This is a genomic window from Paenisporosarcina sp. HGH0030, from assembly GCF_000411295.1.
Lineage (GTDB): Bacteria > Bacillota > Bacilli > Bacillales_A > Planococcaceae > Paenisporosarcina.
Genome location: NZ_KE150421.1, coordinates 180278 through 373308, shown reverse-complemented (window position 1 = coordinate 373308; position 193031 = coordinate 180278). Strand labels below are relative to the sequence as shown.

193 protein-coding genes, 1 tRNA gene, 1 other RNA gene, 1 riboswitch and 7 other annotated features (1 of these 203 cut by a window edge) are annotated in these 193031 nt (G+C 40.2%); of the genes, 15 read left to right on the top strand and 180 right to left on the bottom strand.

Going from position 1 to position 193031, the window contains the following annotated elements:
* Positions 1-653 precede the first annotated feature (653 nt).
* The 25 genes from HMPREF1210_RS01880 to gpr form a co-directional block, all read right to left on the bottom strand.
* Positions 654-1193, bottom strand: a complete 540-nt coding sequence (locus tag HMPREF1210_RS01880; RefSeq protein ID WP_016426897.1) for an AAA family ATPase — start codon at positions 1191-1193, stop codon at positions 654-656.
* 213 nt (positions 1194-1406) lie between these two features.
* Entirely contained in the window at positions 1407-2201 is a 795-nt protein-coding gene (recO, locus tag HMPREF1210_RS01875; RefSeq protein WP_016426896.1) for a DNA repair protein RecO, read from the bottom strand.
* Positions 2202-2219: 18 nt separating this feature from the next.
* Entirely contained in the window at positions 2220-3134 is a 915-nt protein-coding gene (gene era / locus HMPREF1210_RS01870) for a GTPase Era (protein ID WP_016426895.1), read from the bottom strand.
* Positions 3118-3528 carry a cytidine deaminase gene (locus HMPREF1210_RS01865; protein WP_016426894.1) on the bottom strand — a complete coding sequence of 137 codons (411 nt, stop codon included), beginning with the start codon at positions 3526-3528 and terminating at the stop codon, positions 3118-3120. The genes era and HMPREF1210_RS01865 overlap by 17 nt, the downstream gene beginning before the upstream one ends.
* Positions 3529-3540: 12 nt before the next feature.
* A complete protein-coding gene (locus tag HMPREF1210_RS01860; RefSeq protein WP_036659297.1) occupies positions 3541-3906 on the bottom strand; it encodes a diacylglycerol kinase family protein in 366 nt (121 codons plus the stop codon).
* Positions 3893-4381, bottom strand: coding sequence for an rRNA maturation RNase YbeY (ybeY, locus tag HMPREF1210_RS01855; RefSeq protein ID WP_016426892.1), 489 nt, complete (start codon positions 4379-4381; stop codon positions 3893-3895). The genes HMPREF1210_RS01860 and ybeY overlap by 14 nt, the downstream gene beginning before the upstream one ends.
* 12 nt (positions 4382-4393) lie before the next feature.
* Positions 4394-6478, bottom strand: a complete 2085-nt coding sequence (locus tag HMPREF1210_RS01850) for an HD family phosphohydrolase (RefSeq protein ID WP_016426891.1) — start codon at positions 6476-6478, stop codon at positions 4394-4396.
* 652 nt (positions 6479-7130) lie between these two features.
* Positions 7131-8093, bottom strand: coding sequence for a PhoH family protein (locus HMPREF1210_RS01845; RefSeq protein ID WP_016426890.1), 963 nt, complete (start codon positions 8091-8093; stop codon positions 7131-7133).
* A gap of 2 nt (positions 8094-8095) precedes the next feature.
* A complete protein-coding gene (locus tag HMPREF1210_RS01840) occupies positions 8096-9220 on the bottom strand; it encodes a sporulation protein YqfD (RefSeq protein WP_016426889.1) in 1125 nt (374 codons plus the stop codon).
* Positions 9220-9462, bottom strand: a complete 243-nt coding sequence (locus HMPREF1210_RS01835) for a hypothetical protein (protein WP_016426888.1) — start codon at positions 9460-9462, stop codon at positions 9220-9222. The genes HMPREF1210_RS01840 and HMPREF1210_RS01835 overlap by 1 nt, the downstream gene beginning before the upstream one ends.
* 50 nt (positions 9463-9512) lie before the next feature.
* Positions 9513-9959 carry a hypothetical protein gene (locus tag HMPREF1210_RS01830; RefSeq protein ID WP_016426887.1) on the bottom strand — a complete coding sequence of 149 codons (447 nt, stop codon included), beginning with the start codon at positions 9957-9959 and terminating at the stop codon, positions 9513-9515.
* A gap of 35 nt (positions 9960-9994) precedes the next feature.
* Positions 9995-11005, bottom strand: coding sequence for a flotillin-like protein FloA (gene floA / locus HMPREF1210_RS01825; protein WP_016426886.1), 1011 nt, complete (start codon positions 11003-11005; stop codon positions 9995-9997).
* Entirely contained in the window at positions 11002-12330 is a 1329-nt protein-coding gene (locus tag HMPREF1210_RS01820; protein WP_016426885.1) for a nodulation protein NfeD, read from the bottom strand. Before HMPREF1210_RS01820 ends, floA begins: the two co-directional genes overlap by 4 nt.
* A 498-nt stretch (positions 12331-12828) precedes the next feature.
* A complete protein-coding gene (rpsU, locus tag HMPREF1210_RS01815) occupies positions 12829-13002 on the bottom strand; it encodes a 30S ribosomal protein S21 (protein WP_016426884.1) in 174 nt (57 codons plus the stop codon).
* Positions 13003-13104: 102 nt separating this feature from the next.
* Positions 13105-13776 carry a deoxyribose-phosphate aldolase gene (deoC, locus tag HMPREF1210_RS01810; RefSeq protein ID WP_196930489.1) on the bottom strand — a complete coding sequence of 224 codons (672 nt, stop codon included), beginning with the start codon at positions 13774-13776 and terminating at the stop codon, positions 13105-13107.
* A 397-nt stretch (positions 13777-14173) separates the two neighbouring features.
* On the bottom strand, positions 14174-14911 hold the full coding sequence (locus tag HMPREF1210_RS01805) for a 16S rRNA (uracil(1498)-N(3))-methyltransferase (protein ID WP_016426882.1): 738 nt from the start codon (positions 14909-14911) through the stop codon (positions 14174-14176).
* Between the two features lie 7 nt (positions 14912-14918).
* A complete protein-coding gene (gene prmA, locus HMPREF1210_RS01800) occupies positions 14919-15866 on the bottom strand; it encodes a 50S ribosomal protein L11 methyltransferase (RefSeq protein WP_016426881.1) in 948 nt (315 codons plus the stop codon).
* Between the two features lie 13 nt (positions 15867-15879).
* Entirely contained in the window at positions 15880-17001 is a 1122-nt protein-coding gene (dnaJ, locus tag HMPREF1210_RS01795; protein ID WP_016426880.1) for a molecular chaperone DnaJ, read from the bottom strand.
* A 128-nt stretch (positions 17002-17129) separates the two neighbouring features.
* Positions 17130-18959 carry a molecular chaperone DnaK gene (gene dnaK / locus HMPREF1210_RS01790; RefSeq protein ID WP_016426879.1) on the bottom strand — a complete coding sequence of 610 codons (1830 nt, stop codon included), beginning with the start codon at positions 18957-18959 and terminating at the stop codon, positions 17130-17132.
* A gap of 33 nt (positions 18960-18992) precedes the next feature.
* Complete coding sequence (gene grpE / locus HMPREF1210_RS01785; protein WP_016426878.1) at positions 18993-19565, bottom strand: nucleotide exchange factor GrpE; 573 nt, start codon at positions 19563-19565, stop codon at positions 18993-18995.
* Between the two features lie 17 nt (positions 19566-19582).
* On the bottom strand, positions 19583-20617 hold the full coding sequence (hrcA, locus tag HMPREF1210_RS01780; protein ID WP_016426877.1) for a heat-inducible transcriptional repressor HrcA: 1035 nt from the start codon (positions 20615-20617) through the stop codon (positions 19583-19585).
* Between the two features lie 94 nt (positions 20618-20711).
* Complete coding sequence (gene hemW / locus HMPREF1210_RS01775) at positions 20712-21851, bottom strand: radical SAM family heme chaperone HemW (protein WP_036659638.1); 1140 nt, start codon at positions 21849-21851, stop codon at positions 20712-20714.
* Between the two features lie 66 nt (positions 21852-21917).
* Positions 21918-23741, bottom strand: a complete 1824-nt coding sequence (gene lepA, locus HMPREF1210_RS01770; protein WP_016426875.1) for a translation elongation factor 4 — start codon at positions 23739-23741, stop codon at positions 21918-21920.
* Positions 23742-23803: 62 nt separating this feature from the next.
* Entirely contained in the window at positions 23804-24628 is an 825-nt protein-coding gene (spoIIP, locus tag HMPREF1210_RS01765; protein ID WP_016426874.1) for a stage II sporulation protein P, read from the bottom strand.
* A 32-nt stretch (positions 24629-24660) separates the two neighbouring features.
* Positions 24661-25710, bottom strand: a complete 1050-nt coding sequence (gene gpr, locus HMPREF1210_RS01760) for a GPR endopeptidase (protein ID WP_016426873.1) — start codon at positions 25708-25710, stop codon at positions 24661-24663.
* Positions 25711-25922: 212 nt separating this feature from the next.
* Here gpr and rpsT point away from each other — a divergent pair, with 212 nt between their 5' ends.
* On the top strand, positions 25923-26171 hold the full coding sequence (gene rpsT, locus HMPREF1210_RS01755; protein ID WP_016426872.1) for a 30S ribosomal protein S20: 249 nt from the start codon (positions 25923-25925) through the stop codon (positions 26169-26171).
* A 538-nt stretch (positions 26172-26709) separates the two neighbouring features.
* On the opposite strand, the gene holA is transcribed toward rpsT, so the two are convergent.
* Complete coding sequence (gene holA / locus HMPREF1210_RS01750; RefSeq protein WP_016426871.1) at positions 26710-27720, bottom strand: DNA polymerase III subunit delta; 1011 nt, start codon at positions 27718-27720, stop codon at positions 26710-26712.
* Positions 27721-27885: 165 nt separating this feature from the next.
* Between holA and HMPREF1210_RS17440 the strand changes: the two genes are divergently transcribed.
* Positions 27886-28020, top strand: a complete 135-nt coding sequence (locus tag HMPREF1210_RS17440; protein ID WP_016426870.1) for a YqzM family protein — start codon at positions 27886-27888, stop codon at positions 28018-28020.
* Between the two features lie 17 nt (positions 28021-28037).
* Here HMPREF1210_RS17440 and HMPREF1210_RS01740 read toward each other — a convergent pair whose 3' ends face one another.
* From HMPREF1210_RS01740 to HMPREF1210_RS01685, 12 genes are all read right to left on the bottom strand, one after another.
* On the bottom strand, positions 28038-30311 hold the full coding sequence (locus HMPREF1210_RS01740; protein WP_016426869.1) for a DNA internalization-related competence protein ComEC/Rec2: 2274 nt from the start codon (positions 30309-30311) through the stop codon (positions 28038-28040).
* A 23-nt stretch (positions 30312-30334) separates the two neighbouring features.
* Complete coding sequence (locus tag HMPREF1210_RS01735; RefSeq protein WP_016426868.1) at positions 30335-30916, bottom strand: ComE operon protein 2; 582 nt, start codon at positions 30914-30916, stop codon at positions 30335-30337.
* A gap of 73 nt (positions 30917-30989) precedes the next feature.
* Complete coding sequence (locus tag HMPREF1210_RS01730) at positions 30990-31619, bottom strand: helix-hairpin-helix domain-containing protein (RefSeq protein ID WP_016426867.1); 630 nt, start codon at positions 31617-31619, stop codon at positions 30990-30992.
* A 116-nt stretch (positions 31620-31735) separates the two neighbouring features.
* Positions 31736-32473 carry a class I SAM-dependent methyltransferase gene (locus HMPREF1210_RS01725; protein ID WP_016426866.1) on the bottom strand — a complete coding sequence of 246 codons (738 nt, stop codon included), beginning with the start codon at positions 32471-32473 and terminating at the stop codon, positions 31736-31738.
* Positions 32473-32823 (bottom strand): ribosome silencing factor, encoded by a 351-nt coding sequence (gene rsfS / locus HMPREF1210_RS01720; RefSeq protein ID WP_016426865.1) that lies wholly within the window; start codon positions 32821-32823, stop codon positions 32473-32475. The genes HMPREF1210_RS01725 and rsfS overlap by 1 nt, the downstream gene beginning before the upstream one ends.
* On the bottom strand, positions 32824-33393 hold the full coding sequence (gene yqeK, locus HMPREF1210_RS01715) for a bis(5'-nucleosyl)-tetraphosphatase (symmetrical) YqeK (RefSeq protein WP_016426864.1): 570 nt from the start codon (positions 33391-33393) through the stop codon (positions 32824-32826).
* The gene (locus HMPREF1210_RS01710; protein ID WP_016426863.1) at positions 33386-33952 is read right to left on the bottom strand and encodes a nicotinate-nucleotide adenylyltransferase; all 567 of its coding nucleotides are present in this window, start codon (positions 33950-33952) and stop codon (positions 33386-33388) included. The genes yqeK and HMPREF1210_RS01710 overlap by 8 nt, the downstream gene beginning before the upstream one ends.
* Before the next feature lie 2 nt (positions 33953-33954).
* On the bottom strand, positions 33955-34254 hold the full coding sequence (gene yhbY, locus HMPREF1210_RS01705) for a ribosome assembly RNA-binding protein YhbY (protein WP_016426862.1): 300 nt from the start codon (positions 34252-34254) through the stop codon (positions 33955-33957).
* Positions 34241-35083, bottom strand: a complete 843-nt coding sequence (aroE, locus tag HMPREF1210_RS01700) for a shikimate dehydrogenase (protein ID WP_016426861.1) — start codon at positions 35081-35083, stop codon at positions 34241-34243. Before aroE ends, yhbY begins: the two co-directional genes overlap by 14 nt.
* 12 nt (positions 35084-35095) lie before the next feature.
* Positions 35096-36199: a ribosome biogenesis GTPase YqeH gene (gene yqeH, locus HMPREF1210_RS01695; RefSeq protein WP_016426860.1), complete on the bottom strand. Its 1104-nt coding sequence runs from the start codon at positions 36197-36199 to the stop codon at positions 35096-35098.
* Positions 36196-36717 (bottom strand): YqeG family HAD IIIA-type phosphatase, encoded by a 522-nt coding sequence (locus HMPREF1210_RS01690; RefSeq protein WP_016426859.1) that lies wholly within the window; start codon positions 36715-36717, stop codon positions 36196-36198. Before HMPREF1210_RS01690 ends, yqeH begins: the two co-directional genes overlap by 4 nt.
* 37 nt (positions 36718-36754) lie before the next feature.
* Positions 36755-37537, bottom strand: coding sequence for a phosphatidylserine decarboxylase (locus HMPREF1210_RS01685; RefSeq protein ID WP_016426858.1), 783 nt, complete (start codon positions 37535-37537; stop codon positions 36755-36757).
* A gap of 91 nt (positions 37538-37628) precedes the next feature.
* Between HMPREF1210_RS01685 and pssA the strand changes: the two genes are divergently transcribed.
* Together pssA and sigK are read left to right on the top strand one after the other, a co-directional pair.
* Positions 37629-38168, top strand: coding sequence for a CDP-diacylglycerol--serine O-phosphatidyltransferase (gene pssA / locus HMPREF1210_RS01680; RefSeq protein ID WP_016426857.1), 540 nt, complete (start codon positions 37629-37631; stop codon positions 38166-38168).
* Between the two features lie 85 nt (positions 38169-38253).
* Positions 38254-39003 carry an RNA polymerase sporulation sigma factor SigK gene (gene sigK / locus HMPREF1210_RS01675; RefSeq protein ID WP_016426856.1) on the top strand — a complete coding sequence of 250 codons (750 nt, stop codon included), beginning with the start codon at positions 38254-38256 and terminating at the stop codon, positions 39001-39003.
* 13 nt (positions 39004-39016) lie between these two features.
* On the opposite strand, the gene mtnN is transcribed toward sigK, so the two are convergent.
* The 18 genes from mtnN to cymR form a co-directional block, all read right to left on the bottom strand.
* Positions 39017-39709 carry a 5'-methylthioadenosine/S-adenosylhomocysteine nucleosidase gene (gene mtnN / locus HMPREF1210_RS01670; protein WP_016426855.1) on the bottom strand — a complete coding sequence of 231 codons (693 nt, stop codon included), beginning with the start codon at positions 39707-39709 and terminating at the stop codon, positions 39017-39019.
* A 118-nt stretch (positions 39710-39827) separates the two neighbouring features.
* Entirely contained in the window at positions 39828-40523 is a 696-nt protein-coding gene (locus HMPREF1210_RS01665) for a YrrS family protein (RefSeq protein ID WP_016426854.1), read from the bottom strand.
* A gap of 270 nt (positions 40524-40793) precedes the next feature.
* On the bottom strand, positions 40794-41270 hold the full coding sequence (gene greA, locus HMPREF1210_RS01660; RefSeq protein ID WP_016426853.1) for a transcription elongation factor GreA: 477 nt from the start codon (positions 41268-41270) through the stop codon (positions 40794-40796).
* 109 nt (positions 41271-41379) lie between these two features.
* Positions 41380-42018, bottom strand: a complete 639-nt coding sequence (gene udk / locus HMPREF1210_RS01655) for a uridine kinase (protein ID WP_016426852.1) — start codon at positions 42016-42018, stop codon at positions 41380-41382.
* Complete coding sequence (locus HMPREF1210_RS01650) at positions 42015-43292, bottom strand: U32 family peptidase (protein ID WP_016426851.1); 1278 nt, start codon at positions 43290-43292, stop codon at positions 42015-42017. Before HMPREF1210_RS01650 ends, udk begins: the two co-directional genes overlap by 4 nt.
* 17 nt (positions 43293-43309) lie before the next feature.
* Positions 43310-44239, bottom strand: coding sequence for a peptidase U32 family protein (locus HMPREF1210_RS01645; RefSeq protein WP_016426850.1), 930 nt, complete (start codon positions 44237-44239; stop codon positions 43310-43312).
* A gap of 5 nt (positions 44240-44244) precedes the next feature.
* Positions 44245-44880: an O-methyltransferase gene (locus HMPREF1210_RS01640; RefSeq protein WP_016426849.1), complete on the bottom strand. Its 636-nt coding sequence runs from the start codon at positions 44878-44880 to the stop codon at positions 44245-44247.
* Between the two features lie 113 nt (positions 44881-44993).
* Positions 44994-46112 carry an endolytic transglycosylase MltG gene (mltG, locus tag HMPREF1210_RS01635; RefSeq protein WP_016426848.1) on the bottom strand — a complete coding sequence of 373 codons (1119 nt, stop codon included), beginning with the start codon at positions 46110-46112 and terminating at the stop codon, positions 44994-44996.
* Positions 46113-46531: 419 nt separating this feature from the next.
* Positions 46532-46825: a DUF1292 domain-containing protein gene (locus HMPREF1210_RS01630; RefSeq protein WP_016426847.1), complete on the bottom strand. Its 294-nt coding sequence runs from the start codon at positions 46823-46825 to the stop codon at positions 46532-46534.
* A 6-nt stretch (positions 46826-46831) separates the two neighbouring features.
* The gene (gene ruvX / locus HMPREF1210_RS01625) at positions 46832-47257 is read right to left on the bottom strand and encodes a Holliday junction resolvase RuvX (protein WP_016426846.1); all 426 of its coding nucleotides are present in this window, start codon (positions 47255-47257) and stop codon (positions 46832-46834) included.
* A 3-nt stretch (positions 47258-47260) separates the two neighbouring features.
* Positions 47261-47527, bottom strand: coding sequence for an IreB family regulatory phosphoprotein (locus HMPREF1210_RS01620; RefSeq protein ID WP_016426845.1), 267 nt, complete (start codon positions 47525-47527; stop codon positions 47261-47263).
* A gap of 90 nt (positions 47528-47617) precedes the next feature.
* Entirely contained in the window at positions 47618-50245 is a 2628-nt protein-coding gene (gene alaS / locus HMPREF1210_RS01615) for an alanine--tRNA ligase (RefSeq protein WP_016426844.1), read from the bottom strand.
* Positions 50246-50512: 267 nt separating this feature from the next.
* Positions 50513-50721: a binding site (T-box leader), on the bottom strand.
* A gap of 117 nt (positions 50722-50838) precedes the next feature.
* The gene (locus HMPREF1210_RS01610; protein ID WP_016426843.1) at positions 50839-51489 is read right to left on the bottom strand and encodes an HAD family hydrolase; all 651 of its coding nucleotides are present in this window, start codon (positions 51487-51489) and stop codon (positions 50839-50841) included.
* A 957-nt stretch (positions 51490-52446) separates the two neighbouring features.
* Positions 52447-54891 carry an ATP-dependent RecD-like DNA helicase gene (locus tag HMPREF1210_RS01605; protein ID WP_016426842.1) on the bottom strand — a complete coding sequence of 815 codons (2445 nt, stop codon included), beginning with the start codon at positions 54889-54891 and terminating at the stop codon, positions 52447-52449.
* 21 nt (positions 54892-54912) lie between these two features.
* Positions 54913-55569 (bottom strand): lipopolysaccharide assembly protein LapB, encoded by a 657-nt coding sequence (locus HMPREF1210_RS01600; RefSeq protein ID WP_016426841.1) that lies wholly within the window; start codon positions 55567-55569, stop codon positions 54913-54915.
* 18 nt (positions 55570-55587) lie between these two features.
* Complete coding sequence (gene mnmA / locus HMPREF1210_RS01595; protein ID WP_016426840.1) at positions 55588-56709, bottom strand: tRNA 2-thiouridine(34) synthase MnmA; 1122 nt, start codon at positions 56707-56709, stop codon at positions 55588-55590.
* A gap of 20 nt (positions 56710-56729) precedes the next feature.
* The gene (locus HMPREF1210_RS01590; RefSeq protein ID WP_016426839.1) at positions 56730-57872 is read right to left on the bottom strand and encodes a cysteine desulfurase family protein; all 1143 of its coding nucleotides are present in this window, start codon (positions 57870-57872) and stop codon (positions 56730-56732) included.
* A 50-nt stretch (positions 57873-57922) separates the two neighbouring features.
* Positions 57923-58342: a cysteine metabolism transcriptional regulator CymR gene (cymR, locus tag HMPREF1210_RS01585; protein ID WP_036659286.1), complete on the bottom strand. Its 420-nt coding sequence runs from the start codon at positions 58340-58342 to the stop codon at positions 57923-57925.
* A 134-nt stretch (positions 58343-58476) separates the two neighbouring features.
* On the opposite strand from cymR, the gene HMPREF1210_RS01580 reads away from it, so the two are divergent.
* Entirely contained in the window at positions 58477-59766 is a 1290-nt protein-coding gene (locus HMPREF1210_RS01580; RefSeq protein WP_016426837.1) for a replication-associated recombination protein A, read from the top strand.
* 200 nt (positions 59767-59966) lie between these two features.
* On the opposite strand, the gene HMPREF1210_RS01575 is transcribed toward HMPREF1210_RS01580, so the two are convergent.
* The 4 genes from HMPREF1210_RS01575 to hisS form a co-directional block, all read right to left on the bottom strand.
* On the bottom strand, positions 59967-60731 hold the full coding sequence (locus HMPREF1210_RS01575; RefSeq protein WP_016426836.1) for a ThiF family adenylyltransferase: 765 nt from the start codon (positions 60729-60731) through the stop codon (positions 59967-59969).
* Positions 60732-60827: 96 nt separating this feature from the next.
* A non-coding RNA gene (gene ssrS, locus HMPREF1210_RS17435) (6S RNA) lies at positions 60828-61011 on the bottom strand.
* A gap of 44 nt (positions 61012-61055) precedes the next feature.
* Positions 61056-62843, bottom strand: a complete 1788-nt coding sequence (gene aspS, locus HMPREF1210_RS01570; protein WP_016426835.1) for an aspartate--tRNA ligase — start codon at positions 62841-62843, stop codon at positions 61056-61058.
* The gene (gene hisS / locus HMPREF1210_RS01565) at positions 62840-64132 is read right to left on the bottom strand and encodes a histidine--tRNA ligase (RefSeq protein WP_016426834.1); all 1293 of its coding nucleotides are present in this window, start codon (positions 64130-64132) and stop codon (positions 62840-62842) included. Before hisS ends, aspS begins: the two co-directional genes overlap by 4 nt.
* Before the next feature lie 55 nt (positions 64133-64187).
* Positions 64188-64427, bottom strand: a binding site (T-box leader).
* 116 nt (positions 64428-64543) lie between these two features.
* Between hisS and HMPREF1210_RS01555 the strand changes: the two genes are divergently transcribed.
* Positions 64544-66112, top strand: a complete 1569-nt coding sequence (locus HMPREF1210_RS01555; RefSeq protein ID WP_016426832.1) for an SH3 domain-containing protein — start codon at positions 64544-64546, stop codon at positions 66110-66112.
* 54 nt (positions 66113-66166) lie between these two features.
* On the opposite strand, the gene HMPREF1210_RS01550 is transcribed toward HMPREF1210_RS01555, so the two are convergent.
* The 4 genes from HMPREF1210_RS01550 to HMPREF1210_RS01530 form a co-directional block, all read right to left on the bottom strand.
* Entirely contained in the window at positions 66167-67201 is a 1035-nt protein-coding gene (locus tag HMPREF1210_RS01550) for a LacI family DNA-binding transcriptional regulator (RefSeq protein WP_016426831.1), read from the bottom strand.
* Positions 67202-67485: 284 nt separating this feature from the next.
* Complete coding sequence (locus HMPREF1210_RS01540) at positions 67486-68328, bottom strand: sugar ABC transporter permease (protein WP_016426829.1); 843 nt, start codon at positions 68326-68328, stop codon at positions 67486-67488.
* Between the two features lies 1 nt (position 68329).
* Positions 68330-69616: a carbohydrate ABC transporter permease gene (locus HMPREF1210_RS01535; RefSeq protein WP_016426828.1), complete on the bottom strand. Its 1287-nt coding sequence runs from the start codon at positions 69614-69616 to the stop codon at positions 68330-68332.
* Positions 69617-69921: 305 nt separating this feature from the next.
* On the bottom strand, positions 69922-71211 hold the full coding sequence (locus HMPREF1210_RS01530; RefSeq protein WP_016426827.1) for an extracellular solute-binding protein: 1290 nt from the start codon (positions 71209-71211) through the stop codon (positions 69922-69924).
* 439 nt (positions 71212-71650) lie between these two features.
* Here HMPREF1210_RS01530 and HMPREF1210_RS01525 point away from each other — a divergent pair, with 439 nt between their 5' ends.
* Entirely contained in the window at positions 71651-73414 is a 1764-nt protein-coding gene (locus tag HMPREF1210_RS01525) for a glycoside hydrolase family 13 protein (protein WP_016426826.1), read from the top strand.
* A 308-nt stretch (positions 73415-73722) separates the two neighbouring features.
* Here HMPREF1210_RS01525 and HMPREF1210_RS01520 read toward each other — a convergent pair whose 3' ends face one another.
* The 10 genes from HMPREF1210_RS01520 to HMPREF1210_RS01475 all read right to left on the bottom strand — a co-directional run bounded on the left by HMPREF1210_RS01520 (position 73723) and on the right by HMPREF1210_RS01475 (position 84267).
* Positions 73723-73941: a DUF3955 domain-containing protein gene (locus HMPREF1210_RS01520; RefSeq protein WP_016426825.1), complete on the bottom strand. Its 219-nt coding sequence runs from the start codon at positions 73939-73941 to the stop codon at positions 73723-73725.
* Between the two features lie 30 nt (positions 73942-73971).
* Complete coding sequence (locus HMPREF1210_RS01515; RefSeq protein WP_036659637.1) at positions 73972-74175, bottom strand: helix-turn-helix transcriptional regulator; 204 nt, start codon at positions 74173-74175, stop codon at positions 73972-73974.
* A gap of 10 nt (positions 74176-74185) precedes the next feature.
* Positions 74186-74665: a DUF2975 domain-containing protein gene (locus tag HMPREF1210_RS01510; RefSeq protein WP_016426823.1), complete on the bottom strand. Its 480-nt coding sequence runs from the start codon at positions 74663-74665 to the stop codon at positions 74186-74188.
* Between the two features lie 488 nt (positions 74666-75153).
* On the bottom strand, positions 75154-75594 hold the full coding sequence (dtd, locus tag HMPREF1210_RS01505; protein ID WP_016426821.1) for a D-aminoacyl-tRNA deacylase: 441 nt from the start codon (positions 75592-75594) through the stop codon (positions 75154-75156).
* A gap of 10 nt (positions 75595-75604) precedes the next feature.
* Positions 75605-77800, bottom strand: a complete 2196-nt coding sequence (locus tag HMPREF1210_RS01500) for a bifunctional (p)ppGpp synthetase/guanosine-3',5'-bis(diphosphate) 3'-pyrophosphohydrolase (protein ID WP_016426820.1) — start codon at positions 77798-77800, stop codon at positions 75605-75607.
* 179 nt (positions 77801-77979) lie between these two features.
* On the bottom strand, positions 77980-78492 hold the full coding sequence (locus HMPREF1210_RS01495) for an adenine phosphoribosyltransferase (RefSeq protein ID WP_016426819.1): 513 nt from the start codon (positions 78490-78492) through the stop codon (positions 77980-77982).
* Positions 78483-80837, bottom strand: coding sequence for a single-stranded-DNA-specific exonuclease RecJ (recJ, locus tag HMPREF1210_RS01490; RefSeq protein ID WP_016426818.1), 2355 nt, complete (start codon positions 80835-80837; stop codon positions 78483-78485). The genes HMPREF1210_RS01495 and recJ overlap by 10 nt, the downstream gene beginning before the upstream one ends.
* A gap of 151 nt (positions 80838-80988) precedes the next feature.
* Positions 80989-81411, bottom strand: coding sequence for a lipopolysaccharide assembly LapA domain-containing protein (locus tag HMPREF1210_RS01485; protein ID WP_016426817.1), 423 nt, complete (start codon positions 81409-81411; stop codon positions 80989-80991).
* Between the two features lie 114 nt (positions 81412-81525).
* Positions 81526-83808, bottom strand: coding sequence for a protein translocase subunit SecDF (secDF, locus tag HMPREF1210_RS01480; RefSeq protein ID WP_016426816.1), 2283 nt, complete (start codon positions 83806-83808; stop codon positions 81526-81528).
* Between the two features lie 108 nt (positions 83809-83916).
* Complete coding sequence (locus tag HMPREF1210_RS01475) at positions 83917-84267, bottom strand: post-transcriptional regulator (RefSeq protein ID WP_036659635.1); 351 nt, start codon at positions 84265-84267, stop codon at positions 83917-83919.
* 95 nt (positions 84268-84362) lie between these two features.
* Between HMPREF1210_RS01475 and HMPREF1210_RS01470 the strand changes: the two genes are divergently transcribed.
* Entirely contained in the window at positions 84363-85868 is a 1506-nt protein-coding gene (locus tag HMPREF1210_RS01470; RefSeq protein WP_016426814.1) for a polysaccharide biosynthesis protein, read from the top strand.
* Here HMPREF1210_RS01470 and HMPREF1210_RS01465 read toward each other — a convergent pair.
* The 6 genes from HMPREF1210_RS01465 to ruvA all read right to left on the bottom strand — a co-directional run bounded on the left by HMPREF1210_RS01465 (position 85852) and on the right by ruvA (position 90827).
* On the bottom strand, positions 85852-86502 hold the full coding sequence (locus HMPREF1210_RS01465; RefSeq protein WP_016426813.1) for a DUF421 domain-containing protein: 651 nt from the start codon (positions 86500-86502) through the stop codon (positions 85852-85854). The genes HMPREF1210_RS01470 and HMPREF1210_RS01465 overlap by 17 nt on opposite strands.
* 100 nt (positions 86503-86602) lie before the next feature.
* The gene (gene yajC / locus HMPREF1210_RS01460) at positions 86603-86875 is read right to left on the bottom strand and encodes a preprotein translocase subunit YajC (protein ID WP_016426812.1); all 273 of its coding nucleotides are present in this window, start codon (positions 86873-86875) and stop codon (positions 86603-86605) included.
* Positions 86876-86971: 96 nt separating this feature from the next.
* Complete coding sequence (gene tgt / locus HMPREF1210_RS01455) at positions 86972-88111, bottom strand: tRNA guanosine(34) transglycosylase Tgt (RefSeq protein ID WP_016426811.1); 1140 nt, start codon at positions 88109-88111, stop codon at positions 86972-86974.
* On the bottom strand, positions 88108-89166 hold the full coding sequence (gene queA / locus HMPREF1210_RS01450; protein ID WP_016426810.1) for a tRNA preQ1(34) S-adenosylmethionine ribosyltransferase-isomerase QueA: 1059 nt from the start codon (positions 89164-89166) through the stop codon (positions 88108-88110). Before queA ends, tgt begins: the two co-directional genes overlap by 4 nt.
* Positions 89167-89186: 20 nt before the next feature.
* Positions 89187-90188, bottom strand: a complete 1002-nt coding sequence (ruvB, locus tag HMPREF1210_RS01445) for a Holliday junction branch migration DNA helicase RuvB (RefSeq protein WP_016426809.1) — start codon at positions 90186-90188, stop codon at positions 89187-89189.
* An 18-nt stretch (positions 90189-90206) separates the two neighbouring features.
* Entirely contained in the window at positions 90207-90827 is a 621-nt protein-coding gene (gene ruvA / locus HMPREF1210_RS01440; protein WP_016426808.1) for a Holliday junction branch migration protein RuvA, read from the bottom strand.
* Positions 90828-91030: 203 nt separating this feature from the next.
* Here ruvA and HMPREF1210_RS17895 point away from each other — a divergent pair, with 203 nt between their 5' ends.
* Positions 91031-91204 (top strand): hypothetical protein, encoded by a 174-nt coding sequence (locus tag HMPREF1210_RS17895; RefSeq protein WP_016426807.1) that lies wholly within the window; start codon positions 91031-91033, stop codon positions 91202-91204.
* Positions 91205-91270: 66 nt separating this feature from the next.
* On the opposite strand, the gene HMPREF1210_RS01435 is transcribed toward HMPREF1210_RS17895, so the two are convergent.
* Both HMPREF1210_RS01435 and safA read right to left on the bottom strand, forming a co-directional pair.
* Positions 91271-92083 (bottom strand): phosphotransferase, encoded by an 813-nt coding sequence (locus tag HMPREF1210_RS01435; protein WP_231391040.1) that lies wholly within the window; start codon positions 92081-92083, stop codon positions 91271-91273.
* Positions 92084-92122: 39 nt separating this feature from the next.
* Entirely contained in the window at positions 92123-93148 is a 1026-nt protein-coding gene (gene safA, locus HMPREF1210_RS18550; protein ID WP_036659284.1) for a SafA/ExsA family spore coat assembly protein, read from the bottom strand.
* Positions 93149-93270: 122 nt separating this feature from the next.
* Here safA and HMPREF1210_RS01425 point away from each other — a divergent pair, with 122 nt between their 5' ends.
* Entirely contained in the window at positions 93271-93804 is a 534-nt protein-coding gene (locus tag HMPREF1210_RS01425; protein WP_016426804.1) for a transcription repressor NadR, read from the top strand.
* A gap of 266 nt (positions 93805-94070) precedes the next feature.
* On the opposite strand, the gene pheA is transcribed toward HMPREF1210_RS01425, so the two are convergent.
* The 36 genes from pheA to HMPREF1210_RS01245 all read right to left on the bottom strand — a co-directional run bounded on the left by pheA (position 94071) and on the right by HMPREF1210_RS01245 (position 128584).
* Positions 94071-94943 (bottom strand): prephenate dehydratase, encoded by an 873-nt coding sequence (gene pheA / locus HMPREF1210_RS01420; RefSeq protein ID WP_016426803.1) that lies wholly within the window; start codon positions 94941-94943, stop codon positions 94071-94073.
* A 12-nt stretch (positions 94944-94955) separates the two neighbouring features.
* Positions 94956-95411 carry an ACT domain-containing protein gene (locus HMPREF1210_RS01415; RefSeq protein WP_016426802.1) on the bottom strand — a complete coding sequence of 152 codons (456 nt, stop codon included), beginning with the start codon at positions 95409-95411 and terminating at the stop codon, positions 94956-94958.
* A gap of 17 nt (positions 95412-95428) precedes the next feature.
* Entirely contained in the window at positions 95429-96718 is a 1290-nt protein-coding gene (obgE, locus tag HMPREF1210_RS01410; protein ID WP_016426801.1) for a GTPase ObgE, read from the bottom strand.
* Between the two features lie 3 nt (positions 96719-96721).
* Complete coding sequence (locus HMPREF1210_RS01405; protein WP_016426800.1) at positions 96722-97252, bottom strand: Spo0B domain-containing protein; 531 nt, start codon at positions 97250-97252, stop codon at positions 96722-96724.
* Positions 97253-97636: 384 nt separating this feature from the next.
* Positions 97637-97927: a 50S ribosomal protein L27 gene (rpmA, locus tag HMPREF1210_RS01400; RefSeq protein ID WP_036659634.1), complete on the bottom strand. Its 291-nt coding sequence runs from the start codon at positions 97925-97927 to the stop codon at positions 97637-97639.
* Positions 97928-97942: 15 nt separating this feature from the next.
* Positions 97943-98278 carry a ribosomal-processing cysteine protease Prp gene (locus HMPREF1210_RS01395; protein WP_016426798.1) on the bottom strand — a complete coding sequence of 112 codons (336 nt, stop codon included), beginning with the start codon at positions 98276-98278 and terminating at the stop codon, positions 97943-97945.
* Between the two features lie 12 nt (positions 98279-98290).
* Positions 98291-98599 carry a 50S ribosomal protein L21 gene (gene rplU / locus HMPREF1210_RS01390; RefSeq protein WP_016426797.1) on the bottom strand — a complete coding sequence of 103 codons (309 nt, stop codon included), beginning with the start codon at positions 98597-98599 and terminating at the stop codon, positions 98291-98293.
* A 14-nt stretch (positions 98600-98613) separates the two neighbouring features.
* Positions 98614-98690, bottom strand: a sequence feature (ribosomal protein L21 leader region).
* A 39-nt stretch (positions 98691-98729) separates the two neighbouring features.
* On the bottom strand, positions 98730-99332 hold the full coding sequence (locus tag HMPREF1210_RS01385) for a metalloprotease (RefSeq protein ID WP_016426796.1): 603 nt from the start codon (positions 99330-99332) through the stop codon (positions 98730-98732).
* Complete coding sequence (locus tag HMPREF1210_RS01380; RefSeq protein ID WP_016426795.1) at positions 99316-99876, bottom strand: hypothetical protein; 561 nt, start codon at positions 99874-99876, stop codon at positions 99316-99318. The genes HMPREF1210_RS01385 and HMPREF1210_RS01380 overlap by 17 nt, the downstream gene beginning before the upstream one ends.
* Before the next feature lie 165 nt (positions 99877-100041).
* Positions 100042-101004: a nuclease-related domain-containing protein gene (locus tag HMPREF1210_RS01375; RefSeq protein ID WP_016426794.1), complete on the bottom strand. Its 963-nt coding sequence runs from the start codon at positions 101002-101004 to the stop codon at positions 100042-100044.
* A gap of 65 nt (positions 101005-101069) precedes the next feature.
* Entirely contained in the window at positions 101070-101867 is a 798-nt protein-coding gene (gene minD, locus HMPREF1210_RS01370; protein ID WP_016426793.1) for a septum site-determining protein MinD, read from the bottom strand.
* Between the two features lies 1 nt (position 101868).
* Complete coding sequence (gene minC / locus HMPREF1210_RS01365) at positions 101869-102540, bottom strand: septum site-determining protein MinC (protein WP_016426792.1); 672 nt, start codon at positions 102538-102540, stop codon at positions 101869-101871.
* 25 nt (positions 102541-102565) lie between these two features.
* Positions 102566-103090, bottom strand: coding sequence for a rod shape-determining protein MreD (gene mreD / locus HMPREF1210_RS01360; RefSeq protein ID WP_016426791.1), 525 nt, complete (start codon positions 103088-103090; stop codon positions 102566-102568).
* Entirely contained in the window at positions 103087-103992 is a 906-nt protein-coding gene (gene mreC / locus HMPREF1210_RS01355) for a rod shape-determining protein MreC (protein WP_016426790.1), read from the bottom strand. The genes mreD and mreC overlap by 4 nt, the downstream gene beginning before the upstream one ends.
* Before the next feature lie 14 nt (positions 103993-104006).
* Positions 104007-105023 (bottom strand): rod shape-determining protein, encoded by a 1017-nt coding sequence (locus HMPREF1210_RS01350; protein ID WP_016426789.1) that lies wholly within the window; start codon positions 105021-105023, stop codon positions 104007-104009.
* A gap of 94 nt (positions 105024-105117) precedes the next feature.
* Positions 105118-105816, bottom strand: a complete 699-nt coding sequence (radC, locus tag HMPREF1210_RS01345; protein ID WP_016426788.1) for a DNA repair protein RadC — start codon at positions 105814-105816, stop codon at positions 105118-105120.
* A complete protein-coding gene (locus HMPREF1210_RS01340) occupies positions 105806-106417 on the bottom strand; it encodes a nucleoside triphosphate pyrophosphatase (RefSeq protein WP_016426787.1) in 612 nt (203 codons plus the stop codon). The genes radC and HMPREF1210_RS01340 overlap by 11 nt, the downstream gene beginning before the upstream one ends.
* Positions 106418-106512: 95 nt before the next feature.
* Positions 106513-107148, bottom strand: coding sequence for a hypothetical protein (locus HMPREF1210_RS01335; protein WP_016426786.1), 636 nt, complete (start codon positions 107146-107148; stop codon positions 106513-106515).
* Between the two features lie 87 nt (positions 107149-107235).
* Positions 107236-107991: an A24 family peptidase gene (locus HMPREF1210_RS01330; RefSeq protein WP_016426785.1), complete on the bottom strand. Its 756-nt coding sequence runs from the start codon at positions 107989-107991 to the stop codon at positions 107236-107238.
* A gap of 59 nt (positions 107992-108050) precedes the next feature.
* On the bottom strand, positions 108051-108989 hold the full coding sequence (locus tag HMPREF1210_RS01325) for a LysM peptidoglycan-binding domain-containing protein (protein WP_016426784.1): 939 nt from the start codon (positions 108987-108989) through the stop codon (positions 108051-108053).
* Complete coding sequence (locus tag HMPREF1210_RS01320; protein ID WP_016426783.1) at positions 108982-109713, bottom strand: hypothetical protein; 732 nt, start codon at positions 109711-109713, stop codon at positions 108982-108984. The genes HMPREF1210_RS01325 and HMPREF1210_RS01320 overlap by 8 nt, the downstream gene beginning before the upstream one ends.
* Before the next feature lie 2 nt (positions 109714-109715).
* Positions 109716-110669, bottom strand: a complete 954-nt coding sequence (pilM, locus tag HMPREF1210_RS01315; RefSeq protein ID WP_016426782.1) for a type IV pilus biogenesis protein PilM — start codon at positions 110667-110669, stop codon at positions 109716-109718.
* Positions 110670-110724: 55 nt separating this feature from the next.
* Positions 110725-111165 carry a prepilin-type N-terminal cleavage/methylation domain-containing protein gene (locus HMPREF1210_RS01310; RefSeq protein WP_016426781.1) on the bottom strand — a complete coding sequence of 147 codons (441 nt, stop codon included), beginning with the start codon at positions 111163-111165 and terminating at the stop codon, positions 110725-110727.
* 127 nt (positions 111166-111292) lie between these two features.
* Positions 111293-112504 carry a type II secretion system F family protein gene (locus HMPREF1210_RS01305; protein WP_016426780.1) on the bottom strand — a complete coding sequence of 404 codons (1212 nt, stop codon included), beginning with the start codon at positions 112502-112504 and terminating at the stop codon, positions 111293-111295.
* On the bottom strand, positions 112504-113544 hold the full coding sequence (locus HMPREF1210_RS01300; protein ID WP_016426779.1) for a type IV pilus twitching motility protein PilT: 1041 nt from the start codon (positions 113542-113544) through the stop codon (positions 112504-112506). Before HMPREF1210_RS01300 ends, HMPREF1210_RS01305 begins: the two co-directional genes overlap by 1 nt.
* A gap of 8 nt (positions 113545-113552) precedes the next feature.
* Positions 113553-115202, bottom strand: coding sequence for a GspE/PulE family protein (locus HMPREF1210_RS01295; protein ID WP_016426778.1), 1650 nt, complete (start codon positions 115200-115202; stop codon positions 113553-113555).
* 15 nt (positions 115203-115217) lie between these two features.
* A complete protein-coding gene (locus tag HMPREF1210_RS01290) occupies positions 115218-116606 on the bottom strand; it encodes a VanW family protein (RefSeq protein ID WP_016426777.1) in 1389 nt (462 codons plus the stop codon).
* Complete coding sequence (locus HMPREF1210_RS01285) at positions 116607-117011, bottom strand: hypothetical protein (protein ID WP_016426776.1); 405 nt, start codon at positions 117009-117011, stop codon at positions 116607-116609.
* 10 nt (positions 117012-117021) lie between these two features.
* Complete coding sequence (locus HMPREF1210_RS01280) at positions 117022-118392, bottom strand: hypothetical protein (RefSeq protein WP_016426775.1); 1371 nt, start codon at positions 118390-118392, stop codon at positions 117022-117024.
* Between the two features lie 145 nt (positions 118393-118537).
* Positions 118538-119989, bottom strand: a complete 1452-nt coding sequence (locus HMPREF1210_RS01275; protein WP_016426774.1) for a hypothetical protein — start codon at positions 119987-119989, stop codon at positions 118538-118540.
* 14 nt (positions 119990-120003) lie between these two features.
* The gene (locus HMPREF1210_RS01270) at positions 120004-120465 is read right to left on the bottom strand and encodes a type II secretion system protein J (protein WP_016426773.1); all 462 of its coding nucleotides are present in this window, start codon (positions 120463-120465) and stop codon (positions 120004-120006) included.
* The gene (locus HMPREF1210_RS01265) at positions 120462-120989 is read right to left on the bottom strand and encodes a prepilin-type N-terminal cleavage/methylation domain-containing protein (protein WP_016426772.1); all 528 of its coding nucleotides are present in this window, start codon (positions 120987-120989) and stop codon (positions 120462-120464) included. Before HMPREF1210_RS01265 ends, HMPREF1210_RS01270 begins: the two co-directional genes overlap by 4 nt.
* Before the next feature lie 131 nt (positions 120990-121120).
* Complete coding sequence (locus HMPREF1210_RS01260; RefSeq protein WP_016426771.1) at positions 121121-122827, bottom strand: sensor domain-containing diguanylate cyclase; 1707 nt, start codon at positions 122825-122827, stop codon at positions 121121-121123.
* Between the two features lie 82 nt (positions 122828-122909).
* On the bottom strand, positions 122910-124160 hold the full coding sequence (locus HMPREF1210_RS01255) for a folylpolyglutamate synthase/dihydrofolate synthase family protein (RefSeq protein ID WP_016426770.1): 1251 nt from the start codon (positions 124158-124160) through the stop codon (positions 122910-122912).
* A 65-nt stretch (positions 124161-124225) separates the two neighbouring features.
* The gene (locus tag HMPREF1210_RS01250; protein ID WP_016426769.1) at positions 124226-125530 is read right to left on the bottom strand and encodes a folylpolyglutamate synthase/dihydrofolate synthase family protein; all 1305 of its coding nucleotides are present in this window, start codon (positions 125528-125530) and stop codon (positions 124226-124228) included.
* A gap of 408 nt (positions 125531-125938) precedes the next feature.
* Positions 125939-128584 (bottom strand): valine--tRNA ligase, encoded by a 2646-nt coding sequence (locus HMPREF1210_RS01245; RefSeq protein WP_016426768.1) that lies wholly within the window; start codon positions 128582-128584, stop codon positions 125939-125941.
* A gap of 46 nt (positions 128585-128630) precedes the next feature.
* Positions 128631-128857: a binding site (T-box leader), on the bottom strand.
* Between the two features lie 93 nt (positions 128858-128950).
* On the opposite strand from HMPREF1210_RS01245, the gene HMPREF1210_RS01240 reads away from it, so the two are divergent.
* Entirely contained in the window at positions 128951-129142 is a 192-nt protein-coding gene (locus HMPREF1210_RS01240) for a hypothetical protein (RefSeq protein ID WP_036659282.1), read from the top strand.
* Here HMPREF1210_RS01240 and HMPREF1210_RS01235 read toward each other — a convergent pair.
* The 28 genes from HMPREF1210_RS01235 to HMPREF1210_RS01100 all read right to left on the bottom strand — a co-directional run bounded on the left by HMPREF1210_RS01235 (position 129135) and on the right by HMPREF1210_RS01100 (position 155313).
* Positions 129135-129686, bottom strand: coding sequence for a hypothetical protein (locus tag HMPREF1210_RS01235; protein WP_016426767.1), 552 nt, complete (start codon positions 129684-129686; stop codon positions 129135-129137). The genes HMPREF1210_RS01240 and HMPREF1210_RS01235 overlap by 8 nt on opposite strands.
* A 183-nt stretch (positions 129687-129869) precedes the next feature.
* Positions 129870-130952 (bottom strand): AbrB family transcriptional regulator, encoded by a 1083-nt coding sequence (locus tag HMPREF1210_RS01230; RefSeq protein ID WP_016426766.1) that lies wholly within the window; start codon positions 130950-130952, stop codon positions 129870-129872.
* A 43-nt stretch (positions 130953-130995) separates the two neighbouring features.
* Complete coding sequence (hemL, locus tag HMPREF1210_RS01225; RefSeq protein ID WP_016426765.1) at positions 130996-132285, bottom strand: glutamate-1-semialdehyde 2,1-aminomutase; 1290 nt, start codon at positions 132283-132285, stop codon at positions 130996-130998.
* Positions 132285-133265 (bottom strand): porphobilinogen synthase, encoded by a 981-nt coding sequence (hemB, locus tag HMPREF1210_RS01220; RefSeq protein WP_016426764.1) that lies wholly within the window; start codon positions 133263-133265, stop codon positions 132285-132287. The genes hemL and hemB overlap by 1 nt, the downstream gene beginning before the upstream one ends.
* Positions 133262-134026: a uroporphyrinogen-III synthase gene (locus HMPREF1210_RS01215; protein WP_016426763.1), complete on the bottom strand. Its 765-nt coding sequence runs from the start codon at positions 134024-134026 to the stop codon at positions 133262-133264. Before HMPREF1210_RS01215 ends, hemB begins: the two co-directional genes overlap by 4 nt.
* Complete coding sequence (gene hemC, locus HMPREF1210_RS01210) at positions 134019-134948, bottom strand: hydroxymethylbilane synthase (protein WP_036659280.1); 930 nt, start codon at positions 134946-134948, stop codon at positions 134019-134021. Before hemC ends, HMPREF1210_RS01215 begins: the two co-directional genes overlap by 8 nt.
* A gap of 34 nt (positions 134949-134982) precedes the next feature.
* Positions 134983-135813: an inner membrane protein YpjD gene (locus tag HMPREF1210_RS01205; RefSeq protein WP_036659278.1), complete on the bottom strand. Its 831-nt coding sequence runs from the start codon at positions 135811-135813 to the stop codon at positions 134983-134985.
* An 86-nt stretch (positions 135814-135899) separates the two neighbouring features.
* Positions 135900-137264: a glutamyl-tRNA reductase gene (hemA, locus tag HMPREF1210_RS01200; protein WP_016426760.1), complete on the bottom strand. Its 1365-nt coding sequence runs from the start codon at positions 137262-137264 to the stop codon at positions 135900-135902.
* A gap of 125 nt (positions 137265-137389) precedes the next feature.
* Entirely contained in the window at positions 137390-137584 is a 195-nt protein-coding gene (locus tag HMPREF1210_RS01195; protein ID WP_147640274.1) for a hypothetical protein, read from the bottom strand.
* A 115-nt stretch (positions 137585-137699) separates the two neighbouring features.
* Positions 137700-138296: a ribosome biogenesis GTP-binding protein YihA/YsxC gene (yihA, locus tag HMPREF1210_RS01190; RefSeq protein ID WP_016426759.1), complete on the bottom strand. Its 597-nt coding sequence runs from the start codon at positions 138294-138296 to the stop codon at positions 137700-137702.
* Positions 138293-140623, bottom strand: coding sequence for an endopeptidase La (gene lon, locus HMPREF1210_RS01185; protein WP_016426758.1), 2331 nt, complete (start codon positions 140621-140623; stop codon positions 138293-138295). Before lon ends, yihA begins: the two co-directional genes overlap by 4 nt.
* 128 nt (positions 140624-140751) lie before the next feature.
* Complete coding sequence (clpX, locus tag HMPREF1210_RS01180; protein ID WP_016426757.1) at positions 140752-142020, bottom strand: ATP-dependent protease ATP-binding subunit ClpX; 1269 nt, start codon at positions 142018-142020, stop codon at positions 140752-140754.
* A 198-nt stretch (positions 142021-142218) separates the two neighbouring features.
* The gene (gene tig / locus HMPREF1210_RS01175; RefSeq protein ID WP_016426756.1) at positions 142219-143505 is read right to left on the bottom strand and encodes a trigger factor; all 1287 of its coding nucleotides are present in this window, start codon (positions 143503-143505) and stop codon (positions 142219-142221) included.
* A 103-nt stretch (positions 143506-143608) separates the two neighbouring features.
* A complete protein-coding gene (locus HMPREF1210_RS01170) occupies positions 143609-144610 on the bottom strand; it encodes a hypothetical protein (RefSeq protein ID WP_016426755.1) in 1002 nt (333 codons plus the stop codon).
* A gap of 119 nt (positions 144611-144729) precedes the next feature.
* The gene (locus HMPREF1210_RS01165; RefSeq protein ID WP_016426754.1) at positions 144730-145425 is read right to left on the bottom strand and encodes a hypothetical protein; all 696 of its coding nucleotides are present in this window, start codon (positions 145423-145425) and stop codon (positions 144730-144732) included.
* A gap of 212 nt (positions 145426-145637) precedes the next feature.
* The gene (locus HMPREF1210_RS01160) at positions 145638-146873 is read right to left on the bottom strand and encodes a sensor histidine kinase (protein ID WP_016426753.1); all 1236 of its coding nucleotides are present in this window, start codon (positions 146871-146873) and stop codon (positions 145638-145640) included.
* A gap of 214 nt (positions 146874-147087) precedes the next feature.
* Complete coding sequence (locus HMPREF1210_RS01155) at positions 147088-147297, bottom strand: hypothetical protein (protein WP_036659271.1); 210 nt, start codon at positions 147295-147297, stop codon at positions 147088-147090.
* 252 nt (positions 147298-147549) lie between these two features.
* Positions 147550-147623: transfer RNA gene (locus tag HMPREF1210_RS01150), tRNA-Arg, on the bottom strand.
* Positions 147624-147694: 71 nt separating this feature from the next.
* The gene (locus HMPREF1210_RS01145) at positions 147695-148204 is read right to left on the bottom strand and encodes a metallophosphoesterase (protein WP_016426752.1); all 510 of its coding nucleotides are present in this window, start codon (positions 148202-148204) and stop codon (positions 147695-147697) included.
* Between the two features lie 12 nt (positions 148205-148216).
* Positions 148217-148813 (bottom strand): XTP/dITP diphosphatase, encoded by a 597-nt coding sequence (locus HMPREF1210_RS01140; RefSeq protein ID WP_016426751.1) that lies wholly within the window; start codon positions 148811-148813, stop codon positions 148217-148219.
* Positions 148810-149568: a ribonuclease PH gene (gene rph / locus HMPREF1210_RS01135; RefSeq protein WP_016426750.1), complete on the bottom strand. Its 759-nt coding sequence runs from the start codon at positions 149566-149568 to the stop codon at positions 148810-148812. Before rph ends, HMPREF1210_RS01140 begins: the two co-directional genes overlap by 4 nt.
* Positions 149569-149668: 100 nt before the next feature.
* Positions 149669-150466, bottom strand: coding sequence for a glutamate racemase (gene racE, locus HMPREF1210_RS01130; protein ID WP_016426749.1), 798 nt, complete (start codon positions 150464-150466; stop codon positions 149669-149671).
* 10 nt (positions 150467-150476) lie between these two features.
* The gene (locus tag HMPREF1210_RS01125) at positions 150477-150941 is read right to left on the bottom strand and encodes a MarR family winged helix-turn-helix transcriptional regulator (protein ID WP_016426748.1); all 465 of its coding nucleotides are present in this window, start codon (positions 150939-150941) and stop codon (positions 150477-150479) included.
* A gap of 76 nt (positions 150942-151017) precedes the next feature.
* Positions 151018-151242 (bottom strand): LuxR C-terminal-related transcriptional regulator, encoded by a 225-nt coding sequence (locus HMPREF1210_RS01120; RefSeq protein ID WP_016426747.1) that lies wholly within the window; start codon positions 151240-151242, stop codon positions 151018-151020.
* A gap of 62 nt (positions 151243-151304) precedes the next feature.
* The gene (locus tag HMPREF1210_RS01115; RefSeq protein ID WP_016426746.1) at positions 151305-151751 is read right to left on the bottom strand and encodes a thioesterase family protein; all 447 of its coding nucleotides are present in this window, start codon (positions 151749-151751) and stop codon (positions 151305-151307) included.
* A 365-nt stretch (positions 151752-152116) separates the two neighbouring features.
* Positions 152117-152890, bottom strand: coding sequence for a succinate dehydrogenase iron-sulfur subunit (gene sdhB / locus HMPREF1210_RS01110; RefSeq protein ID WP_016426745.1), 774 nt, complete (start codon positions 152888-152890; stop codon positions 152117-152119).
* Between the two features lie 5 nt (positions 152891-152895).
* Complete coding sequence (gene sdhA, locus HMPREF1210_RS01105; RefSeq protein ID WP_016426744.1) at positions 152896-154650, bottom strand: succinate dehydrogenase flavoprotein subunit; 1755 nt, start codon at positions 154648-154650, stop codon at positions 152896-152898.
* Positions 154651-154701: 51 nt separating this feature from the next.
* Positions 154702-155313, bottom strand: a complete 612-nt coding sequence (locus tag HMPREF1210_RS01100) for a succinate dehydrogenase cytochrome b558 subunit (RefSeq protein WP_016426743.1) — start codon at positions 155311-155313, stop codon at positions 154702-154704.
* Positions 155314-155588: 275 nt separating this feature from the next.
* Here HMPREF1210_RS01100 and HMPREF1210_RS01095 point away from each other — a divergent pair, with 275 nt between their 5' ends.
* Entirely contained in the window at positions 155589-156002 is a 414-nt protein-coding gene (locus HMPREF1210_RS01095; RefSeq protein WP_016426742.1) for a YslB family protein, read from the top strand.
* Between the two features lie 87 nt (positions 156003-156089).
* On the opposite strand, the gene HMPREF1210_RS01090 is transcribed toward HMPREF1210_RS01095, so the two are convergent.
* The 14 genes from HMPREF1210_RS01090 to zapA form a co-directional block, all read right to left on the bottom strand.
* A complete protein-coding gene (locus HMPREF1210_RS01090; RefSeq protein WP_016426741.1) occupies positions 156090-156461 on the bottom strand; it encodes a DUF1992 domain-containing protein in 372 nt (123 codons plus the stop codon).
* A gap of 59 nt (positions 156462-156520) precedes the next feature.
* The gene (locus HMPREF1210_RS01085; RefSeq protein ID WP_147640314.1) at positions 156521-157744 is read right to left on the bottom strand and encodes an aspartate kinase; all 1224 of its coding nucleotides are present in this window, start codon (positions 157742-157744) and stop codon (positions 156521-156523) included.
* 103 nt (positions 157745-157847) lie between these two features.
* Positions 157848-158027, bottom strand: a riboswitch (Lysine riboswitch).
* 88 nt (positions 158028-158115) lie between these two features.
* Positions 158116-159906, bottom strand: coding sequence for an excinuclease ABC subunit UvrC (gene uvrC / locus HMPREF1210_RS01080; protein ID WP_196930488.1), 1791 nt, complete (start codon positions 159904-159906; stop codon positions 158116-158118).
* Positions 159907-160004: 98 nt separating this feature from the next.
* Positions 160005-160319: a thioredoxin gene (trxA, locus tag HMPREF1210_RS01075; protein ID WP_016426738.1), complete on the bottom strand. Its 315-nt coding sequence runs from the start codon at positions 160317-160319 to the stop codon at positions 160005-160007.
* Positions 160320-160668: 349 nt separating this feature from the next.
* On the bottom strand, positions 160669-161643 hold the full coding sequence (locus tag HMPREF1210_RS01070; RefSeq protein ID WP_016426737.1) for an electron transfer flavoprotein subunit alpha/FixB family protein: 975 nt from the start codon (positions 161641-161643) through the stop codon (positions 160669-160671).
* Positions 161644-161680: 37 nt separating this feature from the next.
* The gene (locus HMPREF1210_RS01065; protein ID WP_016426736.1) at positions 161681-162454 is read right to left on the bottom strand and encodes an electron transfer flavoprotein subunit beta/FixA family protein; all 774 of its coding nucleotides are present in this window, start codon (positions 162452-162454) and stop codon (positions 161681-161683) included.
* Positions 162455-162479: 25 nt separating this feature from the next.
* The gene (locus HMPREF1210_RS01060; protein ID WP_016426735.1) at positions 162480-163253 is read right to left on the bottom strand and encodes an enoyl-CoA hydratase; all 774 of its coding nucleotides are present in this window, start codon (positions 163251-163253) and stop codon (positions 162480-162482) included.
* Positions 163254-163271: 18 nt separating this feature from the next.
* Positions 163272-163853 (bottom strand): TetR/AcrR family transcriptional regulator, encoded by a 582-nt coding sequence (locus HMPREF1210_RS01055; RefSeq protein WP_016426734.1) that lies wholly within the window; start codon positions 163851-163853, stop codon positions 163272-163274.
* Positions 163854-163942: 89 nt separating this feature from the next.
* The gene (locus HMPREF1210_RS01050) at positions 163943-165640 is read right to left on the bottom strand and encodes a long-chain-fatty-acid--CoA ligase (protein ID WP_016426733.1); all 1698 of its coding nucleotides are present in this window, start codon (positions 165638-165640) and stop codon (positions 163943-163945) included.
* 217 nt (positions 165641-165857) lie between these two features.
* Positions 165858-166271: a DUF350 domain-containing protein gene (locus HMPREF1210_RS01045; RefSeq protein ID WP_016426732.1), complete on the bottom strand. Its 414-nt coding sequence runs from the start codon at positions 166269-166271 to the stop codon at positions 165858-165860.
* Between the two features lie 99 nt (positions 166272-166370).
* On the bottom strand, positions 166371-168734 hold the full coding sequence (locus HMPREF1210_RS01040; RefSeq protein ID WP_016426731.1) for an endonuclease MutS2: 2364 nt from the start codon (positions 168732-168734) through the stop codon (positions 166371-166373).
* 13 nt (positions 168735-168747) lie between these two features.
* Positions 168748-170448 carry a DNA polymerase/3'-5' exonuclease PolX gene (polX, locus tag HMPREF1210_RS01035; protein WP_016426730.1) on the bottom strand — a complete coding sequence of 567 codons (1701 nt, stop codon included), beginning with the start codon at positions 170446-170448 and terminating at the stop codon, positions 168748-168750.
* 167 nt (positions 170449-170615) lie between these two features.
* Positions 170616-171155 (bottom strand): CvpA family protein, encoded by a 540-nt coding sequence (locus tag HMPREF1210_RS01030; RefSeq protein WP_016426729.1) that lies wholly within the window; start codon positions 171153-171155, stop codon positions 170616-170618.
* 4 nt (positions 171156-171159) lie between these two features.
* Positions 171160-171420, bottom strand: coding sequence for a cell division protein ZapA (zapA, locus tag HMPREF1210_RS01025; RefSeq protein ID WP_016426728.1), 261 nt, complete (start codon positions 171418-171420; stop codon positions 171160-171162).
* A 90-nt stretch (positions 171421-171510) separates the two neighbouring features.
* Here zapA and rnhC point away from each other — a divergent pair, with 90 nt between their 5' ends.
* Positions 171511-172449: a ribonuclease HIII gene (gene rnhC, locus HMPREF1210_RS01020; protein WP_016426727.1), complete on the top strand. Its 939-nt coding sequence runs from the start codon at positions 171511-171513 to the stop codon at positions 172447-172449.
* 182 nt (positions 172450-172631) lie between these two features.
* On the opposite strand, the gene pheT is transcribed toward rnhC, so the two are convergent.
* The 3 genes from pheT to HMPREF1210_RS01000 form a co-directional block, all read right to left on the bottom strand.
* Positions 172632-175043 (bottom strand): phenylalanine--tRNA ligase subunit beta, encoded by a 2412-nt coding sequence (pheT, locus tag HMPREF1210_RS01015; RefSeq protein ID WP_016426726.1) that lies wholly within the window; start codon positions 175041-175043, stop codon positions 172632-172634.
* Positions 175044-175055: 12 nt separating this feature from the next.
* Positions 175056-176093, bottom strand: a complete 1038-nt coding sequence (gene pheS / locus HMPREF1210_RS01010; protein WP_016426725.1) for a phenylalanine--tRNA ligase subunit alpha — start codon at positions 176091-176093, stop codon at positions 175056-175058.
* A gap of 261 nt (positions 176094-176354) precedes the next feature.
* Positions 176355-176589, bottom strand: a binding site (T-box leader).
* A gap of 51 nt (positions 176590-176640) precedes the next feature.
* Entirely contained in the window at positions 176641-177411 is a 771-nt protein-coding gene (locus HMPREF1210_RS01000) for an RNA methyltransferase (protein WP_016426723.1), read from the bottom strand.
* A 93-nt stretch (positions 177412-177504) separates the two neighbouring features.
* Here HMPREF1210_RS01000 and sspI point away from each other — a divergent pair, with 93 nt between their 5' ends.
* A complete protein-coding gene (gene sspI, locus HMPREF1210_RS00995; RefSeq protein ID WP_016426722.1) occupies positions 177505-177714 on the top strand; it encodes a small acid-soluble spore protein SspI in 210 nt (69 codons plus the stop codon).
* A 34-nt stretch (positions 177715-177748) separates the two neighbouring features.
* On the opposite strand, the gene HMPREF1210_RS00990 is transcribed toward sspI, so the two are convergent.
* The 8 genes from HMPREF1210_RS00990 to HMPREF1210_RS00955 form a co-directional block, all read right to left on the bottom strand.
* Entirely contained in the window at positions 177749-178195 is a 447-nt protein-coding gene (locus HMPREF1210_RS00990) for a small multi-drug export protein (RefSeq protein ID WP_016426721.1), read from the bottom strand.
* Complete coding sequence (locus HMPREF1210_RS00985; RefSeq protein ID WP_016426720.1) at positions 178195-178695, bottom strand: hypothetical protein; 501 nt, start codon at positions 178693-178695, stop codon at positions 178195-178197. Before HMPREF1210_RS00985 ends, HMPREF1210_RS00990 begins: the two co-directional genes overlap by 1 nt.
* Positions 178692-178901, bottom strand: coding sequence for a helix-turn-helix transcriptional regulator (locus HMPREF1210_RS00980; protein WP_016426719.1), 210 nt, complete (start codon positions 178899-178901; stop codon positions 178692-178694). Before HMPREF1210_RS00980 ends, HMPREF1210_RS00985 begins: the two co-directional genes overlap by 4 nt.
* A 137-nt stretch (positions 178902-179038) precedes the next feature.
* On the bottom strand, positions 179039-180004 hold the full coding sequence (gene argF / locus HMPREF1210_RS00975) for an ornithine carbamoyltransferase (protein WP_016426718.1): 966 nt from the start codon (positions 180002-180004) through the stop codon (positions 179039-179041).
* Positions 180005-180147: 143 nt separating this feature from the next.
* Positions 180148-180828 carry a hypothetical protein gene (locus HMPREF1210_RS17225; RefSeq protein ID WP_016426717.1) on the bottom strand — a complete coding sequence of 227 codons (681 nt, stop codon included), beginning with the start codon at positions 180826-180828 and terminating at the stop codon, positions 180148-180150.
* 345 nt (positions 180829-181173) lie between these two features.
* Positions 181174-181824: a hypothetical protein gene (locus HMPREF1210_RS17220; RefSeq protein WP_016426716.1), complete on the bottom strand. Its 651-nt coding sequence runs from the start codon at positions 181822-181824 to the stop codon at positions 181174-181176.
* 305 nt (positions 181825-182129) lie between these two features.
* Positions 182130-183218, bottom strand: coding sequence for a M42 family metallopeptidase (locus tag HMPREF1210_RS00960; protein ID WP_016426715.1), 1089 nt, complete (start codon positions 183216-183218; stop codon positions 182130-182132).
* 71 nt (positions 183219-183289) lie between these two features.
* Positions 183290-183775 (bottom strand): dUTP diphosphatase, encoded by a 486-nt coding sequence (locus HMPREF1210_RS00955; RefSeq protein ID WP_016426714.1) that lies wholly within the window; start codon positions 183773-183775, stop codon positions 183290-183292.
* A gap of 99 nt (positions 183776-183874) precedes the next feature.
* Between HMPREF1210_RS00955 and HMPREF1210_RS00950 the strand changes: the two genes are divergently transcribed.
* Positions 183875-184261, top strand: a complete 387-nt coding sequence (locus HMPREF1210_RS00950; protein ID WP_016426713.1) for a hypothetical protein — start codon at positions 183875-183877, stop codon at positions 184259-184261.
* 206 nt (positions 184262-184467) lie between these two features.
* Here HMPREF1210_RS00950 and HMPREF1210_RS00945 read toward each other — a convergent pair whose 3' ends face one another.
* The 9 genes from HMPREF1210_RS00945 to dnaI all read right to left on the bottom strand — a co-directional run.
* Positions 184468-184749: a DUF1294 domain-containing protein gene (locus tag HMPREF1210_RS00945; protein ID WP_016426712.1), complete on the bottom strand. Its 282-nt coding sequence runs from the start codon at positions 184747-184749 to the stop codon at positions 184468-184470.
* Between the two features lie 266 nt (positions 184750-185015).
* Entirely contained in the window at positions 185016-185375 is a 360-nt protein-coding gene (gene rplT, locus HMPREF1210_RS00940) for a 50S ribosomal protein L20 (RefSeq protein WP_016426710.1), read from the bottom strand.
* 51 nt (positions 185376-185426) lie between these two features.
* Positions 185427-185627 (bottom strand): 50S ribosomal protein L35, encoded by a 201-nt coding sequence (gene rpmI, locus HMPREF1210_RS00935; protein ID WP_016426709.1) that lies wholly within the window; start codon positions 185625-185627, stop codon positions 185427-185429.
* A 30-nt stretch (positions 185628-185657) separates the two neighbouring features.
* Positions 185658-186164 (bottom strand): translation initiation factor IF-3, encoded by a 507-nt coding sequence (gene infC, locus HMPREF1210_RS00930; RefSeq protein WP_016426708.1) that lies wholly within the window; start codon positions 186162-186164, stop codon positions 185658-185660.
* Between the two features lie 102 nt (positions 186165-186266).
* Positions 186267-186418: a sequence feature (ribosomal protein L20 leader region), on the bottom strand.
* A 61-nt stretch (positions 186419-186479) separates the two neighbouring features.
* Positions 186480-188402, bottom strand: coding sequence for a threonine--tRNA ligase (thrS, locus tag HMPREF1210_RS00925; protein WP_016426707.1), 1923 nt, complete (start codon positions 188400-188402; stop codon positions 186480-186482).
* A 57-nt stretch (positions 188403-188459) separates the two neighbouring features.
* Positions 188460-188692, bottom strand: a binding site (T-box leader).
* Between the two features lie 59 nt (positions 188693-188751).
* Positions 188752-189495 carry an ABC transporter ATP-binding protein gene (locus tag HMPREF1210_RS00920; protein ID WP_016426706.1) on the bottom strand — a complete coding sequence of 248 codons (744 nt, stop codon included), beginning with the start codon at positions 189493-189495 and terminating at the stop codon, positions 188752-188754.
* A gap of 1 nt (position 189496) precedes the next feature.
* Entirely contained in the window at positions 189497-191128 is a 1632-nt protein-coding gene (locus tag HMPREF1210_RS00915) for an iron ABC transporter permease (protein ID WP_016426705.1), read from the bottom strand.
* A 73-nt stretch (positions 191129-191201) separates the two neighbouring features.
* A complete protein-coding gene (locus HMPREF1210_RS00910) occupies positions 191202-192278 on the bottom strand; it encodes a Fe(3+) ABC transporter substrate-binding protein (RefSeq protein WP_016426704.1) in 1077 nt (358 codons plus the stop codon).
* 364 nt (positions 192279-192642) lie between these two features.
* Positions 192643-193031, bottom strand: partial view of a primosomal protein DnaI gene (dnaI, locus tag HMPREF1210_RS00905; protein WP_016426703.1) — the final stretch only. Its footprint extends 553 nt past the window's final position; 389 of the gene's 942 nt are visible here — the last part of the coding sequence; the start codon falls outside the window, past its right edge — the gene reads right to left on this strand; its stop codon occupies positions 192643-192645.

The window sequence follows — 193031 nt, the reverse complement described above, 5'->3', positions numbered from 1 at the left end:
AAAGCTTGCTTCTTTTTACAAGAAGGCCTCAAATCAACACTTCTCCAACTTTACTCTTACTTGTTCCAATTGCCGTTAATAATAAAAAAAAAAAAACGACTCATCATTTTCAAGATGAGTCGTTTTAGACTGTAAACAAAGAAAAAAATGAGTCAATATAACTGTATACTATTGAAAAAGAGCCTATGCAAGAAAATGTTGATTTCCATTGCGGCGGACGCGTTTCGCGGGCACGGCTTCAGTCTCCTCGTCACTACGTTCCTGCGGGGTCTTCAGCTCGTGCTGTTCCCGCTGAAGTCGCCGCCTCCACTCCAATCAAAAGAAATGCTTCTGTAAGCGTGTCTCTGCAAAATATTTAAGTTGGAAGGTGGTTGGCTATTTCTGAAGACTCCTGCGGAAAAACGAAACAAGCTAGACCCCACAGGCTCAGCTGTCATAGACAGCTGAGCCGAGGAGGCTAGCGTTTCGTCCGCGGAAAGCGAAAGAAATAGCCGACCACAATCTTTTTCGATAGAGTGCAAATAATAAGAACTCAATTTTTATACTTTTATATTAATTATTATTCTTTTGTCAACAAGCTGAGGTCTTCTAGAGAAAACAAAAACCTTTTGCAATGTTAACGTATGTACACTTTAGATAATTTTTGGCATTCATCAATTATCAGCAATTTCGATAATTTTTCTAATAACAGAATGAACTTCAACCGCGTTTTTGATTACAAATAAATGCTCCGCTTCGCCTTCTATCGGCGCTATCACATCTCCTTTATTAGTCTCATTCTGTTGCCTAGTTCGCACTTCCTCAAACGTTGAAGCAGTTCTTAATATTTTTGTACTACGTTTACTTTTCGCAACACGCTCTTTAAGAACATGTTCTGGCACATCAAAATTCACAAGAATGCTTGTAAATCCTTTATTATGATAATGTTCAAGCAGCTTCAAACGGCCTTTACGATTGCGATTTGAGTTACAAAGAATGAGGTGGCAATTAGTCTCATTAACTGCATAATCAACAATAGTTTGTGTAAGAGAATACTTGATTGTATTATGTCCTTGTTTCGGTAATAACGTTTGGTAATATGTATGGAGTAATTCAGCATGATTATCTTGATCAATCACAACTGAGTTAGGCATCTCTGTTTCTAATGCTTTCGCAAATGTAGTCTTACCGCTATGGGTTATACCAACTGTCATAATAACTAACCTCTTCAAGAATCCAGCTCCAATCTATAATTCAGATTTTGTTTTGGGACCATTTCCTGCCGTAATAATACTGACATGCCAATCAGTAAATATTTTTCATAGCCACCAACTATAACCCCTTATATTATACCAGTAATATCCATTTAGCCAATAAGGTTAGAGAATATTCCGTGAGCACACGTATTTTGCATAAAAAAAACCGTCTTACTGCCCTTCTTCAGGGGCAATAGACGGATTTTCTTTTTTGGGGAAATATTGCGGCGAACGATCGAGTTGATCAATGAATGACCTGGACTTCAGTCGAATGCCTGTTTGTTCCTCATATATGGTTCTCACGATTTTCTTGATAAACGTTTTCGTTTCTTTTTTTAATGTCAACTTCCCAACTTGCTCGATCGGCACCGTGTAAAACGTCCGAATGAGCTTGACTTGAGCAGGAGTCAAACGAATTATATAGCGATCAATATCAAAACACCGATGACATAAAAAACCGATCTGTTGAAACGAAAAAGCAAATTCTCCATCTGTTGCTCCGCAATTAGCACATTGATGCAGTGTGGGGTAAATCCCGGTGACCGGCAACATTTTCCACTCCACGAACAAAGCAATCGCTTCAGGGTCATATTCTTCCGAGATGGCATGCAATGCTTGCTGAAGTAAGTTGAAAATGGCAGGTTGAGCTGTGCGTTCTTCCACTGCACGATCGATTAATTCCACCACAAAACTTGCATAGGCAGTCGCTTCAATATCTTCCCGGATATGACGATAAGACTCCATTTGCTCCCCTTGCTGCATGGTCCCCATTCCTCGTCCTTGCTGGACCAGGAAGGACCCATGAGTGAAGGGTTGAGTGATGGCAGCGAGTCTGCTGGCAGGCTTTTTCGCACCTCTTGCCATTGCAGTTACCTTACCGCCTTCTCGTGAATAGATGGTGACTATTTTATTGGATTCCCCGTAATCTTGCGTTTTTAAGACAATGCCTTCAATTCGATTCAGCAACTGCCCCCACGCCCCTTATTAATATTCGTCGTCGCGGAAACCGAAATCTCGTAAATGAACTTGTTTGTTACGCCAGTCTTTTTGGACTTTTACCCAAAGTTCAAGAAATACTTTGCTTCCAAGTAACATTTCGATATCTTTACGTGCTCGCATCCCAACTTCTTTAAGAAGAGCACCTTTTTTACCGATGACAATGCCTTTTTGTGAGTCGCGCTCTACCATAATCGTCGCTGTCACACGGATTTTTTCACTATCTTCGTCTCGTTTGATTTTCTCAATAACAACAGCAATTGAATGAGGAATCTCTTCATGCGTTAAGTGAAGAACTTTTTCACGAATCAACTCAGATATGATGAAACGTTCTGGGTGATCAGTTACTTGATCTGCTGGGTAATATTGAGGTCCTTCAGGTAAGTGTTGAGTCAGGACTTTCAACAATCCTTCGATATTGATGCCTTCAAGTGCAGAAATCGGCAATACATCCGCGAAATCAAATTCATTTCTGAAAGATTCAGTTACGCTCAAAAGCTTATCAGGATGGATTAAATCGATTTTATTCATCACCAGAAAGACTGGTGTTTCATTCCCTTTGAGCATATCTAAAATGTAACGGTCTTGTTTACCGATACGGTCAGTAGAATCAACCATCAACAAAATCGCATCTACTTCACGTAACGTGTTTTTCGCGACTTTCAGCATAAAGTCCCCTAGTTTATGTCTAGGCTCATTGATTCCCGGAGTATCAATGAAAATAAGTTGTTCCGTGTCCGTTGTTAAAACACCTTGAACTTTATTTCTTGTTGTTTGAGGTTTGTCACTCATAATCGCTATTTTTTGACCGATAACACGGTTTAAGAATGTCGATTTCCCAGCGTTTGGACGGCCAATGATTGAAATGAATCCAGACTTGTACCCTTTATTTGTTTCCAGCATAAGCTAAATCCTCCGGAGTAAATGCACCTGGCAACAACCCAGCAACTGTTGTCTCCTGTACATCTCCTTTTAAGTTAATTAGATAGACAGGCATGTTTGGCTCACAGAACTCTGCAATGACTTGACGACATGCTCCACATGGCGATACAGGACCGTCCGTATCAGCTACGACAGCAAGTGAAGCAAAGTCACGAACGCCTTCAGAAACAGCTTTAAACATCGCTGTGCGCTCTGCACAGTTTGTCATGCTATATGATGCATTTTCAATATTACAGCCGTGGTATACTTTGCCTTCTTTCGTAAGCAGAGCAGCACCCACTTTAAATTTTGAATATGGTACGTACGCATTTTCGCGTGCGATTTTGGATTCTTCCATTAGTTGTAATTTATCCATTAGTAAAACACCTCAATTAATAATTTCCATCCACTTAGGTAAAAAGATGAGTATTCCGATTATAGCACTTGCACAGGCAAATACAAGAACTGCAGCAGCGCTCATATCTTTCGCAAGCTTAGCTAAAACATGAATTTCTGGTGAAGCGAGATCAACGACTCTTTCTAAAGCAGAATTGACCAATTCCAGACTCAACATCCCGGAAATACATAAAATCAAGATAATCCACTCAACTGTTGATAAATGGCTGAACGTTCCCGCCAAAATCACAGCAATTGCTGCAAGCAAATGGAAGCGAAAATTCCGTTCACTTTTACTTGCAAAAATGACTCCTTCGAATGCAAACTTGAATGAATTCAAGAAATTATTGCTTTTCATCCTGTTCACGTCGCAATCCAAAAGACTGTAAGATCGTCTCTTGCTTTTGAGTCATTTCTTTTTCGTCTTCGGCTTCCATATGATCATAGCCGAGTAAATGAAGGAAACCGTGTATTGCTAAAAAGCCCAATTCTCTTTCTTCACTATGGCCGTAATCAACTGCCTGTTCCTTTGCTCGTTCGACTGAAATGATGATATCCCCAAGCATTCGAGGCACACCCTCTACTTCAATCGCCATTTCACCTTCTCCCAGTTCTTCCATTGCAAATGAAATGACGTCTGTCGGTACATTCTTACCTCTATATTCATGGTTGATTTGCTGAATTTCCTCATTGTTCACGAATGTCACAGATAACTCGCTGCCAGCTTCAATACCTTCAGCCTGAGCAGCATGATGTAACATTTTTTCAATAAGCTCCAGGTTCTCCGTTGATAATGATTCTGTTTGGTCAATTAAATCTAGCGTTAAGTGCATATATAAGCTCCTTTATTGTGGGTATTCAATTCGAGAATGGAATATACCATTCAAAGTTTCACACAGAACGCGTTCGACGGTTTTAAGTTCTTTAAGTGTTAAATCACATTCATCGAATTGCCCATCATGTAATCGGTCTTTGATAATGGAATGTACAATTTCCTGTATTTTTTCTGCTGTAGGATGCTTCATTGAACGGACGGCAGCCTCCACACTATCTGCAATGGAAATAATAGCTGTCTCTTTTTTCTGAGGTTTAGGCCCTGCATAACGATAATCTTCTTCGTTTACGGGCTGCCCTTCCTCTTTTGCTTTGAAATAAAAATATTTTAATAAACTTGTCCCATGATGTTGTTCAGCAATATCAATAATTTCTTTTGGCATTTTGTGCTTTTGCAATAATTTTGCTCCATCACTACCATGGGATAAAATGATGTCCCTACTGGTTTCTGGAGGAAGTGCATCATGAGGGTTGGCATGACTCATTTGATTTTCTATAAAAAATCCTGGTCGTTTTGTTTTTCCGATATCATGATAGTAACAGCCTACTCGTGCTAATAATCCATCTGCACCAATTGATTCACAGGCTGCATCAGCCAGATTTGCGACCATTACACTATGATGATACGTTCCTGGTGTTTCAGTTAAGATTTTTTTCAGCAATGGATGATTCGGATTTGAGAGTTCGATCAGTTTCATTGTGGAAATTAATCCGAAAGCTGATTCAAAGAACGGTAATAAGCCAATGGTCAAAGCGCCGGACAAAAGACCAGAGGTGAGTGCAGCAATACCGTAAAACAGCAATTCACTAACCCCATAGTCTGATTGAGTCATTAGTAAATAAAATGCCATAAAAATGAAATTGACAACAGCTACATTTAAACTCGTCTGAAGTAAGTGTGACCGTTTTTCAGCACCTTGAATCACGTATAAACCTGCAAATCCACCGAATAAAATATATAGGGCAATTTCCATCTGAAGTACAGCAGAATACCCTTCCTGGAACACTAGACCTGCGACCGCTGCCGTCAAAAATGCCATTAATACGGCAAAGCGTTCATTTATTAATGAACGTACCAGCATTGGAGCTAATGCAGTGGGGAATAAAAAGGCAATTGTCACGTCAAAATTGTCTGATACCAAACTGATTAATTTCATTCCGATGACAGACAAAATAAAAATCAGCATTCCAACAAGAAGTGCCCGTTGCCGTTCTTCTTTATTCGTACGCCATTTTGCCATTTGCATATGTACAAGCCACATACAAAGTGAAATAAAGAGAATCAGCCCCAAAATCGGTTCCAATGACGATTGATTCGTTAACATTCCCAGAAGTTTAAGTTGTCGATACACTTCCCGATCGATGATTTGACCTTCCTGAACAATTACTTGCCCTTGAAGAATTCTGGTCGGCTCAATACTCGCTCGCGCCTGCTCGATTCGGGCCTGAGTCAGTTCCTCATTTAACGTTTCATTTACAGTGATGCTGTAACGTCCAATTAACACAGCTGTAGGCAGAACACTTTCTGGTATCTGCAAATTTTCCCGAATGCTTCGTTCAATTTCATTTTTGGCATTGGCTACTTGCTCAGTGCGAATCGGCTTACTCATAATATCGCGTACTGAAGCAGTTAGAGAATCTCTTAAAGTTATTAAGGACTCATTCTCCAATAACAGTAAGGAAACCAGGGCATCATCGGTAAAGCGAATTCCTTCCCCATCAGTTTCTAGCACATTAAGGTTTTCCTTCAAGTTACTTACTTGTTGTTCTATTGGCGTAGCCGATTTAACTGATTCTGCTTTTTCTTCCAGAACATAATCAATTACGGACGTAACAATTGCTGCACGATTTTCGCCAATTTCCTCGGAGAATTGATAAACACTTGTAACCTCTGAAGCTGCTCTTTGACGTTCTTCTTCAGTCTTCACAGGATCTTCAACTGTTTTTATGGAGCGAATTGTATCTTTCGATAAGTGAAATTCTTTTATATCATATTTCTCTGGTCTAACTCCGTTTACGAGAATTAAAAAAAGGAGTAAACCTGTTATCACAATCGTTAAAACGGTAAATGTTCGGTAGCCCACTAGTGACTGCATTTTATTAATCCAGCTATTCACTGCATCACCCCATCTTCTACCTACTATCATATCAAGAATTTTCTATCATTACACCGACAATTGTAAAAGATTTATGAATTGCGTAATGCAACAACACTGCACATTCATAGATTCGTAGACTAGTTGATTGAATAGAAATGAAAGAATGTATTTGCGCATACTTTTTCTTAAAATAAGATAAATAACCTGACTCCTTACAAAATGTCAGGTTCTTTTGTATGTATGTGTTTCTGGTAAGGACTGAGTGTCCGTGTCCAAGCGAATGGACGATAACTATTGCTGAATGGACAAAAATTGTGATAAATGGTCAGTAATCAGTCGTGACTGGTCAATAACCTCTTGCGAGTGGACAAAAAGAAGCCACCATTCATCCAAGCTATGATTCTAAGAAATGAATTTTCAAGCCAACCCTGCCAATCCTCAAGAGCTGAAGCGGTAGTCCTACAAGTATCTGGATTTCATACTTTCGGACGCATGCGGAGCATGCTGTTAGCGCAAGTGTACGTTACAAAAAACGGAATGTGGTTTTCATTCTTGATGGCTGGCTCATGCAGATTTTGAGTCTAACGAAAGTGTAATGATAAAAAACAATATGAAAAATTAAATCTGCCAAAGTAAAAAAACAGCAGCCCTATTCAGGCTGCTGTTCTTCGTATGCATGAATAATTTTTGCGACGAGTGGATGACGGACAACGTCTCCTTGCTCGAGCATCTGGAAGTGGATGCCACTGACATTGTGCAAAATTTTCTCAGCAACTTTCAAGCCGGACTCTGCACCACGCGGTAAATCGATTTGCGTTTTGTCTCCAGTGATCACCATTTTCGAGCCGAAGCCCAGTCGTGTTAAAAACATTTTCATTTGAGCTTTCGTCGTATTTTGAGCCTCATCTAAAATGACAAATGCATCATCGAGTGTACGTCCACGCATATAAGCAAGAGGTGCAATTTCTATCGTTCCTCTTTCCAAAAAGCGCGTCGTTTGCTCCGTTCCCAGTACATCATGAAGTGCATCGTACAAAGGACGTAAATAAGGATCTACTTTCTCTTTCAAGTCGCCAGGTAAGAACCCTAAGCTCTCCCCTGCTTCAACAGCAGGACGAGTCAAAATGATACGTTTTACATGACCGTTTTTTAACGCTTGTGTTGCAAGAACAACAGCCAGATATGTTTTTCCCGTACCAGCAGGTCCAATACAAAACACCAAATCTTTGTGACGAATCGCATGAATATATTCACGCTGACCTATTGTTTTGGCACGTATCGCTTTCCCTTTGACATTACGGGCAATTTCTTCATCGTACAACTCCGCGTAATACTCTAAAGTCCCAGCTGTACTCATTTCTATAGCTGTACTTACGTCACGTTGATTAATATTTATTCCTTTTTTAATAACTTTTAATAATTGTTCAATTAGTTGTTTAGCAATTGCACGTTTTTCGACATCCCCTACTAGACGAATGGCTTCGCCTCGGGTAATGACCTGTACGCCAAGTTCTTGTTCAATCAATTTCATATTGCCATCAGAAATTCCTAGCAGTAAGATGGCTTCATTTGGATCTTGAACGTGTAATTCCGTATAATGTTCTTCCTGCATTCTCAGTCTCCTTGATGTATAGGACTTTTACCTGCAATATTATCATTCATGTAATACAATACTTTCCCTTTTACTGTATCATTTGACCACGTCATGTGTAAAATTTTTTCATCCTTAATCTTTCCATTTGGAGATAACGTTGATGCTGTTCTCATTCTTAACATGGGCATAAACGCTTCTTTAATCCATTGTTCATTCACAGTTACTGACGATTTTTCTACGATGATGTTTCGCTCAACCCGGAAAGCACTTTTGAACAATTCGATAAGCCGCTCCACGTTCTGCTCTTTTTTAAACGATTTCCATGCCGGAGATACTTGTAGTATTTTTACTTCTTCAGACACGAACTTATCATAAACAATTTTTGTTGGTAATTGAAAAGACATTTCAAGCCAATAGTCTGCAAATACTTGCCCTTCTGCACCAACAACCAAATTTTTATTCCCTTGTTTCAGAAGCCCTGTTACCAGCCTGTCTCCTTTTTTCACCGTTGCATTGATCGGTACCAAACGTTCTCCAGAGCGGAGGTCATAGTGGGTAATTACTCCTTTTCGCAAAGCTACTAGATCCGAAGGTCCCGTTTTATCCACTTGATCTCGGATAATGACAGGTGCAGGTACAGAAGTAAGATGCATTTTTGCTCCTGTTCGCTTGATATGAATCCAGGAAAGGTCGTGATTGTTCGCTAATATAACTTGTCGAATCTCAGAATCAGGTACCAGTGATTTTAGGCTTTTTCTTTCGATTACATTTAATTTATGCAGCTCCTGCTCCAACTTTACTTGTCGTTCGTCGGACACATCTTCTATAGATATTTGCCATAAAAATAAAGAACAGATATATGGAACTAAAATAAATCCTAGTAATCCCGCGAGCACTGACCAATGAAAGTGAATTACCTGTGTATTATCAGGTCGTGAAAAGTGTATAGGTATCCTGAATTGCTTTCTGATTTTCCGTACCTTTGGTATATCTTTTTCGTAAATCGTAAATGTCGTTCCCGATTTATTTGTAGATAATTTTATTATGTAAACTTTATTTACTTTTAAAGCTTGAAGAAAAGAATATGTTTGATCATGGGGCTTTATTTGACAAGTGATTTTTCGACTACTTTCTATAGATCCCATTAGACCATATCCATTTTTCGAAGTTCCAGTTTTGTTAAATCTCGAACACTGATCGTGACTTCATCTACATTCATGGTGGAAATAACCGTTTCACCAGATTCTATAGTCAAAGCAAATCCTTGTCCCCTTAACTGACATGAATGAGGACTGAGTGACAGTAATTCAAAGGGTCCATTCACACGGATAGATTGAAAGTCGTCAATATGGATAAATGGGGTCAATTGCAAATGATTGTTTAACAATAAAAGACCTCCTTTCCATCAGCATATGCTGACAGACAGGAGGTCATGAGTTAACGTTTCGATTTTGGAGGAGCTAAAATCTCCGAAAAAACAATCGCTTGAAGCAATTCCTTTTCTGAAGACGGAACCAGTGAAATTGAATCAGAAGATGTAGTCCTGATGACTTCTTTTGACTGGTGCAAGGAAAGTCTTCTTGGACGAGCAGCGGATGTTGGTGCTGTCTTCTCTTTTTCCTTTACAGGCAATACAGTTTCATTCACATGCTTCATTTGCTGGATCACTTCAGGTTTTGGTGCTGTTTGTATTTGTCTTTCAGAGATTTGTTTTTGCACATCTCCGTATATTTCTTTCGCATAATCTTCAAGCTTTTTCATGGATTGTTGATTTGACGATTGAGGCAGAAATGGTTTTGTTTTCCCACCATCATCTCTTGCATTTTTCCGTTTGAAAATAGCACTAATAATAAATGCAATAATCGCAAAAATGATTGGTTCCACTGTCGAATCCCTCCTTAAAGGGCTACTGATCCAGATTAATCTTTAGTTAGATCAGTTTTAGATTTATCGCCACCCATTTTACTGATTGAATCGCGCATACTTGTATCAGCTTGTAGATTTTTATAATTCATATAATCCATAACTCCGATATTTCCTTCACGTAAAGCTTCTGCCATAGCTAGAGGGATCTCTGCTTCTGCTCCTACTACTTTTGCACGCATTTCCTGAACTTTGGCAATCATTTCTTGTTCAGTAGCTACTGCCATTGCGCGACGTTCTTCAGCCTTAGCTTGCGCAATTTTCTTGTCAGCTTCCGCTTGCTCTGTTTGTAGTTCGGCACCAATGTTTTTACCGATATCAACGTCCGCGATATCAATGGATAAGATCTCAAAAGCCGTACCAGAATCAAGACCTTTTGATAATACAGTTTGAGAAATCATATCAGGATTTTCTAGAACTCTTTTATGATTTTCACTAGAACCAATAGTTGAGATAATCCCTTCACCAACACGGGCTACAATTGTTTCTTCACCCGCACCACCTACTAGACGATCGATGTTAGCACGAACAGTAATACGTGCTTTCGCTTTAACTTCGATACCATTCATCGCAACACCGGCAATAAACGGCGTTTCAATCACTTTCGGGTTAACAGACATTTGAACGGCTTCCAGTACATCACGGCCTGCAAGGTCGATTGCTGCTGCACGTTCGAATGGCAAATCAATATTTGCTCTATGAGCGGCGATCAATGCATTTACTACTCGGTCAACATTACCACCCGCCAAATAGTGACTTTCTAGTTGATTAATTGCAACAGAAAGTCCTGCTTTATGCGCTTTAATTAACGGATTGACGATACGTGATGGAATTACTCGACGTAATCTCATCCCTACTAAAGTAAATATGCTGATGCGTACACCTGCTGCTAATGCCGAGATCCACAACGCGATTGGTACAAACGTCATGAAAATAGCCAAAAGAATAAACGCGGCTATAATGGCTATGATAATGCTGATTGTGCTTCCAGTAATTCCTTCAATCATGCTTCTTTCTCCCCTTCTTTGACTTCCCGGACAACTGTACGGGAGCCTTCAACTTTAATAATTTTTACAACTTTATTTGCATCCACGTAGCCACCTTCAGTGACTGCATCGATTCTTTCACCATCCAGCATAATTGTTCCAGAAGGACGAAGTGGTGTCATGCTTACAGCCATTCTGCCTAATAATTCATACCGGTTAACGTTAGAAACATAACCATGTTCAGTATCCGTGGCATCTTTCAAAATAATTTTGTTGAACACCTTGAGATTTTTACCAAAGAATTTCATGAGTATCACCATTCCTAAGATTGCGACAATCAATGCAATCAACACGGCAATTCCCATGTGAACTACATTGCCCCCCGCAAGAAGTATACTACCGATAATTAACGCTGCCCCTATAATACCTGCAATCGCACCAGGGAGGAATAGTTCGGCTATTATAAACCCGACTCCAATGACAAAGAGAATAATGGATTCATAACCTGCCAACCCTGCAACCATATGACCGAAAAAGAATAAACCTATCGCGGTTAAGCCCATCGTTCCAGCCACTCCGAATCCAGGTGAATATAATTCAACAACCAATCCAAGGCTTGCGATAGACAACAGAATGGGTACAATAATTGGATTAGTAACAAATCGCGCTACTTTCTCTGCAAATGTTTCATTTACCGAAGTAACAGTGGCATCTTTAAGTTCCAATTTCTGCAGCAATTCATCGATTGAAGCAACGGTCCCCTCTGAATAGCCTACTTCCTCAGCTTCAGTAGCTGACAGCGTAAGAAGTTTACCTTCTCCTGCTCGGTATTCTGGTAAGTCTATAGATTCATCCGCCATCGCCAAAGCGTATAATGGATCACGGTCTGAAGATTCTGCTGCCGTTTTCATCGATGCCAACCAAGCACTATTGGCTTTCTCTTCCGCAGCATTCCCTGCTCCATCAATGACTTTAGCAGCTCCTATACGGCCGCTTGGCACCATGTAAATTTCATCTGCATGCAATGCTATAAAGGCACCGGCAGATAACGCATTGTGATTAATAAACGCGACCGTTTTCAATGGTGTCTCATCCATTAATTTTGCGATGTTTTCAGCAGAATCCACAAATCCACCAGGTGTATTGATGTCTAAAATCACAACATCAGCACCCGCTTCTTCAGCTTCTTCAAAAGCGCGTTGCAAAAAGGCATATAGCCCTTTTTCCACTTCATCCTTTATAGGTATCCGATAAATTTCCGATGCGTTGACGGGCAAACTAGGCAAGATTAATAGAATGGAAATGAAGAGCAGTAAATACCCACTTACGACCCGCGTCCATCTCATAACGCCCCTCCTTATCTATGTAGCAATTCGGCTTTCTATAGTATGTACGGATGAACAGGATAAAAGATTCATAATGAAGAAAAAAACTTGGAAGAAGTTGCTGATTGTGTGGGACGATGAATGTTAATGAAACAATTGAATTTCGATTAGATTTGTAGTTATGGTTTTGTCTACTTTTGTTGAATCTTAGGCGTTATGTCCAGGAAGTGACCAAAGAGAAATTTCCGTCAACACGTCGTGGCTATCCGTCCATTCAACGAAAAGATGGTGTAACTCACTACTAAATTCAAATCCTTAGAAAAATAAAATAAGCCGAGAAATCCAGAGATTTCTCGGCTTACATATGAAATTTCTTTAGTCATCAAGTAGTACGTGTTAAGAACGTAGGGATTATGGGAATTGACCACTTACGTTTACGCGCAGCTTCTGATTTCTTTTTACGCTTTACGCTTGGTTTTTCATGAAAATCGCGATTTCAAACCTAAAGTAACTTCTAAATTAGAATTTACGTTTACGCGCAGCTTCTGATTTCTTTTTACGCTTTACACTCGGTTTTTCATAAAACTCGCGTTTTCTAACCTCTTGTATTGTTCCACTTTTAGAAACAGTACGTTTGAAGCGGCGAAGAGCATCTTCAAGCGATTCGTTTTTGCGAACGACAGTTTTTGACATCTCTCTTTCCCTCCCTCCGAACACACGTCAATACATAACCTAGTGTTATGTACTCCAAAATTATATCGTATCATATCATTTTGGTCAATACGTTCTCGATAATTAATAGTCTGAGTTAGAAGTTAATCCTTGCACAATCTGTACGCCTGAACTTGCACCGATTCGTGTAGCCCCTGCTTCGATCATTTTTTGAACATCTTCCAAGCTGCGAACGCCACCAGATGCTTTCACACCAAGGTCTGGCCCTACTACTTCACGCATTAAAGCAACGTCTTCAAATGTTGCTCCACCTGTTGAGAAACCAGTAGATGTTTTAACAAAATCCGCTCCAGCATCTTTAGAAAGTTGGCTTGCTACTTTAATTTCTTCTTTAGTTAGCAAACAAGTTTCTAAAATTACTTTCACAATTGCTTTCCCTTTAGCAGCATTTACTACTGCTTCTACGTCTCGTTTTACTAAATCCATGTCTTGAGATTTCATAGCGCCGACATTTAATACCATGTCAATTTCACCAGCACCGTTATTGATTGCATCCGTAGTTTCAAATGCTTTCGTTTCAGGTGTAGATGCACCAAGTGGGAAACCGATTACTGTACAAACTTTTACAGGAGTTCCTGTTAAAAGTTCAGCAGATGTTTTTACCCAAGTAGGATTTACACAAACAGATGCAAATGTGTATTCTTTAGCTTCAGCACAAAGTTTCTCAATTTGTTCTTTTGTAGCTTCAGGTTTTAATAATGTATGATCGATCATTGACGCAATATTTGTAGTCAAAATGATTTCACCCTTTCGGAAGTTGTCCGTACCTCTTAATTTTACCATGATAGTCGTTACTTTTCACTACAAATCACTTAAAGTTGACACCAGTGCGCTTTTTTCACTTCAAAGCAAATCGTCAGTCGAATATTGACTATTCGCGGTTTTGGGTCTTCTATTCGCGATACTCCGTGGTTTATTCGCGCTTTAAGCGTTTCTATTCTCGTATTAAACAGTTCTATTCGCGAGTTCTTCCCTTAACCAACAAAAACAACACTTTGAATACTAAAATTCCCAGCTACATTAAAATATCCAGTACATCGAAATGTACTGGATTGTTTTGCGTACCAAGTCATACAACTGTTCGATAAATCACGCTAATCCTCGGATTTAGCATAGCCAAGATTTGAACATCTCATTCAAATTCGTAGGAAATTGCAGACAGTACATATAAAGGAGCTGTTTCCGCTCTAAGAATACGTGGTCCTAAGGAAATCGATTGAAATCCTCGATTCATAAGTGCGTGTATTTCTGTTCGGGACAAACCGCCTTCAGGTCCAAACACAACACACATGGATTGTTGCTCATTTGTTTTTGATAAAATTTCAGCAAAGCGTGTTCGTTTTTCCAGCTTGGCATCTTCTTCATCAGCAACAAAACAAACATCATACTTCTCGGTCATCTGCAGTAACTGCTTGAAAGTCACAATATCTTGGATAGCGGGAACCACATTACGATGAGATTGTTCTGCAGCTTCTTTGGCGATTTTTTGCAAACGTTGCTGTTTTTTACTGCCTTTTTGGGCATCCCATTTTACAATGGAACGTTCAGCCTCAAAGAGAATAAGTTCATGCATGCCAAGTTCTGTTGCTTTTTGAGTGATCAAATCCAATTTCTCACCTTTAGGTAATCCGCAACAAATCGTTACTTTCTTCGGCAGTTCGTTGGAGCGTAACGATTCAGATGATTTTTTCACGCGGACATCCTGACCTTCAAAACCATCAATTGTTGCTTCATAAGCATGGCCATCCGAAACGACAATAATGGATTGACCTTCTTGCATACGCATTACTTTTTGAATATGTTTGGCATCATCGCCTGAAATAATCGCCATTCCATCTTCGAATTGTTGAGGGATAAAGTATCTTTGCATCTTTGCTTTATTCCTTCACTGGTTTTTTCGAAATGATTGTAACCCAGTCTTCCATCATCATTACTTCTTCAATCTCAAATCCAGCAGCTTCAAGTGATTGTTTAACATCGTCTTTTTTAGCCCCAATGATTCCTGAAGTAATGTACATGCCGCCTTCTTTCACGACCTTGAATGCATCTTGTGTGAAGGACATAATGATTTCAGCTAAAATATTCGCAACCACAACGTCAGATGGTTCTTTGACCGTATCCAGTAAGTTACCATGAACTACATCTGTCGTGTTTTGAACTTTGTTCAGCTTGACATTAATTTTCGCAGAACGCACTGCTACTTCATCCAAATCAAGTGCATGAACATGTTTTGCTCCGAGTAATGCCGCCCCGATTGCCAGGACACCCGAACCGGTGCCGATGTCTGTTACATAATCACCAGGTTTAACGGTTTTCTCAAGTGCTTGCAGACACATTACTGTTGTAGGATGTGTGCCCGTACCAAACGCCATTCCCGGATCCAGTTCGATAATCAATTCATCTGTCGCAACTGGCTCGTATGTTTCCCATGTAGGGACAATCGTAAAGCGTTCCGAAATTTTCACTGGGTGATAGTATTTTTTCCATGCTGTCGCCCATTCTTCTTCATTGACTTCACTTATTTTCACGATGTTGTCGCCGACGTTGATATCATAATTAATCAGGTTATTGATCGCGAGCTTCACTTCTTCGACTGTTTCCCCTAAAAAACTTGTAACAGGTAAATACGCTTTCAGAATAACTCCTTCTGTCGGGAAATCATTTGGATTCAATGCATAAATTTCACCGAATCTGTCTTCACGTTCACGTGCGAACTCCTCGGAATCCTCAATGACTACACCACTTGCCCCTGCTTCGTGCAAAATATTCGAAACTGCTTCTACCGCTTCATGCGTCGTATGAATGGATAGCTCTGACCACTTCACCTGCGTCAACTCCTTAGTCACCTTTTATCGTGCGCTTGATTTTATCAAATAATGAACTGCCTTGTTCTTCCGGGATATCGCCACTAATTTCAGCAAAATCTCTAAGCAGTTGTTTTTGTTTCTCAGTCAGTTTAGATGGCGTCATTACTTTCACTACTACGTGTTGATCACCAATTCCATAACCATGTACATTCTTCACGCCTTTACCTTTAAGGCGGAAAGTCGTACCAGATTGCGTGCCGGCTGGAATTTTCAGTTTCACTTTGCCGTTTACAGTAGGCACTTCAATTTCATCGCCTAAAGATGCTTGAGGGAACGTTAATTTCAATTCGAAATAAATGTCATCCCCGTCACGTTCAAATCGATCATGAGATCTAACGCGGAAGACTACATATAAATCACCAGCTGGGCCGCCATTTTTACCTGGCTCGCCTTGTCCGGAAACACGTAGTTGTTGACCATCATCAACACCCGCAGGAATCGTCACTTTAATTTTCTTGCGTTTTTTCATTGTGCCTTGTCCATGACATGTTGCACATTTATCTTTGATTAACTTGCCTGTACCTTGACAGTGATGACATGCACGGCGATTTACCATACGTCCAAAAGGCGTATCCTGCGTCACATTTAACTGGCCCGTACCTTGACAGTGATGACAAGTTTCAGGTGATGTACCTGGTTTCGCACCATTACCGTGGCAAGTATCACATGTTTCTTCTTTTGGAATTTCAATTTCAGTCTCTTTGCCGAAAACAGCTTCTTCAAAATCGATCGTCATTGAATACTGTAAATCATCACCTTTACGCGGTGCATTTGGGTCACGACGACGTGATCCTCCACCACCAAAGAATGAACTGAAGATATCATCGAATCCGAATCCGTCTGCTCCTCCACCGAATCCGCCAAATCCTTGATTCGGTCCAGCATGCCCGAACTGGTCATATTGAGCTTTTTTCTGGTCGTCGCTCAACACTTCGTATGCTTCTGTTATTTCTTTGAATTTATCGACAGCATCCGCAGCTTTGTTGATATCGGGATGGAATTGTTTCGACAATTTTCTATATGCTTTTTTTATCTCTTCTTTTGAAGCACTTTTTGTTAATCCAAGTACCTCATAGTAATCTCGTTTATTCATTTGTCACACTCCTGATCAAACTTTCACATAGCATCTATTGTAACACGCGAATATCCGCAATGCCAAAGACATTGAAAAAGCCAAAGTCGGTATTCCAGACTTTGACTTTTTCGGTTGTCTATCTTGTCTTACTTGTTGTTATCGTCGTTTACTTCTTCGAATTCAGCGTCGACGACACCGTCATCTTTTTTAGAGTCTTCTGCACCTTCTGCTCCTTGAGCTTCAGCTGCAGCTTGTTCGTACAGTTTCATCGTCAATGCTTGCACGATTTCATTCAGCTTGTCTTTTTTCGTGCGGATATCTTCCAAGTTACCAGCTTCTAGAGCAGCTTTTAACTCGTCCTTCGCGTCTTCAGCTTGTTTCTTTTCTTCTTCAGAAACTTTGCCTTCAAGATCTTTTAATGTTTTTTCGGTCATGAAGACCATTTGATCCGCTTCATTTTTCAATTCAGCTTCTTCTTTACGCGCTTTATCTGCTTCAGCATTTGCTTCCGCTTCTTTCACCATACGATCGATTTCTTCGTCAGTTAAAGCCGTATTTGATTGGATTGTAATGTTTTGTTCTTTTTGAGTTCCTAAATCTTTTGCTTTAACTGTTACGATACCATTTTTATCAATATCGAAAGTTACTTCGATTTGAGGTACGCCACGTGGTGCTGGTGGAATATCAGCCAATTGGAAACGACCTAACGTTTTGTTGTCAGTAGCCATTGGACGCTCACCTTGTAAAACGTGAATATCTACAGCTGGTTGATTATCAGCAGCTGTTGAGAAAGTTTGTGATTTTGATGTTGGAATCGTCGTGTTGCGCTCGATTAATTTCGTGAACACGCTACCCATTGTTTCGATACCAAGTGATAGTGGAGTTACGTCAAGTAGTACTACGTCTTTTACGTCTCCAGTTAATACGCCACCTTGCACTGCTGCACCCATTGCTACTACTTCATCCGGGTTAACACCACGATGTGGTTCTTTGCCTGTTTCTTTCTTAATTGCTTCTTGTACCGCTGGGATACGCGTAGATCCACCAACTAAAATAACTTTGTCGATTTGTGAAGGTGAAAGGTCAGCATCTTTTAATGCTTGACGCGTTGGAACCATTGTACGTTCTACTAATGAAGCTGTTAATTCATCAAATTTCGTGCGGCTTAAAGTCATTTCCAAATGTAATGGACCTGCTTCGCCTGCAGTGATGAATGGTAATGAAACTTGAGTAGATGTTACTCCAGAAAGATCTTTTTTCGCTTTTTCAGCTGCATCTTTCAAACGTTGAGTAGCCATTTTGTCTTTAGATAAATCGATACCGTTTTCTTTTTTGAACTCAGCAACGAAATAATCCATTAACAATTGGTCGAAATCATCCCCACCAAGACGGTTGTCACCGGCAGTTGAACGCACTTCGAATACGCCATCGCCAAGTTCAAGGATTGATACGTCAAACGTACCGCCACCAAGGTCATATACTAAAATCGTTTGGTCTTGATCCATTTTGTCTAAACCGTATGCAAGAGCAGCTGCAGTTGGTTCGTTAATAATACGTTCTACTTCTAGACCAGCGATACGACCAGCATCTTTAGTTGCTTGACGCTCAGCATCGTTGAAATAAGCAGGAACTGTAATTACTGCTTTTGTTACTTTTTCACCCAAGTAATCTTCTGCGTACCCTTTAAGGTATTGAAGAATCATAGCTGAAACTTCTTGTGGAGTGTATTCTTTGTCTTCAACTTCGACTTTATGATCAGTACCCATATGGCGTTTAACTGATTGAATTGTGTTCGGGTTCGTGATTGATTGACGTTTCGCTACTTCCCCAACTTGGCGTTCGCCGTTTTTGAATGCGACAACAGATGGTGTTGTGCGGTTACCTTCTGGATTTGGGATAACTTTTGGTTCTCCACCTTCAAGAACTGATACACATGAATTTGTTGTTCCTAAGTCAATACCGATAATTTTGCTCATTCTATAATTCCTCCTAGAAGTATGAAAGTTAAGTTATTCGTTTACTTTTACCATTGTTGGTCGAAGCACACGGTCTTTGTACTTGTATCCTTTTTGCAACTCTTGTAACACGATACCTGATGCTTTTGAGTCGTCCGATTCGGTCATAACTGCTTGATGTAAATTCGGGTCAAACTCAACACCTTCGGCTTCGATTACTTGTAAACCTTCTTTTTCGGTTGCTTCAACCAATGTCTTGTAGACCATCTCTAAGCCTTTACGCAAAGATTGTGATTCTTCCGAAGCCGACTCTACTTGCATGGCACGCTCGAAATTATCAAGCACTGGTAATAAGTTTGAAAGCAAGTTCTGTGCCTTATATTTATCCGCAGCTTCACGGTCCAAATGCGCTCGACGCTTAAAGTTTTCATAGTCTGCACGCAGACGCAAATGACGGTTTGTTTCTTCGTCTAATTGTTTTTGTAGCAATTCGAGCTCAGATGGCTCTTCATTGTTTGTTTCTTGACCTGTCAGCTGTTCTTCAGTACCCGTAGGTTGTTCAGAAACTTCCACAGATTCTTTTTCTTCCGTGTTTGAGACAACTTCTTTTTCTTCAGATTGCGACACGTTTAGTTCCTCCTTCTTTATCGTGAACCACGCAAAATGCGAGTAAGTTCACGAGACAGATCGCCACTCATGACATCCAGTAAAGTGACAACTCGTCGATAATCCATTCTAGTTGGGCCAATAATAGCTATGGAGCCCATTTGTTCTTCCCCAATGGTATAGGATGCTGTAATGACACTACATTCTTCCATTTCCAAAAGGTTATTCTCAGAACCGATGCGAATGTGAATACCCGCTTGGTTCGGTGAAAACAAAGTTGAAATTTGATTAGCTTGATCCATCATCGTAATTAAGCCGCGAGCCTTCTGGAGGTCACTGAACTCTGGATGATGAAGCAGTTTGGATTTGCCGCCATAGAATACTTTTTCTTCATGTGGGCTCGAGATAGCTGCGCCAAATGAAGCCATGAGTTCACCGTAACGACCAATATGCTGTTTTAACAAAGCGGCCGCTTCTTTTTCAAGCACACGTTGAAGTTCATGCAAGTGAACACCGGTCAGCTGTTCATTTATGATGTTTACCATCTTTTCAATATCAGATGCTGTCAGACCTTGCGGCAATTGGAACAATCGATTTTCAACATGACCAGAATCCGTTATGATGATTGCGACTGCCGAATCATTGGTTAAAGGAACAATCGAAAATCTTTTAACTCGGTGTTTACGCACATCAGGTCCGAGCAAAATCGATGTATAACTCGTTAATTCGGACAATATCATGGCCGTTTTTTGAATTACTTGTTCCGTCTCAGTAATTCTTTCCTGGAAGACAGATTGAATTTGCTGCATGTCATCTGATGAAGCAAGTTGAGGCGTAAGTAAATGGTCAACATAAAATCGATATCCTTTTTCAGAAGGAATGCGACCTGACGACGTATGCGTTTTTTCCAAATAACCTAAATCTTCTAAATCAGCCATATCATTTCGAATCGTCGCAGGACTGAACGGCACTTCCTCTTTTTTGGAAAGCTGCCTTGATCCCACTGGTTGAGCGGTCTCAATGAAGTCATCAACTGTTACTTGCAATATGAGCAATTGTCGGTTCGTTAACATTATTATCACCTCTGTTAGCACTCATCTCTTGCGAGTGCTAATACTCATACATAAATTATCAAATCCGTTGACTAAAGTCAACGGATACGATTATTTATTCCATTAAAAAAGATTGGAAAATTTCATTTCCGATAAATCTTCCTTTTCGAGTTAAAGCGACGCTATCTTCGTTGCTAATCATGGAGCCACTTGCAACATGCTTGGATAGTACTTGTCCATACATTTCTTCCAATGATTTGCCGAACTTTTCTTCAAAGCTGTTTTTATTGATTCCTGCAACTTTTCGTAAGCCCAAAAACATTTCTTCTTCCATTCTTTCAACAGCTGTCACTTCATGAATGGAATTCACCGGAAACTCTCTACTTACTAGTGCGTCCATATATTTTTTAATCGGACCAATATTTGCATAGCGATTTCCTAAGGCGTATCCATGTGCCCCAGCACCAAATCCTGCGTATTCTACATTGTCCCAATACAGATTGTTATGTTTCGAATGGAAACCTGGCTTTGCAAAATTACTGATTTCGTATTGGTGAATGCCTCTTGATTTCATTTCAGTCATTAACACGTCATACATATCCGCTTCCAAGTCTTCGCCCGGCAAAATCAATTTGCCTTTTGTCATCAAATTATAAAAAACCGTCTTTGGTTCGACGATTAATGAATATGCGGAGTAGTGCGGTAAATCCAGTTCAAGCGCTTTGTCCAGTGTATATTTCCACTGGTCCATTGTTTGCCCCGGAAGGCCGTACATCAAATCAATGCTGATATTGGTGAAGCCGATATCTTTAGCCATTTGAATGGTTTTGTAAACATGTTCGTTTGAATGAGTGCGACCTAAGCGACTTAGTATATCCGCATCGAAACTTTGTACACCTAAGCTCAAACGGTTAATCCCATTGTTCTTCATGACAACTAATTTGTCGTGTGTCAGTTCATCTGGATTTGCTTCAGATGTGAATTCCTGCACATGTTGCATCGGGATATGTTGTTTGATGAGTTCGAACAATCTTTCCAATTGATCCGCACTCAGCGCTGTAGGTGTTCCTCCACCCAGAAAAATCGTATCCATATGTAAATGATCTTTGTACTTTTCAACAAACATCTTCATTTCCATGCCGAGTGTTTCGATATACTCGTCTACCGGTTGATTCTTAAAGAACACTTTGTTGAAATCACAGTAGTGACAAATTTGATGACAAAAAGGAATATGAATATAAGCTCCTTTAATCATGGCATTTCCTTCTTTCTTATAGAAAAAGGAGGCCAACTAGTAGCCTCCATTAACAAACCTATTTGATCAATCTTCGTCCATCTTCAATACAGCCATGAACGCTTCTTGTGGTACTTCAACTGAACCTACTTGTTTCATACGCTTCTTACCTTCTTTTTGTTTATCAAGAAGTTTACGTTTACGTGAAATATCTCCACCATAACATTTTGCAAGAACGTTTTTACGGATTGCACTGATTGTCGAACGAGCGACAATTTTTTGTCCAATTGCTGCTTGTATCGGCACCTCAAATTGTTGTCTTGGAATCAATTTCTTTAATTTCTCAACAATAATTTTTCCGCGTTCGTAGGCAAAGTCATTATGAACTATAAAGCTTAAAGCATCCACTTGTTCTGCATTCAACAGGATATCCATCTTCACAAGTTTTGAAGGTTTGTATCCGATCAATTCATAGTCAAATGACGCATAGCCTTTCGTTCCTGACTTCAATTGGTCAAAGAAATCGTACACGACTTCAGAAAGTGGTACTTCATAAATAATGCTTACACGCGTTTTGTCGATGTAATCCATCGTCATGAAATTACCACGTTTCTTTTGACAAAGTTCCATCACCACACCTACGAAATCGTTCGGTACCATGATGGTAGCTTTAACATATGGCTCTTCGATGCGGTCGATTTTTTGTGGGTCCGGCATCATCGATGGGTTGTCCACTTTTTTAATCTGACCATCCGTCATATGAACATCGTAAATTACACTTGGAGCAGTCGTAATTAAATCAATGTTGAATTCGCGTTCCAAACGTTCTTGAATGATTTCCATATGAAGAAGTCCAAGGAATCCACAACGGTATCCAAAACCAAGTGCCTGAGAAGACTCTGGCTCAAATTGTAATGCCGCGTCATTTAGCTCAAGTTTTTCAAGAGCATCACGTAAGTCATTATATTTAGACGTGTCAATTGGGTACAAACCACAATACACCATCGGGTTCAATCGACGGTAACCAGGTAAGGATTCAGTTGCCGGATTTGCAACATGTGTGATTGTATCCCCTACACGTGTATCTCCAACATTTTTGATTGCTGCAGTTAGGAAACCTACGTCTCCTACAGTCAATTCGTCACGAAGTGTTGCCTTCGGCGTAAACACACCCGCTTCAATCACTTCAAATTCTTTTCCGGTTGCCATCATGCGGATTTTGTCCCCAGGGCGGACCGTCCCCTCCATGACACGTATGTACGCTACTACTCCGCGGTACGGGTCGTAAAGAGAATCAAAGATAAGCGCTTTTAAAGGTGCTTCGGGATCACCAGTAGGTGCAGGCACTTTAGCAACGATTTGTTCTAAGATGTCTTCAATACCAATCCCAGCTTTTGCGGAAGCAAGTACAGCTTCAGAAGCATCAAGACCAATGACTTCTTCAATTTCTCCGCGAACGCGTTCTGGATCAGCTGCCGGTAAATCAATTTTATTGATGACCGGTAAAATTTCAAGTTCATTATCTAACGCCAAATAAACGTTAGCCAATGTTTGTGCTTCGATTCCTTGTGCTGCATCTACAACAAGAATAGCCCCTTCGCAGGCAGCTAAACTTCTGGATACTTCATATGTGAAATCGACGTGTCCTGGTGTGTCGATTAAATGGAACGTGTAATCTTCGCCGTCTTTAGCGCGATAGTTTAGTTGTACAGCATTCAATTTAATCGTAATTCCACGTTCACGTTCTAAATCCATTGAATCGAGAAGTTGAGCTTTCATTTCTCTTGAAGTCAATGCTTTGGTTTGCTCTAAAATTCGATCGGCTAATGTTGATTTACCGTGATCGATATGGGCGATAATTGAAAAGTTTCGGATATTCTGTTGGCGTTTGTTACGTTCTTCTCGATTCATGCAATGTCCACTCCTAATTAAACTATCTAGAATTATAGCAGTGAACATGTCTTTCATCAATGTTAGGTTTCAGGCGTCTCTTCAAAGAAGTTGGAAATTGCCTTTGTCAGGATGGAAATGGTCCGATTGATTTCTTCTTCCGTGTTCTCGATTCCACCCAGTTCAACTAGAAGAGAGTGGCTTGATAGGTCTTGGTTATATATCCCATTCCCGGTATCCCGGGTTTTAGCCAACACCCCTTTTGAGATGTCAGGAACCATCGCATTTACCTCATCAGAAATTGCTTTGGCAAAGGCTTCATTCAATTTATAGTTTGCATGTTCGGCCCCTACAACAAAAGACATTCTCGCATATGACGTGCCATTGGACTGTATTGTTGTCTTTTCGCGTTTGATGGAATCACGGTGAACATCCAGTAGAACATCATAGTGATTTCCTGCTAACTGCTTTTGCAAATATGGTCGGATTTTTGTATATGCACCGCTAATCTGCATATTATTCATTTTGTCAAACTGCAGCACGTCAACTGAATCCCCATTTAAACTAAAATGCTGGACAACAAGGTCACTTACGTTAGATATGTTGGCAGTAGGGTGATAATTAACTGCTTTCAGGCCTAGTTTTTTTTCGACAATCGGTTGGTACGATTCCTGAATATGTGTGAAATACAGCAAGACTTTAATTGGGTGAGCTGTGGTATTCACTGTGATTTCTTTTGTGGAATCATTTGTGATTTCTTTCGTGTTTGCTGCATATGCAACCGGTCGAGTTTCAACTTTTTCTGAAGCCGTTGTTCCAAACGCCAGCATGGGGAGCTTAATCATTAATATTGGCATTAAAAATAAAAAAAGATAGAAACTCATGACTTTCTGCAATGTTTTGCGCATTGTACACCCCTCCTCCTACAACTTACGTAGGATCAGGGTTGATTAGAACTAAAAACATCCTCCTGTAGCCATTTCGTTACACTCGCTTGAATCATTTCTGCGTGCCTCACAACCCACGTATCTGTTTCTTTTGGCGTAACAAATAATTGTTGATGATGAGGGGGCAAAACTTCCTGCAATAGTCCTCGGATTTCTTCGCTTGACCACCCTGCCCATTCACCGAAAATCGGCTTGATGGCTTCAACATTTACGGGTTCATCTGAGCTTCTAAGCCATGATCCTACTGATAGGGCTGAAGATGGTTTCGTCGTCTCCCCGATTTGGGATGAAATCACTTTGAATACTGTTTCAATCGCATCCACAACTAGCACTGGCGCATCCACAACCATTGGCACACCGATAGCAGTTACAGGAACTCCTAATGATTCAAATGAAATTTCACTTCGCGCATTGCCTACACCCGAACCTGGGTGGATACCGGTATTTGTCAGCTGAATGGTTTTACATAGGCGATCTTGATTACGTGCTGCTAATGCATCAATAATCAAAATCAAATCTGGTTTGACATGCTCAGAGATCGCTTTAACAAACTCACCCGTTTCCAAACCGGTTTGACCTGTTACACCCGGTGCATAAAATAAAACTTGTCCTGTTTCAAATGGAAAATGGAACATTGCTTCATGAAAACGGTCGATTGCCAAAGGACCGATTGCATCCGGTGTAATCGTCCGATTTCCTAATCCGATTACCAGTACTTTAGATTGTGCCGTCAAATTAATTTGTTTATGAATATCTTCCAATGATTGAATAAATTGTTGCTCAAGTTCCTTGAATCCTTCGTCATCTTCAGCAGTTAAAGTTGGAACGGATAAAGTAATATATGTTCCAGCTTTTTTACCTATTGACTCTGCCCCATTTGCATCCGTTTCAATATGGGTTATATGAACACGACCTTTACGCTCTTCATTCATTTGAATCCCAGGCGTTTCATATAATGTATCTTTCTCTTTTTCCGTTCGATGCTGAACCACTTCGGTTGCTTCATCGATTAAATCAGTCCGCATTAGATTACGTATATTCATCCATATCACCTCAAGAAAAAGTTTGCCCAAGGTGTCAAGTAAATATTCTTTGCGTGAATCTATTGCAATTTAACTTTTGGTTTGCTAAAATAATGCTTGTTGTATTGATAATACTGATCTAATACTTAAAGCAAACAGCGCCTAATAAACGCGCATTAACGCTTAAACTCGAGAATCTCTTGATCTCGGACCTTTTATAGGAGGTGAAAGATATGCCAAACATCAAATCTGCAATCAAACGTGTAAAAACGAATGCTTCTGCTAACGCACAAAACTCTCACACGAAGTCTACAATGCGTACAGCAGTTAAGAAAGCTGAAAATGCTTCTCTTAACAACGAAGAAAACGCAAAAGAACTTTTACAATCTGCTATCAAGCAAGTAGATAAAGCAGCTTCTAAAGGATTAATTCATAAAAACACTGCGGCTCGTAAAAAAGCTCAATTAATGAAAAAAGCGTAATGATATGAAAGACCGGATTCGATTGACGAATCCGGTCTTTTTTTGTCTATTTAAAAAGCTCTGTTAAATTTTAATGTTGATAAATGAATATTTTTTAGGGAAACCTCTTTATTAGTCGCTTTCCTTGGCTACAAACTCAATGAAATACTGATGAAATTCTTTATATAACTCTGATATATCGGTAATTGAATCACTGATAACGGATTCAACATCTTTCAATTGTGATTTTTCAACTTTTGATGAACAAAGGGAATCTTCGTAGAATGTGAGCATTTCAAATATTCGCAGTCTAAATCACAATACATTCCATCATTTGATTTGATTCTGTAATGTTCTAAACCTTTTTCTTTTGCATACGTTTTATAGGCTCTCCACGCATCTGTAACAAGTATTAACATTTATCTTTAACACAGTCATTTGAAAAGAAATTTTAGTTTTCAGCCGTCAGCACGATATTATCAGCAGTGAAATTCTCTCCATCCTTTTCCCATAAAAAAATGGACTTGATTCGCTTTAATCACGATTCAAGTCCATTGTCTTATAACCGATTCATTAAAAATAATTCCAGAATCCGTTCACGTCGGCCGCTACTTGTTTTTAATTGGTAATCAGCACCAGCGAGACGGTGTAACACTTCGAGCAAACGTTCTTCTCCTACTTGCTGTCTGCTTTCTACAATTAATTTGACGCGATACGGATTGACTTTTAATTGTTTCGCTATTGCCTGTGCATGATAGCCTTTCTTTTGCAGGTACCGAACATTCGACATCAAGCGAATTTGGGAAGCCAGCAATGCGGTCAGCATGATCGGTTCTTCTTTTTGCCTTAATAAGTCATGGTATACCGTCAATGCGGTGGTCGTATCACCTCGCAAGTATGCATTCAGTAACTGGAACGCATCCTGTTCTAATGTGCGGGTCATCAGCAACTCCACGACATCTTTCGTGATTTCGGATTCTTCTCCTACATACGTCGCCATTTTATGTATTTCGGACTGCAACTGAACAAGATCCTGACCTACTGTCTCAATCAAACGGGCAATGGCATCATCCGTCATGCTTTTGCTTTCCTGGGAGACTGTTGATTGCACCCAGACTGATAAGTCGTTTCCTTCGAGAGGTTTAGCTTCCAGCAACAAAGCCTTATCCTTCATCAACTTTGTCACTTTTTTTCGCTCGTCCAATTTTTCATAAGGAGCAATGAAAACTGTGATGGCCGTTTCAGATGGATGCTGAACCCAACTTTCAAATGACTTCAAATCATGATCTATTTTTTCTTTTCCTTTTTCTGTCGCTTTTAAAAAAGAGGCATTCTTGGCAATAATTAATTTACGCTCTGTAAAAAACGGAATAGTGTCCGCTTCTTCAATAACATGTTGAACGGGAACTTCATCTAAATCAAACATCAATATATCCGTTTCTCCGGCTTTATTTAGTGATTCTTTCAGACGACGGATAGTTTCGTCAAAAAAGTAATGCTCTGTGCCGACTAGCAAGTAAATCGGACTGAATTCGCCTTTTTGAATCTTTTTCCAAATACTTGAGAACATGAAGAACCTCCTCTTACACACTTCATTTCCATTATACATCAAATCGAAATTCACTGGTGTTTGAACAAAATGTGTCATTCAGCTGAAATCACGGAAAAAAACTTGTTGTTTATAGATTTTTCCGAAGCAATCACTTATAATTAATTTGAATTAGGAGGGGTAGCAATGAACGAATTTGAAAAGAATGTCCAAACCAGACGTAACGATGTGGTTGACTCGGGTATTGGTTTCGTTGTATCTTTTGTTTTCTTTGCAGCGATTTTCACCATTGCGACTGTAATTGACTTCATTACAAAATAAGCAAAAAAAGAGACTTCTCATTGTGAAAGGTCTCTTTTTTTTATGTTTTTTTTGAATGACGTCCGCACGGTTATTACTTCCTTTTCATAACGGACATGAATAGTGCCAACTTCCGCTGTTGTCATTGTCGGTAATTGTAATTCCGTGAACCTTTCGACCACTTCATGATTTGGATGCCCGTAACGGTTGTTTTGACCTGCTGAAAAAATGGTGAGACCTGGCTGTAGCTTTTGTAAAAATGCTTCAGAACTGGAAGTTTTACTACCATGATGTCCTGCTTTTAATAGGTTGATATTTTGTATTCCTCCATACACCTTCAGTAAATCCTCTTCCCCATCCTGTTCTAAATCTCCTGTAAACAACGCTGTAAACAAATCATGTTTCAAGTATAGTACGAGCGAATCATCATTTCCTTCATACGTAGTATCCTGTGGCGATACATAAGTAAACTGTGTATTCCTTATTCGGAATCCACTTCCCGACATTTGTTCTTTAATCGGTATTTTCATAGCCAACGCAGTTTGTACCGCGTGTTGCAATGTATTTTCAGCAATAGCGCCAGGTGTCACATGGATTTCTTTTACCTTCACTTCCTCCAATATTTCTTCGGCGCCTTCAATGTGATCACTATCCGCATGTGTCCAAATAAACGTATCAATTGTTTGAATGCCTCTTCCTTTCAAGAAAGGTACAATTACTTCCCTTCCTATTTCAAAAGGTGTACCTGATAGTTTCCAAGCTGCTTGATCAAACCTCAATAATCCTCCCGAATCAACCAGAATGACCCCTTGTCGATGCGGAAGTTCAATAAGGGTTGCATCCCCTTGCCCGACGTTAAGGAATGACACTTCAATCGCTGAATCGAAATAAGAAGAACCTTGAATGATGGCAATCGGCAAACCTAATGTCAAAATGAGTCTTTTCTTAGCGTGTTGCAGCTCCAGAACAAAAAAAGTAGCGACCACACCAATAAAGGCCACAACCATCTGCCAGTTCGATAGTTTGCCTGGATTCCACAGTTGATTTGGAATGGAGGCTAGTTTTAGAATGAAACTCGTCAAAGCCATTCTTAACGGTTCATACAAAATGAACAGGAAATCGGTTAAAGAAAGGAAGAAAAACGATAAACTAAACAGCACTAAATTAATCGGTAAAATAATGACGGAAAAGAGTGGTACAAACAAAAGATTGACTACAAAAGAGGAAAGAGAAATTTCGTAAAAGTGATAGAGAAGGATTGGTGCAACTCCAATTTGACAGAGAAAAGTAATCCAGAAAGATTGCTTGAAAACACTTGTTTGTGCTTGTAGAAATGGGGAAGAAAAAAGCAATACCGTGGCGGCTCCATAAGACAATTGAAATCCTACCTGGAGTAATACCCCCGGTTGCAGGTAAATAAAAATAAGCAAACTGATTGCGAAAGCATCATCGACTGCCAGTCTTTTGTGGAGTTGCTTTGAAAGTAATAGAATTTCCACGACACCGACCGCACGCCACACTGAAGGAGCCCCACCAACTAAACATGCATAGACTGGCAAACAGACGATTAAACACCATACGGCGACTTCTTTACGAATGGACAATCTAAGAAGGGATTGATAAAAGATATAGGTCAGAAACGCTACATGAAGACCCGAAATGGCAAACAAATGCGTGATGCCAAGTATTTGATAGGCGCGATTCTCCTTTGGGTCAACGTCATCTCTTAAGCCAAGTAAAAGTGCTTTGGCTTCTGCTTGAAGTGAAAGTGGAAAATGCTTGTCTATATGCTTTTCCATGAGAAATCGCTGATTGGCAATCCAGCCGATTATTCCATCTGGCTGAGAAACCTGTACCATTGTGCTAGCCGACAACATCCCTGCTGCCCCATGGCTTGTTAAGTAGGTTTGCATATCAAACACATACTCATGGGCTGGCCATGGGACAGGTGTTATTTGTCCCGTTATCTTGAATACTGCATCTGTCAACGACTGATTCAAGAATTTGATTTTCTCTTCTTCTGAAACAAAAGTATACACAATATACCATTTTTGTTTTCCCTCAGATATTGCGAATCCTCTTAATTTGGAGCCTTTTATTGTATGAATCGAAGTCCAGGTATAAACATCTTCTTGAGCGACTTCATGTGAATCATGCGTCAATTTGTCTTGTGCATGCAAAAAGAAAAAAACAGCCACTGCTACATAACTTAATAAAAAGAATATCTTAAATCGATTACGTACAAATAATAGAATAAGTGGGGCATGTAAAAAAAGAAGTTGGATGGAGCCGATTGCCGCGCTAGTTGACACTATGGCTGCGACGACAATATAGATTAGGCGTTGGTTCCAATGGTTTTGCCAAATAACTCATTCACCTGCGCTTCATATGAAGCCAGTTCTTCTGCAGGAACACCCTTCTCTCTTAACTTATGAAGCATGTCCAAATACAAAGTGATTTTCTGATCGCTTAAGAAATCAATTTTCCGTTCATCGAAAGATACATGCACGACTTCAATATTTGACTGGGCAAGTAATTGAATGGCATATTCACTGTTTTTATAATCTTTCGCGTAATATAAACGTCGGATTCCTGACTGAATAATTGATTTTGTGCAAGGAAGGCAAGGGAAATGAGTCACGTACAAATCCGCTTCATTAGTTGATATGCCATATTTTGAACATTGCAACAAGGCATTCATTTCTGCATGAATTGTACGGACACAATGATGATCCACAACGTAACATCCTTGATCGATGCAATGATCGCCACCGGAAATGGATCCGTTATATCCACCTGCCATGATTCGCTTATCCCGTACAATCGTTGCACCTACCGCTAATCTTGTACATGTGCTTCTAAGCGCCAGTAAATGACTTTGTGCCATAAAGAATTGGTCCCATGTTATTCGCTCCATAAAAACGCCCCCTGATTGTAAACTCTTATCTAGTTTAGTAGGAACACGTTTGAATCGTCAATTGAATATGGTTTTATTTAACCGAAATGAAATCTTTCAGTTGCTCAAAAGTTTGATCTCCGATTCCAGAAACTTCTTTTAAGTCTTCAATCGATTGAAAAAGTCCTTTTTCTTCCCGGTATGCAAGAATTGCCTTCGCCTTGGAAGGACCGATACCTGAAAGTGTCATTAAGGTCATTTCATCGGCAGTATTGATATTAATGATAGTAGATTTTTCTCTAGTTGAATCCGGTGTTGTCGAAATAGTTGTCGCTACGTCCTTTTCGCCAATCAATGGTACATAGATCACCATTTCATCGGTCAGTTTCGCAGCCAAGTTCAATGCCTTTTCATCAGCGGATGGCAATATGCCTCCTGCAAGCTGAATGGCATCCAATACACGACTTCCATGAGTTAATGTATAAACGCCAGGTGTCAGGACTTGTCCTTTTACATCAACGACAACGACTTCATTTATTTCGATGTCAGGTTCTTCCGATTCGTTCAGTTCTTCAGTTGGAATTGTATTTGGGATGGGGGTTTGAATGGTTTCGAGCGTATCGGCAAGTGGGGGCGCCAGCTCGTTTGAAAAAGGTTTAAACAGTACTACAAATAAAATAATACCTGCACTTACAAGCACTGCTTTATTCGTATGTTTTTTCATCCATGTAAGAATCAGATTGGGTCATCCTTTCCTACAGGGAGCAATTCTTATGGAGTTATCCATACTATAAACGAATTGCTCATTATTGGAAAGTCTTATGTGAAAAGCAATGGAAACTATTTAATGGCGTGGAAAAAGATTCGTTCACTGTTTTCTTCAGGTGACTCATTCGCCCAGTCTGCAGTTACCTTAATTTCCGAAAATCCTGCTTGCTGCAAGAATGATAGATATTCTTTTACATCATAAGAACGTTGAAAATGACTTTCTTCAAAACGGTCGTATGAACCGCTCTTATTTTTCATAAAGAAAGTTAAATCATGATAAACAGAGTGTGGATACTCGCCTGGTTCCGTGTGCCAGATATAAGCAACGTCCTCATCTTCATATGTAAATGGACCGTCTAAAAATAATACATCCATTTTATAAACAGAATGAACATCAAAGAACAATTGTCCACCTGCGGCGAGCGATTCATGAATGCCATGCAACGTCTGAAGAACTTGCGCTTCCTCTTCCAGGTAATTTAACGAATCAATCGATAGAACAGCTACATCAATTTCTTCGAATCCGTCCAAATCAGTCATTGAGACATGAAACAACGGAATAGATATCCCCTGCTTTTGAAAGCGGTCAGCTGCGATTGCCAGCATTTCCTCAGACAAATCGACGGCTTGAACAAGAAAACCCTGTTCTGCAAATTTCGCAGACAGGACTCCAGTTCCACACCCAATATCTAATAAAGATTTACCTTTCACATTTTCAACATTCGAAATAACCTTTTCGACATATTTGTCGTAAGGAATATCCGTCATTAATGCATCATAAATGTGTGCAAACTCTTTATAGCTAGTCATTACGCTTCTGAGTCTACAGAGATGATTGGTGCATCTCCCCATAAACGTTCTAAGTTATAAAATGCACGTTCATCTTTATGGAATACATGCGCAACTACGTCGCCCATGTCCACTAATACCCAACGAGCTGCGTCATAGCCTTCTAAACGTTTTACATCAAAACCGGATTGGCCTGCCTGTTCTGCCATTTCTTTTGCAATTGCCTGCACTTGACGGTCAGAATTTGCGTGACAAATAATAAAGTAATCGGCAAGCAAAGATACACCTTTCATATTCAATACGACGATATCTTCTGCACGTTTGTCATCTGCTGCTTTATAAGCAACCTCTAGTAAAGTTGGAACTGTCATTCAGTCATTTTCCTTTCGTGTAACCAAATCATTATAACAATGAATGGAATCCGGATATACCGGTTGATTTTTTTGCAATAAAAATTGAATCGAACGTTGGACACAAGCTTTCATTAACGCGTTCAGTCCCAGTTCATCCTGTTGTCTTAAATCATCAACTCCCGGGAATTGACGATTCGGTTCTATCATATCGGCACAATAAATTATTTTTTCAAGATCAGTCATGTTTGCGCGGCCAGTAGTATGGTAGCAAATCGCATTCAATACATCCTGATTTGACACTCCAAATTCCTGCTGAGCGACAAATGCACCGACTGGGGCATGCCACAATTCATGATGAAAATTTAAGAGGGTTGGATCCATCTGTTGATCGATAATGATTTGTTTCATCCATTCCCTATCCGCAAATTTCACGACATCATGTAAAATTGCCGCAAGCTCTGCATCTTTTTCAGATACGCCATACACATTCGCTAATCGAATAGCTGTATCCATTACTCCTAAAGTATGCACAATTCGTTTCTCAGGCATCCGCGTACGTATAGCATTTATCAAATCATCTCTATTCATACAATTTCTCCTGACGAATATAAGTTTGTACATTTTCTGGAATTAACAATGATACATTTTTTCCTTCTTTGAACCGGTTGCGCAGCGCCGTGGAGGATAAATCAATCAACGGTGCATCGATTAACGTCACTGGATAATCAGAGCGTTCATCATAACCTGGACGCCGTACACCGATTAATCGGACCTTTTCGACCAGGTCATCAATTTTATACCACTTGTCCAAAGAAGAAATCATATCAGCACCAATCAGAAAACTGAAACGTGTTTGAGGTTCACGGGATGTCAATTCTGTCATCGTATCAAACGTATACGATAAGCCACCTCTTTCAATCTCAAGAGGCTCCACTTGAAAATAAGAAAATGGCTTGGTGGCAAGCTGCAGCATTTGCAGTCTTTGTTCACCAGTTGCCAGATGCGATGCTTCTTTATGTGGAGGCTTAGCGTTCGGCATGAATCGAAGTTCATCGAAATCCAGTGCATGAAACACTTCATTTGCCATGATTAAATGTCCAATATGTGGAGGATTGAATGTTCCACCAAAAATGCACACTTTTTTCATCGTTAGCCTCTTGTCGGCAATTCGATTTTTTTGTTGTTTTTAGAAGCTTTGTATAATACAACAGTCAAGCCGATTAACTGAACAAGTTCTGCTTTTGTTCCATTTGCTAATTGCTCAGCTACTTCTTGCTTATCGTCTTCACAATTTTGCAGAATACTGATTTTAATCAGTTCACGAACTTCTAAAGCTTCTTGAATTTGTTTCAGCATATGTTCATTCACTCCGCCTTTTCCAACTTGGAAAATAGGGCTTAAATGATGTGCTTGACTACGTAAAAAACGTTTTTGTTTACCTGTTAACATGTGGACCTCCTAGTGTTTGCTCGACTTGCTCTATCGTTTGTTTCGTATCAGGTTTGCGATTTGTCCACTTTTGAAATGAGAATGCTCCTTGATGTACAAACATCCCAACGCCATTTAAACAACGTGCTCCTCGATCTTTTGCTTCCGCCAAAAAAGGCGTCAATAATGGATTATACACAATATCCGCAACAATTGCTGAAGATGTTACATTTTCAAGTGACATTGGCTTGTCCACTGTAGATGTTTTCATGCCTGCAGGCGTTGTCTGGATAATGATTTGAAACAGTGCAAGTTGTGATTCAGCTTGTGAAAGTGACATCGCACGATCACCATCTATATCATTAATTAATCGTTCAGCAGATTCGATTGTACGGTTTGCGCAGGAAATATGGACATACCCTTGAGCTTTCAGTGCGAAGGCTATCCCTCTTGCAGCGCCACCAGCACCAATAATTAAGATAGGCAAATCTTTAAGATTTGCACCCATCGCTTCTTCAAGCGAATTGACAAAGCCGATGCCATCCGTGTTATATCCTGTCAGTGAACCATCCTCTTCCACCACTACCGTATTGACTGCGCCCATTAAGGCCGCTGTCGTATCAATATGATCCAGCAGTGGGACGATGGCTTCTTTATGTGGAATGGTTACGTTCCAACCACTCACTCCTAAACATTTAAGTGACTCGACGGCATTAACCAGCTTGTCTTTCTTTACATGCACAGGAATATAAGTGGCATCGATGGATAAATCGGCAAACCACTTGCTGTGCATGCTCGGAGACATCGAATGAGAAATGGGATCCCCAATGACCGCGTACCATTTTTTCATGTCAGTCGCCCCCTAAATCAATGATGGACGAACTTGAATTTCTACTCCTTTAGGAGCATATGCTGCAATGACCACGTTCGGTTGGTTAACAGTAATCCAGCCCAATCCGGAGAACACGATATCCGTCTTACCTGCTTTAACAGAAAACTCGTGTCGTACAAGTGGTGGGAAATTCTCTTTAAATTCGGCAGAAGGCGGTGCAAGCATTCCACCTAAATGTTCCGCATACAAAGCATCAGCATTCTCAAGTTTCGTACGGTGAATATTTATATCATTCGATATATGAACCGTAAACGACGAACGTTCTCCTTGAATGAAATCGAATCTTGCAAGGCCTCCGAGGAATAAGGTTTGTCCTGAATTTAACTGGAAAATTTTCGGTTTGATTTCTTTTTTAGGTGTTATCCATTTAAGTTCAGATGAGTCAAGGAAATGCGCCATTTGATGATGATTGATAATACCTGGCGTATCATAAAGTGATTGATTGTCATCCAATGGAATTTCAATTAAATCAAGTGTTGTTCCAGGGAAATGTGAAGTTGTAATCACTTCTTTTTCACCCGTCACCTGTTTGATGATACGGTTGATGAAAGTTGATTTTCCAACATTCGTACAACCAACTACATACGCATTTTTGCCTTCACGAAGACGATCGATTGCTTCCATCGCTTCCACCATTCCAGTACCTTTATGGGCACTGACTAACATGACATCGACAGGCTTCAATCCCAATTTCTTCGCTTCCTGCTGCAACCACTGTATGACGCGATGTTTTTTCACTGATTTCGGCAACAGATCCACTTTATTCGCAACCAGTAAGATTGGATTGTTTCCTACAAAACGGTGCAAACCTGGTAACCAGCTTCCGTTGAAATCGAAAATATCGACGATTTTCACGATCAGACCTTGTTCATTGCCAAGACTGTTCAAAATACGAAGGAAATCATCATCCGTTAACGACACAGGCTGCAATTCATTGTAATTTTTCAAACGGAAACAACGCTGGCAAATAATCACTTCTTTTTCCAGTGATGATTGTGGTGCATATCCAGGTTCCTTTAGATCTACTGTTTGTATTTGAGTACCGCATCCGATACAAGTTGGTATAGTTGTCAAACTTCTTCCTCCCAAGTTACATAGCCTCTTCTTTTTAATGCCTTGAAAATTCGTCTTTCAACCAATCGATTGAAACGCGTGAAAAATCCGTCCGATTTTGCGACAGGCAATACTAAAATCGTATGTAATTGGATGCGATTTCCTCCGACAACATCTGTCAGGAGCTGATCGCCGATTACTACCACTTCTTCACGTTTCACATCCATTAGTTGAAGTGCTTTACGAAATGCTTTGCCCATCGGTTTACGTGCTTTATAAATGAAAGGAATACCAAGTGGATCTGCAAATGATTTCACTCGCATCTCGTTATTGTTCGAAACAATTGTCACTTGAATTCCTGCGTCTTTCATACTCTTCAACCAGCTCACAAGTTTGGGTGTCGCATCAGGACGGTCCCATTCAACTAACGTGTTATCCAGATCCGTTATGATTCCTCGAATTCCTTTATCAAGCAATCGTTGAGGCGAAATGTCGAAAACACTTTTCACAAATTCGCTCGGTAAAAATTTTTTATACACCGTGACACACTCCGTTCAACCTATTTTTCTCTAATGATTATAACATACTCCCGATTTTCTCACCCACTCGCACCCGACTGCCGGGTGTCAATGACGAATCCTTTTGAAAAGCATCTTTTCCAAATAGTAATACAACCGTGGAACCAAACGTGAAATACCCTATTTCCTCGCCTTTTATCCAATCCCGTGATGTATTGGTCATTTCAATTGAGTTTACAAACATGGCACCCACACTGATAACTGCACAGTTTTTTTGATTTGGACAAATCAAATGCGTAACTTGTCGATAGTTTCCGCTAATTGGGGTTTTTCCATAAGACAATCCGGCCTGATTCACAGGGTATGATTTTTTCCCAAGTGTCATTTGTTTTTTAACATGTCCATTAACCGGACTATGAATTCGATGATAATCAGCAGGGCTTAAATACAATACCATATAAGTCCCGCCAACATATTGTGAGGCAAGGTCAACATTTCCAAGCAGGTCCGTTAAGATATACGACTTTTCCTTCACTAAAAATGTTCCAGTGGATGATATTTGCCCAATGGATTCAACTTTTGCATCAACAGGACTTCCCACTTCCATTTCTCCTTCTGCAATGGGACGGTGCTGTGCATCAATTTTTCGGATGAAAAAGTCATGCAATGTCGGAAATGATTCGATAGTTTGTGAAACTTCCTGCATCTGTATTCCGTATGTACGTATATAAGATGGAATCACTTTTCGACTCCAAGAAGATTTGGCGAATTTCTGAATTGCCACGGAAGACCATTTGCCATTCGTCAATTCAATAAGCGTTTGGTAAACTTTCTGTTTCACGTTATCCCACCTCTTCTAAATATGTTCTACCTTTTTTTAGTTGAAAGAAGTATAATGAACTAATACTTTACACAAGAAGGAGTGTCGTCCATTGTTTTTAATGCATCGAGTGGATCACACAATCAAAAAAATGAAAGCACATGCAGCAAATATGATCACCATCGGGAATTTATCTTTTGGTGGTGCTTCCATAATGACCACATTAAACGAATCATATAGCTATAGTGTTCTGTTTATATTTATCGCAGCATTACTTGATCGTTTCGACGGGATGGTTGCTCGTAAATTAGGTCAAGAATCGGAACTCGGAAAACAACTCGATTCCATGAGCGATATCATCTCATTCGGCGTTGCCCCAGCGATTCTCATATACATGGTTGATTTATTTGAATTTGGAACAGCCGGAATGGTCATCACCATCATTTATATTGCCAGCGGAGCTTTTCGTTTGGCACGTTTCAATATAATGGATTCGAATGGCTACTTTACTGGTCTCCCAATTACTGCTGCCGGTACTATACTGACGCTTTCTTATTTTGGATTGTCCCTGTTTTCACCAGTTTTTTATATGTTCCTCGTGCTCATTTTGGCTGTATTGATGATTAGTACTTTTACTTTGAAAAAAGTGTAACGACCGCAAATTGTGGTCGTTTTTTTCATGCTTTTTATGTCGTTAACATATAGTGACAAAAGACGACATGGAGGTGCTCATCAGCATGAGTGGTTTATTGTCTGCCGTCCTGCAATTATGGATTGAAATTCCGGCAGTCCTAGGTTACCTGAAAGGTCAGGCATTTAGAAAGCCCCTATCCCAAGAAGAAGAAGCCATATATGTAGAGCGTTGCTTAGCCGGTGATGAAGAAGCCAAACACGAATTAATTGAACGGAATATGCGACTCGTTGCACATATCGTAAAAAAATTCCATCCAAAGCATGAACAACTCGATGATTACATTTCGATCGGTACAATCGGTTTAATGAAAGCCGTAGCAAGTTACACACCAGATAAAAAGACCCGCCTCGCGACATACGCCGCCCGCTGCATAGAAAATGAAATTCTCATGCATTTACGTTCCCAGAAAAAAGTCCAAAAAGATGTCTCTCTCTACGAACCGATTGGCACGGATAAAGATGGCCATTCACTCCAAATTACAGATCTCCTGCAAACTGACGAAGACACTGCACAACAAACACTGGAACAAAAAGAACAGATGGCAAGACTTTACCGGCACTTGGACAAATTGGAGAAACGCGAAATTGAAATTATTGAGCGTAGATATGGGTTACATCAATTTGAACCGATGACTCAAAAACAAATCGCCAAGCAATTGAATATTTCAAGAAGTTACGTTTCCCGCATCGAAAAGCGAGCACTCGTAAAGTTGTATCAATTGTTTAAACATGAAAAAAACTCTCTCGATTCACTGGATATCGAAAGAGCCTCCAACAATCAATCTCTATTTTAACACGGAAACGTGCTTATAATTTACTAATTACATGTAAAACGATTTGTGTCGAATGTTTTGCAGCTGTCGGCAAGAATTCATCAAAACTGATGGATGATTCTTTCCCTGCAATATCAGACAGTGCACGAATCACAACAAATGGTACGTCGAATTGGTGGCACACTTGCGCTACAGCAGCCGCTTCCATTTCCGCCGCCTTCATGTGAGGGAAATGATTACGCACGCTTTCAACACGCACAGGATCGTTCATGAATGAATCTCCTGTAGCAATTAGGCCCGTTGCATATTGATGTTGGCCTAATTCTTCCACTGCCTCTTCCGCAAGCTTACGAAGCTTAGCGTCTGTGGTGAAAGCCGCAGGAAGCTGTGGTACTTGTCCCATTTCATAGCCGAAAGCCGTTACATCCACATCGTGGTGACGCACTTCATCCGAAATAACGACTGCTCCCACTTCCAGTTCTGCATCAAAGCCACCAGCTGAACCTGTATTAATTACAGCATCCGGTTTGAAATGTTGAAGTAAAATGGTCGTTGACATGGCTGCGTTTACTTTACCGATACCGCTTCGCAGCAGCACAATGTCATGCCCTGCATATGTACCTTCAGTAAATTCACTATTTGCGATAACCGTTGTTTGTGGATTTTCAATTGCCAAACGTAACGCTTCAACTTCTTGTTCCATTGCGCCAATTACTGCTAATTTCATATAGTTTCCGCCTCTTTTCTGTTTGATAAATCATTGGATACATGTACTTTCGAACAAGCTTCGTATTTAGTCTCGAGCAAAAACACTTCCCTTAAAATAATAAAAGCGGCGCCGAAAGTCAATAGGCGCCGTCCAATGTTTTCAAAGTCTCCATTTTTTCAGGTTTCCAGCCTTCACCGTCCACCCACTCTAAATACACACGATATTTTTCTTTTTTATCATTTGAGGATACAACCCCAATGGATTTCTGAGGACTTCCCCCGTTTTCAATACGCCATACAATCATATTGTCCGCAGCTAAGCCTGTTGTATATGCCATTGCTTTTAGTTTCTCATCCCAGTCCACATGCCCCTCGGTATATACAGATGTATGTTCGCCAGTTTGTGATGTGCCTACCGGCTTCCAGCCCGTGTTAACGATTCGTTCAGAAACGAGTGGATCATCAGACGGTGTAGAAGTTACGGTGCCACCAGTTGTTGAATCTTCAGTTGTTGTAGATTCTTCCTCAGTAGCTTCTTCTTCAGATGATTCGCTGTCTTCTGTTGCCTCTTCTTCTGCAATTGGTTCAGAACCGATTTGGTCTTCAGGATCAACTTCTTCTTCAGCTTCTGAGCCATCTGCCGTTTCTGCAGACTCGGTGTCTTTCGTGCTGTCAGCTTTTTCAGGTTCATCGTCATTTCCGATGAAAATAAATCCGGCAGTAATGATAATAAGGACAATGACGATCCCTATAAGTGCATTTAATATTGTGTTCGTGCTTGGTTTTTTTGGTCGATTACTTCTCGAGGTATATCGACGCTGTGTATTTGCCAATGCGTACTCCCCCTTATATACAGCATGATAACATAATTGTTGATTACAAATTAGACGAATGTGTTAAGGAAATGTTTCATTTGGATAAGGTTTCGGCTGATTTTTTGGCGTAGAGATGTTTTGGAGCAATTTTGGTGATTTGGGAGCAGTTTTAATAGTTTTTAGATAAAGTTCCTCAGTTTCGGAGCAACTAACAATTATCCCCTAATTTTTTCCACTCCCCCAAAAAACAAAAACCCACTCCCAAGATGCAGGAGTGGATTTTGATTATTAATTGATTGATACAATCTTGACGTCCATTTCGCCGCCAGGAGTCAATACTTTTACTTGATCTCCAACCGAACGGCCAATTAAGCTTTTCGCGATTGGAGAATCATTTGAAATCAAACCTTCCATCGGATCTGCTTCAGCTGAACCAACGATAGTGTATGTTTCTTCTTCTCCGTCTGGAACTTCAATAAAGGAAACCGTTTTCCCAAGGGATACGATGTCGTTATTTTGCTCGTCTTCTGCAATAATGACCGCATTGCGAATCATTGATTCTAAAGTTGAGATACGTCCTTCAACGAATGCTTGGTCTTCTTTAGCAGAATCATACTCAGAGTTCTCGGATAAGTCACCGAAACTACGTGCAATTTTAATACGTTCAACAACCTCTTTACGTTTAACCGTTTTCAAGAATTCTAGTTCGTCCGCTAATTTCTGCTTTCCAGCAGCAGTCATAGGGTATTGTTTTTCTGTTGACAATGTATTTCACTCCTTCAACTACTTGCTAACTAATAAAAATACTATGACTCGCATCTTATAAATATGCGGCTAAGTAATTAGATAATTTTGTCAGTCTTTCAATATCATATTACACAATGATATCAGATTCAAGAATTGTTTTAATTTTTGTAACCATTAAATCAATGGCAACCTGGTTTTGGCCACCTTCTGGAATAATGATATCTGCATATCTTTTCGTCGGTTCGATAAATTGGTTATGCATCGGACGTACGACAGATAAATACTGTTCCACAACCGATTCGATGGAACGGCCCCGTTCATTGATGTCGCGCATTATACGACGAATGATGCGTAAATCCGAGTCCGTATCGACAAACAATTTGATGTCCATCAAATCTCGTAAGCGCTCATCTTCGAGAACCAAAATACCTTCCAATATAATAACATCCTGTGGCTCAATTACAATCGTTTCGTCTGCACGAGTGTGAACTGCATAATCATACACAGGTTTTTCGATTGCTTTACGATTCAAAAGTTGATGAATATGTTCAATTAACAAATCTGTATCGAAAGCCAAAGGATGATCATAGTTTGTAGCAAGTCGCTCTTCAAATTTTAGATGGCTTTGATCTTTATAATAATAATCTTGTTCGATTACGACTACGGATTTTTCTTTGTAAACGTCATAAATTGCCTTGGTAACACTTGTTTTCCCTGAACCAGAGCCACCAGCAATACCAATAACAAGTGGGCGCTTAAATGTCATCGTACAAGCTCCTTTCTCATCATGTTATTTGGTCTTAAAGGGATGTCGGATTTGAAACGAACGATTTGCAACGGATGGCGTGCAACATCCAATTCCATTCCTTTTTCATCCCATAATTCTGTAATGGTCATCCGGAAATTTTCAGTATCTGGGCCGAAGAATTCCACTTCTTGCCCTTTTGTAAAGTAATTCCGTTGTTGCAATGTGACCATTTTTGTTTCTTCATTATAATCCAGAACAAGACCTATAAAATCTGTCGTTGTCTTTCTGCCATGGACACCATACATTTGCTCTTCATATGTTGGTTCACCTTCAAAGAAAGCAGTTGCCGTATCACGGTTCGCGCATTTTTCGAGTTCTTCAAGCCATTCGCGTTTTATCACAAAGTTCTCGGGATCTGCGCAATACGCATCGATTACTTTACGGTAGACACTGACAACGGTAGCTACGTAATGAATCGATTTCATGCGACCTTCAATTTTCAGTGAATCAATGCCAAGTTCAATCATACGTGGGATGGATTCGACTAGTTTCAAGTCTTTTGGACTCATAGCAAATGGCGCGTCACCCTCACTGAATAAAGGTTGCTGTTCGCCTTCGTTTACTTCGTACAAATCGTAATCCCATCGACAAGACTGGCAACATCCACCACGGTTTGAGTCACGTGCTGTCATATGATTCGACAACGTACAGCGGCCACTATAAGCGATACACATAGCTCCGTGAATGAAAGCTTCGATTTCTATGTCGACTTTTTCTTTCATTTCCTGAATTTCGTCGCCGCTCGTTTCACGGGCAAGAACAACGCGGTGCAAACCTTCATCTTTCCAGTATTGGACTGCTTTCCAGTTTGATAAAGATTGTTGTGTACTTAAATGAATTTCGAGCTTAGGCGCTTCTTGACGACATGTTTCGATAATTAATGGATCTGCAACGATAATGCCTGTCACACCTGCTGATTCAATATCTTTTAAGTATGTTGCCAAACCATACATATTTTCGTTATGTGCAAAAATGTTTGTCGTGACATAAATTTTCGCACCATAGCCGTTCGCAAACTCAACTGCTTGTCGCATTTCATCTATTGAAAAGTTACCTGCATTTGAACGAAGTCCAAATTCACGGCCACCAATAAACACAGCGTCCGCACCGTAATGAACAGCGATTTTCAGCTTTTCAAGATCTCCTGCAGGAGCAAGGAGTTCTGGCTTTTTAACAATGACGCGTTTGCCATCAATGATTTCACTAATTCGGTCATGTTGAAGTAATGGCATGCTGATTCTCCCCTTCCTTAATACACGGTTTCTTTGAAGAAGAAGCCGGTATCGAGTGGTCGAAGTGACGGTTGCATTTCTTCAATTTCCGTTAATAATTCATCTTTAATTTGATCGTACGTTTCTGGTGAGACCATATACGCATCAATCGCTTGACGATAAAGACTAGTCACTTTCGTTACATAGTCTGCCTCTTGCAATACACCATCAATTTTAAACGAATCAACACCAGCGTCAATGAGCTCGTTCAACTCATCAATAATACACATGTCGTTTGGACTAAAAATATGCGTCCCGTTAGCATCCTCATAAATCGGATATTTATTGTGGCGTTCTTTATCATGTAAAAACATGTTTTTGTTGTTCGCACGATTTTCAATTTCCATCGCTTTGTCTTGATACAAGAAATAGTTTCCAAGCAATGAACGCTTCGATTGGAACATACAAGTCATACCATGAACTTGCACTTCTACAGCAACTTCTGCGTTTTCTTTAATTTCAATGACTTCTTCCATGCTTAACTCTCTCGCCAGCACAGCTCGATTGGCACCGCGTTTCCCCCAATAGTTAGCAGTGAACCAGTTTGTTGCAGTCGTTTCGGTATTCCAGTGAAGTGGAATTTCGATACCTGTTTCACGTTTCGCCATGACAACAGCTGGATCACCGAACGTAATGCCATCCACTCCGAATGAAGCCAGTTGTTCCATATATGGACCTAATGCTTCGACACGCTCATTATGATAGAGCGCGTTCATTGCCACATATACTTTTTTGTTCGCAGCGTGAGCGAGTGTAACTGATTTTTCAATATCACCAATTGTAAACTCACCTGCTAATCGCAGACCAAATCGTTGTTCCCCAATTAAAAATGCGTCTGCTCCAGCGTCTATCAATTGTTGTAAATGTTCTACAGACTGCGGAGTTACAAGTAATTCTGGTTTTTTCAAGCGAGTCACCTCTTTATACTAATCGTAATGCCATCACCAATAGGCAGGAATGATGTTTCATATTCTTCGTGATTCATCAGCCAGGTCGTAAATTGTTGCAAATTACGGACCATCGTTCGTTTTCTTCTAGGCACATCTTGAATATCAATTTCCGTAAAACCGTGCATCAGCATGTTATCACAATAAATAACACCACCGCTAGGAACGAGTGGTGAATACTTGTCAAAAAATCGTTGATATTGACCTTTTGCAGCATCAATGAATAGCGCATCATACTGACCAAGTTTAAAATGGTTTATATCGATTTCCAGTGCATCGCCGTGTAAAAGTTGAATTCGTTCGGTCAATTCAGCCTGTTTTATGTAGGTAGAAGCCAATTGAAAACGGCCCTCATCTTTTTCAATTGTCGTCATTACTGTTTCAGGTAGAGTCAAAGCCATGCGAATGGCTGAATACCCAATGGCCGAACCGATTTCCAAAATGGATTTCGGCTGTTGCAGTCGAAGAAATTGAAGAAGTGATTCAATCGCCACAATTTCCATGATTGGAATATGTTGTTCTTTAGCGAATTGTTCCATATTCGACAGTAAAACAGGGCGTTGCTTAATATGTGAAGTAATGTAGGATTGTGAAGTTTTCATTTCCAGTTTAACTCCTTTAACGCACAAAAATTACACCCCATCTTATCATAAAAAAAGAAGGAAAGCGATAGCCTTCCCTTCTTTCAGTGATAATGGTGACAATCTTGTCACGATTAACGTAAATATTGTTCAATTTTTGCTAAATGCTCGTCATACGTTTTCGAGAAATGATTGACTCCTTCTTTATCAGCAAGGAAATAAAAGTTCTCGGATTCCGGTGCATTCAGTACGGCTTCAATGGACTGGGTTCCAGGATTAGAAATCGGACCTGGAGGCAATCCTTGAATTTTATACGTATTGTATGGATGATCAATTTCTAAATCATTATATAATACTCGGTCCTTATGTTCACCAAGTGCATATAGAACTGTTGGGTCTGTTTGTAAAGGCATTTTCTCTTTCATACGGTTATTGAAAACACTTGCAATCATTTCACGGTCAGTATCAGCTGTCGCTTCTTCTTCAAGCAATGAGGCAAATGTCATCAACCAGTGTACAGACTTTTGCTTCTCTGCAAGGACTTCTGTGTAAGGTGTTAAGACGTTTGCTGTCTTTTTCAACATCTGATCTACGATGGATTCCAATGAAGGTTTTTCTTCATAATACGCATAGGTCGCTGGGAATAAATAGCCTTCCAATGCGTGGCGTAAATCTGGCCCTTTAATTTCATCTGATAAAATGGTTGGGTATTTGCCAATCATTTGATCAATGAAATCCGGGTTTGTCACCAGGTCCATAAACTCCTTCGACGTATACGATGTTTTTTCTTCAACTCTCGCAGCTATTTCTTCCAGGGTGCGTCCTTCTGGAATCGTCATCGAGAAGACTGGTTCTCTGTATACTTTACCAGTTTTCAAACTCTCGATTAATTCGTCTAATGTCATAGATTTGCTTAGGCCATAATCACCCGCTTGGAAATCTGATTCATTATTGAACTTCGCATAATATTTGAAGATCCGCGCATCTTTAATGATTCCTTTTTTTTCGAGTAGCGCTGCAATCGAATCGAGGTTCGAACCAATTTCGACTTTGACTGGAATGATTTCTTCCGATTTTTCATCAACTGGCTGCAATGCGCTTTTTACATATTTGTATCCACTGTAAGCAGTTATTCCTCCACCAATCAATACAATAAGAACAATTGCAAGCACGATACGTCTGACAATTTTCACTTCTTTTTTCTTTTCTTTCATACGATTAAACATAATATCTTTTTTTGTTTCGTTTTCCACGGGTTACCCCCCTCTATCTGACATTTATTATACAAGATATTTAGACAAAAGAAAAAGGCAGAATGTATATTCATCATTCTGCCTAATAGGAACGCTTTCTCTACTAATATGTTTCGTGCTTTCATTTCCAACTCTACTATCGTAATTTTGCACTAGCCACATGTTCAGTATGAGCCAACAAGTATGAAAACCACATACTTGTGGGTCTCATTCTTCACGCTTAGGCCCTCATGAAGTGGGTCATAAAGGTGTTGCCACAATTTTTTTTGCGAAGAGTTACCGCAGGAGTAGGACGTGGCGTTTTTAACCTTCGTTCCTTTGCATGCAAGGCGTCTTGTTTGCAACAGTTTAGCTAACTGAACAAATAAAAAAACACAGCCTGTCCCATAAGGGAAGCATGCTGTGTTTTGAAATAATTTCTATTCTTCGTCTTCTTCTTCCTCTTCCAAGAAAGTGTTTAACATTTCTTCGATCATTGCCCACTCTTCGTCTGACTCGATCGGCATTAATTCGCCGTCTTTACCGTCTTCAGATGGTGTGAAAGCAGAAGCATGAATTTCGATTTCTTCGTTCTCGTCTTCTTCAGCACCCAATGGGTAGTAAAGAACGTAAGATTTGCTGAATTCTTCTGATTCAAATGTAAATAGTACTTCACATAGTTGTTCGTTACCGTTGTCATCTACAACTGTAATATTTTGTTGTCCGTGGTCCATGGGTAATCACCTCTTAATAGATTGACTATCTAGATAGCCTTGTAAAATCATAACTGCAGCCATTTTATCAATGACTTCTTTACGTTTTTTCCGACTGACGTCAGCACTGATAAGCATTTTTTCCGCAGCGGATGTCGTTAAGCGTTCATCCCAAAGATAAACGGGTTTTTCAAACGTTTGACGTAATAATTCCGCGTAGCGTTCAGACGCTTCGGCACGTGGTCCAATCGAATTGTTCATGTTTTTTGGATATCCTACCACAAACGATGATACTTCGTGCAACTTCATCAACTCGGCAATACGTTCTAATCCGAATTTTTCATTTGCTTCATCAATTTTGATGGTTTCGATCCCTTGGGCGGTCCAACCGAAAGCGTCACTGATTGCAACACCTACTGTTTTCGTCCCAACGTCCAAGCCCATTACTCTCATAACTTATGCCTCGTTATTCTTCTTGATGTAGAACTTTACAAGTTCTTCTAAGATTTCATCACGTTCAAGCTTACGGATTAAATTTCGTGCATCCTGGTGGCGAGGAATATATGCCGGATCACCCGAAAGTAAGTAGCCGACAATTTGATTGATTGGGTTATACCCTTTCTCTTCAAGCGCCGAATGGACATGAAGCATAACTTGCTTCACTTCTTGTTCCATGGACTCTTCCGGAAAATTAAACTTCATTGTCTTGTCAAATGAACTCATGATCAGCACCTCGCTTTCGGAGTAAAATCTGATTGTCTTGTACAAGCATATTTTTGTTACTTGTTAAGTATAACCGATTTCAACTTTTTATTAAACGGATTTGACATAATCATACACAGATTGTAAAGCTCCATCAAGTTTCGACGAATCTTTCGCACCAGCCATTGCCATATCGGGACGACCGCCACCTTTGCCGTCGCACTGTTCGGCAACAACTCTCACGATATTTCCAGCATGATATTTTCCACCTGATAAATCACTTGTGACACCAGCAATTAACATTACCTTGTCGCCTTCTGAAGCTCCAAGGACGATAACCGCTTCATTCATCTTCGTTTTTAAATCATCCATCATTTGACGCAGTTGGTTGTTGTCTTTTGCTTGAACACGTGCAGACAATACCGTTACACCATCAATTTGCTGAGCCTTCTCCAAAATGGAAGATGCTTGGCTATTTGCAATTTTTGCTGATAATGATTCATTTTCACGTTGAACTTGGCGAAGTTCCTGTTGTAAGCCTTGAACACGAGCCACTACATCTTTTGTATTTGCTTTCAAAGCTGCAGCTGCTTCTTCTAGGATACTCTCTTCTTCCTTAACAAGCTGGTATGCGGCTTTGCCTGTAACTGCTTCGATACGACGTGTTCCTGCGCCAATTCCGCTTTCACTTACTAACTTGAAGAAGCCGATTTGTGACGTATTGCTTACATGACATCCACCACAAAGTTCAAGTGAGTATTGATCAATTGAAACGACTCGTACGATATCGCCATATTTTTCACCGAACAGTGCCATCGCACCCATTTGTTTCGCTTCATCGATACCGTGATAGCCTGTAACTACTTGAATGTCTTCCCAAATTTTCTCGTTCACTTGTTGTTCAATGGTTAACAATTCATCTTTTGTTACTTGACCGAAATGAGAGAAGTCAAAACGTAAGCGATCAGGACCAACGTAAGAACCTGCTTGATTAACATGTGTTCCAAGCACATCTTTTAACGCTTGATGCAATAAATGTGTCGCTGTATGGTTTTTGACCGTTGATTTGCGCATTGTCTGATCGACTGTTGCTGTTACGTCAGCTTCAACTGAAAGCTCTCCTGATTCAATCACTAGGGTGTGAAGATTTTGACCATTTGGTGCTTTTTGGACATCTTTCACAAATCCTTTGAATAAATCATTTTCAATCGTTCCGTGATCGGCAATCTGTCCGCCACTTTCTGCATAGAAAGGCGTTTGGTCAAGTACGACTTTTACTTCATCGCCTTCTTGTGCAAGCTTGACAAGCTCTCCGTCTTTTACAATAACCAGAACTTTTGAAGAAACGCCCATTGTATCGTAACCAATAAATTGACTTTCTTCTTTAATATTCCCTAATACTTCTGACTGCACCTGCATGGAATCAACATCTTTACGAGCTGAACGAGCACGTGTACGCTGAGCTTCCAGTGAAGCTTTGAAGCCTTCATGGTCAACGGTCATGCCTACTTCTTCTGCATATTCTTCCGTCAACTCGACAGGGAAACCGTATGTGTCGTACAAACGGAAAGCATCGCTTCCTGGAATGATTGACAGTCCAGCTGCTTGCTGCGTTGAAATAACATTAGACAAAATGCCAAGGCCGTCTTGTAATGTCTCGTGGAAGCGTTCTTCTTCATTTTTAATAACGCGCATAATGAACTCTTGTTTCGCTTCGACTTCTGGATAGAAATCTTTCATGATTTCGCCAATAATCGGTACTAGGTTGAACATGAATGGACGGTCAATTCCTAGATTTTTACCAAAACGTACTGCACGGCGTAATAATCGACGCAATACATAGCCGCGGCCTTCATTTGAAGGAAGTGCCCCGTCACCAATTGCAAAAGCAACCGTACGTGTATGGTCTGCAATGACTTTAAACGCTAAATCATCTGCACCACCATTGCCATACGTTTTACCCGATACTTCTTCGGTTTTCCGAATGATCGGCATGAATAGATCTGTATCGAAGTTCGTTGGTACATTTTGCACGACACATGCCATACGTTCAAGACCCATACCCGTATCGATGTTTTGTTTTGGAAGCGGCGTATACGTGTGATCTGGGTTATGGTTGAATTCAGAGAACACCAAGTTCCAGATTTCCAAGTAACGGTCGTTTTCTCCGCCTGGGTACATTTCCGGATCCGTCATGTCGTTGCCATAGCTCTCGCCACGGTCGTAGAAAATTTCCGAGTTTGGACCACTTGGACCTTCTCCGATATCCCAGAAGTTCCCTTCTAAGCGGATGATGCGAGCTTCTGGAATTCCGATTTCGTCGCGCCAGATTGCGTATGCCTCTTCATCTTCTGGGTGAACTGTGATCGATAACAATTCCGGGTCAAATCCGATCCATTTCTTATCCGTTAGAAATTCCCAAGCCCAGTGAATCGCTTCTTTTTTAAAGTATTCACCGATCGAGAAGTTTCCTAACATCTCAAAGAATGTATGATGACGAGCTGTTTTACCGACATTTTCAATGTCATTCGTACGAATTGATTTTTGTGCATTCGTGATGCGTGGATTGTCAGGAATTACACGTCCATCAAAATATTTCTTCAACGTTGCCACACCACTGTTGATCCAAAGTAGTGAGTTATCGTTAATTGGTACAAGTGGTGCACTTGGTTCTAGTGCATGACCTTTTTCAATGAAAAAGTCTAAATACATGCGACGGATTTCTGCTGCAGTTTTCATCAAGTTTTCCTCCTTCAATTTTAAAAGCATAAAGCGCTGATTCAGCTTGACACCATGAAATGTTGAACAGGCCGCTCTAATCCGACTCAGGTGCTGGAGCATCTGAATCCGAAAACGAGTTTTCGAATGAAGATGTGAAGCTTAAGAGCGGATTGGCCTGTAAAACTAGACACTGACCTTTTGAGTCGTGAGTCAAGAAGCCTGCTGGCGCAACGGGGAAGAGCTGGTCCTTAAAGCTAAGACAATAGAAAAAGCCCTCATCCCTAAAAAAGGGACGAAGGCTTCAATTCGCGGTACCACCCTAGTTACAGCAAACGAATTTGCTGTCTCTCGATTATGCCTTAACGCGGCTTACGGCAGTGATTAGCTGCACTCAGGAGTAGCTTTCCATAACATCCACTTGAAGGTTCTTTCAGCCAAGGAACCTCTTTCTTTTGCAAGCTTCTCAAATGTACTTTCTCCATCAACGTTTTCATTCATTTGTTAGAATTATAAAAAACAATTACGCATGTGTCAATTGACTTTTATTTAAGTGCATGCAAATTACTCAATTTTAATATTTTCATCTTGACGAGAGTTAAAGGCTGTTATTTCTATAGTAACTCTTTCAGAAGGAGATCCAAAGATTGATCTGCCATCGAGGACAACCTAAGATTGTAATCTTCAAATACTAAATTGGTTGTTACCGGATTTGGGAAAATCACACATTTCAAACCTGCCCCACGTGCTGCCTTCAAACCGTTCATTGAATCCTCAAAAGCAACAGCTTCCTCTGGTTTCACACCCAATGATTCAATGGCTTGCAGGTAAAGTTCTGGATCTGGTTTAACAGTTGAAACATCATCTCTCGTCTTGATTACTTCAAAATAATGAAGAATACCAAGCTGAGTTAAAAAATTTTCTACCCAACTTCTTTTTGAACTGGAAGCCAATCCTATTTTAAGGCCCGCTTCTTTAGCTGCAATTAAATAATCTTCTACACCGTCTCTTGAAATTGGCTGACCAATCTTTTCGTGAAATCGTTGGGATGCCAATTCTCTGACCTCAGAAATAGTGGACAACTCTTTTATATTGTCCACAATATATTTATCCAATAGGGTATCATCAGTACCAATCACTAACGCAAACTGTTCAATGGTCAAATTCACCTCGAATTGATACAACGCTTCCTTATATGCTTCAAACCATACCGTCTCTGTATCAATAATCAGCCCATAAAAATCGAAAATAACTGCTTTTATCATCATGCACACCCTCTTTTAAGATTTTATTTTCTCGGCTAATTGATGTTTATCTAAATTGACTTATAAAATAAAAAGGCTTAGCTATGTAAACTTTCCAAGTGATGCAACGCACTTTCATGTTTCGAAGCTAGCGTAGCGATGCAGAAACAGAAACAGAAACTGTAGCAAACGTTTTTGGCGCAGATTCCTTACCAAATAAAATATGATTAACAACTGTAGAAAACCTAAATACGAAGAGTTCATTTGCAACTAGCATACCGCAAGAAAGAATATGGTCAAAGGGGTTTGACCATATTCTTTGCGACGAGTAACCGCAGGAGCATCACTTTCGGAGAATAAGACCCACAAGTATATGGTTTTCATACTTGTTGGCTCATGCGGATCGCGGCTAGCGCAAATGTACGATAAATCAATCATATGGTGGTAAAGAACAAAAAAAACACACATTTACATGTGTGCAGCTTGTTGACAAAAGAATAATAATTAATATAAAAGTATAAAAATTGAGTTCTTATTTTTTGCACTCTATCGAAAAAGATTGTGGTCGGCTATTTCTTTCGCTTTCCGCGGACGAAACGCTAGCCTCCTCGGTTCAGCTGTCTATGACAGCTGAGCCTGTGGGGTCTAGCTTTTTTCGTTTTTCCGCAGGAGTCTTCAGAAATAGCCAACCACCTTCTAACTTAAATATTTTGCAGAAACACGCTTTCAGAAGCAACTTCTTTTGATTGGAGTGGAGGCGGCGACTTCAGCGGGAACAGCACGAGCTGAAGACCCCGCAGGAACGTAGTGACGAGGAGACTGAAGCCGTGCCCGCGAAACGCGTCCGCCACAATGGAAATCAACATTCTCTTGCATAGGCTCTTTTTCAATAGTATACAGTTATATTCACTCATTTTTTTCTTTGTCCACAGTCTGAACACACGTTTTACATGTGTGTTTTTTCTAGGTTCATATTTATCATTCAGCAATTTTTTCTAAAAAGTCATAAGGCGTGGTACCGTTCATGCCAACCAAAGGATGAATCGTCAAATGGTTGGAGGCCGTCAATGAAATTTCCTGGTCGTTTTCCTCTATAAGTTCATCAGCAACTTCATTGTCTTCGTTCTCTACAGTTGGTTCAGTCACAGGCACTGCCTCTTCACTCAATCTCTCCTTCAGTGAAGTCAGTCTTGCCAAATCATCATTGCGCTCAATGCCAAATTTAAAGACTTCAGCGTCTCCACACAAAATGAGGAAGTTTTTTGCACGTGTTATTCCTGTGTACAGTAAATTGCGTCGCAGCATTTTCATGTAACTGCGAACGACTGGCATGATGACAATCGGGAACTCACTGCCTTGCGATTTATGAATTGAGCAACAATAAGCAAGCGTCAACTGTCCTAAATCATTACGCTGATAGGTCACTTCTATCCCTTCGAATGAAACAATCAACATGTCCTGCTTTTCGACATTTTCACTGGCTTTAGAAATGCTGATCACTTCGCCCATATCCCCGTTGTACACTTGGCTTTCCGGCTGATTGACGAGTTGCAGCACTTTATCACCTATGCGATAGATCGTTTCACCGAACACAATTTCCTTGCGTTTCTTCGTGTCATTCGGATTGACCATTTCCTGAATCATTTTATTGAGTGCATCAATCCCAGCTGGACCTTTATACATCGGTGCGAGCACTTGCAATTCTTTTATCGTATGACCTTTTGCTAAGGCACTTTTGATGACTTGTTCAACCACTTTTGCGATTTGTTCCGGTCCAGCTTTAATGAAAGAACGATCGCTCGTTTTGTCGATTAAATTGGTCGGTAACTGGCCTTTTTTCATTTGATGGGCAAGTTCAATTATGGACGATCCGGCAGATTGACGATAAATGTCCGTCAGTTCCACTGTCGGAATCCTCTTTGACGCAAGCAAGTCTTTCAGAACTTGACCTGGTCCCACAGGAGGCAATTGATCCTGGTCACCTACGAATATGACTTGTGCCCCTTCAGGAATTGCCTTTAATAATTGATGGGCAAGCCATGTGTCAACCATCGACATTTCATCGATAATAATCAGGTTCCCTTTTATGTCCCGTTCTGTTTCTTCCTCTTTTTCCTGGCCAGTGAATCCAAGTAAACGATGGATTGTCATGGATGGGAGACCCGTTGATTCATTCAAACGTTTTGCAGCCCGTCCAGTTGGTGCCGCTAAAATTATCGGAAATGGTTCTTGTTTTTTTGCGTATTCTTTTGGATCGAGCGTCAGACCATGCAATTCAGCGTAAACTTCCACAAGTCCCCTGACGACGGTTGTCTTCCCTGTACCTGGCCCACCTGTCAATAACATGACGGATGCATTCATCCCGAGTTCAATAGCAGCTATTTGCGTCTCTGCATATGAAACACCTAGTCTTTCTTCAGCTTCGCCGAGCGCTTTTCGAATTTCAGAAGTCGGGAAACCTGTTCGTTCTTGTTGTTCCTGAATCAATGTTTCCAGTTTGGAAGCGATGCCCACTTCGGAAAAATATAGCGAAGGCAAATAGAACCGCGACATTTCCCCAGCCAATTTTCCTTCCTCGACTAGTTCCATGCATGCTGTTGAAATAGCATCGTATGGGACTTCTTCAAATTGGCTGGACTCCAGCAATTGCTTAACGCTCGGTAAAATATGCTCCGCATGCAAGTAAACATGTCCTTCACTGAGCGAAGCAGCGTTCAATAAATGGAAAACGGCTGCTTTGATTCGGTCAGGGTGTTTACCGGTCATACCAAGTTTGGAACCCAGTTCATCCGCACGGTGAAAACCGATGCCTTCCACGTCTTCAATCAGTCGAAACGGATTTTTCATCAACACGTCGATCGTTTCCTCACGGTAGGTCTGGTAAATCCTCATCGCCAGTTGGGGACCAAATCCCCATTCATTTAATTGAATCATGACACGTTCCAAGCCAAGGTTTTGCTCAAGCGTCATACGAATGGTTTCTTTTTTCTCTTTGGCAAGTCGTGGAACGGCGTCAAGTGCTTCAGGGTCATCCAAAATGATTCGGATTGCATCTTTCCCAAGTTTCTTGACGATCGTTTCGGCCGTTTTACGTCCAATTCCATGAAACAAGTCACTCGACAAATAATGAATGATGCCTTGTTCGGTCTCCGGCACGTCTTTTGAGAATGTTTCCACTTGAAACTGGGTTCCGTATTTTGGATGCTGTTTGATCTGGCCTGTAAAACGATACGCTTCTTCATTCATCAAAGGTGGGAAGTAGCCGGTTACAATGATTTCTTTATCTTCATATGTAGAATTTGTTTCGTTGATTTTAAGTTTCACGATGGAGAATAAGTTAGTGGCATTATGAAAAATGGTGACGACAGGTTTGCCTGTAATATACATCGCTTCTTGTTGAAATAAATCGATTTGATTTGGCAAAGCTGTCGCCTCCTAGAATGGTTATTGACTTAATGCAATCATGTCGTACACATAACGTGCCTGTTCGAAATTCGGTTGCAGTGTATACGCCTGTTTCAAATGATACAAAGCATCATTCGTGCGGTCTGTGGATACAGCGTACAAAACGCCCAAATTGTAGTGGGCATCTGCATTGTTCAAGTCTTCATGAATGACATACATAAATTCTGGTTCAGCTTCCTTGAACATCTCAAGAGCTGCCAATCCGATGCCGTAAGACAAGCGGATTTGTACATCTGTTGGCTCAAGTTCAGCTGCACGTTGTAAATAAGGCAGTGCAAGTTTAGGGTTCCCCAATCGTTCGAAGCATTTCCCTAACATGAAGTAAGCGTCAGCACCTTGAATGCCAAACTGAATCGATTTCTCATAAAGCTTCGCCGCTTCTTCGTAACGTTCCTGCTCGTAATATAAATTAGCCAATCCATAAAAAGCTGTCGCTGCTTTTTCATCCAGAGTAATAGCCTTTTGGAAGAAGCGTTCAGCACGTTCTGTTTCATTCATGCGTGCCAGTAAGTTTCCAAAGTTAATATATCCAAGTGGGTTATTCGGCTCTTCTTCAATTGCATTATTGAAATGAACAACAGCTTGTTCATAATCTTTGTTTTGAATGGCTGCAATGCCAAGTTCCAATTCTTTCATCTTCTCACTCCTCGTTCATTAGCCGACGTATGTCAATTTTTTTCCGTTCTTTATGACTTCGTCAATTGTTCCGCCACCAAGACATACATCACCGTCATATAAAACGACTGCTTGTCCAGGGGTAATTGCACGGACAGGCACTGCGAAAGTAATAACCGCGCCGTTGTTTTCCGTCAATTCCACATCAACTTTTACGTCTTCCTGACGGTATCTGAATTTCGCTGTACAAGAGAACGTATTGTCTTTTTTCTCATTCGTTGTAAAACTCATGTTAACAGCTGTCAATTGATCAGAAAATAGTGCTTCGTGATGTATGTTTTGGCCGACCAGCAATTCGTTATTCTCAAGATTTTTCCCTAGAACAAACCACGGGTCGCCAGCTCCACCAATCCCTAAGCCATGACGTTGACCGATTGTGTAATACATTAGACCATCATGACGGCCCATAACTTCCCCGTCCATTGTTACCATATTCCCCGGCTGTGCAGGCAAGTATTGGCTCAGGAATTCCTTGAAATTGCGTTCGCCGATAAAACAAATGCCTGTTGAATCTTTTTTTGCTGCTGTTGCCAATCCAGCTTCTGCAGCGATTTGACGAACCAATTTCTTTTCAAGATGACCAATTGGGAACATAACTTTCGATAATTGTTCCTGATTCAATTGATTCAAGAAATACGTTTGGTCTTTATTGTTATCCAGACCGCGAAGAAGTTGGGTTTCTCCGTCCACTTCCTTGACTTGAGCGTAATGTCCGGTAGCCAAATAATCAGCACCCAAACTGATTGCATGCTCAAGGAATGCCTTGAATTTAATTTCTTTATTGCACATCACATCTGGATTTGGGGTTCTACCTGCTTTATATTCTTCCAAAAAGTAAGTGAACACTTTATCCCAATATTGTTTCTCAAAATTCACTGCATAGTACGGAATGCCGATTTGGTTACAGACCTTGATGACGTCGTCATAATCTTCCGTTGCTGTACATACGCCATTTTCGTCAGTATCATCCCAGTTTTTCATGAAGATTCCGATGACATCGTACCCTTGTTCTTTCAATAAATAAGCTGCAACGGACGAATCAACGCCACCCGACATGCCGACAACTACACGTGTTTCTGCAGGACTTTTTAATTGTTGCATCTCTTTCACCTTTTCTACATTTATTTCACAAGTCTATTTAATACGGCGGCAGTTTTCGTTGCTGCTTCCGTTACATCGTCAAGTGTTATTCCATAACCAAAGCTGAAGCGGATAGAATTACGAAGTTCATCCGCATTTTCTCCGAACATTGCTACAAGCACATGGGATGGATCGATGGATCCTGCTGTACAAGCTGAACCGCTCGATACAGAAAGTCCAGCCATATCCAAATTCACCAATAGTGCTTCCACGTCCGTCCCTTTGAAGCTGACGTTTAAAATATGCGGAAGAGTCGATTGTACATTCCCGTTAACTTGGAATGCAATTCCTTTGTCTTCCCATGTGGAAATCATTATTTCCTTAAATTGTTGGTACAGTTTTCGTTTTTCATCCATCGACTGCTGTGCAATCGATACGGCCTCTGCGAAAGCAAGTACACTAGGTACATTTTCAGTACCCGCGCGACGTTTGCGTTCCTGCTGTCCACCAAAAAGCTGTGGTGATAATTTTGTGCCTTTTCGCTGATAAAGGAAGCCAATTCCTTTAGGACCATTGATTTTATGTGAGGAAACAGACAATAAATCCACATGAAGATCATCCACTGATATTGGCATCAATCCGTATGCTTGAACAGCATCTGTATGGAAAGTAGCCTGGTGGTGTTTCAACAATTGGCCAATTTCTACAATCGGTTGAATGGCCCCCATTTCATTGTTTCCAAGCATGATGGTCACTAAAATGGTATCTTCACGAAGTGCTTGTTTAAAGTCTTCCACTGACACAAGCCCTTGTTCATTGACAGGTAAATAAGTCACGTCAAATCCTTCTTTTTCTAGCTTTTCACATGCATGCAAAACGGCATGATGTTCAATTTGAGACGTGATAATATGTGAGCCAAGAGATTTACGCGCAAATGCTGTTCCGAAAATCGCCAAGTTATCCGCTTCCGTCCCGCCACTGGTCATTATGATATCCTGATCTTTCGCACCAATGCTATTTGCCAAAAGCTCACGGGCTTGATCCAACTGTTTTCGGGCTTCCCGGCCAGTCGCATGAATACTTGATGGATTGCCATACGACTGTTCCATCGTGTGGACTAATTTCTCAATGACTTGCGGATGTACGGGCGAAGTAGCTGCGTGGTCTAAGTAAATTCTATTCATGTCGAACTCCTTTTTAAAGGTTGTTCAAAAATCGTTTTTTGAACGCACACTTAAATGTAATACATGTATCCGTCATCTGATGACGTGTCACTGAATTTAGCTAAATCTTCAATCGTTGTAGTATCCAGAACGGTTTTTACGGCATCACGAATGCGAAGCCACAATTCTCGTTGAGGAGGAGCTTCATTTTCAATGCCTTCCACCGGTTGAATCGGTCCTTCCAGTACTCGGATGACATCCCCGGCAGAAATTAAATGAGGTGGCTTTGAAAGCATATATCCACCGTGTGCTCCGCGGACACTTTTAACTAGGCCCGAATTACGAAGCGGTGAAACCAATTGTTCTAAATAAGCTTCCGATAATTCATTGTCTGATGCTATTTGACGGAGAGGTACTGGACCTTCTCCAAATTGTTTGGCTAGCTCTATCATAATCGTTAATCCGTATCGACCTTTTGTCGAAATTCTCACGTTATTCACCCCGTATAATCCTTAAAATCATCTACATAGTATATCACATTTCCGACCAATCGCCTGTGAAATGACTTTTCGTCCGGTAACACGTATACTAGAGAACAAATGTACGAATTTAGGAGGTACTCACGATGCAAAACGAACCACTTGCTTATCGAATGAGACCGCAAAAATTGGATGAAATCGCTGGTCAGCAAGACATAATCGGAAAACATACACCTTTATATAAAATGATTGCGAACGGCCATGTCCCTTCAATTTTGTTATACGGTGAGCCGGGAATCGGCAAGACATCCCTAGCTTATGCCATTGCCGGTACTAGCAATCTTTCTTTCATCGCACTTAATGCGACACGCTCAGGCAAGAAAGATATAGAAGAAGTGGTGGCTGAGTCACGCGTAACAGGAAAAGTTCTGTTATTCCTTGATGAGATCCATCGTTTCAATAAATTACAGCAAGATACTTTGCTCCCCCATGTTGAAAGCGGCGCAATCGTATTGATTGGTGCCACAACGGAAAATCCATTTCATGATGTAAACCCGGCTATCCGTTCCCGTTGCGGTGAAATCAAACAACTGAAACGTTTGACGGCTGAAGACTTATTGGTATTGATACAACGCGCATTACAAGACGACAAACGCGGCCTGGGCCGACAAAAGATTAATATCTCTGAAGAACAGCAAATGAAAATCGCAGAAGCGGCAAATGGTGATGCCCGAAAAGCTTTAACTCTGCTTGAATCTGTCGTTTCCGCGTCTGACGATGAAGATGGCGTGGTTGTAGTAGACGATGCTTTGCTCCAAAATCTCGTCGATCGCATCGGCGTGTTCGGGGATAAAAAAGGGTCTCATTTTTATAATTTGTTATCTGCATTGCAAAAATCCGTGCGCGGAAGTGACGTCAATGCGGCCATGTATTACTTGGCTCATTTACTTGAAAATGGTGATTTGGTAGCAGTCTCGAGACGCCTTCTTGTCATGGCATACGAAGATATCGGCGTTGCAAATCCAGCAGTTGGCGCGCACGTTCTTGCGAGCATTCAGGCAGCTGAACGATTGGGGTTGCCGGAAGCTCGCATTCCGTTGGCAAATGCTGTCGTGGAAATGTGTTTATCGGAGAAATCCAATTCAGCTTATAAAGCAATTGATGCTGCCATTGCTTCCATTCATGCCGGAAAAGTTGGCGATATCCCGAGCCATCTGAAAGATACACATTATGCAGGAGCAGCTGCACTCGGACACGAAGGATATTTATATCCGCACAACACACCGATTGGATCATTTGGCGGTTGGGTCAATCAAACCTATCTGCCTGACAATTTGATTGGTTCGAAGTATTACAATCCGGTGCTCGCGGGCGAAGAAAAGAAACTTGCGGGTATTTATCAGAAGTTGGAATCATTTAAAGGAAAGAAGACCTGAATCGCCAGCGAGCGGTTCAGGTCTTTTTATGTGTTGTGGTGAAGAATTAGGAGGAAATTGGTTAGTTGCCCCTATAAACGTGAAAGTTGCCCCAATCCGCACAAAAGTTGCCCCTATCGAACGAATAGTTGCCCCTATCACCTAATTCATCACAAGAAAAAAGGCCACCCCAGTTTAACTTGAAGGGTCGCCTTCTCAAATTAATTAGAACGTACGCGTTTTACCGGAATTTCTTTTGTAATATCGTTAATAACCCAGCTTGCTGCCACTAATCCGGCAACAGACGGTACGAATGCGTTCGACGATGGTGGCATTTTTGCCTTACGAATTTTCGCATCTGGCTTACCAACTGTTTCCACCACATCTTCTCGAACGACAATCGGGCTTTCGTCAGAAAAAACAACAGGAATTCCTTTATAGATTCCTTCTTTACGAAGTTTCGTACGAATCACTTTTGCCAAAGGATCCGTATGTGTTTTAGAAATATCAGCAATTTTGAAGCGTGTAGGGTCTGTTTTATTTGCTGCCCCCATACTTGAAATGACTTTGACGCCTCGAGCCAGACATTCTTTCATTAAATGGATTTTGTAAATGATAGTATCAGAAGCATCAATCACGTAATCCAAGTTATGGCTGAAGAATTCTTCGTATGTTTCTTCTGTATAGAACATGTGCAAATCATGTACTTCACATGCAGGATTGATGTCCAAAATTCGTTCCTTCATTACTTCGGACTTCGAGCGTCCTACTGTTGATGTATAAGCAACCAATTGGCGATTGATGTTTGTAATATCTACATTGTCTTTATCAACGAGGATGATTTTCCCGATACCGCTTCTTGCACATGCTTCCGCAGCAAAAGAACCTACGCCTCCAATACCCAAAATAGCGACTGTCGTGTTTTTTAGCAGGTCGACACCTTCAGTACCTATGGCTAATTCATTTCGTGAAAATTGGTGTAACATATGATGTCCTCACAATCTATATCGTTTTAGTCGGGATTGTAATCATTAAAAACCCTCTAGCTTGAAGCAAGCTAGAGGGATTATTCATAATGTAGGACGAATCCCAATCGTGCCGTCATTATGAAGCGTATCGTTTTGAACCCGCACACAGCAGGTGGGTATCCACTTTACAACTTATAACGTCCCCTGGGGGCATGTTAGCCATTATAAAAGGAGGATTCCCGACGATATTATTGTTCGGTCAAAAGCGATTGGCAATTAACGAACACATCAGGATTCGTGTTACAAGTATCCTATCATATCTATTTTAGAAATTCAAGCCTCTCATTCACCTGATTTTAGATTTTTCTGAATACTAATTGCCAATGATAAATCTTTCAATTGTTCTTCCGAGACTGGGCTTGGCGCTTTTGTTAAAATATCGCTGGCACTCGCAGTTTTAGGGAAAGCAATTGTGTCACGTAAGTTTGTGCGACCAGCCAATAACATAACTAATCGGTCCAATCCTAATGCAATACCACCGTGCGGAGGTGTTCCATACTCAAACGCTTCAAGCAAAAAGCCGAACTGAGCTGTCGCTTCTTCCTGAGAGAAACCAAGAATACTGAACATTTTTTCTTGCACATCACGTTCATAAATACGCAGTGATCCGCCACCTAGCTCATAGCCATTTAACACTAAGTCATAGGCTTGTGCGCGGACGCTTGCTGGGTCCGTATCCATTAATTCGATGTCTTCAACGAAAGGCATCGTGAATGGATGGTGAGCTGCATAATAACGGCCTTCCTGATCGTCATATTCAAATAACGGCCAATCAATAATCCATAAGAAAGCAAATTTGCTTTCATCGATCAATTGAAGTTCTTTTCCTAATTTCATGCGAAGCGCACCTAAAGCATCAGCAACAACCGATTTTTTGTCAGCAACGAACAACAATAAATCTCCTGCTTCAGCGTTTAGTGTCTGAGCTAATTTCTCGCCTGCTTCACCTTCAAAGAATTTAGCGATTGGTCCTTTCAATCCTTCTGCATCGACTTTTAACCAAGCAAGACCTTTCGCACCATAGCGACCGGCAAACTCACCTAGCGCATCGATATCTTTTCGTGAATAATTGTCAGCTGACCCTTTGACATTGATTGCCTTTACTTGACCACCATTCTCAACGGCACCAGCAAATACTTTGAATGAAGAATCCGCAACCAATGCTGATACGTCCTGAAGTTCAAGACCAAAACGGACATCAGGTTTATCAGAACCAAAGCGATCCATTGCCTCTGTGTACTTCATGCGTCGGAAAGGCGTTTCAATTTCAATACCTTTGACGTCTTTCATCATTTTCTTCATCATACGTTCGTTCATTTCAAGAATATCTTCCATTGACATGAAGCTCATTTCCATGTCGATTTGAGTAAATTCAGGTTGACGGTCTGCACGTAAATCTTCATCGCGGAAACAACGCGCAATCTGGTAGTATTTTTCAAAGCCTGACACCATCAGCATTTGTTTGAACAATTGAGGTGATTGTGGCAATGCGTAAAATTCCCCGTCATGCACACGGCTTGGTACTAAATAGTCACGTGCTCCTTCCGGTGTTGATTTCGTAAGGATTGGTGTTTCCACTTCAAGGAATGTTTCTTCATCCAGGAATCGTCGAATCGATTTCGTTACTTCTGAACGCATTTTAAATGTTTCATACATTACCGGACGGCGAAGGTCTAAATAACGATATTTCAATCGTAAGTCTTCGCTGACATCTGTTTGGTTTTCAATCGCAAATGGTGGATTTTTCGCTTCATTAACAATGGTCACAAGATTTGCCTGAACTTCGATACGTCCCGTTACCATGTTTGGATTCACTTGTGATTCTTGACGGGCAACTACTTCCCCGCTCACTTCAACGACAAATTCATTACGTAATTTGTCTGCGATAGCCAACGCTTCCTGGGAAATGTCCGGGTTGAAAACAATTTGTACGATGCCCGAACGGTCGCGAAGATCTACGAAAATCAATCCGCCCAAATCACGTCTTTTTTGAACCCATCCTTTTAATACGACTTGTTGCCCAATTGCCTGTTCTGCTACTTCTCCACATGGATGTGTACGTTTTGTCATGCTAATTCCTCCATTGCTCTAGTTGCGATTTCTTCAAATTGTTCAACAATTTCATCGAATGCCAATTCCTGCTGCGTACCATTTGCTAAATATTTCAGTGAAACTTTGCCCGTTTCCAGTTCATTATCTCCGATAACTACTGAGAATTTTGCGTTCAGACGATCGGCCGATTTCATTTGTGCTTTCACTTTACGGTCTAAGTAATCCATTTCCGCTGAAATATTGTTTTGACGAAGTTGGGAAACGAATGAAACGGCTTTATCTTTCGCAGCTTCACCCATTGCTACCACATATACGTCGAGTGAATCGCTATTTGTGTACGATTCACCTTCTGCTTCCAATGCCAATAATAATCGTTCGATACTCATACCAAAGCCGATCCCAGGAGAATCTGGTCCACCTAGGTCTTCGACTAACCCATTATATCGACCGCCTCCACAAAGAGTCGTTATTGCGCCAAAGCCTTCACCTTCACTCATGATTTCAAAAGCTGTGTGATTGTAATAATCAAGACCACGTACTAAATTCGGATCGAGTTCATATTTAATCGATAAAATATCAAGGTAGTGTTTTACTTTTTCAAAATAAGTCAGAGATTCTTCATTTAAGTAGTCCGGTAATTGAGGAGCTGTGCCCATTAATGGATTCTCACGGTCTACTTTGCAATCAAGAATACGAAGCGGATTTTTTTGCAGACGGTTTTGACAGTCCGAACAAAACTCTTGGATGTGAGGAGCAAAGTGGGCAATTAATGCATCACGGTGAGCTTGTCGGCTTTCTGTATCTCCTAAAGAATTGAGAACCAATTTAATTTTCTTCAATCCTGCTTTTTTATAGACATTCATAGCAAGTGCCATGACTTCAGCATCAATTGCTGGATCTTTACTTCCGATTGCTTCAACGCCGAATTGTACGAATTGACGGTAGCGACCCGCTTGTTGACGCTCATATCGGAACATCGGACCCATGTAATATAATTTAACCGGTTGATTAGGCAGTCCGAATAATTTATTTTCTACAAATGAACGTACGACTGATGCTGTTCCCTCAGGGCGTAAAGTTAAGGAGCGATCGCCTCTGTCGGTAAACGTGTACATTTCTTTTTGTACGATATCTGTCGTATCCCCTACACTTCGCGTGAACAGTTCAGTATGTTCAAAAATAGGTGTACGGATTTCTTTATACTGAAACAACCGACACGTATCCCGAATTAATTCTTCAACTGCTTGCCACTTTTCTGTTTCACCTGGCAGTAAATCTTTTGTTCCTCTTGGCACATTAATCGACATATTAATGTCTCCTTTCATTGACAATATAAAAAGCTCCCGCCCCTTGCGCAAAAACGCAAGGGACGAGAGCTAATGTTAGCTTCCGCGGTTCCACCCTAATTGACACAAAAAGCTTGTGTCCTCTCAAGTCCGGATAACGACCGGTTCCGTTTCCGTCTACTGCACCGCGAGGGTATTTCGACGAAAAACCTATCAAGTGTTGTTCACTGAGTGCTTCTGTAGGAAAGATTCCAGCCACGTCTTTCCCTCTCTTAACAGCGTATTAAACAGCTACTTTCTTGGTCATTGGCAATTTGTTTGATTCAGATTATACCTTATCTTAATGACTGTCGTTTGAGATGTCAACCTTTTTTCAGAAAGCTATAGTTTTTTCAGCCAACAGTCTTTACAATGTACAAAAGGAGGGATTTTATGACAAAATTTCAACTTCGACAAAATGTGCAAATTTTACTAGTACTATTTTTATTATTATCTCTTATCCTACCTTCATCTATACAAGCTGAGGGTGAAAATGTCCAGTCGACTGTATCAAATTTACATTTACGTTCAGGACCGGGACTTGCCTATCCGATTATTGCTTCTATGAAAATGGGCGATCAAATGCTAGTTCTTGAACAACAGGGTGATTGGTTAAAGGTTCGTCGTGGAACTTCTGAGGGATGGGTTGCATCTTGGTACACGAAGCAATTGGGTGAAAAAAAACAAGCGACCGGACAACTTGTTGTTTCTAAAGTAGACAGATTGAATGTCCGTTCCCAACCTTCGACTGATGCAGCGGTCCTGGCAAAACTTTCTGCCGGCGATCAAGCGACACTGTTGACTGATCATGGAAAATGGGCTGAGATTTCCTTTAATCAAGTTAAAGGTTTTGTTGCGAAAGAATACATAACGGTTCAAACAAACGATTCTAAGCCTTCTAAGCAAAGCGCGAAGAAAGAAAATCAGTTCGAAGTTTCAGTTGATAGTCTTAACGTCCGTTCCAAACCAGATTTAACAGCAAAAAAAGTTGCCAACGTCAATAAAGGGGAACAATTTAAAATTATTGAAAAACAACACAATTGGGTGAAGATCGAACTTTCATCTAATGAAAGTGGCTGGGTCTATTCTTTTTATGGCACGTTGACTGCAACTGCCAGTACTACTTCTTCCGAGAAGCCGAAACAAGAACAAGGTAGTAAAAAAACGAAAAGCAAAAATATCTTTATCGTATACAATGGTACGAATTTGCGTTCCACCCCTGACACATCGGGTGAAGTCGTCTATCGAGCAAATGCTGGCGAATCATTTGAAACAATCGGACAAACTGGAGATTGGTATGAAGTAAACACGCCAAATGGCACAAAAGGCTATGTTGCCAATTGGGTAATCTCTACCGATGCCGCTGAAAAAGAAACACACCAACAGAAATCAAAATCAAAACGTAAAAAAGGCACATTAAATGGATTAACCATCGTTGTCGATCCTGGGCATGGTGGAAATGATCACGGCACTACAGGAGCCAGAGGAACGGATGAAAAAGGAATTACTCTTCGCACATCTGAACTTTTGGCAAGCAAATTACAGTCTGCAGGTGCCAATGTCGTCATGACACGTGATTCCGATATCTATGTTGACTTACGAAAACGCGTGGCTATCGGCCATCAACTCGCTGCAGATGCTTTTATCAGTGTTCATTATGACGCAACCGACAGCAGTGCGATTAATGGGTTCACTACTTATTACATGCATGGCTATCAAAAAGGACTTGCTCAAAGTGTACATCGATCCCTTGGGAACACAATTTCCTTGCGTGACCGCGGTGCTCAGCCTGGAAATTATCTTGTACTGCGAGAAAATCGTCAGCAAGCGATCTTGATTGAACTTGGTTTCCTGAGTAATCCATCAGAAGAACGTGCAGTGACGACTGAACAATTCAGAGAACAAGCATCTTTGGGCATTTACAATGGAGTCGTCAATTATTTCGATGATCAATTGGAATAGAAAAAAGCTCGTCCAATAAATTCTGGACGAGCTTTTTTATCATTTCTTTAAAGATCACAGATATTTTTTTGTGCTTTCAGAACATGAGCAACGTTTAATGATTTCATGGTCCACTATGATCCTCTTAACTGGTTCATTTGGATTTTCCAATAGTTGAATCATACTTTTTGCCGCCTGATAGCCGATTTCGAAAATATTGATATCAACTGAGGTTAAAGGTGGATGGGACAGTTCAGTAAAAAGCACATTATTGAAGCTGATGATCGACATGTCTTCAGGGACGGAAATATTCATTTCCAACAATGTATTCAAAACGCCAAGTGCAATTAAATCATCAGCCACCACCAAAGCGGTAGGAGGTTCTTCCAGATTGATGAGCTTCCCAATAGCCTCTTGCCCACCTTCACGTAAAAACTGACTGTGTATAATATAATCGTCGTTGCTTTGAACACCAGCTTCACCTAGAGCTTTTTCAAAACCTAGTAACCGCTCGACCGTCACCACAAAGTTCAGATCTCCGCCAATAAAACCTATTTGTTTATGCCCCAGGCTCAGCAAGTAACTCGTCGCTTCTTTTGTCGCTTTATAGTTATCGTTATCTACATATGTAATTTTCTCCACATCTTTAAACGGTTTTCCTATTACGACAAATGGAAAATTTCTTTCTCTCAAATAATTCAAGACCTTGTCTTCAATCCGGGAATATAAAAGGATGACTCCGTCAACACGTCCGCCCTGCACCATTTGTACAACCCCGTCAAAAATCTCTTCATCTGTATTCCCCGTATTGATCTGCAACGCATAATGTCGTTCATTAGCTCCGTCACTTAACCCTCTCAATACTGTCGGGAAAAATGGATTCTGGAAGAATACATCTGTTGAGTTTGGCAAAACCAATCCAATAACTCTTGTTGACTGATTGGCTAAACTGCGAGCGATAAAATTCGGATGATAGCCTAGTTCATCCATAGCAGCTCTTACTTTAATTTTAGTTTTTTCACTGATTCGAGGGTTATTCGCAATGACCCTCGACACGGTTGAAGGTGCCACATTTGATAGTTTGGCAACGTCTTTGATTGTGATGGCCAAAGCTCCTCATCCTCTCTTTAAGAACTTCATAACCATAATTCATATAAATCTATTATAACGATTGTTGACGAATTAATTTACAAAATAATTAATATTCAAGTGGTTATTTTTTGATTTCGTCTCATAAAGAACCAAAATCCAAAAATGTAGTTTGACCATAATCTTTTCGACGAGTAACCGCAGGAGCAGTTGGTCCAAACCTTTGCGACGAGTAACCGCAGAAGCAGGTTTTTTTGTCGCGGATTCCATAACTTTTAATAAAAAATTCAAATTAAACATGGGTATTAACCTTTTGTCCCGCCTGCTGTTAGACCAGATACGAAATATTTTTGGAACATCAAGAACAGAATCGCGATAGGAATTGCTACTAATACTGCACCTGCTGCGAACTTTGTGAATTCATTACCAAACTGCTTGGCCACCATTTCGTATAGACCGACGGCAAGTGTAAATTTCTGATCATCGCGTAGTAAAATCCGTGCGAGGATGAAATCACCCAAAGGTGCGATGAACGAGAACAATGCAACTACTGCAATGATTGGTTTAGCCAAAGGCATAACAATTTGGAAGAAGATGCGCATATGACCTGCACCATCCATTTTTGCCGATTCATCCAGTTCTCTTGGAATGGTGTCCAAATAACCTTTCATCAGATACGTATTCATCGGTATTTGTCCACCTACATACACAAGAATTAATCCTAGATGCGTATCAATCAAACCTGTACGGATGGCTAATACGAAAATCGCTATTAATGCTGCAAAGTTTGGAATCATTTGCAGGATTAAAAATGTCAGCAAGCCGTTCTTTCTTCCATAGAAACGGTATCGTGAAAAGGCATAAGCTGTAAATGACACAGAGATAACCGTTAAAACCATCGTAATGACACTTATTTTCATGGAATTCCAATACCAAAGAAGGTAATTGGATTTCTCTGTATCAAACAAGAAATCATAATGTTTGAATGTTGGATTATCGGGAAACATTTTTGATCCTGATAAACTTTGACCTGGATTAAATGAAGATCCAATAACCCATAGCAATGGATACACAACAATGGCAACCATCGCTAAAATAGCTAAATAAGATAACGTGAGGCGGATGATTCTGCTTTTTTTATTACTCATGTTACATCATATCCTCCTCTTGGAAAGATTTCGTGCGTTTAAATTGCCATAACGCTACGGAGATGACAATGATTGAAAGAATCATGGTGACAGCAGCCGCTTTTCCGTATTGTGCACTGGTCATGGTCAAACGATAGATCCAGGATATGAGGATATCGGTACCCCCGGCATTTTGGCTCGGAATCGCAGGACCTCCCCCGTTGAACAGGAAAATAACGTTAAAGTTATTAAAATTGAATGTATATTGCGTAATGATTATTGGCGCCGTCGCATACAACACTAACGGCAACGTAATCGAGAAGAACTTTTGCATGATGGATGCGCCGTCCACATTTGCTGCTTCATACAATTCATCAGGAATGGATTGAAGAACCCCTGTTGTCATCGCAAAAATGAACGGGAATCCTAACCATGTCTGAATCATAATCAACGCAAATCTCGTCCACATTTCATTCGTCATCCAAGGCAACCCAGCTTCGAGCCCTATTAAGGGAAGGATGGATTTATTGATGACACCGAAAGTTTCGTTGAACATACCCGAGAAAATCAAGATTGTGATGAACGATGGAACAGCCCACGGTAAAATCATGATTGTACGAATGATTGCTTTTCCTTTCAAATCCTTTTGATTAACAAGAATCGCTAGGAAGATCCCTAGAGCTACTTGGAAAGTTGTAGCAACGAAAGTCCAGACAATGGTCCAAGCAAGTACAGCAAAGAATGTTTTTCTCCAAATGTCCAATTTATAAATATCAATAAAGTTTTGGAATCCAACCCAGTCCACTAAATTTCCTGGTGGTGAATGGTACAAATCGTAATTGGTAAATGCCAAAAGTATGACAAATAATATTGGGAAAATAACAACAAAAATCAAGAGGAAGAATCCTGGTGAGATCATTAAGTAGGGAAATCCATTATTTATTAAGTTATGGTATTGCTGTCTTACCGAGTTTACCGATTCGCCTAGATCACGTTTCTTTCCGTTATGGTACGCGTCAAATAAATTAAACGCATACACACATAGACCCATGATGGTGATAATTAAAGCAATGATGCCATCGATTAACAGGAATACTGAATTATCTAATCCAGCAATTTCCCCTAAAGTGACAATGCCCCAATAACCTACTCCTAAAAACTCAGAAAAAACGATGGCAAACGATGCCGCTAAAATTAAAAAGATCATTCCTTTAATAAATTGCTTATTGTAAAACTGTCCGAATCCAGGAATTATGGAGAGCAATGTGGCATTTCTTCGATGATGAGTAGCAGTTGTTAAACCTTCCATTCGGGCTTTGGCCTCCTTTTCAGCATAGAAGAAAGTGTTGAGTATGTATCACAATCGGTAATTGTAGTTTTCAATACTTATAGTATGCTATTCGAAAAACTGAAATTAATAGGATAAATAAAAGGATAGGCAATACCCTCCGGAATGAAGGATACCGCCCATGTCTTTTTCCAGCATTTTGATACCAGCGTGATATGCTACCTAAGTCTCTACCATATCCATAATAAAAAGCTATGGCAGGTGGTTGTAACTGATTAACTTTCTCAGGCATCGGAGTAGATCTTGGGAGACACACTTAGCAAGTATTATTTCGCTGGGTGATTTGTTTCAATGTTAGTTTTGATAGATTTAACAGCTTCGTCCAAAGCTGCTTGTGGTTCAGATTTACCTGTAGCCACAGTTTGAAGTGCAGAAGCCATTGGTCCCCAAACTTCGCCCATTTCTGGAATGTTTGGCATTGGCACTGCGTATTGAGATTGAACAGCTACAGCTTTAGCTCCTTCATTGTCAGCAATAATTGGATCTTCAACTAATGCTACGTTAGCAGGAATTTCTGAAACTGCTTCAAAACGAGCTTTCGAGTTTTCATCATTAGACAAGTGTTCGATAAGTTTTGTTGCCCAGTAAGGATTTTTCGTGAACTTCGTTACGTGCCATCCTTTAACACCCATGAATGTTTTAACATGCTCTCCGTTTGGAAGTGTTGGCATTGGAGCAATTCCGATGTCAACTCCTGCGTCTCTCATTGATTGGAATGCCCAAGGTCCGTTCATAACTGCAGCAACTTTACCTTCGTTAAATAGGCCGTCCATTGCAGCACCGCCAGTTTCACCTATAATACCTTTAGGGAATAATCCTTCTGTGTACCATTTTTGAATGTATGCAGCACCTTCTACAGCGCCTTCATTGTTCAAGCCAATATCTTTACGGTCAAGACCTTCTGCGCCTTCGTTGAACACATATCCACCCATACCTGCAATCGCACCGTGTGCAAAGTAGAAGTTATCCCAAAGTGCAAGGAATCCGTAGTTTTCACCTTTTGTGAAATCTTTAGAGAATGTATAAAGCTCATCCATTGTTTCAGGAGCTTTTTCCATTAATGCCTTGTTATAAATAAATACTGGTGTTTCTGTTGCTTTAGGAAGACCGAAAAGTTTTCCATCATACATTTGAGCAGTAATTGAAGATTCGCTATATGTTTTTAATACTGAATCTTCAACTTTAATTTCTTGAATAAGTCCTTCAGTTACAACTTGGCCGATTTGGTCATGAGGAAGAGTTACAACGTCTGGAGCATTTCCTGTTGGACCATCTAGACGTAATTGATCACGGATTTTATCAGCCATATTCAACTCTTTAAATTCAACTTTGATACCATACTCTTTTTCGAAAGATTCGATAGCAGCTGGTAACCAGTCTTTTGACTTGTCAACATCTTCCCAGATTACAAGTTTCTCTGGTTTAGGCTCTTCAGCCACGTCTTTGCCATCTGAGTCTTTACCGTCAGTTTCTGGATTTTCTGCACGATCAGGTGCACAAGCGCCGAGCATTGCTAATAAAAGAACAAGCATCATTAAAAATAAACTTTTCTTCATCATGACCCTCCTAATATCTTTTTGAACACTCACCTATACAACCGTTTGCACAAATCTAAAAACTCGTAAAAATGAAAACGCTATCATCTCTTTTTAAAAAAATAATGATTGTCTTCAAAAGACCTTTTCCGAATCTTTTAAACTTGTGAAAGCGATTGCACAAATATAGTTTTAATTATAATGATTGTTTCTAATTTTACAATAACTATTTTTAACAATCGTTAAAGGAAATTTTTTAGTTGACTGGATGTCTCATTTTCAGAACAATAAATTTAATAGGGATTGAATTGATTGAATTGTTTTGTTAATCTGAGACGAAGTTTTTAAATTGGCTCTGTTAACTTTTTGTGTTGATTTTGAATTAAAGGGATAAAGATTCCCTTTCTTTCAGCAACATCGTTTATCAGAGCATATAAAATAAACATAAGGTGGTGTTGGAATGGAACGTTCGGCAATTTTTCACCGACCAGGGAATAATTACTCCTTTGTTCTTGACGAGGGCACGCTTTGCATAAGGATTCGCACAAAAAAAGCGGATGTTAAACGGATCGACCTTATTTATGGCGATCCATATATTTGGGAAAATGACAAATGGATTTTTCAACGAGCAGATGTATTCATATGTGCAACTGATGCATTGTTCGATTACTGGGAAGTAAATATCAGTCCCCCTCACCGTAGAATTCGGTACGGATTTGAACTGCACTCGAACGAAGAAACCGTTGTTTTATCGGAAAAAGGATTTCATGAAGAAATCATATATGATTGTGGCTATTATTTCTGCTTCCCCTACCTCCATAAGTCAGAGCTGTTTGATTCTCCGGAATGGGTGAAAAATACGGTATGGTATCAAATTTTTCCAGACCGTTTCTTCAACGGAAACAAATTAAACAATCCGAAAGACGTTCAACAATGGGGAGAAACTGAACCATCAACCAACAATTTCTTTGGTGGCGATCTGCATGGTGTCGAGCAACAACTTGATTACTTAGAAAAACTCGGCATAAACGGCATTTATTTTACACCAATTTTCACTGCACCATCCAACCATAAATATGACACCATTGATTATTTTTCGATTGATCCTCAATTCGGAACGAAAGAAGATTTCAGAAACTTGGTCGAGGCATGTCATGCCCGTGGAATCAAAGTGATGTTGGATGCTGTTTTCAATCATTGTGGTTACTACTTCCCTCCCTTCCAGGACGTATTAGAAAAAGGAAGGGGTTCAGAATACGTAAACTGGTTCTATCCGCACAGTCTTCCCTTGCAGGAAGGAGATCGTCCAAATTACGAAGCATTTGCATTTGTTTCCCAAATGCCCAAATTGAATACACAGAACCCTAAAGTAAAAAAATATTTGCTGGATGTTGCTGCTTACTGGATAAAAGAGTTTGATATTGACGGCTGGCGACTGGACGTTGCCAACGAAGTGGATCACCAATTTTGGCGTGATTTCCGAAATGTCGTCCGTAACGAAAAACCTGATGTCTATATTCTTGGGGAAGTATGGCATGATGCCATGCCTTGGCTCAACGGTGATCAATTTGATGCCGTAATGAACTATCCGTTCGCTACTAATGTATTGCAACTACTGGCCAGTCAGACCATATCTGCTACTGAGTTTATGGACTCACTGACTACTGTTCTGCAAAGCTATCCAAATAATGTGATGAACGTCACGTTCAATTTGGTGGGCAGCCACGACACATCGAGAATACTTACGGAATGTCAGGACGATGTAAAACGCGTCAAACTGATTTATTTACTGATGTATACATTCATGGGGTCACCTTGTATGTACTATGGGGACGAGATTGGCATGACAGGTGGAAAAGACCCTGGCTGCAGAGCTTGCATGGAATGGGTTGAAGAGAAACAGAATACGGACCTTCTAGCTCATGTGACAAAATGCATTTCATTACGAAAACAACATACATTGCTCGCCAATGATGGTCATTTCCAGTTTATGAACTGGGTTGAAAGTAATCTTGTCGTTTACCGAAGATATATGGATGACAGGAATATTTTCGTACTGATTAACCCTACAAATTCAACTCAGACTTATCAAATTCCATATGAGATAAAAAACAACTCGTTGAAAAATCTATGGACAGATGAAAAAATAGTTACAAGCGGGTCATCACCACAAATTCAGCTATTGCCATATGATTTTAAGATAGTGGAATTTTACGCTGTTTAATAAAAGCTCTTTAACCGAATATGTTGATTTAATTTTATTGGTATCGATTCCCTTACTTCAACAACATCGTTTAACTAATTCTATAGAAAAGACATATTCAATTAGGGTATTGATATAAAGGGATAGTAAAGGAAATTTGATTAAAAGTATCGCGCGAACCCATGTTTTACGATAAATAAAAAGAAGCCATTTTGAAAAAAGAATAATCAAAATGGCTTCTTTTCTTTTCCTTTTCGATTGAAGGATTCTAAGTGAATTTTAATCAAACTTTTTTATAAAACGAAATGTTCATTCAAGAATAAACATTATTAATTCGAAACTTGAGTTTTTTTCATCATTGAAACTAGTGCCATTCCAATTAAAGAAACAATCCCTAAGAAGAATAATAAGAATCCAATTGGGATTAAGAAGAAGGGCTCTTCTAAGGTACCATCCGGTGTTATATTACTTCCAATGATGGCCTTAGCAATAAAGCAGATTACTCCTAAAAAAATTGGTGTTGATGCGATAAAATATTTTTTCTTCATATCATTTTTCCTCCATAAAAGTTTGTTTAATCATTTTTTATATTCCAAGATATCACCTGGCTGACAGTCTAATACTTCACATATTTTCTCTAATGTCGAAAACTTAATTGCTTTTGCTTTTCCATTTTTTAAAATTGAGACGTTTGCCATTGTGATACCAAGCTTTTCCGATAATTCAGTAACACTCATTTTCCTCTTTGCCAGCTTTACATCAAGATTAACTATGATAACCACCATGTTAACCTCAAATCGTTAATTCGTTATCCTGCTTTATATCACTTGCTTTATGCATTAAATAAGAAAGTAAAGAAGTAAATACAGAAATAACAACTGCAAAAAATAGAATAAGCAAAAGAATCATTAATAGATTAGTGTTGTAGTTACCACTAATAAATACATAAAGCAGTGCAAAAACATATAAAACTCCTTCTATCATTGCTAAAACACTTATACGCTTTAACCTATTTGCATTTTTTAATGTAAAATCGTTGCCTACATTAATATCTGAACAGATACTCCAGCCTATACATAAAGCAAAAAAGTAAGGAATGCCAGTTATCCAAATACAAGCAATTAAAGGTTTATATAGCTCTTTTAAGGGATCAGAATCTAACAATATATTCTTCCCTGTTTCTGGTCCAATATAGACACAGAACATTAAACCAAATAACCAGCAAAATACAATAATTATTTTTAACCACTTTGCTAATTCATTCTGTTTCAATGACTCACCTTCTTCTCAACTTTCTAATGTTAGAATAATCTACGACACATTCTTAGTCAATACTTATTTATCGTAAAACAATAAATTATTATTACTTTACTATAAATGTCCACGATTTGGATAATTTTGCGTAAATTAAAACCAGGTACTCATGAATAAAGTGAGTCCTGGTCTTTTGCTTAAATGTTGTTCATTTATAATAATGATTGTAATTTGTAATAAAGTTGGATTTAAAATCATCTATCCTCTATAGATTTCAAAGGTAGTTTTACCACACTCTTTGCGACGAGTAACCGAAGGCGCAGCACTTTTGAAGACCCACAAGTATGTGTTTTTCATACTTGTTGGCTCATGCGGAACATGTGGCAAAAGCAAATGTACGATAAACATAAACAACCATATCCTTTACCATAGCCAAATAAAAAAAACACCCTTTTCAACTACGAGCCATATGAAATGGTTTCGTATTGAAAAAGGGTGTTTTCTATTTATTTTGATTCCACAATCAATGTCACGGGACCGTCATTCGTCAAAGATACATCCATCATTGCGCCAAAGACACCTGTTTCGACATGTAAATTCAAATTACGAAGTTCTTCGTTAAATAAATCCCAAAGCGGCTTCGCGATATCGGGTTTGGCCGCTTCACTGAAGCTCGGTCTTCTGCCTTTTCTAGTATCTCCATAAAGTGTAAATTGGGAAACGGATAAGATAGAGCCACTTGCTTCAAAAATGGATAGATTCATTTTCCCGGTTTCATCTTCAAACAAACGAAGATTCGCCACTTTTTCTGCTACATAGCGAACATCTTCTTCGGTATCTTCATGGGTAATGCCCACGAGCAGAACCAAACCTTTATCGATTTGCCCGGTGACTTCCCCATTAACTGTAACTTTTGCTTCTAAACTTCGCTGTAATACGACTTTCAAAACTAAACCCTCAATTCGTCATTCGTTGTACGGAATGAATATCTGGAATTTGTTTAATTCGTTCAACAATTTTGTGTAAATGTGCAATATTTGTAATCATGATGGTCATATTGATGGTAGCTATCTTATCGCGATCTGCTTTACCACTGACTGCTGAAATATTAGTTTTCGCTTCATTCACCACTTGCATCACTTCGTTCAATAAACCAGGACGATCGAAAGCGGAAATTTCAATATCGACTTGATATTCCTTACGCGTCGCCGTCGTTGGCTGTCCCCACTCAACGTCAATTATACGTTCATTCCCTGTTGCATCCTGCACATTCGGGCAATCGTCTCGATGAACTGAAACCCCGCGGCCTTTTGTAATAAAACCGACGATTTCATCACCCGGAACCGGACTACAGCAACGGGATAAGCGGATAAGCAAGTTGTCGATTCCTTTGACAATAACACCTGATTCGGTTGCTTTTCGAATAGTTGGCGTGTGCATTTCTTTAGTGATTTTCTCTAAAGCTTCTTCCTGATCACGTATCTTACGCATTTTCTCTGCCAGACGGTTTACTACCTGCTGTGCAGTAATGCCGTTAAATCCTACTGCTGCATACATATCTTCTTCGCTCGTGAAATTGAACTTTTCACATACGCGTTTGATATTTTCATTCGTTAATACTTCTTTAATATCAAACTCTTGTGCTTTTATTTCTTTTTCAATCATTTCATGCCCTTTATGGACATTGTCATCACGAACTTGTTTTTTGAAGAACTGCTTTATTTTATTTTTGGCTTGTGAGGATTGGGCGATTTTCAGCCAATCTCGACTAGGTCCAAATGATTGCTTGGAAGTTAATATCTCTACGATATCACCTGTTTGCAGCTTCGTATCAAGTGGCACCATTTTTCCGTTTACTTTTGCACCGATGGTCTTGTTACCGATTTCGGAATGCACGCGAAAAGCAAAATCAATGGGAACCGAACCTGCAGGAAGCTCCATTACATCCCCTTTTGGAGAAAATACATAAACCATATCCGAGAATAAATCGAATTTAAGAGATTCCATAAATTCTTCTGCATTCGAGGACTCATTTTGGTACTCCAAAATTTCCCTGAACCATGTGAGCTTCGAATCAACCGATTTATTAGAAGACTCCACTGTTTTGCCTTCTTTGTATGCCCAATGTGCAGCAACCCCGTATTCAGCGATGCGATGCATCTCTGCTGTCCGGATTTGTACTTCCAAAGGATCTCCTTGAGGACCAACGACCGTTGTATGGAGTGACTGATACAAATTTTGTTTTGGCATGGCAATATAATCTTTGAAACGTCCAGGCATCGGCTTCCAAAGTGTATGGATAATTCCTAGAACTGCGTAACAGTCTTTAATACTTTCGACTGTTATTCGTACGGCAAGCAAATCATAGATTTCGTTAAACTGCTTGTTTTGCAGGACCATTTTTTTATAAATACTGTAAATATGTTTTGGTCGGCCATATAAATCCGCTTCGATTTCAACGTCTTCAAGCTCACTTTTAATATCGACCATCACATTATTCAAGTAGTCTTCACGCTCATTGCGTTTTCGTTTCATCAAATTCACGATGCGGTAGTATTGCTGGGGATTTAAATAGCGCAACGAAATGTCTTCAAGTTCCCATTTGATCGTGGAAATCCCAAGTCGGTGTGCCAGGGGAGCGAAAATTTCCAGCGTTTCACTTGCTTTAAGCCTTTGCTTTTCAACAGGTTGGAATTTCAATGTGCGCATATTGTGCAATCGATCAGCCAATTTAATTAAAATGACACGAATGTCCTGTGCCATCGCCACGAACATTTTGCGGTGATTTTCCGCTTGCTGTTCTTCTTTCGACATGAATTTAATTTTACTTAACTTGGTGACACCTTCCACCAACATCGCCACTTCTTCACTGAATTCGCGAACGATGTCATCTCTATGGATATCCGTATCTTCTACGACATCATGTAAAAAACCTGCAGCTACTGTTGCAGGATCCATTTGAAGTTCCGCCAATATCCCCGCCACTTGAATCGGATGAATAATATAAGGCTCTCCTGATTTTCTGAACTGTTCTCGATGAGCATGCTCCGCCATTTCATACGACTTTTTGACAAATTGCACGTTTTTGTCATTCATGTACGTAGCGACAAGTGCGAACACTTCTTCAGCTGTAAATATTTGGTCTTTCGCCATGTCGAATCACTAGACTCCATTCACTTTCGAATATATGTAAAGACTATTGTATATTAGATAAACACTTCTTGCACCCTAAATGCTACAAGATATTGTCTTTTATTATATGGTCATTCAAAAAATCAACATACTTTTTAATAAAAAAAAGATGAACTTGATTAGTTCATCTTCTTTCAACCTTAATATTGCATCAAAGTGCAAATGTCGTAGCCCTTTAATTTTTCGCGTCCATCGAGGTAAGTTAACTCAATTAGGAATGCACATCCCGCAACCACTCCACCCATTTGTTCAATGAGTGTGATTGTTGCTTCGACCGTTCCACCCGTTGCAAGCAAGTCGTCACAAATCATGACACGTTGACCCGGTTTAATCGCATCTTTATGCATCGTCAGGACGTTCGTTCCATACTCAAGGTCATATTCCGCACGAATTACTTCACGAGGTAATTTCCCTTCTTTACGAACAGGAGCAAACCCTTTACCCATCGCATAAGCGACCGGACAACCGATAATAAATCCACGTGCTTCAGGACCAACTATCATATCTATGTTCTTTTCTTTCGCATATTCGACGATTTGATCAGTTGCATATTTGTAAGCTTCACCATTGTCCATGATTGTTGAAATATCTTTAAAACGGATACCTGGTTTCGGCCAATCTTCCACTATTGTTACATATTGCTTTAAATCCATACTTGCTCCTCCTCAGGAACGGTCTGCTCGGCTAAGCGGGCATCAAACCATTGTCTTAATTCCATATATGGCGCATATAAAAGCTTTTGTTCAAGCTGCATTTTTTTCTCGCGCATTTGATATATCGTCGACTCTGCAAGGTCGCGTTTATTCACTGTTTCCTGCAGGTCAATTCGTCCACTGTTTATTTTAACAAAACCAAGGTCAAAAAACACCTCTGTCATGAAAAATAATGTACTTTCGCTCCATCCTTTATGTTTGGCAAGATCTTTCGCGTGTTGTTGCAAATCGAATGAAGGACGTTTAGCCAAAAATCCATAATACCATTTAAAGTGATCGCGGCTAGGCATTCCTTCAAAATAAGTGGATTCTGGAGCATAAAAATGAGCATAAATCCGTTTCGGTTGTACATGTGTCAAAACAGTTTCCAATACTTCTTCCTGTTCCGGAATATCAAGCAAAACGATATATGGTTTCGCGTCCGGTAAAGATTGTGCTTTGGAAATCAACTTAATATCAGCATTCAATAACGATTGAAAATGATGAACTGTTGATTGATGGAACGCAAGATACAAGGTATTGTCAGGCTGAATCATCTGATGCCATCTATTTACTTGTCGAATCCCACGTATGTCATATAGTTGCCATTCATCCGTTTTCGCATCTTCAATCATGAATTGCGGTTTCTTGCGACCGTTCCACTCATTGATTTGCAAGTCACCAATAAATGACACAGCGACTCCTGGCGTCATTTCATCTGCCAGATGGCCTTTGCTGAAGCCAACAGCATCGAGCGTCAGTGGACCATCAGCGAGCTCCATTTTCACATGATTTTGATTCGCGCCTATTTTTCTCATGGACGAAATATTGACGTTTTCAATACAGTACATCGGCTTTGGAAAATCCATACCGAAGGGTCCCAGTTGTTTCAGTGACTCAATTGTCGACAAATCAATTTCTTCGAGGTTGATGGAAATATCGATCTGTTGAACAGGTAGTAAATCTTCTTCTGTTAATGACTGCTCGGCTTGCTCTAGCAATCTAGTACGCAAATCCGTAACTTTTTCTATTGGCAGGGTCATACCTGCTGCCATTGGATGTCCTCCAAAATGAGGCAAAATATCACGATTTTTAGCAAGTTCATTATATAAGTGGAAACCCTCAATACTTCGTGCGGAACCTTTAGCAATTCCCTTTTCTGAATCGAGACCAAGAACGATTGTTGGGCGGTAATACTTTTCAACCAAGCGGGACGCAACAATTCCAACTACTCCAGGATTCCAGCCTTCTTTCGCCACGACAATCACCAATGGATTTTTTCCAATATCACCTGATTCCACCATCGCGATGGCTTCTTCGGTCATTTGGCTGACTATGCCCTGTCGTTCTTTATTATGCATGTCCAATACTTTCGCAAGCGATGCCGCTTCCACAGAATCTGTTGTCAAAAACATATCGACACCTGGACCTGCATCCGCCAATCGACCTAATGCATTTATGCGTGGACCGAACATAAAGCCAATCGTCTCTTCGTTGATTTGATTTTGTTCAGTGCCTGCAATCTGAGACAATGCCTTGATTGCCGGTCTTTTTGACATCCGCAATTGTTTAATGCCTGCTTGTACAAAGTATCGATTTTCATCATGCAAAGAAACCAGGTCGGCTATTGTCCCGATCGCAACAAGTTCCAACAGTTCTTTCGGCACTTCACCGAGTAAAGCATGTGCCACTTTAAAGGCTACACCGACACCCGCTAATTCTCCAAAAGGATAACTTCCCAGCGGATGTCTTGGATGAATAATGGCATCAGCAGGTGGTAGAATCTCACCTGCTTCATGGTGATCGGTTACAATAACGTCCATACCTAATTCCTTGGCTAATTGAATTTCATTGATGCCAGAAATTCCGTTATCTACCGTAATGATGAGACTCACACCATCTTCAAATGCTTCTTTAAATAATCGTTCACTCGGACCATAGCCATCAACAAATCGATTGGGAATGGCAAACATTACATTGGCATTCAGTTGTTGGAGCGCAGTCATCATGACAGAAGTACTCGTCACACCATCTGCATCGTAATCGCCGTATACCAAAATCATTTCCTCATCGGCAATTGCTTTTTTAATACGCTCCACTGCTTTATCCATATCGTGCAATAAAAACGGATCATGCATGGATGATTCGTCCATATGTAAAAACGCTTTCGTTTTGTTGACATCAGAAAATCCGCGAGACGCTAGAAGTTTCGCAGATACAGTCGGTAAATTCAATGCTTCTTTTAAATGTTGAACGATTTGGTCATCTGGTCTTTCCATACGCCATCTCTTTTTTGATTCAATCATCTTTAGTCACTTCCTCATAAATACCATTATAACGTATCTCGTCAGCTCTGTAATTCTTCAACTATCTTACGTTTAAATATGATGTTCCAACTAAACCTCTAACTAGTTGGCAACAACAAAAAAAGCACTCATAATGAGCGCTTCATTCAACTTAACTAGTAGAACGTACATCTGCTTTTGTAGCATTTTTAATATCGCGTTCGCTAATCGGTGGGTGTACTTTAGTTTCGCTATTGGTATCTTCATTAGCCAAATGTGCATCCTGGTAACGAACAGGTAAATTTTTGTTTAAAGCCGAGATTTCATTTTGCTGTGCCGCAATCAGTGATTCTTTTACTGTATTATCTTTCTCCAGCTGCTTCACTCGACGCTGAAATACGAATGAACGGTAAATGGCGACAGATCCACTCACAAGTGCTCCTAATAAGGCTGACCCTAAAATAACTAAAATGAGTGGCCATTGGGCGGTGCCGAAGACGTAATTGACCGGTACCGTATCCACATTGACGACTGCAAAAATGGCAACAACCACTGCAAAAATAAGTGCAAATAATAAAGACCATTGAAATTTCATCCAGTTCCCTCCTCAGTATTCAAAATATTGGTTGTTCCATAATACACAAAAAAAAGGAACAGAGCATAGTTATCTATACCCTGTTCCTCATTATTTATAAACTTTACGTGCTTGTTATACGACAGGCTCGTCAGAACCCCATTTTTTCTTGTTCTCATCTTCTTCAACATCAATTGTTCCACGTTTTTTCAATTCGCGTTTTTTGAACACGAACCAAAGCTGTGCAGCGATGAAGATTGAAGAATACGTACCGGAAATTAAACCGATTAATAAAGCCAGTGAGAAATTACGAATGGATTCTGCACCGAATAGCAATAATGCGACTACAACCATGACAACCGTTAAAACCGTGTTAACGGATCGTCCAAGTGTCTGGCGAAGTGACTTGTTAACAATCGTTGCAAGTTCTTCTTCTGTCTCGATTTTCTTCGAGCGTTTCATGTTTTCACGAATACGGTCAAATGTAACGATTGTATCATTAATCGAGTAACCTACAATCGTTAAGATTGCCGCAATAAAGGTAACATCCACTTCCAAGCGGAAAATACTGAATACCGCTACCATGAAGAATGCATCGTATAAAAGAGTTAATATTGCTGATATCCCCATTTTCCATTCAAATCGGAATGCTGTGTAAATGATAATCCCAATAGAAGCGAAAATTAAGGCTTTAACTGCATTTTTTGCAAGTTCTTTTCCGACAGTCGGAGATACCGTGCTGATGTTTGGTTCAGCACCATATTCATCACTGATTGTCGCTTTCAATTTATTGATTTCTTTCTGGGAGAAATCTTCATTATATCGAATAACGCCAATTTCTTTTTTATCACCTGAAATGACAATATCTTCAGAAGGATGATCAATCGACTCCAAATAAGTGATTAATTCCTCTTTTGTCAAAGAATCTTCAGATAGGATTTCAACTCGTGTACCACTTGAGAAATCAATACCTAAGTTCAAGCGGAAAATCCCAAGTAATATCATCCCAATTGCAAGGAAAGCAAGGGACGCCGTAAAGAATTTTTTACGTGATTTAACAAAATCAAATCGATCAAATTTTGTTGGCAAATCCAAAGCACTATAATTTTCATCAGCATGATGAATCGTTGATTTTTTGACCCCAAATAACCAAGGCTTGCCATCGAAGAATCCACTATTTACAAGTAAGCCTAAAAGTATTCGTGATCCCCATACAGCGGTAATGAAACTAACTAAAATACTGATGATCAATGTAATCGCAAAGCCTTTAACAGAACTTGTCCCAAAATAGAACAATACGGCAGAGGCTAATAAAGAAGTGATATGGGAGTCAAAAATAGCAGAAAACGAATCTTTTGCACCGTTTTTAAATGCTGCATTAATAGACCTACCAATACGTATTTCTTCTTTTATTCGTTCAGCTGTGATGATGTTTGCATCTACTGCTATACCGATTCCCAGAATAATCGCTGCGATACCTGGCAAGGTTAAAACTCCATTGATCAGTTCAAAGACCAATAAATTTAAATAAACAAACACCGCTAATGTTATTACTGCAACCAAACCTGGAAGACGGTAATAAAGAAGCATAAATAAAGCAACTAATATAGTCCCTACTACTCCAGCAAAAATCGTAGATGTCAGGGCTTTTTCACCGAACTGGGCTCCAACTGAAGTTGAATATTTTTCTACCAATTTAACCGGCAATGCACCTGCATTTAATACGCCTGCTAAACTTTTTGTCTCTTCAACTGTAAATGAACCACTGATTTGAACATTATTTGAATTGATTCGTTCACTCACAGTAGGACTTGAAACAAATTTAGGATTTTCTTTCGACATTTCTTTAGCGAAAGAATCCTTTCCTTCTTCAAAGTCCAACCAGATTACCAATAAGTTTTGACCAACTGGTTTTTGACTGATTTCTTGAGTCACTTCTGCAAATTTAGTAGGATCTTTTAGTTCCAGTGTGACCATCGGACGATTTTTATCATCAAATGTCGCTTTTGCTCCACCTTCTTTTAAATCAGAACCGTCCAACATTAAATTGTCTTCAACATCACGGAAAGTTAAATTCGCCTGTGTCGATAACAATTCACGAGCGGATTCTTGATCTTCAACCCCCGCAAGTTGTACACGAATACGATCTTCGCCTTCAACTTGAATGACCGGCTCACTGACTCCTAAAACATTTATACGGTTTAACAGAGCTTCCGCGGTATCAGCAAGCACTTCTTCAGTGATTTTCTGGTCTTTCTCGTTCTCCAATGGTTTAACTTGATAGAGAACTTCAAAACCACCCTGTAAATCTAATCCTAGTTTAATATTGCTGACAACCGATTGAGCGGTTGTACTGATGGAAGCCGCAAATACTACGATGAGTAATAAAAATGCGATTATTCGGCCTCTGGTTTTCATATGTAAACTTCCTCCTCAACTTGTCAAATGGCGATCTAAAATCACCACTCTCGAAAAAAAGCGCAACATGATTATTATGAAACACGTTACGCCACGTGTCAAATGTCCTTAAAATTCTGACGATTTAGCTATAACAATGCTCGACTTTGATGCTTTAACATTCGGTTTCAATAGTTCCTGAAGATCTCCTTGATTGAGTTCCGAGAACCAATTTGAAGTTCTGAAGTCTTCAATTTGAGTATGTGTCATGTACTGTGCGGGCGAAGTTTCCAATATATCATTTACCAATTCAGATACTCGCATTTCTTGAATGTCACGTTTTCGCCATTTTTTATTAATACAATAATTCCAGACATCCACTTCCGTGACAGAGTTGTAATTATACACCCGAAATTCGGCAACTTTACTTTCCAATGCGGGTCGCACAAGTTCAAATAATTCTTCATACTTAACACTCATTGAAACACTTCCCTCTTCTTCGGTTTTAAGCATCGTTATTTTCGCATACGAATATTGTATACGAATTTCTTTGACTTGAGAAGGAAGTGGCATAATTGTCGACATTTTTACGTGGAACGATGGTATTAATGGGCGCTGTTTTTTTATCGAAATTGTTTGGCTTTGTTTTTCGCATTCAGTTTGTGCGAATCGCAGGTGAGGAAGCAGTTGGTATATATTCAGCAGCTTACCCAGCGTTTATTTTTTTCTTATCGTTAATCCAGCTCGGTTTGCCAATCGCTGTTGCCAAAATTACCGCTGAGTTGTATGCAGGGAAAAAACATGCCGAGATACAGGCACTCATGCGCAAAGTGTGGAAATTAACTTGGGTTTCCATCATTCTTTTCGGACCACTCTTATATTTTACGGTTCCATTTGTTGCAACGAACTTGATGGAAAATGCAGCTATGAGCCAAACTCTTATTATCGGCTTATTGACGATTCCGATTGCCGCTTTTTCAGGTGTACTCAAAGGTTATTTCCAAGGACTCGCCAAAGTAGAGGAAACTGCCTGGTCGTCTTTGATTGAGCAATTCTTCCGCATTGGACTTGTCACATGGCTATTGCCATATGTGGTCAATCAATCAAGTCCGGCATCAACTGCGGCGGCAGCAATGACAATGGCTCTGATTGCGGAACTCGTTTCGTTCCTATACTTGTGGTGGAAATACAAGCGAGTAAAAACAATAAAAGAAAATAAAATTAATTATCCCTCTTCACCTATTTTACAGATAGCATTGCCTTCTGCAGGCAGTCGATTGTTCGGATCTTTCACATGGTTTTTGGAACCGATTGTTTTTATTAAGGCACTTTCAGTCGCAGGAGTCGGGGCGGTGGCCGCAACCAATTTATACGGTATGATCTCGGCAGTCTTTATCCCGTTGCTGTTATTCCCTGCGTTTATTCCATACGCCTTGTCCATTGTGTTGGTCCCTGCTGTCAGTGACGCGAGAGCACGCTCCAACCGGTCGATGCTACAGGAGCGTGTATCACTAGCCATGCGGGTGTCAGCCATTACCGGATGTTTTGCTGCAACTATTTTTTACTTGCACGGTGAACACATCGTCCGCGTGCTCTTCCATGTAACAGAAGGAAAAGGGTACATGGCTCTACTTGCACCTGTATTCTTTTTCTATTACATCCAGAGTCCGCTCCATGCCATCCTACAAGCGATGCATGAAGCAAAAGCTGCTATGATGAATTCAATTTACGGTGGACTAGGAAAATTATTTGTCATGTTTGTATTGGCTTCCCAACCTGGTGTGGAAGAAAAAGGTGCGATTTTAGCCATCGGTTTCGGTGTTTGTTTAACGTCATTCTTACATATGGCAACACTCAGACAAAAAAAAGAAGCCGGCATTGGCTTCACGTTTTTCGCACTTCCCTACCTGCTGTTTATCATTGTCACGATTCTTCGTCCAGTCATCTGGCCTTTAGGTGAAATGCCTTGGTTGGCTGATAGCATGGTGACGGCAGCATTGATATTCCTCGGATTGCTTGTATTTGGTCAGCTTCAGATCTCAGATGTCCGTCTCCTTCGTAAGCTTATAAAGAAGACTTAAATCGCTCTCTCATTTGCACATATAATTTTTCCCGTTCATAACTACAATAGAATACGGTTCTGGGATCATGAATATGGATTTTTTGTAATTCATCGAGCAACCATTCTTTATCCTGCTGGATCAGGTCGAGATGGTTTTCCTGTATATCTCCATCGACGATAAGTGGCAACACTGGATGATCGCCATCATTTTTGAAGACAGATAAGTTTCCAGAGGGCTCCAAAAATGCATAAGACACATCTTGAATCGATCCAATCTGCTGTTCACGAAGCTGCTGGAATAAGTCATCCAAGTTGTAGCGGTGTTTGCGCATTTCTGATTCAATGATTTCGCCGTTACGTATAATGACCGAAGGATCTCCATCAATCAAATCACGGATTTTCTTGCTTTTCAATGACCAATAAGATGCTCCGATTTGAATCAAAAGTAAAAGAATCATGGGCAGAATGGATTCAAACAAACTGCGTCGCGGGTTATCGATTGCAAATGAAGCAACATCTGCAATCATGACGAAAATGACTAAGTCCATCAAGCTTAATTCGCCGACTTCCCGCTTACCCATGATTCTGAAAATAAACAATATTAGCATGTAGAGAAAAATGGTTCTCCATGCTACAACGAATAAATCACTCATACGCATCCCCTTTTTCTATTGAGTATGAGAGAAAAAACGAAGCAATATACAAAAAAACCTGTTTTCCTTTAAAGGAGAACAGGTTTTGATTTTTTACATTTTATAGTGCTGGAGAAGCGTCCAAGATGCGAGCGATAGCCGCACGTTCGAACTGAAGACGAGTGCCGTCTGCTACTGTAACAAATACAGTTGCATCATCCACTGCATCTACCAACGCGTGAAGGCCACCCACTGTTACGATACGATCCCCACGTTTTAAACTAGATTGCATAGAAGCTGTTGTTTTTTGACGTTTTTGTGCTGGACGGATGATGAAAAACCACATCACTACGAACATCAAAATTATAGGCGCTAAGGCCATTAATTGATCCATTATATTATTTCCCCCTTTCTCTATATAAGCGCATGTCCAAAAAGAAGCATTGAAATACAAACTTTTTAAACAACCTTTACATTAAGTATACAAGAATCAGAAATTTTTTGCATTCGGTTTGTTGTATCCGTACTGTTCGAAGAACTCCTCACGGAAATCTCCAAGACGATCTTCACGAATTGCCTGACGAACTTGTTTCATCAAATTCATCAAGAAATGCAAGTTGTGATAGGAAGTCAAACGAATCCCAAACGTTTCTTCCGCTTTGATTAAATGGCGGATATAAGCACGAGAGTAGTTTTTACATACGTAACAATCACAGTTTTCATCGATTGGTCCGAAATCACGGGCATATTTAGCCCCTTTGGCAACTAAACGGCCGTTACTTGTCATCAATGTACCATTACGAGCAATACGCGTTGGCAACACACAGTCAAACATATCAACACCGCGAATGGCTCCGTCGATTAGAGAATCCGGTGAACCGACGCCCATTAAGTACCTTGGTTTATCAGAAGGCATGAATGGTGTCGTGAATTCAAGCACACGATTCATGATGTCTTTCGGCTCCCCTACAGACAATCCACCAATTGCGTAGCCCGGGAAATCCATTGAAACAAGGTCAGCGGCACTTTGACGGCGAAGATCTTCATATTCCCCACCTTGGATAATCCCGAATAATCCTTGGTCTTCAGGACGCGCGTGTGCGTTCAGACAACGTTCAGCCCATCGAGAAGTTCGTTCTACACTTGATTTCATATATTCACGTGTCGCAGGGAATGGTGGGCACTCATCGAATGCCATCATAATATCGGAGCCTAATGCGTTTTGTATTTCCATCGCTTTTTCAGGACTTAAGAAGAGCTTATCACCGTTCATATGATTACGGAAATGAACGCCTTCTTCTTCAATTTTACGGAACTCGCTTAAACTGAAGACTTGGAAACCACCGGAATCCGTTAAAATCGCACGGTCCCAGTTCATGAATTTATGCAGTCCGCCTGCTTCTTTAATAATTTCGTGGCCTGGACGTAACCATAAATGGTACGTATTACTCAAAATGATGCCGGCTTCCATCGTTTTCAATTCTTCAGGAGACATTGTTTTAACTGTCGCTTGTGTACCGACTGGCATAAATGTCGGTGTTTCAAATGAGCCATGAGGTGTATGAACAATACCTAAACGCGCTCCTGTTTGTTTACATGTTTTAATTAGTTCGTATCGAATCGCTGTCATGCACGAACTCCTTTCTGATTTGCGGACGGGCGAATAAACATCGCGTCGCCAAAACTGAAAAATCGGTATTGATGGTTTACTGCCTGCTTATAAGCATTCAGAATTTTATCTCGTGATGTCAGTGCACTGACCAACATCACAAGCGTAGATTTCGGTAAATGGAAATTTGTAATCAAGCCGTCAATGCACTTAAATTCATAGCCTGGGAAAATGAAAATCGATGTCCATCCGTTATCTTCCTGCAATTGGCCATTAAATTTATTGGCTACCGTTTCAAGCGTACGTGTAGAAGTAGTACCGACAGAAATGATGCGACCGCCTGACGTTTTCACACGGTTAATTGTATCTGCTGTTTCTTGTGACAATCGATAAAATTCCGAGTGCATTTCATGGTCGTCTATCGAATCGACACTGACAGGTCTGAACGTTCCAAGACCAACATGAAGTGTGATGAACACTACTTCCACGCCTTTTGCACGAATTTCATTTAATAAGTCGTCCGTAAAATGAAGTCCGGCTGTGGGAGCAGCTGCTGAACCTCTTTCTTTTGCGAAAACTGTTTGATAACGGTCTTTATCATCAAGTTTTTCGCGGATGTATGGCGGCAACGGCATATCTCCGAGCTGATCGAGAATTTCATAAAAAATGCCGTCGTAAGTAAATTTAAACAGACGTCCACCGTGGTTGGCTTCTCCGACACATTCTGCACGCAACAAACCTTCACCAAATGACACGACCGTGCCAATTTTAACACGTTTTGCAGGCTTAACAAGTGACTCCCACACATCTTCTTCCGTCTGTTTCAACAGTAGAAGTTCAATGTTAGCACCGGTCTCTTCTTTTACACCCATCAGTCGTGCAGGAAGAACGCGTGTATCATTTAGGACTAGGCAATCTCCAGCCTGAAATTCATCTACGATATGTTTGAATGTATGATGGGTAACTTCCCCACTGTCTTTATCTAAAACTAAAAGCTTGCTCGATGTTCGGTCGGCAAGCGGCGTCTGTGCAATTAATTCTTCTGGTAAATAAAAATCAAAATCTTCTACTTGCATGATTATACTTCCTTTAATCTTTATTCCTCAAAATATGGGAGGTTAAAATGGTCATACGCGAGTTTCGTTACCACACGCCCTCGAGGGGTACGTTGTAAGAAGCCGATTTGCAAAAGGTACGGTTCATAGACATCTTCTATAGTTGTCGATTCTTCACCGATACTTGCAGCGATGGTGTCGAGACCAACAGGGCCACCACGAAAACGTTCAATCATGCCCAAAATCAATTTGTGGTCAATATGGTCAAGACCAAGTGCATCTACTTGCAACAGTTCGAGTGCCTCCTGAGCAGTTTCAATCGAAATCGTACCATTTCCTCTGACTTGGGCAAAATCGCGTACACGCTTCAATAAACGGTTTGCAATACGAGGAGTACCTCGTGAGCGGCTGGCGATTTCACCTGCAGATGGATGGTCGATTTCCGCATCAAACAATGTTGCGCTACGGGATACAATTTCAGTCAACGCCTGGTTGTCATAGTAATCAAGTCTCAGCAGAACGCCGAATCGATCTCGCAGGGGAGCCGATAAAGCACCGGCTCTTGTCGTTGCACCGATTAAAGTAAACGGTGGCAAATCAAGTCTGACAGACCTCGCTGATGGTCCTTTTCCTACGACGATATCCAGACAGAAGTCCTCCATCGCGGGATATAACACTTCTTCAATTGAGCGATTCAGACGATGGATTTCATCGATAAACAACACGTCACCCGGTTCCAGTGAGCTAACAATTGCCGCAAGATCTCCTGGTCTTTCAATCGCAGGACCACTCGTCATACGGATATTGACGTTCATTTCGTTTGCAATAACGGCAGCTAAGGTTGTTTTTCCTAGCCCTGGAGGTCCATACAGAAGTACATGATCCAAGCTCTCTTCACGCATTTTTGCTGCTTTCACAAAAATGTCTAAATTATTCTTTACTTTATCTTGTCCAATGTACTGAGACAAATACTGCGGACGCAACGATTGCTCAAAACGTTCATCGAATTCTGAGACGCCGCTTGAAATCACACGTTCTTGCATGACGTTGACCTCCTTTCATTAGCTGAGTTTCAACAACAACTGTAATGCTTTTTTCATATAGCCTTCCGTATCAAGTACTTCGGGCAATGCCTCTAATTGTGGACGCACTTTTGTTAATTCACGTTCTGAGTAACCAAGTGCCGCAAGGGCTAAGAATGCTTCTTCTATTTCGTGTTTGCCTGACGTTTCCGGGAATAATTGAAGTTCATCTTCCCCGCTTGGCATTTCGAAGTCGATTGATAAATCGCCAAGCTTTCCTTTTAAATCAAGAATCATTTGACGTGCCGTTTTTTTGCCGACACCCGGGAATTTCACTAAAAATGACTCGTCTTCACGTTCAATCGCTTGCACAACCTGAGAGGGTTGTCCACTAGCCAAAATAGCCAAGGCCCCTTTTGGACCGATGCCTGATACTTGAATCAGCTTACGGAACAACTCGCGTTGATCAAGCGATACAAAACCAAAAAGCAATTGGGTATCTTCTCGGACATGCAAGTGGGTGAAAATTTGTTGCGGTTCTGATGATACTCGGAATGCGTAAGGATTTGGCGTGTAAATCTGCCAACCTATTGATTGCCGTTCCAGTGTCATATATTCCGGTGTAATACGTGTAACCAAGCCTTTTATGTAATCGTACATTTAAAGTCTCTCCTCACATTCAACGTACTGATTATAGCATATAAAACGGATGTTCGCAGGAAGAAACCGAGGAATAAACGCCGATTCGAACAACATGTATTCTAGCAAGTTGCAATTTATCTACGACTGAAAATGTTTCAATTAGAACATTGTTGGGAAAAGATGTTCAATATCTTAAAATACTAAACTTGGAGGCATTACTTATGGGAAAAAATAATAATACCTTTACGCATCAGAATAATCAACAAAACCATCAAAACGAACAAGGTGAAGTGAATGAACTGAACCGCAAAGCATTGCAATATAACCAGGAGCACAGCAATCATGAAGAAAATAAAAAAGTAGAAGAAGCACAACAACAAAATGAAATAGAATAATTGTCATTAACAAACAACACCCGTGATGTCAGTCATCACGGGTGTTGTTCTATTTTTGCAGTTGTCTTACGTCAAGCGGCTACAGTCTTCCCATAGCTGCGGCATTCTTTTTAACGCATGGTTGGTGAATTTCTTTAGCTTTGGCAAAAAACCTAACAATTGTTGATCTGACAAAGTAGTCGCATACAACCACTCACGCATCAATTCATTTGGAAATAATAAATAGTTCCAATCTACATTGATGAGAGATGGATGTTCTTCTATAAGTGCATGTAAATCATAATCAAAATGCGGCAGGACACGGTGAGCCCATAAAATAAGTTCCACCTCTGCAGGTCCTATGCAGGCCAAGTCAAAGTCAATGATATACATACGGTTCTTATTATCACGCACAAAATTATGATGAACGACATCTCCGTGCAGTAGAGTTACGTTATCACGTTTGATCGGCTTGAGCTGTGCTAAAGAATCGTTGGCGAGTTTCGTAATTCTCTGGGTTTTGGAAGAACCGAGTTTTTGAATAAGAAAGGGCTCAACTTGTTGCCATTTTTCCAAACGATGGGCCCATTTCCGATTCAAATCAATCTCGTGAAAGAGACCCGACTTCTGCCACGCAACCTGCTTTCGCGTTGCGTGCAGTTTATGGAGCACTTCAAGCGATTTTTTCCGATCTTCTAATTGATTGAACTGAACTTTTCTCCCACTTTCAATCCACGGTTGCTGGATGACGAATGCATCTGGATATGGCTCAATTGGAACCATGAAATCCGCACCCGCATTAGTTAATTGTTCATGTATATAACGAATCTTATTTGCATCTGATTCATATTCATATTTTTTTAATGAATACGCATGGGGTCCAATTTGCCATTTCCACACATTTGGCTTTAATTGAACGTAATGCCCTCGTTCCACTTTTTAATAGTGGCGAACGGGATTCGGATAACCCATATGCCCTTGTGGAGCGGGCCACATATGACAAGGCATGCATGCCATGAATGGAGACATATGCTGAGGCATCATTTGGTTAGGCATCATTTGTTGTGGCATCATATATTGAGGCATCATTTGTTGTGGCATCATATAATTGCTATCCATTTCTTCACCCATGGTTTGAGTTGGATAAGGAGTTGGGTATGGATTTTGCCCATATCCTGGTTGTTGACCGTAATGCTGTCTTCCACAACCACAAGGTTTCGGTGCTCCACATCCGCATGGTGGTGGTGGCGGTGCCCCACAACCACAAGGCGGCTGAGGATGGTACTGAGGTGGCAATGTCGGCATTTGCAGTGATGATTCCATTTCAAGTGAACTGGAATCAAGTAATTGCCATCCTTGTGACGACTTAGGCGGAGCTTTCGGTACCGGTTTTGGTGCAGGCATTGGCATCGGTTTTGGTGCAGGCATCGGCATCGGTTTTGGTGCAGGTGCAGGAGCTGCATGCTGTGGTAAATTTACTTGCAAATGTACGTCCATGTCAGGGACTGGAATCCATCCATATGGAATGCCCATATATTGAGGCATCATTTGTGTCATTGCTATGTTTTGATTAATTGGTTGTGGCATTGGCTGCGGCATTGGTTGTGGCATTGGTTGTGGCATCGGTTGTGGCATTGGTTGTGGCATTGGTTGTGGCATTGGTTGTGGCATTGGTTTCATCGTCGGTTTATGGATTGGCGGTGCAGGTTGAGGAATCGGCTTGGGAGCTGGCTCCATTGTGTATTCCTCCTTCATTTTTTTCACTGGTCTTTCGTTAGTGAACGGGTGTTCAGCCATTCCTTGCGTTTTTGCCGTCTTTTGCGGCACGAAGATCTTCATGCCAGGGACGATATAATCGGGATTTGCCAAATGGGCATTCAAACGTTTCACTTCATCAAAAGAAACACCATATTGCTTAGCAATTTTCCACAGTGTGTCTCCTTTTTGCACAACATGTACGTGCAAAATAATTCCCCCTTTCATCTATGTATCCTATGAATCGCATTTTGATTTGGTCACATAATTGCTGTACATGATAAACTATGAGTACACGTGCTATAGATATGCATGAAAAGGACGGGATCATCTTGAAGAAATTATTAGGAGAAGAAAGACGTCATCAATTACTCAACTTGCTAAAAGAAGCTTCCGAGCCAATCAAAGGCACGGAATTGGCTAAACAAGCTGGCGTCAGCCGCCAAGTAATCGTTGGGGACATGACTTTATTAAAAGCTCGCAACGAACCGATTTTGGCCACGAGCCAAGGTTATGTATATATGAAGCAATTAAGTGTAAGCCATGCGTTCGAACGCCAAATCGCATGTGTGCATACTCCTGCCGATGCGCGGGACGAATTGTACACCTTGGTAGATGCAGGGGTCACTGTAAAAAATGTAACTGTCGAACATCCTGTTTATGGTGAACTGACCGCATCCATCATGGTGGCGAACCGCCATGAAGTCGATTTGTTTTTGACACGCGTGGAAGAAACGAGTGCCAGTTACTTATCCGAACTGACGGATGGCATTCATTTGCATTTGATTGCCGCCTCTTCAGGCGAATTCCTAGAAGCAGCAGTTGAGGGTATGCGTAAAAAAGGATATTTGGCGGATGAGGAATAAGAGAAGGACGTCATTGCGCTATATACAATGACGTCCTTTTTTATAAAAATGGGGAAATGCTGCTCCCTTTCCGCGGATGCTTTGGGTTCTTGGCAAGACGATCGCAAGCTACAATGAGTGATTCTTCTGTTGCGTAATGGTATGGGAACTCAATTAGGAGGAAAATGGTTAGTTGCTCTCCAAACCAGTGAAAGTTGCTCCAAAGAGGGTACATTTTCGGTTAATGGTTCTCAAAAACAAAAAAGGAATGACTGCGCAATCCGCGGTCATTCCTTTTTGTATGTAAAATATGTACCGAGAGATTTCACTTCGCACCCTAAAGCGCGTAGTTCTTCTTTCGCTCCTTGCATCATGACAGCTTGTTCATCTTCTAGTACATCCATAATAAAGAAATAATGACCGAGCCCTGTTTTTAATGGACGAGACTCAATTTTGCTTAAATTCAGCTGACGCCAAGCGAATACCGACAATACTTGATGCAAAGCACCCGATCGGTCGTCTACAGGCAACTTAATCATAAGGGTCGTTTTGGGTGAGTTGTCATGACCCGTTTTATCAAGACGGATGTTCTTCTTCTGAAGAACAAAAAACCGTGTATGATTAAAATGAAAATCATGGATATTTGGTTCCACAATGGTCAGTCCATATTTCTTTGCGGCAAAATCATTGCCGATTGCTGCAATCGTCCGGTCTGGATTCTCTGCTACATATTTCGCTGCGGCTGCAGTTGATGTAGTTTGTTCCAGAGGTACTCCGCGAAATCGATAATACAAATATTTATGGCACTGGGCCAGTGCATGTGGATGTGAATAGACCATTTTGATATCTTGCCAATTCTCCACTTGCTCAGGATGTACCATAAAATGTTGCTCAATCGGTGATAAAATTTCTGCCGAAACATGCAGTTCCACATCGTGAAACAAATAATCAATTGTTAACGGCACAGAACCTTCCAGTGCATTTTCCAGTGGTACCACGGCAAATTCAACTTCCCCGTTCGCCACCGCTTCAATGCATTCTGGAATTGTTGCATACGGCATCAACCATTCCCCTGCAAAGACCGTTCCTGCTGCTAAATGTGTAAAAGATGCTTCCGGTCCTAAATAAGCAACACGTGATTCCCAATCTTTAGTTAACATATAAGACACTCCTTAAGATGCGCCGGAACTGATGACTTCCGCTGACTCGACAAAATCCAGCCGTTTCAATTGTTGAATTAAATCATCCAATTGCACATTCATGGCTGTGACATCAAGTGACAGTGTCACATTGGCACGACCTTGAATGGGAATCGTCTGATGGATTGTCAACACGTTACACTGTGCTTCAGCCACTGTATTCAATAATGTCGCAAGCGTTCCTTTACGATCTTCCAGTTGTAAAAACACCGTTAAAATACGTTCCCGTACAATGGAATGGAATGGAAAGACAGCATCCCGATATTTATAATAAGCGCTACGTGACAGGTCCACTTTTTTCACCGCGTCCCATATCGATGCGACTTCTCCACTTTGCAATAACTGCTTTGCATCAAGCGTTTTTTGCATCGCTTCCGTCAGCACATCTTCACGCACTAAATAAAACCGTTGTTCAGATACGTCTTTCATATGTCCATCCTCACTTTCTATTCGATGAATTCAAATTCGAATTCAAGGAGTCTTACTGTATCACCATTTTCCGCACCACGTTCACGCAATGCTTCATCAACACCCATACCACGAAGTTGACGTGCGAAACGACGAATCGCGTCTTCGCGAGAGAAGTCGGTCATCTTGAATAAGCGTTCGATTGATGAACCACTTAATACATAAGCTCCATCGTCGTCACGTGAAATTTCGAAGCCATCACGTTCAGATTGGTGTTTGTAAAGAACTGTTTTATCTGATTCTTCTTCAGCCATTTCGTGAATTAAGAATTCTTCAGTTACTTCAAGTAAATCTGCAACTGCGAATAAAAGTTCATTCAACCCTTTGCGTGAAAGTGCCGAAATCGGGAAAATCTTCACATCTTCCGGTAATTTCTTTCGGAATTCAGCCAAGTTTTCTTCTGCATCAGGCATGTCCATTTTGTTCGCCACAATCAATTGAGGACGTTCCGTCAAACGCAAGTTATATTGACGAAGCTCTTCATTAATCGTCACATAATCATCATAAGGATCGCGACCTTCAATACCAGACATATCAATTACGTGAACGATTACGCGTGTACGTTCGATATGACGAAGGAATTGATGTCCAAGACCTACACCTTGGCTTGCGCCTTCGATAAGACCTGGCAAATCGGCCATCGCAAAGCTACGACCATCAGTTGTTTCAACCATTCCAAGGTTAGGAACGATTGTTGTAAAATGATACGCTGCAATTTTTGGTTTCGCTGCTGAAACCACAGACAGCAATGTAGATTTCCCAACGCTTGGGAATCCAACCAAACCTACATCAGCCAATACTTTAAGCTCTAAAACCACTTCAATTTCTTGTCCTGGTTCACCTTTTTCAGACAACTCAGGTGCTGGATTTTGAGGTGTTGCAAAACGGCAGTTCCCGCGCCCTCCACGTCCACCTTTTGCAATAACCGCTCTTTGACCATGCTCAACTAAATCAGCCAGTACCGGTCCGCCTTCTTCAGCCATTACGACTGTACCAGGTGGAACTTTAACGATTAAATCTTCCGCTCCGCGTCCGTGCATTCCTTTACTTTGTCCGTGATCGCCACGGTCTGCTTTGAAATGACGTTTATAACGGAAATCCATTAACGTACGTAATCCTTCTTCAACTTCAAAGATTACGTTCCCTCCTCGGCCACCATCTCCACCTGCAGGACCACCATTTGGTACATACTTTTCACGACGAAACGCGACCATACCATCTCCGCCATCTCCGCCTTTAATGAATATCTTTACGTGATCGACAAACATTGACTATCCCTCCTTGCTTTCTTCTATATGAAAACGCCAATTCTTGGTCGTTTTGCATTCATGGGTCAGTGAAACTTGCGATTCTTTTGAAAGTTCTTGTTGAATGGGTTCCCATTCTCCGTTCGCATCAAACGTCAGTTTAAATGTCGTCGGGTTACACACTATATGAATGTGCAATAGTTGTTCTGTATAAGGATTTAATTGTTCGTGTAACAGTTTTGTTGTTTGTTCAAGTACATCTTGGACTTGCTCATCCAACAATAGGTTGCAATCTGATTCGATGTTACTGGAAATGCTTACTTGAAATCCAGGGAAACGCCAATTGGCAGTCTGAAGCCACTCTGTCGTGCGTGGTAAATCCATTTTCGAAAGTTCATAAAACGCTTTAGCTTCTGTAGAGTAGTGATCTATTGCCGCCTTTGCGTCTTCCAGTCGAGCAAGATCAATATTCATTTTGATTAGTTGCAACTGATTCAAAAAATCATGGCGTGCAAATCGCAGTGCCTCATTTATTGAAAACGTTTTTTCGGTCATACATCACACTCTCCATTATGCTAGTCTCAATTCCTAAGTATACCAAGAAATAAAGCGATTTTGTTGCAAAAAAGAAAAGCGCAAAGCACAAGTCTAACTTGACGCCGACGTTGAAAGGAAGGTTTCCTTTGCGACGAGTAATCGCAGGAGCAAGGTTTCCTCTGCGACGAGTAATCGCAGGAGCAAGGTTTCCTCTGCGACGAGTAACCGCAGGAGTAAACAATTCGAACGCTTACCTTCGCATGAGGGACCGACCCGTAGGTGCAGGTATGTGCTTGGAGCTAGACATAGAGTTCCTCTAATCTAGAGTTTTCTATGCAAATGTAAACACTTTTTGATAAAAAGAAAAAGGACTGCAGTTATGCAGTCCTTTGGCTGTTTGAATTAAGCTTCTTGAGCTACAGGATATACACTAACTTTTTTCTTGTCGCGGCCATAACGCTCAAAGCGTACAACTCCGTCAACTTTCGCAAAAAGTGTGTCATCTCCACCACGGCCTACGTTTTCACCTGGATAAATTTTAGTACCGCGTTGACGGTATAAAATTGAACCACCTGAAACCATTTGACCATCAGCACGTTTAGCGCCAAGGCGTTTTGATTGTGAGTCACGTCCGTTACGAGTCGAACCTACTCCTTTTTTCGATGCGAAAAACTGAAGATCTAATCTTAACATCATTTGTTTCACCCCCTACTTTTTGAAGGTTATTTTTATATATTGTCCATAATCTTGTTCAATCGTTTGTAAAGAAACAATCATCGCTTGTACAATTAATTGCACTTGATCATTCACAGTTGAAACCAGATCTTGCGGAAACGAGACTTTGAGAAACCCACCGTCTTGCCCTTGCTTCACGTCTGGAAGGACTTTCGTAAGTTCAGCGATTGCATTGACTGCTCCAAAAGAAACAGCGGTTGCAGCTGCACAAACTAAATCTTTTCCATGCTCGGCAAATTCTGCATGGCCTTTCATTTCAAAAGAATGAATGTGATTGGATTGATCTTTTTCAATCGTTACAGTTATCATCGTTCACACATCTTATAGGTTGATTGAATCAATCACAAGTTTTGTGTAAGGTTGACGATGACCTTGTTTTTTACGGTAGTTCTTTTTCGCTTTGTATTTGAAAACTGTGATTTTTTTACCACGGCCGTTTTTCACGACTGTAGCTTTTACTGTTGCTCCTTCAACGAAAGGAACTCCAACTTTCACGTTGTCTCCACCTACGAATAATACTTTGTCAAATGTGAAAACGTCTTCAGCATCAACACCTAATTTTTCGATGTAGATTTCTTGACCTTTTTCAACTTTGATTTGCTTACCACCAGTTTCGATAATTGCGTACATTTTACTGCACCTCCTCTTAGACTCAGACTCGCCTTAAAATGAGGTGATCTTTGCAGATACTTTAACCTCTTCAGAGCGGTTGTAGTAGCACGGGTGCTACAAACAATAACATTAAAACTTTACCATAATGCTAAGGCAGCGTCAACTGCTTCGTCACAATTTTATAGAATGCTTCCTCATATTTTCGATATTGCCATGAGCGAATATTTTGTAATGCGATAAATGTGAAAATCAATGCCAAATGGAGTTGGTCAAATGTCACTACTATAAAAAGTGTTGAAAGACTGATAGACAACGCTAATAGCATCTCGTGATAACGTTTGGGCAAGATAGATTTCAGCGCTTGTCCACCGTCCAGCGGCAAAATCGGAATTAAATTCAATGCTAGTATAGTCAACTGGACTTCATTAAAAAAAGCCTGTCCAGGAAATTGGAAAGGTTGCGCAACTAAATAGAGAATAGCCGTTGCAAGTGGCCCAGCAATCGCAATGAGCCACTGATGATGAGTCGGAGCTAAAAGAAGGTTCTTAATTTTTATTTCTCCCCCATACGGAAGAATGGTACAACTGGTCATCTTAAGGCCCGTCCATTTTGCTACCGCAATATGTCCTAGCTCATGAATGAGTAATGAGCCGATAATGATGCTGTAATGTGCGAGTTGTGCAGTCGCAATCAGGTAGATAATGATGGGGATCATGATGGGATGCATGCGAATCTTATTGAAGTACATCATTCATCCATTCCTTAATCGCTGTCGGTTCAAGCAATTCTCCATCACGTTCAACTTTCACGAACATGGAACCAGGCTCTACTTCTGCAATTAAGTCATTGGCAGCAACCGCGGTATAAGGTAAATTAGAAAAATTCTCCACAAATCCATACGTCACCGTATCTCCGTTATCATACAGGACGGTCATCGTTTTCCCAGTATGTCGGGTGTGCCCAGTAAACAGAATAATGCCATCTTCGCGGGCGACCACTTGTATCGCGGTATCATAGGAAACAAGCACGCCTTCTTCATATGGTTGCATAGATTCATACGAAGCCATCGTCGGTATCATAGGGTCCTTTGTGGGTGCAGACACAGGGATGAGTTCTGGTGTTGAGCTTGTTGGAAACTGAGCGAGTACGAACTCGCGAACCATTTGTAGGTCTTTCCCTTCCGTGAACAGAGTGCGAAGTTGTGAAGTTTGGTCATTTCGTTCCTGGATTTGTATCGTTGCGATGATGCCAACGGTAATTATGCAAGCGATGATCCATTTATTTGTGAATTTCATGCCGCAGCCCCCCTTTTCGGGTAGTATATGCGGGGCTTGTTCGGTTTATTTCTATTAATCTGGGGATTTTGATAGTTATAGGGGCAACTTTGATGCTTATTGGGGCAACTATTCGGTTGATGGGGGCAACTTTTGTCCTTATTGGGACAACTAACCAATTATCTCCTAATTCCTTCTCAGTTCCGAAGTCAAAAATGGTTCTAACACCCAAGGTTTGAATGAAAGCACATAGGTTCGATTGCGTGAGCTACCTATACTATTTTCGGAAACTTCCTTCACTATCCGTTTAATAAAATATTTATCTTCTATTCCCAGCCACCACTTTAATCGATCACTACTCACTTCGCGCCCGAACAATAATAGATATTCTTGGAGCGCAGCGATATGAGCACCTTTGTCACGATGGCTACATCGAGTACATAACCATGTTGAAAAAATCCGAGTCATCGATATCTCAAAGCATTTCAAACACCTAACGCCAGTTTTAATTGAAGAACGTGTAACACCATGGTGCTCAAGAATATCCGTTTCATAAACTTTAAATCCATTACGCTTAATAATATGACGCACTTTTTTCAACTCTTCATGGGTCATCAATTTCCTATTGTCAGATTCCATTTGTTCAAGGAAATCACACATAGCATCAATAGGGACAGCTTGAAATAGTGTAGGAGATTCAATAACAATTCCAGCTCGACTTGCCAAGATAATGAGTCCTTTTACAGGAAAATCAACTCCATTTCGATTAAGTCTTTTTTGTAGAACTTTCACCGCTCTTTGTAATTGCAATTCTGGATTGCGCATCCCATCTTTTAACCCATTTTTGATTCGATAGAATTGATTGTTGCTTGAATCGAAATAAAATTCTCCAGTCATATTTTTCACTTCTAAAACACAAATTAGCTTTTGTGTCACAACAATAATATCGTATTGAGTATTGTCCAAATTGATATGGCGGTAGATAGACACTTTCGGGGTCAGATTTGCTTCCATCAAATAAGCAGTAGTTTTTTCTTCACCTGAAAAACCCGCCTTAATATTGCGATAGCTACTCTCGACTTTAGCGGATTTTTCCATCCGTGATTTTAATATACAAATTCGCAACACTTCTAGTTCGTGAAATTTCAAATCATTCAGTCTTCTCCCTCCCTAAAGAAATCCCCCACTCGATCAAAGTGGGGGATTCAGATAAATTATTTTGCAAAAATGGATTTGATTTTGGAGAACATGCCTTTTCGCTCTTGTTCCAATGACATCAATGGAACAGATTCGCCTAGAATACGGCGGGCAATGTTGCGGTAGCCAAGTGCTGCACGGTTTGTTGGGTCCATGACAATAGGCTCCCCTTTATTTGAAGAGGTGATGACATTTTCGTCATCCATGATGATACCTAGCAAGTCGATGGATAGGTGCGTCGTGATTTCATTGACATCCAGCGCATCGCCAGATTTCATCAAATGTTGACGAATGCGGTTAATGATTAATTTTGGCGGTGCAATATCTTCTTGCTCTAGCAAGCCGATGATACGATCCGCATCACGTACAGCTGAAATTTCAGGTGTTGTGACAACGATCGCACGGTCAGCTCCTGCCACTGCGTTTTTGTAACCTTGTTCAATCCCTGCTGGACAGTCAATGACGACATAATCGTAATCGCGTTTTAATTCCGTCACAAGTTCTTTCATTTGTTCAGGATTAATGGCGTTTTTATCAGTCGTTTGTGCTGCTGGCAACAGGAATAATTTATCTTCAAAACGTTTATCTTTTACTAAAGCTTGATGTACTTTACATCGGCCTTCAATTACGTCAACCAGATCATAAATGATACGGTTTTCTAAACCAAGTACAACGTCAAGGTTTCGTAAGCCGATATCGGTGTCGATTAAACAAACTTTCTTACCTTGAAGTGCCAATGCAGTCCCGAGGTTAGCAGTAGTCGTTGTTTTACCAACGCCTCCCTTACCTGAAGTAATTACTATAGCTTCTCCCACATTAGCTTCCTCCTTTAAATGTAGATAATTGCGGTCTTAATAAACGCAGTTCTTGCAATCTATCAATGGCGATGAAGCCATTTGCATGTAAGTATGCACATTCCATTTCTGGTTGTTCCGAAAGAATGGTTAGTTCATCTGTCATGATTTCTAGTGCTTCATGAATCATCAGATGGGTTGCTTCCAACCAAGACGCAGCAATAACTGCTTCTTTATTACCATTCGCCCCTGCATGAGCAATTCCCTTCAAACGACCGAGAACAAAAATATTTCCTCCGGCGATGACTTTGCCATTCGGGTTCACATCTCCCACAACAACCAAGTCACCTTCTGCCCGAACAATCTGTCCAGAACGAACGATGCCGACAAACGTTTCGGATTGACGCTCTAGAATTCGACGGTTGCTTTCTTCAATTGAAATGACATCACTCTGCACTCGTGAAACACGTAAATGTGGTGACGTGTGCACGCTTGCAATGAGTTCTTTGGTCTGTTCTTCTGAACAAAAGCGATTGCCAAGCTGCAGCAAGACTTCCGCTTGTCCATCGATGCCTTCGTCCGATACTTTACGTTTTAGTTCTTCCACCAGTTCGGCATATGCGCATTGATCATCAAGCCGAAGCACTAGACCGTCTTTAGTTCCTTTTATGTAGACTAGTTGCTTTTTCGTCATCAAATGCGTCACCTCGCGCGTAGAATCAATTTGGCTGATTTAACCGTTGCAACAAACGTGCATTGATTACGTATTTAAATGCCCAGCCGAGCACCACTAAGAAAATTGAATTTGCAATCATTGTGGGAATTAATCGTTCGCGTACAAATACAGCAAGCGAAATGTCTGTTAACCCGATCAATGAAAAGAATTGATAAAGCACGAATTCAAGACCTGCTACCAATACAAGTGACAAAGCCGTTGTCACAATCAGATGCTGGTGAATGAATTTCACGATAAAACTAGCAATTAAACAAATTAATGGATATAAGAAAGAGTACAATCCAATAATATCAATGAAAAACACATCATACAAGAGCCCAAAAAGTAATGCATACAACATCGCGCGATTGCGACTATAGTAGATGGAAATGAATATTAAATACATGATGAGAAATCGAGGGATTAAAAAACGATACTCCCCACTAATATCGAGGGGAGAAAATAATCCGAACACAGGTTCAAGATAAAACAGTACGACGGCAATGGCTGGAATAATCAATCGCTTCATGAGGCGTCCTCATCTTTTGAAGTCTCATCCGTCGCACTGTTATCGCCGTCTGCACCATTTTTTACTGTTGTCATCGTTCGTTTCGCAATCATGACATGATCAAGTAGTGCAAAATCTGCCGCTGGCTTGATATATGCCATTTTCGTCAGTCCGAAATCGTCTGTCGAGACTTCTGTTATTTCCCCGATTAATATACCTTTCGGGAAAATCCCGCCTAGTCCAGATGACATGATTTTCTGACCTTTTTTAATTTTAATATTGGAATCGATTCGTTTTAAAATAAGTTCTTTTCGTTCATCATCGTATCCTTCTATTAAACCGAATACTTCTTTTTCACCCATTACCATCGCAGATACGCGATAGTTAGGATTTTGAGTGGATAATAGTTCTACAGTTGAAGTGAATGGAGTTGTCAGAACAACTTTCCCAATCAATCCTTGTGCTGTAAGGATGGCCATGTTTTTTTCAACTCCATGGACTTCCCCTTTATCAAGAATTACTTTTTCTTCCCACTGATCAGGATTTCTCGCGATAACAGTTGCCTGAATCGGTTCATAGTCCCTGAGATCGTCCTGCTTGTCTACGATTTCTCGAAGTCTAGTATTCTCGGATGCTAAATCGTTGACGTCCGCTTGCAATTTTGCAAATTCTTCCAAACGACTTTTCAAACGTTTATTTTCATCGTACGTATTTAACAAAGCATCGACACTATCGAAAACACCTGTTATGTACTGTGTTGGTTTTGAGAAAATTGATTGCCCAAAACCAACGACATCCTTAATAATCTGTTCAGGTAACGACGCATTATCGCGATCTCTGAGAGAGAAGCTGATCAATGCCACAAGAAAAATCACCCCGACAAGCAGCAAAATCAAACGCTTATTCGAAAAAAAATGTGGCATTGGAACGGTCCTCCTTAGTGTTTAGAATTTTGGCGAATCATGTTCAAATGATCTAGCGCCATTCCCGTACCAATTGCGACGCAATCCAATGGATTTTCTGCAATGAAGACAGGCATGCTTGTCTCATCACTAATCACTTTGTCCAAGTTTTTCAGTAATGCGCCACCGCCAGTTAAGACGATTCCACGTTCCATTACGTCAGCAGATAATTCTGGTGGAGTTTGTTCCAATGTCTTTTTCACACCGTCGATTATAGCTGAAATCGACTCACGAAGTGCTTCTGCAATTTCTTCAGAAGAAATTTCGATAGTTTTAGGAAGACCTGTAACTAAGTCACGACCACGAATTTCCATTTTCTCGACATTGTCTATTACTCTAGCAGAACCGATTTCCATTTTAATTGCTTCAGCCGTACGTTCACCGATCGTCAAGTTATACATTTTACGAATGTAACTTGTAATCGCATGATCCATCGCGTCTCCTGCAACACGTACCGATTCGCTTGTTACGATACCACCAAGTGAAATAACTGCAACTTCAGTTGTTCCTCCACCGATATCAACGACCATACTGCCTGTTGGTTCCCATACTGGCAAGTTCGAACCGATTGCCGCTGCAAATGGTTCTTCGATTGTCACAGCATCACGAGCACCCGCTTGACGAGCTGCATCAATCACTGCACGACGTTCTACCGAAGTAATCCCGTATGGCACACAAATCATGACGTTAGGTTTTTTCCACGTACCACCAGAAGCTTTCATCGCTTCTTTTAAATAGTATTGAATCATTGAAGTCGTAATATCAAAATCTGCAATTACGCCATCTTTCATCGGGCGGATAGCCACGATTGAACCCGGTGTACGACCAATCATATTTTTAGCATCGTTACCTACTGCAACGATATCGCCATTATTTGTATTTCTTGCAACTACTGAAGGTTCGCGTAAAACGATTCCTTTTCCTTTAATAAATACCAAAGTATTTGCTGTGCCTAGGTCAATCCCGACATCTTTTGCTCCAAATCCAAACACGTTATGTTCTTCCTTTCTATCCTTAGCCAGTTAATCTTAGCTTAGTTTAAACCATAAATTTGATTATAACGGATAAAAGGAGAAAATCACAGTGTCACATGTAACCCTTTTCCTTCAAACTGATAAATTGATGATCACCGATAATGACATGGTCGAGCAATTCGATGCCCATAATGTGCCCGGCTTCCTGTATTCGCTTCGTTACTTCAATGTCTTCGGGTGAAGGGGAAGGGTTACCTGACGGATGGTTATGGGCACAGATAATCGAGGCAGCTGAACGTTTCACTGCCTCTCTGAATATCTCCCTGGGGTGTACGATACTGGCATTTAAACTGCCGATAAAAATGGTTTGTTTGTGTATCACTTGATTCTTAACATTCATGAACAGACAGACAAAATTTTCTTGCTTTAAAGATGTCATATCCGTCATTAAGAATGTTGCAGCGTCTTTCGGAGAACGAACGGTGAATTTCTCATCTGTTTGTTGTAAAGATAGCCTTCTACCAAGTTCTACTGCAGCAAGCAGCTGAACCGCTTTCGCTTCTCCAATCCCTTTAACGGACATGATTTCTTCGATGGTTGCATTTTTCAATTCATGCAGTTGTTCAAAGAACGTCAACACTCGATTCGCCAAATGAAGGACGGATTCCTGTTTGGTACCCGTCCTTAGTAAAATGGCAATCAATTCTTGGTTCGATAACGCGGCTGCACCTTGGTTTATCAGTCTTTCACGTGGGCGATCGGAAGCATGGACGTCACGAATCATCAGTGTCGGTTTTACTTCAGTTATCATATCGTACTCCAGCAGATTTCATCTCAAGCAGTTCTAAATTCATAAGTTCTCGATACACTTCCGCAATAGGTAAACCCACAACATTATTGTAATCTCCGTTAATATGTTCCACCATCAAAGTACCTGCTGTCTGGATACCATATGCCCCTGCCTTGTCGTAGCAATCGCCACTTGCCACATAACTGTTGATCCATTCGTCCGTTAATTTATAAAAAGTGACTTTTGTCTCTTCATAAAACACATTGCAAATTCCTTCAAAATAGATGGATACTCCCGTAATGACCGTATGTGTCCTACCGGATAATCTCCGCAAATACAGTTTCGCCATCTCTGCATTTTTAGGCTTCCCAAGTGCCTCATCATCAAGAAACACCATGGTATCGGCACTGATGACGATTGCGTGCTGATTGTATTCAGCGACGGCCAGTCCTTTTTCCATCGCAATGTTGCAAACGAGTTCGGCAGGCGAGCATCCGAAAATGTCCTCCTCATCTATCTCCACTGTTTTCACTTCGAAGGGTACCCCAAGTAGTGATAATAACTCTTTTCTCCTCGGTGAAGCAGATGCTAAAATTAACGGTTTTGTTGTTTTGAATTCCAATGAAATCAGCTCCTTTTTGACATCATACAGAATGATGTCGAAGTTGAAAAATGTGTATAAAGGGCAATAATTTCATTTTGACCAAATAAAAGGGCTTATAATTCAATTTTCAAGCAGTCATTTTGTGCGAAATAATGCGATAATAATTGAACTCTAATGACGTTTAATTCCTTTGAAAGTGTTGATATAGCAGCAATGTTAGAGTCCCAGTCCTTTGGTTTGGCACCCTTATTTCCAGTGTCCGCAAAATTAAATTTTGCCGGGTCTGGACTCGCAAGGAAAACAGGTAATTTTTGCATGGCTTGTTCCGTACATGCTGCCGAATTGATCCGGAATGGTTTAACGAAAGACTCCGTGCTGCCTTCCACTTTCACTTCACTTTCCACGGTGCTTGCTGCGGACCACACAAAATATTTTCCATCCGTGATGACAATGGCTGCGGATTTCATTGCTGGATTTGATTGAAGCAAGGCAGTAGCCCCGTCGGCTGTGGTAAATACACCGTGTTGCTTCGCATAAAATTGAGTCGGTGTTGTCGTATTTGGCGGTGCAGTCACCTCGACTTGTTCTGGTTTGTCAGTCGTTGCGGATGTCTCAGGAGTCTCAGCTTTCGAATTATCCTGCCACTGAATAAAGATTGCGAATATGCCAATCGAAACAGCTCCGATAAGAAAACCATGTATGATTGCCAATGTGTATGAAAACTTTGAGAACGTTTTGGAAAGACGCATTTGATCACCCCGTTTTTCTTTAACGCTACCATTTGAGCAATAAAAAAAGACAAGACCGGTGTCGGCTTGTCCAAAAAAGTTTTCGAGTTAAACTAACAAATTTATATACCAATCGAGTATTTGTTTCCCATAAAAATATACAACGATGGCTGCGAGTGCAATCGACGGTCCAAAAGGCACTGGCGTTTTGCGCCCTTGTTTTGAGCGGCGCAAGTGAATAACGCCAACGATTGCACCAATAAATGCAGCAAAGAACAATGTCAATAAAGTCGGAATCATCCCAAGCACAAGACCGATGACCGCGAACAATTTAATATCGCCACCACCCATTCCGCCTTTCGACAAAATCGCAATCAGTAACAAGATTCCAAACCCTCCGGCAGCACCTACGATACTGTCCCACCAAGGCTCTAGTGGAGATAAAATCCGCGCAATAATCAATAAAACACCAAAGAACAACAGGACTTTATCTGGGATAAGCATATAAGCAAGATCTGATACCGTGATGATGACGAGCATCGATATAAACAAAATTGCAACAATCAGTTCCCACGAGAAACCTAGTTGATAGAATGCGAAAGCAAACAAACCACCCGTCACAAGTTCCATCACGGGGTAAATCCAATTGATTTTTGTCCCACATCCCCGACATTTCCCTTTCAGGAAAACAAATGAAAATACCGGAACTAAATCTTTGATTGTCAAACGTCGATCGCAAATCGTGCAGTGCGACGGCGGCGACACAATCGATTCATTTTTCGGTAAACGCAATCCGACGACATTGTAGAAAGAACCAAAAATAAGTCCGTATATGAAAAATAATGTTGTATATAGAATGTCCATACATACCTCTCAATCACACAAAAACTGGAGGCAACGTACGCTCTCCAGTTTTTGTTTCGTTATTTCTGAATGACTAATGTTGAATTTGCAACGATTTTGTTTGAATGTAAACCGTTTGCTTGTTTGATTTTCTGTTCGCCTGATCGATCCCCATAGTATTCAATAGATATTGAGTATAAAGTGTCGCCAGGTTGAACTGTGTAGGTCTGAGATTCAAAATTACTGGATACCGTGCCTGAATCGGAAGTTGCTTCTTCATCCGTTTCAATGTTCTCGATAATCTGACCATCCACCAGTGCAGTTTCATCTTCACTCGACTCTACTTCTCCAGTATTAACACCATTGTTCGCAGGAAGCGGATTCCCTTTTTCTGCTGGAGGTGGCGTATCGACTTTAGGACCTTCTTCGAGTAGTTCGATTAGGTCTGGTCGATAAAATGCCGAGAATGTCAGCGTCAGTTGTAATTTCTCATTTTCTTGTTCAACGGTTGTCACTTCACCAGAAGAGCTGAACTGAATCGAATCAACGATTAATATGCGATCCAATTTTTCAAGTTCATCGATGAAAGTCTCCAATGTCGTGTAGGTAGGCGTTTCAATCGACAAACTCACAAGAAGTTCCTGAAGTGTCTCAACCCCTTCTGGAGGGGATTCAATGACAAATGGTCCTTCTGTAAAGCTCACTGATTGAACAAGTGACTGTGAGACAACTTCCGCTTTCTCAATTTGCAATAAAACAAGTTCCGATAATGGATCAACAGGCACTTTCTTTTGCAATTCAAGCGAACTGACGACTGGAATTTCAGGCTGATCAGCCAGTTGTTGTTCCAGCGCAAACAATACTTGTCGATCCGTTGTGAGCGTCGTTTCAGCGACAGCTAAACTCTCTTTTTTGGGAGAGTAGAATGTGAAATATGAATAGGCAAGAATTGCTAAACAAAATAAACTGGATAGCACGATCAGGCCGACTTCTTTTTGTTTACGTGTCAGACTACTCATTTACATCATCTCCTTGCGCATCGTCTGCAGGAGGTTGCGTTTCAGTTACAGGTGGCTCAGCTGGCTGTTCATCCGCTGGGGTTTCCCCTTCAACAGGAGGTGCATTCGGATCCACTGGTACTGCAGTCCCTTCAGCTGGCATACGTGTATCTAAAAAAGTGATTGAGTATGAAGCTAAATAACGGGGCATAACAGGTTCGACTGGTGTCGCAGTGCCATCGGTTTCTTCTTCCTTTTTTTCTTCCAACGGTTGATATGTAAGGGTTGATAAACTAACGGCAGTAATCATCTCAGATGCTTTTAATTGGGTTAAATAAAACGCTGCTTCACGCGATGTATCAAATTGCACGTCAACTAGTGCTTCACTTGGTGATGTAAACGAAAAGTTCATGAAAAATCCTCGTTCAGGAAGTAGTGAAGTTAGTTCTCTAATTAAAGGTAAAGTATCATATTGATAGGCTTCCGCCCAATTAACTGTTTTTTGCAACTTTTGAGTATCGTTCAATGCTTCCGTTGTCAGCATCTGTTCTTGAATGGCAGCTTGTTGGCTGGCAACTTCTACACTTTGGGCATTCAGCACCTGTGCCTTGTTCTCATAAGAATTTCCTAGGAAATAAAAAACGAGCCCTCCGAATAGGCCGATGATAATCAGTAAGATGGCAGCCACGACAAAGGCGGGACGATCCCGTTCTTTTTCGGAAAGTAAATTAATATCGACTAACATCCTTACACCTCTTTCAACGCAAGTCCGAGTGCTCGATTAAAGCGTATCGGGATGGCTTTTCCATCTTCCAAATAAATCTTTTCGCGAACAACTGTGGAAGTATGAACTTCGAACCGGAGTTCCATTTGTCGCAATAGTTCTTCCCAATTATCCATTTCACCGTTAAGCAAAATATGTGTGATGCCTTCATTTCCTTGGTTCATATTGTAGCGATAGAAATTGATGAGCTTTGAGACTTCAGATAGAAGTGAGTCCATCTTTGATGTTTGTGCTCCACTGAAGAAATTCGACTCATCAGGTTCATTCACTTCAACAGGTCGCATGAATAATGGGAAATGTTGATGGAAAATCGAAACAGTATAGTTATCGTTTTTGACATCCAATAGTAGAATATGTTCTTCACCGGAATAGGTATATTGGGAATATGCCAAACGATACAGGGCAAGTGGTCCAATATCTGCTACAAGCGGTTTCATTTTGACGTCTTCAAAAGCGTCTTCATATGTATTTAAAATGCTCTCTTTAGAAGCAATCAATATCGCTTCTTTTGTATCAGTTGATGCAGCGTAAGGGACCACATCAAATACGGGGTCTTCGAAAGGTAAATAAAGTGTCGAACCAATTTCAATAAAGAAGTGGCCTTTCAACTCATCCCTTCGAACATCGGGAGGATATGATAGTTTGCGGATAATCACATATTCGTCTGGTGCTAAGAACCGAACGGATTTGCGGGAAAGTTTCCATTCTTCCACAGCCTCGCCTAGAATAGACACCAGCGTATCCGCATCCACAATTTTGCCATCCGTAACAACGCCAGAAGGCAAAGAACGCTCCTCTGCACAAACTACATGCAAAGGAGACGTTGACTTCACTTCCACCATTCGGATCGCATCTTCTTCAATTGTAACCGTCGCCACGCGTGAGCGTTTGTTTAGAAACGAAGGTGTGAAATTCATGGGATCAGCTCCGAGTTAAAATTAATTAGTAAAAAAAATTATCAATCAAGCATAATTAAGGGGTAATCTTAATAACATCAGTTCGAATAGGAATATTATCTTTACTAATCAATTTAACATCATTTCTTGTAGCACCAGTAAGTGTTAGTTTTACATTTCCAACCACTGAATTCCCTGAAATTGTAGATGGAGCAGTTGCACTTTTAGTTACAGTCGCCTCAGCAAATGAACCAGCATCATCTAGATAACCTTTTGATTTTAATATTGTAGCTGTAACAGATGCTCCTTCATTTCCATCGGCATAATAAACATCTGCCGCAGCCATTATATTCGTTGCATCAGATTTAATGGCTCCATAACGACTATTCTCAATAACATTACCAATCGCCGGAATAGCAATTGCCGCAACAATCGCCAAAATAACGATTACTGCAAGAAGCTCAATTAATGTTAAACCTTTTTGTTCTTTTAATTTGTTTTGAATGAATTTTCTCATCCTGTAAGCCTCCCTTTTTTCTATAAAATGGTACTTTTCCAGTACATTTTCATGATAGCACCTTTATATGTCGAAATATATAGATAAATAGACTTTATGCTCATTTTTATTATTTTTTTCGAATTATTTACATATTATCCACATTCTCAAATAGACCAAACATTGGTAATAAGATTGCCAAAACAATGGTGCCTACAAGGCCAGCTAATAAGACAATCATTAAAGGTTCAATCATTGCTTTGAGCTTATCAGTTTCCGCATCGACTTCTTTTTCATAGAATTCAGCAACCCGCTCTAGCATGTGATCAAGAGCGCCAGTTTGTTCTCCAATAGAAATCATGTGGGGAATCAATGGCGGGAATGCCCAATGACTCATCATCGGTCCTGTCATCGACTCTCCTCTTTCTAGCCCGTCACGAGATTTAAGAATCACTTTCCCTATTACTTCGTTACCAACTACACGCTCAACCATAGTTAAAGCAGTTAAAATAGGAACTGAGCTGGAATACAATGAACTTAATGTCCGTGTCATTCTGGCTAGGGCGGCTTTTTTTAAGATGTTGCCAAAAATCGGCATACGCAACAAAAAAGTATCGAGCATGTAACGTCCCTTTTCATCTCTTCGCATTATCCATAAACCACCTACTAATATCGCAACTATCGCAATCAATACATACCAATAATTTTGTACAAAATCACTTGCACCCATTACGAATCTGGTGATGAGTGGCAATTCCCCACCAAAATCATTAAACATTTCAACGAACATTGGAACGATTGACGTCAGCAGGAAAATAACGACCCCTACCGCCAAAACAGCAACAATAATAGGATAAGTCATTGCGGAAACTACTTTTTGACGGGTCACATATGCTTTTTCAAAATGAGTCGCCAAACGATCTAACGATTCATCGATTGATCCTGTTAACTCACCCGCTTGCAACAGGTTGATGACGAGCGGTTCAAAAATCCTAGGAAATTTCCGGGCTGCATCAGATAAAGAATTACCACTTTTTAAATCATCAGCAATTTCAACCAGTGCACGTCGTAAAGCTTTTGACTCTACCTGTTGAGATAGGATGACAACAGAATCAACTATCGTTACACCTGCACGCATTAACGTAGCGAATTGTCTTAAAAACATAATGAATTGTTCCCGCTTGACGGGATTCCCGATGACAATATCTTTTTGAAGAGCAGTATCAGCCATTTGTTTGATTTCAGTGATGCGAATGCCTTCGTCACGAAGTTTCACGATTGCCTCACGTTGGTTCGCTGCTTGAATAATTCCTTTTCGCACGGCTTTACGGTCACGACCTACATATTGAAAGCGCGCCATTAATGCTCGTCCCCTTCAAGGTACGGTTGTGCCGCTACTTGTGTAATTTGGCCGGACTCTACTAGCTCTTTTAAGGAAGTTGACATCATGTGCATGCCAGCAGCTCGATTCGTCAAAATGACGTTCGGAATTTGATGTACTTTCGCCGTACGGATTAAGTTAGAAATTGCTGGATTTGTAATCAAGATTTCAGTAGCCGCTCGACGACCTTTGCCATCTGCCGTCTTGATTAATCGTTGACTAATTACCGCTTTCAACACGCCACCAAGCTGAGTGCGTACTTGCGCTTGCTGTTCTGGTGAAAACACATCGATAATACGTTCAATCGTCGATGCGGCACTTGACGTATGTAAAGTTCCCAAAACTAAGTGACCAGTTTCAGCCGCTGTTATGGCAATACTGATGGTTTCCAAGTCACGCATTTCCCCTACGAGAATGACGTCTGGATCTTGACGTAGTGCTGCACGAAGACCGTTCGAGAATGATTTCGTATCAAAACCGACTTCACGTTGGTCAATAATACTTGTTCCATGTTCGTGCATATACTCAATCGGATCTTCCAGTGTAATGATATGTAAGTTCATATCCGTGTTCATATGTTTGATCATCGCAGCTAACGTAGTCGACTTCCCAGAACCAGTTGGACCTGTTACCAAAATAAGCCCTTGCTTCGTTTCCGCTAATTTCTTCAGCGTATTCGGCATTTGCAATTGCTCGACTGTCGGAATGACTTGCGGAATGGTCCTAAAAGCAATCGAAATCTTGCCTTTTTGATGAAAAGCATTCACACGAAAACGCGCTATATTTTCAACTTCGTGTGAGTAATCCAACTCACCTTGCTCCAAAAACGTATCCCATAACTTATCGGGTGTAATTGCTTTAGCCATATCCCTCGACATTTCCGGGGTAATTGGAGTGGAACCGAATTTGACAAGTTCTCCTTGCACACGAAATACAGGAGGAACGCCAACTGTTATATGAATATCCGATGCTTTTTGTTGAAAAGCATTGGTCAATAAAATATCTACTGATTCTCTCATTTTCTCACCTAATCTTGGAGGGCAACACGCAGAATTTCTTCTGTCGTTGTTTGGCCTTCTCTTACTTTCATCAGTCCGTCGTCTATTAAGAAGATGGTGTCATTGGCTTGGGCAATTTCTCGAATTTCTGCTGCAGTACCACCGCGGTTGATGACACTTTTAATTTGGTCATCAATGATTAGTACTTCATGAATGGCCATGCGTCCACGGTAACCTGTCATGCCGCATGATGGACAACCTTTTCCTCGCGAGACCGTTTGTATATCGAGTCCACGTTTCTGGAAAATATCAATTTCACGTATAGTAGGCTCCTGTTTCTCTGTACAATCACGACAAACTTTACGTACAAGACGTTGTGCCACAACCGCATTAATCGAACTCGTAACCAAAAACGGCTCTACACCCATATCCATCAATCGAGTGACCGAGGCGATTGAGTCATTTGTATGGATCGTACTTAATACTAAGTGACCCGTTAAAGAAGCCCGAATCGCAATTTCTACGGTCTCTTTATCTCGAATCTCCCCAACCATGACGATATCGGGATCTTGGCGCAGAATCGAGCGAAGCCCAGCCGCAAATGTTAAGCCAACATTCGAATTCACTTGAATTTGATTGATCCCTTCGAGTTGATATTCAACAGGATCTTCAACCGTAATGATATTCACTTGTTCATCATTCAGGAAGCTGAGCGCTGCATATAACGTTGAAGATTTACCCGAACCAGTTGGACCAGAAATCAGGACAATTCCATTTGGTTTGGCTATTTCTTTCATGAATCTCTCATAATTCTTTTCGTGGAAGCCGAGTTTTGATATATCCGTTAAGTTATTGGATAAATCCAAAATACGCATAACTATTTTTTCGCCATAAACGGTAGGCAGAGTAGAGACACGTAAGTCAATTGGACGAAAATCAACATTCGTTTTAATACGACCATCTTGAGGAATACGATGCTCCGTAATATCAAGTTTTGACATAATTTTCACACGTGCCGTGACCATTCCCTGCATTAGCTTTGGAAGTGTTCGCTCATCATGCAACACTCCGTCAATACGGAAACGCACTAACAATCGAGTTTCCTGTGGATCAAAGTGAATATCACTCGCTTTTTGAGTCACCGCCGCAGATAAAATCTGATTAACGATTCTTACTACCGGTGCATCGATATCAAGAAGTTCTTCCTGTTTATCAACTACAGATGCTTGATCTACCAAGAAATCGTCAAACGATTCCTCTTCGTAATATTTGTTGATGGTTTTTAAAATCTCTTCCTTAGAGGCAATCGCGGGAATGATATGAAAGCCGGTAATCAGACGCAAATCATCCATCGTAATGAAATCCATCGGGTCTTTCATGGCTACGTATAGTTTGTCCCCTTCTACTTTCAAAGGTACCATCAAACTGCGTTTTGCTACGTCTTTAGGAATCAGGTTAAATAACTTTGCTTCAAATGGGTAGTGATATAGCTGAACTTGAGGAATGCCAAGTTGAATTTCGAGTACTTCGAGCAGTTGTTGCTCGGTGATAATTCCTTGCTGCAAAAGTGCGTCCCCAAGTTTTTCTTCACGTGGTTTGTTTTGCAACACATTCGTTAGTTGGTCGTCTGTAATCAAACCGTTTTCAACTAGTAAGTCACCCAGTCTTTTTCGAATCAAGTTGCACTCCCCCTATTACTTGCTAGGCGGAATAAGATTTCCACCTTTATCGTATTGTGGTTCCGAATCATTTTCATCATTCGCGTTACTGCCAGTATCATTAGTTGACCCAGAATCAGTTGAACCTCCTATAGAAGTTCCATCTCCTGCTGTTCCAGTACCAGCTCCGGTAGAAGGTTGTCCGTTTGAACCACCTTTCGTCGATTCTGAACCATCTGTCGTGCCCGTACCATCTCCGCTTCCAGCAGCAGGTATCGTAACAGTCAAAGGATGAATTTCTACTTTATGAACAGGTGGATAAAAATCTTTAGATACTTCTTTCGTTTCTATAATGGCAGAGTCTGAACGTATGTTTTTAAATACAGCGACTTGAATGCCATTTTCACCTTGCGTTTTTACGCGAACAGTATTTGGTTCTACGAATGAACTATATTGTTTAATGGTTTTCGGTAGAAATTCCTGCTTATCACTGATTGTCGTTTCGTATTGATAAACAAAAGGAAATCCAGTGAGGCTAGCATTAAGACCTGCCCCCACTCCGTTCAGATTGATGGTAAAGCCGGTAGCATTCGGGTTTGTAAATACAAAATCAACCCCAAGTTCACGGTTAATGGAAGCTTCGAAGCCAAGCGGAACAGTTGTAGGAACAACCGGTCCGATACTTCTTTCATCCACCCCAAAATTCGTTTGCAAAACCGATGCATATAAAATAGAAGCTACTGTGGTTAAATCTTGTTCCGTTAAATTTCCCAAATCCGTTGATTCGATAAATTCCAGCATCGAAAAAGTAGATTTCGGATTGATTACGTATCCATTTAGCGCTGTCATCAAATTACGAATGCCCACTGACGATTCAATATTGTTGAATGTCACATTAGTAACTGCAGTTTCGACTGTAGAATTTGCCAGTAAAGCACTTGTAATATCGATGATTTGATCTTTTCGTCCAGCGGCCAATTGTTCACGAATCGTTTCCGTGACAATTGCTATTTCTTCATCATTAAACACCATTGGAGCAAATTGTTGATTCAGGAATGTGCCAACGGATTCTTTCGTCACATCAAATTGCAGTTCATTTTTAGCTCCATCTTGTGCGTTAGTTAACGTGCTATCCGTATTGAATTGTACAACTTCCACCGGGAAAGGAACGACTGCATCTTGCAATTTAATTTGGACACTCGCTTCGCCGTACCACCCTTTAACACCTGTTTGCACGGTTACCGCAGCCTCGTTTTCAGGCAAATTTGAAACATCGTAAGGACCTATGTATGTTTGCTCCCCGAAACCTTTTGATGGGAAAACAACTTCATCGATTACATATGTACCAGCTTGCGTTACACCGAAAAATAAAACTGTTGAGCCCAGTAGCGCTACAAAAGTCGTCCCAAATAATTTATTGTTCATTTATTGGTCCTCCTTTTTTGAAGGTTTTAACCAGTCTTCAGCTTGAGATTCAATAACAGGTTGAACTTTCGGTGTCGGAGAAGTTGCTGCAACATAGGATTCTGAAGGTTTTTCTATCGCTTCTTGAATAGATTTAGGCACATATAAATGCAATTCTTCTTCTTGAAGTTTTTCATTTTCCAACCGTTTCGTTATAATTACGGCCCCTGCAAATAACAAACCTAACATAATCAAAACAGAATAATAGAGACTTAGCTTGGATTGTGCCAACAAGCCTAATAGAGCGATGATGAATCCGCCGAAAAGAAACATTAGCTTAGTTTTTAAATCTATTTTTTTCACGGATATTATCACGATTGGAAACACGATGAATGCAACCAAGATAAGAATAAGAAATTTAATCATGTTTCACCTCTTAGGGATTATAATTAACAATTACTTTTGCATTCTGCTGTTTATCAATATATGATGCTGTCACCTCAGTTACAGGTGGCGGTATTGGGACGTTAACACTATTTATGCAAAATCCTACAAAATCCTTATAGGTTCCTATGAATCTCTCAGCATCGGGAATCTGTTTTGTTGAATTTGATGTGAAGTAATAGACATTTTCATGCTTTGAATTTCCGCCCTTAACTTCAAATGAGCTGTTAAGAACATCAATCCCGTCTAAATTAATGCATAACTTACCAAATTTAGCATCTGTATGTTTATCAATTTTTAATCTTATGGGGTTGTTATTGTCGCCAGTGATAAAAACATTCCCTCTAATATTTTTAAAATGATTATCTGAATTAACGCCTTTAACAATTGCAGTACCTGCGTAATTATTGCCGTTTGTATCAATATTAATAATCCCATCCAGGAATAAAGTTAACTGACTTAGTGCTTTAATTTGATCTATGGAAATATCCTTGTTTGAATATACTTTCAAATTATTATATCCAGTTGCACAACTACCTTTAGGACAAAATGAAATCTCGATATCCTCTGCTAGTATTGTTATTTTACTAAAATCAATACCATTCTGTGAATTTACAAAAACAGATGCTATATTCTCTGTCTTACTCAATTTACAAATTACTCCCTCAGTTAAAGGCTTAATATCTTTACAATTTTTATTAGTTGCTGGGGGAGTAAATAAATATCTATTCATTTCTGTTGAGTCGTTTGGGTTTGGTTCTGGAGCTGGCTTGTTTTTTGAAGTGATACTAGAAACAAATGTTGGTATTGGTACTAATAGTTCGTTTTTCAAAACTGCTGGCTTATCATCTGAAATTCCTTCAACTGAAAAAGGTAATTTATAATAGTTTACTCCATTAAAAAGAGTTGTATTTACCTGAACAACAGATTGATCTAAGACGGAATATGTTACATCATTATCTATAATCTTGTTATCAATAGTTTTAATGGATTGGTAGGATGTATTAAGTTCAATAAAGAACTTTTCTATTTGTTCAGTTGTTAGTGAATTAATTTTTGTTTGGGATTTACAATTACTATGTACAATATTTTCGTTACAAATAGCCAAATTATTCACAGCAGCTTCTAATTCCGTAACATGTTTTCTATATAACAAAGAAATTTGATTCTGCATATGACTTTCAACATATTTTACGCCTAATTCTGCAGCAACAACCGCTTGATTATTCTGATCAACCGTTTGCTCTTGTTTCACATGGTTGAGCGAGGCACTCATGAACACCGCTGACATGCTTAAGAATATTATAATGGTAAATAAAACTATTAAAAGAGCATATCCTCTATCATTCAATAATTTTTTCATTTTTCCGATAACCCCCACCGAGACTTTTGGTGTGATTTTTTCAAACCGACTCACCCTATTATCATACTATTTGCGTAAAATGTCATGTTAAAAATAGGAAAAAATACATAAAAAGAAAAGAGTCAAGTTATTCGACTCTTTTCTTTTAGTTACCATAATCAACTGTCGCTTCAATTTCACTCGTGCTATCGATAAATTGTTTCATTGAATGCCCTTCTGGTAAACCGGAAGTATTTACATTACATTCATTTAAAAATGCCACGAAATCATTCATGTAAATTATCTTATCCTCAACGGCTGCGGGTAGTTTATCCATATCTGTTCGCCCAGGGTAAAGAATTAATTTTCCATTGCCACTTAATATAGAGGGGTCAGTTAAATCAGAAGAATTCGCTAAACTTATGCCATTCAAATTAATACACATCTTAGAATTAGTCGAGACCGTTACGCTTTTTCCTGTTGATTTCCAATCTATATAACCAGTCTTTGCTTCATTCCCTAAAACAACTAGATTACTGTTCGTCAAGTTCATACTTACATGGAATGAGTACGAACGACTGACGATTGTATTGTTATCTGCTGAATTACTGTTTTTAATGATTAAGTCGCCATCCACGTACATGGAAATGTCTTCTAAATTATTTAAATTATCTACATTTACCGTTTGATTTGACGGTTTTATGTATACTGTTCCGCCACTACCATCTAGAATGTTCAAATTACATTTGGTCTTGTCTTTTACTGCATAACATAAATCCTCAACTTTGATACTTACTTTCGAAGGATCTGGCAAACTAGCTAAATAACTTTCAAGATTGGTGCCAGTATATTTGCAGACACCTGAAGTCATTTCACTAGCTTGGGTAGGACAAATGGTCGTATTGTCATTTGGTGGAATGAAAATGCGATCGACCGTTTCTTTTTCACTTAAAATCGTTTTGATTACAATATCATTCGTTTCGGATGTATGATCCGGGATGGTTACAATCAATTTAGCATTCAGATTTTTAACTGAAGCATTTTGTTTCCCTTGTACGGAAAGAGGTATTTCAATTCTGCGAGTTGCTTGATCAAACACCAGGTTTACGGCAAGTGGCATTAACTCATATTTCGTTTTTGTGTCAACTCTATTTTCTTGGGGAGCTAAGTCTGCGTACACCCGATTAACCTCGGACATATACATATCAACGCCGGCTCTTTCTATTTCTTTCGTTTCACAATCAATCCAGTCATTAATGTGGACATTGGAATAAAAGACACTGCATGCGGCAGTTGACATTCCGTTAGGGAGTGGTAAGTTATTATCCTTTGCAGTGGTAACTGCTGTTGCTTTATCCACCAAAGTATTTAAACTGGTATTCATGAAACTCTTATAATCCTGATTTATTATTTTTATTTCATTCTTTAGATTGTTGATATTATATTTCACACCCATTTCGGCCGCGACAACGGATTGATTGCGGACGTCGACAGTACTTTCCTGCTTGGCATTATTAAAAGATGCGGCAACAAATACTGCTGATAAACCAACAAAAACAACAACTAAAAGTAGGACAAGTAACAAAGCATAACCTTTATGGTTTTTTACATACTTCATTTGAATCCTCCTCTTTAATTAGTTGTTTTATATCTCGTAAGTATCGTGTTTATTTTGTAGGTTGCATTTTTATATTTCACTGCAGCAGCAAATGTGTAGTCATCTTTCGTTGGGTTAATCATTTGATTTACACTTGTCATAGTCACATTGAAACGAGTATCTGAAACTGGCTTGAATGAACTGGCAGGTGGCTCAGTTGTACTTGTACATAATGTAGAAGATACAGGAGCAATCATAATTCCACCTGAACCCCCTTTAATGTAATAACAATCCCCTTTACGGTGCTGGTTCATTAATTTCGAAACAATTAAATTCGCTTCCTGTTGAGCGGAAGTCTTATTGGATTCCGCTATTGAATGCTTAAAGCCAATTCCCAAAGTTGTCATAATTAATATAGCTACCATTGAAACTAAGGCTAGAGCCGCTATTAATTCCACGAGTGTTATGCCTTGATTATTTTTAATATATTTGATCATGAGGTCACCTCAATATAGCCATAAGTTTCACTACTCAATTGACCTCCGAGCGTATAAATTTTAAGAATGGTCTTATATAAAGAAATAGTTCCTGAAAGATCAGGCACATCGAATACTTGAATTTCGAATTTAAATTCTTCGCCTGAATCAACTGTGCTATTAAATTTGAATGAATTGTAATCGTCTTTATTAGTTGCCGGATCATCTGTAATTACGTGGCTATTAGCTATTGTTGTCGTTTCTTCAAATTGCAATTCAATAATAGGTTTAATCTGTTCAAAAGGAATTATTTTTGTTGAAGTATGGGGAATATATTTCCCTTTGCTATTTTCAATAAACTCCGTAATTTCCTGCCGCGCTATATTCATCGTATCCAACTTTGTCTCTGTCTTCGTATTAAATAAAGTCATTTGCGGAAACACAGTCATGATACCCACGAAAACAATTCCCATTATGACAAGAGCTGCCAGAACTTCCACGAGTGTCAGTCCATTTTGTTTAGATTTATTTGGAAATAGTTTCATATAATTTTTCTCATTTCATGTTGTTTATACGTATTATGTATTGTTTTAGTAAAATTGTCATTATTTTTATACTATATTTAATCTCTTATTCTATCCTAGGAAAAAAGAGCTGATTAGATCAGCTCTCTTCATTATTTCACATATTCCGCAACACGATTACGTCCTTCTCGTTTCGCCCCAATATATAGCGCTCTATCCGCATTACGAATCAATGCCATGGCATCGTCACAGTCTTCTGGTGCAGTTGAGACACCGATACTTGTTGTGATGTTGACAAAGGACAGCACGGGTTCATCTTCCAGGTCTGTCCGAATTTCAAAACGCGTGGTTTCGATCTTCTCACGTAATTCTTCTGCAAGTGCTAGTGATTGTTGTTTGGAGTAGTTTGGTAAGATGATAACAAATTCTTCTCCGCCATACCTAGCAATGATCCCGGCGTCCCCAAGTTCATTTTCCAACAATCTTGCCAGTCCAAAGAGTATATCGTTTCCACTTTGATGTCCATATGTATCATTGATGGCTTTGAAGTGGTCTATGTCCATCATCAATAATGATAATTGACGAAGCTCTCCATTTAGCAATTGGCTCATATTGGTTTCAAGTTGCTGATCTAAATACCGGTAATTGTATAATTTCGTTAGGCCGCATCGTTCACTTTTAGATACTGCATCTTGTACGTATCGAGCTTTTTCAAGAGATACCGCAAAATAGGAACAAAGCAAGCTGATAATCTGAAGTTGATAGGTTTCAAATGCGTATTTTTTCCTTGAAGCTATGACCAGAATTCCTTCCATTTTTTGATTCCGACTAATTGGGACAGAAATGATGCTCTCTGTATCCGTTGGAAGAAAATCCGATCCTGACTTACGCCATTCTTTTTGTTTGTTGAAAAGAATCGACTTGTCTTTTTTATAGACAATTCCAGCTATACTTTTTAGTAATTCTTCGTGAGTTTGCAAAATTTCTACATTGATATCTTTTTCCTTCGACTTTAAGAAGTACATATTACCTTGGTCAATATCAATGATATAGGAATAATCAACTGGTAACATTTTGCTGATTCTTGATAAGAATAAATCGATAATTGCATCATTGCTGAGTCGATCTGCCAGTTCATGTCCTATTTCAGTCGCTTGGTTTAAGTCTTCGTTGACGCGTTCGGAATTACTGTATAAGCGGACTAGGAATGTAATGATTAAGAATGGGATACCTATTAGTAAGAACGCAACAGGTCCAACATATTCATTTAGCAAATAAAGAGTAAAGCCGAATGGGAATGTCACGACTAAACCTGCATAATCCCAAAGTGAATCTCTTCCAAAGAAGCCTGTGTGTTCTTGCTTTGTTAAAACCAGATATAAGTGCAAAATTACATGATTAGAAAAAGTATTAATGATTTGATAGAGAAAACCGAATAAAAGAATATGTTTTAACTCGATCGAACCAATATCATAGCCCATTAAAATGACAGAAACGCCACTAATGACCGATACCATGAAAAACATAAATGAGTTAAATAGTGCTCGATAGAAATCGCTGAGCCCGATTTTGAGTTGTATGGCCAGTGGAATAATTGCCAATTGCATGACCAACATTTCAACAAACACTCCATATTTCAAAAATATGGCAAGGTTGATCCATTGAACTAAGAAAAGGGTTGTTCCAGCTACTTTAAATGGAAAGTATGTCGTTATTATTGCCAGAGCTGCATATCCCAATAAAATTGGCCAATTAATTTCAGTAGGCTCTGCGAACTGGTAAATCGAATAAATGCCAAATGGTACAACCAGAACCCATATGGCCCAAATCAATCGTTGTGTTCGTTTAGAAATGTCCATATACGCCCCTTTCGAAATGGTTCAATTTATCTAGTACTAAATACATCCTATCAAAATTAGAAAGTTTTGTCATCTTTAATATTCAAATAATTTTAAACACTTTAATAGCCTCCAAACGCAAGCTAGACAAGAGATAGAGCGAACCCGATACTATAGTCACTTGTTTTTCCGAAATTGTAATTCGCAATGATTCTAGTAGGTCTTTCGTCATTGTTACGTTAGTCGATTCGCTCATTTTCGACAAACTGATTGCGGACATTGCGCGCTCATCTTCGAAATCCACAAAAGTAAATTTTGATGAAATTTCTTCATAAATGCGCAATATTTTTTTGGCATCTTTCCCTTTTATCATGCCTAAATAAAAATGAATGGGTGTATCTGGAAAGTATTCTTTCACAGTTTCAATGAGAGCACGAGCACTTGCTGGATTATGCGCTCCATCGAAATATAAATAATCTGTAATTTTTTCAAATCGTACTGGAATAAATGTTTTACTCAATCCATTACGAAGGGTTTCTTCTTCCACTTCTACTTGGAGCGAATTGGCTACATGGAGTACAGCTCGAATCGCAAGCGCTGCATTATTTACTTGATGGGAACCTTTGAGTGGAACAATCATATTCATGAATTCATGACCTTCATTGTCTTGGTACAATCCATTCAATAAAGTGAAATCTTTATTTATTTTCCAAAGTGGAGAATTGCCTTCATTTGCTTCTTTTATAAGTACTTGTTCAGCAGGCTCTTCCATTGGACCAATGACAACTGGACGACCTGGTTTAATGATTCCCGCTTTATGAGAAGCCACTTCTTCAATTGAGTTTCCTAAAAATTGTTCATGCTCAACTGCAATGCTCGGAATGACTGAAATGAGTGGAGTAATGACATTCGTGCTATCAAACCTGCCCCCCATCCCCGTTTCCAACAGTACAACATCAGGTTGAAATTGTTCGAATGCCAGAAATGCAAGAACTGTTAATAATTCAAAATCCGTCAGCATCCCGCTGAGTCCCGCTTCTTTTGCACGACTGAAAGCCTTACTCAAGTCAATGGGTGAAATATACTCCCCATTCTGCTGAATTTGATCATGCACATCCATGAAGCAAGGCGAATAAAAACATCCCGTCTTTACTCCGTGTGCCTGAAGCATACTATTCATCATGCTAATGGTCGAACCTTTGCCGTTCGTCCCTGCAACATGGACGAATTTGAGTTTCAAGTGAGGATTTCCTACTTTTTCTAATGCATTACGGATTGCATCCAGCCCTGGCTCTATTGTGTTTTTGCTTTCCATTTGAAAACGTTCTTTGTATTCATTAAACTTCGGAATCATAATTACATCTCCTTTCTATAAACGAGAAAAGAACCCCACCTTCATAATAAAGGCAGGGTCACATATTAAAGTACTTTCGTTTGTGCTTTTTGTTTTAAATAAGGACGAGCAAGCGACATGAAGTATAGCGAGCCGGTTACTAGAACAACATTTGACTCGTCTACTTTTACTAGAATCTGCTCGAGTGCCTCTTGCCAATTCAAGATCAATTGTTTTTCTGGATGCTTTGTCGCTTCAAAAATATCTTTTCCAGCTGCCGCATTTTTCACATGAATTTCTGTGACAGTAATGCTTGCTGAAATTTCATCCAGCATATGAAGCACGGATGCAATGTCTTTATCTTGAAGTGCGGTAAAGACGACGTGAATATTTTTTGTCGCGTAGCGTTGCTGAATGGTTTGAATAAGCACTTCCATACCTGCCGGATTATGTGCTCCGTCTATGATGACGTTAGGTAAAACTTCTTCAAAACGCGCTGCCCAGCTAGAGGTGATTAGACCATGGCGGATACTCTCTTCAGAAATGGTAAAACCGTGATGTTTGTTCAAAAACAACGCAGCTGTAATGGCAAGCGACGCATTTTCAACTTGGTGATGCCCCATCATTTTCAGGGATATATCTACCATTTTTTCACTGTTTAATTGATATGAAAAACTTTGTTGATTTATTTCCTGAGTTACATTTCCAATAAGAAAATCTTTATATAATTGGTAAATCGGCGCTTGTTCCAATTCGGCCTTCTGTTCGATAACCGCAACAGCCTGTTTGTCTTTGACTGCACTGATCACCGGAACGAGTGGTTTGATGATTCCCGCTTTTTCTTCAGCGATGGCTTCAAGGGTGTCACCTAAGATTTGCGTATGATCAAGCGAAATGGACGTTAAAATTGATAGCAGTGGTGTCAGTACGTTCGTTGAATCGAATTTCCCGCCAATCCCTGTTTCAATTAAGGCAATATCCACTTTCATGTCGTTATAGTACATAAATGCAATGACCGTCAAAATTTCGAAGAAGTTCGAGCCTTCTCCAACTTGACCTTTTTGCAGAAGTGCAAAGATATCGTTCATATATTGGATAAATTGTTCGTCTGTGATCATTACATCATTCATCATGATGCGTTCGTTTACTTTTTCAAGGTGAGGAGAAATGAAGCTTCCGACTTGGAGGCCTTCAGCAATTAATATTTCTTTAAGAGCATTCAAAGTTGAACCTTTGCCGTTTGACCCTGCAATGTGAACAGAACGGAATCCTTTATGTGGATTCCCGAGGACCGCCAGGATGGAAGTGATACGACTTAATCGACCATTTCGCTCCGTTTTCTGATCCATGGAATATATGTATTCAACTACTTTATCAACTGATGTAAACACATTTGGTCACTCCTCAAACTCAATACTCCCAGAACATCTGAGAATTCACTCTATTCTATCATGTTCAATTACTGAAAAGATATGAAATTATTTCTAGTTACTAATGAAATTTTTATACTGAGATATCTTTAAGTAACCCCCTTGAATATAGCGTGGTTACACGCAACAGCTTTTTCCAACTAAAGGTTCAAATTTTCCGATTAAACGCGATATATTTCCAACTAAAGTTCCATATTTTCCAACTAAACTCTAAATCGCTTAAGAAGTCGACCTTTAATAACCTTTCGAGAATGCAATCTAGATATCTTCCCTCGAATCCTAGATTTCATCCATCGAAATGCAGATAAACTATTCTTCACAAATAAAAAACACCCCAAAAGCCTAAGCTTTTGAGGCATTATCACTAACTTATAAATTCTTCAATTCAGCCAAGCGTTTTTCAACGGTTGCGTGTTTTTCGATATAATCCTGTTGTTTTGCGCGTTCTTCTGCAACAACTGCTTCAGGTGCTTTCGAAACGAAACGTTCATTTGAAAGTTTGCCTGTTACAAGCTTAACTTCTTTCGCCAATTTCTCCAGCTCTTTCTCCAATCGTGCAGTTTCAGCTGCTACGTCGATTAAGCCTTCAAGTGGTAAGAATAGTTCTGCACCTGAAACGACACTTGACATTGATTGACCTGGTGCTTCAATTCCTTGACCTAAAACCAATGGTTCTGGGTTACAGAATTTCTCCAAGTACATCGCATTTGCTTCGAGTACTGCTAATGTTTCTGAATCTTTAGCAGAGATGTATAACGGCACTTTTTTGCTCATTGGCGTTTGTACTTCCGCACGGATCGCACGTACTGAACGGATGATATCCGAAAGTAATTTCATGCTTGATGCTTTTGTGCTGTCCGTCAATGATTCATTAACAGTCGGCCATGCAGCAATCGTAATTGATTCGCCTTCATGCGGCAGGCTCTGCCAGATTTCTTCCGTGATGAACGGCATGAATGGATGTAGTAAACGCATCGTGTTATCTAAAACGTATGCCAACACTGAACGAGTCATTTTCTTCGCATCTTCATCTTCGCCGTATAATGGCAACTTCGCCATTTCGATGTACCAGTCACAGAAGTCATCCCAGATGAAGTTATAAAGGGCGCGCCCTACTTCACCAAACTCATATTTCTCTGCCAGTTTTGTTACTTGGTCAATTGTTTCATTCAAGCGAGTCAAGATCCATGCGTCCGCAACAGATTTTTCTCCGCTTAAATTAATATCTTCAAACTTCATGCCTTCCATGTTCATCATGGCAAAACGTGAAGCGTTCCAGATCTTATTCGCGAAGTTCCAAACCGATTCCACTTTCTCGATTGAGAAACGTAAATCTTGCCCTGGTGATGAACCAGTTGATAAGAAGTAACGAAGTGCATCCGCACCGTATTTATCAATTACGTCCATTGGGTCTACTCCGTTGCCTAATGACTTAGACATTTTACGTCCGTCTTCAGCACGTACAAGTCCGTGAATCAATACATCGTCAAATGGACGTTGGTCCGTGAACTCAATTCCTTGGAAAATCATACGTGATACCCAGAAGAATATAATGTCATATCCTGTTACTAATACATCGGTCGGGTAGTAACGTTTGAATTCTTCGTTTGATTCGTCCGGCCAGCCCATTGTTGAAAACGGCCATAGTGCAGATGAGAACCATGTATCCAATACATCTTCGTCCTGCTTCCAGTTTTCGATGTCTGCTGGTGCTTCATGACCTACGTAAATTTCGCCTGTTTCATTGTGGTACCAAGCTGGAATTCGGTGACCCCACCATAATTGGCGTGAAATACACCAGTCACGGATATTTTCCATCCAGCGCATATAGGTGTTTTCAAAGCGTTCCGGTACGAATTGAACTTTGTCTTCGCCTTGCTGCAATTTAATTGCTTCGTCTGCGAGTGGCTGCATGTTTACGAACCACTGTGTCGAAAGATACGGTTCAACTACTGCGCCGCTACGCTCTGAGTGCCCAACTGAATGCATATGCTCTTCGATTTTAAACAAGACTCCCGCTTCTTGAAGATCCCCAACAATTTGCTTGCGGCATTCGAAGCGATCCATCCCTGCATATTTATCCGCATTGTCATTCATCGTTCCGTCTTCTTTCATAACCAATACGCGCTCTAAGTCGTGACGGTTTCCGATTTCAAAGTCATTCGGGTCATGTGCAGGGGTGATTTTAACAGCACCGCTTCCAAATTCCATATCCACATAATCATCTGCAACAATCTTAATTTCGCGTCCTACGATCGGCAATGTAACGGTTTTGCCAATTAAGTGCATGTAGCGTTCGTCTTTCGGGTGAACTGCTACTGCAGTATCGCCCAGCATCGTTTCCGGTCGAGTTGTCGCAACTTCAATATGACCTGTGCCATCTGTGAGCGGGTATCGCATATGATAGAAAGCACCCTGTACGTCTTGATGGATTACTTCGATATCAGATAACGCTGTTTTCGTTGCTGGATCCCAGTTGATGATACGTTCGCCGCGATAAATAAGCCCTTTGTTGTAAAGCTTAACGAATACTTCTTTAACAGCATTTGATAAGCCATCATCGAGTGTAAAACGTTCACGTGAGTAATCAAGACCTAATCCAATTTTTGACCACTGCGTACGAATATGACCTGCATATTCTTCTTTCCACTTCCAAGTCTCTTTAACAAATTCATCACGTCCTAAATCGTAACGTGACTTACCTTCAGAACGAAGTTTTTCTTCTACTTTTGCCTGTGTCGCAATACCTGCATGGTCCATTCCTGGCAACCATAGTGCATCATATCCTTGCATGCGTTTCATGCGGATTAAAATATCTTGAAGTGTTGTGTCCCAAGCATGGCCCAAGTGTAATTTACCTGTTACGTTTGGTGGTGGGATTACAATGGTGTATGGTTCTTTGCCGCTTTCAGGCTGTGCTTCAAAATACTTTCCTTTAAGCCACCATTCGTAGCGTCCTTGTTCGATGGACTTCGGATCATACTTCGTTGAAAGTTCTGGTTTTTGTTCAGTCATAATCGATTCCTCCTTTTTTTGAAAACAAAAAAACTCCTGTCGTCACAAAAAGGACGAAGGAGTTGTTCGCGGTACCACCTTTATTCGCAGATGACAAAAAAATCATCACGCTCTCAAGTTTATATAACGGCTTTTAACCGGTTTCTGCTACTTACAGGTTCACAGAAACTGCTCATGGGCGACATTCAAATGTGTGTTAACGGAAACTCTCACCAAACGTTCCCTCTCTTGTGAAAACAGCACCACTTTACTCTTCCCAATCAATGCATTGTTATTTAGTTTTGTAACATATTGTATTTCCAAGATGAGATTATTGTATAGGACTGCACGACAACTCGTCAAGTATTTTTGAAAGGAGGAATCTCAATGCGAAGAGGATATAATCCTTATCTGCTTCCACCGTGGCTTCGAAAAACCCGCTTCTACTGCAAAGACATCATTTTGCCGATCACAGTTTTCGAACTTATCCGTACCATTTTCATCCCGACGACCTTCGATTTCTTGCTGCTGTGCTTGTTAATTTTCATCTTATTTTTATTTCAAAAAGATATTATTTAACTTCATAGACGGAGTAGCCGTCTTTTAAATCACTCAGGAAGAATGGCAATGCTACATTTTCTTTGACCACCGGATTTTCCTCGGAAGTGGAATTGACAGGCTCAGTGAATACTTCTACGGAAGAGGATTCCCGTGGTTCAGGAAGTTCATACGAGCAAGTAACGCTCCATTCCACTTTCAATGTTTTTTCATCGGTGACAGATGCATTAACGTCCGACAGATGGATTTCAGGTTCTACTTTGCCATGAACATAATTTGGAGGTAATTCCACGAATAAAGGCACCGCATATTCAAAGTAGCCGTTTTCCCCATTCATGTCCAAGTCCTCGATTGAAACCCATTCAGACGTTCCGTGGTGCTCACATTCACCTGGTTGGAAAGCTACATGTGCTGCAATATGGTAAATGCCATATAAACTACTTACTCCTTTAACTTGCTGAAACTCTACTTGTGGCTTGACCTCAATTCGTGCAGCATTTGTCGGCACCCCAAAACTTTCCGGGAAATAAAAAACTTCTTGAAGCTTCCAATTAACTTGATTCACTTCTTGTCCTCCTTCACAAAGCTATGTGAAAGATTTTATGCGAGTGAACGAGCCTTTATGCTTTCGTGAAGAACTTCTCGTTGTTCCTAAAGTTTCTCAGACGTAATTCACTATTTTTTAAGACGTCATCAGCTCTATTTCAGATGACAATTCCGAAAAGTTAGTCTGAGCAACCGCTCACTATCAAACATCGGCTTTCAACCATTTTTTCAATGCATACGTCATCACAGGCCCTGCAATCAGCAGGATAAAGAAAATCCGGAATAAATGAAAACTGGTGACGGTCGACAAATCTGCACCCGTTTCCAATGCTGTAATGGACATTTCGGCAATTCCTCCAGGCGCTGCACTAATAAAGAAATCTAGAAACGTGTTAACTGGATGAATGTTTGTCAGTGTGTATGCAATGAATCCACAAAATGCAATAAGCGCCAAGTTTGTCAGCACAATCGCCGCGAACAGTCGTATCGATAATTGATTTCTTACTTTTTCGAGCTGTAAGCCTAAATGAGCACCCACAAATATTTGAGACAGAATTAATACGATGGAAGGCACTTCGACAACTGGATGATCTGTCACGAACTGCACAATGGCCATTGATAAAATAGGGGCCATCATTTCAGGCAAAGGAAAATGTATTTTTTTCATTGCGATAAAAAAGGAAGTACCAAGCAAGACAGCTATGACGAAGTGAGTAACATTAAATGTCGGCAACTCAGTCAGTGTCACTTCATTGAAATGACTGCCTTTTGGAATCCAGGCAGTTAAAAAAGGGACAACCGTCACGACCACAAAAATCCGAAACGTCTGCATCAATGTCACGATGGTGGAATTCGCTGATTCCACTTCTTCACTCAGCAACACCATTTGGGATAGCCCACCTGGCAAAGAACCTAACACGCTGGTTGCTATGGTTTCCCCAGACATTTTCATGAAAAGCAGGCTTAATAATAGTGCTACACCTGAGACTGACATCGTCATCAATACCATTAGGGGAAAATCAAACCACATAAGTTCAATGGATGTTTTCGTAAAAGACGAGCCGATTTGAATACCTAGGAAAATCAAACCGATCTGTCGATATATTCGTGGCCACTCAAATTGCAATTTTGTATATTGCCTTAAAAGCAGTAATGAAACCATCGGTCCTAGCAACCATGGCAAAAAGATGCCGATTCGGTCAAATATGAAACCAGCCGCTGCTGCAATTATAAAAGTACGTATGATTATCCAAGACTGTTGCAACAAGACCACACCTTTCTTCATTGAAAAAAGCCCTGATACTCGAGTGAGTACCAGGACATGAGTATTAAGCTAGTTGTTTAAATACTTTATGGAATGCTTCCACGGTTTTCGCAATGTCTTCAGATGTATGAGCGGCAGATAGGAACATGCCTTCAAATTGTGAAGGTGGCAAGAAAATGCCTTCCTCAGCCATCAAGCGGTAATATTTTGCAAACAGTTTAAGATCAGACGTTTTCGCCACGTCGTAGTTCGTTACTGTTTCGTTCGTAAAGAAGAATCCAATCATTGATCCCGCACGATTCACTGTGTGCGGGATGTGGTATTTCGAAGCCGCTTCACGGAAGCCCGCTTCCAACTGATCCGCAAGTCTGTTGAAATGCTCATACGTTTCAGGAGTTAAGCGAGATAGGGTTTCAAGACCTGCCGTCATCGCTAATGGATTACCTGAAAGTGTGCCTGCTTGATAAATCGGGCCACTTGGCGCGATTCGCGACATAATTTCAAGTTTCCCGCCGTACGCACCGACTGGAAGTCCTCCGCCGATTACTTTACCAAGACACGTCAAATCCGGTGTTACGTTGAAGTGACCTTGGGCACAGTTATAACCGACACGGAAGCCCGTCATTACTTCGTCAAAGATAAGAACTGTTCCGTTTTCTGTTGATAGTTCACGAAGACCTTCGAGGAAGCCAGGTTGAGGTCCGACTACGCCCATATTCCCTGCCACTGGTTCTACGATAATTGCTGCCAAGTCATCTCCGTGCTGTTTAAATGCTGCACGTACACTCTCCAAATCATTGTAAGCGACTGTAATCGTGTTTTTAGCCACTGATTCCGGCACACCTGGGCTATCCGGTAAACCAAGTGTCGCAACACCTGAGCCTGCTTTAATCAATAAGCTATCACCATGTCCATGGTAACAACCTTCGAATTTCAGGATTTTATTACGTCCAGTGTAACCACGTGCTGCACGAAGTGCACTCATCGTTGCTTCTGTTCCTGAAGATACCATACGTACCATTTCAATCGATGGCACACGTTCCATGACCAATTTTGCCAAGTCATTTTCAACGACTGTAGGTGCACCGAAACTTGTGCCCGTTTCAGCTACTTTTTGAATAGCTGCCACGACGTCAGGATGAGAGTGACCTAAAATGAGTGGTCCCCATGAAAGTACATAGTCGATATAGTCATTACCATCGATGTCTGTAATTGTTGCACCTTTTCCGCTTGCCATGAAAATCGGATCCATATCAACCGATTTGAATGCACGAACCGGACTATTGACACCACCTGGCATCAATTTCACGGCTTCGCTGAATGCTTGTTTTGATTTATCGTAAGAACGTTCCATTATTTCGCCCCCAACCAACGAGCCACATCTTTCGCGTGGTACGTCATGATTAAATCCGCGCCTGCGCGCTTCATGCTTGTAAGTGTTTCAATGACAATTCTTTCTTCGTCTATCCATCCGTTTTGAGCTGCCGCTTTCACCATGGCATATTCCCCGCTCACATTGTAAGCCACGACCGGTAAGTCGAAATTATTTTTCACGTCACGCACGATATCCAAGTAGGATAGTGCTGGTTTAACAATCAGGAAATCTGCTCCTTCTTCAACGTCAGATGTTGCTTCGCGCATCGCTTCATTGCGATTTGCAAAATCCATTTGATACGACTTGCGGTCACCAAATTGAGGTGTACTGTTTGCCGCATCACGGAATGGACCGTAATAAGCGGATGCATATTTCACTGCATACGACATAATAGGAAGATGTGAAAAGCCTGCTTCATCCAAACCGTAACGAATAGCCGCTACGAATCCATCCATCATGTTTGACGGAGCAATAATGTCAGCACCCGCTTTCGCTTGTGCAATGGCAGTACGTGCCAATAAATCAAGAGTTGGATCGTTTAGGACTTGTCCGTTTTCAATAATTCCACAGTGACCATGGTCCGTATACTCACATAAGCACGTATCAGCAATGACAACCAAATGTGGGTGACGTTCTTTTACAAAGCGAATCGCTTCTTGAATGATGCCATGATCATGGTAAGCTTGTGTGCCTTCTGCATCTTTCTCAAGAGGTATGCCGAATAAAATAACCGATGGGATACCAAGTGATACAACTTCGTCCACTTCCTCACCTAAGTGATCCATAGAAAATTGGTATACGCCTGGCATTGAAGCGATCGGATTTTTAATATTTTCGCCTTCTGCAACGAAAATCGGGTAAATCAAATCATCTGTATGTAATTTAGTTTCGCGTACCATTGCTCGCAAAGTTTCGCTGTGACGCAAGCGTCGGTGTCTATTGAATTGAAGTTCTTTCATTTGTATGAGTCATCCTTCCATTTAGCAATTTCTTGAATGAGTGCAAGCCATGTGTAAGTTGTTGGCTGTATATGAACTGCAACACCTTGTTTTTTCAATGCAGTTGCAGTCACATGACCAATTGCAGTAATCGTCATTTCGTTCCAACCGATTTTTGGCGCAATTTCACGTGTGAATACTTCCACTGATGAGGGACTCGCAAATGCCACAAAAACATGTGGATGTTGAGTGAGATAGTCACCTAAACTTTTTGCGTTACCCTCATCAGGCAGAGTTTCATATACGGTCCATTCGTCCACGGATTGTGATAGGCCATCTTTTATCGTAGCTTTAGCAAGTGATCCACGTAAAAACAAACAAGTATCTGAGTAACCGGCTACCAACGGGAATTGTTGAACAAATGTATCCGCACTGAACGTAGTTGGCGTAAACGTCACATGAAAACCTATGCGTTCTAAAGCAGTCGCAGTTTTACTGCCAACTGCTGCAATCTTACAAGGCAAGGAATCCACGAGAATCTTGTGTCGCAGCACTTTTTGTTCGAATGCAACTACTGCATTTTGGCTCGTGAAAATCAACCAGTCATAAGTGTGGAGACTATTAATAAATTGTTCGTCTTGAAACGTTAATTCCTGAGTTCGGATGAGCGGGAAAGAAATGAATTCTCCACCCAGCCTTGTCACTTCAAGAAATGCTTCGTCAGACTTTGGTTGACCTGTAAAGACAATCGTTTGTCCTTGCAAATCACCTTTTTTAGACATTTAAATCGGCTCTTACTTGTTGAATCAAATCGTAAGCACCTTGCTCGCTTAATGTCACTGCCACTTCTTTTCCTGCCGTTTCTGGTACAACATTCTTAGAAGTTTGTTTGAAAACTTGTTCAGCATCAGGTGAAGCAACCAATCCTGTAAAATGAACATCTCCGTTTTCCACTGTTGCAAAACCAGCAATCGGTACTTGGCAACCGCCATCCATTGCATGTAAAAACGCACGCTCTGCATGAACGGCTCTCCAAGTTTCTTCATGTGTCAGTTTGCCAAGCTCTCCTAATAATTCCGCGTCGTCTCCACGGCATTCGATTGCTAAAGCACCTTGACCCACAGCTGGAAGACAATCTTCAGTTGATAAATATTCCGTCACCACATCATCGCTCCACCCAAGACGCTTGAGTCCAGCTGCAGCTAAAATAATCGCATCGTACTCTTCTGTTTCAAGTTTCGCGAGACGTGTATCTACATTTCCGCGAATCCATTTGATTTCAAGGTCTGGACGCAATAACAGAAGTTGAGCTGAACGGCGTAAACTGCTTGTTCCGACAACTGCTCCTACCGGTAAGTCCATAAATTTCACATGCCCTGTTGAAATAAAAGCATCACGTGCATCTTCACGCGGAGGAATACACCCGATGACAAGTCCTTCTGGCAATTCCGAAGGCATGTCTTTCATGCTGTGAACAGCAAAATCGATTTCTTTGTCGTACAAGGCTTGTTCAATTTCTTTAACAAACAATCCTTTGCCCCCAACTTTTGAAAGTTGAACATCCAGGATTTGATCACCTTTTGTGACGATTTCTTTTACTTCAAACTCAAATGGTGCTCCCGCTTGTTTCATTTGATCGATAAACCAATTTGTTTGTGTCAATGCCAATTTACTTCTTCTCGAACCTACTATAATTTTCCTCATTATTAACAACCCCACTTAACCGATTAATTAGATTTTAGTACCAAAAATGAAAGTCGGATAATCGACTTCCTAAGAAAAAATTCACCAACACGAGCAGGAAGGCATAAACATGACCCCATGCATAACTTGTTCCGTAAAGTGTCCCTTTTTTTCTTCGATAAAATAAATAGCCGTAAACAAATAATAAAATAAATGAACCTATGATTTTCACATCAATGAGCGAAAATTCATTGAGTGTAACGTATCCCCATTGCAGCCCAAGAATCAGACTGACGAACAGGAATGGAATGCCTATGACGATTGACACGGTCATCCCCTTCTCCGTTTGATCAAGAGAAGGCAGTTTCCCGAATTGTTTCGTCCATTTCTTTTTCTTTAATAAGCGATACAAAATATGATACAACGCCGAAAAGACAAAAGATAACGAGAATCCTACATACGACAGGATCGCAAAAGTCACATGGATGAATAACAACTCTGATATCAGTGTTTCCCCAACAGGTGAGCGTTCAATCTGAACAGGAGAAAATGTATGAATGGTCATGAAAATAAAACCGATGACATTTAGGAAAAACACGGGAACCATCACACGGTATATAAGATGAAGTCCGATGGATAACGAGATTAATAACCAGGCATAAAAATAAATGCCTTCAAACAAAGTCAATATCGGAAACCTTTTCGTCTCAACAATATATAGGACTAAAAAAACCGTTTGCAATAGCCACACAATGCTGAGTAGCCAAAACGCAATGCGGTGAGCTTTTGAATCTTTATCTAAATAATCAATGAAGTAAAATACAAGACTGATTGCGTAGAGGATAACCATACCTTCATGCAGCCTTGTCATGGTCAAATCCGCCACTACCTTACCCCTTTTCCCTCAGAAATAAAAAGCGTTTTCGCATGTATAGTTTACCATACAGATACGAAAACGCCCCCTAACATGAATTAATATGAATACCCTGGATTAACTGCTATCTTTTTTTCTTCAACAACTTCTAGCTGTTGTTTGACAGCCATCATTTGACGTTGTTTTTCTTGCTGAACCTCTTCTACAATACCAAATATCTGCTGGAATAATTGCAGTTGTTCATGTGAATTTGATGAAACTGCAAGTTCTTTCGCCTGCAGGATTGGATCTTTTAACAATTGATTGATAATTGATTTAGTATGTTTGCTTAATACCTTGCGTTCTCGATCCGTCAGTTCAGGCATTTTATTTTCAATGCTGACCATAGTCTCTGCTTGTATTTGCATCGCTTTTTGACGAAGTGCCGAGATGATAGGAACGACTCCCAATGTACCGAGCCAATTGTTGAACTGGACAAGTTCCTGTTCAATCATCAACATGATGTCATTAGCAGCAAGTTGTCGTTCCGCTAAGTTCGCTTCCACAATGCCTTGCAAATCATCTATATCATATAGGAACACATTTGGAAGCTCACCAATGCGCGGATCCAAATCACGCGGCACTGCGATATCCACCATGAATAGTGGCTTTCCTTTACGAATGCGCTCCACAAATTGCATCAATTCCAAGTCAATAACGTATTCAGTTGAACCTGTTGAACTAATTAATATGTCAGCTTCAAGCAATGCACATTGAAGTTCTTGCATCGATTTCGCCTGACCATCAAATTTCTCTGCAAGTAATTGAGCTTTCTCGAAGGTGCGGTTGATGACTGTGATTTTCTCTGCTCCACTTCCGTGAAGGTTCTTAATCGCCAGTTCACCCATTTTCCCTGCCCCTAAAATGACAACATGCTTTTGCTTCAATGAACCGAAAATTTTCTTTCCTAGTTCAACGGCAGCATAAGAAACAGAAACCGCGTTCTCACCGATTGCTGTTTCAGCATGTGCACGCTTTGCAAGAGTAATCGCTTGTTTGAACAATTGGTTGAATACTGTTCCAGTTGTCCCCCGTTCTTGGGCATCCAAGAAACTTTTGCGTACTTGTCCAAGAATTTGTGTTTCTCCAAGCACCATTGAATCGATCGAAGCAGTTACTCGGAATAGATGCTCCATCGCCCCATCATTTTCATAAATGAATAGGTACGACGAAAACGATTCAATCGGTAACTTGAACCATGTCGCAAGGAATTGCTTTATATAATAACGTCCGGTATGTAACTGATCGACAATCGCATAGATTTCGGTACGGTTACATGTAGAGACAATCACGTTTTCCAATATGCTTTTCTGCTCTTGCAGTGCTTGCATCGCCTGCGGTAAATCGGACTCAACGAAGGACAATCGTTCGCGAATCTCTACCGGCGCTGTACGATAATTAACACCCACTACGATGGTATGCATGGCTTCATGACACCTTTCACGTTCTATTTCACGCCTTTTATTATAGCATAACGTTTTTAAAAACAAGGTTTTAAATGTGAACAAGCTATGAAATCAAGGCTGATTGGTTTGCTACTTTATAATAATTATAATGTAAGTGTATCAAAACGTCTGAACGCATACAATCGTTTCGCTTGTAGGCGGAATTGTCTGTTAATGGTTGAGCAAATCGGAATGGTTGTTGCTCCAGGTTGACAATATCGCGTGCCAGGTTGACCGTTTGCGGTTCCAAGTAGATAGAAACGACTTCCAGGTAGACAGTTTGCCATTCCAGGTTGCACAAAATCCCCACAACCTTTATATTATCTCCCTGACAAAAACTTCAATCCTCCAGATTCACAAATCATTAAAAAAACTCCCTAAAAAGCATTAGGCTTCTTAGAGAGTGTAACCGTTCTATTCTATTTCTAGTACCATACGACGTTTGATTTCTGCCCATGCCGCATCAAATCCAAGTCCCGTTTCCGAAGAAAACAGAATCATCGTATCATGTGCTTCCATATCAAGTTCGTCACGAACCATTTTCTTATGCTTCTCCCATTTGCCTTTCGGGATTTTATCCGCTTTTGTGGCAATGACGATACAAGGAATGTTGTGATACTTCAGGAAATCATACATCATGCAATCATCATCGGATGGTGGATGACGAAGATCCACAATCTGGATAACGGCTTTCAGCACGTCACGACTCGTAATATACGTTTCGATCATTTTACCCCAAGCTTCACGTTCGCTTTTCGAAACTTTTGCATAGCCGTATCCAGGAACATCAACGAAAAACAATTGTTCTTCAATTTTATAGAAGTTCAATGTTTGCGTTTTCCCCGGTTTTGAAGAAATACGTGCCATACTCTTTCGGCCTATCATTTTATTAATAAATGAAGATTTTCCTACATTTGAACGACCAGCAAGAGCAAACTCCGGAAAACCATCTTCCGGATATTGCTCTGGTCGTACTGCACTGATTACTAATTCCACGTTATGCACTTTCATTTCACGCCGCCTCCTTCTAGTGCTATTTCCAGCACTTCGTCAGCATGCGAGACAAATTTGAATGTTAAGTCCTCGCGCACACTTCCCGGTATATCTTCTATATCTCGTTCATTTTCTTTCGGTAAAATAATCGTTGTTAATCCTGCACGGTGAGCGCTTAACGTTTTTTCTTTAACTCCACCGATTGGCAACACGCGACCACGTAATGTGATCTCACCAGTCATGCCCACTTCACGTCGAATAGGACGTTTTGACAAAGCCGATACAAGCGCCGTTGCAATGGTAATTCCGGCAGAAGGTCCGTCTTTCGGAACCGCCCCTTCAGGCACGTGAATATGAATATCATGCGATTCATGGAAATTCGCATCCAGTCCTAATACTTCGGTTTTCGATCGAACGAATGACAAGGCTGTCTGAGCAGACTCTTTCATGACATCGCCCAATTTACCAGTCAAAATCAGCTTTCCTTTACCAGGTGAAAGAGATACTTCAATTTGAAGTGTGTCTCCACCAACAGTGGTATAGGCCAAGCCCGTCGCAACACCTACCTGGTTTTCTGTTTCGGCTTGTCCATAACGGAATTTATGTTTGCCGATTAGATCTTCCAAAGAAGAAGCTTTGATGACAATGCGTTTTTTATCAGTGGATACCACTTGTTTAGCAGCTTTACGGCAAATAGCAGCAATTTGGCGCTCGAGACTACGTACACCCGCTTCACGTGTGTAATAGCGAATCAAGTCAAGAATCGCATCATCTTTAAGTTGCAGTTGCGATTTCGTCAAACCATGTTCTTTCAACTGCTTCGGCAATAAATGATTTTTTGCAATGGATTGCTTTTCCATCTCCGTATAGCCTGCAATAGAAATGATTTCCATGCGATCACGGAGTGGTCCTGGAATCGTGCTTAAATCATTAGCAGTTGCAACGAATAACACGTTTGATAAGTTATATGTTTCTTCGATGTAATGGTCGCTGAAATTGTGGTTCTGTTCTGGATCCAATACTTCAAGCATCGCTGATGAAGGATCCCCACGGAAGTCATTTGACATTTTATCAATTTCATCCAACAAGAAGACCGGATTAATTTTTCCGGCTTTTTTCATCCCCTGAATGATGCGTCCAGGCATTGCACCTACATACGTACGACGATGTCCACGAATTTCTGATTCATCTCGTACACCACCCAGTGAAATACGAACGAACTGACGTCCTAATGATTCTGCAATGGAACGGGCAAGCGAAGTTTTTCCGACACCTGGAGGTCCAGCTAGACAAAGAATCGGGCCGCGTAATGATTTGGTCAATTGACGAACAGCTAAATATTCGAGCACACGCTCTTTTACTGACTCCAGTCCATCGTGGTCACGATTTAAAATAGCTTCCGCTCGGTTGATATCCAATCGATCAGCCGTAGCATCCGTCCATGGAATGGCCACTAGCCAGTCCAAATAATTGCGAATGACGCCACTTTCAGCAGCCGCAGCCGGAAGTTTTTCATATCGGTCTAACTCTTTCAAAGCCACTTTTAACGTAGATTCAGGCATTCCTGATTCATCGATTTTCTTACGAAGGTCAGCTACTTCTCCTGTTTTACCTTCTCGATCGCCAAGTTCCGTTTGAATCGCTTTCATTTGCTCACGCAAATAAAATTCTTTTTGTGTACGTTCCATCGCCTGTTTTACCCGTGCAGATATTTTCTTTTCCATATCCAACACTTCTTGTTCATTGTGCAAGCGATTGATTAACCATTCCAAGCGGTCTTTTACGTCGAAAATTTCAAGCACTTCTTGTTTCCCACTAACCTTCAGCGGCAAGTAAGACGCGATCATATCCGCCAAACGGCCTGGTTCTTCAATATCAGAGACTGTGTCATATGTTTCTGATGTTACTTTTTTCGAAATTTTAGAGTACTTTTCAAAATACTGAAGTAGCATGCGCATAAGGGCTTCATGTTCCGGCGTTTTCTCAGTATCATCCGGTGAAGCAGTAACGGTCACAGTTGCGTAGTTATCACCTTCCGTGTAACTAGCCCACGTTGCACGCTCCAAACCTTCTACTAATACACGGATTGTTCCGTTTGGCAGTTTAATCATTTGATTAACATGTGCCAACGTTCCTATTCCGTTCAAATCCTCTTCTACTGGTTGTTCAACATTCATATCTTTTTGGGTTGCCAGAAAGACGATGTTATCAGTCAATAATGCCTGTTCCAATGCTGCAACAGAACGCTCACGACCTACATCAATATGTAACACCATCGTCGGAAATACTAGCAAACCACGTAAAGGTAATAATGGAACGATTTTTTCTTCATTTTTCTTTGACATTTGGAAAGTCACCTCCGTCCAATTTTGTCCGATTTCTCCATAAATCAAACATATGGAAGAAAAAGCTGACATCCGAGCTGCGCGTAGCATACGCACGTTCGAAGCCAGCTTTTCTCATTCAGCTAAATTTACGCTGAAGTTTTTTCATCATTTTGATTCAGTACGGTACCGTCTTCCAAAACCAAACGCGGATTTGTAGAATCAGTAACCGTTTCTTTCGTAATAACACACTCTATAATATCTTCACGTGAAGGCAATTCATACATCACGTCCAACATTAATGATTCAATAATCGAACGAAGTCCACGTGCACCCGTTTTGCGTTCGATTGCCAATTTCGCAATTTCAACCAGTGCATCATCTTCAAATGTCAATTTGACATTATCCAATTCAATCATTTTTTGGTATTGCTTCACTAAAGCATTTTTGGGTTCAGTTAAAATTTGAACAAGAGCGTTCTCGTCTAGCTGTTCCAAACTTGCCAATACTGGCAGACGGCCAATGAATTCAGGAATCAATCCGAATTTCAACAAATCTTCAGGAATTAATTGTGATAATAATGAAGATTCTTCAGGATCTTTTTTGTTTGGATCTGAACCGAAACCGATTACTTTTTGTCCTAAACGACGTTTAATGATTTGATCAATTCCATCAAATGCTCCACCAACGATAAACAAGATGTTCGTTGTGTCGATTTGAATGAATTCCTGATGAGGATGCTTACGCCCACCTTGAGGAGGAACGCTTGCAACTGTGCCTTCTAAAATTTTCAGAAGTGCCTGTTGCACACCTTCACCTGAAACGTCACGCGTGATGGATGGATTTTCGGATTTACGTGCTACTTTATCGATTTCATCGATATAAATAATACCTTTTTCCGCTTTTTCAACATCATAATCAGCCGATTGAATCAATTTCAGGAGAATGTTTTCTACATCTTCCCCAACATATCCAGCTTCAGTTAATGATGTTGCATCAGCAATCGCGAATGGCACATTCAGAATGCGCGCAAGTGTTTGAGCCAGTAACGTCTTACCGCTACCAGTTGGTCCCAAAATAACGATATTTGATTTTGATAATTCCACATCATCGATTTTGCTGTCGGAATTGATGCGTTTGTAATGATTATAAACAGCTACAGCGAGTGATTTTTTTGCTCGCTCCTGACCAATTACATATTCATCAAGAATGGAAAGGATTTCTTTTGGTTTTGGAACTTCCTTAAACTCAGTTTCTTCTTCTGTACCGAGTTCTTCTTCCACAATTTCCGTACATAATTCAATACATTCATCGCAAATATATACACCAGGTCCTGCGACCAGTTTACGAACTTGTTCTTGGGATTTTCCACAGAAGGAACACTTTAAATTCCCTTTTTCATCATTAAATTTGAACAAAATATTCACCCCTATTCAAGCCACAATCTTACAAGATTCTCCTACTAGAATCAACTAATAAGATTAATGAAAACTTAGATCATTATTTTTCATCGTTCAAGTATCTTTTGGATCAATCACCAGACATTACCTATGTATGAGAGAAAACAAGGCACGGGCAATATGTCCGCGCCTTGTTTTAAAAAGCAGTGATAAAAATTATTCTGTAACTTTAGCGTTTTCAACTAAGAAGTCGATTGTTTTTTGCATACGGATATCGTTTTCAAGTGCGCCAGTACCACCAAGTGCTGTATGGATTTGTTCAGCAGTCATGTTGAATTGACCAGACATTTTTTCGATTTCAGCATTTACTTCTTCTTCAGAAGCTGTTAAGCCTTCTGCTTCAGCGATCGCTTCAAGTGTCAAGGAAACTTTCACACGCTTGTTAGCATCTTCAATCATTTGTGTACGAAGTGCGTTTTCATCTTGACCTGAGAATTGGTAGTAAAGGTCAAGGTTCATACCTTGTGATTGTAAACGTTGTGCGAAGTCATTTAACATACGATCTACTTCTGCATCGATCATTGCTTGAGGAATATCGATTGTTGCGTTTTCAGCAACTTTCTCAACTAACTCATCTTTGAATCCAGCTTCAGCCGCATTTTTCTTTTCTTCAATTGCTTGTACTTTTAATTTCGTACGAAGAGCATCGATACCTTCAATTTCGCTATCGATTTCTTTTGCGAAATCATCGTTTAATTCAGGAAGTTCTTTTCCTTTTACTTCTTTCACAGTTACTTTGAAAGTAGCTTCTTTACCAGCAAGTTCAGCTGCATGGTATTCTTCAGGGAAAGTAACAACTACATCTTTTTGTTCGCCAGCTTTTAAGCCAACCAATTGCTCTTCGAAACCTGGAATGAATGATCCAGAACCAATTTCAAGTGCGTGGTCTTCACCAGCGCCGCCTTCAAATGCTTCTTCTCCAAGGAATCCTTCGAAATCGATAACAGCTGTATCGCCTTCAACGATTGCTTCGTCTTCTTTAACAACTAGCTCAGCCAAACGTGTTTGTTGTTCTTTTAATTGAGCTTCGATGTCTTCATCAGTTACATTTGAGTCTTGTTTAGAAACTTCAATGCCTTTGTAATCTCCAAGAGTTACTTCAGGACGTACTGTAACAGTAGCTTTGAAAATCAAGTTTTCACCTTGCTCCATTTTTTCGATGTCGATTTCCGGACGATCAACAGGATCGATTCCAGCTTCTTCAACTGCTGAAGCATATGCATCAGGTAGAATGAAATCTAAAGCATCTTGGTATAAAGACTCAGCACCAAAACGTTGTTCGAACATTTTACGTGGCATTTTTCCTTTACGGAAACCTGGTACGTTGATTTCTTTAACAACCTTTTTGAAAGCTTTATCTAAACCTTCATTAACTTTTGCTGCTTCTACTTCTACAGTTAGAATACCTGTGTTACCTTCTTGTTTTTCCCATTTCACTGACATATATTCAACCTCCATCATTAATTTCAATTGTTTAGTATCATTCTTATCTATGATTTTGACAACCATTCTAGTATAGCATAACCGCCGATACTTTCAACTTTTTTCACATGTTCCGCATTTCGAAGAGGACATCAATCCTAACGAGCAAGTCATACAACTTCCCTTCGCAAGTCACTTCTTCCCCTAACATGCCACCTACGTAATTTATATAAGCTTCAGCCACTTCTTGCTCATCGAACGAAAACCATTCAAATGGATACGTTGCAAATGAGTGACGAATGATTAAATCATGAACCATTTCCAGTTTGGTTGGATTTTGAATGAGGTCATCTTCCGTCATGTTTAGGACAGCTTCGACCATCGGTGTTTGGGAAGGGTCTAACAGCTCTTTAGGGATAATATCTGTTCCATAACCGAACTTTTCAATGGTTATGTTCCGATCTATTCTTTTGTGTACCATCAATAACAGGGCGAAGGATTTCGTTATGGGTGATATTAGGTCATCTTCAATAATGGTCACCAGTTCATTTTCTATTGGCGTCAGATCTTCCCCTTCCAGTTCAACCAATAGTTGCTGTTGCTTATCTTCTGGGAAACGAGAAAATGTTTCGTATTGAAATAAGCTTGCATCAATTTGATTGTTATGAGGAACATCTTCCAATATCCGATCACTTTTTTGTTTGGCCACGCGTTCATTCAATGTGAGAAGTTGTTCAAATTTATCTATTTTATCTTCAGAAACAACGCCTTCTTCAAGCAATGATTCCAAAATTTCTTTTACCTCACCGAACTGGCGGAGCTCCATCAGGATCGTTACATACAACTCCATCGTTTCAAAGTAATAGGTAGGACCTAATTTCAAAAGTTCCTCACAAACTGTCTTAGCCTCAGTGAATTCCCGAATTTCATACAATGAATATGCATAGACACCCAGTGTTTGTTCATCAGCTTCTATGTATGTCAGGGCCTGTCTAATTGAATCCACAGCTAAATCATATTGAAAATCTTCAGCATGTTTCAGTCCTTCGGATATGAGTCTGTCCACCATGCCCGGAAAGACAATGATGTTTTCTTTTTTTTGAAGTTTTCCGTACTTTTTTCGCAATGTGGATTCCGCCTTTCTCTTGCGTTTATAGTAGCACAAATTGAAAAAAGGATGCGCTTCTCAGCACATCCTTTCTTCATTATTTCTATTCTTCTTTGAGTAAAAAGCTCAATCAGTGATTAAAAACCGAATTCAGCTTGTTGTTCACTAGTAATATCTTCATACGTGTCTTCGTCATAGCTTGAGCTGATAATGAACTTCAATGATTTCAATTCATCAACATTGCTGGTGGTAAAAACTCCGATTGTTCCTTCATGTTTGGTCTTACCATAAAAAGTACTGTCAAAGCCATTTTCTTCCCAAATAAAGTCATTACCCATTGCATCCAGTTGCTCGCCCGTATTCGTAACGATTGTACTGATTCCGTTCCATCCAATATTTTTATCAGATGTATTTTCAGCTGTATAATTTATTTGAATATAATTAAGTTTCTCTGGCAATTCCGAAGCATTCATGAATTGGAGTAAATAGTCTGTGTTATCAGGATGAATATCTGTTAGTTGGATGACTTTCATGTTTGTCACAACAACTTTTACAGGTGCTATGTCCACACTTTGATTGATCTCTTTAATTTTCAGCAATTCTACAGAAGTTCCATCCTCTTCCTTCACTTTTTGCCCAACTTCTGTTAAAAGTACTCGGCCATTTTCATCCGTTACCGGTTCGCTGACATCTTCTTTTTTATTGGAAACTTCTTTCTGTTCCGCTTTTGAAGGATCGACTTCTTTAGCAGTTGTTTGATCTTCACTGCACCCCACTAAAACTCCGGTGACAAGCAAAATTAATGGAAGCAATGCTTTTAATGTTTTTTTCACGCTATGTACTCTCCCTGGTCCAAAAATGTAAAATTATAGTGATTTCTTATAATCTTCAAAATTCATATTAAAAGACTGTAATATAATTGTAAAGATATTTTAATATAGTAATTACTTCCTCTAAACACTATAAAAGGGAAATTTACATGTAGAAGAAAATAGAAAAAGAGTGCGCATTTATGCACACCCCTTCATACTTTTCAAACTAGATTTCAAACTGGAATTGTAATCGTGAAAGTAGTTCCTTTACCTTTTTTACTTTCAACATCAATTTTACCTTTAACTTTGCAGATCGTTCCATACACCATCAACATGCCAAGGCCTGTACCTTCTTTTTTTGTTGAGTAATAAGGTTTACCCAAGTTCTTTATTTCATCCTTCGTCATTCCAATGCCACTATCTTGAACGGTTATGATAATGTTTTGATCGAAATCACAGACCTCAATTGTCAAAATCCCACCGTTTTCTTTCATTGCTTCTATTCCATTTTTTAATAGATTCAAAAGACACTGTTGCATTTGATTTTTATCGTATTTCAACTTCAGTGTATTTGTAAAATGACATTCAATTTCGACACGATTCATTTTAGCATAAGGCATTAGAATATTTTTCACGTACCTAAATTCTTCTTCTAAATTGGCATACACCATGTTTTCAGATTGCGGTTTCGCAAATGCTAGAAAATCACTCACAATTTGTTCGGCACGTTCCAATTCTTTCAACGAAAAATCGATGTACATTTTTTCAGCTACCGATACATTCTTTGATTCCTTCAATAGCTGCAAGAAACCATTGGTCACAGTCAAAGGGTTTCTAATCTCATGCGACACACTTGCCGTAAGCTCACTCATCACATGAAGCCGTTCTGCGTGAAGGAAATTTTCGCGGCTCTTAATATTATCGAGTGCTTTTTCGATCATCAACATAATCAGGATAATGACAACAACATGAGTGGTAAGGGAATAAAATGCCAGCAACCAGAACTCCTGTGTTAATACATCAAAAAATGTACTGAGCGTCGTTAAGTAAAATCCCATCGTGAATATCGCTGCCGAAACACCAATAAGTATTCGTTTTTGCGTGTTTACTCGAAGAAATATTTTACTCAAAAAAGGCACAATAATGAAAATGGAGGATGAAAATAAAAGGGATTGAATTGTTCCCTCCCCACCAATAATAAAACGATAAACGTTCAAGACAATAAAAAGAGGCAGAACCTTCCAAAAACCTCCATATAACGCAACGATAATAAACGGGATATACCGCAAATCAAAAATAAAACCAATATCCAGATGAATTGGATAAACCATACATAAAATCATCGAAATCGTGGCAAAGGCAATGAGGAATACAATATTATAAAAATGTTTGCGATTATCAAAGAAAATCACGAACAATAGTAGAGGGAAAATTAAAAATAAGATATTTAACAACAACGTTTCTAACACTGAATTTCCTCCTTTCCTTGGAACCAAAGTTCTTCTAGGGAGAATTATACTTCTTCCGCAATAGACATTTCCAATATGTCGAATTTTGTAATAAAAAAACCTTCTTTACCAAAGTGAAGTCACATGCGTTATGTGATCAATTCACTTTTAGATAAAGAAGGATTAATTGACACAGTTTCTGCGACTCTTCAAACTTTTCAATACCCCGAAAAATTTAACGAGAAGCCCTAATTTCTGAACAATTTGGACATTTTTTCTGATTACTACCTTTAAATTTAGTAAAAGTTTTTTCGAAATTATTTCCACATGAACATTTAAACAGTAGTTTTTGAGAGTATCCTACATACTCATTAGAAAGTAATTCACAATCTGAATTCTTCTTGACATATTCTCTGATATTTTCAATAGTCCATTTTTTATTCACATTAACACCCTCCAATAGATACTGGTTCCGAATTTTAACACAGGAAGAAGTTTCGGATACCTTCTTTACAATTTGGCACGTGACTACCTAATCTTTCTGATTACCCTATTATATCATCACTTCAACAACTCTGTTTTAGACTCAAATATATTTCATCAGCAAATGGATTGAATCATTGAACATGCCTATAATTGGTCACAAAAAAACTCCCTAAATATAATTTAGGGAGTTTTTTGCTCAAAGTCTTACATACGTCCCAGGAGGGATTCGAACCCCCGACCGACGCCTTAGAAGGGCGTTGCTCTATCCAGCTGAGCTACTGAGACTTGTGATTTTCAGTTCTTTTCAGAAATGAAGACAATATTTATTATAGAAATGCTACAGCCAAAAGTCAACGTTATTTTTCAGTAATTTTAAATGTTACTTTTTCAAGAGTTTCATTTTCATTCGAAAAGAATGTTACGGTCCACTGAACTGGTGACTTTTCGATGATTGCATAGCTCTTTTCAAGGCGTCCTCTTGGCAATTCCAAACTTCCCGGATTTACAAATAGGGTGCCTTCAATCTGTTCAGTACCCAATAAATGCGAATGTCCGAACAAAACCACATCTGCTCCAAGTTCCTGAGCACGGTAACTAATCGGCAGCATGGTCGATTTCACTTGTAATACATGACCATGCGCCATAAATATTTTCACACCGTTAATCTCAGCGAATACTTCTTCAGGAAATGAGGAATCCCAATCACAATTTCCTCGGACGACAAAAGCAGATTGTAGCGATGTATGATTTACATCAAGTTCGCTATCCCCACAATGAAATACTGCATCCACTGAACCGACATGTTGTCTTACCTGATCAATCGAATTAACTTCTCCATGGGTATCACTCATTACTAAAATACGCATGTACTCGCCACCTTATTTCAACAAGTTGGGTAATTCCGCTTCAATTTTTTTGATGGCATTTCCACGGTGGGAAATTGCTGCTTTTTCTGAAGGCAATAACTCAGCCATCATTTTGCCAAGTGTCGGCACAAAGAAAATCGGATCATAACCAAAGCCGTTTGTGCCCATTTTCTCATGGGCAATGACGCCTTCACAAGTTCCGAAAGCAGTCTTCGTCTCCATATTAGGACCTGCCAACGCAATGGCACAACAAAAACGAGCTGTCCGTTCTTCGTCTACCACGTCTTTAAGTTCAGTCAGAACTTTTTGCATGTTTGCATCATCACTTTTTTCTTCTCCGGCATAGCGTGCAGAATAGACGCCTGGAGCGCCATTTAAAGCGTCAATTGCTAGACCGCTGTCATCAGCTATCACGAAAGTTTGTAAGCGTTCAGCAAGGGCCTCAGCTTTAAGAACGGCATTTTCTTCGAACGTTGTGCCTGTTTCTTCAATATCCATGTCATTCGCTACATCATGGAGAGTCAAAACTTCAAAACCATAGGGATTGAAAATCGCTTCGAAGTCTTTCGCCTTGCCTTTATTTTTCGTTGCAATAATTACTTGCTTCATGATAAATCACCTAGCTTTTTGCCGATTCGGTGAGCCATTTCCCCAAGCACATCTTTCTGAATGGCGATCAACTGCTGAATGCCTTCGTCACCTAGATCAAGCAATTCATTTAACTGCTGTCTTGTAAATGTAGCCTCTTCTCCAGTACCTTGAAGTTCCACAAATTGACCAGAACCAGTCTGGATAATATTCATATCGACATTTGCAGAGGAATCTTCAATGTAGTTTAGGTCAAGAATTGCACCGAGCTCACCATCAATTCCTACGCTCGTCGCTGCAAGGAAATCTGTTACAGGAAATTCAGGGAGCTGTTTTTCATCTTGTAGCTTTGCAATAGCCATTGTCATCGCAACAAATGCACCGGTAATCGAAGCAGTACGTGTGCCGCCATCTGCCTGGATCACATCACAGTCAATCCACAGCGTTCGCTCTCCTAATGTTTCCAGATTGACTACTGCTCGCAGTGCTCGTCCAATGAGACGTTGTATTTCCATTGTACGGCCACCAATCTTACCTTTCGACGCTTCACGTTGTGTTCGTGAACCTGTCGCTCTTGGAAGCATTGAATATTCAGCCGTAATCCATCCTTTACCTTGCCCACGTAAAAAATGCGGTACGCGTTCTTCAATGGTTGCTGTACAGATTACTTTCGTCTGTCCTACTGTTATCAATACGGAACCTTCTGGATGCACCAAGTAATCGGTCTCTATCGTCACAGGTCTCAGTTGTTTTGAATTTCGTCCATCTTGTCTCATGTGTTTGTTTCCTCCTCGTATACATTCGCGCACTTATCGTATCACATAAGCTTTAAACGAATCAAAACCCGGAAATTCCTTTTTCAAGGAATTCCAGGTTTTATTTAAATGATATTTGTTGAATTGTTGGGTTTTCGATTTCAAGCCATTTCGTAATAATGGTCCTGAACATTGGTATGGAACCCGTTGTATAGAAAATGTGCGGTACCTTACTCGGTTGCTCTCTTTGCTTCTGGTAATAGTTGAGGATAGCATCCACTTCATCGGCCGTTTCTTCGGCTGATGAAAGAACCTTCACATGCGGACCAACCGCCTTTTCAATAAGATCCTGTAATAAAGGGTAATGAGTACATCCCAATATTAACGTATCAAATGATTCTTTTTGCAATGGTTCGAGTGTCTTTTCAACCAATTCCTTCGCAAATTCGCCTTCATATTCGCCACTTTCAACTAGTGGAACAAATGCCGGGCAAGCAAGTGGAACGGTATGACAGGAAGATGATAAAGCCTTCAAAGCCTTCTCGTAAGCACCACTTTGAATAGTACCTACAGTCCCCAATATACAGACTTCAGAACGTCTTGTTGCTTTTATAGCTGCTCGCGCCCCTGGGAAAATTACCCCCACGACTGGGAACGGGCAATATTTTTGTAAGGATTCAAGTGCGACCGCTGTTGCTGTATTACACGCGACAACGAGCATTTTTATGGATTGCGCTTTCAGTGCTTCCGCCATTTGCCATGTGAATTTCCGCACTTCAGTTGCTGAACGCGGTCCATATGGACATCTCGCTGTATCTCCAATGTAGAGAAATTGCTCATTGGGCAACCGTCGCATAAGTTCTTTGACAACCGTTAAGCCGCCAACACCTGAATCGATCACGCCGATTGGTGTATTCACGAGATTCGCCTCAATCCTCTTTCATTTCTACATGAAGTCTTTGGAGAAGGCTCGACAACTGTTGCACTTCTACAGCATCAAAATCAGACAAAATATCTTGCAAATAATCTTGACGTTTTTGAATAACTTCTTCAATCACGCGCTCGCCTTCTTTTAATAAATGAATGCGAACGACACGTCGATCTTGCTCATCACGAACACGCATGACAAGTTGGTTCTTTTCCATCCGGTCGACTAAATCCGTTGTCGTACTGAATGCCAAATACATTTTGGTAGAAAGATCACCAATGGTCATGTCACCATGTTCAAACAACCATTGCAACGCAACAAATTGAGGTGGCGTCACAGTATAGTTACTTAAAATTTGGCGACCTTTTTGTTTGATAATGCCTGATATATAACGAAGTTCTTTTTCCAGAAAAGCTACTTGCTCCTGGTTATGGTTATGTTCATTGCTCGAAATTTGCTCTGTCATGTGCTGAATCCACTCCCTGAATACGATTACTTGTGTATTCATTGTGACGTCTTTTGCGGAAATTGGCAAGACATACTCAGTCTAGTGCTAATTCGCCAAGTCGTAAAAGTTCGAGTATCGCTTGTGATCTGCCTGATACGCCCAACTTTTGGATGGTATTCGAGATGTGATTTCTCACGGTTTTCTCACTGATATTGAGTTGAATGGAAATATCTTTCGTTGAATAATCACGCACTAACAATTGAAAAATTTCTCTTTCTCGTCCTGTTAATAATGAACGATGATGTGCTCGTTCTGACAAAATACGCCCCTCCTATCCACTCTTCCTAGTAACGTATGTCAGAAGATAAAAGGCGGTGACGGCTAATTGGGTAGGAATAACGATTTTTCTTCTTCTGTCCAAGGCGATCCCTTACCAGTTGCCTTGCTTATTTGCACAACAGTTCCCCTACCCGTGAAAACAGTTTCCCCTTTTTCATTCGTGGCATGGTAATGGATATCCACTGATGAAGTACCCACCGAATCAGCTTTCACATGAATCTGAAGCTTTTCATCAAAGAATACTTGTTTTACATAATCGCATTGTAAATCGGCAACAACCGGAATCGTCTTACCTTTTGGATCCAACCAATCATTCATCAAGCCGATTTGTTTAAGATATTCAATTCGCGCAAACTCGAAATAAGAAAAGTTATATGTATTGTTCAGATGTCCATACATATCCGTTTCACTGAAACGAACTTGAACCGGTACTGAAAAATGAAACCCACTTACCCATTGCTCTGGGTCTTGGATATAAGATGCACGCATAATGAATTTCTCCTTTGGTTTATGTATTTTATGAATGGTGATTCATTGTTGATGATATTGTAACAAAGTTTCTTCTGAAGGGGAAAGAATTTAATGGATAGAAATGGATAAATTTAGAGAGGGATTTTTTTGGATAGGGGCAACTTTATGAGTTATTGGGGCAACTTCTGCCATGATTAGGGCAACTAACCAATTACCTCCTAATTCTGACGGAATTATTGGATTAATAAATTGGCTTCGCTTCGATTTTGGAGCAACTTTCGGTATTTCGGAGCGATTTTAGCAACTTAACGCTCCCTGCACACTTCTTTAAACAAAAAAGCAGCCTCTCGCAAAATGCGGGAGGCTGACAAATTAAGCTCTTCTTAGTCAACCATGTGGTCGCTTCCGAAGAAGTTTTTGAACATTTGAACCGTAGTGTCACGGTTTAGAGCTGCGATAGAAGTAGTCAAAGGAATTCCTTTAGGACATGCTACTACACAGTTTTGAGAGTTACCACAGTTTGCAAGTCCGCCATCACCCATGATGGAATTTAGACGCTCGTCTCTATTCATGGCACCCGTTGGATGCGCATTCATAAGACGTACTTGTGATAACGGTGCTGGGCCCATGAAATCTGAATTTGTGTTTACGTTTGGACATGCTTCCAAACAAACGCCACAAGTCATACATTTAGATAGTTCATATGCCCATTGACGTTTACGTTCAGGCATACGTGGTCCATCACCTAGATCATAAGATCCATCTATTGGAACCCAAGCTTTAACTTTTTTCAATGAATCAAACATACGTGAACGGTCAACGATTAAGTCGCGTACAACAGGGAATGTTTTCATTGGTTCTAAGCGAATAGGTTGCTCCAATTTATCAACTAGAGCTGTACATGATTGACGTGGACGGCCATTGATGACCATCGAACATGCTCCACATACTTCTTCCAAACAGTTCATATCCCAGTTTACAGGTGTTGTGTGTTTACCATCTGTATTTACTGGATTACGACGAATTTCCATTAATCCAGAAATAACGTTCATATTTGGACGATAATCTAACTCGAATTTTTCCCAATACGGGGTAGAATCCGTAGAGTCTTGACGAAGGATCTCAAAAACGACGGTTTTAGTTGCTGTTGCGTTCATGATTATTAATCCCCTTTCGATGAATAGTCACGTTTACGTGGTGGAATTAATGAAACATCTATTTCTTCATAATGAATGACCGGCGCTCCAGTAGCTGGATCAAAATTCGCCATAGTTGTTTTCATAAATTGCTCATCATCTCGTTCTGGGAAATCTGGCTTGTAGTGAGCACCACGACTTTCATCACGTAACAATGCACCTTGCGTAATAACGCGAGCTAAGTATAGCATATTTTTCAATTGACGCGCGAAAGTAGCACCTTGATTGGACCACTTTTGAGTGTCATTAATGTTGATATTATTAAATCTCTCAAGAAGTTCTTGAATTTTTTCATCAGTTGCTTGTAAACGGTCGTTATAACGAACTACTGTTACGTTATCTGTCATCCATTCGCCAAGCTCTTTATGCAAGACATATGCATTTTCAGTACCGTCAAGAGACATAATTTCATCCCATTTTTGTTGCTCTGCAGCCGTGTGTGCATCAAAAATTGTTGATGGCATATCTTCAGCATGAGTTTTTAGTCCACTCATATATTTAACTGCGTTAGGACCTGCAACCATTCCGCCATAAATTGCAGAAAGTAATGAGTTTGCTCCAAGTCGGTTTGCGCCATGTTGAGAGTAATCACACTCACCTGCAGCAAATAAACCAGGAATAGTTGTCATTTGATCGTAGTCAACCCATAGTCCACCCATTGAATAATGGACTGCTGGGAAGATTTTCATTGGAAGTTTACGGGGATCTTCACCTGTGAATTTCTCATAAATTTCAATGATTCCGCCAAGCTTGATATCCAATTCTTTCGGGTCTTTGTGTGAAAGATCCAAGAATACCATGTTTTCGCCGTTAACCCCAAGTTTTTGGTTAACACACACATCAAAAATTTCGCGAGTTGCGATATCACGAGGTACCAAGTTCCCGTAACTAGGATATTTTTCTTCAAGGAAGTACCAAGGTTTACCGTCTTTATATGTCCAAATACGTCCACCTTCACCACGCGCTGATTCGGACATTAAACGAAGTTTGTCATCTCCTGGAATCGCTGTAGGGTGAATTTGAATGAATTCGCCATTTGCGTAGGTTGCACCTTGTTGATAAACAATTGAAGCTGCAGAGCCTGTATTGATTATAGAGTTTGTTGATTTTCCAAAAATAATACCAGGACCACCTGTTGCCATGATGACAGCGTCACCACGGAAAGGACGGATTTCCATAGTTTTCAAGTTTTGAGCCATGATTCCGCGACAAACGCCGTCGTCATCTAAGATTGCACCTAGGAATTCCCAGTTTTCGTATTTCGTTACAAGACCGTCAACTTCGTAGCGACGTACTTGTTCATCAAGTGCATAAAGCAATTGTTGACCAGTTGTAGCGCCTGCGAAAGCTGTACGATGGAACATTGTTCCCCCGAAACGACGGAAATCTAATAACCCTTCAGGTGTACGGTTAAACATAACACCCATACGATCGAATAATCGAATGATTCCAGGTGCTGCTTCTGCCAATGCTTTTACTGGTGGTTGATTCGCAAGGAAATCCCCGCCGTATACTGTATCATCAAAGTGATTGTCAGTTGAATCGCCTTCACCTTTTGTATTTAATGCTCCGTTAATTCCGCCCTGAGCACACACTGAGTGTGAGCGTTTAACAGGAACTAATGAGAATAATTCTACTGTTGTTCCTTCTTCTGCTGCTTTCATTGTTGCCATTAAACCAGCTAGACCACCGCCGACAACAATCAATTTACTTTTCGCCATGATTCTTCTCACTCCTCTTTTTAATAGTAATCAAGCAATTTCAGAAACTTATTACACGAATGCAAGAAGTGCACGAACGCCGATTACTGTCAATGCTAAGAAGATACCGATCGTCACGTAAGTTGAAATTCGTTGTGACCTAGGTGATTGAGTGATACCCCAGCTTACCAAGAATGACCAAATACCGTTAGCTAAATGGAATGTTGCAGATACTACACCAACCACGTAGAATACAAACATTAATGGATTTGCTAATATATCAGCCATCATGTCAAAGTTAACTTCATCAGCACCAATTGCTTTTTGGAATCGTGTCTCGAATAAATGCCATGCGATAAACACGACTAGAATGACCCCGGTAATACGTTGCAAAACAAACATCCAGTTACGGAATGTACCATAACGCTGTGTGTTATTTTTCGCAGTAAAGGCTATGTACACACCATAGAACGCATGGAACATCAATGGAATGTAGATGACAAACCATTCTAAAAACAATACGAATGGTAAACTTTCCATGAAGTGAGATGCTTTGTTAAAAGCCTCTTCTCCTCTTGTAGCAAAATGGTTAACAACCAAATGCTGCGTCACGAACAATCCTACTGGAATGATTCCAAGTAAAGAATGTAAACGGCGCAAATAAAATTCACGATCTTTCGACAAGACTGTTACCCCCCTCAGTACTGAAAATAGGCAGACAAGATCAGACCTTCGTATGGAACGAAAGCAACATTGACTGCATATCTCATCATGGTACAATATTATGACATGTTTATTGTACTCCCATCATAAGGGAGCGTCAAGGCAAGGAAGCCCACTACATAAGGCAATTTAAATCAGGTAAATTCTCGGTGTTGTACTATTTTAACTACCTTGTCCATGAAAAATTCTTATATTAAAAAAGTTTGAAGGCAATTAAGCCAGAAAGCGGGATTCAGATGACAATGACAGAGACAAAAAAGGTACCCACTTTTGGTTACGAATTAATTCGAGATCATGTACTTTCGACAATTTTAGGGAAACACGAAGAAGATATTTTATATTGGGCCGGAAAAGATTTAGCCCGCAAGTTCCAGATGTTTTCCATGGAAGAAACGACATCTTTTTTTCAAGAAGCGGGCTGGGGCATTCTAACACTTGAACAAAGTACAAAAGATGAAGCATTTTATGTATTGACTGGAGAACCCGATGCCCTGCAGTTCGAGAAACGATGTTTCCGCCTGGAAGCAGGATTCCTGGCTCAGCAGCAACAAAAACTGGGTGGTTTTATGACAGAATGCTTTGAAGAAAAACAACTGAAGAAAAACTCCGTTCAATTCCATGTGAAATGGGATCTAAAAGAAAAAGTTTAAAGCTTCACTGACTCGATAGTAAAAATCGAGTTGAAGCTGAAAAGAAAGCGGGCAGTCACTTCCAAATGGAGTGTCTGCCCGCTTTTTTCAATCCCAATTCAATCTGTTATCCAATTGAGACTGATATTGTTTAAAAACATTACTATTTGTTTTGATTCCTTTTTGAGATAACATACGGTTCAATTGGGTGAGTCTTTGATTATATTGCTGTTCAAGTTCTGTTTTTTCGCGTTGTGTGGCTTTTTTCATTTGATGCTCTAAGTCACTCATTTCTTCTTTCACGAACTGAGCTTCTTCATCATGCCCTGAGTTTTTTAAAATGCGCATTACCATACGAATGTCTTCTGGATAATGATCAAATTCATCCGGCGGTAACGGTTTCCCAGCTCCCGGCAAATTGTCAAACTGTCCATCACGTTGTGCTTTTTTAATTAAATCCTCCACGATATGCCAGTTCATTTATCTCACTGCCTCTCATGATGATTATGAAACTATTTTCATCATATCATGAAATGTTTTTATACTCGAACAACAGCTAATCCAAATTCATCATGCAATGCATTTGTGGCTTGTAGCATCGCACTTTCAGGTACAACAACCGAAACTTTAATTTCCGAAGTACTGACCATTTTCACAGGAATTCCTTCTTTGCGGAGGCGATCGAACATTTGTGCAGCAACCCCTGGATTTGAAACCATTCCTGACCCAACAATCGACACTTTGGCCAATCCAACTTCAAAATTGGTAGATTGGTATCCCAACTCCGTTTTTTTACTTTCCAAGACTTGAACAGTTTCTGCATAATCTTCTTTCTTAATGGAGAAAGAAACACTTGGCTGCACGCCTTCCATAATGCTTTGAACAATGATATCAACGTTTACATGATGTTTTGCAAGAGTAGTGAAAATTTTGGCTAGTGAGCCGTTAAAAGGCACTTCATAGCCTACCGTAACCCTTACAATTTCCGGTTCGAATGCGACACCACGCACTATCAAGTTTTTTTCCATAGTAGGTTCCTCCAATAATATGGTTCCTGTATCTTCACTTAAGCTAGAACGGACACTTAGTGGCATGCAATAATTTTTAGCGAATTCCACTGCCCTAGGATGCAAAACCCCAGCTCCTAAGTTAGCAAGTTCCAGCATTTCGTCATAGGATAGCTCCTGCAATTTTCTTGCCCCATCCACATATCGAGGGTCTGACGTATAGATGCCATCGACATCCGTGTAAATATCACACTGGTCCGCTCCTAGCGATGCTGCAATTGCAACCGCCGTCGTATCCGACCCACCACGTCCGAGTGTCGTAATTTCTCCATACGTATCCATCCCTTGGAATCCGGCTACAACAACCACTTTTCCATCCGTCAAAGCCTGCTCCATACGAACAGTATCTATATGTTCGATTCGAGCATTGCGATGAACGGATTCCGTTCCGATTCCTGCCTGCCATCCCGTAAACGAAACCGCATCTTGCCCCATATGTTGAAGTGCCATTGTCAACAAAGCAATTGTTACTTGTTCCCCTGTTGACAGCAACATGTCCATTTCACGTTTTGAAGGTTCTGCTGATAAATCCCCAGCCAGACTCATTAATTCATCTGTCGTTTTCCCCATCGCTGATACGACTACTACGATTTCATGGCCTTTTGCTGTTTCACCGATTATGCGTTTTGCGACATTACGGATCCGTTCAGTGTTGCCTACGGACGTACCACCAAATTTCATGACAATGCGACTCAATGTAAACTCTCCCTTATTTCCAAAGAAGCTAAAAAAGACAGCCTTATCTACGGGTAATCCGTGAAAAGCTGTCTCCATGCATGCACGTTCAAAAGAAGCGTCCATGTGAGATAGCCCTCCAGAATCGATTAGATTCTGACAATCCTGCATTTATTCAATGCAAAACCAGCACGACATCTGATACAGGATGTCGAACTTCGGCGAATTTCCCTTTCACTTTCCTTCAACGGATCTGTTCATCCTCGAGAAAGCTACTGTTGATTTCCGCGCCTCTATCACCACTTATTCGATGTTTGTTCAAAAGGAAGCGGATGCTCCTTATTGAACATACATCAGTGATTCAATTTCAGTGAGTCAAGAATATCATATACTCACTCTTTTGACAATGACTCATTTTGAAAATATTCAGACATGGATTCCGCGATTTGCAATGGCAAACCTGATTGTTTCAGCTCTTCCACTGATGCTTCTTTGATTCGTTTTACAGAGCCAAAATGCTTCAACAACATTTTTTTGCGTTTAGGACCGATTCCTTCAAACCCATCCAAAGCGGAAGCAATCGTCTGTTTCCCACGCTGTTGCCGATGGAATGTAATCGCAAATCGATGCACTTCGTCCTGAATCCGTTGTAGCAAATAAAACCCCTCACTTGTTCGTTTCAAGGGAATGATCTGTGGGGGTTCCCCATATAACAACGAAGATGTCTGGTGCTTCGCATCCTTGGCTAATCCTGCAATCGGAATAGACAAACCGAGTTCATCTTCAATCACTTCACGGGCGATTTCCATTTGCCCTTTCCCACCATCAATGACAATTAAATCGGGGAGAGGCAATTCATCCTTCAGCACACGAGTATAACGTCTACGAATGACTTCACGCATGGCTCCGTAATCATCATGACGGGCAGCTGTTTTCGTTTTGTATTTTCGATAGTCCTTTTTATTCGGTCTTCCATCAATAAACGATACCATTGCTGAGACGGCATCTGCTCCATAAATATGTGAATTATCGAATGCCTCAATTCGAAGAGGAGGCGCAATATCCATTGCAATCCCCAGTTCTTCCACTGCACCAATCGTTCGTTGTTCCTGTCGGTCTAGGAGCTGGAATTTTTCACGGATAGCGATTTCTGCATTCTTCGTCGCCAGATCAATCATTTGTTTTTTCTGCCCACGACTCGGAGAAGCCACTTTTACTTCAAGAAGCTGGCTTGCCAGTTGCAAATCCACCGCACTTGGCAAATATACTTCTTTTGGCTTGATATGATTCGGTTTATCATAAAACTGACCGAGGAACGTCAGGAATTCATCTTCTGGATCTTGATATAACGGGAATAATGAAACATCTCGCTCGATTAACTTCCCTTGGCGTACAAAGAATACTTGCACACACATCCAGCCCTTATCGATGGCATAACCAAAAATATCACGATCGGTAAAATCATTGGTCGTCATTTTTTGTTTTTCCATAACCGTTTCAATATGTGTGATTTGATCACGGTATTCTTTTGCTCTTTCAAACTCTAAGTTCTCTGCTGCCGATGACATTTTTTCCGTCAATTCTTGTTTGACTTGCTGATAGCCACCGTTTAAGAACCGTGTGATTTCATCAATAATTTTTCTGTATGCGTCTTGCTCGATTGTTTTAACACAAGGTGCTAGACACTGGCCCAAATGATAATACAAACAAACCCGATCTGGTAATGTCGGACATTTGCGTAACGGGTATAAACGATCTAGTAATTTTTTCGTTTCACTCGCCGCATATGCGTTTGGATAAGGACCAAAATATTTCCCTTTATCCTTTTTAACGATTCTGGTTGTTATCAATTTCGGATGATTTTCACCTGTTATTTTTATATAAGGATACGTTTTATCATCTTTTAGCATGATGTTATATTTCGGATCATGCTTCTTGATTAAATTCAATTCCAGAATGAGAGCTTCAATATCTGAAGATGTTACGATGTACTCAAAATCTTCAATTTCCTGGACGAGTCTCTGTGTTTTTCCATCATGACTCCCCGTAAAATAAGAACGTACACGATTTTTCAACACTTTGGCTTTGCCCACATAAATAATAGTGCTTTGGCGATCTTTCATTAAGTAAACACCTGGTTGATCAGGTAAAATCGCACATTTCTGTTGAATTAAATCATTCATCATTTTCATCACCTGTTAAAAAAAACCGGGTGCCCATGGGTACCCGGTTTTAATAATATTTCTTTTACAATATAAGACTAGAACGCCAATTGAAAAGATTATGCGTGTTTGTTTACTAATTCAGCCAAAGCTTCTTTCGGGTTGAATCCAACTACTTTATCGACAGGTTGCCCATCTTTGAAAAGTACCAATGTCGGAATTGACATAATACCGAAGTTGCTAGCTGTTTCTTGGTTTTCATCTACATCAACTTTTACAATTTTTACTTTGCCATTCATGTCAGCATCTAATTCTTCAAGAACTGGAGCGATCATTTTACATGGTCCACACCAAGGTGCCCAAAAATCGACTAAAACTAAGCCGTCTGAAATTTCACTTGAAAAGCTTTGATCTGTTCCGTGTACAATTGCCATATTAAAACATCCTCCTCTAAATACAAACTCTAAACGTAGTATAGCATGTGGTAAATAGTGCTTCTACTTTTTTGCTCAACCTTATAATAGCTAAAAATGAACATAATGAACACTGCTCATTCTTTGGAGCAACTTTTTGAAAATGAGATCAACTTTCGCGATTTAGTAGCAACTAACCAATTTCCTCCTAATTTACACGAGAGATGATACTTGCAAGTTCGTCCGCGGAAAGGGAACCGCTTCTCGCTCTCTAAATGCCAGTCCCTACGCACTCTCTCGTCTTCTAGTATTCTTTTTTATTGCCAAAACAAAACTCCGCAAGCTTTCGCTTCGCGGAGTCGTATTTAAATTAGTTAGCTTTCATTTTCTTGAATTCTTCAGTCAACATTGGAATGACTTCGAACAAGTCACCAACAATACCATAGTCAGCTACTTTGAAAATGTTTGCTTCAGGATCTTTATTGATTGCAACAATGATTTTCGAGTTTGACATACCAGCTAAATGTTGGATTGCCCCAGAAATACCTGCAGCAATATAAAGGTCAGGTGTTACCACTTTACCTGTTTGACCAATTTGAAGAGAGTAGTCACAGTAGTCAGCGTCACATGCACCACGAGATGCACCAACAGCACCACCTAAAAGATTTGCTAACTCTTTTAACGGCTCAAATCCATCTTCACTCTTCACGCCACGACCACCAGCAACGATAACTTTCGCTTCTGATAAATCTACGCCTTCAGTTGATTTACGAACAACTTCTTTGATGACAGTGCGAAGGTTCGTGATATCCACAGATAAAGATGAAACATCGCCTGAACGACTAGCATCGTGAGCTAAAGGTTCAATATTGTTAGGACGGATTGTAATGAAATCAATACCATCTTTGATTTTCACTTTTTCGAATGCTTTACCTGAGAAAATCGGACGGATAAATACAGCGTCAGCGCCTTCTCCTTCGATATCAGTAACATCAGAAATAAGACCTGATTTTAGTTTACTTGCCACTTTTGGTGACAAATCTTTGCCTAATGCTGTATGTCCGAAAACAACTGCATCTGGGCTTTCACTTTCAACAACTGCCATGAATGCCTGACTGAAGCCATCAGATGTATAAGATCTCAAATGTGGATGCTCAACAGTGACAGCACGGTCAGCTCCATAATGAATCATTTCTGCTGCTAATGATTGTACAGAGTCTCCAAGAAGAACTGCTACAACTTCTCCACCGCCTGAAATTTTCTTAGCTGCAGCGATAGTTTCAAAAGATACATTACGTAAAGCACCTTCACGTGCTTCACCCAGTACGATTACTTTTTTTGTCATGATGTGATTCCCTCCAATTACAAATCTTCAGATTCGATTAAATGACTTTTGCTTCTGTACGAAGTAATTGCACCAATTCTTGTACTTGGTTTGAAAGATCGCCTTGAAGTACGCGACCTGCTTCTTTTTTAGGAGGCAAATAAATTTCTATTGTCTCCGTTTTTGCTTCTACATCATCTTCATCGATATCCAAATCATCCAATTCCACTTCTTCAAGTGGTTTCTTTTTCGCTTTCATAATACCCGGTAAAGAAGGATAACGAGGTTCGTTCAAACCTTGTTGAGCGGTAACAAGTAAAGGTAATGACGTTTCAAGTACTTCAGAATCGCCTTCCACATCACGAACGATACTAACTTGTGTTCCGTTAATTTCTAATTTAGTAATAGTTGTTACATAGTTGATGTCCAACAAGTCGGCAACACGTGGTCCAACTTGTCCAGATCCACCATCGATGGCAACGTTACCAGCTAATATTAAATCTGGGTTTTTATCTTTCAAGTAATCTGCCAATATTTGAGCAGCTGTAAATTGGTCCATTTCGTCCAAATCATCTTCAGTGTTAATCAGAACTGCTTTATCAGCCCCCATTGCAAGAGCTGTACGAAGTTGCTTTTCAGCTTCTTCCCCACCAATTGTCAATACAGTCACTTCGCCACCGTGTGCGTCGCGGACTTGAATCGCTTCTTCAATTGCGTATTCATCGTAAGGGTTAATGATGAATTCAGCGCCGTCTTCCTGAATTTTGCCACCAGAAACGACAATCTTTTCTTCTGTATCAAATGTACGTTTTACCAACACATAAATATTCATGATGCAGACCTCCCAATACTTTTCATTATTTTCCTTTGAACGATGGTTCGCGCTTTTCGATAAATGCTGAAATGCCTTCTTGTGCATCTTCTGAAATGAAAACGGTTCCAAAAGAGTGTGCTTCAGCTTTCACACCTTCATCATAGGCATACGTTTTAGCGAATTGTAACATGTCAATTGCAGCTTTTAATGCAACCGGACTCTTCTTAGCAATTTTAGTTGCAATTTCCATTGTATTGGCCAGCAACTCTTCTTCCGCATAGGCACGGTTCGCCAAGCCCCATTGAACCGCTTCCAAACCGCTGATTGGTTCGCTCGTAAACAACATTTCTGCTGCTTTCGGCATCCCAACTAAACGTGGTAGGCGCTGAGTGCCCGCAAAACCTGGAATCAGACCAAGTTGTAATTCTGGCAATCCAAGTTTAGCATTTTCAGATACGATGCGAATGTGACAACTCATTGCGAGTTCCAGTCCTCCACCAAGTGCAGCTCCATGAATGGAAGCAATCACCGGTTTTGAGAATCTTTCAACGCGTTCAAAGATTTCTTGTCCACTTGCAGCCAATTCTGAAAACTCTTCCCCTGTTTTGATTGAAGTAAACTCTTTAATGTCCGCGCCCGCTGAGAAGAAACGTCCTTCTCCGTGTAAGACGATGACACGAACGCTGTCATCATGTTCAACAGCATTCAGTAATTCGTTTACCTCGAGAATAAGTGCTCGTGATAATGCATTTGCCGGCGGTCGATTAATCGTTACTTTCGCAACGTAATTTTCTACAGTCCAACTCAAAAACTCCATACACGTCCATCCCTTCACTTATGATTTCATACCACTCATTAATAAATGATGAACTTTCGGTGCCAATTTCATCAAATCGTACTTCTGTTCATTCATCACCCAAGTAGTAATCGTCTCATCAATTGTACCAAAGACCATGTGTCGCGCAAGACGAATATCTAATTCTTCATGAAATTCACCATTTTCCAATCCTTCAATTAAAATATCATCGAGCAACATTAAGTACTCTTTTAACACTTCATTGATTTTCAAGCGAATATCTTTATTGGACTGTCTAAGTTCCAATTGAGTCACGATGGCTAAATGATGATCTGTTGCTAATACGCGAAAATGATTTTCTACCATTTTTAATAATTTTTCGGATGATGTCGTTCCATCAGTTATAATTTTTTTCAGGTTTTCTACAAATAAGCCCATTTTTTCGTGGAAGACGGAAATTAAGATGTCTTCCTTGTTTTTAAAGTACAAATATATGGTTCCATCAGCGACGCCTGCTTGTTTCGCGATTTTAGAAACTTGCGCTTGGTGATACCCATTTTCTGCAATCACTACTACGGCTGCGTCAATTATTTGTTTGAATTTCGGTTTGTCTCGTTTCATAGATACCACCACCAAAAAAGATGAAATTATGAATGAGTGTTCATTCACAATTTCATCTTAAACTGAAGTACTAACGTTGTCAAGAAATGTTACGACGTTGCACTAGCTTCTCTATATTTATCTTTTTCTTCTTCAACTAAATTCCGTCGAAGAATTTTTCCGACTGCTGTTTTCGGTAACTCTTTTCTAAATTCATAGATTCTAGGCACTTTAAACGCTGCCAGATGTTCTCTGCAGAAAGTATTTAATTCTTCTTCTGAAACATGCTCGTTTTCTTTTAGGACAACATATGCTTTCACGGTTTCCCCTCGATAAGGATCAGGTACACCGACGGCAACACATTCCTGGATGGCTGGATGTTCGTATAGCACTTCTTCAATTTCACGCGGATAAATATTGAATCCCCCTGCAATGATCAAATCTTTTTTACGATCTACAACATAGAAGAACCCTTTTTCATCCATATACCCCAAGTCACCAGTTAATAACCATCCATCGCGCATTGTATTTTCAGTATCCTCAGGACGGTTCCAATAACCTTTCATGATTTGTGGACCACGTACACAAATTTCACCAATTTCATGTGGAGACATTGGATCAGTTGAATCAACTTGGAAAATTGCTGCTTCAGTATCTGGCCAAGGTACACCGACAGACCCTTTAATTCGTTCATTATCCCATATGAAATTAGCGTGTGTTACTGGAGAGGTTTCGGTTAAACCATAGCCTTCCACAAGTTTCCCACCAGTTACCTTTTCGAACTTTTCCTGAACCTCGACTGGTAATGGTGCAGAACCACTTAAACAAGCTTGAATGGACGATAAATCATATTTTGCGATATCCGGATGATTTAACAGACCAATATAAATAGTTGGTGCTCCTGGGAATAACGTCGGTTTCTGTTTATCTATCGTTTTCAAAGCAGAGTCCACATCGAATTTAGGTAATAATACCATGCGGTTTCCAAGCATGACGGAAAGAATCATGACGGCAGTCATGCCATATACATGGAAAAATGGCAGGATGCCCAAAATCGTCTCCTCGCCTTTTTTGCAGCGATATAACCACGCATCACACATCGAAGCATTGGCTATCAGGTTTTTATGCGACAACATAACACCTTTGGGGAATCCAGTTGTGCCTCCAGTGTATTGCAATATCGCAACATCCTCTTCAAAGTCAAAAGGAATTTCTATTTCTTCTGCTTTGCCAACCTTCATGACTTCCGGGAACAAGTGATTCATCCCTCTATGCTCCACTTTTACTGAAAAACCGTATTGTTTCTTTTGTATAAATGGGTAAACCAAATTTTTCGGGAATGGTAAATAGTCTTTAATACCCGTTATAATTATGTTTTCAAGATTCGTTTCTTTAATAACTTTAGAAATACGAGGAAATAAAATATCGAGCGATAAGATTGCTTTAGCGCCAGAATCTTTCATTTGGTAAGCAATTTCTCTCTCTGTATAAAGCGGATTAGTTTGGACGACGATGCCACCTGCGTAAAGAATTCCATAATACCCAATAACGTTTTGAGGACAGTTTGGTAACATGATTGCCACTCTGTCACCTTTTTGAATACCAAGTGACCGCAAATAATTAGCAAACTTCAACGAAGATTCATAGAGTTCTCGGTAGGTAATGTCTTTTCCCAGAAAATGAATCGCAATCTTTTCCGGATAATCACGATAAGCATGTGTCAAATATGCTTGAACCGGAATCGGATCGTACGAAAGCGTATGTGGAATCTCCGGTGGATATTGAGCCAACCATGGTTTTGCCGTCATTTCTATTTTCCCCCTTTTTTAATCGTTTGAATATTCCTATTCTTTATTATAAAGAAAAATGAATCCGCTTACAATTAAATAAGAAAAAAGCATGGGACATTTTACACACCCCACGCAACTAAAGTCATTGTAAATATAAATACACGATGCCTACTACGATAAAAGCAACGCAAACACCGAGCAATATTTTCGATAATTTTTCCAAATGAATCCGCTCCTAAGAAATACTCGCCCCTATGACAAATGACAGGCCGACCGATATCGATAATGAAATGAATCCCACAGATCGGTTGTCATTCTCAATCTCACGGTCAATATTGAATTTTGGCGTTAAAAATTCAAACAGGAAATATGCAATGATTAGCAATCCGAAACCGTATAAACCCCAGCCTATCATTTCAGGTAAAGAATTATGATTTTCGATGGAGTAACGAAAAATGTTTGCAACACCAAAAATTTTCCCACCTGTCGCCAGAGCGACTGCTAAATTACCTTTTTGGATTTCTTCCCAATTCTTATATTTTGTGACAATTTCAAAAACAATCATGGTCAATATCAAACATAAGATGACCACACTGAAATAGCCGGCTGTTTCAACTAATGGGTGTTGCCAAAAATCCATCCCTAACATATGTTAACTCCTTTAGACGTTTTGTAGCTTGTACGATTGAAATGGATTTAGGTTTCAAAAAACTTTTATCCGATATGAGAATGAGTTTAAGGATAACGCTTATTTTAATTCCACAACCGTAACGCCGTGTCCGCCCTCTCCTGCTTCTCCAAAGCGATAGCTTTTCACGCGAGAGTGATTCTTTAGAAACTGTTGAATTCCTTGTCTTAACGCTCCCGTGCCTTTCCCATGAATAATCGATACTTGATGGTAACTAGATAATACAGCATCATCAATATATTTCTCCGCTCGCAGGATGGCGTCTTCATACCGTTCTCCACGTAAATCTAGTTCCAGTTTCACATATGTGTCGCGCCCTTTTACATGGGTCATTGCAACAGTTTGTTTGGGTTTTTCTGGTTTGATATATTCCAGGTCGGATTCAGGTAGTTTCATTTTCAGAATCCCGATTTGAACACTCCATTCGGAGTCGGAAACTTTATCAAGCAGAATACCTTTTTGTCCATAACTTAACACTTTGACTTCGTCGCCAACTGTTAATGTCATTTCTCGTTCTTTAATTTGTTTTTGTTTCTTCAGTACTGAATTTTCCGGTGCCGCTTTTTCAAGTCGCTTGCGCACATCGATCAATTCATGGTCTTTAATTACAAGTTGTGCATTTTTTTGCATGCTTCGAAGTTCACTGATAATACTTTCGGCTTCTCTCTTCGCTTCATCCACTAATTTTCTAGCTTTGTCTTTCGCCTTTTGTTCAAGCTTTTCTTTTTGTTCTTCAAGCTGATGCAACTGGCTTGTCAAATCTGCTTGTATTTTTTCGGATTCTACCCGTAAAGCATGCGATTTTTCTGCATCTCTTTCCGACTGCTTGCGACTTTCTTCAAGTGAAGCGATCATTGACTCCACTTCATGACGGTCGGTCCCTGTAAATGATTGTGCATGTTTAATAATGTGCAGAGGCAAACCTAGTCTTTTGGAAATCTCGAATGCATTACTGCGACCGGGTACACCAATTAACAGCTTGTATGTCGGACTTAACGATTCAACATCAAATTCAACACTGGCATTTGCCACACCTGGTCGATTGTATCCATATGCTTTAAGTTCAGGGTAATGAGTCGTCGCCATTACACGAGCGCCTCTTCCGTGCACTTCGTCCAAAATCGAGATGGCCAAAGCAGCACCTTCCTGTGGATCTGTTCCTGCTCCGAGCTCATCAAATAGCACGAGGCTACGTTCATCAAATTTAGATAATATATCCACGATGTTGACCATATGTGATGAGAATGTACTCAAACTTTGTTCAATCGATTGTTCGTCTCCGATATCGGCGAAAATTTGATCAAACACTGTTATTTCTGATCCATCCAATACAGGAATCGGCAGTCCTGCCTGTGCCATTAATGTACACAGTCCTACGGTCTTCAAGGTGACAGTTTTACCACCTGTGTTCGGTCCTGTAATGACAATCGCTGTAATATCGTCACCGAATTCAATCGTGTTGGCTACCGCTTCTTCGATGTTTAACAGAGGATGACGAGCCTTCACTAACCGAATAATTCCACGGTCATTGACAGCTGGCTTTGTACATTTGTTTGCTTGTCCGTATTTTGCTTTCGCTAAAATCACATCAATTTCACCTAAAATTTGGACCAGAACAAATATATCATGAGCAACTGCTTGTACCTCGAGGGACAACGCCAACAATATACGTTCGATTTCTTCCTGCTCTTTCATTTTCAGTCGGCGAATTTCATTGTTTGCCTGTACGACAGCATCCGGTTCGATGAACAACGTCTGACCAGATGAAGATTGATCATGGACTATGCCTCCGTAGTTTCCGCGATACTCCTGTTTTACAGGAATAACGAATCGATCATTGCGGATCGTGATGATTGAATCTGATAACATTTTCGATGCATTTTTTCCCCGTGTATAACTTTCCAGTTTTTCACGAACGCGACTTTCCTGCGCCCGTAATTGCTGGCGGATTGTCCTAAGCTGTGTGCTGGCACTATCCAGGACAGCCCCGTTGTCATCTATACATGCGATGATTTCATGTTCCAGCGCAGTAAGAATCGGCAAAGCTTGTTTTCGTTCCAGGAAGTACGGAATATTTATATCTTCCGACTCCTCTACGGCTTCAAAAAATTGACGTAATATACGGCTGGCACGAATGGTGCTGGCGATTTCCATCAATTCAGTCGGGCTTAACATGCCACCGATTTGTGCACGTTTTGCATGTCCGCGCACATCAAAAATGCCACCCATCGGAACATTCCCCCGGACACGCAGAACGGATAACCCTTCATCCATTTCGTCTAAAAGTTTTACCACAGTATCAAGCTCAATGGATGGTTCAAGTAAATCCAAATGGGTTTTGCCAAGTGATGATGTACAAAAACTCGCAACTTGGTCTCTCACTTTATCAAATTCAAGTGTTTTCAATGCGCGTTTGGCGATCATTTCAACACCTCCATTACTTCAAATATTTTATCAATTTCTCATAAGACCACGTATTAACGATCGTGTCCTGTTTCAGCCATGCTTTTTGGGCATATTTCACGCCGATATCCATGAATCGCAAATGGTCGATGCTATGTGCATCGGTATTAATTGCAATCGGTACATTTAACTTCTGAGCTTCAACTAAATATTCAGTCGCCAAATCCAAGCGATGAGGATTTGCATTCAACTCAAGGATTTTTCCGTACTCAGCAGCCCATTTGATTAACTGGTGGACATCTGGATCATAGCCATTTCGTTGTCCGATTATACGGCCAGTCGGATGCGCAATCATATCAACATGTGGATTTTTCATGGCCGTCAATAGACGATCCATGATCTTTTCCTGCGGTTGGCTGAAGCTTGAATGAATGGATGCTATGACAAAATCGAGTTGTTCTAACAGCTCATCATCAAAGTCGAGAGAACCGTCAGGCAGTATATCCATTTCGGTACCAGCCAACAATTTAATATCAGGAAATGACTTTTGAATTTCTTTAATTTCAGCCATTTGCTGACGTACCCGATCAGCAGACAACCCATTTGCTACACGCAAGTAATGAGAATGATCGGTGATGGCAACATGTGTGTATCCTTTTGCAAGGCAAGCTTCAATCATTTCACTCAATGAATGTGCACCATCTGACCACGTTGTGTGCATATGCAAATCGCATTGAATATCATTCACTTGAATAAGTGTTTCCAATTCATCTTGTCGGTCAAACTCTCGGGAATCTTCCCGTACTGGTGGCGGAAAATAAGGAAGGCCAAAATGGGAAAAAAAATCTTCTTCAGACTCAAAAGTTTGATTCGAGCCATCTTCTTGCTCCACTCCATACTCACTAATTTTCTTTCCTTGAGCTTTAGCGATTTGACGCAACTTCACATTATGATCTTTCGATCCAGTAAAATGGTGTAACGCAGTGGTATATGCAGCAGGTTCAACCAATCGAAAATCCACATCGATCATTTCTTCATAATCAAGCGTAACGGATACTTTGGTATCTCCAGCTGCGATAATTTCAGATACGGGCAAGGTTTTCAATAAAGTTTCCCGAACAGTAACCACATCTGAGGTAGCAATGATAAAATCTAAATCTTTACTTGTTTCTTTTACACGTCTGAAACTGCCAGCCACAGAGAATTTATCAATTTGTTTAATTCCACTTAATACTGCTTCGATTATTGATACGGCTGATTCCAAACGCCAAATTGGCAAACGGTCCGGTCTAGAATTGAACTGTTCAAGTTCTTTCAGGATTTTCTCTTCCGTTTTTGCTCCAAATCCGGCAAGTGACTGGACTTTCCCTTCGCCACAGGCTTGTTTTAAAGACTCAGCAGAATCTACCCCTAGTTCCTGGTACAGCTTGGCTATTTTTTTCCCACCGAGACCAGGCAATTTCAATAAAGGTAAGAGTCCACTTGGGACCGAAGATTCCAACTCTTCCAGTACAGTCGAATTCCCCGTTTCAATCAATTCTTCGATAACAGCAGCTGTGCCTTTTCCGATGCCTTTTATTTTCGTGACATCATCCATTTCAGCCAAACTTCTTGCATCCAGTTCAAGGGCTTGTGCTGCTTTTCGGAAAGCCGATACTTTAAAAGGGTTTTCTCCTTTAAGCTCCATATATAAAGCGATTTTTTCCAACGTTCGAATGATGATTTTCTTATTCATATATCTTCCCTCGTCCCTGATAATTTGATTTTCACGGGCAATTATGACCGTGAAATAGCAGCAGAATGAGTTTTGTATTAAATACGAATTTATCGGTTATGAATACTCACAGGCAAAGCAAGATTCTGACGCTTTAAAAAAACTTCTCTCGAGAAGAGAGAAGTCACTTATTCAGTATAGATGTACCACCAGTTTTTAACCGTCTCTGATAAAATTGGCGTACTTTTAAGCATGGACTCCGCTAAATTTGAATTCTCGATCAAATTTTGGAACGGGTCTATCGGCAATAATGCAATTACGTACATTACGATAAACAACAATATGTAGAATTCGATAAAGCCTAAAATTGCACCTGCAATCCTGCTGATGAATCCCAGTACCGGTAAGTAAGAAAGGAAATCAAACATGGATGCAACTAGTTGTAATGCGAATTTCACGACAAAAAAGATAAGTGCAAATGCAATTAATTGATAAAACGTTTGATCCAGATCCAATTTGTCGATTGCAAATGTCAGCCTTGAACTCGAGTCGACAGTAGGATATGGAATCCACAACACAAATTTTTCAGCGAGTGGTTTATAATAGGAGTAGGCAACGATGAGTGCAATAATGAATCCAGTCATATGAATCAATTGGACGATTAATCCTCGTTTTGCACCTACAAATAATCCTGCTGCTAATAAAACTATAATCAGTATATCTAACATGTATTCAACCCTTTAACCTTTTGATTTCTTCTTCTAGTTGTTCTACTTGTTCTTTTAATTTAACATATTCATGGACTGTATTGACCGCTGTAAGAACAGCCAACTTAGAACTATCTAATGAGGGATTGTGCGAATTGATTTCTCGCATTTTATCGTCAACCATAGAGGCAACCAGACGCATATGACCGCTAGTTTCCGAACCTAGCATTTTATACGTTTGACCATATATATCTACTGAAACTCGTATTTTATGTTGCTCTGACAAAGGTTACCCTCCTCATCAAAAATCCTATAAATTATCATACCATGAAATACCTGCACATGTGAATAAGTAGCCAAAGAAAGGAAAGTGTTCATGTCGAACGAAGTGTTGCAACTATCTCCTATACAATTAAAAGAAGTTTTTACTCATTATGCAAATAATAGAATTGAGCGAAACGCACCAGGTGTCGTCTTCGCAGCAAAACTACCAGACACCTCCATCACAGCCTATAAATCTGGCAAAGTATTGTTTCAAGGGAGTGGTTCTACACGCGAAGCGATGCGCTGGGGAACATTAGAGGAGAAAGCAGGTAAAAAAGTGAGTTCCGCAAAAGGAGATACTCTACCTGAAGGTTTTGCTTTAAAATCTGTTATTGGTTCTGACGAAACGGGAACCGGTGATTTCTTTGGCCCTATGACGGTTGCCGCATGTTACGTGCCTGCTGATAAAATCGAACTTATTCATTTCCTTGGTGTAAAGGATTCCAAAATGCTGACAGATGACCTCATGCGGAAAATAGCACCCGACTTAAAAAACACACTGACACACAGCATATTGATTCTTGGCAACGAGAAGTACAATACCGTCCAAGCAAAAGGCTGGTCACAAGGGAAAATAAAAGCCTTGTTGCACAATCAGGCGTTGAAGCATGTGCTCTCAAAAATAGCTCCTGAAAAACCAGAGTTCATTTTAATCGACCAATTTGCCGAACGTGGCATTTACTACAATCATGTGAAAGCAGAAAAAGAAATCATTCGTGAGAATGTGCTTTTCTCAACAAAAGCTGAACAATTACATGTATCTGTGGCAGCCGCTTCCATATTGGCGCGTGTCGCCTTTTTGGAGGAAATGGATAAGCTCAGTTTAAAAGCAGGAGTGACTATTCCAAAAGGTGCGAGTTCGAAAGTGGATGAAGTCGCTGCCCGAATTTACTTGAGCAATGGCGAGGAATTTCTTTCATCCATTACGAAAAAACATTTCGCCAACACAGGTAAAGCAATGGCTATTGCTAACAAGAAAAGAAGACAATAAGAGCAAACAATCCACCTTTATTATACGAGGTGGATTGTTTTGTTTCCTACAAGGTTATATACCTTCATCCGTTACTATGTACTTTGTTTTTACGAATGTTAATATCTGTCGTAGAGTAAAGCAATGCCAAAATGAAAAGGCTATTCCCATTCACCAATTGGTAAGTGGAAATAGCCTTTATTTTATCCTCGAAGTTGTGCGTTGCCTTCTTCTTCAAGTGCTTTTAGCACTTTCGAATGAGCCTTCACGACTTCTTCATCTGTTAATGTACGTTCTGGATCTTCATAAGTTAGTGAGAATGCAACCGATTTTTGACCTGGTTCCATTTTCTCTCCTTCGTATAAATCGAAGACGCGGATATCTTTCAATAACTTCCCACCAGCTGAACGGATAATCTGTTGTAATTTGCCTGCAGCTTGCGTGCGATTTACGACTAAAGCGATATCACGTGAAATGGATGGGAAACGTGGTACTGGTGTATACAATAATGGCTCTAATGCGAAATTCAGTATTTTCACCATGTTCAATTCCATTACATACGTTTCTTTCAAATCACGTTTCTTTTGTTCGCTTGGGTGCAATTGACCGACAACACCAATCACTTCATCTGCCAACTTCACTGACGCAGTTCGCCCTGGATGTAATCCATCCACTTGAACTTGCTCAAATGATACATGTTTTTCTAATCCTAGCTTCGCAAATAGCCCTTCAATGATTCCCTTTAATACAAAGAAATCGACTGTTTTGCGTTCGCCTTGCCAGCTATGGTCAAGCCATTTGCCAGTCATTACTGCCGCCACATGCTCTTCTTCAGATGGAAGTCCTTCTGCTGTTTCACCAAGGAACACTGAACCCGTTTCAAACAATGTCACCGAATCAGCTTTACGCGCAATGTTGTAGCTTGCTGCTTCCAATAAATGCGGAATTAATGACTGACGCAAAGTGCTACGATCTTCGCTCATTGGCATCAACAATTCTGTTACTGGAGCCGTTTCAAGAGCAAATCGCTGTGCAAGTTCTTTTGAAGTTAATGAGTACGTAATTGCTTGATGCAAGCCTGCACCTTCAAGGAAGTTGCGAACTAAGCGACGTTGTGCTTGATAAGGTGTTAAACCACCCGGTGTTGATTCACCTTCAGGCAAGGTCATCGGGATATCATCATATCCGTAGATACGCGCAATTTCTTCCACGATATCTTCTTCTATTTGAATATCCTGGCGACGAGTTGGTGCTTTAATATAAAGCAATCCATTCGCTGCTTCGAAATCAAATTTCAGACGGTTTAAAATTGACGTCATTTCTTCTAAAGAAATTTTCATTCCTAAACGATTGTTAATAAAGTCAGGTGATACAATGACTTCTTTTTGAGATTTATCCAGCTCATCAAATTTCACACTTCCATGCAGCACTTCTCCTCCTGCAAGTTCGGCAATCAGTTGAGCAGCTCTTTCTGCAGCTGCTTCTACACGGTTAGGATCCACGCCTTTTTCAAAGCGAGAACTCGCATCACTACGTAGGTTGTGATCTTTTGAAGTTTGACGGACAGAAGCTGGTTTGAAATAAGCTGACTCAATAACCACTGTTGTCGTGCCTTCATGTACTTCTGAGTTTGCCCCACCCATAACACCTGCGATTGCCACTGGTTCTTGACCATTTGTGATGACTAAATGATGAGCTTGTAATTCACGCTCTTGGTCATCCAAAGTGGTGATTTTTTCGCCTGCATGTGCTGCTCTGACAACGATTTCTCCCGTTTGTAAACGGTCGTAATCAAATGCATGTAGCGGTTGACCATATTCCATTAAGACGTAGTTCGTTACGTCCACAACGTTGTTATGAGGTCGTACACCTGCAGCCATCAAGCGTTGTTGTAACCATAATGGCGATTCGCCGATGACAACATTTTTGACTACTTTTGCCACGTACATCGGGTTTGCATCTACATCTTCTACGCGAAGTTTCAAGACGTTTTCTGCTACTTCACTTGACGAAGCATAGTTGATTTCAGGATATTTCATATCTTCAGAAAGAATGGCACCGACTTCATACGCTACACCAAGCATGCTCATCGCATCAGCACGGTTAGGCGTCAAGCCTAATTCAAGTACCGTATCGTTTAATCCTAAAATTTCAAGTGCATCAGCACCAGCTTGTATATCTGCAGGTAAAACGTATATTCCTTCAGCATACTTTTTAGGTACAAGTTTCCCTTCAATCGCAAGTTCTTGAAGGGAACAAATCATCCCGTTCGATTCTTCGCCACGAAGCTTCGCTTTTTTGATTTTCATGCCGCCTGGTAATACAGCGCCAGGACGTGCAACAATTACTTTTTGACCTGCTGCGATATTCGGTGCGCCACAAATAATTTGTGTCACTTCTTCTCCGACATCCACTTGGCAAATCGATAATTTATCCGCTTCAGGATGCTTGCCGCAGTCCAATACATGACCTACAACTACGTTTGTCATGCCATGTGAGCGGTCGATAACTGCGTCCACTTCGATTCCTGAACGAGTAATTTTTTCAGCGAGTTCAGCCGGAGCCAACCCTTTAGTATCAATATAATCTGCTAGCCATTTTGTAGAAACGAGCATGTGATCTCCTCCTTACACTTCCGTCCGGTGGAATTGCGATACGAATCGCACATCATTTGTATAGAAATGACGAATGTCTTCCACTCCATATTTCAACATCGCAATGCGTTCTGGTCCCATACCAAATGCAAATCCTGACAGACGTTTTGAATCGTATCCTGCCATTTCCAATACATTTGGATGTACCATACCGGCACCTAAAATTTCAATCCAGCCTGTTTTTTTACAAACATTACAGCCACTGCCGCCACATTTGAAACAAGAAATATCCATTTCAACCGAAGGCTCAGTGAAGGGGAAGAAACTTGGACGCAGACGAATTTCACGATCGTCTCCAAACATTTTCTTCGCAAATACTGATAACGTTCCTTTTAAATCACTCATACGAATGTTTTCGCCAATCACAAGTCCTTCGATTTGTGTGAATTGGTGTGAATGCGTCGCGTCATCATTATCACGTCGATACACTTTACCAGGACAAATAATTTTGATGGGTTCTCCACCTTTTGCTTCCATTGTGCGTGCTTGCACTGGGGATGTATGAGTACGCAGTAAAATATCTTCCGAAATGTAGAATGAATCTTGCATATCACGAGCAGGATGCCCTTTTGGCAAGTTCAATGCTTCGAAATTGTAGTAGTCTTTTTCTACTTCGGGTCCTTCAGCAATTTCATAGCCCATGTTGATGAACAGGTCTTCGATTTCTTCCACGACACGTGTCAGTGGATGATGATTTCCTGTTTTCACTGGACGACCCGGCAATGTCACATCAATTGATTCATTTTCAAGTTGTTGTTGAATGGCAGCGTCTTCTAAAATAACTAGGCGCTCATCGAGTACGGCAGTTACTTCTTCACGTACTACATTGACCAAGGCACCCATTTGCGGACGTTCTTCAGCCGGAAGTTTACCCATCCCTTTTAACAAATCGGTAATCGGTCCTTTTTTCCCTAAATACGCAACACGTACGTCTTGCAGTTCTTTCACAGTTGAAGCGGCTTGAATTTTGCCGATCGCTTCGTCTTTCAATTGTTGTAATTGTTCTTGCATGTGTACATCTCCTTCCATGAAGTAAAGCAATGTTTAATAATACTGTTGTTTATCTTACATTTGCGCTAGCCGCATGTCCCGCATGAAGTGGGTCATGAAGGTGTTGCCACAATTTTTTTTTGCGACGAGTAACCGCAGGAGTAGAACGTGGCGTTTTTTACCTTCGTTCCTTTTCATGCAAGGCGCAAATGCACTATTTCGTTTTTCAACATCAACAACATTCATTAACATAGTAAAAAATAAAAAAAACCCCGCCCCTAAAAAAGGGACGAGGAACATTTTCGCGGTACCACCCTGATTACTACGCTGAGTATCCAGACGTAATCACTTCATTGAATTAACGGCTCTTCACCGGCGCACCTTTACAGCAATTGCTGGTCCTGATGGCAGCTAACGGGGTGAACTTCGATGAATCTTTATTATTTGCACTCACAGTCTCGGTGCAAACTTCCTGAAATAAAGGGTTTCATGTACTCTTCCCGGTCACAGCTTTTGAATGTATCAAATTAGATACTATTATACGCTCGAATTACGGTTTCATCAACATTCAATTTGATTGAGGAATTAATGTGTATAAAAGAATACCTGTCGCGACCGCTACGTTTAATGATTCAGCTTGTCCTAGCAATGGAATTTTCAAATTCGTATCTGTTTGAACAAGAAGCTCTGGCGAAAGCCCGCTTCCTTCATTGCCCATAATCAATGCAAATCGCGCTTGAGGTTTCACTTGGTTATACAGTACCGATTCGTCCAATGACGTACCGTACACAGGTATTTCCTGCGCCTTGCAGATTTGAACCCATTGAGATAAATCGCCTTTGACTATCGGAATATGAAAGTGCGAACCTTGACCGGAACGAACCGTTTTCGGATTATAAGCGTCTGCCGATCCTTTTCCTAAAATGACGGCATCCATTCCGGCAGCATCAGCTGTGCGAATCATTGTCCCGACATTCCCTGGATCTTGAACAGCATCAATAAAGAGAAGTTTTTTCCAAGTTTGTTGTTGCTCCTCTGTTGCCACTTGTTGACTACAATATGCGTATATTCCTTGTGAGTGCTCTGTTTCGGCAATTTCTTTCGCAATATCCATTGTGACTTCAATAATGTCTACATCATCTACATTCAAGCCAGTTGGAATTGTTGTTCCTTCTCTTACAATCATGGCTAACACATTCGACTTGTTCTTTAATGCCTCTTCAACCAAATGGAAGCCTTCGACTAAAAATTCTCCAGATTTATCACGTTCTTTTCGAACGGAAACAAGCTTTTTCCAATGTTTCACTTGTGAGTTTTGTGATGATTCAATACGTTTCATCGATTGTACGACCGCCTTTTTCTTTTAAGTGTATCAAATTCATGTATAAGTGGCGATAGTAGCGGACAAAATGAGGTGTGAGGAGGAGAGATTATGAACTTTCAAATTCGAGATGCAATCACAGCCAACATGGTTGGCAATAGTGCTACAGAAATTCGTGAAGTAGTTGAAGATGCCATCAAACGGGGTGAAGAACATTTACTCCCTGGACTTGGTGTGTTTTTTGAAAAATGGTGGAAAACAGCTGGTGAACCTGAAAAAGAATCAGTATTAAGACACTTGGAACAATCTTTCCAAGGATAAGTAAAGTCTCCGTATTGCACGGAGACTTTTTCATTTATATTTCCCGGACAAAGAAATCAAAGCCGAGTGCTGTTAATATTCCGAATATCAATGCCCACAAAGCAATGCTGATAGCAGACCATATGGTCGTCTGTTTTTTGCTCCCCCCCAATGTCATCGCGATAAATGCAGCAATGTGGGTCCCAATCAGTATGGGTCCAAGCAACAACATTCCAGGTAGCCCATATTTATTCCAAATCCTTTTTGCACGTTCACTGCGCTTGGATTCTTTCTGTACTTTCCCCTCGCGTCTTTTCGCTAACCATATTTTAAATTTATTGTATCCGATGATTAATGCCAAGACCGTTACCATATTTCCGATAAAGCCAATGACGACTACCCAAAAAGGATTTAGTCCCGTTATGATACCTAGTGGAATTACCACGGCCATTTCAAGCCATGGAATGGCCGCCCCTAAAAACACTAAAAAATATTCCCACATTATTCTTCCCCATCCGAAAAATGTTTTCGTACTTCAATGTAATAAATTAAATATTGCATCCACGCCAAGATCAATATACCGAAAATCATCCAGAATCTAGATAATTCAAATACTAGGAAAATCGTTGCCATAAGCGGCAGTGCCCACACAAAGAATGTATAAACTTTTTGTGCAGCTCTTCTCGTAATGTACATCATGCCTTCATCTTGCTCCAAGTATTCCAATGGTCGAATCTGCCACAGTGATAGTTTTTGAGATGGATTTTGCTTGTTATGTTTAGAGATTTTCATCGAAAAAATTGTGATCATCAAAACTGTAATAAAAAGAGCACCCAACAATAAAAATGATTCCAATGCATCGAGCTCTACGGAAAAACTGAATTCTTCAGATGTTTTGTATAGCTCTGTGGAGGCACCTGTTAAACTAAATGCTATAAAACCAAACAATACAATAAACGCCATTTGCCATAAAGGATACTGCACGCGTAAATCTTTTTTCATAATGGTTTATCCCCTTCTAACCAAAATAATTGGTCTACACTTATTTCAAACTCTCGTGACAGTTTTAATGCCAATGTTATCGATGGTGAAAAATCTCCTTTTTCGATAAATCCAATGGTTTGTCGTGTAACACCCACCCTTTCACCCAGTTCACCTTGCGAAAAACCAAATCGGGCACGAAGCTCTTTGACTCGGTTATGGAGCATGCCTTCCACCTCTTCATGTTAAGTATTATATTCATAATGTAAACTATAGTTAACATTAAGTAAAGTATCATTAACAAATTTAATGTAATTTTTTCCATAAAAAAGCTCCTGAAAAATTAATCAGGAGCTTTTCTACTTTATGACAGAAACGATGCTAATATGGCTTTTTGAGCATGGAGTCGATTTTCTGCTTGTTCAAATACAGCTGAATGCGGACCATCGATGATAGATGTTGCGACTTCTTCCTCACGATGCGCGGGCAAGCAGTGCAAGAATAAATAATCCGTTTTAGCGTGTTTCACGAGATCTTCATTAATTTGATACTCTTTGAAAGCATCAAGTCGCGCGGCTGTCTCTTCTTCTTGCCCCATACTGGTCCAGACATCTGTATAAATGACATCCGCACCTGATACAGATTCAATTGGATTGTTAGTCGCCAGGATGCTTGAACCATTTGAAGCGGCTAGTTTTTGAGCCTTGTTAAGAATCGTGGAATCAATTTCAAAACCTTTAGGAGTTGCAATGGATACATCAATTCCTAAATGAGCACACGCAATAACGAGAGAATGTGCTACATTATTCCCGTCCCCCACGTAAGCAAGTTTTAAACCTGCTAAATAGCCTTTCACTTCATGAATCGTCAGGACATCGGCTAAAGCCTGGCAGGGATGGAATAGATCTGTTAAGCCATTGATGACAGGAATACTCGCAGCTTCAGCTAATTCTTCGACCATTTTATGTGAATGGGCACGAATCATAATGCCGTCCATGTAACCCGATAATACTTTTCCAGTATCTGAAATAGGCTCCCCACGTCCGATTTGCAAGTCTCTTGCATGCATATACATTGCATGACCACCTAATTGATTGATTCCAACTTCAAATGAAATACGCGTTCTGGTTGAGTGTTTTTCAAATATGAGCCCTACCGTCTTTCCTGCCAGTAGTGGAGGGTGCACGTTGTTTTTAGCCAACTTCTTCAGATTGGTTGCTAGTTCCAACAATTGTTTTACTTCCATTGAAGTATAGTCGAGCCATGTTAACAAGTCTTTATTTTTCACACTTTCTACTACTTCAAGATTTACGAATTCAAGTAATTTCATAAATATTCACTCCTCTTTATAATTATGTATAGTCATTATATATTTGAATATTTATAATTACAAGTGAATATTTATTAATTAATTCAAAAAAAGTGCCTTATTTTCATAAGACACTTTAACTTTCTTTACACCGATACTGCGAACTAGTTAATTCTTAGAGCAGCCAATGTGTTTTGTCCGAATAAAAATACATCTCTGTTATTATTCAGGCGTTGTACGAAAACTGTATAAGTTACATTTTTGTTTTCATTTGATTCGAATTCCACATGTGCAAATGGCACTTGAGTACGATCATCATGTCCAGGTTGATCAATTTCGAAAATTTGTCTGTAAATCGTACGTTCGCTACCTGACTCAGATGTTCTTACAATTGTTAACTTAATTACAGCAACATCATTACCATAAACATCTGTGTCATTGTCAAAACCAACAATTCCGCTAAACCATACTTTGTCATCTTCACAGATTTTTTTGAATGAAACCTGAAGTACTTGAATCGGTTCTTCGAAAATTTCATCGTCTAAAACTGATGTATCTGATTGGAATTCTACTTTGTCTGTTTTACCCGTGCATTTTTCACAGTCGTGTTTTTTCTTATCGTGATTGTCTTTCTTTTTGTGATCGTCTTTCTTATCGTGATCGTCTTTCTTATCGTGATCGTCTTTCTCGCATACTACTTTAATGTTAACGTCACCACACTTAGGACATTCCTTCTTATCCCAGTCGTGTTTATGGTCACACCATTCTACTTTCGTCTCTGCTTCACGACATTTGAAACAGTCACAGCCCTCTATTTTTTCCCACGTCTTTTTGTTATATCTCATATTTGATTGCACCTCCTTCCTTTTGGATCGATACTAGAGTCCATGTTTCGGTTTCTATCAATCCGTATTTGCCTTACATCTATAACATATTAAAAGAGAGAAAATTGCTCTAGGCAGATTGGAAAAATAATAGTTTTTTCTATCGTTTCTCATATCATATTTTTTGGACATAAAAAAACGTAGTCACTTGGACTACACTCCACTCTATTTATAGTATTCAAATAGTTCTAGTAATTTCATAAATATTCATACTTCGTTATAATTATAATTTAAATTTATTATTTAATAATAAAATAAAGTGTCTTATTTTCATAAGACACTTCAAATTTACATCCATTTCGTGAACTAGTTAATTCTTAGAGCAGCCAATGTGTTTTGTCCGAATAAAAATACATCTCTGTTTTCATTCAGGCGTTGTACGAAGACTGTATAAGTTACATTTTTGTTTTCATTTGATTCGAATTCCACATGTGCAAATGGCACTTGAGTAAGATCATCATGTCCAGGTTGATCGATTTCAAAAGTTTGTCTGTAAATCGTACGCTCACTTCCTGACGCAGTTGTTCTTACAATTGTTAATTTAATCACAGCAACATCATTACCACAAACATCTGTGTCATTATCAAAACCAACAATTCCACTCAACCAAACCTTGTCACCTTCACATATTTTGTTGAAAGAAACCTGAAGTACTTGAATCGGTTCTTCGAAAATTTCATCGTCTAAAAATGATTTGTCTGATTGGAACTCTACTTTGTCTGTTTTACCTGTGCATTTTTCACAGTCGTCTTTCTTTTTCTCATCGTGATCCTTTTTATCGTGATCTTCTTCTTTGCATACTACATGGATGTTAACATCACCACACTTAGCACATTTACATTCATTTTTTTTATCCCAATCGTGGTTTTTTTCACATTTTTCTTTGCTTTCTGCTTCACGACATTTGAAACAGTCACAGCCCTCTATTTTTACCCATGTCTTTTTGCTATATCCCATTATTAATTTCACCTCCTTCCGTTTGGATTGTTAGTAGACTCCGTTACGCGTTTCCACTCAATCCATTTTCCCTTACATCTATAACATATTAAGTGATAGAAAAATGCTCTAGGTAGATTGGAAAACAAAATATATTTTTTCAATAATTTCTCACTCCAAAATATATGGGACATAAATAAAAGCGTAGCCACTTGGACTACGCCTTCACCTTTCAATTAATGATTGATATGACAACAATCTATCATGCATAAAATACCAGGAATATCAAAAAAGCATCGCCTCAGCGATGCTTTCTGATTTCCTTATTAGTCGAAGATAATTTTGTTCACTGTGTCACGATCTAGTTTTTTGATTACCGCCACAATCAGTTTGACTGCATTTTCATAATCATCACGGTGTAAAATACCTGCATGAGAATGAATATAGCGAGTTGCGATCCCAATGGCCAATGAAGGAACACCGTTCGCTGTCAAATGAATCGCTCCGGCATCTGTTCCGCCTCCAGGAATAGATTCAAACTGATAAGGAATATTATTTTCTTCGGCAGTATCTACCACTAGATCGCGAAGTCCTTTGTGAGAAACCATTGAAGCATCAAACAATACCAATTGTGGACCTGCTCCCATTTTGCTTGTAGATTCTTTTGCTGTAATCCCTGGCGTATCACCAGCAATACCGACGTCAACTGCAAAACCAATATCCGGCTTGATTTTCGCGGCTGCTGTGCGTGCTCCACGTAATCCAACTTCTTCTTGGGCAGCTCCCACACCATATACAATGTTTGGATGTTTCTCATCTTTTAATGCCTTAAGGACATCAATTGCGATTGCACAACCAATACGGTTATCCCACGCTTTTGCCAGAAGCATTTTTTCATTGTTCATAACAGAGAATTCGAAATATGGTGTTACCATATCTCCTGGCAATACGCCCCACTCCATAGCTTCTTCTTTCGAAGAGGCACCGATATCAATAAACATGTCTTTGATATCAACCGGTTTATTGCGTGCTTCAGGTGATAAGATATGTGGTGGTTTCGATCCAATGACACCAGTAATAGATTCACCTTTACGCGTCACAATTGTTACACGTTGAGCAAGCATAACTTGTGACCACCAGCCACCAACGGTTTGGAACTTTAAGAAACCTTTATCATCAATTTGAGTGATCATGAATCCGACTTCATCCAAGTGACCGGCAACCATGATTTTCGGGCCTTCCGCGTCGCCTACTTTTTCTGCAATTAAGCTACCCAGATTATCTGAATCCATTCGGTCAGCAAATGGCTCGATGTATCTTCTCATAACATCTCGTGCTTCACGTTCATTCCCAGGTATGGCCTTTGCGTCTGTTAAATCTTTCAGCATTGTAAGTGTTTCATCAAGTTTCGTCATTATTTCGTCCTCCTAAATATGCTCTAACTATATTATTATAATGGAAACGTATTCAGTTTTCAAAATATTCTTTAATAACCAGAGCGTTGACGTTCGTAATTTTTTTCATTCTTGTCAATATATGCTTTTACGATTTGAAGATGTGTAAAACCTAGTGATGATCCAACGGCTCCATACCATTTCCACACATCTTCATATAGCGGTCTGGTTGGTTCATGGAGAAATTGTTGAATAGATGCATGGGTATTTAGAAATAAATGAGTCAGAGAACCTGCTTTTTCCTCAACTGGCCAACTATCTAAATCGTCCAATTGTTTTTCAATGCCGAGAGACAGTAAGAAATGAATGGAATCTACGTATTCTTCCAAAATCGTTTCCTTATCTGATGGCCCTTTTGCACTCCAAAATTTGAAGCAACGTGTTTCATTCGCCAATTCAGCGAGTTCAACTAATAACGCTAACCCTTTTTCAAGAAATACATCATGAGATATATTCTTCTCCGATTGAATATATCTGTCGAGAGCTTTTTGCATCGTAAATAACTGCTGTAATTCCATATCAAATACCTCCAGAAAAAAATTTGAACAATCTTGAAACCAAAGTATTTGTTCATCCGTATACCATAGTAACACGTCTGCCCAAAGGGAGGTTCCATTATGATCATCGTATTGATCCGATTTCTTATACTCGCACTTGTTGTCTATTTGTTTTACCGTGGAATTATTTACTTAATGGATCCCAAGCGAAAACTTGATGACGCTTACGAAAAGGGTGCTTACTATTTTTACGATGATGTGAAAAATGTGAGGAAAAATTTCTTCATTTCATTTAAAGGGGCACTGTTTGAGGGCGAAAAATATCTTGGCACTACTGGTGATGCATTCGAAGTTGTGTCCATATTTGTCTGGGTCAAAGATACAATGAAACTGCAAGGCTTTACACGGGACGATTTTTTATTCCTGGAAAAAGAAATCTTGATGAACTACCCAGAAGCGGATATCAGCTGGAAAAATCCAATCGAAAAATTGATGAAAAACCAATAAGAAGAAACCCGACACGAAAAATTAGTGTCGGGTTTTTTGATTTAGTTATTGGATTATGAGATTTTTGAAGGTATTCGCGTAATATGAGGTCCTATTCTCGCTTGTAAAGTTCCTATTCGCGCTTTTCACTGCTCTATTCGCGTTCACAACGAATCTATGCGTGGACTGAGGACTCTATTCGCGAATCATCCAATATCTGCTTTTTTTCATGACCACTCTTTCAACAATGGAGCAGCCCAGATGATTAAAGCTACCTGTAGAATCGCCAGTAATGTAAAGCCAATTCGGAAGGACATATGTTTTGTCTTATGGCGATAGAGAATCATTCCTAGGTACGCTCCTACGCCACCGCCAAGTATCGCAAGGTTCCATAGAGTGCGTTCTGGCACTCTGCGTTTATGCGCTTTTGCTGCTGTTTTATCATGACCCATAGTAAAAAACGAAACGATGGACATGACAATGAAAAACCCGATAAGTATGAGATGCATACTAAAATTCCCCCTAATAGATTGACGTGATTAGTCTCAACAAGTAGTTGCCTCTGAGGACACTTTGAACGATAAACGCTTCAGTTTGAGCGATAAATTCATATTTTGATCGACAAATACCTTAGTTTGAGCGATAAATCTCTCAGTTTGAACGATAAATTTTTCACAATCTATTCCCATTATCTTCAGAACCTCAAAATTACTATGTATGAATTAGTATAAAAAAAGACTGATGGAAAATCCATCAGCCTTTTGAATAAGTAAAATTACTTGTTCATTGATTTTTTAGCAGCTTCTGCTAATTGTGTGAATGCTGCTGCGTCTGTAACAGCTAGGTCAGCTAACATTTTACGGTTAACTTCAATACCAGCTAATTTCAAACCGTGCATTAAACGGCTGTAAGAAAGACCATTCATGCGAGCTGCTGCATTGATACGTGTGATCCATAATTTACGGAAGTCACGTTTTTTGTTACGACGGTCACGGTAAGCATAGTTACCTGATTTCATAACTGCTTGGTTTGCTACTTTATATAGTAATTTTTTAGCACCATAATAACCTTTTGCTAATTTTATAACTTTTTTACGACGCTGGCGCGTCACTGTTCCGCCTTTTACGCGTGGCATAATACATTACCTCCTGCTTTTATTTCGAATGTTTAAGTTTCGAGTATTAACTTACTTCATGTAAGCGATAAGTGATTTGATGCGTTTGTAGTCACCAGAAGAAACTAGTCCACCTTTACGTAACTTACGTTTAGCTTTAGTAGACTTATTTGCGAATAAGTGACTGCGGTATGCAGATGCACGTCTTATTTTTCCAGAACCAGTCTTTTTAAAACGCTTAGCCGCGCCGCGGTGAGTTTTCATTTTTGGCATGTCGAATTCCTCCTAAACTGTTCGTCAATCTTACTTTTTCTCGTTCTTCGGTTGAAGAACCAAGAACATGCTACGGCCTTCCATCTTCGGTTTTTGTTCAACCGTCGATACTTCAGCACAAGCTTCTGCAAAACGATCTAACACGCGTTGACCAATCTCTTTGTGCGTAATTGCACGGCCTTTAAAACGGATAGAAGCTTTGACTTTGTCTCCTTTTTCAAGGAACTTGATTGCATTTCGTAATTTCGTTTGGAAATCATGTTCATCGATTGTTGGGCTCAAACGAACCTCTTTCAATACGATAATCTTTTGATTTTTACGAGTCTCACGATCTTTCTTTTGCTGCTCAAATTTGAATTTACCATAGTCCATGATACGAGCGACTGGTGGCTTGGCTTGAGGGGCCACAAGGACAAGATCCAAATTAACACGAGCGGCAATTTCTAACGCTTCAAAACGCGTTTTAACTCCTAATTGATCACCATTTTGATCGATAATACGAAGTTCACGAGCGCGAATGCCATCGTTTACATACATGTCTTTGCTAATAGTAATCCACCTCCAGGTAGTGTCGCGAATACATGGTTTGGGCATATCGTTTATCGAAATGCTCAATAAATCGGTTACGCCGTTCCGGACCAATAAAAAAACGAGCGGACATTTACATAAGTAGATGTCCGCCCGCCGATATATGCAAGTACAACGCTGTACGTTACGTTCAATCGTGTGCCGACCTGTCAACTACATCTAGTGTCAATCAGGTGAGAAGCGGGCAGCCTCTTCTTATACCACAAACTTTGTATTCATTAACCTTAATAACAATACCATAGACAAAAATCGTTGTCAACAGCTTTAGTTAATTTCTTGTTGAATGCGTGAAAGGAACTCGTCAAATGGAATGCTTTCCGAATTCTGCTCACCGTACTTGCGCACATTCACGAAGCCGCTTTCCAGCTCCTTGTCACCTAGGACTAGCATGTATGGAATCTTCTGCATCTGTGCTTCACGAATCTTGTAGCCAAGTTTTTCATCGCGTTCGTCCATCTCAACTCGCAAGCCTGCTGCCTGGAGTTTTTCGATAACGCCTTTTGCATAATCGAAGTGGACCTCATTAGAAACCGGGATGACTTGAACTTGAACCGGTGCCAGCCAAGTCGGGAATGCACCTTTATACTCCTCGATAAGGAAAGCAACGAAACGTTCCATAGTTGATACTACTCCACGGTGGATGACAACCGGGCGATGTTGTTTGCCGTCTTCACCGATATAGGATAGATCAAATTTCTCAGGCAATAAGAAGTCAAGTTGAACAGTGGATAACGTTTCCTCTTTACCTATTGCAGTTTTGACCATTACATCCAATTTAGGGCCATAGAACGCCGCTTCGCCATCAGCTTCGTAGTAGTCCAAGTTTAACTCATCCATTGCTTCTTTCAGCATGCTTTGTGCTTTGTTCCACATATCATCGTCATCATAGTACTTTTCTTTATCTTCTGGATCACGGTAAGACAAACGGTATGAGTAATCATTAATATCAAAATCTTTGTAAACACCAATAATCAATTGAACGACACGCTTGAACTCATCTTTGATTTGATCTGGGCGGACGAAGATATGCGCATCATTCAATGTCATTCCTCGTACACGCTGAAGACCACTCAAAGCACCTGACATTTCATAACGATGCATTGTACCAAGCTCAGCAATGCGCATAGGCAGGTTACGGTATGAATGAATGCCATTTTTGAAAATCATCATATGATGAGGGCAGTTCATCGGACGCAATACTAGATCTTCATTGTCCATACTCATTACCGGGAACATATCGTCTTGATAATGATCCCAGTGTCCGCTTGTTTTGTACAGTTCCACACTGCCCATTACTGGCGTGTAGACATGATCGTAACCAAGCTTCACTTCTTTATCGACAATATAGCGTTCGATGATGCGGCGGATTGTTGCACCTTTAGGTAACCACATCGGCAGTCCTTGACCTACTTTTTGTGAGTTCATGAATAAATTAAGTTCTTTCCCGATTTTACGGTGGTCACGCTCTCTCGCTTCTTCAAGCATTTTCAGATGTGCAGCCAATTCTTCTTTTGTGAAGAAAGCTGTTCCGTAGATGCGTTGCAACATTTTATTGTCGCTGTTACCTCTCCAATATGCACCTGCAATACTTAGTAATTTAAATTCTTTTAACTTACCAGTAGACGGAACGTGTACCCCACGGCATAAGTCGAAAAATTCACCTTGTTCGTAAATGGATACTTGATCATCTTCAGCAATTGCTTCCAACAACTCAATTTTATATTCATCCTCTTTAAACTTGTCAAATGCTTCTGCACGAGACACGTTGTGACGTACAATTTCAAGATTTTCATTGATGATTTTCTTCATTTCTTTTTCAATAGCCGTCAAATCTTCTGCAGTAATTGGTTGTGGTGAATCGATATCGTAATAGAATCCATTTTCAATTACTGGGCCTACGCCTAATTTCACATCTTTGAAAAGACGCTTTACTGCTTGAGCCAATAAGTGAGCTGTACTATGACGCAACACTTCCAGCGCTTCATCTGAGCCTGCAGTAACAATGGCAATTGCACCATCTTGCTCAAGTGGCGCTTTCAAGTCTACAAGTTGGTTATCCAGTTGACCAGCCAACGCTTTTTTACGAAGGCCGGGACTGATTGATGCTGCAACATCTTCGGTTGTCGTGCCTTTTGGGAACTCCTTTATCGCGCCGTCTGGAAATTTCAGTTGAATTGTTTCTGACATTTACCCCACTCCTTCGTTTTTATTATTAAAATTGAACACAAAAAAACCCCGTCCTATGAAAGGGACGAGGTTTGAGTTCGTGGTTCCACCCTTCTTCCTTCTCTTCAGTCCAGGACTAAAAAGATGAAGCTTTGAGCCGGCTAACGGGCCGTTACCGTCAACAGTTACTAAGATTTCACTGTTGCTGCTCCGAGGTGGTAAATTGAGTGTCGTACTTAAGAAGCTTTCAGCCAGGGCTTCTCTCTCTAAAAAGTCGTACAGACAAGTATTGTCCTCTTCTTGGCATTTCTTTATTCTTATGTTGACATTTTACTCTTGCATGAAATCAAATGCAACTGAAAATTTAAAATTATACACTCATTAATTCTCGGGCTTCTTGTTCCGGTACGAATTGTGGCGTTGGATGGGGATGAATCCCAAGCAAATCACAAGGGCGACCGATTAAATCAATGCAACCATCTTTCAGCTTAACGATACGATCCGCTAATGCATGGGCATCATTTTCGTCATGTGTGACGAAGATGGACGTAATATTTGCTTTTTTAATAATTTCACGTAAGTCTTTACGAATTTTCACTTGCAGTTCTGCATCTAAATTACTGAAAGGCTCATCCAATAAAATCAAGTGTGGGTTTGGCGCAATAGCCCTTGCAATCGCCACACGTTGTTGTTGACCTCCACTAAGTTGATGCGGATAACGTTTCTCATAATCCTGAAGTTCAACTAATTCAAGAACTTCCGCGAGGCGTTTTTTCTTTTCAGCTTTTTTCATTTTAAATAAACCGAATATGATATTCTCTCCAACCGTCATATGGGGAAACAGCGCATAATCCTGAAACACCATTCCTATGCCTCGCTTCTCAGGTTGCAGAAATGTTTTGTTATCGAAAATCACTTCATCCTGAATCGTCAATGTACCTTGAGTTGGCTTTTCAAGTCCAGCTAGGAGACGCAGTATCGTGCTTTTTCCACTGCCGCTTCGACCTAATATTGAGATGACTTCCCCTTTTTCAATATTCATTGAAAACTGGTCTAGTGCAGAGCGATTTGTATTTGGATATTTGAAACAAACATTTTGAATGGAAATAAACATGTCAATCAGGCTCCTTTTCGAGAAACTTATAGAAAATAACAATGGCAAGGGCACTAATACCGACAATTAATAACGAAGCTTGTGAAGCTTCCATAATTTTTTCATCACTTGCATATTGGAATGCTTTTGTTGAAAGCGTATCAAAATTGAATGGACGTAATATTAACGTTAAAGGTATTTCTTTTAATATATCAATGAAAACTAAAATATATCCGCTGATAATTGCGCCTTTCAGCATCGGTACATCTACTTTGAAAAACGTTTTTGTCGGCCCGACACCTAGAAGTCTTGAAGCGTCCCTAAAGTCTGTTCCAATTTTATCGTATCCAGATTCAATGGAATTATAACCAATTGCAAAGAATCGGATGATATAGGCGGAAATCAACATCGTTAAACTTACACTTAGAACAAGTGTTGTCCCAACACCGAGCATTTGATACAAAGGTGCAAGAAAACGATCGAGTGCAATAAATGCAGTAACAACTGCTACGGAAATCACCGCTCCTGGTATAGAGTAACCGAGAATTGTTAACTTAGGAAACAGTTTCGCTACTTTGCTATGTACCAAACGACTGAAGTTTCCGACAATCAAAGCGAAAACAATTATCACAAATGCACTGATGCCTGCTACTGTTACTGAGTTCTTAACGTAAGTCAGAAATTCATCCATCGGGATTGTCCCAAATGTCAGGAGCATCCAATCAATCAGCTGGGCTATTGGAATGAAGAATCCTAGACTTAATATCAACAACCCGTAACCAGTTGCAAGAAACGCTTTCATGCCTCTCAACTGAATAAGTGGCAATGGCCGTACTTTTGTGGTGGAATAACTGTATTGCCTTCTTCCACGCAATATTTTTTCAATCAATAGAATCAAGATGACAAACCCCATAAGGGATGCGGCAAGTTTAATTGATGATTCAATATCACCTAAACCAAACCAAGTTTGAAATATTGCCGTCGTAAATGTCTGGATGCCAAAGTATTTCACCACACCATAATCATTTAACACTTCCAGCACAACTAAACTTGCTCCACCAATAATGGAAACCCTTGAAATCGGAATGACGACTTGGAAAAACGTACGCCAAGGACCTTTTCCGAGCACTCTTGCACTTTCAATCAATGAAGCAGATTGCTGGGATAAGAATATTCGGGTAATTGTATAAACATAAGGATATAAAAACATCGTATAAATAAAAATTGCTCCGGGCAGATTCATGATGTCAAAAAATGAAGGATTCAGCTCCATATCGAATCGATCTCTTAGAGTCTTTTGTATTACTCCTGTGTAATTGACAATCCCGTGGTATGTATATGCACCAATAAAAGGTGGGATGGATAGAGGCAAAATAAGAGCCCATTTTAGAAATTTTCTCAAAGGGAATTGATATTGCGCAATCAACCATGCCAGACTCAACCCTATGAATATCGTTAGTATAGCGGTAGTGCTAATTAAAATCAGTGAGGTTTTAATGAAAGAGCCTAGAACAAATTCTTTCATATGTGCCCAGTTTTCATTGGCTGGAGAAAAAACGCCCATTACAATCGTTAAATTCGGTAAAAACAGGAGAATCATAATGATTGCCGCTGCTACCGTCCACATATTCACACTAGCCAATCTTCTTTGCACGTCACCAACACCTCTTATCCAATCGCAAGAAATCCCTTGTTACGTTTGAACGTAACAAGGGCATTTGATTTGTTTATTTCCAACCAACTTCGTTGAAGATTAAAATTGATTTTGCATTGTTGTCACCAAGAGCAGATAATGGAATATCTTGTTCTTTGAATTCGCCCCATGATTTAAGTAATTCAGTTGGTTCAACTGATTCATTTACTGGGTATTCATAATTTGCTTCGGCAAATGTTCCTTGAGATTCAGGAGATGATAGGAACTCAAGTAATTTGATCGCATTGTCTTTGTTCTTCGCATTTTTTACAACTCCGGCACCACTTACGTTAACATGAGTACCTGTCGTTTCTTGGTTAGGGAAGAACAAGCCTAAGCCTTCTGCAACTTTAACTTCTTCTGGATCTTCAGAGTTCAGCATTTGACCAAAGTAGTAAGTGTTCATGATTGCTACATCGCCAACACCTGCAGCAATTGCTTTCGCTTGATCACGGTCTCCACCTTCAGGATCACGTGCAAAGTTCGATACTAATCCTGCAGCCCACTCTTTTGCTTTCTCTTCACCATTGATTTCAATGAAAGAAGCTAACAAAGATTGATTATACACATTTTCAGAGCCACGAATCAAGACGCGACCTTTCCATTGGTCTTCAGTCAACGCTTCATATGTTGATAATTCTTCAGGTTTCACTGTTTCTTTGTTGTAGACAATGACACGAGCACGTTTCGTTAAACCGTACCACATTTGATCTTTATCTTGGAAGTTGGCTGGAACTTGTTCATCCAGAACATCACTTGATACCGCTTGCAGTAACCCATCCTCTTTTGCACGGTATAAACGTCCAGCATCGGCAGTCAAGAATAAATCTGCCTCAGTTGCATCACCTTCGCGTTTAATACGCTCAAGTAATTCGTCAGCTTCACCTTTGATTACATTTACTTTGATGCCAGTTTCTTCTTCGAATTTTTTGTAGAGTTGGTCGTCTACATCATAGTGACGAGCTGTGTATAGGTTTACTTCTTTGCTTTCGTTTGTTTCGTTTGTTTCTTTTGTTGCTTTGTTCTTTGTATCCTTAGAAGTAGTATCGTTGCCACATGCAGATAATACGACTAGAGCAAAAGCTAAAACAATAAATAATGCTTTTTTCACTGAATGTCTCTCCCTTTGTATATGTAGTGAACCATTGAAAACGATTCTCACTCTCAATTATAGACATGTAATTGAGAATGTCAATCACCCTCTACATAGCGTTTAATATTTCTATTATTCTAAAAATAAGGGATTTATTAACTATCAAGGTTGATTTTACAAAAAGGAAACTTTGCCCTTTCCGCGCACGAACCAGCAAGCGTAAAAACAACCACACCATTTAATAGAGCAGAAAATAAAAAAAATATTATTTCTCATTTTCAGTTGGATTTTATGTCTGGTTTAAGATGCAAGTCTTCTGTCATTTACATTTCCCCATAAAAAAACTACCAGACTGAAACAGTCCAGGTAGTCACACTTTTCTTTATCCATCTCGTCTATTTTTCCCGCTCAGTCGCATCGGAATTGTTATCGAACGTATACGTTCCATGATTCGCGCTGCTTTCACTAGTTCCCGTTCGCCTTTTCCAGAGTACGCTAAATGCTCTTCGAGTGCGTCATAGTCAAAGTTCGATGTAATGAAAGTTGGTAAGTTCTCTGCCATACGATAATGCAACACAGTCCCAAGGATTTCGTCTCTCGTCCAGCTGGATAATGTTTCAGCTCCTAAATCGTCGAGCATAAGTACAGGTGCTTTCTTTACATAGTCCACTTTTTCCTGTAGCGACTGATCCTGTATGGCGTGTTTCATTTCACGTAAAAATTCCGGCACGTATACAAGAACTGTTTTTATTTTCTGTTCAGCAAGTTCAT

Coding starts and splice junctions, on each gene's coding strand:
- HMPREF1210_RS01245 (WP_016426768.1), bottom strand. CDS start 128,584: ATGACTGAACAAAAACCAGAACTTTCAACGAAGTATGATCCGAAGTCC.
- gpr (WP_016426873.1), bottom strand. CDS start 25,710: ATGAATATACGTAATCTAATGCGGACTGATTTAATCGATGAAGCAACC.
- rplU (WP_016426797.1), bottom strand. CDS start 98,599: ATGTACGCAATTATCGAAACTGGTGGTAAGCAAATCAAAGTTGAAAAA.
- dnaJ (WP_016426880.1), bottom strand. CDS start 17,001: ATGAATAAACGAGATTACTATGAGGTACTTGGATTAACAAAAAGTGCT.
- mreD (WP_016426791.1), bottom strand. CDS start 103,090: ATGAAGCGATTGATTATTCCAGCCATTGCCGTCGTACTGTTTTATCTT.
- HMPREF1210_RS00985 (WP_016426720.1), bottom strand. CDS start 178,695: ATGAAAAAAGATTTACGCGTGCAGTATCCTTTATGGCAAATGGCGTTT.
- sdhA (WP_016426744.1), bottom strand. CDS start 154,650: ATGGCGAAAAGTAAATTGATTGTTGTCGGCGGTGGTCTAGCTGGTTTA.
- HMPREF1210_RS01415 (WP_016426802.1), bottom strand. CDS start 95,411: ATGAAAGACGTATCTGAACAACGGTTTTATTTAGTGCGTGAAGATGTG.
- HMPREF1210_RS01380 (WP_016426795.1), bottom strand. CDS start 99,876: ATGAAATTCACAAATAAATGGATCATCGCTTGCATAATTACCGTTGGC.
- HMPREF1210_RS01320 (WP_016426783.1), bottom strand. CDS start 109,713: ATGTTAGTCGATATTAATTTACTTTCCGAAAAAGAACGGGATCGTCCC.
- HMPREF1210_RS01580 (WP_016426837.1), top strand. CDS start 58,477: ATGCAAAACGAACCACTTGCTTATCGAATGAGACCGCAAAAATTGGAT.
- HMPREF1210_RS01125 (WP_016426748.1), bottom strand. CDS start 150,941: ATGACAGAGCAAATTTCGAGCAATGAACATAACCATAACCAGGAGCAA.
- HMPREF1210_RS01640 (WP_016426849.1), bottom strand. CDS start 44,880: ATGAAAACTTCACAATCCTACATTACTTCACATATTAAGCAACGCCCT.
- HMPREF1210_RS01325 (WP_016426784.1), bottom strand. CDS start 108,989: ATGAGTAGTCTGACACGTAAACAAAAAGAAGTCGGCCTGATCGTGCTA.
- thrS (WP_016426707.1), bottom strand. CDS start 188,402: ATGTCAGAAACAATTCAACTGAAATTTCCAGACGGCGCGATAAAGGAG.
- HMPREF1210_RS01590 (WP_016426839.1), bottom strand. CDS start 57,872: ATGAATAGAATTTACTTAGACCACGCAGCTACTTCGCCCGTACATCCG.
- HMPREF1210_RS01535 (WP_016426828.1), bottom strand. CDS start 69,616: ATGGAAGGTTTAACAACTGCTACTCATCATCGAAGAAATGCCACATTG.
- ybeY (WP_016426892.1), bottom strand. CDS start 4,381: ATGCACTTAACGCTAGATTTAATTGACCAAACAGAATCATTATCAACG.
- HMPREF1210_RS01115 (WP_016426746.1), bottom strand. CDS start 151,751: ATGCGTGCATCTTATATCCAAGACCCAGAGCAATGGGTAAGTGGGTTT.
- rsfS (WP_016426865.1), bottom strand. CDS start 32,823: ATGACAGTTCCAACTTTACTAGAGGTTGCTTATAAAGCAGCAGATGAC.
- HMPREF1210_RS00990 (WP_016426721.1), bottom strand. CDS start 178,195: ATGTGGGAATATTTTTTAGTGTTTTTAGGGGCGGCCATTCCATGGCTT.
- HMPREF1210_RS01880 (WP_016426897.1), bottom strand. CDS start 1,193: ATGACAGTTGGTATAACCCATAGCGGTAAGACTACATTTGCGAAAGCA.
- HMPREF1210_RS01500 (WP_016426820.1), bottom strand. CDS start 77,800: ATGGCGAAAGACCAAATATTTACAGCTGAAGAAGTGTTCGCACTTGTC.
- mtnN (WP_016426855.1), bottom strand. CDS start 39,709: ATGAAATTAGCAGTAATTGGCGCAATGGAACAAGAAGTTGAAGCGTTA.
- HMPREF1210_RS17225 (WP_016426717.1), bottom strand. CDS start 180,828: ATGAGATATAACAAAAAGACGTGGGAAAAAATAGAGGGCTGTGACTGT.
- HMPREF1210_RS01840 (WP_016426889.1), bottom strand. CDS start 9,220: ATGGGATCTATAGAAAGTAGTCGAAAAATCACTTGTCAAATAAAGCCC.
- HMPREF1210_RS01305 (WP_016426780.1), bottom strand. CDS start 112,504: ATGGCGCGCTTTCAATATGTAGGTCGTGACCGTAAAGCCGTGCGAAAA.
- pheA (WP_016426803.1), bottom strand. CDS start 94,943: ATGTTAACTAAAGATTGGGAATCACGTGTTGCTTATTTAGGACCGGAA.
- hemL (WP_016426765.1), bottom strand. CDS start 132,285: ATGGAACGTTCTTACGATAAATCAAAACAAGCATTCAGCGAAGCCGTG.
- HMPREF1210_RS01845 (WP_016426890.1), bottom strand. CDS start 8,093: ATGCAGGAAGAACATTATACGGAATTACACGTTCAAGATCCAAATGAA.
- rpmA (WP_036659634.1), bottom strand. CDS start 97,927: ATGTTAAGATTAGATCTTCAGTTTTTCGCATCGAAAAAAGGAGTAGGT.
- HMPREF1210_RS01805 (WP_016426882.1), bottom strand. CDS start 14,911: ATGCAAAGATACTTTATCCCTCAACAATTCGAAGATGGAATGGCGATT.
- HMPREF1210_RS01405 (WP_016426800.1), bottom strand. CDS start 97,252: ATGACCGAAAAAACGTTTTCAATAAATGAGGCACTGCGATTTGCACGC.
- pheT (WP_016426726.1), bottom strand. CDS start 175,043: ATGCTCGTTTCTACAAAATGGCTAGCAGATTATATTGATACTAAAGGG.
- HMPREF1210_RS00920 (WP_016426706.1), bottom strand. CDS start 189,495: ATGTTTATTTCCATTCAAAATGTTTGTTTCAAATATCCAAATACAAAT.
- lepA (WP_016426875.1), bottom strand. CDS start 23,741: ATGAATCGAGAAGAACGTAACAAACGCCAACAGAATATCCGAAACTTT.
- ruvA (WP_016426808.1), bottom strand. CDS start 90,827: ATGTACGATTACATAAAAGGCTTGGTTACACGTATTACACCGGAATAT.
- HMPREF1210_RS01735 (WP_016426868.1), bottom strand. CDS start 30,916: ATGGAGCGAATAACATGGGACCAATTCTTTATGGCACAAAGTCATTTA.
- HMPREF1210_RS01850 (WP_016426891.1), bottom strand. CDS start 6,478: ATGCAGTCACTAGTGGGCTACCGAACATTTACCGTTTTAACGATTGTG.
- HMPREF1210_RS01575 (WP_016426836.1), bottom strand. CDS start 60,731: ATGTTACACCAATTTTCACGAAATGAATTAGCCATAGGTACTGAAGGT.
- tgt (WP_016426811.1), bottom strand. CDS start 88,111: ATGACAGCGATTCGATACGAACTAATTAAAACATGTAAACAAACAGGA.
- HMPREF1210_RS01255 (WP_016426770.1), bottom strand. CDS start 124,160: ATGATTCCGAAGTTTAATGAATACAAAGAACGTTTTCAAATGGAAAGC.
- HMPREF1210_RS01040 (WP_016426731.1), bottom strand. CDS start 168,734: ATGATCGCCAAACGCGCATTGAAAACACTTGAATTTGATAAAGTGAGA.
- HMPREF1210_RS01145 (WP_016426752.1), bottom strand. CDS start 148,204: ATGCGTATTTTAGTAATGAGTGATACCCATGGAGAAGTTAATTCGATT.
- floA (WP_016426886.1), bottom strand. CDS start 11,005: ATGATTGAAGGAATTACTGGAAGCACAATCAGCATTATCATAGCCATT.
- argF (WP_016426718.1), bottom strand. CDS start 180,004: ATGAAATTACTTGAATTCGTAAATCTTGAAGTAGTAGAAAGTGTGAAA.
- dnaK (WP_016426879.1), bottom strand. CDS start 18,959: ATGAGCAAAATTATCGGTATTGACTTAGGAACAACAAATTCATGTGTA.
- sdhB (WP_016426745.1), bottom strand. CDS start 152,890: ATGAACGCAACAGCAACTAAAACCGTCGTTTTTGAGATCCTTCGTCAA.
- HMPREF1210_RS01385 (WP_016426796.1), bottom strand. CDS start 99,332: ATGATGTACTTCAATAAGATTCGCATGCATCCCATCATGATCCCCATC.
- polX (WP_016426730.1), bottom strand. CDS start 170,448: ATGAATAAGAAAATCATCATTCGAACGTTGGAAAAAATCGCTTTATAT.
- alaS (WP_016426844.1), bottom strand. CDS start 50,245: ATGAAAACTGCAGCAGAAATCCGTCGCATGTATTTAGACTTTTTCATT.
- rnhC (WP_016426727.1), top strand. CDS start 171,511: ATGTCGAACGAAGTGTTGCAACTATCTCCTATACAATTAAAAGAAGTT.
- rpsU (WP_016426884.1), bottom strand. CDS start 13,002: ATGTCAAAAACTGTCGTTCGCAAAAACGAATCGCTTGAAGATGCTCTT.
- HMPREF1210_RS01540 (WP_016426829.1), bottom strand. CDS start 68,328: ATGAGTAATAAAAAAAGCAGAATCATCCGCCTCACGTTATCTTATTTA.
- HMPREF1210_RS01270 (WP_016426773.1), bottom strand. CDS start 120,465: ATGATCAAATATATTAAAAATAATCAAGGCATAACACTCGTGGAATTA.
- rph (WP_016426750.1), bottom strand. CDS start 149,568: ATGAGACAAGATGGACGAAATTCAAAACAACTGAGACCTGTGACGATA.
- HMPREF1210_RS01095 (WP_016426742.1), top strand. CDS start 155,589: ATGACAATGACAGAGACAAAAAAGGTACCCACTTTTGGTTACGAATTA.
- HMPREF1210_RS01310 (WP_016426781.1), bottom strand. CDS start 111,165: ATGAGAAAATTCATTCAAAACAAATTAAAAGAACAAAAAGGTTTAACA.
- HMPREF1210_RS00980 (WP_016426719.1), bottom strand. CDS start 178,901: ATGCTCCATAACCGAGTCAAAGAGCTTCGTGCCCGATTTGGTTTTTCG.
- HMPREF1210_RS01280 (WP_016426775.1), bottom strand. CDS start 118,392: ATGAAAAAATTATTGAATGATAGAGGATATGCTCTTTTAATAGTTTTA.
- holA (WP_016426871.1), bottom strand. CDS start 27,720: ATGTTCTCAAGTATTTGGAAAAAGATTCAAAAAGGCGAATTCAGTCCG.
- queA (WP_016426810.1), bottom strand. CDS start 89,166: ATGCAAGTAGAAGATTTTGATTTTTATTTACCAGAAGAATTAATTGCA.
- HMPREF1210_RS01275 (WP_016426774.1), bottom strand. CDS start 119,989: ATGAAGTATGTAAAAAACCATAAAGGTTATGCTTTGTTACTTGTCCTA.
- yihA (WP_016426759.1), bottom strand. CDS start 138,296: ATGAAAGTGCATAACGTGGAATTAGTAATCAGTGCAGTACGACCAGAG.
- HMPREF1210_RS01030 (WP_016426729.1), bottom strand. CDS start 171,155: ATGTTAGATATACTGATTATAGTTTTATTAGCAGCAGGATTATTTGTA.
- HMPREF1210_RS01285 (WP_016426776.1), bottom strand. CDS start 117,011: ATGATTAAATTTCTTATTCTTATCTTGGTTGCATTCATCGTGTTTCCA.
- yqeK (WP_016426864.1), bottom strand. CDS start 33,393: ATGAATAGAGATGATTTGATAAATGCTATACGTACGCGGATGCCTGAG.
- HMPREF1210_RS00955 (WP_016426714.1), bottom strand. CDS start 183,775: ATGGAATTACAGCAGTTATTTACGATGCAAAAAGCTCTCGACAGATAT.
- era (WP_016426895.1), bottom strand. CDS start 3,134: ATGCTGGAAACAAATAAAGGGTACAAGTCTGGATTCATTTCAATCATT.
- trxA (WP_016426738.1), bottom strand. CDS start 160,319: ATGGCAATTGTACACGGAACAGATCAAAGCTTTTCAAGTGAAATTTCA.
- HMPREF1210_RS00960 (WP_016426715.1), bottom strand. CDS start 183,218: ATGACGAAACTTGATGAAACACTTACAATGCTGAAAGATTTAACAGAC.
- HMPREF1210_RS17440 (WP_016426870.1), top strand. CDS start 27,886: ATGAACGAATTTGAAAAGAATGTCCAAACCAGACGTAACGATGTGGTT.
- mreC (WP_016426790.1), bottom strand. CDS start 103,992: ATGCCACATTTTTTTTCGAATAAGCGTTTGATTTTGCTGCTTGTCGGG.
- hemB (WP_016426764.1), bottom strand. CDS start 133,265: ATGAAAGAACTTCAATTCAATAGACACCGACGCTTGCGTCACAGCGAA.
- HMPREF1210_RS01650 (WP_016426851.1), bottom strand. CDS start 43,292: ATGCCATTACTTCAACATGACCGAATTAGTGAAATCATTGATGGCAAA.
- HMPREF1210_RS01055 (WP_016426734.1), bottom strand. CDS start 163,853: ATGAAACGAGACAAACCGAAATTCAAACAAATAATTGACGCAGCCGTA.
- yajC (WP_016426812.1), bottom strand. CDS start 86,875: ATGGATCAATTAATGGCCTTAGCGCCTATAATTTTGATGTTCGTAGTG.
- radC (WP_016426788.1), bottom strand. CDS start 105,816: ATGATAACTGAAGTAAAACCGACACTGATGATTCGTGACGTCCATGCT.
- uvrC (WP_196930488.1), bottom strand. CDS start 159,906: ATGAATGATTTAATTCAACAGAAATGTGCGATTTTACCTGATCAACCA.
- rpmI (WP_016426709.1), bottom strand. CDS start 185,627: ATGCCAAAAATGAAAACTCACCGCGGCGCGGCTAAGCGTTTTAAAAAG.
- pilM (WP_016426782.1), bottom strand. CDS start 110,669: ATGAATTTCACACCTTCGTTTCTAAACAAACGCTCACGCGTGGCGACG.
- HMPREF1210_RS01050 (WP_016426733.1), bottom strand. CDS start 165,640: ATGACGGCAAAACCATGGTTGGCTCAATATCCACCGGAGATTCCACAT.
- recJ (WP_016426818.1), bottom strand. CDS start 80,837: ATGATTGAATCAAAAAAGAGATGGCGTATGGAAAGACCAGATGACCAA.
- HMPREF1210_RS01290 (WP_016426777.1), bottom strand. CDS start 116,606: ATGAACAATAAATTATTTGGGACGACTTTTGTAGCGCTACTGGGCTCA.
- HMPREF1210_RS01820 (WP_016426885.1), bottom strand. CDS start 12,330: ATGAGATGGACGCGGGTCGTAAGTGGGTATTTACTGCTCTTCATTTCC.
- HMPREF1210_RS00945 (WP_016426712.1), bottom strand. CDS start 184,749: ATGCATCTCATACTTATCGGGTTTTTCATTGTCATGTCCATCGTTTCG.
- ruvB (WP_016426809.1), bottom strand. CDS start 90,188: ATGCAAGAACGTGTGATTTCAAGCGGCGTCTCAGAATTCGATGAACGT.
- aspS (WP_016426835.1), bottom strand. CDS start 62,843: ATGACAAAACGTACACATCCATGTGGAGAAGTAGCAGAACAGGCAATT.
- HMPREF1210_RS01860 (WP_036659297.1), bottom strand. CDS start 3,906: ATGAAAAGCAATAATTTCTTGAATTCATTCAAGTTTGCATTCGAAGGA.
- secDF (WP_016426816.1), bottom strand. CDS start 83,808: ATGAAAACCAGAGGCCGAATAATCGCATTTTTATTACTCATCGTAGTA.
- HMPREF1210_RS17220 (WP_016426716.1), bottom strand. CDS start 181,824: ATGGGATATAGCAAAAAGACATGGGTAAAAATAGAGGGCTGTGACTGT.
- infC (WP_016426708.1), bottom strand. CDS start 186,164: ATGTATGTAAACGATGGCATTCGCGCTCGTGAACTTCGTATTATCGAT.
- sspI (WP_016426722.1), top strand. CDS start 177,505: ATGAACTTTCAAATTCGAGATGCAATCACAGCCAACATGGTTGGCAAT.
- HMPREF1210_RS01000 (WP_016426723.1), bottom strand. CDS start 177,411: ATGAAACGTATTGAATCATCACAAAACTCACAAGTGAAACATTGGAAA.
- HMPREF1210_RS01725 (WP_016426866.1), bottom strand. CDS start 32,473: ATGACTAGCTATAAAGAGTTTGCACACATTTATGATGCATTAATGACG.
- aroE (WP_016426861.1), bottom strand. CDS start 35,083: ATGAAAAAATGGTACGCGGTCATTGGGGATCCCATTTCTCATTCGATG.
- HMPREF1210_RS01045 (WP_016426732.1), bottom strand. CDS start 166,271: ATGTTAGGGATGGATTTTTGGCAACACCCATTAGTTGAAACAGCCGGC.
- lon (WP_016426758.1), bottom strand. CDS start 140,623: ATGTCAAAGAAAAATGAAGAAAAAATCGTTCCATTATTACCTTTACGT.
- yhbY (WP_016426862.1), bottom strand. CDS start 34,254: ATGTTAACAGGTAAACAAAAACGTTTTTTACGTAGTCAAGCACATCAT.
- HMPREF1210_RS01140 (WP_016426751.1), bottom strand. CDS start 148,813: ATGAAGCAAGTAATTATTGCAACGAAAAATAAAGGCAAGGCGAAAGAC.
- HMPREF1210_RS01090 (WP_016426741.1), bottom strand. CDS start 156,461: ATGAACTGGCATATCGTGGAGGATTTAATTAAAAAAGCACAACGTGAT.
- hemA (WP_016426760.1), bottom strand. CDS start 137,264: ATGCATACCATCGTAGTGGGTGTTAATTATCGTACAGCGCCGGTAGAG.
- HMPREF1210_RS17895 (WP_016426807.1), top strand. CDS start 91,031: ATGGGAAAAAATAATAATACCTTTACGCATCAGAATAATCAACAAAAC.
- udk (WP_016426852.1), bottom strand. CDS start 42,018: ATGACATTTAAGCGCCCACTTGTTATTGGTATTGCTGGTGGCTCTGGT.
- HMPREF1210_RS01060 (WP_016426735.1), bottom strand. CDS start 163,253: ATGGAGTTTTTGAGTTGGACTGTAGAAAATTACGTTGCGAAAGTAACG.
- HMPREF1210_RS01215 (WP_016426763.1), bottom strand. CDS start 134,026: ATGTCTAAAAAAGGTGATTTGCAAGGACAAACGATTGTCTTTACAGGT.
- HMPREF1210_RS01555 (WP_016426832.1), top strand. CDS start 64,544: ATGACAAAATTTCAACTTCGACAAAATGTGCAAATTTTACTAGTACTA.
- hemC (WP_036659280.1), bottom strand. CDS start 134,948: ATGAGGAAAATTATAGTAGGTTCGAGAAGAAGTAAATTGGCATTGACA.
- HMPREF1210_RS01620 (WP_016426845.1), bottom strand. CDS start 47,527: ATGAGTTCATTTGACAAGACAATGAAGTTTAATTTTCCGGAAGAGTCC.
- HMPREF1210_RS01610 (WP_016426843.1), bottom strand. CDS start 51,489: ATGATAAAAGCAGTTATTTTCGATTTTTATGGGCTGATTATTGATACA.
- ruvX (WP_016426846.1), bottom strand. CDS start 47,257: ATGAGAGTAATGGGCTTGGACGTTGGGACGAAAACAGTAGGTGTTGCA.
- HMPREF1210_RS01240 (WP_036659282.1), top strand. CDS start 128,951: ATGCGAAGAGGATATAATCCTTATCTGCTTCCACCGTGGCTTCGAAAA.
- HMPREF1210_RS01070 (WP_016426737.1), bottom strand. CDS start 161,643: ATGACAAAAAAAGTAATCGTACTGGGTGAAGCACGTGAAGGTGCTTTA.
- obgE (WP_016426801.1), bottom strand. CDS start 96,718: ATGTTTGTCGATCACGTAAAGATATTCATTAAAGGCGGAGATGGCGGA.
- HMPREF1210_RS01335 (WP_016426786.1), bottom strand. CDS start 107,148: ATGCGTCTTTCCAAAACGTTCTCAAAGTTTTCATACACATTGGCAATC.
- pheS (WP_016426725.1), bottom strand. CDS start 176,093: ATGCAAGAACAATTACAACAATTGAAAGACGAAGCGATCGGCAAAATT.
- rpsT (WP_016426872.1), top strand. CDS start 25,923: ATGCCAAACATCAAATCTGCAATCAAACGTGTAAAAACGAATGCTTCT.
- minC (WP_016426792.1), bottom strand. CDS start 102,540: ATGACGAAAAAGCAACTAGTCTACATAAAAGGAACTAAAGACGGTCTA.
- HMPREF1210_RS01465 (WP_016426813.1), bottom strand. CDS start 86,502: ATGAGTGATTTATTCGTTGTAGCATGGAGAACCATTTTTCTCTACATG.
- HMPREF1210_RS01730 (WP_016426867.1), bottom strand. CDS start 31,619: ATGAAAAAACATACGAATAAAGCAGTGCTTGTAAGTGCAGGTATTATT.
- sigK (WP_016426856.1), top strand. CDS start 38,254: ATGAGTGGTTTATTGTCTGCCGTCCTGCAATTATGGATTGAAATTCCG.
- hemW (WP_036659638.1), bottom strand. CDS start 21,851: ATGATTAAAGGAGCTTATATTCATATTCCTTTTTGTCATCAAATTTGT.
- HMPREF1210_RS01530 (WP_016426827.1), bottom strand. CDS start 71,211: ATGAAGAAAAGTTTATTTTTAATGATGCTTGTTCTTTTATTAGCAATG.
- HMPREF1210_RS01300 (WP_016426779.1), bottom strand. CDS start 113,544: ATGAGAGAATCAGTAGATATTTTATTGACCAATGCTTTTCAACAAAAA.
- mnmA (WP_016426840.1), bottom strand. CDS start 56,709: ATGCAACAATTAAAAAGTCCTGCAGAAACACGTGTAGTTGTCGGCATG.
- HMPREF1210_RS01230 (WP_016426766.1), bottom strand. CDS start 130,952: ATGAAGAAAGGTGTGGTCTTGTTGCAACAGTCTTGGATAATCATACGT.
- HMPREF1210_RS01525 (WP_016426826.1), top strand. CDS start 71,651: ATGGAACGTTCGGCAATTTTTCACCGACCAGGGAATAATTACTCCTTT.
- HMPREF1210_RS01065 (WP_016426736.1), bottom strand. CDS start 162,454: ATGAATATTTATGTGTTGGTAAAACGTACATTTGATACAGAAGAAAAG.
- HMPREF1210_RS01630 (WP_016426847.1), bottom strand. CDS start 46,825: ATGGACCACGGACAACAAAATATTACAGTTGTAGATGACAACGGTAAC.
- HMPREF1210_RS01475 (WP_036659635.1), bottom strand. CDS start 84,267: ATGAGTGTTAAGTATGAAGAATTATTTGAACTTGTGCGACCCGCATTG.
- HMPREF1210_RS01265 (WP_016426772.1), bottom strand. CDS start 120,989: ATGAAACTATTTCCAAATAAATCTAAACAAAATGGACTGACACTCGTG.
- HMPREF1210_RS01495 (WP_016426819.1), bottom strand. CDS start 78,492: ATGGATTTAAAGCAATATGTAACAATAGTGGAAGATTGGCCGAAACCA.
- tig (WP_016426756.1), bottom strand. CDS start 143,505: ATGTCAGTGAAATGGGAAAAACAAGAAGGTAACACAGGTATTCTAACT.
- HMPREF1210_RS01600 (WP_016426841.1), bottom strand. CDS start 55,569: ATGAAAGAATTGGAACTTGGCATTGCAGCCATTCAAAACAAAGATTAT.
- HMPREF1210_RS01330 (WP_016426785.1), bottom strand. CDS start 107,991: ATGGACATTCTATATACAACATTATTTTTCATATACGGACTTATTTTT.
- HMPREF1210_RS01260 (WP_016426771.1), bottom strand. CDS start 122,827: ATGGACATTTCTAAACGAACACAACGATTGATTTGGGCCATATGGGTT.
- HMPREF1210_RS01865 (WP_016426894.1), bottom strand. CDS start 3,528: ATGGATAAATTACAACTAATGGAAGAATCCAAAATCGCACGCGAAAAT.
- rplT (WP_016426710.1), bottom strand. CDS start 185,375: ATGCCACGCGTAAAAGGCGGAACAGTGACGCGCCAGCGTCGTAAAAAA.
- HMPREF1210_RS01395 (WP_016426798.1), bottom strand. CDS start 98,278: ATGATAACTGTAACGATTGAAAAAGATCAATCCAATCACATTCATTCT.
- hrcA (WP_016426877.1), bottom strand. CDS start 20,617: ATGTTAACGAACCGACAATTGCTCATATTGCAAGTAACAGTTGATGAC.
- HMPREF1210_RS01485 (WP_016426817.1), bottom strand. CDS start 81,411: ATGAAATTTCAATGGTCTTTATTATTTGCACTTATTTTTGCAGTGGTT.
- spoIIP (WP_016426874.1), bottom strand. CDS start 24,628: ATGCGCAAAACATTGCAGAAAGTCATGAGTTTCTATCTTTTTTTATTT.
- HMPREF1210_RS01520 (WP_016426825.1), bottom strand. CDS start 73,941: ATGAAGAAAAAATATTTTATCGCATCAACACCAATTTTTTTAGGAGTA.
- hisS (WP_016426834.1), bottom strand. CDS start 64,132: ATGTCGATTAATGTGCCAAGAGGAACAAAAGATTTACTGCCAGGTGAA.
- HMPREF1210_RS00950 (WP_016426713.1), top strand. CDS start 183,875: ATGATCATCGTATTGATCCGATTTCTTATACTCGCACTTGTTGTCTAT.
- HMPREF1210_RS01710 (WP_016426863.1), bottom strand. CDS start 33,952: ATGAAAAAAGTGTGCATTTTTGGTGGAACATTCAATCCTCCACATATT.